Annotated in this window: 209 protein-coding genes (1 of these 209 running past the window's edge); 75 read left to right on the plus strand and 134 right to left on the minus strand. The window is 43.6% G+C overall.

Going from position 1 to position 230,686, the window contains the following annotated elements; genetic code table 11:
- Nucleotides 1-500: 500 nt before the first annotated feature.
- From flgL to flgM, 4 genes are read right to left on the minus strand one after another with little or no spacing between them, the layout of a single operon-like run.
- Entirely contained in the window at nucleotides 501-1,379 is an 879-nt protein-coding gene (gene flgL, locus AR334_RS18945) for a flagellar hook-associated protein FlgL (RefSeq protein WP_066315394.1), read from the minus strand.
- Nucleotides 1,380-1,403: 24 nt separating this feature from the next.
- Nucleotides 1,404-2,852, minus strand: a complete 1,449-nt coding sequence (flgK, locus tag AR334_RS18950) for a flagellar hook-associated protein FlgK (protein ID WP_066315396.1) — start codon at nucleotides 2,850-2,852, stop codon at nucleotides 1,404-1,406.
- 14 nt (nucleotides 2,853-2,866) lie between these two features.
- Nucleotides 2,867-3,334: a flagellar protein FlgN gene (locus tag AR334_RS18955; protein WP_066315403.1), complete on the minus strand. Its 468-nt coding sequence runs from the start codon at nucleotides 3,332-3,334 to the stop codon at nucleotides 2,867-2,869.
- Nucleotides 3,331-3,594 (minus strand): flagellar biosynthesis anti-sigma factor FlgM, encoded by a 264-nt coding sequence (flgM, locus tag AR334_RS18960; RefSeq protein ID WP_066315406.1) that lies wholly within the window; start codon nucleotides 3,592-3,594, stop codon nucleotides 3,331-3,333. Before flgM ends, AR334_RS18955 begins: the two co-directional genes overlap by 4 nt.
- A gap of 243 nt (nucleotides 3,595-3,837) precedes the next feature.
- On the opposite strand from flgM, the gene AR334_RS18965 reads away from it, so the two are divergent.
- Complete coding sequence (locus AR334_RS18965) at nucleotides 3,838-4,278, plus strand: PilZ domain-containing protein (RefSeq protein WP_066315409.1); 441 nt, start codon at nucleotides 3,838-3,840, stop codon at nucleotides 4,276-4,278.
- A gap of 54 nt (nucleotides 4,279-4,332) precedes the next feature.
- Here the strand turns inward: AR334_RS18965 and AR334_RS18970 are convergent, their stop codons facing one another.
- The 4 genes from AR334_RS18970 to AR334_RS18985 are packed head-to-tail and all read right to left on the minus strand — an operon-like array spanning nucleotide 4,333 to nucleotide 6,868.
- Complete coding sequence (locus tag AR334_RS18970; RefSeq protein ID WP_066315411.1) at nucleotides 4,333-5,109, minus strand: flagellar hook-basal body protein; 777 nt, start codon at nucleotides 5,107-5,109, stop codon at nucleotides 4,333-4,335.
- 15 nt (nucleotides 5,110-5,124) lie between these two features.
- On the minus strand, nucleotides 5,125-5,964 hold the full coding sequence (locus AR334_RS18975; protein ID WP_066315416.1) for a flagellar hook-basal body protein: 840 nt from the start codon (nucleotides 5,962-5,964) through the stop codon (nucleotides 5,125-5,127).
- Nucleotides 5,965-5,992: 28 nt separating this feature from the next.
- Entirely contained in the window at nucleotides 5,993-6,397 is a 405-nt protein-coding gene (locus AR334_RS18980; RefSeq protein ID WP_066315421.1) for a flagellar basal body-associated FliL family protein, read from the minus strand.
- 30 nt (nucleotides 6,398-6,427) lie between these two features.
- Complete coding sequence (locus AR334_RS18985) at nucleotides 6,428-6,868, minus strand: YaaR family protein (RefSeq protein ID WP_066315424.1); 441 nt, start codon at nucleotides 6,866-6,868, stop codon at nucleotides 6,428-6,430.
- 83 nt (nucleotides 6,869-6,951) lie between these two features.
- Between AR334_RS18985 and motA the strand changes: the two genes are divergently transcribed.
- From motA to AR334_RS29585, 3 genes are all read left to right on the plus strand, one after another.
- Complete coding sequence (gene motA, locus AR334_RS18990) at nucleotides 6,952-7,743, plus strand: flagellar motor stator protein MotA (protein ID WP_066315426.1); 792 nt, start codon at nucleotides 6,952-6,954, stop codon at nucleotides 7,741-7,743.
- A 47-nt stretch (nucleotides 7,744-7,790) separates the two neighbouring features.
- A complete protein-coding gene (locus AR334_RS18995; protein WP_066315427.1) occupies nucleotides 7,791-8,516 on the plus strand; it encodes a flagellar motor protein MotB in 726 nt (241 codons plus the stop codon).
- A 397-nt stretch (nucleotides 8,517-8,913) separates the two neighbouring features.
- Nucleotides 8,914-9,051 carry a hypothetical protein gene (locus AR334_RS29585; RefSeq protein ID WP_156431324.1) on the plus strand — a complete coding sequence of 46 codons (138 nt, stop codon included), beginning with the start codon at nucleotides 8,914-8,916 and terminating at the stop codon, nucleotides 9,049-9,051.
- Nucleotides 9,052-9,179: 128 nt separating this feature from the next.
- Here the strand turns inward: AR334_RS29585 and AR334_RS19000 are convergent, their stop codons facing one another.
- Nucleotides 9,180-9,566, minus strand: a complete 387-nt coding sequence (locus tag AR334_RS19000; protein WP_066315434.1) for an FxsA family protein — start codon at nucleotides 9,564-9,566, stop codon at nucleotides 9,180-9,182.
- Between the two features lie 144 nt (nucleotides 9,567-9,710).
- Here AR334_RS19000 and AR334_RS19005 point away from each other — a divergent pair, with 144 nt between their 5' ends.
- From AR334_RS19005 to AR334_RS19025, 4 genes are all read left to right on the plus strand, one after another.
- Complete coding sequence (locus AR334_RS19005; RefSeq protein ID WP_066315437.1) at nucleotides 9,711-10,196, plus strand: hypothetical protein; 486 nt, start codon at nucleotides 9,711-9,713, stop codon at nucleotides 10,194-10,196.
- A 96-nt stretch (nucleotides 10,197-10,292) separates the two neighbouring features.
- A complete protein-coding gene (locus tag AR334_RS19010; RefSeq protein WP_066315445.1) occupies nucleotides 10,293-10,493 on the plus strand; it encodes a hypothetical protein in 201 nt (66 codons plus the stop codon).
- The gene (locus tag AR334_RS19015) at nucleotides 10,490-10,726 is read left to right on the plus strand and encodes a hypothetical protein (RefSeq protein ID WP_066315449.1); all 237 of its coding nucleotides are present in this window, start codon (nucleotides 10,490-10,492) and stop codon (nucleotides 10,724-10,726) included. Before AR334_RS19010 ends, AR334_RS19015 begins: the two co-directional genes overlap by 4 nt.
- Nucleotides 10,727-10,973: 247 nt before the next feature.
- Nucleotides 10,974-11,672, plus strand: a complete 699-nt coding sequence (locus AR334_RS19025) for a DUF421 domain-containing protein (protein ID WP_066315464.1) — start codon at nucleotides 10,974-10,976, stop codon at nucleotides 11,670-11,672.
- A gap of 51 nt (nucleotides 11,673-11,723) precedes the next feature.
- On the opposite strand, the gene AR334_RS19030 is transcribed toward AR334_RS19025, so the two are convergent.
- Nucleotides 11,724-12,452 (minus strand): polysaccharide deacetylase family protein, encoded by a 729-nt coding sequence (locus AR334_RS19030; protein ID WP_066315467.1) that lies wholly within the window; start codon nucleotides 12,450-12,452, stop codon nucleotides 11,724-11,726.
- Between the two features lie 200 nt (nucleotides 12,453-12,652).
- Here AR334_RS19030 and AR334_RS19035 point away from each other — a divergent pair, with 200 nt between their 5' ends.
- The 3 genes from AR334_RS19035 to AR334_RS19045 all read left to right on the plus strand — a co-directional run bounded on the left by AR334_RS19035 (nucleotide 12,653) and on the right by AR334_RS19045 (nucleotide 15,035).
- Nucleotides 12,653-13,180: an RNA polymerase sigma factor gene (locus AR334_RS19035; protein ID WP_066315470.1), complete on the plus strand. Its 528-nt coding sequence runs from the start codon at nucleotides 12,653-12,655 to the stop codon at nucleotides 13,178-13,180.
- Nucleotides 13,173-13,931, plus strand: a complete 759-nt coding sequence (locus tag AR334_RS19040; protein ID WP_066315481.1) for a hypothetical protein — start codon at nucleotides 13,173-13,175, stop codon at nucleotides 13,929-13,931. The genes AR334_RS19035 and AR334_RS19040 overlap by 8 nt, the downstream gene beginning before the upstream one ends.
- Nucleotides 13,932-14,093: 162 nt before the next feature.
- Nucleotides 14,094-15,035, plus strand: coding sequence for a DMT family transporter (locus tag AR334_RS19045; RefSeq protein ID WP_066315488.1), 942 nt, complete (start codon nucleotides 14,094-14,096; stop codon nucleotides 15,033-15,035).
- 449 nt (nucleotides 15,036-15,484) lie between these two features.
- Here AR334_RS19045 and galE read toward each other — a convergent pair whose 3' ends face one another.
- The gene (galE, locus tag AR334_RS19050; RefSeq protein ID WP_066315492.1) at nucleotides 15,485-16,498 is read right to left on the minus strand and encodes a UDP-glucose 4-epimerase GalE; all 1,014 of its coding nucleotides are present in this window, start codon (nucleotides 16,496-16,498) and stop codon (nucleotides 15,485-15,487) included.
- Nucleotides 16,499-16,692: 194 nt separating this feature from the next.
- Complete coding sequence (locus AR334_RS30675; RefSeq protein WP_301337172.1) at nucleotides 16,693-16,824, minus strand: hypothetical protein; 132 nt, start codon at nucleotides 16,822-16,824, stop codon at nucleotides 16,693-16,695.
- A 300-nt stretch (nucleotides 16,825-17,124) separates the two neighbouring features.
- Between AR334_RS30675 and AR334_RS19055 the strand changes: the two genes are divergently transcribed.
- Complete coding sequence (locus tag AR334_RS19055) at nucleotides 17,125-17,628, plus strand: DUF5381 family protein (RefSeq protein ID WP_066315497.1); 504 nt, start codon at nucleotides 17,125-17,127, stop codon at nucleotides 17,626-17,628.
- Between the two features lie 18 nt (nucleotides 17,629-17,646).
- On the opposite strand, the gene AR334_RS19060 is transcribed toward AR334_RS19055, so the two are convergent.
- The 10 genes from AR334_RS19060 to AR334_RS19105 all read right to left on the minus strand — a co-directional run bounded on the left by AR334_RS19060 (nucleotide 17,647) and on the right by AR334_RS19105 (nucleotide 35,154).
- Entirely contained in the window at nucleotides 17,647-18,393 is a 747-nt protein-coding gene (locus tag AR334_RS19060; protein ID WP_066315500.1) for a hypothetical protein, read from the minus strand.
- Nucleotides 18,394-18,601: 208 nt separating this feature from the next.
- Nucleotides 18,602-24,376, minus strand: coding sequence for a hypothetical protein (locus AR334_RS19065; protein ID WP_066315509.1), 5,775 nt, complete (start codon nucleotides 24,374-24,376; stop codon nucleotides 18,602-18,604).
- 63 nt (nucleotides 24,377-24,439) lie between these two features.
- Nucleotides 24,440-25,006, minus strand: a complete 567-nt coding sequence (locus AR334_RS19070) for a hypothetical protein (RefSeq protein ID WP_066315518.1) — start codon at nucleotides 25,004-25,006, stop codon at nucleotides 24,440-24,442.
- A 15-nt stretch (nucleotides 25,007-25,021) separates the two neighbouring features.
- Nucleotides 25,022-26,710 (minus strand): serine/threonine-protein kinase, encoded by a 1,689-nt coding sequence (locus AR334_RS19075; RefSeq protein ID WP_066315523.1) that lies wholly within the window; start codon nucleotides 26,708-26,710, stop codon nucleotides 25,022-25,024.
- Nucleotides 26,711-26,725: 15 nt separating this feature from the next.
- Nucleotides 26,726-27,496, minus strand: a complete 771-nt coding sequence (locus AR334_RS19080; RefSeq protein ID WP_066315527.1) for a PP2C family serine/threonine-protein phosphatase — start codon at nucleotides 27,494-27,496, stop codon at nucleotides 26,726-26,728.
- 558 nt (nucleotides 27,497-28,054) lie between these two features.
- Nucleotides 28,055-28,795, minus strand: a complete 741-nt coding sequence (locus AR334_RS19085) for an ABC transporter permease (RefSeq protein ID WP_066315531.1) — start codon at nucleotides 28,793-28,795, stop codon at nucleotides 28,055-28,057.
- A gap of 13 nt (nucleotides 28,796-28,808) precedes the next feature.
- Nucleotides 28,809-29,531 (minus strand): ABC transporter ATP-binding protein, encoded by a 723-nt coding sequence (locus AR334_RS19090; protein WP_066315534.1) that lies wholly within the window; start codon nucleotides 29,529-29,531, stop codon nucleotides 28,809-28,811.
- A 219-nt stretch (nucleotides 29,532-29,750) separates the two neighbouring features.
- On the minus strand, nucleotides 29,751-30,710 hold the full coding sequence (locus AR334_RS19095) for an aldolase catalytic domain-containing protein (RefSeq protein ID WP_066315537.1): 960 nt from the start codon (nucleotides 30,708-30,710) through the stop codon (nucleotides 29,751-29,753).
- Nucleotides 30,711-30,913: 203 nt separating this feature from the next.
- A complete protein-coding gene (locus tag AR334_RS19100; protein WP_066315539.1) occupies nucleotides 30,914-34,123 on the minus strand; it encodes an EAL domain-containing protein in 3,210 nt (1,069 codons plus the stop codon).
- A gap of 251 nt (nucleotides 34,124-34,374) precedes the next feature.
- Nucleotides 34,375-35,154 (minus strand): Cof-type HAD-IIB family hydrolase, encoded by a 780-nt coding sequence (locus AR334_RS19105; protein WP_066315542.1) that lies wholly within the window; start codon nucleotides 35,152-35,154, stop codon nucleotides 34,375-34,377.
- Between the two features lie 175 nt (nucleotides 35,155-35,329).
- Between AR334_RS19105 and AR334_RS19110 the strand changes: the two genes are divergently transcribed.
- Nucleotides 35,330-36,034 (plus strand): DUF421 domain-containing protein, encoded by a 705-nt coding sequence (locus AR334_RS19110; RefSeq protein WP_066315544.1) that lies wholly within the window; start codon nucleotides 35,330-35,332, stop codon nucleotides 36,032-36,034.
- A gap of 98 nt (nucleotides 36,035-36,132) precedes the next feature.
- Here the strand turns inward: AR334_RS19110 and AR334_RS19115 are convergent, their stop codons facing one another.
- Entirely contained in the window at nucleotides 36,133-37,164 is a 1,032-nt protein-coding gene (locus tag AR334_RS19115; RefSeq protein ID WP_066315547.1) for an SDR family oxidoreductase, read from the minus strand.
- A gap of 762 nt (nucleotides 37,165-37,926) precedes the next feature.
- Here AR334_RS19115 and AR334_RS30020 point away from each other — a divergent pair.
- A complete protein-coding gene (locus AR334_RS30020; protein ID WP_172799262.1) occupies nucleotides 37,927-38,097 on the plus strand; it encodes a hypothetical protein in 171 nt (56 codons plus the stop codon).
- A 62-nt stretch (nucleotides 38,098-38,159) separates the two neighbouring features.
- Here the strand turns inward: AR334_RS30020 and AR334_RS19125 are convergent, their stop codons facing one another.
- From AR334_RS19125 to AR334_RS19185, 13 genes are all read right to left on the minus strand, one after another.
- Nucleotides 38,160-39,008 carry a MurR/RpiR family transcriptional regulator gene (locus tag AR334_RS19125; protein WP_082693026.1) on the minus strand — a complete coding sequence of 283 codons (849 nt, stop codon included), beginning with the start codon at nucleotides 39,006-39,008 and terminating at the stop codon, nucleotides 38,160-38,162.
- A gap of 63 nt (nucleotides 39,009-39,071) precedes the next feature.
- Nucleotides 39,072-40,019, minus strand: coding sequence for a GNAT family N-acetyltransferase (locus AR334_RS19130; RefSeq protein ID WP_066315558.1), 948 nt, complete (start codon nucleotides 40,017-40,019; stop codon nucleotides 39,072-39,074).
- A gap of 29 nt (nucleotides 40,020-40,048) precedes the next feature.
- Nucleotides 40,049-41,197 (minus strand): exo-beta-N-acetylmuramidase NamZ domain-containing protein, encoded by a 1,149-nt coding sequence (locus tag AR334_RS19135; RefSeq protein ID WP_172799263.1) that lies wholly within the window; start codon nucleotides 41,195-41,197, stop codon nucleotides 40,049-40,051.
- 59 nt (nucleotides 41,198-41,256) lie between these two features.
- Nucleotides 41,257-42,213, minus strand: coding sequence for a carbohydrate ABC transporter permease (locus AR334_RS19140; protein ID WP_066315565.1), 957 nt, complete (start codon nucleotides 42,211-42,213; stop codon nucleotides 41,257-41,259).
- Nucleotides 42,214-42,224: 11 nt separating this feature from the next.
- Complete coding sequence (locus AR334_RS19145; RefSeq protein WP_082693027.1) at nucleotides 42,225-43,148, minus strand: carbohydrate ABC transporter permease; 924 nt, start codon at nucleotides 43,146-43,148, stop codon at nucleotides 42,225-42,227.
- Nucleotides 43,149-43,221: 73 nt separating this feature from the next.
- Entirely contained in the window at nucleotides 43,222-44,556 is a 1,335-nt protein-coding gene (locus AR334_RS19150; RefSeq protein WP_066315570.1) for an ABC transporter substrate-binding protein, read from the minus strand.
- A gap of 126 nt (nucleotides 44,557-44,682) precedes the next feature.
- On the minus strand, nucleotides 44,683-45,846 hold the full coding sequence (locus tag AR334_RS19155; protein ID WP_253701323.1) for an anhydro-N-acetylmuramic acid kinase: 1,164 nt from the start codon (nucleotides 45,844-45,846) through the stop codon (nucleotides 44,683-44,685).
- A 100-nt stretch (nucleotides 45,847-45,946) separates the two neighbouring features.
- Nucleotides 45,947-47,545 (minus strand): beta-N-acetylhexosaminidase, encoded by a 1,599-nt coding sequence (gene nagZ, locus AR334_RS19160; protein WP_066315578.1) that lies wholly within the window; start codon nucleotides 47,543-47,545, stop codon nucleotides 45,947-45,949.
- Between the two features lie 18 nt (nucleotides 47,546-47,563).
- Nucleotides 47,564-48,280 (minus strand): PIG-L deacetylase family protein, encoded by a 717-nt coding sequence (locus AR334_RS19165; RefSeq protein WP_066315583.1) that lies wholly within the window; start codon nucleotides 48,278-48,280, stop codon nucleotides 47,564-47,566.
- 2 nt (nucleotides 48,281-48,282) lie between these two features.
- Nucleotides 48,283-49,347, minus strand: coding sequence for a serine hydrolase (locus AR334_RS19170; protein ID WP_066316328.1), 1,065 nt, complete (start codon nucleotides 49,345-49,347; stop codon nucleotides 48,283-48,285).
- A gap of 5 nt (nucleotides 49,348-49,352) precedes the next feature.
- Nucleotides 49,353-50,267, minus strand: a complete 915-nt coding sequence (murQ, locus tag AR334_RS19175; protein WP_066315591.1) for an N-acetylmuramic acid 6-phosphate etherase — start codon at nucleotides 50,265-50,267, stop codon at nucleotides 49,353-49,355.
- Nucleotides 50,268-50,326: 59 nt separating this feature from the next.
- On the minus strand, nucleotides 50,327-51,280 hold the full coding sequence (locus tag AR334_RS19180; protein ID WP_066315597.1) for a GNAT family N-acetyltransferase: 954 nt from the start codon (nucleotides 51,278-51,280) through the stop codon (nucleotides 50,327-50,329).
- Between the two features lie 131 nt (nucleotides 51,281-51,411).
- The gene (locus AR334_RS19185; RefSeq protein WP_082693029.1) at nucleotides 51,412-52,383 is read right to left on the minus strand and encodes an N-acetylglucosamine kinase; all 972 of its coding nucleotides are present in this window, start codon (nucleotides 52,381-52,383) and stop codon (nucleotides 51,412-51,414) included.
- A gap of 309 nt (nucleotides 52,384-52,692) precedes the next feature.
- On the opposite strand from AR334_RS19185, the gene AR334_RS19190 reads away from it, so the two are divergent.
- The 3 genes from AR334_RS19190 (at nucleotide 52,693) to AR334_RS19200 (ending at nucleotide 57,479) form a co-directional block, all read left to right on the plus strand.
- Nucleotides 52,693-54,558 (plus strand): SpoIID/LytB domain-containing protein, encoded by a 1,866-nt coding sequence (locus tag AR334_RS19190; RefSeq protein WP_066315614.1) that lies wholly within the window; start codon nucleotides 52,693-52,695, stop codon nucleotides 54,556-54,558.
- Nucleotides 54,559-54,732: 174 nt separating this feature from the next.
- Nucleotides 54,733-56,145, plus strand: coding sequence for a glycolate oxidase subunit GlcD (gene glcD / locus AR334_RS19195; RefSeq protein WP_066315617.1), 1,413 nt, complete (start codon nucleotides 54,733-54,735; stop codon nucleotides 56,143-56,145).
- Nucleotides 56,142-57,479, plus strand: coding sequence for a (Fe-S)-binding protein (locus tag AR334_RS19200; protein ID WP_066315620.1), 1,338 nt, complete (start codon nucleotides 56,142-56,144; stop codon nucleotides 57,477-57,479). Before glcD ends, AR334_RS19200 begins: the two co-directional genes overlap by 4 nt.
- 19 nt (nucleotides 57,480-57,498) lie before the next feature.
- Here AR334_RS19200 and AR334_RS19205 read toward each other — a convergent pair whose 3' ends face one another.
- On the minus strand, nucleotides 57,499-57,684 hold the full coding sequence (locus AR334_RS19205; RefSeq protein WP_066315623.1) for an aspartyl-phosphate phosphatase Spo0E family protein: 186 nt from the start codon (nucleotides 57,682-57,684) through the stop codon (nucleotides 57,499-57,501).
- 334 nt (nucleotides 57,685-58,018) lie between these two features.
- On the opposite strand from AR334_RS19205, the gene AR334_RS19210 reads away from it, so the two are divergent.
- Nucleotides 58,019-60,268, plus strand: coding sequence for an EAL domain-containing protein (locus tag AR334_RS19210; RefSeq protein WP_301337173.1), 2,250 nt, complete (start codon nucleotides 58,019-58,021; stop codon nucleotides 60,266-60,268).
- A gap of 74 nt (nucleotides 60,269-60,342) precedes the next feature.
- Here AR334_RS19210 and AR334_RS19215 read toward each other — a convergent pair whose 3' ends face one another.
- From AR334_RS19215 to AR334_RS19235, 5 genes are all read right to left on the minus strand, one after another.
- Nucleotides 60,343-60,984 carry a response regulator transcription factor gene (locus AR334_RS19215; RefSeq protein ID WP_066316333.1) on the minus strand — a complete coding sequence of 214 codons (642 nt, stop codon included), beginning with the start codon at nucleotides 60,982-60,984 and terminating at the stop codon, nucleotides 60,343-60,345.
- Nucleotides 60,984-62,693, minus strand: coding sequence for a sensor histidine kinase (locus tag AR334_RS19220; protein WP_066315627.1), 1,710 nt, complete (start codon nucleotides 62,691-62,693; stop codon nucleotides 60,984-60,986). The genes AR334_RS19215 and AR334_RS19220 overlap by 1 nt, the downstream gene beginning before the upstream one ends.
- A complete protein-coding gene (locus AR334_RS19225; protein ID WP_156431326.1) occupies nucleotides 62,680-63,771 on the minus strand; it encodes a DUF5305 family protein in 1,092 nt (363 codons plus the stop codon). Before AR334_RS19225 ends, AR334_RS19220 begins: the two co-directional genes overlap by 14 nt.
- 37 nt (nucleotides 63,772-63,808) lie before the next feature.
- On the minus strand, nucleotides 63,809-64,222 hold the full coding sequence (locus AR334_RS19230) for a hypothetical protein (RefSeq protein ID WP_066315635.1): 414 nt from the start codon (nucleotides 64,220-64,222) through the stop codon (nucleotides 63,809-63,811).
- 271 nt (nucleotides 64,223-64,493) lie between these two features.
- Nucleotides 64,494-65,090 carry a hypothetical protein gene (locus AR334_RS19235; RefSeq protein WP_066315637.1) on the minus strand — a complete coding sequence of 199 codons (597 nt, stop codon included), beginning with the start codon at nucleotides 65,088-65,090 and terminating at the stop codon, nucleotides 64,494-64,496.
- A 226-nt stretch (nucleotides 65,091-65,316) separates the two neighbouring features.
- Between AR334_RS19235 and AR334_RS19240 the strand changes: the two genes are divergently transcribed.
- On the plus strand, nucleotides 65,317-66,426 hold the full coding sequence (locus tag AR334_RS19240) for a signal peptidase I (RefSeq protein WP_066315643.1): 1,110 nt from the start codon (nucleotides 65,317-65,319) through the stop codon (nucleotides 66,424-66,426).
- Between the two features lie 37 nt (nucleotides 66,427-66,463).
- Here AR334_RS19240 and AR334_RS19245 read toward each other — a convergent pair whose 3' ends face one another.
- The 5 genes from AR334_RS19245 to tapA all read right to left on the minus strand — a co-directional run bounded on the left by AR334_RS19245 (nucleotide 66,464) and on the right by tapA (nucleotide 69,950).
- Nucleotides 66,464-67,330 carry a hypothetical protein gene (locus tag AR334_RS19245; RefSeq protein ID WP_066315645.1) on the minus strand — a complete coding sequence of 289 codons (867 nt, stop codon included), beginning with the start codon at nucleotides 67,328-67,330 and terminating at the stop codon, nucleotides 66,464-66,466.
- 70 nt (nucleotides 67,331-67,400) lie between these two features.
- Nucleotides 67,401-68,054 carry a hypothetical protein gene (locus AR334_RS19250; RefSeq protein ID WP_066315647.1) on the minus strand — a complete coding sequence of 218 codons (654 nt, stop codon included), beginning with the start codon at nucleotides 68,052-68,054 and terminating at the stop codon, nucleotides 67,401-67,403.
- Nucleotides 68,055-68,127: 73 nt separating this feature from the next.
- On the minus strand, nucleotides 68,128-68,676 hold the full coding sequence (locus AR334_RS19255; protein ID WP_066315650.1) for a TasA family protein: 549 nt from the start codon (nucleotides 68,674-68,676) through the stop codon (nucleotides 68,128-68,130).
- A 64-nt stretch (nucleotides 68,677-68,740) separates the two neighbouring features.
- Nucleotides 68,741-69,304 carry a signal peptidase I SipW gene (gene sipW, locus AR334_RS19260; protein ID WP_066315654.1) on the minus strand — a complete coding sequence of 188 codons (564 nt, stop codon included), beginning with the start codon at nucleotides 69,302-69,304 and terminating at the stop codon, nucleotides 68,741-68,743.
- A 28-nt stretch (nucleotides 69,305-69,332) separates the two neighbouring features.
- Nucleotides 69,333-69,950, minus strand: coding sequence for an amyloid fiber anchoring/assembly protein TapA (tapA, locus tag AR334_RS19265; protein ID WP_066315657.1), 618 nt, complete (start codon nucleotides 69,948-69,950; stop codon nucleotides 69,333-69,335).
- A gap of 446 nt (nucleotides 69,951-70,396) precedes the next feature.
- Between tapA and AR334_RS19270 the strand changes: the two genes are divergently transcribed.
- From AR334_RS19270 to AR334_RS19325, 12 genes are all read left to right on the plus strand, one after another.
- Nucleotides 70,397-71,296: an Ig-like domain-containing protein gene (locus tag AR334_RS19270; RefSeq protein ID WP_066315660.1), complete on the plus strand. Its 900-nt coding sequence runs from the start codon at nucleotides 70,397-70,399 to the stop codon at nucleotides 71,294-71,296.
- 25 nt (nucleotides 71,297-71,321) lie between these two features.
- Nucleotides 71,322-72,338 carry an iron ABC transporter permease gene (locus AR334_RS19275; protein WP_066315662.1) on the plus strand — a complete coding sequence of 339 codons (1,017 nt, stop codon included), beginning with the start codon at nucleotides 71,322-71,324 and terminating at the stop codon, nucleotides 72,336-72,338.
- Between the two features lie 2 nt (nucleotides 72,339-72,340).
- Entirely contained in the window at nucleotides 72,341-73,153 is an 813-nt protein-coding gene (locus AR334_RS19280; protein WP_066315673.1) for an ABC transporter ATP-binding protein, read from the plus strand.
- A gap of 18 nt (nucleotides 73,154-73,171) precedes the next feature.
- Nucleotides 73,172-74,254, plus strand: a complete 1,083-nt coding sequence (locus AR334_RS19285; RefSeq protein WP_066315675.1) for an ABC transporter substrate-binding protein — start codon at nucleotides 73,172-73,174, stop codon at nucleotides 74,252-74,254.
- A 2-nt stretch (nucleotides 74,255-74,256) separates the two neighbouring features.
- Nucleotides 74,257-75,003: a hypothetical protein gene (locus AR334_RS19290; protein ID WP_066315676.1), complete on the plus strand. Its 747-nt coding sequence runs from the start codon at nucleotides 74,257-74,259 to the stop codon at nucleotides 75,001-75,003.
- A gap of 12 nt (nucleotides 75,004-75,015) precedes the next feature.
- Complete coding sequence (locus AR334_RS19295) at nucleotides 75,016-75,261, plus strand: hypothetical protein (RefSeq protein WP_066315680.1); 246 nt, start codon at nucleotides 75,016-75,018, stop codon at nucleotides 75,259-75,261.
- Nucleotides 75,258-76,463 carry an Ig-like domain-containing protein gene (locus tag AR334_RS19300; RefSeq protein WP_066315688.1) on the plus strand — a complete coding sequence of 402 codons (1,206 nt, stop codon included), beginning with the start codon at nucleotides 75,258-75,260 and terminating at the stop codon, nucleotides 76,461-76,463. Before AR334_RS19295 ends, AR334_RS19300 begins: the two co-directional genes overlap by 4 nt.
- Before the next feature lie 433 nt (nucleotides 76,464-76,896).
- Nucleotides 76,897-77,781, plus strand: coding sequence for an EamA family transporter (locus AR334_RS19305; RefSeq protein WP_066315692.1), 885 nt, complete (start codon nucleotides 76,897-76,899; stop codon nucleotides 77,779-77,781).
- A 238-nt stretch (nucleotides 77,782-78,019) separates the two neighbouring features.
- Entirely contained in the window at nucleotides 78,020-78,850 is an 831-nt protein-coding gene (locus AR334_RS19310) for a transporter substrate-binding domain-containing protein (protein ID WP_066315697.1), read from the plus strand.
- A gap of 63 nt (nucleotides 78,851-78,913) precedes the next feature.
- Complete coding sequence (locus tag AR334_RS19315) at nucleotides 78,914-79,576, plus strand: amino acid ABC transporter permease (RefSeq protein WP_066315708.1); 663 nt, start codon at nucleotides 78,914-78,916, stop codon at nucleotides 79,574-79,576.
- The gene (locus tag AR334_RS19320; RefSeq protein WP_066315711.1) at nucleotides 79,573-80,295 is read left to right on the plus strand and encodes an amino acid ABC transporter ATP-binding protein; all 723 of its coding nucleotides are present in this window, start codon (nucleotides 79,573-79,575) and stop codon (nucleotides 80,293-80,295) included. Before AR334_RS19315 ends, AR334_RS19320 begins: the two co-directional genes overlap by 4 nt.
- A 10-nt stretch (nucleotides 80,296-80,305) precedes the next feature.
- Complete coding sequence (locus AR334_RS19325; protein ID WP_066315715.1) at nucleotides 80,306-81,487, plus strand: M20 family metallopeptidase; 1,182 nt, start codon at nucleotides 80,306-80,308, stop codon at nucleotides 81,485-81,487.
- A 43-nt stretch (nucleotides 81,488-81,530) separates the two neighbouring features.
- On the opposite strand, the gene AR334_RS19330 is transcribed toward AR334_RS19325, so the two are convergent.
- The 15 genes from AR334_RS19330 to AR334_RS19400 form a co-directional block, all read right to left on the minus strand.
- On the minus strand, nucleotides 81,531-83,609 hold the full coding sequence (locus AR334_RS19330; RefSeq protein ID WP_066315726.1) for a penicillin-binding transpeptidase domain-containing protein: 2,079 nt from the start codon (nucleotides 83,607-83,609) through the stop codon (nucleotides 81,531-81,533).
- A gap of 83 nt (nucleotides 83,610-83,692) precedes the next feature.
- A complete protein-coding gene (locus AR334_RS19335) occupies nucleotides 83,693-84,184 on the minus strand; it encodes a CBO0543 family protein (RefSeq protein ID WP_066315734.1) in 492 nt (163 codons plus the stop codon).
- On the minus strand, nucleotides 84,175-84,687 hold the full coding sequence (locus tag AR334_RS19340; protein ID WP_066315742.1) for a CBO0543 family protein: 513 nt from the start codon (nucleotides 84,685-84,687) through the stop codon (nucleotides 84,175-84,177). The genes AR334_RS19335 and AR334_RS19340 overlap by 10 nt, the downstream gene beginning before the upstream one ends.
- A gap of 615 nt (nucleotides 84,688-85,302) precedes the next feature.
- Entirely contained in the window at nucleotides 85,303-86,496 is a 1,194-nt protein-coding gene (gene fabV / locus AR334_RS19345) for an enoyl-ACP reductase FabV (RefSeq protein ID WP_066315756.1), read from the minus strand.
- Nucleotides 86,497-86,507: 11 nt separating this feature from the next.
- Nucleotides 86,508-86,918 carry a MaoC family dehydratase gene (locus AR334_RS19350; RefSeq protein ID WP_066315757.1) on the minus strand — a complete coding sequence of 137 codons (411 nt, stop codon included), beginning with the start codon at nucleotides 86,916-86,918 and terminating at the stop codon, nucleotides 86,508-86,510.
- Nucleotides 86,919-87,079: 161 nt separating this feature from the next.
- Complete coding sequence (locus AR334_RS19355; protein ID WP_066315776.1) at nucleotides 87,080-88,420, minus strand: acetyl-CoA hydrolase/transferase family protein; 1,341 nt, start codon at nucleotides 88,418-88,420, stop codon at nucleotides 87,080-87,082.
- Nucleotides 88,404-89,444: a 3-oxoacyl-ACP synthase gene (locus tag AR334_RS19360; RefSeq protein ID WP_066315778.1), complete on the minus strand. Its 1,041-nt coding sequence runs from the start codon at nucleotides 89,442-89,444 to the stop codon at nucleotides 88,404-88,406. The genes AR334_RS19355 and AR334_RS19360 overlap by 17 nt, the downstream gene beginning before the upstream one ends.
- Nucleotides 89,445-89,457: 13 nt before the next feature.
- Complete coding sequence (locus AR334_RS19365) at nucleotides 89,458-90,255, minus strand: alpha/beta fold hydrolase (RefSeq protein ID WP_066315780.1); 798 nt, start codon at nucleotides 90,253-90,255, stop codon at nucleotides 89,458-89,460.
- 173 nt (nucleotides 90,256-90,428) lie between these two features.
- The gene (locus AR334_RS19370; RefSeq protein WP_066315782.1) at nucleotides 90,429-91,679 is read right to left on the minus strand and encodes an ABC transporter substrate-binding protein; all 1,251 of its coding nucleotides are present in this window, start codon (nucleotides 91,677-91,679) and stop codon (nucleotides 90,429-90,431) included.
- Between the two features lie 116 nt (nucleotides 91,680-91,795).
- Entirely contained in the window at nucleotides 91,796-92,503 is a 708-nt protein-coding gene (locus tag AR334_RS19375) for an ABC transporter ATP-binding protein (protein WP_066315784.1), read from the minus strand.
- A complete protein-coding gene (locus AR334_RS19380) occupies nucleotides 92,496-93,278 on the minus strand; it encodes an ABC transporter ATP-binding protein (protein WP_066315787.1) in 783 nt (260 codons plus the stop codon). The genes AR334_RS19375 and AR334_RS19380 overlap by 8 nt, the downstream gene beginning before the upstream one ends.
- Before the next feature lie 2 nt (nucleotides 93,279-93,280).
- Nucleotides 93,281-94,282: a branched-chain amino acid ABC transporter permease gene (locus AR334_RS19385; protein ID WP_216638033.1), complete on the minus strand. Its 1,002-nt coding sequence runs from the start codon at nucleotides 94,280-94,282 to the stop codon at nucleotides 93,281-93,283.
- Nucleotides 94,283-94,285: 3 nt separating this feature from the next.
- Complete coding sequence (locus AR334_RS19390; RefSeq protein WP_066315790.1) at nucleotides 94,286-95,158, minus strand: branched-chain amino acid ABC transporter permease; 873 nt, start codon at nucleotides 95,156-95,158, stop codon at nucleotides 94,286-94,288.
- 303 nt (nucleotides 95,159-95,461) lie between these two features.
- Complete coding sequence (locus tag AR334_RS19395; protein ID WP_066315794.1) at nucleotides 95,462-96,892, minus strand: sigma-54-dependent Fis family transcriptional regulator; 1,431 nt, start codon at nucleotides 96,890-96,892, stop codon at nucleotides 95,462-95,464.
- Between the two features lie 284 nt (nucleotides 96,893-97,176).
- Nucleotides 97,177-98,355: an acetyl-CoA C-acetyltransferase gene (locus tag AR334_RS19400; RefSeq protein WP_066315796.1), complete on the minus strand. Its 1,179-nt coding sequence runs from the start codon at nucleotides 98,353-98,355 to the stop codon at nucleotides 97,177-97,179.
- Between the two features lie 239 nt (nucleotides 98,356-98,594).
- On the opposite strand from AR334_RS19400, the gene fabG reads away from it, so the two are divergent.
- Complete coding sequence (gene fabG, locus AR334_RS19405; RefSeq protein WP_066315798.1) at nucleotides 98,595-99,335, plus strand: 3-oxoacyl-ACP reductase FabG; 741 nt, start codon at nucleotides 98,595-98,597, stop codon at nucleotides 99,333-99,335.
- Between the two features lie 70 nt (nucleotides 99,336-99,405).
- Nucleotides 99,406-100,218, plus strand: a complete 813-nt coding sequence (locus AR334_RS19410) for an alpha/beta fold hydrolase (protein ID WP_066315800.1) — start codon at nucleotides 99,406-99,408, stop codon at nucleotides 100,216-100,218.
- 275 nt (nucleotides 100,219-100,493) lie between these two features.
- Here the strand turns inward: AR334_RS19410 and AR334_RS19415 are convergent, their stop codons facing one another.
- From AR334_RS19415 to AR334_RS19430, 4 genes are all read right to left on the minus strand, one after another.
- The gene (locus AR334_RS19415) at nucleotides 100,494-101,246 is read right to left on the minus strand and encodes an SDR family NAD(P)-dependent oxidoreductase (protein ID WP_066315809.1); all 753 of its coding nucleotides are present in this window, start codon (nucleotides 101,244-101,246) and stop codon (nucleotides 100,494-100,496) included.
- A gap of 288 nt (nucleotides 101,247-101,534) precedes the next feature.
- Complete coding sequence (locus AR334_RS19420) at nucleotides 101,535-102,140, minus strand: DedA family protein (RefSeq protein WP_066315811.1); 606 nt, start codon at nucleotides 102,138-102,140, stop codon at nucleotides 101,535-101,537.
- Between the two features lie 25 nt (nucleotides 102,141-102,165).
- On the minus strand, nucleotides 102,166-102,657 hold the full coding sequence (pssA, locus tag AR334_RS19425) for a CDP-diacylglycerol--serine O-phosphatidyltransferase (RefSeq protein WP_066315813.1): 492 nt from the start codon (nucleotides 102,655-102,657) through the stop codon (nucleotides 102,166-102,168).
- A gap of 288 nt (nucleotides 102,658-102,945) precedes the next feature.
- Complete coding sequence (locus AR334_RS19430) at nucleotides 102,946-103,362, minus strand: DUF1259 domain-containing protein (RefSeq protein WP_066315823.1); 417 nt, start codon at nucleotides 103,360-103,362, stop codon at nucleotides 102,946-102,948.
- A gap of 374 nt (nucleotides 103,363-103,736) precedes the next feature.
- Here AR334_RS19430 and AR334_RS29060 point away from each other — a divergent pair, with 374 nt between their 5' ends.
- The 4 genes from AR334_RS29060 (at nucleotide 103,737) to AR334_RS19435 (ending at nucleotide 106,394) form a co-directional block, all read left to right on the plus strand.
- Nucleotides 103,737-103,838, plus strand: coding sequence for a YjcZ family sporulation protein (locus AR334_RS29060; protein ID WP_082693031.1), 102 nt, complete (start codon nucleotides 103,737-103,739; stop codon nucleotides 103,836-103,838).
- Nucleotides 103,839-103,882: 44 nt separating this feature from the next.
- Nucleotides 103,883-103,990, plus strand: a complete 108-nt coding sequence (locus AR334_RS29065) for a YjcZ family sporulation protein (protein WP_082693032.1) — start codon at nucleotides 103,883-103,885, stop codon at nucleotides 103,988-103,990.
- An 89-nt stretch (nucleotides 103,991-104,079) separates the two neighbouring features.
- Entirely contained in the window at nucleotides 104,080-104,256 is a 177-nt protein-coding gene (locus AR334_RS29590; protein ID WP_156431328.1) for a hypothetical protein, read from the plus strand.
- A gap of 248 nt (nucleotides 104,257-104,504) precedes the next feature.
- Nucleotides 104,505-106,394, plus strand: coding sequence for a M48 family metallopeptidase (locus AR334_RS19435; RefSeq protein WP_066315826.1), 1,890 nt, complete (start codon nucleotides 104,505-104,507; stop codon nucleotides 106,392-106,394).
- Between the two features lie 112 nt (nucleotides 106,395-106,506).
- On the opposite strand, the gene AR334_RS19440 is transcribed toward AR334_RS19435, so the two are convergent.
- The 3 genes from AR334_RS19440 to AR334_RS19450 all read right to left on the minus strand — a co-directional run bounded on the left by AR334_RS19440 (nucleotide 106,507) and on the right by AR334_RS19450 (nucleotide 110,216).
- A complete protein-coding gene (locus tag AR334_RS19440; RefSeq protein ID WP_066315829.1) occupies nucleotides 106,507-107,022 on the minus strand; it encodes a DoxX family membrane protein in 516 nt (171 codons plus the stop codon).
- 277 nt (nucleotides 107,023-107,299) lie between these two features.
- On the minus strand, nucleotides 107,300-109,534 hold the full coding sequence (locus AR334_RS19445) for a YhgE/Pip domain-containing protein (RefSeq protein ID WP_066315831.1): 2,235 nt from the start codon (nucleotides 109,532-109,534) through the stop codon (nucleotides 107,300-107,302).
- A 109-nt stretch (nucleotides 109,535-109,643) separates the two neighbouring features.
- Nucleotides 109,644-110,216, minus strand: a complete 573-nt coding sequence (locus tag AR334_RS19450; RefSeq protein WP_066315832.1) for a TetR/AcrR family transcriptional regulator — start codon at nucleotides 110,214-110,216, stop codon at nucleotides 109,644-109,646.
- 309 nt (nucleotides 110,217-110,525) lie between these two features.
- Here AR334_RS19450 and AR334_RS19455 point away from each other — a divergent pair, with 309 nt between their 5' ends.
- The 3 genes from AR334_RS19455 to AR334_RS19465 are packed head-to-tail and all read left to right on the plus strand — an operon-like array spanning nucleotide 110,526 to nucleotide 113,843.
- Nucleotides 110,526-111,122 (plus strand): hypothetical protein, encoded by a 597-nt coding sequence (locus AR334_RS19455; protein ID WP_066315839.1) that lies wholly within the window; start codon nucleotides 110,526-110,528, stop codon nucleotides 111,120-111,122.
- A gap of 29 nt (nucleotides 111,123-111,151) precedes the next feature.
- Complete coding sequence (locus AR334_RS19460; RefSeq protein ID WP_066315842.1) at nucleotides 111,152-113,230, plus strand: GAF domain-containing sensor histidine kinase; 2,079 nt, start codon at nucleotides 111,152-111,154, stop codon at nucleotides 113,228-113,230.
- The gene (locus AR334_RS19465; RefSeq protein ID WP_066315845.1) at nucleotides 113,202-113,843 is read left to right on the plus strand and encodes a response regulator transcription factor; all 642 of its coding nucleotides are present in this window, start codon (nucleotides 113,202-113,204) and stop codon (nucleotides 113,841-113,843) included. The genes AR334_RS19460 and AR334_RS19465 overlap by 29 nt, the downstream gene beginning before the upstream one ends.
- A gap of 361 nt (nucleotides 113,844-114,204) precedes the next feature.
- On the opposite strand, the gene AR334_RS19475 is transcribed toward AR334_RS19465, so the two are convergent.
- Complete coding sequence (locus AR334_RS19475; protein ID WP_066315854.1) at nucleotides 114,205-114,714, minus strand: DoxX family membrane protein; 510 nt, start codon at nucleotides 114,712-114,714, stop codon at nucleotides 114,205-114,207.
- A gap of 250 nt (nucleotides 114,715-114,964) precedes the next feature.
- Between AR334_RS19475 and AR334_RS19480 the strand changes: the two genes are divergently transcribed.
- The 5 genes from AR334_RS19480 to AR334_RS19500 all read left to right on the plus strand — a co-directional run bounded on the left by AR334_RS19480 (nucleotide 114,965) and on the right by AR334_RS19500 (nucleotide 118,076).
- Nucleotides 114,965-115,285, plus strand: a complete 321-nt coding sequence (locus tag AR334_RS19480; protein ID WP_066315857.1) for a YbjQ family protein — start codon at nucleotides 114,965-114,967, stop codon at nucleotides 115,283-115,285.
- A gap of 3 nt (nucleotides 115,286-115,288) precedes the next feature.
- The gene (locus tag AR334_RS19485; protein ID WP_066315860.1) at nucleotides 115,289-115,513 is read left to right on the plus strand and encodes a hypothetical protein; all 225 of its coding nucleotides are present in this window, start codon (nucleotides 115,289-115,291) and stop codon (nucleotides 115,511-115,513) included.
- A 311-nt stretch (nucleotides 115,514-115,824) separates the two neighbouring features.
- The gene (tolA, locus tag AR334_RS19490; protein WP_066315870.1) at nucleotides 115,825-116,631 is read left to right on the plus strand and encodes a cell envelope integrity protein TolA; all 807 of its coding nucleotides are present in this window, start codon (nucleotides 115,825-115,827) and stop codon (nucleotides 116,629-116,631) included.
- Between the two features lie 185 nt (nucleotides 116,632-116,816).
- Nucleotides 116,817-117,374, plus strand: coding sequence for a manganese efflux pump (locus AR334_RS19495; RefSeq protein WP_066315872.1), 558 nt, complete (start codon nucleotides 116,817-116,819; stop codon nucleotides 117,372-117,374).
- Nucleotides 117,375-117,491: 117 nt separating this feature from the next.
- Complete coding sequence (locus AR334_RS19500; protein WP_066315874.1) at nucleotides 117,492-118,076, plus strand: cadmium resistance transporter; 585 nt, start codon at nucleotides 117,492-117,494, stop codon at nucleotides 118,074-118,076.
- An 81-nt stretch (nucleotides 118,077-118,157) separates the two neighbouring features.
- Here the strand turns inward: AR334_RS19500 and AR334_RS19505 are convergent, their stop codons facing one another.
- A complete protein-coding gene (locus AR334_RS19505) occupies nucleotides 118,158-118,673 on the minus strand; it encodes a DoxX family membrane protein (protein ID WP_066315885.1) in 516 nt (171 codons plus the stop codon).
- Nucleotides 118,674-118,968: 295 nt separating this feature from the next.
- Here AR334_RS19505 and AR334_RS29595 point away from each other — a divergent pair, with 295 nt between their 5' ends.
- Entirely contained in the window at nucleotides 118,969-119,118 is a 150-nt protein-coding gene (locus AR334_RS29595; protein WP_156431329.1) for a hypothetical protein, read from the plus strand.
- Between the two features lie 67 nt (nucleotides 119,119-119,185).
- Here the strand turns inward: AR334_RS29595 and AR334_RS19510 are convergent, their stop codons facing one another.
- From AR334_RS19510 to AR334_RS29605, 3 genes are read right to left on the minus strand one after another with little or no spacing between them, the layout of a single operon-like run.
- A complete protein-coding gene (locus AR334_RS19510) occupies nucleotides 119,186-119,926 on the minus strand; it encodes an ABC transporter ATP-binding protein (protein ID WP_066315895.1) in 741 nt (246 codons plus the stop codon).
- Nucleotides 119,927-119,942: 16 nt separating this feature from the next.
- The gene (gene ssuC, locus AR334_RS29600) at nucleotides 119,943-120,719 is read right to left on the minus strand and encodes an aliphatic sulfonate ABC transporter permease SsuC (protein ID WP_066315898.1); all 777 of its coding nucleotides are present in this window, start codon (nucleotides 120,717-120,719) and stop codon (nucleotides 119,943-119,945) included.
- 9 nt (nucleotides 120,720-120,728) lie between these two features.
- Nucleotides 120,729-121,730 (minus strand): aliphatic sulfonate ABC transporter substrate-binding protein, encoded by a 1,002-nt coding sequence (locus AR334_RS29605; protein ID WP_066315905.1) that lies wholly within the window; start codon nucleotides 121,728-121,730, stop codon nucleotides 120,729-120,731.
- Nucleotides 121,731-121,920: 190 nt separating this feature from the next.
- Between AR334_RS29605 and AR334_RS19525 the strand changes: the two genes are divergently transcribed.
- Nucleotides 121,921-122,442: a thioredoxin domain-containing protein gene (locus AR334_RS19525; RefSeq protein ID WP_066315911.1), complete on the plus strand. Its 522-nt coding sequence runs from the start codon at nucleotides 121,921-121,923 to the stop codon at nucleotides 122,440-122,442.
- Between the two features lie 248 nt (nucleotides 122,443-122,690).
- On the opposite strand, the gene AR334_RS19530 is transcribed toward AR334_RS19525, so the two are convergent.
- The 3 genes from AR334_RS19530 to AR334_RS19540 are packed head-to-tail and all read right to left on the minus strand — an operon-like array spanning nucleotide 122,691 to nucleotide 124,491.
- A complete protein-coding gene (locus AR334_RS19530; RefSeq protein WP_066315914.1) occupies nucleotides 122,691-123,146 on the minus strand; it encodes a hypothetical protein in 456 nt (151 codons plus the stop codon).
- A gap of 60 nt (nucleotides 123,147-123,206) precedes the next feature.
- Nucleotides 123,207-123,986 (minus strand): hypothetical protein, encoded by a 780-nt coding sequence (locus tag AR334_RS19535; protein ID WP_066315916.1) that lies wholly within the window; start codon nucleotides 123,984-123,986, stop codon nucleotides 123,207-123,209.
- A gap of 55 nt (nucleotides 123,987-124,041) precedes the next feature.
- Nucleotides 124,042-124,491, minus strand: coding sequence for a hypothetical protein (locus tag AR334_RS19540; RefSeq protein ID WP_156431330.1), 450 nt, complete (start codon nucleotides 124,489-124,491; stop codon nucleotides 124,042-124,044).
- A gap of 430 nt (nucleotides 124,492-124,921) precedes the next feature.
- Here AR334_RS19540 and AR334_RS29610 point away from each other — a divergent pair, with 430 nt between their 5' ends.
- From AR334_RS29610 to AR334_RS19550, 3 genes are all read left to right on the plus strand, one after another.
- Nucleotides 124,922-125,083 carry a hypothetical protein gene (locus tag AR334_RS29610; protein WP_172799264.1) on the plus strand — a complete coding sequence of 54 codons (162 nt, stop codon included), beginning with the start codon at nucleotides 124,922-124,924 and terminating at the stop codon, nucleotides 125,081-125,083.
- A 315-nt stretch (nucleotides 125,084-125,398) separates the two neighbouring features.
- Entirely contained in the window at nucleotides 125,399-126,271 is an 873-nt protein-coding gene (locus tag AR334_RS19545) for a hypothetical protein (RefSeq protein WP_066315923.1), read from the plus strand.
- A gap of 39 nt (nucleotides 126,272-126,310) precedes the next feature.
- Nucleotides 126,311-127,720 (plus strand): hypothetical protein, encoded by a 1,410-nt coding sequence (locus AR334_RS19550; protein ID WP_066315927.1) that lies wholly within the window; start codon nucleotides 126,311-126,313, stop codon nucleotides 127,718-127,720.
- Nucleotides 127,721-127,879: 159 nt separating this feature from the next.
- Here the strand turns inward: AR334_RS19550 and AR334_RS19555 are convergent, their stop codons facing one another.
- Nucleotides 127,880-129,658, minus strand: a complete 1,779-nt coding sequence (locus AR334_RS19555) for a sigma-54-dependent Fis family transcriptional regulator (protein ID WP_066315937.1) — start codon at nucleotides 129,656-129,658, stop codon at nucleotides 127,880-127,882.
- Between the two features lie 225 nt (nucleotides 129,659-129,883).
- Between AR334_RS19555 and AR334_RS19560 the strand changes: the two genes are divergently transcribed.
- From AR334_RS19560 to AR334_RS19585, 6 genes are all read left to right on the plus strand, one after another.
- Nucleotides 129,884-130,909, plus strand: a complete 1,026-nt coding sequence (locus tag AR334_RS19560; RefSeq protein ID WP_066315942.1) for a zinc-binding dehydrogenase — start codon at nucleotides 129,884-129,886, stop codon at nucleotides 130,907-130,909.
- A gap of 22 nt (nucleotides 130,910-130,931) precedes the next feature.
- Nucleotides 130,932-131,960 carry a TRAP transporter substrate-binding protein gene (locus AR334_RS19565; RefSeq protein ID WP_066315949.1) on the plus strand — a complete coding sequence of 343 codons (1,029 nt, stop codon included), beginning with the start codon at nucleotides 130,932-130,934 and terminating at the stop codon, nucleotides 131,958-131,960.
- 71 nt (nucleotides 131,961-132,031) lie between these two features.
- Nucleotides 132,032-132,508, plus strand: a complete 477-nt coding sequence (locus AR334_RS19570; protein ID WP_066315958.1) for a TRAP transporter small permease — start codon at nucleotides 132,032-132,034, stop codon at nucleotides 132,506-132,508.
- Nucleotides 132,508-133,770 (plus strand): TRAP transporter large permease, encoded by a 1,263-nt coding sequence (locus AR334_RS19575; protein ID WP_216638034.1) that lies wholly within the window; start codon nucleotides 132,508-132,510, stop codon nucleotides 133,768-133,770. Before AR334_RS19570 ends, AR334_RS19575 begins: the two co-directional genes overlap by 1 nt.
- A 52-nt stretch (nucleotides 133,771-133,822) precedes the next feature.
- Nucleotides 133,823-135,109, plus strand: a complete 1,287-nt coding sequence (gene otnK, locus AR334_RS19580; protein ID WP_066315971.1) for a 3-oxo-tetronate kinase — start codon at nucleotides 133,823-133,825, stop codon at nucleotides 135,107-135,109.
- Nucleotides 135,096-135,695: a class II aldolase/adducin family protein gene (locus AR334_RS19585; protein WP_066315975.1), complete on the plus strand. Its 600-nt coding sequence runs from the start codon at nucleotides 135,096-135,098 to the stop codon at nucleotides 135,693-135,695. The genes otnK and AR334_RS19585 overlap by 14 nt, the downstream gene beginning before the upstream one ends.
- 198 nt (nucleotides 135,696-135,893) lie before the next feature.
- Here the strand turns inward: AR334_RS19585 and AR334_RS19590 are convergent, their stop codons facing one another.
- The 3 genes from AR334_RS19590 to AR334_RS19600 all read right to left on the minus strand — a co-directional run bounded on the left by AR334_RS19590 (nucleotide 135,894) and on the right by AR334_RS19600 (nucleotide 140,359).
- Entirely contained in the window at nucleotides 135,894-136,409 is a 516-nt protein-coding gene (locus AR334_RS19590) for a DoxX family membrane protein (protein ID WP_066315978.1), read from the minus strand.
- A 263-nt stretch (nucleotides 136,410-136,672) separates the two neighbouring features.
- On the minus strand, nucleotides 136,673-138,880 hold the full coding sequence (locus tag AR334_RS19595; RefSeq protein WP_253701325.1) for a beta-N-acetylglucosaminidase domain-containing protein: 2,208 nt from the start codon (nucleotides 138,878-138,880) through the stop codon (nucleotides 136,673-136,675).
- A gap of 930 nt (nucleotides 138,881-139,810) precedes the next feature.
- Complete coding sequence (locus AR334_RS19600) at nucleotides 139,811-140,359, minus strand: DUF3231 family protein (RefSeq protein ID WP_066315981.1); 549 nt, start codon at nucleotides 140,357-140,359, stop codon at nucleotides 139,811-139,813.
- 273 nt (nucleotides 140,360-140,632) lie between these two features.
- On the opposite strand from AR334_RS19600, the gene AR334_RS19605 reads away from it, so the two are divergent.
- The gene (locus AR334_RS19605; RefSeq protein WP_066315992.1) at nucleotides 140,633-141,133 is read left to right on the plus strand and encodes a DoxX family protein; all 501 of its coding nucleotides are present in this window, start codon (nucleotides 140,633-140,635) and stop codon (nucleotides 141,131-141,133) included.
- A 142-nt stretch (nucleotides 141,134-141,275) separates the two neighbouring features.
- Here AR334_RS19605 and AR334_RS19610 read toward each other — a convergent pair whose 3' ends face one another.
- The 6 genes from AR334_RS19610 to AR334_RS19640 form a co-directional block, all read right to left on the minus strand.
- On the minus strand, nucleotides 141,276-141,791 hold the full coding sequence (locus AR334_RS19610) for a DoxX family membrane protein (protein ID WP_066316004.1): 516 nt from the start codon (nucleotides 141,789-141,791) through the stop codon (nucleotides 141,276-141,278).
- A gap of 470 nt (nucleotides 141,792-142,261) precedes the next feature.
- Complete coding sequence (locus AR334_RS19620; protein WP_156431333.1) at nucleotides 142,262-143,998, minus strand: CocE/NonD family hydrolase; 1,737 nt, start codon at nucleotides 143,996-143,998, stop codon at nucleotides 142,262-142,264.
- Nucleotides 143,999-144,316: 318 nt separating this feature from the next.
- Nucleotides 144,317-145,003 (minus strand): ABC transporter permease, encoded by a 687-nt coding sequence (locus AR334_RS19625; protein ID WP_066316012.1) that lies wholly within the window; start codon nucleotides 145,001-145,003, stop codon nucleotides 144,317-144,319.
- A gap of 5 nt (nucleotides 145,004-145,008) precedes the next feature.
- The gene (locus tag AR334_RS19630; RefSeq protein WP_066316019.1) at nucleotides 145,009-145,935 is read right to left on the minus strand and encodes an osmoprotectant ABC transporter substrate-binding protein; all 927 of its coding nucleotides are present in this window, start codon (nucleotides 145,933-145,935) and stop codon (nucleotides 145,009-145,011) included.
- 15 nt (nucleotides 145,936-145,950) lie between these two features.
- Nucleotides 145,951-146,604, minus strand: coding sequence for an ABC transporter permease (locus AR334_RS19635; RefSeq protein ID WP_066316022.1), 654 nt, complete (start codon nucleotides 146,602-146,604; stop codon nucleotides 145,951-145,953).
- A gap of 12 nt (nucleotides 146,605-146,616) precedes the next feature.
- On the minus strand, nucleotides 146,617-147,756 hold the full coding sequence (locus tag AR334_RS19640; RefSeq protein ID WP_066316023.1) for a betaine/proline/choline family ABC transporter ATP-binding protein: 1,140 nt from the start codon (nucleotides 147,754-147,756) through the stop codon (nucleotides 146,617-146,619).
- A gap of 256 nt (nucleotides 147,757-148,012) precedes the next feature.
- Between AR334_RS19640 and AR334_RS19645 the strand changes: the two genes are divergently transcribed.
- Complete coding sequence (locus AR334_RS19645; RefSeq protein ID WP_066316026.1) at nucleotides 148,013-148,549, plus strand: GbsR/MarR family transcriptional regulator; 537 nt, start codon at nucleotides 148,013-148,015, stop codon at nucleotides 148,547-148,549.
- Nucleotides 148,550-148,677: 128 nt separating this feature from the next.
- Here AR334_RS19645 and AR334_RS19650 read toward each other — a convergent pair whose 3' ends face one another.
- Nucleotides 148,678-149,193, minus strand: coding sequence for a DoxX family membrane protein (locus AR334_RS19650; RefSeq protein WP_066316031.1), 516 nt, complete (start codon nucleotides 149,191-149,193; stop codon nucleotides 148,678-148,680).
- A 256-nt stretch (nucleotides 149,194-149,449) separates the two neighbouring features.
- The gene (locus AR334_RS19655) at nucleotides 149,450-150,190 is read right to left on the minus strand and encodes a hypothetical protein (protein ID WP_066316040.1); all 741 of its coding nucleotides are present in this window, start codon (nucleotides 150,188-150,190) and stop codon (nucleotides 149,450-149,452) included.
- A 366-nt stretch (nucleotides 150,191-150,556) separates the two neighbouring features.
- Between AR334_RS19655 and AR334_RS19660 the strand changes: the two genes are divergently transcribed.
- A complete protein-coding gene (locus tag AR334_RS19660; protein WP_066316048.1) occupies nucleotides 150,557-151,042 on the plus strand; it encodes a sigma-70 family RNA polymerase sigma factor in 486 nt (161 codons plus the stop codon).
- A 42-nt stretch (nucleotides 151,043-151,084) separates the two neighbouring features.
- On the plus strand, nucleotides 151,085-151,267 hold the full coding sequence (locus AR334_RS19665; protein ID WP_066316055.1) for a hypothetical protein: 183 nt from the start codon (nucleotides 151,085-151,087) through the stop codon (nucleotides 151,265-151,267).
- Between the two features lie 118 nt (nucleotides 151,268-151,385).
- Here AR334_RS19665 and manA read toward each other — a convergent pair whose 3' ends face one another.
- From manA to AR334_RS19680, 3 genes are all read right to left on the minus strand, one after another.
- On the minus strand, nucleotides 151,386-152,336 hold the full coding sequence (gene manA, locus AR334_RS19670; protein ID WP_253701328.1) for a mannose-6-phosphate isomerase, class I: 951 nt from the start codon (nucleotides 152,334-152,336) through the stop codon (nucleotides 151,386-151,388).
- A 195-nt stretch (nucleotides 152,337-152,531) separates the two neighbouring features.
- Nucleotides 152,532-153,395, minus strand: coding sequence for an ROK family protein (locus AR334_RS19675; RefSeq protein WP_066316067.1), 864 nt, complete (start codon nucleotides 153,393-153,395; stop codon nucleotides 152,532-152,534).
- Nucleotides 153,396-153,641: 246 nt separating this feature from the next.
- The gene (locus tag AR334_RS19680) at nucleotides 153,642-155,678 is read right to left on the minus strand and encodes an AAA family ATPase (protein WP_066316070.1); all 2,037 of its coding nucleotides are present in this window, start codon (nucleotides 155,676-155,678) and stop codon (nucleotides 153,642-153,644) included.
- Nucleotides 155,679-155,817: 139 nt separating this feature from the next.
- On the opposite strand from AR334_RS19680, the gene AR334_RS19685 reads away from it, so the two are divergent.
- Both AR334_RS19685 and AR334_RS19690 read left to right on the plus strand, forming a co-directional pair.
- A complete protein-coding gene (locus AR334_RS19685) occupies nucleotides 155,818-157,656 on the plus strand; it encodes a choice-of-anchor L domain-containing protein (RefSeq protein WP_066316074.1) in 1,839 nt (612 codons plus the stop codon).
- A gap of 563 nt (nucleotides 157,657-158,219) precedes the next feature.
- Nucleotides 158,220-159,254: a M14 family zinc carboxypeptidase gene (locus tag AR334_RS19690; RefSeq protein ID WP_066316077.1), complete on the plus strand. Its 1,035-nt coding sequence runs from the start codon at nucleotides 158,220-158,222 to the stop codon at nucleotides 159,252-159,254.
- Nucleotides 159,255-159,635: 381 nt separating this feature from the next.
- Here the strand turns inward: AR334_RS19690 and AR334_RS19695 are convergent, their stop codons facing one another.
- The 6 genes from AR334_RS19695 to AR334_RS19725 all read right to left on the minus strand — a co-directional run bounded on the left by AR334_RS19695 (nucleotide 159,636) and on the right by AR334_RS19725 (nucleotide 166,360).
- A complete protein-coding gene (locus tag AR334_RS19695; protein WP_066316079.1) occupies nucleotides 159,636-160,286 on the minus strand; it encodes an amino acid ABC transporter permease in 651 nt (216 codons plus the stop codon).
- A gap of 12 nt (nucleotides 160,287-160,298) precedes the next feature.
- Nucleotides 160,299-160,952, minus strand: coding sequence for an amino acid ABC transporter permease (locus AR334_RS19700; protein ID WP_066316095.1), 654 nt, complete (start codon nucleotides 160,950-160,952; stop codon nucleotides 160,299-160,301).
- A gap of 73 nt (nucleotides 160,953-161,025) precedes the next feature.
- Nucleotides 161,026-161,865: a transporter substrate-binding domain-containing protein gene (locus AR334_RS19705; RefSeq protein WP_066316098.1), complete on the minus strand. Its 840-nt coding sequence runs from the start codon at nucleotides 161,863-161,865 to the stop codon at nucleotides 161,026-161,028.
- A 19-nt stretch (nucleotides 161,866-161,884) separates the two neighbouring features.
- Nucleotides 161,885-162,613 (minus strand): amino acid ABC transporter ATP-binding protein, encoded by a 729-nt coding sequence (locus AR334_RS19710; protein WP_066316102.1) that lies wholly within the window; start codon nucleotides 162,611-162,613, stop codon nucleotides 161,885-161,887.
- A gap of 301 nt (nucleotides 162,614-162,914) precedes the next feature.
- Entirely contained in the window at nucleotides 162,915-164,159 is a 1,245-nt protein-coding gene (locus AR334_RS19715) for a TerD family protein (protein WP_066316109.1), read from the minus strand.
- Nucleotides 164,160-165,775: 1,616 nt separating this feature from the next.
- Nucleotides 165,776-166,360 (minus strand): TetR/AcrR family transcriptional regulator, encoded by a 585-nt coding sequence (locus AR334_RS19725; protein WP_066316116.1) that lies wholly within the window; start codon nucleotides 166,358-166,360, stop codon nucleotides 165,776-165,778.
- Nucleotides 166,361-166,488: 128 nt separating this feature from the next.
- Between AR334_RS19725 and AR334_RS19730 the strand changes: the two genes are divergently transcribed.
- A complete protein-coding gene (locus AR334_RS19730) occupies nucleotides 166,489-167,634 on the plus strand; it encodes a YhgE/Pip domain-containing protein (protein ID WP_066316118.1) in 1,146 nt (381 codons plus the stop codon).
- A 197-nt stretch (nucleotides 167,635-167,831) separates the two neighbouring features.
- Nucleotides 167,832-169,451, plus strand: coding sequence for an MFS transporter (locus AR334_RS19735; protein ID WP_066316120.1), 1,620 nt, complete (start codon nucleotides 167,832-167,834; stop codon nucleotides 169,449-169,451).
- Nucleotides 169,452-169,660: 209 nt separating this feature from the next.
- Here AR334_RS19735 and AR334_RS19740 read toward each other — a convergent pair whose 3' ends face one another.
- The 5 genes from AR334_RS19740 to AR334_RS19765 all read right to left on the minus strand — a co-directional run bounded on the left by AR334_RS19740 (nucleotide 169,661) and on the right by AR334_RS19765 (nucleotide 180,149).
- Nucleotides 169,661-171,157 (minus strand): nitrous oxide reductase family maturation protein NosD, encoded by a 1,497-nt coding sequence (locus tag AR334_RS19740; protein WP_066316126.1) that lies wholly within the window; start codon nucleotides 171,155-171,157, stop codon nucleotides 169,661-169,663.
- 177 nt (nucleotides 171,158-171,334) lie between these two features.
- Nucleotides 171,335-173,806 (minus strand): glycoside hydrolase family 3 protein, encoded by a 2,472-nt coding sequence (locus AR334_RS19745; protein ID WP_082693037.1) that lies wholly within the window; start codon nucleotides 173,804-173,806, stop codon nucleotides 171,335-171,337.
- Nucleotides 173,807-175,826: 2,020 nt separating this feature from the next.
- Complete coding sequence (locus AR334_RS19755; protein WP_066316129.1) at nucleotides 175,827-176,711, minus strand: DMT family transporter; 885 nt, start codon at nucleotides 176,709-176,711, stop codon at nucleotides 175,827-175,829.
- A 247-nt stretch (nucleotides 176,712-176,958) separates the two neighbouring features.
- The gene (locus AR334_RS19760) at nucleotides 176,959-178,872 is read right to left on the minus strand and encodes a PhoX family phosphatase (RefSeq protein WP_156431335.1); all 1,914 of its coding nucleotides are present in this window, start codon (nucleotides 178,870-178,872) and stop codon (nucleotides 176,959-176,961) included.
- Nucleotides 178,873-179,060: 188 nt separating this feature from the next.
- The gene (locus AR334_RS19765; RefSeq protein ID WP_253701326.1) at nucleotides 179,061-180,149 is read right to left on the minus strand and encodes a DUF2515 family protein; all 1,089 of its coding nucleotides are present in this window, start codon (nucleotides 180,147-180,149) and stop codon (nucleotides 179,061-179,063) included.
- A 166-nt stretch (nucleotides 180,150-180,315) separates the two neighbouring features.
- Here AR334_RS19765 and shc point away from each other — a divergent pair, with 166 nt between their 5' ends.
- Both shc and AR334_RS19775 read left to right on the plus strand, forming a co-directional pair.
- Nucleotides 180,316-182,220, plus strand: coding sequence for a squalene--hopene cyclase (shc, locus tag AR334_RS19770; protein ID WP_066316137.1), 1,905 nt, complete (start codon nucleotides 180,316-180,318; stop codon nucleotides 182,218-182,220).
- Nucleotides 182,221-182,348: 128 nt separating this feature from the next.
- Nucleotides 182,349-182,891, plus strand: a complete 543-nt coding sequence (locus tag AR334_RS19775) for an HXXEE domain-containing protein (protein ID WP_066316141.1) — start codon at nucleotides 182,349-182,351, stop codon at nucleotides 182,889-182,891.
- 49 nt (nucleotides 182,892-182,940) lie between these two features.
- Here AR334_RS19775 and AR334_RS19780 read toward each other — a convergent pair whose 3' ends face one another.
- From AR334_RS19780 to AR334_RS19790, 3 genes are all read right to left on the minus strand, one after another.
- Complete coding sequence (locus AR334_RS19780; RefSeq protein ID WP_066316144.1) at nucleotides 182,941-183,717, minus strand: ABC transporter permease; 777 nt, start codon at nucleotides 183,715-183,717, stop codon at nucleotides 182,941-182,943.
- Nucleotides 183,714-184,685 carry an ATP-binding cassette domain-containing protein gene (locus tag AR334_RS19785; RefSeq protein WP_066316147.1) on the minus strand — a complete coding sequence of 324 codons (972 nt, stop codon included), beginning with the start codon at nucleotides 184,683-184,685 and terminating at the stop codon, nucleotides 183,714-183,716. The genes AR334_RS19780 and AR334_RS19785 overlap by 4 nt, the downstream gene beginning before the upstream one ends.
- Nucleotides 184,686-184,877: 192 nt before the next feature.
- Nucleotides 184,878-185,075, minus strand: a complete 198-nt coding sequence (locus AR334_RS19790) for a DUF378 domain-containing protein (protein WP_066316157.1) — start codon at nucleotides 185,073-185,075, stop codon at nucleotides 184,878-184,880.
- A gap of 223 nt (nucleotides 185,076-185,298) precedes the next feature.
- On the opposite strand from AR334_RS19790, the gene AR334_RS19795 reads away from it, so the two are divergent.
- Nucleotides 185,299-186,180, plus strand: a complete 882-nt coding sequence (locus tag AR334_RS19795) for a MerR family transcriptional regulator (RefSeq protein ID WP_066316160.1) — start codon at nucleotides 185,299-185,301, stop codon at nucleotides 186,178-186,180.
- A gap of 149 nt (nucleotides 186,181-186,329) precedes the next feature.
- Here the strand turns inward: AR334_RS19795 and AR334_RS19800 are convergent, their stop codons facing one another.
- Nucleotides 186,330-186,968, minus strand: a complete 639-nt coding sequence (locus tag AR334_RS19800; protein WP_066316163.1) for a serine hydrolase — start codon at nucleotides 186,966-186,968, stop codon at nucleotides 186,330-186,332.
- A 95-nt stretch (nucleotides 186,969-187,063) separates the two neighbouring features.
- Between AR334_RS19800 and AR334_RS19805 the strand changes: the two genes are divergently transcribed.
- Both AR334_RS19805 and AR334_RS19810 read left to right on the plus strand, forming a co-directional pair.
- A complete protein-coding gene (locus AR334_RS19805) occupies nucleotides 187,064-187,888 on the plus strand; it encodes a hypothetical protein (RefSeq protein ID WP_066316165.1) in 825 nt (274 codons plus the stop codon).
- A 298-nt stretch (nucleotides 187,889-188,186) separates the two neighbouring features.
- Nucleotides 188,187-189,644: a S8 family serine peptidase gene (locus AR334_RS19810; protein WP_066316170.1), complete on the plus strand. Its 1,458-nt coding sequence runs from the start codon at nucleotides 188,187-188,189 to the stop codon at nucleotides 189,642-189,644.
- Nucleotides 189,645-189,756: 112 nt separating this feature from the next.
- Here AR334_RS19810 and AR334_RS19815 read toward each other — a convergent pair whose 3' ends face one another.
- The 3 genes from AR334_RS19815 to AR334_RS19825 all read right to left on the minus strand — a co-directional run bounded on the left by AR334_RS19815 (nucleotide 189,757) and on the right by AR334_RS19825 (nucleotide 196,895).
- A complete protein-coding gene (locus AR334_RS19815) occupies nucleotides 189,757-191,271 on the minus strand; it encodes a nitrous oxide reductase family maturation protein NosD (protein ID WP_156431336.1) in 1,515 nt (504 codons plus the stop codon).
- Nucleotides 191,272-191,397: 126 nt separating this feature from the next.
- Nucleotides 191,398-193,782, minus strand: coding sequence for a glycoside hydrolase family 3 protein (locus AR334_RS19820; protein ID WP_066316180.1), 2,385 nt, complete (start codon nucleotides 193,780-193,782; stop codon nucleotides 191,398-191,400).
- Nucleotides 193,783-194,225: 443 nt separating this feature from the next.
- Nucleotides 194,226-196,895, minus strand: coding sequence for a PBP1A family penicillin-binding protein (locus AR334_RS19825; protein ID WP_066316183.1), 2,670 nt, complete (start codon nucleotides 196,893-196,895; stop codon nucleotides 194,226-194,228).
- A 315-nt stretch (nucleotides 196,896-197,210) separates the two neighbouring features.
- Between AR334_RS19825 and AR334_RS19830 the strand changes: the two genes are divergently transcribed.
- The gene (locus AR334_RS19830) at nucleotides 197,211-198,377 is read left to right on the plus strand and encodes a serine hydrolase (protein WP_066316186.1); all 1,167 of its coding nucleotides are present in this window, start codon (nucleotides 197,211-197,213) and stop codon (nucleotides 198,375-198,377) included.
- Nucleotides 198,378-198,420: 43 nt separating this feature from the next.
- On the opposite strand, the gene AR334_RS19835 is transcribed toward AR334_RS19830, so the two are convergent.
- From AR334_RS19835 to AR334_RS19860, 6 genes are all read right to left on the minus strand, one after another.
- Complete coding sequence (locus tag AR334_RS19835) at nucleotides 198,421-199,581, minus strand: ABC transporter permease (RefSeq protein WP_066316189.1); 1,161 nt, start codon at nucleotides 199,579-199,581, stop codon at nucleotides 198,421-198,423.
- 12 nt (nucleotides 199,582-199,593) lie between these two features.
- Nucleotides 199,594-200,814, minus strand: a complete 1,221-nt coding sequence (locus tag AR334_RS19840) for an ABC transporter permease (protein WP_066316191.1) — start codon at nucleotides 200,812-200,814, stop codon at nucleotides 199,594-199,596.
- Between the two features lie 13 nt (nucleotides 200,815-200,827).
- Nucleotides 200,828-201,757, minus strand: coding sequence for an ABC transporter ATP-binding protein (locus AR334_RS19845; RefSeq protein WP_066316194.1), 930 nt, complete (start codon nucleotides 201,755-201,757; stop codon nucleotides 200,828-200,830).
- A 138-nt stretch (nucleotides 201,758-201,895) separates the two neighbouring features.
- Complete coding sequence (locus AR334_RS19850) at nucleotides 201,896-202,585, minus strand: response regulator transcription factor (RefSeq protein WP_066316196.1); 690 nt, start codon at nucleotides 202,583-202,585, stop codon at nucleotides 201,896-201,898.
- On the minus strand, nucleotides 202,582-203,835 hold the full coding sequence (locus tag AR334_RS19855) for a sensor histidine kinase (protein WP_066316199.1): 1,254 nt from the start codon (nucleotides 203,833-203,835) through the stop codon (nucleotides 202,582-202,584). Before AR334_RS19855 ends, AR334_RS19850 begins: the two co-directional genes overlap by 4 nt.
- Before the next feature lie 352 nt (nucleotides 203,836-204,187).
- The gene (locus tag AR334_RS19860; protein WP_066316200.1) at nucleotides 204,188-204,673 is read right to left on the minus strand and encodes a DinB family protein; all 486 of its coding nucleotides are present in this window, start codon (nucleotides 204,671-204,673) and stop codon (nucleotides 204,188-204,190) included.
- Nucleotides 204,674-205,582: 909 nt separating this feature from the next.
- Between AR334_RS19860 and AR334_RS19865 the strand changes: the two genes are divergently transcribed.
- Nucleotides 205,583-206,971: a VWA domain-containing protein gene (locus tag AR334_RS19865; protein WP_066316203.1), complete on the plus strand. Its 1,389-nt coding sequence runs from the start codon at nucleotides 205,583-205,585 to the stop codon at nucleotides 206,969-206,971.
- A gap of 109 nt (nucleotides 206,972-207,080) precedes the next feature.
- On the opposite strand, the gene AR334_RS19870 is transcribed toward AR334_RS19865, so the two are convergent.
- The 4 genes from AR334_RS19870 to AR334_RS19885 all read right to left on the minus strand — a co-directional run bounded on the left by AR334_RS19870 (nucleotide 207,081) and on the right by AR334_RS19885 (nucleotide 210,932).
- Complete coding sequence (locus tag AR334_RS19870; RefSeq protein ID WP_066316205.1) at nucleotides 207,081-207,740, minus strand: hypothetical protein; 660 nt, start codon at nucleotides 207,738-207,740, stop codon at nucleotides 207,081-207,083.
- Between the two features lie 57 nt (nucleotides 207,741-207,797).
- Complete coding sequence (locus tag AR334_RS19875; RefSeq protein ID WP_066316215.1) at nucleotides 207,798-209,012, minus strand: serine hydrolase; 1,215 nt, start codon at nucleotides 209,010-209,012, stop codon at nucleotides 207,798-207,800.
- A 326-nt stretch (nucleotides 209,013-209,338) separates the two neighbouring features.
- On the minus strand, nucleotides 209,339-210,139 hold the full coding sequence (locus tag AR334_RS19880) for a prohibitin family protein (protein WP_066316218.1): 801 nt from the start codon (nucleotides 210,137-210,139) through the stop codon (nucleotides 209,339-209,341).
- Between the two features lie 181 nt (nucleotides 210,140-210,320).
- Nucleotides 210,321-210,932 carry a hypothetical protein gene (locus tag AR334_RS19885; protein ID WP_066316221.1) on the minus strand — a complete coding sequence of 204 codons (612 nt, stop codon included), beginning with the start codon at nucleotides 210,930-210,932 and terminating at the stop codon, nucleotides 210,321-210,323.
- Nucleotides 210,933-211,129: 197 nt separating this feature from the next.
- Between AR334_RS19885 and AR334_RS19890 the strand changes: the two genes are divergently transcribed.
- Nucleotides 211,130-212,320, plus strand: coding sequence for an MFS transporter (locus tag AR334_RS19890; protein WP_066316225.1), 1,191 nt, complete (start codon nucleotides 211,130-211,132; stop codon nucleotides 212,318-212,320).
- A gap of 20 nt (nucleotides 212,321-212,340) precedes the next feature.
- On the opposite strand, the gene AR334_RS19895 is transcribed toward AR334_RS19890, so the two are convergent.
- From AR334_RS19895 to AR334_RS19910, 5 genes are all read right to left on the minus strand, one after another.
- Nucleotides 212,341-212,676, minus strand: a complete 336-nt coding sequence (locus tag AR334_RS19895; RefSeq protein ID WP_066316229.1) for a L,D-transpeptidase — start codon at nucleotides 212,674-212,676, stop codon at nucleotides 212,341-212,343.
- 39 nt (nucleotides 212,677-212,715) lie between these two features.
- Nucleotides 212,716-212,925 carry a hypothetical protein gene (locus tag AR334_RS29615; protein ID WP_156431339.1) on the minus strand — a complete coding sequence of 70 codons (210 nt, stop codon included), beginning with the start codon at nucleotides 212,923-212,925 and terminating at the stop codon, nucleotides 212,716-212,718.
- A 168-nt stretch (nucleotides 212,926-213,093) separates the two neighbouring features.
- Nucleotides 213,094-213,303, minus strand: a complete 210-nt coding sequence (locus tag AR334_RS19900; protein ID WP_066316231.1) for a cysteine-rich CWC family protein — start codon at nucleotides 213,301-213,303, stop codon at nucleotides 213,094-213,096.
- 362 nt (nucleotides 213,304-213,665) lie between these two features.
- Complete coding sequence (locus AR334_RS19905) at nucleotides 213,666-214,067, minus strand: VOC family protein (protein ID WP_066316233.1); 402 nt, start codon at nucleotides 214,065-214,067, stop codon at nucleotides 213,666-213,668.
- Between the two features lie 273 nt (nucleotides 214,068-214,340).
- Nucleotides 214,341-219,281, minus strand: coding sequence for a cadherin domain-containing protein (locus tag AR334_RS19910; RefSeq protein ID WP_066316235.1), 4,941 nt, complete (start codon nucleotides 219,279-219,281; stop codon nucleotides 214,341-214,343).
- A gap of 313 nt (nucleotides 219,282-219,594) precedes the next feature.
- Here AR334_RS19910 and AR334_RS19915 point away from each other — a divergent pair, with 313 nt between their 5' ends.
- Nucleotides 219,595-220,053: a staygreen family protein gene (locus AR334_RS19915; RefSeq protein WP_066316356.1), complete on the plus strand. Its 459-nt coding sequence runs from the start codon at nucleotides 219,595-219,597 to the stop codon at nucleotides 220,051-220,053.
- A 105-nt stretch (nucleotides 220,054-220,158) separates the two neighbouring features.
- Here the strand turns inward: AR334_RS19915 and AR334_RS19920 are convergent, their stop codons facing one another.
- On the minus strand, nucleotides 220,159-221,853 hold the full coding sequence (locus AR334_RS19920) for a bifunctional diguanylate cyclase/phosphodiesterase (protein WP_066316244.1): 1,695 nt from the start codon (nucleotides 221,851-221,853) through the stop codon (nucleotides 220,159-220,161).
- Nucleotides 221,854-222,319: 466 nt separating this feature from the next.
- Here AR334_RS19920 and AR334_RS29075 point away from each other — a divergent pair, with 466 nt between their 5' ends.
- On the plus strand, nucleotides 222,320-223,087 hold the full coding sequence (locus AR334_RS29075; protein ID WP_082693039.1) for a helix-turn-helix transcriptional regulator: 768 nt from the start codon (nucleotides 222,320-222,322) through the stop codon (nucleotides 223,085-223,087).
- 42 nt (nucleotides 223,088-223,129) lie between these two features.
- Entirely contained in the window at nucleotides 223,130-223,705 is a 576-nt protein-coding gene (locus AR334_RS19930) for an MEDS domain-containing protein (RefSeq protein ID WP_066316253.1), read from the plus strand.
- 258 nt (nucleotides 223,706-223,963) lie between these two features.
- Here AR334_RS19930 and AR334_RS19935 read toward each other — a convergent pair whose 3' ends face one another.
- The 8 genes in view from AR334_RS19935 to AR334_RS19970 are tightly spaced (at most 41 nt apart) and all read right to left on the minus strand, a layout consistent with a single transcriptional unit that may run on beyond the window.
- Nucleotides 223,964-224,269, minus strand: coding sequence for a DUF6092 family protein (locus AR334_RS19935; protein WP_066316256.1), 306 nt, complete (start codon nucleotides 224,267-224,269; stop codon nucleotides 223,964-223,966).
- Nucleotides 224,247-224,771: a nitroreductase family protein gene (locus AR334_RS19940; protein WP_066316265.1), complete on the minus strand. Its 525-nt coding sequence runs from the start codon at nucleotides 224,769-224,771 to the stop codon at nucleotides 224,247-224,249. Before AR334_RS19940 ends, AR334_RS19935 begins: the two co-directional genes overlap by 23 nt.
- Nucleotides 224,772-224,789: 18 nt before the next feature.
- A complete protein-coding gene (locus AR334_RS19945) occupies nucleotides 224,790-225,656 on the minus strand; it encodes an NADPH-dependent oxidoreductase (RefSeq protein WP_156431340.1) in 867 nt (288 codons plus the stop codon).
- A 39-nt stretch (nucleotides 225,657-225,695) separates the two neighbouring features.
- A complete protein-coding gene (locus AR334_RS30025; protein ID WP_066316273.1) occupies nucleotides 225,696-226,643 on the minus strand; it encodes an aminopeptidase in 948 nt (315 codons plus the stop codon).
- A gap of 18 nt (nucleotides 226,644-226,661) precedes the next feature.
- Nucleotides 226,662-227,348, minus strand: coding sequence for an AroM family protein (locus tag AR334_RS30030; RefSeq protein WP_066316365.1), 687 nt, complete (start codon nucleotides 227,346-227,348; stop codon nucleotides 226,662-226,664).
- 41 nt (nucleotides 227,349-227,389) lie between these two features.
- A complete protein-coding gene (locus AR334_RS19960; protein ID WP_066316371.1) occupies nucleotides 227,390-228,337 on the minus strand; it encodes a DUF1177 domain-containing protein in 948 nt (315 codons plus the stop codon).
- An 18-nt stretch (nucleotides 228,338-228,355) separates the two neighbouring features.
- Complete coding sequence (locus AR334_RS19965) at nucleotides 228,356-229,417, minus strand: DUF917 family protein (RefSeq protein ID WP_066316275.1); 1,062 nt, start codon at nucleotides 229,415-229,417, stop codon at nucleotides 228,356-228,358.
- A 10-nt stretch (nucleotides 229,418-229,427) separates the two neighbouring features.
- A protein-coding gene (locus AR334_RS19970) for an OPT/YSL family transporter (protein WP_066316277.1) crosses the window boundary here: on the minus strand, nucleotides 229,428-230,686 show its 3' portion. Its footprint extends 373 nt past the window's final position; only the last 1,259 of its 1,632 coding nucleotides appear in the window; its start codon lies off the right edge, out of view; it ends in the stop codon at nucleotides 229,428-229,430.

The following is a 230,686-nucleotide window of genomic DNA, read 5'->3' on the forward strand; positions in this document are numbered from 1 at the left end:
ATTTTCTTGGTCGAAAAAAACATTTTAACACGGATCATGATTGATGACCTTTCTTTTTACACAATTATATAGACTTAATCTCTATTGGCTACCCGGTCCGATTCCCTTCTTCCATCTCGGTCGTCAATAACCCCTATTGGCTACCCGGTCGACTTCTCTTCTCCCATCTCAGTCGCCAATAACCCCTATTGGCTACCCGGTCCGATTCCCTTCTTCCATCTTGGTCGCCAATGCGCCCTATTGGCTACCCATTCTGCTTACTTTTCTCTCATTTCAGTAGCCAATAACTTCTATTGACTACCGAATCGGCTTTTCCTCTGCCATCTCGGTCGTCAATAACCTCTATTGACTACCCGTTCAGCCTCTTTTCTTCCAGCTCGGTAGCCAATACCACCAATTAACTTCCTGTTACCCCTATAATCAAAGAGTTCTTGGCATTCGATAAGAAAAACAAAAAAAGCACCCCGCATTCACACGAGGCACCCTTATATCCAACCATATTAACGTAAAAAATCCACCAAAGTAGGCTGGATCGCCTTCGCACCTGACGACAGCGCTGCATTCAAAATCGTTTGCTGAGTAGTGAAGTCCGTGATGACTTTTGCCAAATCAGCATCTTCCGCTTTTGAAAGGATTTTTTGGGTGGTCAGCTCCGTCTCATCTAAGCGATTGACCATCATCTCCAGACGGTTGACATTGGTTCCCACCACAGAACGATGGGCCAAAAGGTTGTTGAGCTGCTTATCCAATGTGCCCAAGAGCTGTTCGGGATTGCCGCCCGACTCCAGTTCGCCGGCTATTTTTTCAACTGTTTCAATAAAGCTTAGTCCGTCGGCTTTAAAATCGAAAATTTCGGTACCATTCACATTGACGTTCATGTAGATGCCTTGGCCGACGTTCCATGACAAAGCATTCGGATTGCTATTAACGAACTTCCCGTCTTGAAACGGGGCCGTGTCGGTATCCGTTCCTGCAAACAAAAAACGGTCGCCGATTTTAGCGTTGGCAATATCGCTGATTTCGCCAATCAGCTGTCGCAATCCTACTGCAATTGTCTGCCCCGATTCCTGATTATTCACGCCATTGCTGCCTTGAACCGTCAGCTCACGCGCTTTTTGCATCACCTGCGTCAAGTCGTCCAAGGCTTTATCCGTTGCCTCGAGCCAATTCAACCCATCCTCGGCATTTCGCTTGAACTGCTCCGTCTCAACCAGCGCCGAACGGTAAGACATTATTTGAATCGACTTCACCGGGTCATCCGACGGTTTGTTAATCGCCTTGCCTGAAGCAATCTGTTCCTGATACTGACTCAACGAACGATAATTTTGCTGGATATTCCGAATCATTTGTGCGCCCAGCATCTTTTGTGTAATTCGCATGACTTACTCGCCCCCGCTCAAAAATTAAATACCAACTCGTCCGGTTCCGTTAATTAATTTATCCAAAATTTCATCCATCACGGAAATGTAGCGGGAAGCGGCATTGTACGACTGCTGGAACCGGACAATATTGGTCATTTCCTCATCAATCGAAACGCCCGAAACCGATTGACGACGATTTTCCGCATGCTGCACCAGCAAATCCGCGTTATTCTCCTTTTGCATCGCCTCTTGCGTTTTAATCCCGATTTCACCGACTATCGTCCGGTAAAAATTATTCAATGTGCCTGATTGATTGGAAAAAGACAGGCCTTTAAATTTCAAATCATTCAGCATATTGGCGTTTTGCGCATCCCCGGTGTTTGCTGCTTGTGCTGCAGCAATTTTATTTAGCGAAGCCACAATCAACGGATTAACAGTGATTTCCCCAGCCGTTGCCGGAGAACCGCTGCCAGCCTTGGTCACAAAAAACGGGATTTGCTCAAGAGGGGCATTCGGATCATTTTTTCGATTTTGAATATCATCTAGGTTCATCGCGTTGGCACCGCCATGGATGCTGTTGACCTCCTGGCTGAACACCGTTACCATTTCATTGATTTTTGCCATAAAGGAGGGAAGGTCTTGCGTTAACGACTCCACCATTCCCGCGATTTCTCCGGACTTCAGCGTAATGCTTTGCTCGTTCAACTGCGGCTGGTTATTGGCGCTGTCAAACGTTAGTGAAAAGCTTTGGTCACCATTGACCAAATACTCCTGGCCGATGTATAAATCGACCATGCCATTGGCCGTAGGCTTCACTTGAATATCAGCCATTTTTGAGAGCCTGTCTACCAGCAAATCCCGTTTGTCCATTAAATCGTTGGGCTGCTGCCCGGAAGCGATCATTTTTGCGATTTGTGTGTTTAACTCACTGACCTGCTTGGTCAGATTATTCATTTCGGTCATTTTTGTAGTGATATTATTTTTTAAATCAAGGCTTATATTGTCAATAGAATGTGAGATTTGATTAAACCGATCCGCTAGCGCCTGACTGTTGGAAAGCACCACCGCCCGGGCCGCCAGACTGTCAGGCTCCTTCGACAAATCCTCCCACGACTGCCAAAAACGGTCGAACGCCGCTTGTAAGCCATTATCGGTAGGCTCATTTAGCGTCTGTTCAATCTTGCCAAGCGTATCTTGCTTGATGCTCCAATATCCGAGCTGCTCATTTTGGGACCGAAACTGGCCATCTAAAAAGGAGTCCCGGATGCGGTTGATTTCCTTCGTGTCAACACCGGTTCCCAACTGATACGGGCCTTTTCCGGAATTTATTCCCGGGTAGGTGAGCGGATTAGATGCCTCGGTGATGGCTTTTTGCCTTGTGTATCCCTCGGTGTTGGCATTGGCGATATTGTGGCCGGTGACACTTAGTGCTGTGGACGATGCAAAAATGGCCCGTTTTCCTAGTTCAATCCCGTGAAATGTTGAAGTCATCTGATATCCCTCCGTTACACCTTTGCATCGAAAAAGCTTCTTGACGCGTTTGACTGCGTGTACTGTTTCGCCGAATAGGTCAGCGGTTGTTCTTGTTTCTGTGTGAATAGCCCGAGCATGCTGTTGATGTACTGCAAGGACGACTCAATGAGCTCCCGATTTAAATGGTGCTGCTGCTCTAAGGCTGTTAATTTTCCTTTGAGTTCGGTTTGATAGTTTAGCAGTTCGCCCCGTTCTTCGGCTGCTTCCGCTATTAACTCACTCAATGTCTTTGATTGGTAAGCGATGGTTTCCTGCTGGCGTCGCTCTTCAAGCTGGCTGATCTCTTTGATTAACGAAGATTCTTTTGGAAAAATCGCAAGAAGCTGCTCGGAGTCTCCCTTAATAAGTGCTGCTTGTTTTTCCTTTCCTACTGTGAGCAGTTTCTCATAAACGGAAATCATTTCTTGTAAAATCGTTTTTAATGGCTCGGACGATGTCATTTATCCGACCCTCTGTCCCAGGATTCTAGCAACTTTTCGGCGATTTTACCGCTGTCTGCTTTGTAGGTGCCGTTTTCGATTTGCTGCTTCAGTTCCTGAATTCGCTTTTCGCGTTCTGCGCTGATTTTCTCCTGTGCCGCCGGGGAAAACTCGACTTTGTCCACTTGGACCTTTTTGCTCACGTCCGCCTGCGGCGCTTTGTTGACTTGATTTTGATAGGATTGATACGCCTGAATCCGGCTGAAATCATTAATTTTCATCTCGACCAGCTCCTTTCTTTTTTCAAAAATATCTATTGTGCAAGTTGAAAATTGTTATCCGCAAGTTGGATGGCGCTTTCTGCAAGTTGGACGCGCTTATCCACAAGTTGGATGCTGCTATCCTAACCGCTAATCTATATTATCTATTAACGGCCCAATCCCCAAAAGTGTTTAGCCCCCTTTTCATATTTCCTGCTTGGTGGTAAATTTTTAATATTGGAAAAAAAAGATAAGGGGTAGAGTATGACGTATTTAGTCCTTGCCATATGTATCGTGGCAATAGTTATTATCTTGTTAATAGTAAAAAGCATTTCGCCAAAGAAAACAAAAACCCTGCCGAAAAAGCCAAATCGCCGGACAGCATTCCGGCTGAGTCTCTTGGATCAGGTTTGCTGGTTCCACGATTCCGCATCTGAAGAGCCGGTTTACAAAGGGTCCATCCGGGACATCAGCATTACCGGCATGAAACTTCACTCAAACCTGGAATTGCCGGATCTCAATGAAATTACAGTAGAATTTGAAATGGGCGAGTTCTTTGTGTTAACCGGACAAATCAAACGGCGAAAGCTTTTGGAAAACGATTTGTTTGAATACGGAATCCATTTCAACCCGCTGGACCCGAAAACGGAGCAAACACTGTTTAAGGTGCTCTGGGACAAGAGCAAAGAAAAGATCGTTGTATAAGAGAAAAGAGCCATGACGGCTCTTTTTTTGTTTGGACTTCAGCGCTCCCCGCCCTTAACTCCTAATAATTCCGTTGGCAATCCCCATCATCTGGTCTGCGAAGGAGACGGATCTGGAATTGAACTGGAAGCCGCGCTGCGTCGTGATCATATCCGTGATTTCTTTGCTCAAGTTAACATTGGAGCCTTCGAGATAGCCCTGATGAATCGTTGACGTCCTATTGACTAAAACCTCATTAGCGCCCCCGGTAAACCGATAGACATTTCCACCCTCACCAATCAACTTTTGCGGATTGACAAAATCGACAATCGAAATTTGCTGGTTCGTAGATGAAACCATGCCATTTCCAGTCACAGCAAATTCGACTCCATTCGGAATCTCCACGGGACTGCCAGTTTGGTCCAACAAAAAGCGGCCATCCGCATTCGCCAGTCGATAGGTGCCGTCACCGGTGGGAGTTTGTTGGAAGGCACCGTTCCTTGTGTAGAAAACCTCGGTACCATCGCCATTACCTACCCGAAAAAAACCAGTCCCGGTAATCATGATATCAAAGGGGTTGTCGGTTGCTTTGGCCGCCCCCTGGTCAAGCGCCAGCTGTGAGCTGCTGACATGCGTACCATAACCGAGGCGAATTCCATTTGGCGTCAGCCGCCCGATTTCGTTTTGAGCGGACTTTTGATTTTCGATGGAAACCGCCAGATTTTCTTCGAAGGATGCCTCTCTTCGTTTGAACCCAACTGTTTCTGCATTGGCCATATTATTTGAAATCGTATCCAACTTTTTTTGATAGGCGTTTAAGCCGCTTGTGGCAATATAAAGCGATGTATTCATGGTTCAAGCTCCTTTTTACACTCGTCCGATTGAATTTAACAGCTCTAGGGAGCGGTCATATGCCTGCAGCACCTTTTGATTCGCTTCGTAAAGCCGGACATTTTCCATCATGCTGGTCATCGTCATCGTCGGGTCGACATTAGATTTTTCAATCGTTTTATGATGCAGCGTGACACCAGCTGGCAATTCGGCCAACAATGCCGGAGTGTCCCCTTCCAGCCTGAAGGTACCGTTCCCTTCTTTGATCAAATCATTTGGATTATTAATTAACACCAGGCCAATCTGGTCGAGGACCTGGCGTTTCGCCGGATCATCCGGAAACAGGATGATTTCCCCTTTTGGATTAATCGACACTTCCCCGCCAGCGAGGTCAGCACTTGCCGAAATCGATTGCCCGGCCTGATTTAACAAGAGATTGCCCTCAGTTGTCCGTATTTGTCCCCCCTCGTCCACTGTAAAACGCCCATTACGGGTATAGCGAACTTCCCCGGCGGCATTTTGAACGGCAAAAAATACACTTGGCTTTTGGCCATTTTGCAGTGGAAGCGCCCGGTCATCAATCGCGACATCAAGTGGGTTGTCTGTACTCACCAAATCCCCCTGTAGAAAGCTCGAGATATTTTCCTGCGCATATACTCCCAGCTGCATTGAGCCAATCCAGGAATAGCCCGGCGGATTCGGGCTGTTTTTTGAATCATTGATGCGCTCTAGCAGCATTTCTGGAAAGGCCCGTAACGTGGAGTCCACTTTCTTGTAGCCAGGCGTTTCAATATTCGCCAAGTTATTCGTTAACGCCTCCTGCCGTCTTTGCAGCGCAATCATGCCGGAAGCGGCGGTATCAATCCCTCTAAGCATTGCCATTCTCCTTATCTCGTAAAAAATTTTACTGGATTAATAGTTCCGTCGTGTAAACATTAATAATTTTCCCCTGGGAGAATCGTTGATTAAGACGGTCCTTCAATTTTTGTTCAATGCTAGCAATGTCCTTGAAATCTTCTTTGTTCGATTGCGAAAGGAGTTTGATAATATCGCTCTCAATGATTGGGACCACTTTTTCCGACTGCTTCTTCGTTTTCTTGGAATCTAGCTCAATCGAAAACCGCACCTGAATCAAGTTGTCGGAATTAAGATTGGTGCTGATCGGCTCGGTTTGAATCGTTTGCTCGGCGAGCTGTTCGAGCGTCATTTCCTTGGTGGTGCCGGGGTTCTTTTTGAGATATTGATAGCCAAATAGGCCACCAGCAGAGAGCACGGCAAGAATAGCGCAAATCATTACAAATCTTTTCACATGTGTTCACCCTTTACTCCGTGTCGAATGTCACAGATACAAGTCAATTAATAGACCTTTGATTTCCCCTATTTTATCTAATAATCGAATATTTGCATCCTCTTTTTCCAAAATTTCCTGTGAAAGCTCCAACAACTGCCGATCAATTTCTTTAATAATTTTTAGCCTTCTCCCCCTATTCATCGGCGTAAAAGATGCCGTTACTTCTAAGGAGAGGCCAAATTTCACCACTTCCTGCAAAAAAGCTTGTATCAATTTTTTATAGCGCTGCAAATCGGCTAGGGTTCGCGAGCGCACCAATCGTTCTCCCTGCTTCTGGATGCCGTCCATCAGGGTGGTTAGATGCTCTTTTGCAAATTGGGTTTTTGTATCTTTCAAAATCTGTTGAAAAGAGGCTGAATCGACTTGTTTCGTTTCTTTTGGAAAAAACATTTTTTCGTTACTGACACCAAAGCCTTGACTGACTTTCAAAGGGAACACCTGCCAAACTCAGTTATTGTCGATAATTGTAAACATTATAAATTTTTACTAGAAAAAAGAAAAGGGGAAAAATCATGACGACATTAATCGGACTTGTATTAGCTATTGTTTTTATCGGTGTTGGCATGGTGCTAAAAGGCGTTTCGGTTGAAGCCCTTGCGAACCCTGCTGCCTTTTTAATTATTTTTGGCGGAACGATCGCTGCATTGTTCGTCGCGTTCCCACTGAGTGAACTAAAAAAATTCCCAATCCTACTGAAAATCGCTTTTTCCGAACCAAAGCTGCCGACAAAGGAAGCGGTCATCGAGATGATGGTCGAGTGGTCGATGGTTTCTAGACGGGAAGGAGTATTGGCCTTGGAGGATATCGCTGAATCGGTCGATGATCCTTTTTTAAAAAATGGCTTGGAAATGATTATCGACGGCAGTGACCGCAGCCAAATGGAGGAAATCCTGTTTGACGAACTGGAAGCTACGGCAGAAAGGCACAAGGCCGGCAGTCTTATCTTCAGCCAAGCGGGGATGTACGCTCCGACACTGGGTGTTTTAGGCGCGGTGGTCGGATTAATCGCGGCCTTGGGAAATTTGCAGGACATGGACAAGCTCGGGCACTCGATTGCCGCTGCGTTCATTGCTACGCTGCTCGGGATTTTCACCGGCTATGTCCTTTGGCACCCGATTTCCAATAAGCTGAAACGCATTTCAAAAAAAGAACAGGACCTAAAAATCATGATGATTGACGGCCTGCTGGCGATTCAAGAAGGTCTGACCCCAAAATTAATCGAGAGAAAAATGACCGTATACCTGCCTGCAAAAGCACGGGGCAAGAAAGAGGAAGGATTTCGTGAAGAGGTGGAAACGGCATGACGACGAGGGACACCAGTGGAAGCACTCGATAACAGGAGGTATGACCGGTGAAGAAGCGGAGACTGCAAGACCATGAGGAACATATCGACGAAAGCTGGCTAATTCCATACTCGGACCTTTTGACCTTGCTGCTTGCCTTGTTTATTGTGCTGTTTGCTTCCGGCAGCATTAACACAGAAAAGCTTCATCAAATCATGATTTCGATGAACACAGCGATTAATGGGAAAGGCAGCAGCATGATTTTGGAGGACACTGCTGGTGCAGGTGCCATAAAACCAATCGATAAAAGCAGCAGCGGCCAAAGTAAGCTTGAGGAAAATCAAAAGCTGCAAAGCCTGATGGCTGATATCCAAACCTATATCGAAGCGCGGGGTTTGGAGAATGTCATCACCATCCAGGACGAACCTAAGGGAATCAAGCTTTCATTAAAAGACGTCATCTTGTTCGAGTCGGGCAGTGATGAATTAAAAGGGAATTCGCTAACAATTCTTAGCGATTTGCTTGATTTAATAAAAGGTGTGCAAAATCCGATCAGCATTGAGGGTCACACCGATAACGTCCCGTATACCGGATATAGGTTTCAGTCAAACTGGGAACTATCGGCGGCGCGCGCGTTATCCGTGCTTTACTTTTTCGAGGGAAATGGCATTCCGTCCGGTAAACTGCAATTTGCCGGATTCGGCGAACAAAAGCCCATCGTCCCAAACGATTCGGACGAACACCGCCAAGTTAACCGAAGAGTTGACATTATCATTCTAAAAACTGAACAGTAATACACGGACAAGGTTGATTAAGTGATGGGAGTGGATAGTCAGAATGAATTCATTTATGTGCAAAATTAAAAACGAGTGGCACTACTTTCGAATGCGGTATCACGAACAGCTTCTTGAAAGCTGCTTAGACCAACATTTAAAAGGGAAAATCACTAAAAAGATTTCTTACCATAAATCACGGTGCTGTGCTGGTCCTGCCCACAAACTTGCCGAAGATTGAGACCTACTAGGAAGGAGTCTCCAATGGCTTTTGGTAGGGTGAGAAATTTGTCGAAAAATGACGATTTTTGATTTTAAAAACAAGCTTTGCATAGTATAATATTTTTCGTCGCATCAAAACATGATTATCAATAGAAGATTACTAAATGACATAAATATACCAAAGGGGAATGAAAAGATGGCAAAGGCGTTATGGCTGACACCAGAAGAGGTCCTTAAGCGTAAGAAAAGAAAGAAGACGATAATCAATGGGGCAATCCTCCTGGGCACCGTGCTGCTCAGCACCGTTGTGACAATAGTAGCAAACAGTTTTTAATCATATAATGATATATTCTGAGCCCCTAGTCCAAGGATTAGGGGCTCTTCGTAACTTTTGGCGGCTGACAACCGCGGTCTTGAAACGCAAAAACTCTTCCCTGTATGAGAAGAGTTTTTCATTTCAATTTAATTAATAATCTTAATATTCCCCTTCTGGATTCGTTTACGGATGAAATTGGCGATCAATAGTTTGAAAAATTTCCTTGTCGGGGGAAACAGCATCAAAAAGCCTGTGATATCGGTAATGAATCCCGGAGCGAGCAGCAGCGTACCGCCGACCAAAATACAGATTCCGTCCAGTAAAGCCTGTCCCGGAATTTGGCCCATCGCCATTTGCTCTTGTACCCGACGAATCGTTTGCAAGCCTTCCCTTTTGGCTAAGTATGTTCCAAGAACCCCTGTCAAAATAATCAGCGATAAAGTGGGCCAAAAGCCGATCGTTTTCCCGGATAACAGCAGTATCCCGATTTCCGCCGCAGGCACAACAACAATCAATATGAAAAATAAGCGCATGAACGCGACTCCTTCTTAGCTAGGATAATTCCATTATAAAGTTCTATTGAAAATATTGCATCCTACTTCCTCATCCTGCCTCATTCCCGACCTGAATAAGACCCGCCTTTCCTTCATATAGTTAGAAATGGGAGGGGAGTGTTCATGTTTGATTTTTTTTCGAAGAAGAAACGAAAAGTGGACAACACAAATTCCCTTCTGTTGAAAAAATTAGACCGTGTGATTGAGCTTTTGGAACAGCAGCAGACCGGGCCTGCCCCTGAAAAAAATATCAACCTTGAACATGTGCAAATCGACCATTTGGAAAACATCATTTTCCGGCTGGACAACATCGAAATCGACGAGCTCAGCGGTAAATTGTTGATTGGCACCAACATAAGCGGTTCGGAGGATTTTGCTGCCTCGGTCATTCAAAAAGTTGACAAGCAAGTTTTGAAACAGGAGGCAATGGCCGATGCCACCTCGGATGGAAATATGTCCAAAGAGCCCACAGCTAAACGCAAAGCCGAAAAATCTCCGACTAAGCACAAGGCCAATAAACCGTCTGCTGAACACATGGCCAAAGAGGCTCAGGCCGTGCCCGGTTTGACCAAAACCAAGAATGGCTTTCGGTTTCGCAATGAGCCCTGAAATGGCCTTTCCGTTTTATCAACCTTTATAAATCCTCATCCATGGTGTCATTCGCCCAAAAACTGAATATGATAACCCTAAAGGGGGTCGCCTTCAATGCAACTTACTTTAGGCACAATCACGATCACGAAAACCGGCCAGTCGGCAGGCGTTTTTTTAGGAAAAACGAACACCCTTAAACAGTTCCACAGCGTAACTGTCCGTGACGAAGTAGTCGGCAGCCTGACCGGAGATGAAAACACCGTCACGAATAGCAGTTGGGTCAAAACGAAAACCAGGAAGGAAGAAAGCCTGTGATCTCCCCGATTTTGTCCCCCACTTTTCATATCGGCAGTATTAAAATCGGCAGTATTGAGGCAGCATCGTCCTTCAGCATCGGCAACAACTTTATTGAAGATTTTAAAAGCAGCAAGAAGCATAACCAAGGCCTCGGCAACATTCATGGCAACCACAACGATTTCGCCCATTCTAGTGCCGCGCTCACAAGTTCCGAAGCAGAAAAACCTCCCGAAAAGCAGAAAGCCCTTTGATGAAGGGTTTTTCTTTTTGAAAGGGCTGGAAACTTCCTCTCCCGCAATGCTTTTCGCCGAATTTGTTGCTTATTTCGCCGTACCATGGCGCATTTCGCCAAACTTGGGGATGATTTCGCCGGATACTCGCTCCATTTCGCCGATTTTCCAATGTATTCCGCCAAACCTTTTTTTCAAAAAAAATGCCCAATTGAACAGGTTATAATCCCCACTGGAGCAGGGAAATCTATGCCAAGGAGGTATGCCTATGAGTATGATAGAGGTTTTTGCCCGGGCAGTCGGCGCGTTCGTCGTGTTGTTCCTGTTGACGCGAATGATGGGCAGGAAGCAGGTATCGGAGCTGACCTTTTTCAATTATGTCACCGGGATTTCAATCGGAGCGATTGCCGGTACGCTGACCGTTGACCCGAGCTTAAAATTTTCCACCGGACTCGTTAGCCTTTTGACATGGTGCGGACTCACGGTGCTGGTTGCATTCATTGATCTTAAATCTAAAACGTTTCGGAAAATCACCCAAGGGGAACCGGTGATTGTCATCAAACAAGGCAAGGTACTGGAACATACGTTAAAAAAACTGCGCCTCGATATGGATGAGTTGCAGGCTTTGCTGCGCACAAAAGATGTCTTCTCCATTCAAGAGGTCGATTATGGGATTATGGAAACAAACGGGGAATTGACTGTTCTCCTGAAGAAGACTAAACAGCCATTAACACGGGAGGATGCGGCCACTGCAGAACCCAAACAGCCGCAAATCCCGATTCCATTTCAGATCATTTCAAACGGAGAAATCATCGAAGAGAATTTACAGCAATTTAACCTGAGCAAGGACTGGGTACATCAACAGCTGGCCCAATCCGGGGCTACGCTCTCCGATGTTTTTTATGCGGAGCTGCAGCAGGATGGGAGTTTGTATATTGATAAACGGGAAGATCAGTTGCTCCACTAAAAAAAGACGGGAACCCGTCCCTGCTTCTCGGGAACAGTCTCCCTTTGCAAATTATTCCACGATTTTGGCAAATTCATCGATCGTTGTTGAGTTTTTTACATAAATCCGCGGGAGAAAATAGCGTTCATCCTTCATGCCTTTTGGAGTAAAACGCTCAGGTGTCGTAGTGATCCCGAAAGAGTAATATTTTTTGGTCTCCTCTACTACCTTTTTACTGAAGCTCCCATAGGGATAACTCAGGGCAATGACGGGTTTTCCCGTGATCCGTTCGATTTTTTCCTTTGCATCCTTTAGTTCATGAGAAAAGTCGATGACCTTTGTTAAATCCGGGTGCGTGGCGGTATGCGACTGAATCGAAAAATAGCCGGATTGGGCCAGCCTTTTTAAATCCACTTCCGATAACCGGTTTGACCGGCCGATAAAGTCCGAGATCACAAAAATCGTGGCCACTGGCGAAAAGCGCTCGGTTCGCAAGCTTTGAAAAACCCGAAAGGCATTAAGGTTATTTTTGTACCCATCATCTAACGTAATAAAAATTGGCTTCTTTACCTTGTTCATGTCCTGCCATCGTTCAAACGTCAGCAGCGTAAAGCCATGGTCACGCAAATATTTCATCTGCAGTTCAAAATTTTCCGGTGTCACATATAACTCCTTCGACCCTATTCCTTTGTATTCCGCAATCGAATGATAAACCAAAATAGGCACCCCTTGCTGTGCCGATACTGGCGATGCCAATCCTAAATAAATAAGACTTAACATCATAAATACATACTTTTTCATGTCCCCTACCTCATCTCATCGGATATTTCCCTTATGATTCCCCAACAAGAAAAAATTTAAATTAAGACAATCCCCAAAAGAATAGCGAACCTCGTGATGAAAACAGAGGTTCGCCTTCTATTAAAAAAATTTACTAGAAGGCAAACTTTTCCCATCTTTTTCTGGTATATATTAGTGAAAAGCAAGGAGGGGAGTTTTCGGTGGATTTAAAACGGGTACGAAAGTTGAAAAGTGGCGATAAGAAGGAATTTAAAGCTTTTTACGATGAGTATGTCCATAAGGCACTTGGAGTAGCTGTTAACATAACGAAAAACAATGAAATGGCCAAGGAGGCCGTGCAAGAGACGTTTATCCGCGTGTATAGATATATCGGGCAATTCGATGAAACGAAACGATTTGACCCATGGTTTTTTCAAATTGTCATCAATGAGTGCAATCGACTATTGACCAAGGAGGCCAATGTCACCCGCCTTAACCGCTCGATTGGCGAGGACGAGGAATTTGCCTCAGCTGAAAAGCAACATCGGGAGTTAAAGGAAGCGATAGCAGGTCTCCATGAAATGTACCGGGTGCCGATTATATTGAAATATTTGCAGGGCTTTACCGAAAAAGAAATCGCAGAAGTGCTGAACGCCAATCAAAACACCATCAAAACCAGGCTAAAAAAAGGAAAAGAACTGTTGCGGAGTGCATTGGACGAGAATGTGAGGGGGAATCTGCATGGCTAATTCATTTGACGAGAGAATCAAACAAGCTTTAGAAAGTGAGACCGTATTTTCATCAAAGGACACAACCGAAATGTGGAACATTATTGAAGGAGAGCTTTTTGAAAAAGAAACGACCAGAACCAGACGGAAACCGGCAAAACAAAAGCGCGGCAAAAAACGAATCGTCCTGTTTCTGGCTGTCGCAGCATCATTACTTATTGCCTTTGGCACACAAACCTCAACAGGCAGTGCGATGATTGACAAGGTCAAATCGATGTTTGCACCGGAGAAAGATGTCACGACAAAAATAGAAGGTTCCGATGAAGAAACAAAATTAAATCTACACGAAGGAAAGAAAGCCAAGTACGTTTTATACGTCGATGAGGCGCGCTACCAATTTGTCACCACCGAAACCTCGGATAAGGTTGTGTTAAAAGAAGCTCTGCCTGAAAAATATCCGACGGTGGAAATGGAGATTAAACAGCTAGAAAACAAGGAGCCAGGTGCTGCGATCGAAGAGGTAAAGACAATACTTGCGAAAGAATACGACGAAATCCTGCGCACCGAGGAAGTGTCCTACCCAATGAAAGCAACATTGGTGACAGCAAAAGGGAAAGGGACCGAGTGGAACACCCCGCTCGCCAAAGTCTACGTCATGGGCAACGGTGGGAGCGGCAGCTTTGTCATCACCCAAACCCTGTTCCTCGAAGCTGAAGAGGGCCATGGCGCACGATTTGACGAAATGCTGAAAGAATTCCATACCGTGGAGTGACCACGTGGACGTGCAAGGCTACTGAACAACGCTGTTGATTTTTATCATCAACAGCGTTTTTTTCATGTTTTCGAGTCTGTTACTACCCTTTTCCGTGTTATAATAGTAGCTTAATAATGTCCATTTTGATGTTTAGTTATAAAGAAAGGAAGAACCAAAACGATGAATCAGCACCAACGACCAATCCCCATCGGGCTTCCGTTGACCATTTCAATCATTGCCATCTCGTTTTCGGCTATTTTTGTCAAATGGTCGGATGCGCCGGCATCTATATTAAGTATGTATCGCATGTTGTTCGCCAGTCTTCTGTTAATGCCGGTGGTCTGGCGCTATCGCCATGAATTCCGGCGGATCAGCCCCAAAAATGGAGCGCTGTTATTTTTATCGGGCGTTTTCCTTGCCCTCCATTTTGTCCTGTGGTTTAGCTCGTTGAAGTACACAACGGTCGCCAGTTCAACAATCATCCTGGCGTTGCAGCCGCTGGTTTCATTAATTGGCGGGTTTTTCCTGTTCAAGGAACGGACAACCACATCCGCTTTGGCCACGATGGGCATCGCCATTGTTGGCGCCGTGATGATTGGCTGGGGTGACCTCGGCCATAGCGCCGCTGCTATCAAAGGAGACATTCTATCGTTTTTGAGCGTCATTGCTGTTGTGGGCTATCTGTTTATCGGCCAAACCATCATCAAACAATTTACGCATTGGATATACAGCTTTTGCGTGTTTTTCAGCGCATCCATTGTGCTGGTGGTCTATAATTTGGTAACACAAGCCCCGATGACCGGCTACCCTGCGAAGGAGTGGGGCATTTTTCTGTTGCTTGCCATCGTTCCAACCGTTAGCCACGTAATCAATAACTGGCTGTTAAACTACGTGAATGCAACCACGATTTCGATGAGTATTTTAGGAGAACCCGTTGGTTCCACGATTCTCGCCTACTTCCTTCTTGGCGAGGGGCTGTCCGGCTGGCAGATTTCCGGAGGACTGCTTGTGCTTTTGGGGGTATTCTTCTTTATCAGCAAAAAACAACGCCCTGCACCAGTGGAACTAGAACCTGGCGCTGCCATCTTAGAACCGGAGGAATCGAATCTGCAAAAGGTTTAATAAGTTTTTTTAGAGGCGTTGGGGGATCAGGTTAAGCACCAGAGCTGAAAATAGACGGAGTAATTCCGCTTAATTCGTAATTATTTTAAAAAAAGGCCTAAATAGACGGAGAAATTCCGCCTATTGACTCGAAAAATTCGAAAATTGGAGATTTTGCTTCGCATAAGCGGAAAAACTCCGCTTATTTCCCCTGAAACGAGCTCCATTTTGTAAATAACCGGAAATTCTCCGCTTATTTTACTTTTGCCGGTTACTCCCGATTAAGGACAAGACATCTTACTTAAAAGTGAGTGAAGTTTTGGTATTCCTAAAAAAGAAACTCGCCTATTTTGCTATGGCGAGTTTTACTTTTCCATATACCAACTTACGATGCCAATACGACTGTCATTTCGGCAAAAGCACCTCAATTATCAATTCGCTGGGTGCTTTTTTGTGTACCAAACGTCGGCCTACGCTTCATACCCATTCGGGTTATTTTTCTGCCATTTCCACGAATCGCGGCACATGTCTTCGATGCCTCGCTCAGCCGCCCAGCCCAGTTCATTTTTCGCTTTGGCCGGGTCTGCATAGCAAACCGCGATATCCCCTGGACGACGATCAACAATCTTATAAGGAATGTCCACTCCAGAGGCTTTTTCAAACGCGGCCACAATCTCCAAAACGCTATAGCCTGTCCCTGTTCCCAGATTGTAGGCTTCCACACCGGTGACATCCATGACTTTTTCCAACGCTTTTAGATGTCCGTTAGCCAGATCGACCACGTGGATATAATCCCGGACTCCGGTGCCATCGACAGTCGAGTAATCATTGCCGAACACCTGTAGCTGTTTCAGCTTTCCGACCGCGACCTGGGTAATAAATGGCATTAAATTGTTCGGTATCCCGTTCGGGTCTTCGCCAATCGTGCCGCTCTCATGGGCCCCAATCGGGTTGAAATAACGCAACAAGGCAATACTCCAGCTATTATCTGAAACATACAGATCCCGTAAAATTTCTTCAATCATTAACTTCGTGCGGCCATATGGATTGGTGGCACTCAGCGAGAAATCTTCGGAAATCGGCACCCGTTCCGGCATGCCATAAACGGTTGCGGAAGAACTGAACACCAGCTTTTTAACACCGTACTTCGCCATCACCTCGCATAGAATTAGCGTTCCGGTGATGTTATTGTGATAATAATGAAGCGGAATCGAGACCGATTCGCCGACCGCCTTTAATCCGGCGAAATGGATAACAGCCTCAATACTGTTGGCCGCAAAAACTTCCTCCACGCCATTCCGGTCAAGCAAGTCCACTTGATAAAATTTAAAATCCTTACCGGAAATTGCCTTAACCCGATTTAAAGATTCCATTTTACTATTGGATAAGTTATCTAAAACGATGATTTCATGTCCAGCATTGAGCAGTTCCACACACGTATGGCTGCCGATATAACCGGCCCCGCCGGTAACCAAAATTGCCACTAATGGATCTCTCCTTTTTATACATTCTCTTTTAATGATAGTAACATAAAATACTTGACATGAATATGGAGCAGATGCACTTGTTTAGCCCAATCAAAGATCTTTTAAAAATGTACCTTGGTGAAAAAAATAAAAGCGAACCACCCTTTATATTTTACTAGGGTTACGGTTCGCTTCATTATATTAGTTATATATTAAAACCATATTCTTTTATTATAGTCATAATCATAGGGTTCCACAGTCTCTTCCTCTACTGTTAGCGGGGTAAGTTCTTCACTAGGCTCTTCCGGCTTGGCATTTTGAAGTAGTCCAATTACTAGTTCCATTGTTGAATCCCCTTTCCTATTATCTACTATTATTATACTGCAAACGTTTTCAATTGTCTTGTGTTTTTTCCACTTTCAAGTCTGTCATTTTTTAGCAGGACTAAAGAACCAAGTTGATTAATCCTACTAAAGTAGTGAATAAGTATATTGTTTGCTACTGTTAATTCTTCTATAATTAGTTTATATGTAAAATTTGGATACCACTATCAATAGTAGATTAAATCAAAATTGCAATAAAGGTGTTTGAACAAATCATAACCTCGGCCTGCCAAAAAAGATAGATAAGGAAGCTGCTAAGTGATGGAAAATAATCTTAAAATAACCGACGGGAAAGTAGAGGTTGTCTATTTAAAGTTTTGGGCCGGCTGTATGGTGTTTAGCGCAGGCCTGATGACTCTGGCCGGGTTGTTCATTCTCTTTTATATTGTGCCTGATTCAAGTATTGTCAGAGCGTTTTTTGGCATCTTGATTGGCATCCCGGGCACACTGTTCTTCGGCGCGAAATTATTGCAGCTGTTATCGGTCGTTTTAGATGGAAAGACATTATTGGCTGTTGAAAATGGCTATCTCGAAGGCAAAAAGCAACGGGCCGCCATCAATGAAATCACCGATATATACTGGAGCGGCCTCTCCTTTAAGGTGTTAATCGTCCGCACCGCCAATAAGAAAAAGTTAAAATTCAATACGTATAACCTGGTAAACGAGAATGTCATCGAGCATGTCGTTGAAACTTATGTAGTTCCACATGGTACACCGGAACTAAAGACCAACTGGGAGAACCGGAAGCTCCAGAAAAGCGCGTAATATTCACAGACATGCCGCTCACTCCTTATAGGCTTGATAAAGATCGATGACGGTTTGTTCATCCAGCGTATTGACCCGCTCATCGATATTGATGTCGCCGTAGACCTTGGCATCAAGATTGGACCAAGATATATTATTGATGGCTGCCGTCCGGATATAGTCGGCGATATCCTCGGAGTCATCCACGAACCCAACCGACAGGGTGTATCGCTCTGTCCCTTTGTTTTTTAAGATTTGTAAAAGCTTTGCTGCCATTTTGCCGTATTGGCTGACATCAGGAGTGCCGGACATTTTGATTCCGACGACCAAATCGACGGTGGCCTTAGGATGTTCCGCTAAAAATTTGTCAACGGAATACTTTTTAATCGCTTTTTCATCGCCAAGGTCGATAGCATCGATGATTACTTTATAGTCGCTTCCAGATGGAAGTTCCTTCTCTATTTCATCTGCCAATTTGGTTTTCAGTTCCTCGCCCCATTTAGCCAATAGATAGGTGTCCCAATAGGCCCCATCCTTTTCCGTATCCTCACTGGCCAAAAACACCATTTCAGAGTTCCCTTTCGGATGGACAGTTACCAGATCCTTTCCGTATATTTCCGAGAACACGGCGCTGCCCTCTTTCAACCTTTCAATCACAAATTCCTGGTTATATTTATCGTTAAGATAGGTTAATAGTTGTTGAGCGGCATCGTCTTTCATACAGCCAGTGCCCCCCGCTATCATTAAGATTGAAAAAATTGTTACCAGGGCCTTTTTTAGCTTCATTTCCACACATCATCCTTTTTTTCAGCTTATGTATCTTCAAGACGAACTGATCGTTGATGCCGTTCCCGACCCAAATGCATCAATGGGTGAACCCTGTTAAAACATATCTCTCGGTGATTTTTTAAGGCAAGACGATTGTAATCGCCTTGCCCCAATCAAAAAGTGTTAATATCAAAACCGTTCTCTCCCCAAATCACCTAAATTGGTGTTAGCTTGCCTGTTTTTCTACATCTGCCAGTTTCTTCTGCCTGCGGTAGAGGACGAGCGCTGTGATGGCAATCGCCAACCCGCCGATGCCGCCGATGGATCCAGCGAACAAAGGTGTATTGTTATACCAACGAACAATCGGGTTTGTTGATACAAGAATATCGTTCACTTCTTTTGTCAGTTCGTTTCCTGCGGCATCAACCGCGACAATCTTCACATGTTGCTTGATGTTTGAGCTCTGAATATCAAATGTGAAGTTCTCCCCGTTCTGTTCATGCTTCACTTTTTCCCCGTTCAAATAGAAGGTTGCACCCTCCAGCACAAGATTGTCCTTGACAGAGACCGTGGCTGTTTTCGTTTCCAACGGATATTGTTCGCCGCTTTCGATATCAATCGGAACAATCACTGGAGCCGTCTTATCAATTCCAAAGGAGATTTCGGCCTGCTTCTTCTCATCGATATTTTCATTGATATTTCCCGCTGCATCCTCTGAGTAAAGAGCAACCGTGTATTTGCCATCGCCGGCAAACAAAGTTTTTTTAATGACGTACTTGTACTGGCTCCACTGGCCGCTGCCGCCTGTTTCAGTCACTGTATAATCTTTTCCTTCAACTAAATCGGAAGGAGTGCCGTTCTTGGTCATTTTGACATTAATACTATCCTGTTTTAGACTGTCCACGTTCGTTTCAGTCAGGATGACATCCATTTCTTTCTGGACATACTTGCCTTTGATATTTTTCAAAGAATCGTCAAAAGCATAGACGGAACCAAAACGGTTGACAGAAAAATGAATGGTCTGGGTTGATTCGTTTCCGGCAAAATCCGTAAGCGTTGCTGTCAACGTGTAGAGATCGTCGACTTCTTTTTTCTTCTCAAAATTGTTAAACGTAAATACCTGGCCGTTCGGTCCATCGGTATAGGCACCGTCTAGGGTTACAGGACCACGAATTGCTCCTGTAAGCTTGATGGATACGGCGTTCTTATTAAAGTTCGTATCGGAGTACGAAACGACCGGAATCACATCGCCATTATTAGCCGTCTGATCCCCAACCCCTGTAATCGAAAGCTGCGGTGCTGTTTGGTCGATCACGAACTCTTCTGACTTGTAGTCGGCCGCCTGGTTTCCGGCCATATCGACAAAATCAATGTCAAAGCTGTACTTGCCATCAGTGCCATATTGAATCGTTGCGGTATGAACATCCCCTCTTGCCGACCAGCCGCTCACGTTCGGGAAGGCTGCCGGATTGCCATTATCGGAGGCACTGCCGGTAATCTTCACACGGCTTGGGTCAAAGTTATGCTCGGTAATCGAAATGGTCGCCGTTCTGGCGGCCTTGTAATAGTTACCGTTAGCCGCTGCATTATTACTATAAGAAACCTGGATGACAGGAATGGTTTTATCAATTGTAAAACGATCCTGTGGCACTGCCGGAGCAGCATTGCCGGCATTGTCCTTGTATTTGATATTAAACGTATAATCCCCGTCTGCCGTGTATTTCACGGTTGCCGTATGTGTTGTCTTATCAGGGTCCTGTGCATTAGCTGTAGTAGACCAGCCGACTAACGACGGAATCACGCCATCGGTATTGGTAATCAAATATTCCACATCTTTTGCAGTAAAGTTCCGCTCGGTCACGACTATCGTCGCAGTTCGGTCGGCTTTGAAATAATCAGGATTCACTGGATCTGCCGTATTGTTGTCATAGGTCACCTTAATGGTCGGCGCCGTTTTGTCGATGCTGAACTTGAGATCCTGTTCCGTTGTGTTTCCTGCCTGGTCGGTAATCTTTGCTTTTACTTTAATGTCATTGCTATTGTTGCTGACGGTAATGATTTTGCTCATTTCTGTCACCAGGTTATGGTCCACTTTATCCTTGCTCCAGCCGGCGTCATGGCTGCTCGGTAAGAAATTCCCGTCATTGCCGATTTCAAGCTTTCCATATTGATTATTCGCTCGATCATATGGTGCTTCCACCCACCACTCAACCTGCTTGAGACCAGAATACGTATCGGTCACTGTCAGCTTCACATCGACATTATGGCTGTAAAGCTCGAGGTTGTTGTTGTCTTTATATTTTGTTTCGCCCTTTTTAAACGCGATATGAGTTTCTTTTGCGTGCTGTGCTTCATCTTCAATAACTGTCCCGTTCGGTGTGACAAACTCACTGGAGTTGTTAACATTGTCCGTTGCTTTTGCAAAAATTTGCCCTTTAAAAGCAGCCGGAACGGTAAAGCCGAATGCCTCCGCTGTCGGAATTCCGGCAATCCCCTCGACAGCCGTGCCGTCGATTTCCGCTAAGAAACCATCTGCAGTAACAGCATAGGTTTTTCCTTTCTCGTAATCTTGCAAGTAGATTGTCAGCGATTTAAGGCCGCTTGTGGCATCAAAGTCGTCCTGCTCTTCAAAGTCCTTTGCTTTGATGGTAACCGTGATTGGCTTTTTAAAGAAGAAGCCGTACTCGGTCAGTTCAACGTAGTTGGTGAGCGTGTCTGAAGGATTGACATATTGCTCATCGACAGCAAAATTGAACTCAAAATCGTCTTTGTCTGGGCTTTTTGTATCTTTAAAAATCTTTTTCGCGGTTGCGAAACCATTTAAGGCATTATCAACTGTTTCCACATTAATCGTGTAAGACCCGTCCTGGTCAATCGCAATTCCTTCATCATTCGTACGAATCGGTTTGATATTATCTGTGACCATGGTTGCCTTTGTATTGTTATCGTAAAAATAATACGGATCATCGCCGTTGTTAATGACAGTGCCATTCACATCAATTTTGACAGCATTGACACCTGAATCGGCATCCTTCGCTTGAACATCGAATGTGACATCGCCGCTATAGTATTCAGCGCCGGTTTCAGGGTTATTATAGTATGTTTCGCCAGGAAACGGAGTTATCTTAATCTCGGCTTCCGGATTTGTTTTTTCAATCATCACAATCCCGCTGTCGGCAGACTGGATGTTCGAATTTAGGCTAGTTACCTGGTATGGTACTTGATTCTTGTTGCCAACGTTATCGGCTACTACTACCTGGAACGTTCCCTTAAAACTGTCCACATCAAGTTCGAATTTCTTTTCTGCAGTTAATCCTGTTTTCGTTAAGCTGTCCTCCACAGCAGGTATCGCCGTTCCTTTGTCTGCACCTGCTTTGACAGCCTGCAGGATAACATCCTTTATTCCAGAAGCATCGTCCTTCACATTAACGGTAATGTTAATTTTCTTATTGAAGAAGGTTCCAAACGTTAAGAAGTTGAGTGTCCTGGCTATCGTGCTATCATTCACGACATCAAACTGGACCTTTTCCAATTCCGGTGCAGCTTCGTCAATGACGATTTTCTCTCGTTGTGTAGCGGCACTATTTTTATTGCCGGCGTTGTCCTCAACATCTACCGAGAACGTATACTTTCTGCCGTTATCTTTCAATGTACTTGTGTCGATTTGGTCGAGAACCGGATTTGTCTGCTTCTCGGTTGCTTCGGAAAAATCATAGGTCTTTATTTCCTTGTTGTTCAGCTTAACCGTTACTTTCTGAACACCGGATTGCTGGTCTTCCGCTTTGACATTGAGCTTCACATCGGAAGGGTAATATTCCGTATCCCCATCGATGTACGGCTCTTCTTTTGTATCAGAAGCCACTTTTATTTCCACATTTGGCTTGACCCGGTCAATCACGAAATTCGCATTGCCTTCTGGCTCGACATTATCCTTGGTGACCTCATATTCTTCTTTATTGTTGACGTTGTCGGTCACTTCTACGGAGAACGTTCCATCGAAACTATCATCGTTAAGCAGGAAGGTTCCTGTTGCTGTTTTCTTGGTTTTGTCATCGAATTTGGTCGGGTCTAATTTTTGAACCGTTTTGCTCGAATCCCCTTGATGGGCAATCAACGAAATATCTTGTATGCCTGACGCTTCATCCTTGGCCAGAACCGTCACCTTGATCCCTTCATTAGCGAAAAATCCTAATGAAATAATATTAATGATCTTAGATACAAGATCATCATTTACCTTTTCCACCTTTACCGCTCTGCCCTCGGCGAGGGTTGGGGCGGTTTTATCAATGTTGATAGGAACATCTCTCACAGATGACGGATTTCCTGCTTTATCGACCGCCGTAATCTTGTAGACTCCCTGATAATCCTTATCGGCAGTTGTAATTAAACGATTTTCTACCGATTGAACAGTTGCTTCGGCATCTTTACTATAGTAAACTTTATCAATTTCAGAAGCGTAGGTTGCAATCAGTTTCCGTGCCTCAAAATAATCTTGCGGCGTGTTGGTAATCGCAACAGGAATTTTCACGGCCCCGCTGTACCAATCCTTACCATTGACGGTGGCATGATTGGGACCCTCCAATACAGGTTTTTCCACAGTCGGGTTTTGTGTATCGAACAAGATTAAGATATCCTCAGGCAGGTTAATTTTCCGCTCACTCTTTCGTTTGTTGCCAATTTTCACCTTCATCTCTTTGATCGAGGTGTTACTAGTGATTGTATACATCGAGCTCGACTTTGGCTGTGACTTATCTGAAGTAGTAAGAAATAGTTTTGTATATTCCGACTTTGGCTCAATGTTTACCTTCGCTCCGTTGGAAAACACGTACATTTCCTTATTGGGGTCTTTATGCGTGAGTGAACCAGCTGAAGCCGTAATTGTTACATACTCACTCCATGGACCCATTAATACTTCAAGCTGTATAAAGGTGACCTCAATAGTGGTATCCCCGGTAATGTTTTCAACAGTGTAAGTGAAACTGCTATCGTTGTCGACAATACCTTCGGTGATGATGGTACTAGCGCCATCCTTGGTAATCTTTATCGAATCAACCGTATAGTTGAAATCCGGAACCATCGTAACGGAAACATTGCTGCCTTCCTCGACCACCGTAGTTTCTCCCTCCTTGACCTTGTCATCGAGAGTCACTACTCCATTATCGCTGGCAACATTAGTCACATTGTAGCTATTTTTTTCAAATTCCACTTTCACTGTTACATCTCCCTTTACTTCAGGAGCGTGGAAGTTGAATACTTCTGTTGACTTCGTGTATTCAACTGGAATCTCAATCGGTATTGTTCCAAACATAATACTACTGACATGGTAAGTTGTTTGCGGAACGACCTTGAACTCTGGCGTCGACCCTGCCACCTGTTCTACGAAACCACCAGCTGAGATAATTTTATCGCCCTCCAGCACTTTGCCTTTATCGCTGTCGTATTGAAAAGTCAGCGTGAAGATGTTAGCCGCAAAGGTGACACTTATGCTATAGGGCTTGGATACCTTTTCAACTGTATAGTCATAGCTGCCGTCCTGATTAGCAGTTAAATCTGCAAGATCAATAGTTTCGTGGTCAATTTCGACCACATTCAGTTGATGTCCTTCGCCAGGAATAATCTTGATGACGTTCCCTTCCCCATCCGGAACCGGAACCAGAACTTCCTTGCCTTGATAGTCCGTCCCATTAATTCGTACGGTTCCTGATCCTATTGTCGTCACTGAAATATCATGTGTGACCGGATCGGGGCTGTCTGGTGCCGGATTAACTGGTTCTTCCTGCCCATCACCTGGAGCAGGATCATTTTCGCCTGGCGGCTCTTCGTCAGATGGGTCCTGTGGAGGCTGCTCCACTCCAGGTTCCTGTGTCACAAGTTCCTCTGTAGGTTCCTCCTCCGCAAATACACTCGTAAACATGCCAAATGGTATGTTGTAGGTAACCAGCAAAACGGCAAGAACAATCGCCAACATGCGGGCTGCTCTTGATTTCCTTTTGTTCACCATTTTTCACTCTCCCCGAAAAATAATATAGTCAAGACATCAGTAAATGCCTTTATTCCCCTTTTGCTAAATAACCTCTTCTGTATGGACGATTTTAATATCCTTTTGCACCTCAAAAGCCGGGACGCCCTCATTTTCCAACAAAGCAGTGGCATCTAATGCGGATGTTTCATTTGACAGGATTTCTGTTTCATCGGAAAGAAGGACAGTTGCGTCATGTTCAGAAAGCAGAACGGTTGATTGAGAAGCTCCCTGATTAGCCAGCAGTACAGTTGAATCGTTGCCCCCATCAGTTATAAGCTCAGTAGACTTGGCTTCGGTACCAATTAACTGGATCTCTTCTGTTTCAGGATTTGTCTTCCCAGTCCTTCCTGTCCTTCCTAACCCACCTGTGCGTCCGAGCCGCTTGGACTCCCGGTCCAGACGAAAGGCTTTCGGCTGGAGCCGTTTGTTGTCACTTCCTTTGTTATGTTCGCGAATCTCCTTGATTTTTCGTGCTGCTGTTTTCCCGCTTAGATCCCCGATAATGGCTCGAATGTTCATCTTAAAAAACATAATGATTGCCACTACCAACAGTACACCTGCAAGGGAATATCCGATGATGGAGATTTTTAGCCAAGTCGCTGCATCCATTCGAATTCCCCCTTCCTATGAATTTCGAAACGCGGTTTCAATCGCCTTTTCGGTTGGCTCAAAGCGGTTGATCACATCATTTTTAATCAGTTCCGTCTTTTCGGCAGTAACCGCGACATTGCTTGTGCTTTTCTTGACAGATTGTACGACAGCACGAATGTCGTTTTCCTTTATGCCATCGAGTTTAAGCTTCCGGGCGTACATCTCTACCGAATACATCGTTAATTTGTAGAGTTCCAGTTTAACAATCTCACTTTCATCCGGATTCTCTTCAATCATTTTTACAAGACTTTTAATGTTTTCCCAGTACGGCTTGTATTTGCCTTGATCAGAAGCTTCCTCAATCTGAAGGGTGATGTCCTGATTAAATTTGCCGATATCCCGGTAAACTGTAGCCATTTCGTAAAAATCACTATTCTTGTCCCCGTAATTGACGGCATCCTCAAACCATTGGACCGAGCTTTTCATTCTCGTGATTTGGTTATCACTATTCTCAGATTTTCCATAATCGTAATAGTACCAATAGGCTTTACCTACCTCGAAGGCAAGGTCGGCATACCCGGGATTTTCACGTATTTCGACGAGATGGGCGTTTATTTTTTTCTTGAATTGCTCTTCTTCCTCGACCGTAAAGGCGGCATCATTTTTAAACGCATCGATTAGCCCAACATAGGCGTGTTTTTCCATCGGCTTGATATCAATGGCCTTCAAATAGTAGTCGATTTTATTATTATCGGCTGAGGCCTTTTCTGCCATCTGTACTAGACGGTTATAATCATCGTTATCGGTTTGGATTTTCATGACTTGACCGGTAATGCCCACTGCCAAACTCAAGGCGGCGGCCCCAGCGACGAAACAGAATTGTCGGAGTTTCTTCTTTAGTTTGTTGCGATAAATATCATCGACTTCTTCATAATGATTCAGCGCATAGAGCAGCTCGGCACAGGATTGATAGCGGTCATCGGGATTCAGCTGGGTGCATTTTTGGATTATTTTTTCCAAGCCGCCGGATAATTGCGGATTCCAATGGCGAATCGGATACAACTCATAGGGAGGTTCACTTGGATTTTGGCCGGTGACGAGATGATAAAGCGTGACCCCGAGACAGTAGACGTCCGTCCTTGGGTCCGTTTGCCCTTTTCCGCCGAACTGCTCTGGCGCGGCATAGCCTTTTGTTCCCAAATTGACCGTATCGGCCAGATTTTCCTCTTTATATTCTCTGGCAATCCCGAAGTCTATTAATTTTAAATTTCCGTCAGGCTTCAGCATGACATTTGCCGGCTTCATATCCCGGTAGATGATAGGGGGGTTATTCGTATGTAAGTAGTCGAGCACTTCGCAAAGCTGCATCGCCCATTCAATCACTAAATCCTGAGGCTGAGCGCCTTCATGGTCCAAAATCTTGCTCAGTGGCTCCCCTTCGATATAGTCCATGATGACAAAAATAACATTCCCATCATCGATAATATCGACAATCCGTGGCAAGGCCGAATGGTCAAGCTTCTTGATCATATTCGCTTCAGCAATCGCGCTCTGAATGACGACCTCATTATGTTTATCTCTGGCTTTTTTTTCAATCTCTTTGACGGCCCATTGTTTGTTCAGACGTTTGTCCATCGCCAGATATACCTTTGACATTCCGCCCTTGCCAATGAGCTTCAGTATTTCATATTTCCCGTCTATAACAGACCCTATTGCTGCCAAAAGAAATCCCCATCCTTACGAAATTTTAACAAGCAAAACAGAGATGTTGTCGGTTTCCTGCCTTTGCTTATTAAGCTCCACCAATTCCTTGGCTTTTTGCTCCATCATCGTTTCATCGGTTAATGCCTGAGGCGCGAAAAGGGAGTGAATCTCGTTTTCGCTAATCATATTGCGAAAACCATCGGAACAAAGCATAAACACCTCTTCCGGTTCGGGTGTTCCGCTTATGAAATCGGGCTCCACCACTTTTGATGCGCCGATGCATTGCAACAGAACATTCCGTCTCGGGTCGCGTCTCGCTTGCTCCGGAGTTAAGGTGCCGCGCCTTATTTCCCTACCGACCACCGTCTGGTCCTCTGTCATGACCTCGAGATTATGGTTGGAGATTCGATAGGCCCTTGTGTCGCCGACATGACCAATGAGCATAAACTTGGTGTCAATCAACAGGAACGCGGTTAAGGTTGTGCCAAGCTGAATGTTTACCCTCCGCCCGTACTCCGCAATTCGTTGATTTTGCTCATGAATGATACGCTCCCAATCAAGCTGAAGCTCGTGAAAACTTTCACTCAGTAGCCTTGAAGGAAGCTCGTCGTCAAACCAATTAGAAAAAGCATGGATGACACTGGCGCTGGCAACCTCTCCTTTGGCAAGCCCGCCCATGCCATCACATATGACGGCTAGCACAACCTTTCCAAGCGAGGTTTGGGCCACTTTCAAACATAAACTATCCTGATTGGTTGCTTTTTTATTTCCGATATCTGTATGTACTGCAGTTAATACTTCCATCTTTTACCTTCCTATAGTTATATAGAATGAAATGCTTTAAACCGACAAAAGACCCTTGTTTACTAGGTATAAAGACCTGACTGGTCCGTGTTAGCCTCAAAACAGGTTACATAAGCCATGAATTCATCTTTATGTATCGTAAATTGCTATGATGGATTGTCATATTAGATGTCGGTTGGATGAATTTTATCCATCCGTCAAATGAGTTGGTTGGTATCTGCTAAAGTACTGCTGGATGAAATTTTCCACCAAACCGATTTTACCATTAAATTGCTAATTTTTGTTCACTAAATAGACAAAATAGTCTGAAAGTCCCGTAGGTTCGAAGGTTTATAGCTTGGCAGACGCAGAAAGTTGACTGTTCTTGGGGAATCTTGCAACGGATTAGACTATACAACAGGTTGCGCAGTTTTCTCGGGGCGTGTACATTCGCTAGTGAAGGCAAATACGTGGGAAAAATAAGGAAGAGTGTCTTCAATAGGACTTATTGAGGACAAAACTGTTAGATAAATAGGAGAAAATGTCTTCAAAAAAAGAAGCAGGGAACCAACCCCTGCTTCACGTCCAACGGAAAAATTTCGTACCAATCAATGTCGAGACGACCAGTATTCCTGCCAAAACGGCGATATCCGTTACTGCCCCTGCCGTGAAAAGCGTTCCGTTCCAGCCATCGCGCAATATATTTACGACATAGGTTAACGGGACCGCCACGGCCATTTTTTGCAAAATGTCAGGCAGTGATTCTAACGGAAGAGTCGCTCCCGAAAGAAAAAACATCGGATACATCGCAACCATCGCTATGCCCAATGCGGTTTGCATCCGCTTCGCAAGGCTCGAAACAATAAAACCAATCGAAAAAAATGTCACCGAGCAAAACGTCAACGCCAGAAAAAATTCAAACGGATGCGGCGTTAAGTCTGCTCCGAAATAAAACTTGGCAACCAGCAGAATTTCAATCGCCCCTACATAAATCGCGAGGAAGCCTTTGGCAATTGTGGCCGTAAAAATGGCATTTTGTTGCAAGGGAGTGCCCATTAAACGCTTGTAGACCCCTTTTTCCCGATCAATCACAACTTGCAGGCCCATCGAGAAAAACGCGGTGGTAAAAATAATGATCGAAATCATCCCCGGAATATACGCTTGAAAATAATCCAGGCCACCCTCGTAGGTATTGGATTTAAACATCAAGCCAAACACGACAAAACAGACAGCAGGAACAATAAACGTAAACAGCATGGCCAGTGTTTCACGAAAAAATAACTTCAATTCCATCTTGGTATGCGTCAATATTGAATTCATATTCATTCCCCCCTTACACGTCCACCGCAACCTGTAAATAAACATCCTCCATCGTTCCAGCTTCGCTCAGCAAAGACGAAATCAATGACTTCGGACGATCACAGGCCACAAGCTTTCCTTTTTTAATAATCGCAATCCGGTCACAATGCTTTTGCGCCTCGTCCATATAATGAGTCGACAACAGAATTGTCTTCCCCTCCTGGCGATAACGATTGATACAAGCCCACAGCTCAAGTCGTGCTTGCGGATCCAAGCCGGTAGTCGGTTCATCCAGAAAAATGATATCCGGGTCATTAACGAGGGCCAGCGCAAGCGATGTCCGCTGCTGCCAGCCGCCGGAAAGATTTTTCACATACTTATTCAAATAAGGCCTTAGCCCCAATGTATCGATGATCTCCTGCAAATCCCGCTTTTTATCATAGTAGGAACTGAACAATTCCAACGCTTCCTTCACCTTAATCCGGTCATATAATGCGGTTTGCTGGAGTTGAATCCCAATCCGCTTTTTGATTTCCTGCGCATGTTCCTTTATATCCTTCCCCAGAACTTTTACCGTCCCGGAATCAGGACTACGAAGCCCCATCATGATTTCTAGAGTAGTAGATTTACCGGCGCCATTTGCACCGATAATTCCCATGACTTCTCCCTTCTTCACGGTCAGGGAAATTCCATTCACTGCTTTCGTATCTCCATAGCTTTTATGTATGTTTTTTAACTCAATTACCGTTCCTTCCATCTTTATCCCCCTTATCCCCAACGCCCATATGTTTCCAGTTTATCATAAAATAGTAAAATATTACTATTTCGAAAGTAAATTGTTTGTAAAATAGAATCAAAAAAAGGAATAAGGTCGTTTTACCCTTATCCCTCTTTTTCAATATCGAAAAATATAATGTGAATTTATTTCATTTAACAATATTATTGCCGTAAGACCCGCCCCTATATTTCTTGCTTCCTATTTCTGTGCTTGAGCGATTGTGGCCTCCGGTGTGGTGACTTTGTCATAAAAATCAACGAATCTATCACGGTCCGAGCTGTCACGGTAGGCCATGGCCACACGAGGATGCTCATTCAGAACGCCGGAAATCATGTAAGGAATGATGTAGCCCCACTCCCATTTTTGACGCATTTCGAGCATGTGCTTTTCAATGACACCTAGTACGGGCTTCAGCTCATATCTCGAATTTTTAACGTAGCTAAGCAGAAGCTCTGTATGACAGTTGCCAGCCGCCCGGCCCATACCATATACGGATGAGTCAAGGAATGTAACCCCATTTCTCATCGCACTGATCGTATTGGCAAACGCTAGCTGCATGTTGTTATGCGTATGGATGCCCAACTGTTTATTTGGGATCATCGATGCGAACTTCTTTACCTGATACTCAATATCCATCGGGTCCAAACTTCCAAAAGAGTCCACAATGTACACGACATCCACTGGGCTGTTCTTGACCATTTCAAACGCTTCGATCAGCTGATGTTCCGGCACACTGGACAGCGCCATGATGTTAAGGGTGGTTTCATAGCCCAAGTCATGGAACATTTGGACAAGTTCCAGCCCCTTATCGACCTCGCGGATATAGCAGGCTACTCTGATCATATCCAAAACACTTTGCTCGCGGGGCAGAATATCGTTTGGATCCACACGTCCGATATCGACAAGTGCCGACAACTTGGTGAACTTTTTCACGGGGATGATTTCCTTCAGAAAAGAATCGTCAAGAAATCTCCATGGATTAGGCTCTGAGGCATTTAGAAGCTTAGGAGAATTTTTGTAACCAATCTCCATATATTCAACACCAGCTTCACTTAAGCCATTATACAGGTCCTGAACAAACTCTACACTGAAATCCCAATTGTTCACCAAACCTCCATCACGAATCGTACAGTCTAGTATTTTGCTGCGATGTCCCATTATCATCAATCTCCCTTTTCTTCCTGAATTTATCTTTTATTAAGAAAATTCGCTTATTGAGGTTATACCACTTATGTCGGATGGTGTCAATTTAGGACCAGGTTATATTTTTATTGCGAGATTTGTAGATTTATTTGCGCAAATCACGACTTTATTTTCGCTGCAGGCACTTTTATTTGCGCCCTAACTAAAGAGTCCCGCTCTCACCCTAACGGCAGCCGGAGATTGACGGTGGTGCCTTGATTTTCTTTGCTTTCGAAGGTAATGGTTCCATTGTGCTGGCGGATGATGCGGAAGCAGATCATCAGCCCTAAGCCCGTTCCTTTTTCCTTGTTGCTGTAAAAAGGTTCACCTAGTCGCTTGATGCGTTCCTCGCTGATGCCGATGCCGTTGTCGCTAACCTGAATCAGCAGCTGGTCACCAGCACCATCGGCTTGAGCGGTAATTTTGATGAGCCCCTTTTCCCGTGAATCCAATGCTTCCATGCTGTTTTTACATAAATTCAGCAACACCTGCTTGATTTGATTAACGTCGCACATAATGGACGGGAGATTAGGTGCCACTTCCAGTACTATTTCTACATTCTTTAGATTGGCTTCCGATTGAATCAATGTCCTCACCTCTGTTAACAAAGTAAGAACACTGGCCTGTTTGGGTTGGATTTCCTGCGGCTTCGCCAGTGAAAGGAATTCCTTGATAATCTCTTCTACCCGGTTAAACTCTGAAAGTACCACATCAAAGTACTCTTTACGGATGATTCCTTGCTGAAAAAGTTGGATAAACCCTTTGATAGAAGTCATCGGGTTTCTTATTTCATGGGCCACACCTGCAGCGAGTTCGCCGACCAATGACAATTTCTCCGATTGCCATAACCGCTCTTCTGCCTGTCTTGTCTTGGTTATGTCTTTTCCGACTATCATGACATGCGCCACTTTTCCAACCTCATCAATGACCGGGGTCGCGGCGCAGTCAAACAACCGCCAATCCCCATTGGCATGCAGTAGGCGCAGCTCTGCTTTAGAAGTGGATTTTGTCCGAATCACCTCGTAAAACCGCTCCATCATTATCAGAATATCCTCAGGATGGACAAACTCCCTTGTATGATTCCCCTCAAATAACTGTGGTGAATAACCAAGTACCGATTGATGAGAAGGAGAGGCATATAAGCATTTTCCTTGAATATCATACAAATTAATAAGGTCGGTCATATTCTCCGTGATCAATTTATATTTATTTTCGCTGTCGACCAGGGCCTGCTCCATTTTTTTCCGCTCAGTGATATCAACACACGAAGCAATGACCTCCACCACTTCCCCGCCCCGTTTTATGGGACTTAAGGCAGCGAGATAGGTGACCCCGTTTACCTCTCCTTCATAGGAAACATGTTCCTCCCCATCCCAAGCCCTTTGGTAGAAGACTTCCTTCTCCTTCGAGTAAACTTCAGGAAAAATATCCGTTAAGCATTTTCCTACCACCAGACTTGGATTAAGTCCAATCCGATAGAGCAATTCCCCGTCACATAAGGTATGAATGAATTGACCATTGATTTTTTTAAACTTGAACGTCATTCCTTGCTGCATGCGGATCGTCTCATTTAATTCCTGTCTTGCGGCGCGCACCAGTTCCTCCGCCCACATTCGTTCATTGACATCCTGGGGTAAGCCGAACTCACTTACCACCTGCTGGATTTGGACGGCATGCCGCTCTAATTCAGCAGCCGGAACAGGCTGGGTAAAGAAATACCCTTGGCCCTCATCACAAAGATATTGCTGCAGGAAGACAAGCTGCCCCTTTGTCTCGATCCCTTCGCCCACTACGCTTAAATTCAAATTATGCGCCATGGAAATAATCGTTTTGACAATCGTCTCGTCGCTGGCATTTTGCTGCAGGCTTTGAACGAAGGACTGGTCAATTTTTAAAGTATCCACCGGAAATTTTTGCAGATAGTACAACGAACTAAAGCCCGTCCCAAAATCATCAATACTAATCCGCACACCAAGCTTTTTCAACTTATGTAATGTTTGAATTGTCCGTTCAATATTGGCAGTCATGCTTTCGGTGATTTCCAATTCCAAAAATTGCGGATCCAATCCAGTCTCCTTAAGGATGCGGGCCACGGTTTCATCCAGATGGGATTGGGTAAATTGCCTTGGGGACAGATTAACAGAGACGGTTGTGTTGAAGCCCTGTTGCCGCCACGTCTTTCCTTGGCTACAGGCCGCTCGCAGCACCCATTCCCCAATTGGAATAATTAACCCCGTCTCTTCGGCAATCGGAATAAACGTCTCCGGCAACACCAGCCCCAGTTCGGGATGGTTCCAGCGGATTAACGCCTCTACACCGTTTATCTTCCCAGTTTTTAAATTCACTTTCGGCTGATAGTATAGGACGAACTCGTGATGCTGGAGGGCACGATGAAGGTCCATCTCAATTTTCAAAGGATTGGCGATCGAATCCTGTTCATTTTGCGAATAAAATTTAAAATTATTTTTTCCATCGTTTTTGGCATGGTACATGGCGAAATCCGCTTTTTTAATCAAGGTTTCCACGTTGTCCCCATCTTCCGGGAACAGACTGATGCCAATACTGGGGGAGGTGAAAATATCATAGTCTTCGATTTGGAACGGCTCACTAAGAACCTCCAATATTTTTTTGGAAACGAGAGAAGCCACCTCACGATTGGCGTCTTTTACAATGATGATAAATTCATCCCCGCCTTGTCGAAAAACAATATCCTTGTCATACAAACAGGCCGTCATCCGTTCTGCGACTTCTATTAATAACTTGTCCCCCGTCGAATGGCCGAGCGTATCATTGATGACCTTAAAACGGTCCAAATCCAAAAACAGTATCGCGACATGCTGCTTGTTCTTGGCCGCCAGCTCCAATTCTGCAGGAAGGGTCGTATTTAATTTGTTTCGGTTTGGTAGACCGGTTAAATAATCATGGTAGGCCATATGCTCATTTGCTTCTTCGATTTCCACCTGCTTGGTGATGTCCTGTGCAATGCCGAATACACCATTGATTTCCCCGTTAACCATAATGGGGACAATTGTCACACTCAAGTGAAGAATCGAACCATTTCGATGCCTCATCGATGTCCGAAAGTTTTGTGGTGCGCCTTGCTTGCACAGCTCAAACCGCTCCATCGTTTCCGGAAGTTTTTCAGGGATAATTAACTGTTCAAAACGAATCGGCGGTAATAATTCATCTTTTTGATAACCGGTAAATTGCTCACTTACAGAATTGCAGCTGATAAACCGGCCCTCCAAATCGATGGAGTAGACACTGTTTGCACTGTATTCAAAAAGCGACTTGTAACGTTGATCATTCAATTCCAATTGCTCCAGCAACTCTTTCTTCTCCATATCGAGCATGGCCCCCGCCCCTTTATCAATTAAAACGATTCCCATTATTCTACTTTTCCATATTATCTGACATTATTATACTACCATTCTTTGTAATAAAGTAGGGGGCGTTTTTCTGTCTCTAAATGGGCAATAAAAAGGAGGTAGGAGAATGGACCTGCCCCTTTTCTACCATCTTACTAACATATTGCGCACGGAGACAATCTGATTTAATAAGGAGACAACCCGGTTTGTCCTCAAGAAGCCTAATTCCGGGACACTTCCCTAAAAAAATGAAGCAGGGAATTGTCCCTACTTCAAAGTAACCCCACCATTTTCAACCCATGATAAATGCCATTTTCGCCAACTGATTTTGTCACGAATCTTGAAACCCTCTTCACCTCGGGATGGGCATTGCCCATCGCAATGCTGTTTTGAACGAAAGACAGCATGTCAATATCGTTCAATCCGTCGCCGAAGGCATATACGTGGTCTATTAAATAGCCTAAATGGTTCATGACAACTTCACAGCCTTTTGCCTTGGAGCCACCTGCCGGATCCACATCAACCGCTAACGGATGCCAGTGAGTAAACCGAAAATCCGAAAAATTAGATACATATGATGCCGTTTCATGTTCACGAAGGAACAACATCGATTGGATGATATCCCTTCCTTCATAGTAATGAGCGTCATGGATAATAGGAACAGCTAATTTATCGGGCTGCATACATTCAATTAGATCATTATGATGCGGGTCACTGGCCCCAATCCCAAAAGGATCAACATGCACAATCGGATGGCCGTTCTCTTCGGCGGCAGCGGTAAGCCTCTTTAAGGCCTCTTGATTTAATGGATTTTTATGAATGATTTGGTCCCCGAAAACGGCAAGCTGGCCATTAAAACAGACATACGAATGAATGTCTAGCTCGTTTCTTATATCGTCAAACATAAACGGCGCACGCCCCGTGGCAATCACCACATCATGCCCAAGCTCTTTTAATTGGGCAATCCCTTCTTTTGTGGATGTGGGAATGATTCCATCACTATCAACCAAAGTGCCATCAATATCAAAAAAAATCAACTTTTTCTCCGTCACGCCAAAACTCCTTTCGGCCCTAAAGTATTCAGTATATCAATTATACATGATTAGGGATGAGTTTTTTGGGGGAGGATTAGGTTTATTGTGAAAAAAGATTATGCAGTGCGTAGATACAAAGTAAAGAACGAGGAATACTAAGGAGTAATCTATTATAACCCGGGATGTGTCTTGTATGGATTTTTACTATGGACAGCCAACATTGACGGCGCTACAATGGGTCCTTCGGGCTGTCGTATCCTTTTTCTTTTTGGTGATTGTGGCCAGACTGTTGGGCCAGCGGGCAATCTCCCAACTAAGAGTCCTTGATTTTGTCATTGCCTTAGTTATCGGAAATCTCATCGCCCATCCCCTATCTGACGAACAACTCGGGCTTAAAGGCTCGGTTATCACTACTAGTGTTTTGGTGGTTTTATACCTTTCAGGCGTTTTTCTCATCCTGAAATGGCCTTGGTTACGAAACTTGGTTAACCCCAAACCAATCACCATTATTAAAAACGGGGAGGTCCTTTATAAGCGATTAATGAAGGCCAAAATTTCCATTGACCTTTTGATGGATGAATTGCGAAAAGAAAAGGTGGTGGATATCACAAAGGTAGCCTTGGCCATATGGGAAGCGGATGGCAAAATATCCGTGTTTTTGGATCCCAACTATCTACCCCCTACCTCACAAATGTTACAAATCAAAACCAATGCCTTTGAGATGCCTAGGACCATTATCAAAGAGGGGAAAATTATCGCCAAGGAGTTAGAAGAAATCGGCAAGACAGAAAGTTGGCTGGTGTCGAAGTTAGCAAGTCTCTATCAGACTGATGTGAAGAATGTCCTGCTCGCAACAATTGACACGAAGGAACAATTAAAAGTGTTTTTATATCAATAAAGTGTAGCGGCCTAAGCAAACACTGTGTTGCTCAGGCCCATTCTTTTTGTTAAAAAAAGCGTCCGGTTTGCAGCAGAAACGCCCCAGTTCTTTGAATCTCATTTAACCTTTAGGAACCAAGCCTCCAATAACTCCAGTTCCCTTTCACTTGAAACACCTGCTTTTAAACTGCTTACCGTCCTTGTCTGCATCCAGCCATAAACCTCACGAATTGTCTCTTCCAATGGCCGAAAAGAAAGGCCCGCGTCCACTGCTTTTTCGATATTGATAGAAAAAGAGCCTACCCATGGTTCCGTTTCCCCTTCTAATGGGTAGTGCTCGGGAATCCATAGAGGCATGTCTGTCCACGGCTGCACTTTATGATCCTTTAAAAATAGTTCATCCACCCAAACCCATTCGCACTTGCTATTCGCTGCATCCATACAGGTATTTAACAGCTTTTCCATTGTTATTTTTTCATCATGGCCCGTCACATTATACGTCCCAGCTTTCCGTCTCTCGGCCATATCGAATACCCATGCCGCAATATCTTTTACATCGATTAGCTGAACAGGACGGTTCGACCGCCCGGGCACCAATACTTTTCCGCCCTGGGCCACCCGCTGAACCCAGTATGGCAGCCGGTCCGTGTAGTCGAACGCCCCGACAAGCTGTCCTGCCCGAACCTGCAGAACACGTCCTGGCCACTGCTTCTCCGCTTCCGCTTCACAGAGGACCTTCAACGCACCGTAATGCTCATAAGGCGAAATGGTCCCTTCTTCAACGGCCTTCAATTGATCCACCTCAATAGTTTGCAGGTGATAGTCTTCGTTAATTTGTTCTGGAATCCAATCCTTATAAACGGAGATACTCGAAATATACGTATAGTGCTGGATGTTGCCCCCGAGTATTGTCGCCAATTTTTCAACCTGCGAGGGCACAAATCCGCATGTGTCCATGACAACATCCCACTGACGATTTTTCAGTAGGGAAAGATCCCCGTTGCGGTCCCCAATTAGCTGTTCCACTTCGGGAAACACCGCTTGATTGCTCCCGCGATTAAATAAGGTCAGTTCATGCCCCCTTTTCAATCCTTCTTCCACCAACGCCCTGCCTAAAAAACGAGTCCCACCTAAAATCAGAACTTTCATCCTTCTCCCCCATTTCACCTTTTAATTAATATAACGATTTTTTACCTTGAAAAGATACGGGGGTAATGAAAAAAGGTTTAGCGTTCCAAATAAACCATTCAATGAATAAAAATATAATAAATTTAAACCTACATGGTAAGGGGGGAACAAGCTTGAATTTCTTTTTGGTTGGTATCGTTTACTGGATCTTGATCGGCATCTCAATCCTATTACTTATTAGAGGCATATGGGAAAAGTCTTGGAAAATGTTATTATGGAGCGGCATTGCGCTTCTACTTCCAACTCTATCTTTCTATATCGGAGGGACGGAGAGATGGTTTAAACTGTCTGGACTCGTACCGTTAGTTATTTTCTGGCTTGCTTTTTATACAAAAAGAAAGGGTATTTGATAACGGAGCCGTTAACTATCCCTAATTGTATGGTAATTGGGAGGGGCTGAATGTTGATTTCACTGCGTATGAAAAATAAACGGAAAAATTCCGGCTAAATTAGGAAATACCAATATTTCCTTAATAATAAGAGAAGTTTTTCCGTTTATATTATCCAAATCTTTGGATTTTGTCATATTTAGAGCAATTAACCGGAATATCTCCGCTTATATCCGCTTCTTAAGCCTCCACTATATACATTAGCAGGAAATTCTCCGCCTATGATTTCTCATACCCATATAGGATAATATATTTATGACATATACCCGTAATTATTGCGTAAAGTGCTTCATATATGTTTTTAGGGAATAAGTTGTACGAGGTGAATTTTATAATGAGAGATTTCCACTGCTGTGCGACATGCCAGCATTTTAGGGCGGAGAAAAAAGCGGATGGAATGAAGTACTACTGCAGCCGTTTGGGGTTTGAAACAAAAACAACCTACCAATTTAATTGCTGGAATCCGAAAGAAAATATCATTAAGTTAATGAATAAGACCCAATAGGACTAATTAAAAAAGCCCCTACGTCAAGGAGACGGGGGCTATTCAACGTTTGTTAATGATGATCATTTTTGTCTTGGTTTAATATTATCTCTAATTATATCAATGATTTCTCTTGTCTCATCCAGGTGTTTGACTGTTTCCTCGTATATCTGAGATGCGACGCACATGAATAAGATGTCAATCACATGAAGCTGGGCGATTCGTGAGGAGGTCGCACCGCTTCTGAAGGTGGGTTCTCTTGTTGCGGAAGTAAAGAGCTTGATATCCGCTTGTTCCGAAACCAATGATGAACCATATTTCGTTAAGCTTATCGTCTTGGCGCCTTTTTTATTGGCAAGCTCAAGAATTTTCGCCACCTCAAACGTTTTCCCCGAGAAAGAAATGCCGACCACCACGTCCGTTGGTTTGGCATTCGCCACCATTGTGGCCGCCATGTGGAAATCTTGAAAAGCGGTTGCCTTCTTATCAATCCGCAAAAACTTTTGTTGGGCATCCTGTGCAATGATGCTGGAAGCGCCAACGCCAAAAAAATGAATCATTTCGGCGTTTTGACATGCTATTTTCGCCCGTTCCAGCGCCTCATGATCCAATAATTCCGCCGTTTCATGGATCGTTTGAATACTATTATTGGTCATCTTTTCAATAATCGACCCTGCAGACTCGTTTGGCTCAATATCACGAAAACCAGGCGGTTTGCTTTTTTGCAAATCCCCGGCGATGCGAAGCTTTAGGTCCTGAAACCCTTTTAAGCCAAGTGACTTGCAAAGACGGATGACAGCGGCACTGCTGGTTGAACTCCGCTTTCCAAGTTCGCTGGCTGTTAAAGAAATGGCCTCATGCGGGTTTTCCATAATATATTGGGCAATCTTTTTTTCGGAAGGAGGAAGGTCCAGATGCATTTCGGACAGCATCACAAGTCCTCCGGTCATGTATGACATGGGCATCAACTCTCTTTTTTCGTCTTATGTTTCTGTTTAGATTGACTTTTTCATCACATGGAACCTGCGGGTAATCTCAAAACCTGTTTTTTTATAAAGGTATCCGGCAGAGCTTTTTTCGCCTGTCCAAAGGAACCAGGCGCCATGCAGCCCTTCGGAACGCATATTTTTCAAGCATTCATGCAATAAAATTTTTCCTAGACCTTTTCCTTGTTCATCAGGGTCGACGCCAAATGGGCCGAATCGATCGGGGATGCCTTCATAGCCTCCGTAAATGCAAAAGCCGACAAGTTTGCTTCCGTTTCTAACAACCAAAATACGCTCGAGCGGAAGCCCCTGCAATACGCCTTCGCGAATCGCCCGGCCCCAGTCCGGATTAAATAAGTTATTGGCAAATTGAATGACCTCGTAAAGGTCCTGATCCTTGGCTGCTGCGAACGAATATCCTTCTTGTTCGCGCTGGCCTTTTAATTCTATTATATCATCGGATGGGGCATAGCCAACAAGGCTGCGGTCCATAGCGACCGGGGAGTACTGCCTTTCAAACCCCTGGCGCAAAAGAAAGGCGTAACCTTCTGGATAGGCTTCCTCATCAATTCCCGGCAAAATATAATTAGGCGCATATGATGCAAAAAAGACCTGTTTCCGTCCTGCAGCGGCAAGGAAGTCAAGCGCCGCCTTCATCAACGTTTCTCCCACTCCGGAGTTACGAACATCCTGATGGACGAAAAAGAAAGGAATCCAGCCATTTTCCGGTTCCAAATCCGTACCGGCCATCGGCAATAATCTTCTTACAGCATACACACAGCCGACTAATTTGTCATCTTGAAAAGCCAAACGCAGCCCCTGCGGATCAAAATTGGCATCCAACAGGACAAGATTGCGGAATCGCTTTGAAGTAATCGGGTCTTGGGGAAGGCTTTCGTTCCAAAGCTGTACAATATTCTGTTCATCACCAGACTCATAAAAACGATAGGTTATCACCAGCACTCACTCCTTAGGGAATTGATTTTTTAATAAAGAAGATACGGCTTCCTTTGGATTTTAAAAGCCTCTGCATGTTTCTCACACTGTTCTAAAAACACGTTACCTTCGCCGTTTAGGATGTAATTCTGTAACCGGTCGGTACCAGACAACAGGTTAAACATGTAGCGTTGAGTCGGTTCGTAAAAAACAAAATGAAAATCATTTGGATACATTTCAGCAATAAGCTCGAGCAATGTCAGTCCTGTCCTTAAGGAATGAAGCGCTCTCCGGTCCGTGACATGAAGCTGCACACCCTCGCATACCGTGTCCTTGTGCTTTTGGTAGGTTGGCATAAACGAAACGGCCCGCGCCAAGACACCGGGCAGCATTTTACCATTGAACGCCCTTGCCAAACGATAACCGTCGATAAACGGTGCCCCAACATATTCAAACGGACGTGTTGTCCCTCTTCCTTCCGACAGATTCGTGCCTTCCACCAAGCATGTGCCTGGATACAAAACAGCCATATCGATTCCCGTTGTGTTCGGCGAAGGAGGGACCCAGAACAGGCCTGTTTCGTCATAATACAACTCCCGGTTCCAGCCCTCCATCGGAATAACCGCAAGGTCACAATCAATCCCGAATTCATGCTTATACAAGAGTGCCATTTCCCCGACTGTCAGCCCATGCCGGTTAGGGATGGGATACAGTCCGACAAAGGAACGGTGTGCTTCCTCCACGAAATTTCCTTCCACTGCTGCTCCGGAAATTGGATTGGGCCGGTCAAGGACGACAAACTGTTTGCCGTACTCTGCACAGGTCTCCATCATATAGGCCATTGTATAGATATACGTGTAATACCTTGCCCCAATGTCCTGTAAATCAAAGAAAACAACATCAACAGGGTCGAGCATTTCCTTGCTCGGCTTCTTTGAAGCTCCATATAAACTATAGACGGGAACGTTCGTATAGGGGTCGACTGATGACTCCACCTTTTCTCCTTCTTTGGCATCCCCGCGGATCCCATGCTCCGGACCATAAAGTGCGGTCAACTGCAAATCTGGATGCTCGTGGAAAAGGTCAATTGTCGGGGTCAGCCTTTGATTGACTCCGGTCATATTCGTGACCAGACCTATTCTTTTTCCTTTATAATCCTGAGTATATTTTTCTAAAAAAACATCAAGGCCAATTTTCAACTCCGTTCCCCCTTTCATCGATATAAAAGAAAAAAAGAGATGGAATCTCTTTTTTTCTTTTATTCTTTCACGCCGCCTAAGGTCAAGCCTTTTACAAAGTGGCGCTGGAACATCATGAACACAATAATCATTGGTACGGATGCAATGGCTGCCCCGCTCATCAACAATTTAAAGCTGGCCAGGTTGGCATCCTGCAACGACTTCAATCCGACTGGCAACGTATATAGGTTGGAATCATTCAAGACGATGATTGGCCATAGGAACGAGTTCCAAACGTTCATGAAGGTGAAAATACCAAGTGCGGCCATACCTGGTCGCGCCAACGGCAGAACCACTTTCCAGAATGTTTTCCATTCGCTGGCGCCGTCAATTTTTGCGGCATCCAACAGTTCATCCGGAATCGAATGCATAAATTGTCTCATCAGGAACACGCCAAATACCATCGATAAGTCAGGGAAGATCAGTGCCCAGTGGGTATCCATAATGCCTAAATTTTTCACCATCATGAATAACGGCACCAATGTTACCTGCCCTGGAATCATCATCGTTCCGACAATCGCATAGAAAATCAAATCCCGGCCCGGGAATTGTTTCTTTGCCAGGACATAGCCCGCCATTGAGTCGAATAACAAAATACCGATTGTTACTACAACCGCGATATATAAGCTGTTTAAAAACCAATAGCCAATATTATTCTTTTTGAAAAGCGTCGTGAATCCGGAAAAAGTATCATCGACAATCTGGTCCATGATGTCCCTGTGATAGGCTTCTGCCTTTTTATCACCGGCTTTTTCCGCATCACGGGCCTTGCCCCAGTGCTCGAAATATTCCGGAATCCCCATCGGATACATTTTCGGCGGATTCGAATCGACATATGAAACCGACTGTTTCAAGTCTTCATCCTGGTATTTGCTTAATTGCAATGATGTACTGAACACCCAATATAACGGCAGCAGGGAAACGACAGAAAACATCAGCAGCATCACATAGATGATTATTTTATTAATTTTCGGCATCTTGTTTCCCCCTAGTCGTCATACCGTAGTACGCGGAATTGAATAACTGAAAATACTAAAATGATAAAGAATAGCACAATCGATTGCGCTGCGGCCAAGCCAAATTCGAAATCTCGGAATCCAGTTTTATAAATCAGATGGACAAGTGTTTCCGTACTTGTACCAGGACCCCCGCCAGTCATCATGATGATCTGGGTAAAGACTTGGAAAGAGCCAATCGTGCTTAACAACACGAGATAAAGTGTTGTTGGCTTTAACAACGGAATCGTGATTTGCAGCCATTTTTGAAAGCTGTTTGCGCCGTCAATGGTCGCCGCTTCATATAACGATTCAGAAATTGACCCCATGGCAGCCAAATAAAGAATAATCCCAACCCCAAACGGGATTAAACATTGCATAATAATCAATGACCACAGTGCTGTGGAGCTTTGTCCCAGCCAGTTAATCGGGTCCATTCCGAACCAGCCCAGCACATAGTTGAATAAGCCAAAGTCATGGTTATACATCCAGCGCCAAACCATCGCCACAATAACCATGGAGGTGACGGTCGGCAGATAAAAGGCTCCCCGGAAGAAGCTTTGAGACCATTTGCCAAGAGGATGAATGAGAGAAGCGATAATGAGTGCACTTATGACGTTAAACGGTACCGTTACCAAGGTGAACAGAAATGTGTTCTTTAACGCATCGTAAAAGGCACTGCTTTGAAAAACTTTCGCATAGTTTTCAAAGCCGACCCACTCACTTCCAAAGACTTTAAATTCCTGGAAGGATAATACGAATGCCCATACTACCGGTATCGCAATAAATGCTACAAACAGGATTAATTTTGGAAGTAAAAATAGGTACGCGGAATAATTCTTTTTGATTTGGGTCAGTACAGTTGATTTCTTTGTTTCAATTCTTGCCTCAACTGCATGCTGGTGTACGGGTTTCAAATTAACTCCCCCAATCTTGATTGAAACTTGGCAGACCCTGTATTTACCTAGGGTCTGCCAAGCGGGTTCCTACTTATTTCAGCAGCTCGTCCACTTTCTTTTGAGCATCGTCCATTGCTTGTTTTGCTGTTTTCTCGCCGTTAAATACGAGTTGAAGCTCGGATTGGATCGCTTCATCAATCTTTTTCCATTCAGGATGGCGTGGAAGCATCACAACTTGTGAAGACATTTCCTGTGCACGTGCCATTTGTGGATTGTCTTTATATGGATCCATGTCAGCAGTGCTGATTCGTGCAGGGAATGTTCCATATTCTGTTGCCATCTTGAATTGTTCGTCTTTTGTATTAATGAATTTGATAAATTCGCCTACGACTTTTTTCTTAGCAGCATCTTCCTGATGGAACATCGTCCAGCCGCCTACACCGCCGATTGTAACTGGTTTCTTAGAATCGCCAGTTGGATAGTTAGCAACCGCGAAGTTTGTTGGGTATTTACCTTGTGCCGCACCAATCGCCCATGTAGCCCATGGCTGCATCGCAACAGTTCTTTGTTGTGCATTTGCCCATGCTTGGAACGTACCGCCAACATCTTGTCCACCTGATGATTCCGGAGAAACTTTCTCTTTCAATTTCAAATCAGCCAATTGCTGAATCGCCTCAACGGCTTTAGGAGAATTGAACGTGAATTTCTTCAAATCCTTATCTAACGGGCTGCCGCCGTTAATATAGAAGAATGGCCATGCTTCATAGTAACCAGGCATGATGTAAGTAGAGAAACCATATACATCTGTTTTGCCGTCGCCATCACGGTCAAATGTCAATTTCTTCGCTGTATCAAGGAATTCATCCCAAGTCCACTCGCCATTTTTCGGCGGTTCTACGTTGCGCTCTTTGAATAGATCAAGATTCAACAGCATAGTATGAACTGTCATCGAGCTAGGAATGCCATATAACTTGCCGTCATACTTGTAGGCATCAAGCGCATTAGGATAGAAATCCTTCAATTCATCTTTTGTATAAACATCGTCAAGAGATTCGATAACGCCTTGGTCTATTTGGTCGATGCTGACCGCACTGCCGCTAATGTCAACTGGCGCTACATCCGGCCAGGATTTTCCGGCAATCGAAACACCTAGTTTATTAGGAAGCTCGGCCCATGGAACTTGAACAAGCTCCACTTTTACACCTTTGTGTTCAGCTTCAAATTCTTTAATTTTTGACTCCATCCAGTGGTATTTGTTATCGTCTTTATCTGGCCAGCGCGGACCATCCCAGACAGTGATGGTGCCGGTAAACTCTTTGTTGCTTTCAGCAGGTTTTGAAGCTTCTTTGTCGTTGCTGCAGGCTGCTAAAGAGCCGATACCTAAACTAGCTGCAAGAAGAACACTAGCAATCTTCATCTTCTTCATTAAATTTTCCCCCTCAAATATCTTGTAAAAATAAGTCCATTTTTTCAATTAAAACTCGAACCCGCTACCATCTTCTTCCGGGCCTCGCCCCCTTTCCGTCACCCGCATTCGTTTCCAATCTACCGCTTACCAGGCGATTTTCCCCATGATGACCGGTTTGTTCGCCCCTGTTGCCGACGGCAGATTATTGGCACGCTTGTGATAGCACTGATAACCGAGCAGGGCGAACACAACTGCTTCCTTAGCGTCACCTGAAATCCCGAGGTCGTCTGTGCTGCCTAACCTGCACGTATCAGGCAAATGGCGTTTCAGCCCGTTCATCAAGGTGTGGTTATGCCAGCCGCCGCCACTGACATATACTTCTTTAATTTGATGGCTGTCGATAAATCTTGAAATGTCGACCGCAAGGGTCCGGGCCGTTAACTCCGTAATCGTCGCCAGTTTATCGGCAGCGGACATGCCGGGTTTCTCCCATAACATGCGGGCGTATTGTATTCCGAACAATTCCCTGCCCGTGCTTTTCGGCGGCGCCAGCCGGTAATAATCATGCTGGAGCAGCTCCTCGAGCCATTGTTCATCAACTTGTCCACTTGCGGCCATTGCGCCGTTTTCATCAAAAGATTGCTTCCCTTTCGTTGCCCAGCTCGCAAAAGCATCGATGATCATATTGCCAGGCCCGGTGTCAAACGCCAGAACGCTCTCCTTGCTGTTTTCTGGCGGCAGGACCGTGATATTGGCGATCCCGCCTATGTTGACCAGCACCCGTCCAAATTCCTTTTTTCGAAACAGCAGATCATCGGCATAGGGTACTAGCGGGGCTCCCTGCCCTCCGGCGGCCATGTCTCTTGTGCGGAAATCGCCAATCGTCATGACACCGGTCCGTTCGGCAATCAGCGCAATGTCGCCAATTTGTAGAGTGGAAGCAACCGAGTGACCTGCCATTTCCACACTTTCAGGCTGATGAAAAATCGTTTGCCCGTGCGAACTGATGAGGGCAATCTTATCCAACGTCAGATTCGCCTCATTGACCACTTTTCTTGCCGCAGCAGCAAATCGTTCACCTAGCAGCATGTTCATCGCCGAAATATCCTCGATTCGCGCCTGGTTGGGGTCACAAAGTTTTAAAATCGCGTTTCGTTCTTTTTCCGTATACGGCAATGTGGTGAAATGGAGAAGCTTCAATTGAATCTCTCTTGTTTCTTCCATAATTGAAACCACAGCCGCGTCGATTCCATCTAACGAGGTACCGGACATCAGTCCAACCACAAGCTTTTGACTATCCTTGTTCAAGTTCCCGATCTCCTTCCAAGCAGAGTTCTCGTTCATTCCAGACATGTCCCGCTTTGCTTGTTGCCTGAAAAAATATTTTTCAGCCAAGCATCATAAACAATTATTTGTCTGGAATCGTCACTGGCAGTTGGCCTGTTACTTGTTCCAATCCGTAAATCGCTTTGGCGGCCATTTTAAGCGCTGGGTACGGGAATTCGTACGTGCAAATATACGCTGCAACATCAGGCAAATACGCCAAATCATACGGGCTTCTTATCGCCACAACGACCACTGGCACTCCAGTTTCATTCAAACTTTCCACTAACTTGGCCTGAGCATCTTCTTGCTTGACTGTTAAAGTACCGACGATAATGGCATCATAATCCCTGGCTTTCTGTGCTGCTGCCTTGATTTCTTCCTCTGTGGCCGGATTGGAAAGCTCCAATACATCTGCATTTTCGTCAATCTTCCGGACCGCCTGGCCAAGGTGCATCGACGAGTAACGCTTATCCTCCACCTGCATGGTATATGTATTTTCCGAATATACAACCAGTACCTTTTGTCCGGAATTTGGCTGGAGCGGCAGCATGCCTTTATTTTTCACAATCGTGACACCTTGCTTATAGATCTCGTCCGCCAATTGTTCATGCTCCTCGCAGCCAACAACGGCAGGAACTGGTGCATCACTTTCAAGGTTCAGTTCATCCCAATGAATATACTTATCTTTTAATCTTTCTACACGGGTGACGGCCGCATCAATGACCGACTCGTCGATTTCTCCCGCTTCCACTGCGGCAACGATTCTATTAATCGTGTCTTTCTGAAGGTGGTGGAGATGGGAAACCATTACTAGGTCAGCTCCCGCTTTAATCGCCTCGACACCGCCGGCAGCTGTCCCTATGGTATTTGCAATCGCATTCATTTCCATGCAATCTGTGGTAACAACACCATCAAAACCAAGCTGTTCGCGCAACAATCCCGTAATGACCTTTTTCGATAAAGTGGCCGGCACGCCCGGTGCATCCTCAATCGCAGGAAAGTAAACATGGGCGGACATAATCGTATCAGCACCTTCACGGATACTCTCGATGAACGGTACTAATTCAATTTCCCGCAGCCGTTCAATGCTATGGGAGATGACGGGCAAATCCAAGTGTGAATCCACATTGGTGTCCCCATGCCCTGGAAAATGCTTTAATGTTGTCATCACGCCGGCAGCCTGCATGCCCTTCATCGCCATTCTGCCAAAAGCGCTGACCTTCTCGGCAGTCTCACCATAAGACCGGACCCCAATCACCGGGTTCTCTGGATTATTGTTAACATCAACGACCGGTGCCAGGTTCCAATTGATTCCAAGTGCTTTTAATTCTTTTCCGGTAGCCAGGCCAACCTGATAGGCATTTTCCGGCTGATGTGTTGCACCTAACAGCATAGCACCCGGCAAAATCGTCGTCCCTTCACCAAGTCTGCGAACCACTCCGTTTTCCTGGTCAAGGCAGATGAACAGCGGCCGTTCATGCCCCGCTTTCTTCGCCTCCAGTTGAAGTTCGCTGGTCAGATTGAGAATTTCTTGGGGACTCCCGATGTTACGGCCAAACAAGATGATCCCGCCGACATGCTGCTCTCTGATTAGTTCTTTTATCTCTTCGGATGCTGTTGTTCCTTTAAAACCGACGACCAACAATTGTCCGACCTTTTTGCGTAATTCAGTGCTATTCAAGATTTTGCGCCTCCTTTTTTATAGGTCAAAGCCAGGGATGCTTGGCCCTCTTCTAATATTGGCTCCTGTAGGAAACTTTAATGTTTGGGCATAGGTTGTCCGATTCAAGCAGCCTCTCATCGTGCCAAGCGCCTTATAATAATCAAAATAACGGAAATCCTTCGAGTTCATAATGAACCAATATTTAGATAATGCTTCCAGGTACGTATCAAATTCATCCGTCACATCCACATAAATATCGGGAAGATACCCTTCCATGTCCTCCCAATTTTCGCTATGGAACATTCTTGTTAACGAATGCGGCGCAAGACCTTCTAGATCAAAACCTGGAAGAGCAGCCTTTAACCATGCCGCCTGGACAATTTTTGGACATAGGGCATGGTCCGGATGCATACTATTTTCCCAATGCGTGATTACCACATTTGGTTTTAACTTCCTGAATAAGGTGGCGACACGTGAAATGGTTTCATCGTCGTCCTTTAATTCGGCATCTTTATAATCGAGGGTAATGCTTTTTGCACCCAGCACGGCGGCGGCGTTTTCAGCCTCCTTGATTTTTTGCTCGCGGTACTCCTCGACACTAACTCCTGCCGGTGTTCCTTTTTCACCGGCCGTTAAGTGCAATAGCGTAACCTCATGTCCTGCTTTTGCATATTTGTGTGCGATGGCACCAGCCTGCAATTCCCCATCGCCGCAATGGGCACCAACCAACATAAGGTGGATTTTCTTGGTCATGTCTATTTCCCCTTTGGTTCATTGAAATGCGATCGAATGATGTTGTGCAATCTCGGCCGCAGCCGAAGTATGTGATCCTTCCGGCCAAAGTGAACCCGATTTGTCAGCAAAATGACATGCAAGCGGGTCTCCGGATCAAACCAGATGCTCGTTCCGGTAAAACCTGTATGGCCGTAAGAAGTCTCAGAGAATAGATCACCGCAGCTTGAAGAGTATGGACCTTTTAAGATCCAGCCCAAGCCCCTGAATTCCTGGCTGAACGGTGAATAATTCCTTCTGGCGATTTTAAGAGAAGCCTTGGATAAAATGCGGGTTCCCTTATAGACACCCTCATTTTCAATCATCGAGGCAAAATGGGCCAGGTCATGAATCGTCGAGAATAAACCAGCATGGCCGCTGATTCCGCCCATGCTTTCGGTATTCTCATCATGAACAATTCCATGCTTATAGGCCTTTAGCTTGGCACTATATTCCGTTGCGGCATAGCGTTCCCGTTCAAACTGGGGGCGAAATCCCGTTTCCTTCATATCCAGCTTGTCAAACAATTCTCTTTTGACATACACTTCAAACTGTTCTTGTGTAACCGCTTCAATTAATTTGTACAGCGTAATGAATCCAAGATCGCTATAAATGACTTTCTCCCCGGCTGCTGCCACAGGCTGCTCCTGGTAAATCCGCTCCAAAATCTGTAGTGTTGTTAAATTCTCACGAAAGTATTCGTAATGGGCGGCAAGCCCCGACGTATGGGTTAATAAATGCTTAATAGTAATTTCCGATTTCCCGTTCTTCGCGAAATCCGGCAGGAAATGGGCAACCTTGTCGTCAAGGTGCCACACCCCAGCTTCCATAAGCTTCAGGACAATCGGCAACGTTGCAACGACCTTTGTTAAGGAAGCCATGTCAAACACTGTATCTAGCTTCATCGGCTCCTTTTCCGGGTAAACGGCCCGATAGCCGACCGCCTCCTGCAGTAGCGTTTCCCCTTGGTGCGAAACATGGATGACCGCTCCGGGAATGTGGTTTTGGTCAATTTCATTTTGAAGAAACTCAAGAACTTGATGTCTCATCAGCATCACTTCCCTGCTTTGGCAAGCTCAATTGCCTGCCGGGTAAAGCCATCTGCTTTCCAGATGGCTTCATTTGCTTTTTCTACGGAAACCCCGGCTGCCAGCATCACGATCGCCGGTTTCACCTTTTGATTGGTTTGCGACAGAGCCTCCTCTGCCTGTTCATACGTAACGCCGGCAATGTCCATGACAATCCGTTTTGCTCTTTCCACCAGCTTTATGTTGCTGGCATGCAAATCGACCATAAGATTGTCGTATACTTTGCCAAGCTTGATCATCGTGGTGGTGGTCAGCATATTTAGCACCATCTTTTGGGCTGTGGCCGCCTTTAGCCGCGTTGAGCCTGACAAAATTTCCGGTCCGACAACAACCTCAATTTTGTGATCAGCATACTTGCTGATTTCCGCATTTTGATTGCAGGCCAGCGCTACCGTTTCCGCCCCGAGGCTGCGGGCATACTTTAGCGCTCCGATGACATAGGGTGTCCTGCCGCTTGCGGCAATACCGACAACCACATCTGATTCTGTAAAGCCCCTACTTTCAAGGTCCTTTGCCCCGCCCTCTAGATCATCTTCGGCGCCTTCAACAGCGGTAAACATTGCTGTCTCTCCGCCGGCAATAATGGCCTGAACCAACTCAGGAGGCGTACAGAAGGTAGGAGGGCATTCAGCCGCATCCAGCACCCCAAGTCTCCCACTTGTACCTGCACCGATATAAAATAAGCGACCATTATTTTTTAGCGAGTGGTAGATGGTGTCAATCGCTCCTTCGATTTGCGGCAGCGCCGCCTGAATAGCTTCGGTAACCGTACTGTCTTCGTTATTCATAAGATTTATAATTTCATACGTTGAAAGCTGATCAATATTGCGTGATCGTTGATTTCGCTGCTCTGTTGTTAATGCAGTTAAGTTTACATTCACATTCGACACACCTTTTCAAATTACTTCTGATTGGTAGAAAGCGGATTGCTTAGAAAGGATTACAAGTTTTTGTAATATTGCTCGTATTGTTTCCAAACATTGAAACCCAACCGGCCATAAAATTCGGTCAATCCAGTCCAGTCAATGACGATTCTCTCAATCTTTCTTTCTCTTAAAAAAGAAACAGCAGCTTCGACAATGCTGAGCCCATATCCATTTTTTCGCTGTGCCCGATCAATGCCTAACGGGCCAATCCCGCCCAAGTGCTCGTCAAACAGCGGCGCCCAATATACGTTCTGGGCAATAACAGGAGAATCGGGGTCATTGATTCGGCAGAAGCCGATAATCTCCTCAGCCTTTTTTAAGACAACAAATTCCCTGCCTGTTCCGCCCCTTCTAAAATAGTGGTAGGCTTCATATTCCCACCGTCCAGGAAAACAACGATGCAGGAAGGCTAGCAATTGTTCCTTTTCATCCTCTTTAATGAGGGTAACTTGTAAGCCGGCTAACTCGGGCATCGGCGTTTCTTCATCTGGCGAAAACTCTCGGATTAGGTCTGACTCCACACCCGTGGGGTGATACCCTCTTCGTTCAAACCATTGTTTAGCCTCTTGGAATTCCACTGGGACGCCAGGAAAGTAATGGTAGGGGTCACGCCCCAAAAACACTCGCTTGCAATCGCTGTTCCTGAGTGCATCCTCCGCCTTTTCCAATAAAGCGCTACCAATTCCTTGTCCACGGGCGGAAGATCGAACGATTAAGGCTTGAATCCAGCCTGTTTCTCCATCTATCTGTATGGGTAATTTCTCTCTCCATCTTTTTGAAACAATGAAACCTGCCGCTTGGCCTTGCTGGTCAACCGCAATAAACGAACCTTCCGGCAGGATGTTTTCATCCTCAACGCTGTTTTGTGTGAACAGCTCCTCTGTCATCGGGAATGCCGAGCCAATTTCTGAGTTCCATAGATTGACCAATTCCGATATTTTTTGCACATCCCATTGTATCAATCGCATTGGCGGCCCACTCCTTTGATCGTTTCATATTGCAAGTTTCGACAACTTTTTTAGCTATGTTTATTATAACAAGGCACTCGTAAAAATGAAATAAAAAATCATAAAATATTTAAAAAAGTTGTATTAATATTTCAAACTTCTTTCATATTTTCTACAAAACTAGTTTTGATCGTTTGCCTCATACTGGAAAATCCCGCAATGACAGCACCGCTGACGGGTGCCAACTCTGGCTTGATTAATTGAACGTTAATGTTTTGCCGCTGCAATTCCTGTTGAATGATGGGCTGAAGCAAATCTGCCCGATTGAATACTCCGCCAACGGTGACGACTGGAATAGGCTCCGTTTGATGTTGAAAAAGCGATTGACTTAAGCTTGCAATAGCATCTGCAAGTTTGGCGCCCGCTTGTTGAATAAGCTTTACCGCCACGGCATCTCCTTTATCAGCCGCTACTGAAACGTATTGAGATAGCGGAGCAATCCTCATTCTTGATTTACCAGGTTCATAGATAAAGGTAATAAGGTCTGAAGGTTCATGGACACCAAAGTGATCAAGGATCATATTTGTAAGAACCGTTTTGGACCCGCGGCCATCGTTTGCCCTGAAAACAGCCTGAAGCGCCGCCCTTCCGATGTCATAGCCGCTGCCTTCATCATCAATTAAATAGCCCCAGCCGCCAACCCTCTGCCTGTCACCTCCGTCATTGATGCCATACGTGATCGAGCCGGTTCCAGCGATTTGGACGATTCCCGGAGCACCCAATGTACCGGAGTACAACGCATTCACTGCATCGTTGTCGATAAGGATTTGAACATGATCTGGGACAAGTTTCACCAGAATCTGTTTCATTACCCTTTTAGCCTCAAGCCGATCCACTCCGGACATGCCCGCAAAGACTGTATTTAACTTCGAAAAAACCTCGCTGTTCTGGTTTTTTAATGAAGCAAATAACATGGAAAGTTCCTGTTCGACATCCTGGATCGCCACACCATTTTGATTGGTTGCGCCAACTGTTTCACTCGCGTAAACGTTTCCAAACGCATCGGCAATCACGCCTTTCGTCTTCGTTCCGCCTCCATCAATCCCAAGTACATACATCATCATTCACAGCCCCTATGAACATTTCATTATTTTTACACATTTATTATACATGATTGAAATAATATTTCAACTTAACCTATTACTTTTAAAATTATATTTCAATTAACACCTCCCTTTTGAAATATAATTTCACCATACTTTGCCAAAATTTAAAATATCATGTTGACTAGTCTGTTTTTCATTACCTATAATTTAGTTGATTCACAAAATACTAGTTTTATAGAAGGAGGGTAGAGTGATTTGCGCTTTTATTTTTCAGAAAACAGAAAGCGCTGCCAAAGAACTTTAAAAATTTAGGAGGGATGGACCATCATGCTATCAACGCAAACAAGGAAATTCGTTAGTGTAGTATCTATTATATTTATTGTATTCGGTCTTTTCTTTAGTGTCTTACCTAGCGTTTCGACGGTATCTGCCGAGGTAAAAACAACAACATTTACGGAAAAAATCATGGCCAAGGATACCACTAATTTAACCTTAGAGTTAGAGCTGAAAGGGAAATTAAAACTTGCCGAAGGATATAAGGTAGCACAAAAAGTAGATAACAAGTTATATAAGAAATCCCTTAGAGATGTTAGAGTTGGAGCCGAAAACGTAACTGTTAAGGTGAATGACAACCAAGAAATCACCAATATCCTGATCGATGGTGTTACTCCTGTTAAAAACATGAGAGTCGGCATCATGACAACCAACTTTGCAACAATGGACCATAATGAAATTAAATTAAGCTCAGCGGCCGGCCTCAAAATTGTTGACAAGATTGCTGGACAAACCTTTGACGCACCTGCCGGCGAGATTATTACATTTACTTCCACAGTTGATTCTGTTTCTGCTGTTAAGCAAGATGGATCTGAATTGTATTCTACAAAGAATAGACTTTACATATCTACCGATGCTTCCAGCAAAATTAAAGTAGATAACATTACTAGAGCACAAGGCGTTCCACAATATCGCGGTCTGTTTGAAATCACTTCCGTAAAAGGAAACAAGCTTGAGTTAATTAACGATGTTGATTTTGAACAATACTTATACCAAGTTGTTCCAAGTGAAATGCCTGCTTCCTTTGGTCTAAATGCCCTGAAGGCACAATCTGTTGCGGCAAGAACCTATGCGTTAGGTGATTACCTTGGCGACCGCTTTGCCAAAGACGGTTATTTCGTATTGGATAGCGTCATGAGCCAGGTATACAACAACTCAGCTGAGAATGCCCTGACAACGCAAGCTGTGCAAGAAACAGCAGGCCAAATTATGTATGGAAAAGACGGCAGTTTAGTAGATGCTAGATACTATTCAACATCCGGCGGATTCGGCGCTTCCAAGCATCAGGTTTGGTCAGAAGGAAATGGCGCATTTCCTGGCGTTCCGGTAGATTACCTATTAGCGAAAAGCTATACCTTTGATCCAATCGATCCATCAAAGATGCTAGAAATCGACACGCAAAATGAGCAGGAAGTACTTGCTTTTTACAAGAACCTGTCCTATAGAGGCTATGATGACACTTCCCTTTATTTCAGATGGAAGATCACTCTTTCTAAAACTGAACTGCAAAACACCATCAACAAAAACTTAGCTGCCAGATATGCTGCCGACCCAAAATTCATTTTAACTAAAAATGACGCAGGTGAATATGTCAGCAAGGCAATTCCAGCAGAGGGTATCGGGGAATTCAGGAACATGTACGTAACCAAGCGCGGTGACGGCGGAAATATTATGGAGCTTGTTGTTGAAGGTTCCACTGGTACCTATAAGATTTTAAAAGAATACAATATTCGCTTTACCATTCGCCCTAATAAAGCAGATACAGGCAGTGCAAATGACATTATTGTCTATCGTGCAGCAGGGGGCAGCACCGACTATACGAATACAGCATTAAAAAATGGTTCGATTCTCAATTCTGCCTTCTTCAGCTTTGAATTCAATGACCAAGACGTTGTATTCTACGGCGGCGGAAATGGCCACGGAGTCGGGATGAGCCAATACGGCGCTTCTCAGCTTGGCCTGGCAGGATGGACGTTTGATCAAATCCTGACTTCCTACTATAAAAATATGGAGCTAGTAGACTCCTCCGTTGTAGGAGCACCAGGTCCAAACGATGAAATTTATACGCATGCTGGAAATCGGAATAACAATCCGGCTCCTGGAAATGGGAATAACTACGGCTTCTGGAAATGGGAATAACCACAGCTATTGGAACAGAAAACAACAACCCGAACTGCTTCCTCTAGGGAATGGGCCTGTTATTCTACAATAGAAGACGCCAGCTTGACTAAGATTTTTTAACGGGTGGGGTCATCAGTTCTGGCCCCCCTGTTTTTTATAGTTTTTTAAATATGCGATTCGGAGGAAAAAAGCATGCTTGCCAATCAAGTGAAAGAAAAACTAATCAAAATTGTGACAGCCGAAAACTTTGCCGATTCCAAAACAGAACGCCTCGTCTACTCATACGATGCCACGCCTAACTATCAATCCCTGCCGGATGCCGTTGTCAGCCCGAGAAACACGAAAGAAGTTTCCGAGATTGTGAAGCTTTGCAACGCGTACAAAATACCGCTTGTCCCGCGCGGCTCGGGGACCAATCTTTGCGCGGGAACCACCCCGACCAGCGGCGGAATTGTCCTCCTTTTTAAACATATGAACAGCATCCTCGAGCTGGATGAGGAAAATTTGACGATCACCGTTCAACCCGGTGTCATTACCCTGGATCTCATCAATGCTGTCGAGGAAAAGGGACTCTTTTATCCTCCTGACCCAAGCTCCATGAAAATCTCCACGATTGGCGGCAACATCAACGAGAACTCCGGGGGCCTGCGCGGCCTCAAATATGGGGTTACCCGCGATTATGTTATCGCCCTTGAAGTCGTCCTGCCGAATGGCGATATCATCCGTACCGGCGGAAAGCTGGCCAAGGATGTCGCCGGATACGATTTGACCCGGCTGATGGTGGGATCGGAAGGGACACTCGGGATCATCACGGAAGCGACACTGAAGCTGATTCCAATGCCGGAAGCGCGAAAAACAATGCTTGTTCATTATCAAAGCCTCGATGCCGCCGCCAAATCGGTTTCGAAAATTATTGCCAATAAAATCATTCCAGCCACCCTGGAATTCCTCGATCAGCCTACGTTGAAGGTGGTCGAGGATTTTGCCCGCATCGGCCTGCCGACAGATGTCGAGGCGGTTCTCCTCATCGAGCAGGACGGCCCTGTCGAGGTAGTAGAACGGGATATTGAAAAAATTGCAGAAATTTGCCGCCAGGAACAAGCGGTTTCTGTAAACATCGCGACATCCGAAGCAGAAGCCGATGCGTTACGAACAGCACGGCGCGCGGCCCTGTCGGCAGTCGCCCGGTTAAAGCCGACAACGATTCTGGAGGATGCAACGGTTCCGCGATCGGAAATTGCCAAAATGGTGATGGCGATTAATGAAATCACCAAGAAATACCAACTGACGATTTGCACCTTCGGCCACGCCGGCGATGGCAATCTCCACCCTACCTGCGCCACGGATGCCAGGAATCACGAGGAAATGGAACGAGTGGAACAAGCTTTTGCCGAGATTTTTGAAAAAGCCATCGAATTAGGTGGCACGATTACCGGGGAACACGGGGTCGGCGAGATGAAAGCTCCTTACCTGGAATGGAAGCTGAAAAAAGAAGGAATTGCGGCCATGAAGGCGATTAAAATGGCGCTTGATCCCAACAACATCATGAATCCAGGCAAAGTGTTTGCCAAAGAAACAAGAAAACGAGTGGTGGTAGCAAGATGACAACTGTAGAAGAACAAACAAGGATTCAGGAACAGTTTAAACTGCGAATGGATGAGGATGAATTATTAAACTGCATGCGCTGTGGCTTCTGTCTGCCATCATGCCCGACCTATATTGAATCAGGCTTCAAAGAATCCCATTCACCCCGCGGCAGAATTGCATTAATGAAGGCTGTTGTGGATGGAGTGATCGAACCAGATGAGGACTTTGAACGCTCGCTTGAGCTGTGCCTCGGCTGCCGGGCGTGTGAACCGGTTTGCCCATCCGGGGTCCGCTATGGGCATTTACTCGAAGAAGCGCGGGACATCATCAATCAAAATAAGAAGCATTCTTTTCCGGCAAGGATTGTTCGAAAAACCGTGTTTCAAGGGTTATTCCCGCATCAAAACCGGATGAGGAACGCTGTAGGGCTGCTCGGATTTTACCAGCGCTCCGGGTTGCAAACAGCGGCCAGAAAGATTGGCTTTTTAGGCCTATTGCCTGATCATCTTCTCACAATGGAAAAAGTGCTGCCAAAGGTGCCTTCGATGAGGGAACTGAAAAATCGTCCGGACCATCTGCCGGCAATTGGCAAGCAGGTGCACCGGGTTGCGTTTTTCAGCGGCTGTTTAATGGATACGATGTTTTTAAAAACAAACGATGCCACTACAAAACTTTTGCAGTTAGCCGGCTGCGAGATTGTGATTCCGCCAAGCCAAACCTGCTGCGGCGCCCTGCATGGCCACAGCGGCGAGAAGGCGTCTGCCAAGGAACTCGCCAAACGGAATATCGCGGCCTTCGAAGACTTGCAGGCTGACTATATCATTACCAACGCCGGGGGCTGCGGCGCATTTTTAATCGAATATGATCATTTGCTCAAGGACGACCCCGAATGGAGCGATCGGGCCAAGGCCTTCACCGATAAAATAAAGGATATTTCCGAAATACTAGTCGCGGTTGGCTTCCATGAAAAGGTGAAATTGGCGCTTCCGCAACAGGTCATTACCTATCAGGATTCCTGCCACCTGCGGAATGTGATGAAAACTGCGTCTGCCCCAAGAATCCTGCTTCAATCAATTCAAAGTGCGGTATACAAAGAAATGAAGGACGCCGACCGCTGCTGCGGCTCTGCTGGCATCTATAACATCATTGAATCAGAAGCGTCGATGGTCATGCTTGATTATAAAATGACCCAGGCCAAGGCTACCCATGCCACCACCATCGTCACCGCCAATCCGGGCTGCTTGCTGCAAATGCAGCTCGGAATCGAAAAAGACGGATTGAGCTCCAAAATGAGAGGGGTCCATATTGTGGATTTATTAATAGAAGCGGTGAAACATGGAGAGGGTCTTTAAGGGGGATCTTACAGCTCTCTTAAATATGAAAAAAGTTTTTAGACATCACCTGATACTTTGCTATATACTCATCCAATTTTTGACTAAGGGCCACTGTTTTTTTGCTGGTTAGCCCTTCCTGCAAGCCGACATGGATCATTTCTATTTTTAACCTATTAATAATGGTTAATAGTTCCAGATGATTTTCATTATAGATTTGCAGCATGATTGGATTTTGCTCCTTTAGTAGTATACTTTTACTAATTTAACAAAGTTTAGGAGACAAAGTCAGTGATTTTTACCACAATCTACTTTTAAATTTTAGTAAAATAAATTCTAACCAAAGGGCTGAGAAACCGCGTCCTCTGCCCTTTAAATATCTCCCCTATTATCTCATGTTTCCACACTTCACACCGCATAAAAACTTTAGCCGAACGCGGTCTGACTCCATTGTGACACCACTGTGACTTTAATCATATGAAATGAAAATTTTCAGATATATCATGATTCTATAAAACTATCAATCAATAATTAGTTTTATTGATTTTCCAGCCAGAAAATTGGAGATTTTAACAGAGATTGAGCATCTGAGGAAGGGAATGATTCTCTTGGGCATGAATAAAGGACTATCTGCGAAAGAGACGATCCTGGAAAGCCAAAAGTTGGACCAAGCCTTAAACAAATTGGCCCGTGAAGGGAAAACAGCTAGCGTAGACTTTAATAAAATGAATTCAACTATATATAAAGAAGCGTTATTATTAGTGACCAATCTCAATGGAGAGATTATTTACCTAAATGAAAAATGCAGTGCCTCTCTTGGATACGAGATCCATGAACTGGTTGGTCAGCATACACGTATATTTAAAACTGGACTCCATTCCAAAGATTTTTATCGAGACCTGTGGGAGACCCTTCTCTCAGGGGAAAATTGGCAGGGTGAAATCACCGCAAAAAAGAAAGATGGTTCGACTATTTGGAATTTTATGGTGATTTCACCTTTGCTGGATGAACATACCAAACCTTATCAATTCTTAACCATTCGGTTTGATATAACCGATAAGAAAAATTTAGAAAGGAATATTCTCCTAAAGGAGCGGCAATTACATTCCTTTTTAGAAACTTTGACCCGTACCGATGTAGGCACGATTGACCAAGACGGAGGAATTTTATATTTAAGTTCAGCACTCGAAGACATCCTGGATTATAAAGTTTCCGAGGGGCTTGGACTCAGCCTGTACGACTATATTGAACCTGCTTCACTGCCTGAATTTAAACAGGCGATTGAAGAACTGAAAAAAACACCAGGGAAAGCGACTTCTATTGAAGTAAGGCTGCAAACGAAAAATGGTTCTGTCCTTTCATGTGAATTCACAGCAAAGAACTACCTGCAAGACCCAGTCCTTCAGGCGATTGTGTTTAATTATCGGGACATAACGAGACAAAAACAGTTTGAGCAAGAACTTCAAAAAATTGCTTATTGCGATTTATTAACAGGGGTATGGAACGATCGGCATTTTGAGGAGACCTTAAACACGGAGTTGAACCTTGCCACGAACTTGGCCATTATCGTGGCAGATCTCGATGATTTAAAACATATCAATAGTACGTTTGGACGCACAGTCGGGGACCAATTGCTGAAGGATGCCGCCATTAGAATCAGCGACGCATTAAAAAATGGTGGCCTTCATCGACTAAATGGAGACCGATTTATTTTTACCATGAAGGACTTTACAGATGAAAATGAACTGGCCAAGTCCTTGCATACCCTAGTTTCTGCCGTAAACAATCAACCTTTTACCATAAATGGAACCGAAATTAATCTTAGCGTCAGTATCGGAGCGAGCGTGTTTCCTGTTTCGGGGGAGAGCAAGGAGGATTTAATAAAAAACGCAGAAATGGCCATGTACCATGGCAAGAAAAATGGGAAAAACCAATATCAAATTTATTCTCCTGTAATGAATGCTAACCAATATAGGGATTATATTTTACGAAATGATTCGAAAAAAGCGTTAGCAAGAAATGAATTCCTTGTCCACTTGCAGCCGCGTATGGATGTGAAGACTGAAAAGATGGTATCGGCCGAAGCATTAATCCGCTGGGACCATCCAAAATGGGGGTTGATCCAGCCGGTTGAATTTATTCCAATAGCGGAGGAATCAGGATTTATTATCCAAATTGGTGAATGGATGCTTCGAAAAATTTGTGATGATTTAAAAAAATGGGAACAAGCAAAATTACCGATAAAAAAAATATCGATCAATTTCTCCACCTTGCTGCTGCACCAGCCAAATTTTGTTGCAACGGTTTGTGACATCTTGAATGAAACAGGAGTTGACCCCTATTATCTTGAATTTGAAATTACGGAGTCGGTATTGATTGAAAAGGAAGAACAGGTATTAAACACATTAACGGAGATTAGAAATTTGGGCATATCCATTGCGCTGGATGATTTTGGAACAGGCTATTCTTCCCTCAATTACTTAAGAAAGATTCCGGCTGATACGATCAAAATAGATAAGAGCTTAATTGACCACATTAACCATGACAGGGTGAATTTTGAAATTATTTCTTCCCTGATTTCCCTCTGCCATAAGCTAAACAAAGCGGTTGTGGCTGAAGGAGTGGAAACCAAAGAGCAATTGGACCTATTACAAGAATTGCAATGTGATGAAATCCAAGGCTATTTATACAGCCGTCCCGTTGCTGAAAAAGAATACATCGAGTTTTTAAAGCAGGATAATGGAGTCACCGCCCCAGTAAGAAATTTACGGATTATAAAAGGGAACCAACAGGATGTCCCGCCAAGCTGAAGTGGGGGTTTGCCCCCCCCCACTTACGCTTCTCTAATTAATGACAAATATCCCATCAGAATCGTCCCCATGGTCTAATGAATGGCATAGGTCACCAGCCCCTTAGCATTGGCATATAACGCCGCTTGGGTTCGATCTGAAAGGCCCAGTTTAGCGAGGATTTGACTGACATGCTTCTTAACGGTGTATTCAGTAATAAACAGAGTCTGTGAGATTTCCTTATTGGAATGTCCCTTCCCCAGTTCAATTAACACTTCCTTTTCTTTCGGGGTCAACTGTTCCAGATGTGGATCTTGATTTATCGATCCATTAGATCTCATTACGAGATCTAGGACGCCAGGGTCATAATATTTCCGGCCTTTTCCGATAATTCGCAATGCATGAATCAGCTCCTCAGGAAATGCTTCTTTTAAAATATAACCATCGACTCCCGCTTCTTTTGCCTGCTTAAAGTCTTCTTCTTCTACCGAGGAAGTCAGCACCACGAATTTACAAGTGAAGCCTTGCTTTATGGCATTCCTGATTAAATCCAGGCCCGATTCATTGGCCAAGCGAAGGTCGACTAAAGCCAGATCAGGGTTCACCGAACGGAAAAGTTCCATTGCTTCCTGGTCATTCGTTGCTTCCCCAAGAATCTCCATTGACTCCTCTAAAGTAAGGATAGAGATTAACCCTTTTCTCACTAAAGGATGGTCATCGATAATCACAACCTTCATCATCCAAACGCCTCCTGAGCCACTCTCACTTTTCCATTGGGAATCTCAATTACAATCATCGTTCCTGCACCATTGCTTCCATTAATCGAGATGGTGCCAGTAAATGACCTCACCAAATTCCTCATATTTAGCAGGCCTGTTCCTTTTTCCCGCCTATCGCCATCCATGGTTGCATCCATTCCTTTACCATCATCTTGAATCATTAATACCGTTTTCTCGTCCAATAGCGTTAGGTTTAAGTCAATAATCTGGCATTCACCATGGCGAACGGCATTTCCACATGCTTCACAGATGATTCGATAAAGTGCCTGCTTCAGGCTGTCTGAAATGATCGCTTCATCCCCTATAATTTGGTAATGAATGTCAATATTATTTAATTGAGCGTATTCATCTAAGTATTTTTTTAAACGGACAATAAACGGCTTCTCACCTTTTTTCACGGAGCTTAGCCGGTATATGGCTGTACGTAATTCTTTAATCGTAGTATTGGCTGACTGGGAAAGAAAACGATACTCTTGGCTTAATTCCTCATGTGACATGCTTCGTCCCTTTACTTGCAAGCTATGTAACGCGCAAACAAGACCGAACAATCGTTGGGAAACACTGTCATGGATTTCATTGGCAATCCGATTTTGCTCTTCGATAATCAGCATTTGATCCATCATTTGATCCATATAGAGCTTCTCCAGCATGATTTCACTTAACTCGGCCAAATACTCAAAGGGACGAAGGATGAGCAATGTATGGTCCATTTCGTGTTCATTGGCGACCTTTACCCCGATCACCCCAACATGGTTGGCGTTTCTGATGATTTTCATCAGATAGGAATCATCCTTCAACTTGCAGGTAAATGTCCGCCGTTTCATGCGAAGCTGATCCCAATTTTTTAGCAGTTCCTTTTCCACCCAGTCGTTATTTGTCAAATTTTCCATGTGGCTGTTCTGATTATTAAGATCACTGATCCAGAAAAACGCCTCGGAGCTTTGGGTACATTTTTTTAGGGCTGAGGCTATTTCTTTCATTAATTTTTCCATGCTGGCTTTAGAGTTAAAGCTCTCCATAAGGTGGTAAAGCGACATAACATGCTCCAGCGTTTGCTGGTACTTCTGATTCGTATCAGAAAGAATACTATTTACCTTTACTAGCTCTGCCCGTTGTTCTTTTAACTGAGTAGTTTTTGAAGATAACTGTTTAGTAAGCCCTGAAAATAGTCTTACAAGCATCGTTGTCAGCAAGCATACTAAATAAAAATTTGATTTTTCTTCAATAATCATGAATAGATTGCCAACATGAAAAAGTTGATAGGTGATGAGGGTGGCACTTCCCAGGTAGAACAGTAAGGCGCCAAAACAAAACATGGTGGTAAGAAAACTTGCCACTAACACCGGATTAAGGGCATACCAAATAAATGGGCTTGAAATGCCGCCTGTCGGGATTAATAATAACGTCAACCCAATGATTTCCGCCAATACGGTAGATTTCATAATCGGGATATTCTCAAAATACTTCCTTTGGATATCGGTAATAATCCAGGCAGCGATACAAAGTGAAACAATCACCCCCACTTTAAAATAAAGCGGCGATTGTGGACCCAGTAAATAAAAGATAGACGTTAACGTGAGCGAAATAAAGCGAAAAACAAACACGAGATTGATAATACTGGACGGACTTTTTCTTACGGACTGATAAAATTTATTAACCCTTTGCATACACTTTATCACTTCTTACCTCATTTTCTACATCGCGCAACTCATTCATTTTATTGACATCATAGGTATATAAATAATTCCCATCCACGATAAAATACACTCCGGTATCTTCTTTTTGGTCTTTACTAAAAAAAATCGGAAGCTCCTTGTCATCGGCAATTTTTAGAATCGATCGAAAAGAATCCAATACAAATATTGATTTTTGAACCATATTTATTTTTTGGGACACAGGGATAATTCTGTTTGAATACCGTTTATTGATGCTGTCGATTTCTGATGTGTAAGCTGCGGAAGGATGAATTCTACTATTTTTATATAAATAAATGATGGATGCCAATAGTAAAATGGAAAATATCAAACTGCTAATTCGCAGAAAACTTATGGATATGTCGATACCAATGACGTTAAGGGTATTCGGAATAACTTGGGAAGAGGTAGAAGCAGTCGTTGATGTAAATTCTTTTTCGCTTGCCAGGACGATTTCTTCGAACGAGTATTGGAAAACCAACTTGTCTTGCAGCTGAAACGGCTTTTCTGCTCCAGAATCAAGAATGGTTCCTTGTATATTGGGCATGATCTCAAGTGTATATTGAGCAGGCCTGATCCCTGTTTCTTCTTCCACTCTTAGAATGAAGGACTTCACTTGATCCAGATCAATTTTATAAGGTTGATTGATAATCGATATGTCTGCTCCCGTTTGGTCAAAGGCTTGTTTTTCTTCCAACGGAAAGGTTCTCTCCCAAAAGTTCTCCGCTTTGATTAGCAACTGGACTTCATGAGTTCCCTTAGCAGAAACTTGTTTTTCGGAATGGATGGTCGATGTTATGTTGAAAGGGACGGCAACGGTAATTTTATTAAAGATGATATTCCCGGCTTCCACCGTCCCTCCGTCTGGATAAAGGATATTTGGCGTCATTTCGGCCTTATAATCATACCTCGTCTCGATTTGCGACTGGTTATCATTCACTTGGACGGTAGATGCAGCAGGTTGTAAAAAGAAATAGATGGACGCAGCAGCGGATAATATCAGCAAAATGACAAAAGCCTTCAATCGTTTATCGTGATTCCTCTTTAGCATTTGTGAAACGCCCTCTACCATTTTTCCCGGCACCTCGCTACGTTTCTTTAATAAGTTCAGGAATGGTGGATGTCAGTTCCGCACTTCCTCCATTCCAGCGGACGTTTATTTTAATGACGCCTCCGCTCAGTTGCTTTGGATCCCCAGTCAAAGTAAATTCTTTTATCGTACCCGGCATGATGAAGTTGGCATCATTTTTACCAACTTCAATGATCCTGTAATTGGGGCTGCCGAGCCATTCGATGCTTTCTATTTCTATGGTATTTCCTGTGTTATTTGTTACCACAAGCCGTTTATTTTTTCCATAGGTGATGGCAATAAGGGCGTTTTCCTCAGGAACAACAGTTAGGATGGCCTCGCTGCTTATTTCTGCTGTGGTAAAACTATGACTCTGAATGAGGAGCAGGGAAATGGATAAAGAGATAACTAATAAAGAAAATATTAGTTTCAAATCATTCCCCTCCTGAATTCCCAAATTTAATCAGGGTCGTCTGCCCCGCAGTTTGTATATTCAAGCTGCCTGATTTTAGGTCTATACTCATAATATTTCAAACATTCATAGTCTATTATAACTAGGGGCAGCAGAAAATTTTGTTACTTCCTAGTGCACGGTTGTTACTATTTTTGTAAATTTTTGTAATTTTAACGAATGTTTTAAAACATTATTAATGTGAAAAAGGAAGAATAACGGCAGTCCATTGATTCTTCCTTTTATTCGCTGGTTATTTTGCTTCCGTTTCGACAACGATCGATCCCAATACCTGTTGTGGTGAAACATTGGCCCCTTTTGGAATGTTAATTTTCACAGCAACATCCCTAATATTTTGCATACCAGATTTGATTTCCGGACCAACATTATCAAATACATATGCCTGCCCCTTTGTTCCCCAAGCCGGTTCCGTGCCCGGTCTCGTTCCCGATCCAAATGTCACATATTTTGCAAGATCGCCTGTCGCCCGAACTGTTACTTTCACGGTCTCGGCTGATTTATTTCGAATTGTAAACACATGGTTCCATTTGTACTCACTGTTTGGCTGTAGGCCGTGGAATTCCTCTGCCCCAGTCCCGCCGTTGATTCCTTTTCCAAATTGGAAGAAAAGCTCGCCGTCCTTCATAACCGTTGTCTTATCTTTTGCGCCGACCTTATTTTCCCATGACCAAGGGGCATCCGCTTGTAGAGTTACTAGCGCCTTATCCGTATTGACAATCTTCAGCTCGGCAGCATTAGTTACTGTTGCCTTATTATAAGACATGGCGGCCATTACACTTGAGATGGCAAGCAGGAGCACGACCATTAATAATCCTTTTTTCATTTTCACTATTTAGTTCCCCCCTAAATTTACTATTTTACTTGACAATTTTAGTATAGGAGGTTTTTTGCTTCTTTTCGTCACTCTCTGGTGTGCACTTTTCGATATCATTTGTTTACCTTGACCATCTACTTTTGACTAGTTTCATGGTATACCTTCGTACCAGTTGAATTATACTTTAGGAGGCTTTTTCTTAGCCGAAATTGCCATACAATGAGGATGGAGGAGGAATTGAATGAAGTTAGCTTCCAAAATTCTCAATATTACCTTAGCCGTTGTGGTCTTATGTACCTTAGTGGCAGCAGTAGGATCAGCGATTACAAAGAAACCGATTCTGCTCTCCGTCATTCGTTCGAATAGCATGTACCCTGTTTGGGAACGGGGGGACATGGTGATGATTGATAACCTGACAAAACAAGAGACAATATTCTATGGAGACATAATTTTCTTTAAAGCGGAAAACGGAAGCCTGGCCACAAAGGGCTGGATTGCCCATCGAGTGATCGGCGGCAATGCAAAGGATGGTTATCTCACCAAAGGGGATGCCAACAAATTTTCAGATCAAGAGACAGATGAAACAGGGCAGATTAAGCGAAGCTGGATTGCTGGTAAGGCCGTCATGATGGGGGACCAGCCCATTGTTTTTAAAAAAATTGGCTACCTATCATTATGGCTGGAAAAATACCAGAGCAATCCTCTCGTGTTACCTGCCTTCGCATTAATTCTTGGAATCATTATTGCTATTGGGGAATTGAAGCCTGGGCAAAAACGCAAAAAGAGAAGCAAAGGAAAAGGAATGGAGCTGCCGCTTATCTATTTGATTGGCGGATTATCGATTTCTATCATTGTCGGCGGCACGATGATTGCTTCCAGCTATACATTGAATCAAATCTATGAAGTTTCTCAACAAAGCCAAGGAGTTTTAGTGGGCAGTGATGTTGGAATGCTTAAGATTGGTGACTCCGTTTCACGAGATTTATCCGAGATCAAGAATGAGGGAATCTTTCCATTAATCGGGGTAATCACGACCAATGACAAGCAAATTCAATTAAGCCATCAAAAATTCACCCTTTCAAAGGGGCAGCAAATCAACACTTCTTACATCGTAACCGCACAAGTTCCCGGCAGGTATAAGGCCACCATTAAAGTTGGATTATTTTTCCCACTTCTACCCGCCGCCATAATCTACTTCCTTGCTGAAAAAAGCTATTGGCTTGCATTAGCGATTGTATCGTTAATCCCGGGGTTGCCACTGATACTATATCCCTTTATCGATGGGAAAATGAGACGGAAAACACTCAGTGTGATTAGGAAGAAAACGAGGAAATTGCAGAGAATCTTTTGAAGCAGGGGGGTCTGATGCACAAGAACGGCCCCCTGCCTCAATTTGGAGCATTTGATCGATTGCCATTTTTCAGCACCTGAAATGTCTTCTTACAGTATTCTTTATTATCGACATAAACGATAGCGGTGTACCATTGGTCATTCACAACAGGATAATCGAACGTGGAAAACCTGGCGTGATAATGAGGAACATCCACCCTCTGAAAATCCAAGGTTCCATCTTTCGTAATAAATGCATAGGTAACGAGTCCACCACTAAAAGAAGGGCCAGTTACTTCCAATCGTACATTTTGCAAGATTTCATTTTCTAAATGTCCGTACTCATCCCGTAAATGAAACTTAATCGGCAACGAGGATTTATTGTGCAACGTGAAATTACGGTTACTAAATGGTGGCTCAAAGCATTGGTCCCCAATGGGGATTTGTTCTTCATGTCCGATTGCGGAAAAATCAAAGGCAATCGTTGTTGTTTTCCCTTGTGCTTCGTTTCCTGTAGTTAAGGGCAGCTGCGCTGTAAACGTTAACTCCCGGCCATCTGTCTTAGCAATTGTGCCTAATGCAAACTGACTTAAACCAGCAAGGGGTCCCTCATAGAGCTTGCCTTGACCATCAATGATGGTTAATAGAATCTGATTATACAATGACAGGTCTCCGGATTCCTGACGCGAGCTAACGGAATAATTAAAGTCTAGGTTTCCGTTATTCAATACCCTTAAGACGGATGTTTTCTTGTCCCCCGGAGCAAGGTTATTGGCAATAAGAAATCCATTGGCTGGGGAGGTGGAGATGTCAACTGTGTAGGTGGTTTGGTCGGCTTTTGTAGATGTAATTGGATAATAGGCCAACAATAATGCTGTAAAAACGACAAAAAAGATACTAATACTAGTAAAATTAAATAGTCTCATATGGAACTCCTCAATACTCAAACCGTGGCCATATAGTTGCCACGGTTTTTTTACTAAACTTTTAAAGGGATTAATTATTCCTTTCTTGTTCAGCATAGAATCTAAAATCAAAAACAAATGTCTGGCCTTGAATTAAATTATCTGCAGATTTATCTAATTCTACCGTAAATGTAATGTTTGCTGCTCCACTTGGGGCAGTAGCAATTAAAAAAGGAGATATACCAACTTCCCCATTTAACAATCCAGACAATTTACCATCGTAAAGAACCTTGTCTTGTGCAGGATACATTACTTTAACATTAAGCTTTTGGATGAATTGCTCATATGCAGATCCTGATGTAATACCTAAAGGGTTGACTGTAGCTTTTAGTCGTTTAACAACAACATCAAGAGAACCTTTATTGTATATATTCAAGGCTCTTGTCATTTTATCTCCGGGTGCCATTCCACCTAGAGATTCAGATCCAGGTGGGGCATATTGGTTTTTACGAATATCGTAAGGGAATTTTCCAGTTGGATCAGATGTACTTGTATAAAACATGGGACCAGGAATTGAATCACCTTGATCTCGTTCAATATCAATAATTACTGTTCCCGCATGAGCAGAATTATTTGTATTTGATGCAGAGGAAGTAAATAATGCAAATGTTGCTCCACCAATTACCAGTCCAATACCTAAGACCCCAGTACTTGATAGAATCAGTAGTTTCTTTTTTATATTCATCCTAATCCTCCATCAACCAGAACATATTTTAAAAAAAGGATGGTTTTTAAACCATCCTCTTTATTAAGTCAATTTAGTTACCAGCTTCATTCCAAGATACAGGTCCAGAGTTATCACCAAGAGTATTATTACGCGATTGAACTGCTTTCAGATTGAAAGTTACTGAGCCAGTATCTCCTTGGTATTCGTTACCTGCCTCTCGTGGGAAATTATAACCTACAGTTAATGTTCTGCTTTCGCCATGTGGAATAAGTACAGGTGTGGCTTGATGTGTTATTTGTAGCGGATTAGCCCCTTCAAATAAATCTCCCACCCCATTATTAGCAATATCATCTTTATTTGTTGTAACACCCTCAATTTTAACCCACGCGTCTAAATTCCCATCATTTTTAACAGTTACAGTGGCATTTTCAGTGTCTCCAGGAGCTAAATTTGAGATAAAAGATGTTGTACTAAGGGCCGCTCCCCCCGTTGCATCCGAAATAATTACTTTCCCTGCTGTAAAGGTGTTCCCAGCATTGGTTGCTTCATTTGTAAACAACGCAAACGTTCCCCCACCAATTAATGCTGCTCCCATTGCGGTTGTAAACAATGCTGCTCCCATTTTTTTCTTTAGACTCATTCTATTTCCTCCTCTTTCCCCTGCCCCTATTCGGGATTTTATTATGTGAACTCCTTTAGGAGATTCAGCCAACCGGTGTTTCCTTACTTGATTCAATTTGGGAAATTGCCCTCCAGATACTAAAGATGGACCAAAGGATCATGAGAACTCCTGGAACGATAAGCAGGTAAATCGCTCCCGCTTTTGATTGCAGAAAAGCCATAAATTGACCTACATACGGAATCGTAAATCCTTTATATTCAGCAACCACTCTGTCAGTTGTGACAGGTGAAGGATCTTTTGCATCGTTATTGTCGCCTTTTGTCACGTATTGAACCGTTGAATCCACTTTTTGCACTTCGGTAATTCTATGGGTAATTAATATGTTGGGATTATCTGCAGCTTTAAAGGTAATAACGTCCCCTTTTTGCAGTTTGGTAGGATCATTGACTGGTTTGACCGCAATGATGGATCCGGTTTTTATACCTGGCTCCATCGAACCGGATAACACGGTTAATACCTCATAACCGAAGATCTTCGGAGTCCCTCCGGCTATTTTTGAAGAAACAATCATGAATATCACGCAAATTAGGAATCCATAAATCACAATGGAAGATATTCTACTTGCCGATTTTTGGAATGTTTTCATTCTCATTTCCTTTCCCAAAATAGTTGTATTAAGGTTTCATGCACTTCCCGACCTTGATTAACTCACTGAAAATGACCGGTGTTCCTTCGACAGTAAGCGAATGGCCATTTTCACCAGGCTTATTGGGATGCTGAAAAGCAACAAACTTATAAAATCCTGGATCCTTTGGCTTATATGCAAGCCGTATAGGAGTGCTATTAGCCGGCATCTTTGATATTAGACCTTCTGTAAAAACCAGTTGGCCGCTAATCCCTTGTGGGTTTACTGGATTTCCTGTCGGACTATAGTAAACGTAATATTTTGATTGCAGGCCCATATCGCCTGATCCGGCATTCCTGACGTAGGCAAAAATTTCATTACAATCCCCGCCATATTCATTGGTAAATTTTAGAGAGCTTTTATCCCACCATGTACCTGCTTGTAATGAAAATTCAGTTTCCGCTTGCCCGATAAAAATGGCATTTGTATGTTGATGGGAGAAGTTCAGGACAGAGAATATGAAAAGGTACCAGACTAATCCTGATTTCCAAATGAACAACAGGCTTTTATGCTTTTTTCTAAATTTCCTTAATCTAGTAGATCTGATTGCTCTCCCCCCTAGCCTTTGTTCCTTTAAGGGATGTAAATAATTCAATATAAAGAACAAATAGTGATAGCATTCCTTATTTGCGACGGATGTAGTCTCAAAATCAATCGGCTAACGTTGTTCTTTACATGGTTAATATTACCTATTTTCAAAATGGATTTCTTCACACCACAGAGTAATCTTTACTAATCCCTTTGGTTTAAACGAAAAAAACTTTGGGAGTAGACGAGTGTGACCTAAGAGGCAAACAAGAAGGGTATTTAGAGAGGGGACTGGTACTTTCGGATGAGGCAGAGTGGGGATTCCTGTTCATTTTGGCCACTCATCTCACCCAACCAAACCTAACAAAACAACACGCTACCATGTAAAACCAAACAAAACCAAACAAAACTTAATGATTTGTGACAAAAAGCATTGCAATCATATAGGTATATTTTTTATATTGGATATAATGGTAAATCTAAGAAAATACTGCCCAATTTTTACAAAGGACGTGATGTTGATTTATGCTAGTGAACCTTAAGAAAACTAGATTAATAGTCCTGCTTTCCTTTTTCATCATTGCAGGCCTCTTAACCGGTCAAATTACTTCTGCTGAAGGGGATGGCACTGGCGGCGGGAAGAGTGAGCCGTTATACATGGTTTCCTCCTCGATACAAAATGGCGCCACTGGGGTACCGCTAAAACCGGAAATCAAGCTGACCTTCAGCAAAAATATTGTCAACATGACCGTGAGCGACAATAACAGGAAATGTTTCTCCTTGCTTAGCGAGACCGGGGCCGCTGCTCTAATCAAAGTCATCTTTGTCGATGATCAAATTAATCCTGAAGGCAGGAATGATGCCGTCATTATTCCAAATGAAAACCTGGCACCGGGGACTACCTATACTCTGGTGATTAGTTCAGCCCTTAAATCAAAAAGTGGAGTGACAACCGGTAAAGAAACCAAAATAACCTTTACAACAGAAGGTTCAAAACCGGCAGCGGCTAACACCAATCCGGCACCACCAGCGCAAACGCCGGCGACACCTGCACCGGACAGCAGCAAAGCAAACTCGGGCACATCCAACACAACCAGCTCAACACCAGCCAACAATACAGCGAAAACGCAAAGTCCTGATGCTCAACAACAACAGCAGCTAACGCCGGAAACCCAAGCCGCCACAGACACTTCTGCGGCCGAAACCCAGCCGGTTTCCGCAGACATGGAAGAAAAAGTAATGGCTAATGAGGAAAAGACAGAAAAACATGTGCCCTATACAGCAGCGAAATCCTCTGCCGCGACAGCCGAAAACCAACAAAGCGATGGAACAAACTCTCTATGGCTGATAACGGGGATTGTCCTGGTGATCGTGATTGCCGCCGGAACCATTTATCTTTATAGAAAAAAGAAACTAGCAAAATAGGAAACATCTTTTTCGATGGAAGCAGGTGAACTCAATCAAAAAGTCGATATTCTTCATTAGTTTACTGCTGGCGCCGTTGGCAGCCATATTCATCTCCCTGCTGTTGGGCCGCTATCCATTGGCACCGACAACGGTGATGGCGGTCATCCTGAATCAACTCGGCGTAACTAGCCTTGGCACACCGGATACGGCAGCATCCATCGTCATGAACATCCGGCTGCCCCGTTCCATTTTGGGCGCCCTGGTTGGTGCAAGTCTTGCCGTCAGCGGAGCGGCGTTTCAAGGTGTTTTCAGAAACCCGCTGGTCAGCTCCAGCATCCTTGGCGTCAGTCCCGGGGCCGGCTTTGGCGCCGCACTTGCCATCCTGATTTTTACTAATAATAGTCTGATGATTTACGTGTTCGCCTTCGGTTTTGGTATATTAGCCGTCCTATTAAGCTACTTAATTGGCAGAAGCTACAATACAACGCCGGCCATCATGCTGGTCCTGGGCGGAACTATTGTATCTTCCGTGTTCTCGTCCCTGATTTCGTTGGTGAAATATATGGCGGACCCGACCGACCAATTGCCGAAAATCACTTTTTGGCTAATGGGCAGCCTCGCATCGGCCAGTTACCGGGACATTATGATAGCCGGGGTGCCGATGCTGGTGGGCATCGCCGGGCTGGTGGCCATCCGCTGGCGAATCAATATTTTATCAATGGGCGATAAGGAAGCCAGGGCACTCGGTGTGAATCTTGGGGTCCTAAAAGGGATATTGATTGCCTGTGCCACCCTGGCAACGGCGGGCGCGGTATGTGTCAGCGGCATCATCGGCTGGGTCGGGCTAATTATCCCCCACATCAGCAGGATGCTCGTCGGCAACGATAACCGGCTGCTCATTCCGGTCAGCCTGTCGATTGGAGCCTGCTACCTGGTGCTCGTCGACAACTTGTCGCGCATCATCAGCGGCTCGGAAATCCCGTTAGGTATCCTGACTGCGATTATCGGCGCTCCATTTTTTGTCTATTTGTTAAAAAGAAAAGCGGGAGGCTGGGTATAAACATGTCATTGCTAAAAATAGAAAAAGCCAGCTTTCAGTATGGTAAGACCACCATCTTTGAAAATATTAACTTTGAGCTGGACAGTGGCAATATGTTTTGCCTGTTTGGCCCTAATGGTTGCGGTAAATCAACCTTAATTGAATGTATCCTGGGGTATTTAAAGCTGTCCCAGGGACGAATTCTATTAAATAACCAATCCATCCATACATATCGGCCTGCGGAACGGGCCCAACAGATTGGCTATGTCCCTCAGGGCCACACCAAGAACTTCCCTTATACAGTGAAGGATATTGTTCTTATGGGCCGAGCCGCATATACTGGTACGTTTTCTGCACCATCCAAGGAAGATATGGAAATCGCCGAGTCGGCCATCGAGACCTTGGGGCTCGCGCCCATCAGGGACAAGCCCTATACCCAACTGAGTGGCGGGCAAACCCAGCTAGTGATGCTGGCGCGGGCGCTGGCCCAGGAAACCTCCATTATTCTGATGGATGAACCAACGGCGCACTTGGACTTTCGCCATGAACTGATTATCTTGGAGACGATTGTGAAGTTAATGAAGGAAAAAAATATCTCAGTTGTTATGGCGACTCACTTTCCAAACCATGCCTTTTATTTTGAGAATAGCGGGATTCCAACCACGGTCGCGCTCATGAATCATCAGGCATTTGAGTATGTTGGCTCACCTGCTGAGGTGTTAACGGAAGCGAATATGCTCCATACCTTTAAGATTCACGCAAAATTAATGACCGCTAAAACGCCAGATGAAAAACTGGTGCGCGGGCTCATACCAATCGAAGTGTCAACCAACTAGGGAGGTGATTATTACAGCATGCATCAGAAAAAAATACTGTTCGCCCTCTTCTGTCTGATCCTGTTACTATCCGCTTGTTCATCTGGAGAGTCATCGGCTGAGACAGTAGCCAAGGACACAGTCACGGTCGTCGATTATTTGGGGCGGGAGGTGGCCGTACCGAAGAAAGTCAATCGGATTGCGACCCTTTATGCCTTCACGGGCCATGTCGTCACGATGCTTGGGGAAGGTGAAAAAATTGTTGCCGTCAATGGCGGATTGCAGCGTGACAACCTTTTAACAGAAATCAATCCGGCCATCCTAAAAGCGGCGGTCCCGACCCGCAATGAAAAATTGAATATTGAAGAGCTGGCAGCTAGCAATCCGGACCTGGTCTTCATTCAAGAGTCAACGGACACTGACAAGGGTGAGGTCAGAAAACTGGAAGAGCTAAAGATTCCTTACCTCGTCGTCAACTTCAACAGCATCAAAGAGCAACAGCAATCGATTGAGATGATTGGCCAAGCGATTGGGCAAGCGAAGAAGGCTAAGAGGTTCAATGATTTTTATAACCAAGTGATTGAGCAGGTGTCAGAAAAGGTAAAGAATATCCCGGAACGAGACAGAATCCGAGTCTATCACTCTGTCAACGAAGCAACCCGCACCGATACAGCCGACTCCTTGCCGGCCGAATGGATCAAAACAGTGGGAGCGATCAACGTGTCCACGGGAGAAAAGCTCAAGCTGATGGAGAATAAATATTTTGCCGGGCTGGAACAGATTCTGCTTTGGGATCCGGATGTTATTCTGGTTAACGAGTCCGGAGTCGATCAATACATCCTGGATAGCCCGCAGTGGCAGACCTTACAGGCCGTGAAAAATAACAAGGTATTTCTGCTGCCAAATGGCGTCTCCCGCTGGGGTCACCCGGGCGGTCTGGAAACACCGCTGGCGATTCTGTGGACAGCGAAAACCTTGTATCCAGACAAATTCGCAGATACGGATTTGGAAGAGGTGACCGCCTCGTTCTATCAGGATTTTTTCAACTTTAAGCTAACCCCTGTGTTAACGGACAAAATACTATCAGGAAAAAATATGCGCATACCGAAAGGAAATGGATGATAATGAAACTCTATTTATGTATTGATGATACAGATAATATTGATAGCAAAGGCACAGGCTCGATTGCTCAAGAAATTGCCAGCTTGATAGAGTCAAATGGCTGGGGGACATGCTCGAGCATTACCCGCCACCAATTGCTTGTGCATCCCGATGTCCCATATACCTCCCATAACAGCTCGATGTGCTTTACCGCCGATATCGATGCCGACGCGCTTGAAGCTGTTAAAGCGGCAGCAATCCAACTGCTAGAAAGAGAGAGTGCGGAAGGGTCCGACCCGGGAATTTGCATTCTTGTCCCTGAACAGTTGCCGCAAATTCAGCAGCAGGAGATCGTTCAATTTGGCCTTAGGGCGAAACGCGAAGTGATGACGAAGCAGGAAGCCTATGGGCTGGCGGAATCGTTATCGGTCCATCTGTCCGAACACGGTGGCACCGGACAAGGAGTCATTGGCGCCTTGGCGGGAGTAGGCCTTCGGTTAAGTGGCAATGACGGCCGCTTCAAGGGGAACCATAAGCTTCGTTCCGATAGCAAGACCGTGCTGGTCAAAGAAATCCTCGATGAAACAACGATTGAGCTTATTCGAACAGAGGATGGGTTCGTACTTGATTTAGCCGAAGAAATTGTCCTTGGCGAAAAGTTAAAAAGCGTGTTCCTCAACCATCAGTCCGTATTGTTAGTGGAGCCGGCAGAAATCGATGGCGTGCAAAAATGGCAACCTTGTTCGGGTGGTACGCTAAAAAAATATTAGCAGGAGGGGCATATGAATTATTTCAAGGTACATAACGGAGGGAAAATCTTCGTCGGGGATGCAGTGCTGGCGGAGGTCTATGCGGCCGCAGTCTCCCTAGCAACAAACTGCCCGGCGTTTCAACTGGACGTGGAAGACGAGATTGTCTATGAGGATGAGACGACCTGCTACAACTGCCGTTACCGCCGCTGGCATCCGGAAGGGTTTACGTGTTATAAGCAATTTCCAAATTCGCTTTTAGAGGAGAAAGCAGAATGAAATTATTGAAGAATTTTATGGCCACCGTGTTGGCACTTCTATTATTGTTTGGTACCTATTCGTTGACATTTGCAGCTGGAGGCGGCGGGGGTTCCAATCCTTTAAAATTTGAAGCCGCATATTTAACTACGATTACAAATGGTGTTTCGACAACAGAAACAAACATCAAGGGATATAAGAATGTTGGTCCGGATTCGACCATTAAATTAGTTTTCGATAGGAATGTTGTTAGTAATTGGGAAACAAACAGTAAAGCCATCACCCTGGATGATTCACTAGGAAACAGCGTCGACATCGACGTCAGCAGAATCCCCGAGGAAGTTAATCCCGATGAAAAAAGAAATATTTTTATTACACCAAAGCAGTCTTTAACTCTTGGTGAAAACTACAAGATTACGATAGATGCTTCACTAACGGCCAATAACGGCTCCAAGTTAGGAACTCCAGAGACAGTATCATTTGGAGTTAAAACTGAAATTACACCACCGGGGTTGACAGTTAGTACGCTAGATCAGTCAACCGTTACAAATCGAGACAAAGTTACGGTTTCCGGCACCACCGAACCTGGAAGCACCGTAACAATTAATGGATTGAATGCCGCTGTTGATGAGGCTGGAGTGTTTACCAAGGAAGTGGGGCTGACACCTGGATTAAATAAGCTCGTTGTTATCGCTACGGATGCTTCTGATAATACCACTAGCAAGGTACTTGAAATTACCTATGACAATGAAGCTGTTTTGTCGGTTACTTCACCAAAAAACAACACGGTAACTAACACTGATAAACTGACTGTAACAGGCAGCAGCGAGGAGAATGCAGTGGTAACCGTAAACGGTACAGTCGTAAAACTTGGTGCCAATAATGAATTCAGTCATGAATTGGTGCTAGCGAAAGGGTTGAACAAGATTACTGTTTCAGCGACCGATGCAGTTGGCAATACGTCTACATCGGAATTAAATGTAACCTATGATCCAAGTGCAGGAAACCAACCGGTGAATACTGGAGGCGGCTCAACGCCAACAACGGTTGACACAAACGATGCTGCACCTGCACCTGTCAAGGCAACAAATACAAATACCGGCAACGAACTGCCAGCCACCGCGTCGAATATGTATAATCTCATGGCACCTGGCATGCTACTAGTCCTATTCGGTTTTGGACTAATTCTTTATCCTAGATTGCGTCAGCTAAAGGGTAGATAATAAATTATCTTAAGCAGATCAACAAAAGCGCTAAATTGGATTAGCGCTTTTGTTTTTCTTATGAGAAATCTCGATTTTATAACTGGCTGGTTTCATAAACAATCCCCTTTTTTCAACAAATTGTTTCCCCTCTCCAAACTAATCAAACGATTGATTAAACAGTTCCAAAACCCTGCCACAAGTGACTTTTTATTTCCGTTATCGCAAAATTGCATGTCGGTCAGACAAACGTTTAAGTGAAACTGCCTAAAACGTTGATAAACTCGCATTTATGCCTAATCAACAGTAAGAATTTTGATGAAAACTGCTACATTTAGGCGGGCTGTTTTTTGTACGGGCTGAAGATTTTAAATGGGAGTCTGACCTCTTGTTCATAATGTTGTATACTAATACTTAGTAAATTTTTCAAAAATAGGTTAGGAGATACAAAGATATGTGGTTTGTTTTTGCCGTTACCGCGGCATTTTGCTTTGGGTTAAGGGGCATCCTTTATCAGTGGACATCACAAAGACCGATTGACCGCAATTTGTTGCTGTTGGGAGTTTATTTATCGGGAACCATCATTACGTTGGCCAGCAATCTGTTTGTCCAACAGCCGTGGTCAACAGGGGCATGGCTTGGAGGCCTGATGGGGTTATTTTCGTTTATCGCCAACGCCTCGATGTATAAGGGGTATGCGGTCGGCAAGGCTTCCATCGTTGCTTTATTCACAGGGCTACCGCCGCTGGTGGTGATGATTGTCGCCTACATTCTCTGGCAGGAAGCTCTGTCGACATGGCAATTCGCGGCGTTTTTCATTGTTTTAATCGGCATCCTTTTAATTAAATATTCTCAAGATCTGAAGTTCAGCCAGCTGCAAGGGATTCAGTGGGGAATCATCACCATGCTGTTTTTCGGCTTTACCGACGTGTCCGTTAAACAGGCAACGCTGGCCGGAGCCGCTACATTGCCTGTGTTAACCGTCATGTTTGCCACAGGTGGCTTATTATTCGGTCTGTCATGGGCTATGAAAACGTTTCGGAAAAAATCGAGACCACCTGCCGACCAGGAGTTATCCAATCCTTCAGGGAGCTGGACTATAAAAAAAACGTTGGGATGGGGCATGGCGGTGGGAATTACAAACGCAGCGGGAATGATACTCATTTTTCCGGCCTTCCGCGAAGGGATCACCGGAATTGTCTCTGCCATCATCGCCATGAATGTAGCCTTCGTCATTCTATACGCCCGGTTTTATTTGAAGGAAGCATGGACTCACCGTGAAATGACCGGCCTCGCACTAGCCTTCGTAGGGATTTTGATTCTCCGGATCGCATCCTAACTCGATTGGAGGCAAAAACGAAGCAGGGAAACTGCTTCCTGCTTCTCGCCATCCTATTTTCTCAGGAACTTTAGTTCTGCTAGCCATCGGCATGTCCTGGCTAGTTTTTTTTTATGAAAAAATGGCAAAACAACAAAACTCTTGCATTATCCCTATTATTCTAATAAAATAATTTTTATGAATTACTTTACTCTGATAAACAAATAAAGCACTAAAGTCAACTAAGGGGGAACCATTCATGAAAAAGGCCTTTACCATACTATTCATTGTTGCTCTTGCTGTGATGGCTGCGGCTTGTGGCACTCAGCCGGATTTACCTGATACATCGAAAAACACAAAGGGTGCAAAGGCATCCGGAAGCGATACACTGGCACAAATAAAAGAAAAAGGCGAAATCACCATTGGGATGGATGATACACTCCCGCCGATGGAATATCGCAATGATAAAAATGAGCTGGTCGGTTTTGATATCGATTTTGCCAATGCACTTGCAAAGGAACTGGGAGTGAAAGTAAAATTCGTTCCATCGGCATGGGACGGAATTATCCCCGGCTTGGATGCGAAACGGTTTGACATCATTCTCTCTTCGATGAACGTAACGGATGCGCGGAAGAAAAAGGTTGATTTTGTGGAATACTTTGGCGTCGGACAGATTTTAGCTGTAAAAGCTGGTAATCCTTTAAACATCCAATCCATTGAGGACGTAAAAGGCAAGGTGGTCGGTGTCCAATTGGGTTCAACTGGTGAAACAGCGGTCAATTCCATCGACGGGATTAAAGAAGTGAAAAAATATGATTTGACGACCGATGTCTTCAATGACATGGGACTAGGGCGTGTTGATGCTGCGGTGATTGGCGAAGTCGTGGGCCGTTATTATATGACGACCAAACCTGGGGTATTTGAAGTGACAGGAGAAGCCTTCAATGTCCAACCGATGGGAATTGCCGTTCGCAAAGGCGATACCGAGCTCAAGGATGCCTTGGAAAAAGCAGTCCAAACGGTTGAAGACAATGGAACACTAAGTAAAATCAGTGAAAAATGGTTTGGATCTGATATTACAAAACAATAATACAAATTGGATAAATCGGCTGTCCGATTTATCCGTTTTATTTTCACAAGGAGCGATATCAGCATGAACGAGTTTTTATCCTTTACCGCCACCTACCTGCCGTACCTGTTACAAGGTGCGTTAGTGACAATAGAAATTGCCGTCATCGGCGTGATTTTTGGAAGCATCATCGGACTACTTGTCGGACTTGGACGGGTGTCATCGAACCCGCTGCTGTCCCAAATAAGCCGCTTTTATATTTGGGTGATCCGCGGCACTCCCCTGTTGCTGCAATTATTTGTGATCCACTTCGCTATTCCATCCGTATTCAGTGCCTTGACAATGCCGCCGTTTGTTTCCGCCTGTATTGCCTTATCACTGAACGCTGCCGCTTATATCGCGGAAATTGCCAGAGGTGCGATTCAGTCAATTGACAAAGGACAAATGGAAGCGGCGAGATCACTTGGATTAAGTGCGGGCCAAGCAATGAGACGCATCATCATTCCACAAGCCTTCCGCCGGATGCTCCCGCCTTTAGGAAATGAATTTATTGCACTCATTAAAGAGTCCTCTCTTGTATCAACGATTGCCTTATATGATTTGCTTCGGACCGGCCAGCAAATCATCAGCAGCACATACCGATACATGGAAGTCTTCCTATTGGTCGGATTAATCTACTTATTCTTGACGACCATCATGTCCTATATTGTTGGAAAAATTGAGAAGAAGGTAGGGGCATACGAATGATTTCATGTAAAAATATTATAAAGAAGTTTGATAAGCTGGAAGTTTTAAAAGGCATCGATTTAGACGTGGCGCCCGGCGAGGTTGTTGTCATTATTGGACCTAGCGGCTCGGGGAAAAGTACATTCTTGCGCTGCATCAATCGTTTGGAAGCCGCTGATTCCGGTACCATTACGATTAATGGTCAAGCAGTAGAGTACAGGGAATCGTCATTAAATAAACTACGCCAGGACATCGGCATGGTGTTTCAGCAATTTAACTTATTTCCTCACATGACCGTGATGGAGAATATTATCGAAGCCCCTGTTTTACTAAAAAAAATGACCAATGATGAGGCAAATAAAAAAGGGTTGGAGCTTCTTAAAAAAGTCGGACTGGAAGAAAAGGCAAATGAGTATCCGAACCGCTTGTCCGGGGGACAAAAGCAGCGGGTGGCGATTGCCAGGGCGTTGGCGATGGAGCCAAAAATTATGCTTTTTGATGAACCGACTTCTGCCCTTGACCCTGAATTGGTCGGAGAAGTACTGACTGTGATGAAGAAGCTAGCCAAGGAAGGCATGACCATGGTCGTCGTCACCCATGAAATGGGCTTTGCCAGGGAAGTCGCTGATCGCGTTATTTTTATGGATGGAGGCACGATTATTGAGCAGGGACCTCCGGAAGTTATCTTTGAAACACCTCAGCATGACAGGACGAAGGAATTTTTACGACATTTAAAATAGGAGACGAACCATGATGAAACAACTATCTGCAATCCTCGATGAAAAAATAGACTCCCTGTTTCCGAAGCTAGTAGAAATCCGCAGAGAGCTTCATATGTATCCTGAGCTCAGCAACGCGGAATTCCAAACGACGGAACGCATCAACGGATGGTTAAAGGAATTTGGTATCGCGCCAATTCCCACAGGGTTAAAAACAGGAACAGCCGCCGAGGTGACTGGAAAAGAACAGGGCCCGACGATTGCATTACGCGCGGATATTGATGCACTGCCAATCCAAGAGGCATCTGATCTTCCCTTCCGCTCAAAAATCAATGGTGTCAGTCATATGTGCGGCCATGATGTCCACACCACGATTGCCTTAGGTGCAGGAATCGTCCTGCAAAGCTTGCGCGACATCCTGCCGGGAAATGTTCGAATTTTGTTCCAGCCAGCAGAAGAAACCGAAGGCGGAGCCGTTTCGGTCATTGAGCAAGGATTATTGGAGGGCGTCAAATCGATTATCGGCCTGCATAACTCGCCAGATCTTCCGACGGGAACCATTGGAATCAAAGAAGGTTTCTTCATGGCCAGTTGTGATGATTTTACAATTACAATCAAAGGAAAAGGCGGACATGCCGCGTTGCCGGAAAACACCATCGACCCGATTGTGATCGGCAGTGCTGTTGTCAGCCAGCTTCAAACGATCGTCAGCCGCACCGTCCCAGCGAAAGAATCAGCCGTCGTCAGCATCGGTGCCTTTCAAGCAGGAGCCACCAATAATGTCATCCCTGATCAGGCGATTCTGAAAGGAACGGTTAGAACCTCGAATGAAGAGGTACGGCAAAAAATTTATCAAACGTTTAAAAATGTCGTGACCAATACAGTAACCGCACTCGGTGGCGAGGTCGAAATCGACTATCAATTTCTGATTCCGGCTGTCGTGAATGATCCGAAGATTACCGAAGTGGTGCGAACCACAGCTGTTTCCGTTGTCGGCGAGGAACAAACGCTTCTCGCAGAATCCACCATGGGCGGCGAGGATTTTTCCTATTATCAAAAAGAAGTGCCCGGATGCTATGTATGGCTGGGCTCAAGAAACGAAGAAAAAGGCATCATCCATGGCTTGCACCACCCGGAATTTATGGTCGACGAAGAAGCGATCAAAATCGGCGTAAAATGGATGGTTCTATCTGCTTTTCGATTATTGCAGTAACAAAAGAAGCTAACAACCATATCCGGTGTTAGCTTCTTTCATTTTATTGTTGGGGGAGCTGTTCGCCACCTATTAAACCGCTTTTCAAATCAAAATACGCCTTCATAATACCCTGCCCGATTCTTTTATTAACCGGATGGGAATCGGTCCGGGTGAATGGCACGACGATTGAAAAGGCAATTTCAGGATCATTGAACGGTGCGTAGCCGACCAAGGTTAAATTGTAGGTCGGGATATCCGTGATGATCCGTTTCTTGACGGGATCATAATAGAAGGATTCCGCCGTCCCCGTTTTTCCTGCAAGGTTATAGGAACGATACGGCTCTACCGAAAAGTAAGCAGACGCGGTACCGCCATCCTGGTACACCCTTCTAAATCCTTCCTGCACCCGCTTAATTTGGGCGGGCTCCATATCGAGTTGGTTCAGCACCACCGGTTCCACCGATTTATACACAGGACCGAGCTCATCGTCCGCGCTGTGTTCGCGAATTTCTCTTACGATGGTCGGCTTGACTCTTTTTCCATCATTGGCGATGGTGGAAACATATTGGGCCAGTTGCATCGGCGTATAGGTATCAAACTGCCCGATTGCAAAGTCGAGCGCTTTACCTTGAACGGAAGTATCCCCAAGCAGGCCGGACGCTTCATTCGGCAAGTCGATTCCGGTCTTGACGCCGAGCCCAAACTGGTTGAAATAATACCGGAACGTTTTAAATACCTCCGTGCTTTGCGGCAGCTTCATATTCGGACGATATTCCGTCCCCATCATTCTGATCGCTGTTTTAAACATATACACGTTCGATGAGCTTTTCAGAGCGTTCACGTCATCAATCAGGCTCATGTTCGTATAGGAACTTTTCGTCGGTGTACTTTGAATATGAAGGGGTTCATCAAGCAGCGAGGTGCCCGGCTTGATGGCGCCTGTTTTGTAACCGGTTAAAACCGTTGCGCCTTTAACCGACGATCCGACGGCATAGGCGGAGGTAATCGTCCCTAGAGCATAATCAGTAACCGTCCACCGCCCATCCTTCTGCTCGAGTTTTTTCCCGGCCAGCGAGAGAACTTCCCCTGTCTTCGGGTTCATCATCACCACAAAGGCCCGGTCGAGGAATGGCCCGCCGTTATTATTTTTGGCCTCCACCAGTTCATTGGCCAAAACCTCTTCCACCCGTTTTTGCAATTCCATGTCAACCGTCAGCACCAAGTCCTTCCCGGGCTTTCCTTCACTAATGACCCGATTGGACACGACATTTCCGGCCGTGTTTGTCTTATATTGCACTTTTTCCTTTTGCCCTTTTAGCACATCTTCATAAAATAACTCAATCTGGCTTTTTCCGACCCGATCATTGCGGCTGTACCCTCTAGGAAGATAGTAATCTAGCTTATCCGCGGGCAGTCCTTCCTTTGAAGACGTGATATTCCCCAAAACAGAACGGAAGATGTCGCCATTCGGATATTCCCGATTCCAATCCGTCACGACATCTACTCCGGGCAGCAGGTCGAGATTCTCGCTGACGATGGCCAGTTCCTCCATTGTCACATTTTCATTTTTTACGATTTGCGGTGTGAGGGTATAGCCGCCCGCCATCTCTCGATAAATCGCGGCAACCTCAAGCTCGGTTTCATCGATTTCAGCCAAATCAGTTTGCGGATCAATTCTTTTGATCTGTAGTTGGTATAGCTCTTTATTGGTCAGTTTTTTATCGGCTAATTCCTTGGCTGTGAGTTTTTTCTTTGCTTTTTCCGGTCGCGTCAGGATCCAATAATCCTTTAAATCCCTCTCGGTTAAACGATCGGTTTCTTTATGTATGTGTTTGGCCAGTTCCTTTGCAACCTCGAGAACTTTTTGATTGGATATATTGACATCTCTTGTATAAATAATAGTATCGACCGCCAGATTGCTGACGATGGGCCGTCCGTATCGGTCATAAATCTCCCCGCGTGGAACAGGATTATTGACAGTAATGTTTTCCGTCATGGAAATCTGTTTTTGATAGTCTTCACCATAGACAATTTGAACAATACCCATTCTAAAAATAAGCGTAGAAAAAAGCAAAAAAACGATCACAAACAGAATATTGACCCGCAACAACGTACGTTTTTTCTCTTTTTTGCTGGTCATCCAACCGCCCCCCATTTGCTGCACCAAGAAATTTACAAAATTCCCCTTAGTATAGTATAGACGATTGATGGAGGGGTTTGGTTTCAATTTTTTTCCAAAGTGAATGACTTTTTTTTGGGTGATTCCACTTTAAAAAACCAGCGGTGAAAAAATCGGACTAGCTCAAGGGTGAGGTAAACTGTAATCAAGGAAACGTACCATTTCCAATGAACGTATTCAATAAGATTAGTATATTTTTCAATAATGACCTCTGAAATGATGCTGACGGTAATGATGATTGAAGTATAAAGGAACTGTTTCCAACGGCTTCGTCCAACTGGGTAATACAAAACATAGAATGCGCTGAGGACAGGATAGACTAAAAATTCAAAGGTGAAGCTGGTTTTGTTCACGGAAGCAAACTCCCGGACCGGGTATTGGATTAAATTCAACTCCGCCACAAGCAGACCAAGGGACCATGTAACAAACTGCTGAAACATAGCAATGATACTCGCCTCATGTAGGCGCTTTTTTGGCAGCAAAATCAAAGAGAAGATGGTGATCGACCAGATTGCATAAAGGAAGGTCATTTCCATTGCTGTTGGTCCTCCGATCCATGTTGGGCTTGGCGGCTTATGGTACCCATTAACCAGAGAATGTATTGCCTTAACAACCAAAATTCAAAGATAAAATTAAAAAAGGTCCTAATCAGCTGCTCAGGAATTTCAACGTTCATGATTCCTGTAAACTTGTCCAAAAGGTACATATATAAGAGGATGATTCCAACGAATAAAAGGTAATGGAGAATTACTCTTAGTTTTCCGGATTTTTCAGGAAAGAAGCGGTGAAAAACAACGGCAAGTGTCGGATAGAACGTAAATTCCGAGGTAAAGCTAATTTTCGTTGCATCTTTGAATAGGCGAACTTCTGTCGATAGAGCACCAAACTCAGTAAGGGTAATACTAAAAATCCATGTTAATGCCTGAAAAAACAAAAACACCGCCACAAACTCTCGAATTCTTGATTTGGGAATCGCCAAGAACAACACAATAATCGAAACACCCCAAATCATTGCGAGTATAAAATAATCAAAGCTCATAATCTTGCCTCCTATTGAACGAAGCAGGTGACGGTTGTCACTTCTTTAAAAGTAAAAGTGACATTCGACATAGTTCGACTCACTAATCAAATTGTTTCCCATGTCAAAGCGAATTAAACATAAAGTGCCACAGAAGGAAAATGTTATAAAGCTGCCGATTCCCGCATTCTGGATATCAATAGGGTGGTCGAGGTATTAGGTTAAGCACTCGCTTCTATAAATAGAGGGAGCATTTCCGCTTATTTAGTAAATGTTATGAAAAAAAGCTTAAATAGTCGGAGGAATTCCGCTTATTGAATCAAAAGATTCAAAAATAAGGGCTTTTTCTTCGCATAAGCGGAAAAACTCCGCTTATTTTCCCAGAAATGAGCTCCATTCTGCATTTAACCGGAAAACCTCCGCTTATTTTTTGCTGGTTACTAGATTTAAGGACAAGATAACTTATGTAACGTTATTTTGATGCGTTACGGTGAACCGTATCACAAGTAATTGAGCTTTTTGTATTCCTAATAAAGAAACTCGCCACTTCAACTATGGCGAGTTTTACTCTTTTATATAACACTACGACTCACTGTCATTTTGCACTTACAGTTTTTCGCTAGGCTTTTTTGTCATTTATGGCTCTAACAATTTTAACTCTTCAAGATCGATTTCCTCACTATAGTCGACGCCTTCGACTTCGAACCCATTAAGCTGGAGGAATTCCTTTTGAAAAACGTCCAAAGCGGTTAATTCACGGATATTTTCCTCATTGATCCTACCCATTTGCGCGTTCACTTCCCGTTGAACATCCTCCCGCATTTCCCAGTAGTCAGGGCGCAGTCTGCCCTGTCCATCGAATTCCCTGCCAGTACCGTACAACATCTCCCGGAAGAACCGGTATTTATGCATGATTGGGGTTTCATGCAAGCCTTTGGCAAGCATCACTTTATAAAGCGCGGCTGCGTAAATTGGGAAGGTCGGAATGACCGCACTTGCTTTAGTGGTGACGGCCTTGCTGACGCAAATGACCGCCTCCCCGCTAATCCGTTCCTTTAAATACTCATTCAAAACGACTGCCGTTTCCTCCGCATGCCGTTTCGCCATACCCAGCGTGCCGCCGCCATAAAACGCCTGCGTCACCTCCGGACCGATATAGGAATAAAGCGTGGTTTTAAAACTTTGTGCCAGAACACCGGCCTCATGCAGCCCTTTCACCCAGCGCTCCCAATCCTCGCCGCCCATCACCTTTACGGTGTGCTCGATCTCCTCTTCAGTCGCCGGCTGAACCTCCTGCTCAAATAAAGTCTCTGTCTCTAAATGAATGTTTGTACCGCGCACCGCCTCACCGATTGGCTTGATCGCCGATCGGTACGTTACCCCAGTCTCCGGGTCTTTCCGTATCCCGGATGCCAAACTATATACAAGCAAATCAATACTTCCGCCGAATTCTTCTTTAATATAAGTAATCACGTCTTCCAGCATTTCTTTTGAAAAAGCGTCCCCGATAAAATTTTTCGCGATCAAGCCTTCTTTTTCCGCTTCTTGCTTGAAGAAAATATTATTCCACCAGCCCGCGGTGGCCAGGCGCTCATCGGAAATGCCTTTTTCAAAAGAAACGCCAATTGTATCAGCACCCGCGCCAAATGCCGTGACAATCCGGGAAGCTAGCCCATAGCTCGAGGAAGCGCCCAAAATAAGCACCTTTTTCGGGCCCTCGAACCTGCCTTGCGCTCTGACATAATCTATTTGTAGTTTAATCATCTCCCGGCAGCCATATGGGTGAGCGGCGCGAGAGACGTTTCCTTTTAATTTTGCTTCAATAATCATAATAAAACCTCCTAATCCTGTTTCGGCGGGATGACCTTTGCTTTTCCTTCTGTGACGATGACCCCGTCTTGGTTATAGCAGATGGTGTTTAGAACAAGTATGACGAACTTTCCTTTATCGATCATGTCCGCCACTTGGACCTCCGCCGTGATCGTATCCCCGATTCGCACTGGTTTGACAAAGGTAAGCTCCTGCTGCAGGTAAATCGTGCCCGGCCCAGGCAGCTTCATCCCTAACACAGCCGATATAAAGCCGCCGCTTAACATGCCATGGGCAATCCTTGTTTCAAAAGGGGTGCCTTTCGCAAATTCCTCGTTGGTATGTGCAGGATTTAAGTCGCCAGTTATGCCGGCAAAAAGATACACGTCTGTTTCGGTTACGGTTTTTGACATTGATGCTTTGTCACCGATTGCAATGATCATTATAACATCCTCCTCTTCATCTTGCTCAATATTTCACAAGTGTATTTTTTAATTAAGAGAAGTCCAAAAAGCCGCACCTTCCAGCGGCGCTTTTCATTTGACCTCTCTTATCGACAAAATTGGGTAAGTTCCGGCGGTGACAGGCACCGCCAAAAACACCCCTACCAAATCCCAAGCTCTTTCGCTTCTGCCCGTAACGATTCTCTAAAATCAGGGTGGGCAATGCCAATCAGCAGTTCGACGCGTTCGCGAATCGAGGTTCCTTTTAGATGCGCGACACCGTATTCCGTCACGACATAATCAACGTCGTTGCGGGATAGCGATACGGTTGCCCCGTGGGCGAGTCTCGGCACGATTTTCGAAATCGTTTTACGTTCGCTAGTACCCGGCACCCTTACATTCGCGGTCGAATACAGCGCGATAAACGATTTTCCGTCCTTCGATAATTGCGCGCCAATCGCGGTATCCGCCTGGCCTCCGGTGCCGCTGAATTGGCGGTGGCCCAACGATTCGGAGCAGCACTGGCCGGTTAAATCAATTTCCAGCGTCGTATTAATCGACACCATCTTGTGGTTCTGGCCGATGACATACGGGTCGTTAACATAGCTTCCATTTAGTATCATCACGCCGGGATTATCATTAATAAAATCATAAAGCTTTTGCGTACCGAGGGCGAAGGTGGCGACCATCTTGCCCGGCCAAAGCGTCTTGCATTTTCCGGTAATAACACCGGCTTCAAACAGGTCGACCATGCCGTCGGTAAACATCTCGGTATGAATGCCGAGGTCTTTTTTATTAAAGAGCTCCGCGGAAACCGCGTTCGGAATCCCGCCGATTCCCAGCTGGATCGTGGAGCCGTCATCGATTAACTCAGCGATATGCTTCCCGATGACCCGGTCCTTTTCGGTCGGTTCCGGCGACGGGAAGAGCGGCACGTCATAGTCGGCTTCGATGATATAATCAATTTCAGAAATATGAACAATCGTATCGCCAAAGGTTCTTGGCATATTTGGGTTTACTTCCAGGATGACAATGTCGGCAGCCTGAACCATTTCCTTTTCATAGGTAGCGCTTAAAGACAAGGACAGATAGCCATGTTCGTCCATAAGCGATGCCGTCCCGGCAAAAATATTCGGATGGCGGTGTCCATTTCGCTTATTGCCTGCAAAATGAAGATGATTCGGTATAAACGAAACTGTCCCTTGCCCATGCATTTTGCGCATCGCCGGTGTATAAAACCAGCCCTCATTGACAAAATGGTCTTTATACGTCGGATCAGAGAAATACGGATATTCGAGAATCGGCAAACAGGTCGAAACCCGAATATCAGACACCCGCTCAGAAACCGTATGGAGCTTGGATAATAGACTTCTTGGCTCCGCCGCAGCCAACGCAGAAACGATATGATCGCCCGTCTTGATCAACGTCAACGCTTCATCTACTGAAATCCGCTTAGCATCATAAATGTCCTGATATTTACTTTCTCTAGTTAACGTTAACATCGTCTATCGGCCCCCATTTGATGACATTTGCCGCCCAGGCGTAGCCGATCCCCGCGGAAATCATGGAAATCACCGTTCCGTCCTGCACCTTGCCTTGCTCTAGCGCCAAATGCAAGGAAAGGATTTGGTCCACCTGGCCCAAATGGCCATAATCGCTTAAATAAATCGACTGGTCCTCAGTCAGCCCCAGCAAATCCAACAGATATTTATGCATCGAGTATTTAAAATGAAGCACGGCAAGGTACCCCAGTTCTTCTTTGCCAATCCTGGATTTTTCAAACGCGCGGTCGATGCAGTGAATCCAGTTTGGCATCGACACATCATTTAAGCGGTCCTTCATATGCTTTTCGTCAAATAATCGCAGTGACTTATAAGCTTCGTGAAGGTTTTCCGCTGTAATCGGCTTTTCGGTGCCGCCAAATTCGACCCCGGCATCGCGTGCCATCGTTCCGTCCGTCACGATATGAGAGCCCAACAATATATTCCGGCCCAAGTTCCTTTTTAAAATAATTGCCCCGGCGCCGGCGGAAAGATTGTACATCATTGACATCGCCCGGTCGGTGTAATCGACAAAATCCCCGTTCCGGTACCCGCCGACAATCATTACCGTATCCAATTCTTCATCGGCGATCATCATATCCTTGGCAATCTTCATTGCGGAAACTGCGGTACAGCATCTCTGCTGCATATCGATGCCCCACGCATTAACAGCGCCGATTTTTTCCTGAATATAGATGGCCGTGGTGGTGAGCGGATACTCCTTCCACTCCTCGCCAATCGAGATCACCAGGTCAATTTCCTTTGGGTCAATGCCTGTATTCTCAATCGCGGCAAGTCCCGCTTTAACACCCATTTCCTGCGTCCCGTCACCTTCGCCCGGGACCCGCTTTTCCTTGATTCCCAGTTTGTTCATAATCGCTTCTTCCGTCCAGACGCCCGTTGTGGCTTTTGAAATCTCTTTTGCCGTCATTCTTGAAGACGGTAGATAAATGCCTGTGCCTAAAATGCCAACATGAACAGTCATGCCAATTCCCTCCTTAAACTGTCAAAAAATTGATAATCAAACGGTTGGTCACATCCGGTTTTTCCATCAAAAATAAATGCCCTGTTCCCTCAATAATGATTTCTTTCGAATTTGGGATTTTTTCATGCAGCAGCCTGGCATTCCCACAAGGAACAACCCGGTCGCCGCGACCGGCTAAAATCAGGGTTTTTGCCCAGATGGTATGCACCCTCGTTTCGCTATTGAACGACGCCCCTGCATATAATTGGCGCTGATACGCATGCTTCGGCTGGAGATTCTTCAGCTGCTGTTCGATAATGAAATCAATAATATCCTGATTTTCCGGCAAGGTTTCCAAGTTTAACGCCGTGGAAACAGCATATCTTGCTTTTTCAATCGAGCCGTCCTTACTGCCGCCCTGCATCATGATATCAAGCGTCTCCTGCGGAATCGGGATGCTGTTAGGCCCGCCAAACGACGTACTGCAAAGGATGAGCTGATCGACCATCTCTGGATACCGAATCGCAAATTCTTGGGCAATAAAGCCTCCCATGGAAACGCCTAAAATATGCGCCTTCTCGATGTGCTGCGCCCGCAATACCTCGGCTGTATCCTCGGCAAACAACTGGATCGAATACTCCATCTCCGGCTTGTCAGTGTACCCGACACCGCGGTTGTCAAAGACGACAACGGTAAAATGCTTGGCGAGCTCCTCCACCTGCCGATGCCACATCCAGCTCGCATAGCCCAGGCCTTCAAGCAACACAAGCGTCGGCCCGCTTCCATGAATCTCGTAATAAAACTCTATTCCATTTGCCGCTATTTTAGGCATAAGCGCATGTCTCCTTCGACCGATTCCCTTAGGCAAATTTAAGGAAGTTCGGGTATTGTTACTGTCGAAAAATCGGACAGTGTCCTAATATCCTACATTTTGGTCCTCTATTTGAATAAGGCCCTCTAAAGGCATGGAAAATCAGCCTTTAGAAGCCCTTATACACTTCAGCATCATTTAAATTCTGTATAATCCGTTTTTAATTCAAAAATAAAGGCGCCTTTGTCGTTCTTTGTTACTTTGCTTAATGCCATTTTCGTTACGCCTTCACGTTTGCCTTTGACATAGCTGATTTCAGGGGCCAAGCCATCAGTAAACGTCAACCCATTCATCGCTTTAATATAGCCTTCCCAAGACAAGTTGTCGCCGGCTGCCTTTAAGCCTGCCACAAATGTTTCAGCCGCTACCCAGCCAGCCATTGTATAAGCGTTGATGACCTTTTGGTTCGGGAAGTATTTTGCCATCGCATCCATTAATGGTTTTAGCTTTTCAGGTTTTGCATCGACCCAGCCCATGACATGGAGGTTCTCAATCACATTTGGAGCCCCTGGTGCCGCTAAAGCCAAGAAGGAGGCATCTGCATTGGAATAAGTGGTAATCATCGGAATATTGAAGTTTACTTTTTCAAATTCTTTTAAAATACCTGTAGTCGCACCAGCCAAGCTATAAACGATCACGACATCCGGGTTCAAGCTTTTTGCTTTTTGCACTGGCACTGTAAAGTCTGTGTCTGCAGCGCCAACCGCCAATTTTCCTTCTTCCTTAAGCAAGCCTGATTTACCGAGCTCTTTTAAGCCCTCCGCAAAACCTTCGACACCATCGCGGCCAACGTCGTCATTTTGATAGATGACCACGACGTTTTTCGCCTTAAATTCTTCCACGGCATATTTCGCCATTAATTTCCCTTCATAGTAATAGTTCGGTTGTACCGGGAAGAAGTTTTCGCCGGATTTGGTTAGCTGCTTCGCGCCAGAGCCAAAGTAAACGGCTGGAATTCCTTCGTCCTTAACAATGCTTTCTGTCGCCATGACGCCTGGTGTTCCTAATTGGCCGACAACCGCAAACACTTCGTCATCATAAACAAGCGATTCCATTGCTTGAACGGCTTTGTCCGGCTTAAATTCATCATCTTTTTTCACCAGTTCAATTTTACGGCCATTAACCCCGCCATCGTCATTGACTTTATTTAAATAAGCTTCCATGCCTTCAAAGTACGGAGTACCGATAAACGCTAATGCGCCAGATTGCACGCCGATGGTTCCAATTTTGACCGAATCTTTTGTAACACCTTGGGCCAATTCCACTTTTTCTTTTTCTTTCGCCTTGCCGCTAGTGGTCTTTTCACCGCCGGAACAGGCTGTCATTGAAAAGAGAAGGACGAAAATAAATGCTAGTGATAAACCTTTTTTCCAATAATTCCTCATGACTTTGACTCTCCCTCTACATGTATATTTTTTATAGTGCATCTAAGCGTTTCGCTTAGGGAATGCCGATTGGTTATACTGCATCGAATCTGCTTGCTTAAGAAATGCCGTTTGGGTTAGTGGCCGCCTAAATAGGCTTGCTTAATTTTTGAATCATTTTTGATCTCGGCTGCCGGCCCATGATGAATCACTTTTCCGGTCTCCAAAATATAGGCATAATGGCTGATCGACAGGGCCTGGTTAGCATTTTGCTCCACGAGGAAAACCGTCGTGCCCTGCCCATTTATCTCTTTGATGATGGAAAAAATATCTTTCACAATAAGAGGAGCTAACCCTAACGATGGCTCATCCAGCAGTAGCAGCTTCGGCTTCGCCATAAGCGCCCGCCCAATCGCCAACATTTGCTGCTCTCCGCCCGACAAGGTCCCGGCATCCTGCTTTTCCCGTTCTTTTAATCTCGGAAAATAGTGAAATACTTTTTCCATCGATTGATTGGCCTCACTGCGGTTTTTCTGGGTGTAGGCGCCTATTTGCAAATTTTCCTTTACGGTCAGTTCAGGGAATACCTGCCTGCCCTCCGGGGATTGGATGATCCCCTGCTTGACCACCTTATCCGGTGATTGCCCGGTCAAATCCTTGCCGTTAAAAGAGACATTTCCCTGTTGCGGCTTGAGCAACCCTGAAATTACTTTTAATATTGACGTCTTCCCGGCCCCATTGGCTCCGAGCAGGGTAACGATATTTCCTTCTTTAATTTCCAACGACACATTCTTGAGCGCATGAATGTACCCGTAATAGGCATCCACTTTTTCAAGCTTAAGCATGGACCTCATCCTCCTTACCTAAATACGCTTCTTGTACGGCAGGATGATTTTGAATCTCGTTCGGTGTGCCCTCGGCAATTTTCTTTCCAAAATTGATGACACAGATTTTTTCGCAAACCTCCATCACCAGGTTCATATCGTGCTCGACGAGTAAAATCGTGACTCCAAACTTATCACGTATTTTTTTAATCAGCTCCGTCAAGGTTTGCGTTTCACTATGGTTCATCCCGGCGGCTGGCTCATCCAAGATGATCATCTTGGGGTCTGACATTAACGCCCGGCCTAATTCAATCAGCTTCATAACGCCGTACGGCTGCGCCGCTCCCGGCAAATGCTCGATTCCACGGATTCCCAAGAAATCCATGATCTCCAAGGCCTTATCGCGAATCCGCTTTTCTTCTCTTTTAACAGACGGAAGCCGTAGCCCTTGGGCAAAAAAACCGCCCTTGGTCATGCTGTGCTGCCCGATGATCAAGTTTTCGAGAACGGTTAGGTTTTTAAATAACTCTACGTTTTGGAAGGTACGTACCAACCCGATATCCACCATTTGATGAACCTTGTAATGTAATAGATTTACATTTCCTTGAAAAGTAAGCTTACCTTGGTCTGGCGTATAGAAACGGCTGATACAGTTGAACACGGTTGTTTTCCCGGCGCCGTTCGGGCCAATCAGGCCATAGATGCTTCCTTTTTCCACCATAAAGCTTAGGTCATCAATCGCCTTTAGACCACCAAAGCTGATCGATAGATTCTCGACTTGTAGTATTGGCTCCATGGTTATCCCTCCATTTCCTTCGGTATCGGCTGCTTCTGCCGTTTAAGCAGTGATGCTTTTATCTGGGTGCCGATTCTGGCAAGTCCGTACGGGAAAAACAGGATGACTAACACAAGGGCCACACCGGTAAAGATGCTGGCGACATTTTTAATATTCTGAAGCCACTCAATATCCTTAACAAATTCCGGGATAAACACGATAAACGCCGCCCCCAGAACACTTCCTGGAATTGAAGCAAGGCCGCCGATTACCACCATTGCCAATAAATTTAACGAAACATCAATGCCCCATTGGTTCGGTTCGGTAAACCGGATTAAGTGGACATATAACGAACCGCCAATCCCCGCATAAAATGTGCTCAACGCAAACGCGATTAATTTGTATTTGAACAAGCTGACGCCCATCGCCTGAGCCGCATGCTCGCTGTCACGCATCGCAATTAACGCCCGGCCGGTTTTTGAAGATAGTAGATTATGAGCAAATAAGATTAACAGGACGCAGACTATGACCACTAACACAAAGAAATGTTCCCGCTCTCGTAACGCAAAGCCGAAGATCTCTGGTGTGACCGCTCTTGCCCCGGAAAACCCGTTTGTAAAGCCAATCCATTCTTTAAAGGTCTGCTGAAGCGCGACGCCAAAGCCCAAGGTAGCAATCGCCAAATAGTGACCTTCCAACCTGAGCGCCACCAGGCCGAGGATGAGGCCGACGACCATCGGAATGACACCGGCTAACAGTAAACTGACTAAAAACGGCAATTCAAAGTTGGATGTGAAATAGGCCGATATGTAAGCCCCCAGCCCCATGAACGCGGCATGGCCAAGCGAAATTTGTCCGGCATAGCCTAGCAAAATATTGAATCCGATGGCAACGATCGCATAAATCACAATCAGATTTAACATCGTCAACGTCGACCGGTCCATATCGGTTACGAGTGGAATCATCGCCACGATCAGTCCAGTCAGGATATAGAGAAATGGTTTGTTCTGTAGTATTCCCTTCACGCGTTACACCTTCTTTCGGTGGACTTTGCCGAACAGTCCTGTCGGTTTGACAATTAAGATGATAATCAATAAGGCATAAACAATGACGGTTTTCCATTGCAAGGAAATGTAATAGCCAACCAGGTTATCAAATACCCCGATGACAAAGCCGCCGACAACCGGTCCGACAAACGAACCGAAGCCTCCTAGTACCGCGGCGATAAACGATTTCAAATGGACCTCCGCCATCATTGTGGTCGAGACGTTCGTTGTTGGAGCAATGAGCACGCCGGCAATCGCCCCAAGAACGGTGGCGATAATCCATGACAAGGAATACACCTTAGAAACCGGAACCCCCATCAATTTCGCCGTTGTTTCATTTTGCGCCGTTGCCCGAATTGCAATGCCCATCACCGTGTTTTTAATCATATAGAACAGGATTGCCATGATCACCAATGTGATCGAAATGATAAAGATTGCATTAGGTTGTATGATGACCTCGCCAATAGTCATGTTGTCCATCGTTAACGCCTTGCGGAACGGATGCATATCAATGCCGAAAATCGCCGAAGCCAAGCCGTTAAAAATCATAATCAAGCCAAGGGTGATAATCATTTTGCTGACGAGCGTCGCTTTCGAGGCCGGCCGGATAAAGATCCGTTCCACCAAAAACCCTAAAACGACCGCGAACACAATCGCTCCCAAAAACGCCACCGGATAGGACATCGTTTGTTGAAACAGCGTAAAGGCGATAAAGCTGCTGAACATGGCCATCTCGCCCTGTGCAAAGTTAATGACATCGGAGGTCCGGTAAATCAGAACCAACCCTAATGCGGCTAAGGCATATAAACTTCCTGTCTCCAACCCGGCGATGACATTTTGAAAAAATTCAACCATTAGGAATCCTCCTTTTTCTCGTAGTATGTAAAGTAAATTTTTTCGCTTTGGTAATCCTTCGCTTATTTATGATGCAAGTTGCGTGCCAACTTTTATAAACGCTTTCATTTTTTTTAAAAAAACAGGGGCGAAATTTGCTGATTATTGTTTAAGAACCCTGTTTTATAAAGGGCTGGGCAATTGTGAATACTTTTTTAACGAATAAAAAAAAGACTTTGATGTGGTCAAAGTCTTTTTCATTTATTCGTTTTGGTTGAAAACGTTTTCTGTTTGAAGTGTCCGATTTTCCGACAGTGTTTGTTTTTACGACAAAGAGTCCTCCAATTGGTACTTTTCAATCTTGTCATAAAGACTGGATCGGCTAATCTGTAGCGTTTCCGCCACTTTCACCTTATTATAGTTAAACTCCTCCAGGCAATTCTTGATGACTTCCTTTTCCGTCTCTTCCAAAATGCTCTTCAGTGTCTGGCCTTTCGCCAATTTTTGCGACCTTTTTGAATTCGTGATGTTGTATGGCAAATGGACGGTCCGAATCGTATCGGTATCGGTTAAATTGATGGCCCGCTCTAGCACATTCTCGAGTTCCCGAACATTACCTGGCCAGCTATAGCGGAGGATGTGGTCCATCGCATTTTTCGAAATGTGGCAAACATAAACACCAAGCTGTGAGGACAGCTTATCCAGCAGTTTCATCGCAATTGCCGCCGCATCGTCCTCCCGCTCACGCAGTGGCGGAATTTCAATCGACATGACATTGAGCCGGTAAAATAAATCCTCACGGAATTGGCCCTCGGCCACCATTTTTTCAAGATTTTTGTTTGTAGCGGCAATCACCCGGACATCAACCGGAATGGTTCTCGTCCCGCCGACCCGTTCGATTTCTTTTTCCTGAAGGACACGGAGCAGCTTCGCCTGCATCGCCAGCGGCATGTCGCCGATTTCGTCGAGAAAAATCGTTCCATTATTCGCCAGTTCAAATTTACCCAACTTCCCGCCTTTTTTCGCGCCAGTAAAAGCACCTTCCATATAGCCAAACAATTCCGATTCGAGGAGTTCAGCAGGAATCGCCGCACAGTTCACCTTTATGAAGCTTTCATGACTTCGGTTGCTCGAATGATGAATCGCATGGGCAAACAATTCCTTGCCAGTCCCGCTTTCTCCGAGGAGGAGCACATTGGACTTTGTCTGCGAAGCCCTTCTTCCCATATAAATCGCGCGCACCATCTTCTCGCTGGTACCGAGGATATTTTCCCAGCTGTACTTCGCACCCTGAATTTGAACAAGCTGTTCCTTGGCATAGGACAGCGCACTTTCGAGCAGCTTATTTTTTTCAATAATATCCTTAAATTCCTTAATTTCTTGGAAAAGCAGCATGCCAAAACCATAGACAACCTCATGGTTTTGATCGAGGACCGGAATTCGGTGAACAATCGCCGTCTTGCCGTTCTTAAACTTATGTTTCCAGGCAATCTCCGACTTCTTCGTTTTAAACACATACGGAAAGCGCGAAAATTCATCCACTTCGAGTACAGGCTTTCCAATAACCTCATCCTTCGGAAACCCCAAATAGTCGGCAAAAATTTGGTTAATCATCCGAATTCTTGTATCTTTATCAATTAAAATAATCGGAACACCAATCGGGTCAAAAATTTTCTCGACTGTATTAAGAAATTCCTCCGAACCCAATAGTTCTAAGTCTACGGTCGTGACAACATTGGAAACTTCTAAACTCATAAAGCGATGACCTCCCTAACCAGGAATACCTCCTTCTATTGTATAGAAATTCAGAGGGTTTAGGTAGGGATAATTTATGTCTAAAAAAAGGCGAGGCGCCTATCGATGGCTTCTGTCCTCTATAAGAGTTATTGAGAACACTTTGATAAGGGTTTTTATTAAAACTGTCGTCTATATGGCTTCTTGGCAACACTTTCATAAAGTTTTTAATTAAAACTGTCGTCAATTATGCTTCTTGCCCAAAACAAAAAGGGCCTCAGCCAAGCCGGGCCCCTCTCGATGTCTTATCTCTCAACAATCAGCGAAATTCCTTGTCCCCCGCCAATGCAAAGGGTGGCAAGGCCCGTTTTCGCGTCCCGTTTCTTCATTTCATATAGCAAGGTAACCAAAATTCGGGCGCCAGAAGCCCCAACCGGATGACCTAAGGCAATCGCCCCACCGTTTACATTGACCTTGGATGGGTCGAGCTCCAATCCCTTCATGACGGCCAGCGATTGCGCGGCGAACGCTTCATTCGCTTCAATCAGGTCAAGATCCTCAACCGACAGCTTCGCTTTTTCTAATGCTTTTTTCGTTGCCGGCACCGGCCCAAATCCCATAATCCTCGGGTCCAGCGCAGCTGAGGAATAGGATTTTACCGTTGCCAGAGGCTCAATCCCGAGTTCCAGCGCTTTCTCTTTGGCCATGAGGACAACCATCGCGGCCCCATCATTTAGTCCAGAGGCATTCCCGGCTGTGACTGTGCCATCCTTTTTAAAGGCTGGGCGCAATTTCGCCAGCTTCTCCGCTGTTGTTCCAGGTCTCGGGTATTCATCGGCAGCCACGACCACCGGCTCGCCTTTGCGCTGCGGGATGCTGACCGGAACAATTTCATCGTTGAATCGTCCTTCCTGTTGTGCTGCTACCGCACGGCGCTGGCTCTCAGCCGCAAAGGCATCCTGTTCCTCTCTTGTGATACCCCATTTTTCGGCAATATTTTCAGCGGTTACGCCCATATGAATATCGTGAAATTTATCAGTTAGCGCATCGTAGATTAACGAATCTACCACTTCCTGATGACCCATTTTCATTCCCCAACGAGCATTTTGAAGTAAATATGGCGCTTGGCTCATGCTTTCGATTCCACCAGCCAGAATCACATCGGCATCACCGACCGCGATAAACTGCACTCCCATCGTAACTGTTCTGAGCCCAGACCCGCATAGCTTATTAATTGTCATCGCCGGCGTTTCTTCCGGCAGCCCTGAATAAATCGCTACCTGACGGGCTACATTTTGCCCTAATCCCGCTGATAAAATATTTCCAACGAGCACTTCATCAATGATGTCAGCTGAAATGCCTGCCCGTTTGATCGCTTCCTTCGCCGCTGTTACGCCCAAGTCCACCGCCGACACATCCTTGAAAGCGCCTCCGAAACTGCCGACAGGCGTTCTCGCTGCTCCTACAATAACTACCTCTCTCATAAAAATCCCTCCATTAAATAAAAACTCAATTTACTATAATGCAATAATCGTACCAAGTTGGATTATCACGACTGGCCCGGTTTCACACCCAGCCAAACTGTCCGAATTTCAGACACTGTCTGATTTTGTCGACAAAACACGACAGCCATATGACCTAAAATCCTTTAGCCTTTGGTAAAATCAAATTGGCATGATTCTTGCGAGATAAATAAATGACTATTCATTTTGGAGGGATATTTATGAGATTAGCAGAAAAGGTAGCCATCATCACTGGAGCAGGAAGAGGAATTGGCGAAGCAACGGCACTTAAGTTTGCCAAGGAGGGAGCAAAAGTAGTCGTAGCGGATGTGAACAAGGAGGATATTGACCAAACGGTTCAAGCCATTACCGAAGCTGGCGGGGAAGCAATTGGAATGGTTGTCGATGTAACCAATGTGGAGCAGGTAGAAAACATGATTACTGAAACTGTCCAGCACTTTGGAAGCGTTGACATTGTCGTGAATAATGCAGGAATCACGGCTGATGCCCAATTGATTAAAATGGAAGAGGCCCAATGGGATCGCGTAATCGATGTTAACTTAAAAGGCGTCTTCAATGTGGCGCAAGCGGCTGCCAAGCTCATGAAGGAGCAAAAAAGCGGAGTCATTTTAAATGCCTCCTCAGTCGTCGGCTTGTATGGAAACTTTGGCCAAACGAACTATGCAGCCACTAAGTGGGGTGTCATCGGGATGACAAAGACGTGGGCAAAAGAGCTTGGCCGTTTCGGTATCCGTGTCAATGCCGTGGCACCAGGATTTATCATGACACCGATGGTTCAAAAAATGCCTGAAAAGGTACTCGATATGATGAAGGGAAAATCCCCGCTTGGCATGTTGGGCGAGCCGGAAGATATCGCCAACGCCTATACCTTCTTGGCTTCAGATGAAGCGCGTTATGTCACTGGCACTGTGCTTAGTGTCGATGGCGGAGTGGTACTGTAATAGAATTTCTAGGGGCTGAATTGATTTTTTCGATTCAGCTCTTTGGCTATTTTTTTAGGAGGTGTGAGAGATGCCACTTATGAATATTAACGGTAACAATCTTTATTATGAAACCTATGGCAATCCAGATGCCCAAAACACGATTATGTTTCTTAACGGAGTGATGACAACCACGACCAGTTGGGCGTTGTATTACCCCTTTTTTGAAAAGCTTGGCTATCGGATTGTGCTTCATGATTTCAAAGGGCAAATGAAATCGGACAAGCCGGAAGGGCCCTATACCTTTAAGGAGCATGCTGATGATGCCAAAAAGCTATTAGAGGAATTGGGTGTGGTGAAGGTTCACCTTATCGGCACGTCCTATGGCGGAGAAGTCGCCATGCGATTTGCGATTGATTATCCAGAGGCGGTCGCGAGCTTAGTCCTCATCGATGCGGCCAGTGAAGTCGATGAGATCAGCAAGCTATTTGTCGAAGGTTGGAAGCACTTAGCCCAGCAACAGCAAGGCGAAGCCTTTTTCTGGGGCGCCGTCCCTTCCTTATATGGCAATGCGTTTGTTGCGAAAAATAAGGACTTTCTAGCGGAGAGAGCGAAACTAATGAATGATATCGATCCTAACTATTTTGCCGGCCAAGTGAATTTGTATGAAACGTATGTGAATGATTTAAATTTGACCGGAGAGCTGGGGCGGATCACTTGTCCTACGCTTGTCGTCCTCGGTGAAAATGACCTGCTCACACCGCGGAAGTTTGCAGATATCCTGGTTAAAAACATCCCGAACACAGAATACATGATTATTCCCGAATGCGGTCATGTCACGATTTTTGAACAGCCGGAAGCCTTGAAAACCGCGATGATTGGGTTTATTTTGAAATATTGTTAGGCAGACCGCCTCTCCAATAAGCGCTATTGGCGTAGTTGGAGGGGCTTTTTTTACGCCGTTACTGCTCCTATAACCTCTATAAGCGTAGTCGGAGATGCATTTTTGAACCATCACTTCTCCAATAAACTCTATTGGTGTAGTTGGAGGTCGAAAATGGATGGGTCATTGCTCCAATCAAAATGGCATGCAAAAAGCCCAGAGTTTGCTCTGAGCTTATCTTTTTTGAAAAATTGCTTGGACTTTCGGTTCTAAACGCTTATGGTGAGTCGATGTTATTATAAAGCAGCGGCTCCGCCATCAATCGAAATGACAGCACCATGAATATAGGAAGCTTCGTCGCTCAGCAGGAAGGCGACCACATCTGCAACCTCATGAGGCTGGCCTAATCTGCCCATCGGGACCGCTTCAGCCATGGCTTCAATGGCCTCTGCCGGAAAGGCTTTTACCATTGGTGTTTCATTCGTGCCTGGAGCAATCGCATTGATTCTGATATTTTCCCTTCCATACTCTCCGGCAATGGTTTTCGTCAGCCCAATAACAGCATGTTTCGTTGCTGAATAAGCGCCCAAAGTAGGCATTCCAACCAATCCGCCCAGTGAGGCCGTATTGACAATCACACCGCCCCCGCTCTTTCGCATTTCATTCACTACATATTTTAACCCGTAGAAGACACCCTTTAGATTCACGTTAACAATGGCATCGAATTCTTCTACAGAACATTCTAGCGTGCGTACTCCCGATCCAGAAATTCCAGCATTGTTAAAGAATAAATCGATTTTTCCAAAGTGATCAACCGTTTGCACTACATATCTTTTTACATCCTCAACCTTACTCACATCGGCTTGAATGAATATGGCATCAGTGCCCAGTTCTTTACAAAGGCGAACTGTCTCTTCCCCATTTTCTGTTGATAGATCAACTATTGAAATATTTGTCCCTTTCTTAGCCAGTTTTAACGCCGTTTCTCTACCAAATCCACTGCCTCCACCTGTTATAATTGCCACTTTATTACTTAATTTTTCTGTCATTTTTCTATCTCCTTTTTCGGGTTCTTGTGTGAATTTCTACTGCGATATCCCTGCAAGGATGGTCACCGTCAACTAATAATAGTTGGCAAGTAGAAGGATAAAGTTGCTATATGCTCACTATATCACAAACTTTCGTTGAAATTGTTACAAAATTAGCAATACTTAGGGGCACTGAACAAATCCACAAGTATTCCACCGTTTTTTTTGATCAGTGGACCACATTGGACGACTGTTCGTAACTCCCTATTTATTTGATTGTTGTTTTATTTCTGTGTTGGAATAGGAGTTTCAGTTTTTAAAGCCAACTTTTTTACTCTTTTTCTTCCAGAAATAATAAAAAATAATCAATATGATTAAAATAAACAAAATTAAAAAAATGCTATATTTTGATACATAAGCTTCAACTTGTTTCCAATCTTGCCCTAGTTTACTGCCTAAAGTAATGAAAGTAAAAGTCCATATGAATGCCCCCGTATAGGCAAAAACTAAGAATTTTCTAAAAGGGTATTTATTTATTGCTGCGATGTAAGCCGCAAGATGGCGAACTCCAGGAATGAAATAGCCAATTAATAAAACTGTCGGTCCAATTTTTTGGAACAAATTCTTTGTCAAATTAATTTTCTTCTCGGTGATATGAAATTTGGGACCAAATTTTTTTAACAAAGGTAATCCAAACCTATAACCGATATAGTAGCTAAGGGAGATTCCTCCTGCGGCACCCGTAAATGCACTTAACAAAGACATTATATATGTTAATTTACCTTGGAAGACATTGTAGCCAACATATGTTAAAAGAACCTCATCAGGTATCGGAAGACCAATAATACCACCAATTAACACTACAATGATTCCCAAATATCCAAAATGCTCGATTAGGAAATCTATATGCTGCATTATTAATTCCCACCTAATTAATAAATTAAAGTTTTTTAACTTTAATGGGGCTTACCATTAAAACAGCAAGGGTTAAAGTAATCCATGCATTACTATATGAAAAGAATCCCATTGCAGCGAGTGGCAATCCAGCCGCTGGAATAGGCAATCCTCTAAAATAGCCAATGGTTGGTTTTACATTAAACTTAGCCAATCTTAACGCACCCATTATGGGGAAAAGGATAAATGCCAAAGAAGTTAAAATAGACGGTACCGCTATTGTATGAAATATAAGCGCAGGAGCAACACCAAAACTAACAATATCCGCTAAGGAATCCAATTGGACACCTATTTCACTGTTAACTTTTAATCCTCTAGCAATTCTTCCGTCAAGAAGGTCAAAAATAGCTGAAAGGAAAACTAATATGGAGGCTACTTGTAAAAAGCCACTCATATTACAGGTAATGGAAAGAACACCGCACAATAAATTACCCATTGTAAATAAATTGGGGACCGCTTTTGCTACTTGACTAAACAAATTAATTCCTCCTGACGTTAACGATTCAACCCATTTAATTAGCATATTTCTTTATATTCTTCCGAAAATTTTTAAACGACAACTTTTTGAAATCTGAATGTTTTATTAGGGATAATACAGTTTTAATTTATATCATTAACTTACCCCATTTGATTGAAGGACCATTCTTGAATTCATTGCAAAAAACGATGTCCCCAAGGTCCAGGCAATGAAACGGCCGGGATCTCCCGAAGTTGGAGGGGCTTTTTGCGGCCAAGAAAAAAGCCAGGAGACCCGTCCCCCTGGCTTTCATTCATTATTTCCCTGTATTGGTCGGCTTGTTAATGTTGTAAAAGCGTGGGCAACTTTTCTCGCAAAGGAGAGAGGAGGTTCAACCGATTGAATATGAATATACATCAGATTGGGCTGGGTAAATATCCAGTGATTATGCAAGGCACTCACCATTAATCCCTGACTCACAACGGATTTTGAAAAATTTGGGATTTCTTGCTCAAGTAATGTGATCTCCCCAAGGTTTAGTGCATGGCCGTTTGCATCCAATGACTCAAAGGAAATTCCTACTGGCAAAACTGAATGACTGGGCCGGCCTTGGATATGAACAGGAAAACTTCGCTTTAAGCTTACCGAACAGCCATTTTTTGTCATTTCAGCTTTCCCATTTAATATTTGGGCAAATTGGTCTCCAAGCTGCTTTATGTCATACATATCAATAGCCCCTTCCACATTCTTTTTAGATTATATTCATGTGGGTTGCAGGGGCATTCCTATGATTACTTCATATAGTCTTCAACATATTCAAAACATCTTTCCCATTCCCATATAAAACTCCGATTATGACTCATTTCAAACCTACTTTCTCTATCATTCTAAACCCTTATGTTACGTATATTTTTTCATAATAATCAGTATATCCCAATCATTTTAACCTTTATCTGATTTCCCGGAAAACCATGGTTTCGTGCCACAAGAACAGCCCTATGGTCTTTTTTAAAATTTTTTCAAAATAATGATGGTTGTCCAATCTTCTTTTTTCTTAAGAAATATATATATATCGAGGGGTTGTCCAAGTTGGCCAAAGGATGGTGAGGAATATGTACGGATATGGCGGCGGCAGCAGCTTTGTATTAATTGTAGTGTTGTTCATTCTTTTAATTATCGTACTAGCTAGCTTCGCTTATTAACCATTGTGAAGCCTGAAATCCGGACAAGAAAGGTGGTGTTAAATATGGAAGAGCGCAGAAGAAGCCATGTTAGCAACTTTGCTTTAATCGTAGTATTGTTCATTCTTCTCATCATTGTTGGAGCGTCCTTTATGAGCGGCTACGGCTACTAAATGACGGACATCTATTAAATGAAAAAGGATGGATTTGGTGAATCTGTCCTTTTTCCCGATAAATTTATTAGGGAAAGGAGGTTGTGCGCATGTTTCCCTTTCCTGACGGATTTAGAAGAAGACCGTTCTTTCCCATTGAAATTGAAATCGAAATTGAAAGAAGAAGAAGAATTGAAATTGAAATTGAAATAGAGCGTAGAAGACGCTTTGAGTTCGAAAGAAGAAGACGCTTTGAATTTGAACGAAGAAGACGCGGTTTCTTCTAATACGGTCAACTTCATTTTATACGCCAGCCTAAATCTTCAAGCAACCAATAGACTCTCTTATGGAACGTTTGCATTTACTGCAGACGTTTCTTTTTGACAAGGAACATTGGCAGGCGATTGAACCTAAAACAAATTCAGTAAACTCAAGAAACAAAAAAATTCTAAATTTGCAAAAAATGGGACTACCTCATTTGTGGAAAGCATGATTTAATCGAAGTAGAATGGAAAAACTCGAATGGGGGAGAAAAATGACGAATGAGGAGTTTGAATCACTGGTAAGAAAACTGGAAACAAAGGCGGAGAAAAATCCCGAAAGCTATCGTTTCAAGGTGCTACTATTAACGGCACTTGGCTACGGATATATTTTATTCTTTCTTGCCTTGGTTTTATTTTTACTCACCATTTCCGTCCTATATTTAGCAGACGGGCATTTTACGTTTGGCAGCCTAAAAGTATTGGCGATAACAGGGGCATTATCTTTTTTCATTATTAAATCGCTTTTTGTTAAAATGTCGCTGCCGGAAGGGTATTATTTAAAAGAAAATGAAGCGCCTGAATTAGAGAAAGCAATCTCGAACATTAGCAAGAAGCTTAAGACACCAAAAATTCATGCCATTGTATTGGATGATGATTTCAATGCTGCTGTTTTACAGCATCATAAATTCGGGCTATTTGGTCCGAAGAAAAATATTTTGCTAATTGGGATTCCGCTGATGTCCGGCCTGACCCGGGAACAGTTTACTTCCGTATTAGCCCACGAGCTTGCACATATTTCACATTCCGATACATCGTTCGGTGCGATGATTTACCGTGTTAGAATGACTTGGGCAAACCTCATGACATCCCTGGAGAAGAATGAACAGTTTGGAACATTCTTGTTCCGCAAATTTATCAAATGGTTTTATCCTCGGTATTCGGCCCATACGTTTGTAATGGCCCGCCAGCAGGAATATGCGGCAGATGCCGCATCTGCAAAAGTCACATCACCAGAAACAGTCCGGGATACTCTATGTGCCATCTCAATTGGCGCGCAATACTATTACGAAGATTACTTTGAGGAACTTTTTGAAGAAGGCTCAAAAACGAGCGTCGTGCCGAAGCCGTATTCGCAATTTTTCAATAAATCCCAGAAGCTGGATCCAGCAGTTGCAGAAGCATTTCTAAAAAATGAACTCGCAATGGCAAGCAGCGTAGTGGATACCCATCCTTGCCTGACTGACCGGTTAAAAGCAGTCGGGATGAAATCAATTATTCCCCAAATTGGGGAATCGGCAGTTGATCATTTCTTTGCCAATCCGGATTCAATCCTTCAGCAATTCAATCAATCTTGGTTTGAACGGAATGGAGAAAGGTGGGAGGAACAAATTGCTTCCTATAATGAAGCAAAAAATAGATTGCATGAATTAGAGAATAGTAAGGAACTTGATCTCCGCAGCAAATTTGAAAAGGCGATGCTGACCCGTAATCTTGTTGGCTATGAACCGGCGACCGTATTACTGGAGGAAATTATTTCCGAATATCCAGATGAGCGGATTGCCCCTGCTTACCTTACACTCGGAAATATCTACTTATATAAGGAAGAAACCGCTCAAAAGGGTGAGAACTTTATCAGAAAAGCAGTGGAAATCGATTGGGAGCTAAAGGAAGAGGCTTTGGACACCCTTGGAAAATATTATTATTATACTGGGCAAATGGAAGCATTTGAGGAAACCAGAGCCCAGCTTGAAGCATGGCCAAACATTTTAAAGCAGTTTGAAGAAGAATCCGCGGCCCTTAGCTTGGACGACCATTACGTTCCACACGATAAAGCTCCCGAGGAGGTGGCCGCAATTGCCGATGAACTCAGTCGTCACAGCGAAATTGTTGAGGCCTATCTTGTTCGAAAAGTCATTGAGTTAATTCCGGAAAGAAAGGTTTATTCCCTGGCCTTAACGGTCCAAGTACCGGAAGACATTGATCAGGTTGAGTACACAGACCAATTATTGGGGAAATTTGCTCAAGAGCTCGAGGTCGCCGAAAACATTCATTTTTACATTCTCAATGGTTATGAAGATTTTGAGAAAAAGGTGAAGGACATCGAAGGGTCGCAAATACTGGGGCAAAGTGAACATCAGAAACATGCTTTGCTAAGTGTTTAGGTGTTGCCTAAACATACAGGCCAGGGGCCATCCATCAATCGGATGTTCCTGGCTATTACTTATTTTCTTACAAAAAAAAAACAGGAGAACCGATGTCCTCCTGTCTTTTGCTTTATGCAGCTGATCCTGTTGTACCTTTGTCAGTGTTTACTTTAGCAGTCTTGCGGATGAACGGAATCACCCAGCGGTCTAAGCCGTAACGGCCGGCGTTGTAACCTGCTGCCAAGATGATGAAGCCTAAGAAAATGTCTGTTGGGTTATGAGATACGGTTCCAGCTAGGAAGAACGAGAAGTTCATCACTAGACCGAAGAACATGGCCGCTGTGGTTAAACAACCTAATAGTAGGCCTAAACCGATAAGTGTTTCACCCCAAGGAACGATTACGTTAAAAATATCTACATTTGGAAGTGCGAAGCCTTTAAGGAATTCTACATACCAGCCATAAACGACGGCGCCATCAGGACCTTTTACAGGATTAGCGGTTACTCCTTTTAAGAATCCGGAAGCGTCAAACCCGCCTGTAATTTTATGAAAACCCGCTGTGAACCAAGAATACCCAAGATATAAACGAATCACTAGTAATAGTGCAGCCGAAATCTTACTTTCTCTTAAAAATTTGTTAAACATTTTTATTTCCCCCTTATTTTTGTTGTTCCGTATTAATGTTTGCTCCTTACATTTACAATATATAGCATTCTCCCTGTTAATAACATGGTCATAGTGTTATGTTCACAAAGTGTTAATAATGGTTTGACAAAGATTTGAACGAGCGAGCAAACGGCGTTTATTAGCAATTAAGGGGTGCCCTAGCGCCCCTTTATTCATCTACAACATCAACCATCTATTCCTTAGAACAGGAAAAAGGCAGGAGAACACTGTCCCCTGCCTTTTCTTTTTCCGTGCCTTACGCTGCATGATCGACAGCTGGCACTAGTGTTTCACCTTTTATTTTCACCTTAAAGTAACCTAATGTCATCAGCATGAACCCGGCCATATAGGCTAACAAGATGACATTGTTGTGCCACATATAAGCAAAGTTACCACTTGAAATGACCGCCTTAAACGATTGAACGGAATAAGTCATTGGTAATAAAGCATTAATGGGCTGCAGTGCATTTGGAATTAATTCGAGCGGGAAGGTTCCTGCACTCGTGGTTAATTGTAAAATCAATATAACAATCGCAATGAAACGGCCAGGGTCGCCCATGATCGTAACAAGCATTTGAATTAGTGCCATATATACATAGCTGGTAATGAGGGAAGTCACGAAGAACAAGGGAATGCTTGCTACTTCAATTTTTAATACAGCCAGTATAATAAAGTCTACTAAAATAGCCTGTGCCAACCCAACTAGCGCCAATACACCAAATTTACCCAAAAACCATTGAAGTGCATTTTTCGGCCTAACTGCCGGCTCTTTAAGAGCAAAAACAATCGACATCAGCAATGCCCCTACAAATAACCCGAGGGAGATGAAATAGGGAGCAAATCCTGTACCATAATTTGGCACCTTATTAATTTCCTGCTTATCGACCGCAACTGGTTCACCCATCATATCATACGTGTCATCATCGGCCTGAACAGAGCCTGCTTCCTTGGCCCCTTCTGCTAATTTAGTTGCTAATTCAGTGGAACCATCCTTCAACTTGACTGTCCCATCTGCTAATGTTTTGGAGCCATCTGCGAGTTGGCCAGCACCAGCTTGAATTTGTCCTGCTCCATTCTCTATCTGACTCATACCAGCCGATAAATCATGAGTACCTTTGTTCAAGTCTTGGGAGCCTGCGTATAGTTGGTTGATTCCCTGTTGCAAGCCAAGCTGACCTTTATTAATTTCCCCAAGCCCAGCAATGAGTTGATTAAACGCCGGGGACGTTTGTGTTTTTAGCTGATCCTCAAGGCCTGTGGTTGCGTCCAGTAATTGCTGATTGAGCTGCGTTTTAAATTCGCTGAAGCCTTGATTTAGACCGGAGTCTATTCCTTGCTTTAGCTGCGGCTTTAAGTTGGAAGTAAGCTGCTGCTGTAACTGTTGCTGCAATTCAGCTTTTGTCGGAGCCTGTTGTGCCGCATCAGTTATAATTTGTTGCACAGTCTCAGCCGGTATTCCTTTTTCAATTAAGGCTGCAGCTAACTCCTGCATTTGAGCGGTTTGTTGATTGATCAATTGATTCGCCAATTGCTCAGACATGCCCGAGGCAATCCCATCGGTTAATCCAACTGTAAGTCCGGCTCCCAGCTTTTCTTCAAATTGATCGATACCTTTATTTAATTGATCGGCATTTCCGGCTAGTTGCCCTGTGATTCCAGCGGCAATCTTCTCAGGAAGCTCTGTTTTCATTTGCTCCATGCCTGCTTGTGCCGATTGTGTCCCTTCAATTAGTGCCGGGAGCTTTGCGTGAATTTCACCAAGACCCGCTTGCACTTGATCGGTACCAGTCGATAAGGTCTTGGAACCTTGCGCAGCGGTTTGAATTCCTTCATGAAATTCAATTGATTTCGATGCTAAAACTTCAAGATTTTCTTTTAAAACCTTTGATCCATCAGCAAGTTGGACTGCACCATCCGTCAATTGACCAGCACCATCACTTGCCTGATTCAAACCATCCGCCAGTTCCGCTACTTGATCAAACATGGTTTCAGCATAGGTAGCAGTTATTTTTTTTGAGATTTCCGCTTTTATTTCTTTCATCGCTGTTTCCCCGATTTGACTCGACAGAAAATTTGCTCCTTCATTGGGAACATATTTAATTTCCAGCTTTTCTGGCTTGTCATCCAGCAAGGTGGTCGCATTCGCCGAGAAGTTTTCGGGAATCTCAACCAAAATATAGTAATCCTGCTCCTCTAATCCCTTATATCCCGCTTCCTTTGAAACGGTACTAAACTTAAATGAATCACTATCTTTAAGATTATTTACCAGCTCTTTCCCAAGCTGCAGCTGTTGTCCTGCAAATTCTGCACCCTGATCCTGATTCACGATGGCTACAGGCAAATCTGACATATGGTCATATGGATCTAAAAATGCCCATAAAAACATGCCTGCATATAACACCGGAACAAACGCCACGGCTAAAATCGGAATAAGAATTTTTCGGTTCGATAGGATCAATTTACATTCTGCTAAAAAAGACGAACCTTTCATTGCTTTAAACCTCCTAAGTATAATTGACCAAATTGTTCAATTGGTCATTTTTGTCCAAATAGTAAGGGTGCTCCCATTCGAAATAAGAGAACCCTTTGTGGGACTTCCATTATTTTGATAAGCCATTAAAAAGGTAAAGTTCAAAAAGCTTTGAAATCTCTTCTTTATCAAGGGGCTTATGGCTTCGTTCCCAATCAAATATCAATGCCACATAAAGCTTTAACATGATAAAGGCAGTTATTTCAGGATCACAAGGTTTAATTTCCCCACGATCGATTGCTTCTTGGATAATCCCTTTCATATAATGTATAATGACTGTTTCCACCCGCTGAACCACTTCAACAGCCGCTTGGGTGCCAATTTCTCGTTCTTCTTGAAAAAGCTTAATCGTTAATTGGTGCGATTTCCGAAATTCAAGGAGATCGAATAACACCTGATTGGCATTTTCACGAAACGAGTTCTGTTTGTTAAATGCTCTTTCTGCTACATCCTTCATGTCTTGCAACATGGTTTTTATAATGTCCTCGAATAATTCTTCTTTATTCTTAAAAAATGTATAGATTGTCCCTTTGCCCACATTAGCTAACTTGGCAACCTGATCCATTGTCGTCGCTTTGTACCCAAATAAAGAAAAGGATTTTGTAGCAGCCTCCACAATTAATTGTCTTCTGTCAATCGTCACCTCTTACACCTCGCTCTTTGCTAATTGACCAATTGAGGAATATAGTCATTTAATACAAAAGAAAATATAACATATTGATATACTTTTTACAAACAGATTCACTTGGCTGGCATCAGTATCATTCATTCGTTTCGCTCTCTCAGCTAGAAATTCCTTATTTTTCGCAAAAAATGTGTTGAAACATAACCCAATTAAATATCCCATAAAAGTCCCGTTCAAGTTAGGACCTAAATAGGTCCTGGTGTAACTGTTTGAAAGGGACTTTTATTTTTTATAGTTAAGTTGTTCAAAAACAAAGGAGGAATAAAAATGAATAACAAGGTAAAGTCAGCTAGTAATCTGTTTTTTGCAGCGGGGATATTATGGGTACTGGAAGCAATCAGCGAAATATTCGGAGGCTATGTCGAGGATTTTAACAATGTATTTGATTACCTCTCAGAATCAACCTTTGGGTTATATTTTGCCGCATTCTTTTTGGGGGCGTTTTATTTAACCAAATCCCACCAGGAGATCAGCGGACGAATGCTTGGCTGGGGTGGGAGAATCGGCCTTGCCCTGCTAGGCCTGGGTGCGGTGTTCATGACAGCAAAATCAGCGGTCAATGTGATCTATCACGGTTTCATCGGTGATGTGTTCTTGTTTGCGGAGAGTGGTCCATTGAATTTCATCTTTTTAATCGGAGTCCTTTCTTTCGTCTTGGGAACGATTGTGTTTACCATTGGCTGCATGACGGGCAAGGTCCTCCCCTGGTGGGTTGCTGCTCTGTTTATACTGTCCCTCTTCTTCGTATTTGTGCCGGTTTTCGGGAAGTATGTCGCTGCCGCCCTGTATTCACTCATTGGAACACTCGTCTTGAAAAAGCAGGAAAACATCGAGGACATTTCGAATAACTTCATAGTAAAATAGGAAATTCTTGAAAAATGGGGGCAGTGTTGATGCGGAATAAATACAGTTTTATCGTAATCATCTTGTTTGTTGCTGCCCTTATCCTTTCCTTTTATAGTCTTTTATCCAGGCCTTCCTTATTATCTGAGATTTGCCAAAATGGGGGCTGCGAAGAAACAAGCCAGCTGACAGCGGATATGGCCAAGGTGTTAGTCCAGGCGGAAATCTCCATCTCCTTCTATACCTATTATAAATTCGCTCTCGACCTTCTCACGGTCATCGTTTTCACGGTTCTGGCCTTTTTTATTCTTGCAAGAGGAAGTAAGACAAAAATGGGCATGTATACGTCCGTGCTGATGCTTTATATGGGAACAAGCTTTACCGTGGGAACACTTCCGTTAACAGGAGACGTTTGGGAATGGCCTGTGAAATTTCATCAGCTTATTGCGTGGGGCCTTTTTATCCCATTTTTCTTCCTGTTTCCCAATGGAAAGCCTACACCGAAATGGACCCTTTATTTATCCTTTTTATGGATTACAACCGAGATTCCGTATGCCTTATTTCCGAATTCGTTTTTAAACAGTCAAACGTGGCCGCCGGTCTTAAGCGGAATCTATTTCTTTGGTTTCTTGTTTGCCTGTATTTTTGCTCAAATTTTTCGCTATAAAAAAGCGGCCACATCGATTGAAAAGCTGCAGATCAAGTGGTTCATCTTTGCTTTGATTTTATTTGTCGGCAACATTTTCATTTCCGGCCTGACGGGATTTTTGCCGGAAGATTCCCATCCGCTTTTTATAAGCATTTTTTTCTTTGTTACCGTGGCTACTCAGGCATTGGCGCTTTGTTTGATACCCCTTTCCATTGCCTATGCCATTTTGAAATACCGGCTGTGGCAAATCGATTTGATTTTAAGCAGGACGGTAACTTATATAAGCCTCACCTTCATCGTTGTTTGTTTTTATGTCCTTTTTGTCAACGGGTTGGGAGCATTGTTCCGTGACCCGAATAATCTCGTCATTTCGCTCGTTTCAACAGGCATTATTGCCGTATTGTTTCAACCGCTCACCGCCTATTTGCAGCGGGGTATTAACCGTCTTATTTATGGAGACCGGGATGAGCCGTTAAAGATCCTGGCCAGGCTTGCCGATCAGCTGGAAGGCACACTGCCGATCCAACGTGTTTTGCCAACGGTATTGGAAACGACGATGCAGGCGCTAAAGCTGCCATTTATCGAAATTACCTTAAAAAATGGCATTTCGCATCATCTGGGTACGGCTTCCGGCGATGCTGCCATTTTCCCGTTGTTGCACCAGGGCGATGAGATCGGTTTATTGAAGGTAGGCTTTAGGACGGTTCATGAGGCTTTTTCAAAAAGAGACCTCAGGGTCCTGAACCATTTAGCCAAACAAATCGGGATTGCGGCCCATTCCGTTTTAATCAATACAGAATTGCAAAAATCCCGGGAAAAATTAGTATCCACCAGAGAAGAAGAACGAAGACGGCTGCGACGGGACTTACATGATGGCGTGGGCCCGAGCCTCGCCGCGCAAACGATTAAAGTAGGGGTGGCCAAACAGCTGCTCTATGACAATCCCAAAGCGGCGGAAGAACTGTTGTCTACGCTTGAGGAGGACCTTGGCCATACGTTGGCCGATATCCGCCATATTATCTATAACCTAAGGCCGCCGAGTCTCGACGATTTGGGACTATTAGGGGCTGTTAGAGAGTTTGCTGCTCAAGTAAAACGTCCGAATGGTGTGGGAAATCCATTTGCTATCAACATTACTACAAACCGATCGACATTCACCTTATCGGCAGCAGTTGAGGTGGCGGCGTTTAGAATCATCCAGGAGGCCGTCACCAATGTCATCCGCCACGCACAGGCAAGCAGCTGCAGGGTGGAGTTTCAGGTAGGAGAAAACGGGCTAAAGATTTTGATTGTCGATAATGGAAAGGGGATTGCCCCTAATGCCAAAAGAGGAGTAGGGCTATCCTCGATGAAGGAGAGGGCTGAGGAAGTCGGCGGAACCTGCCACATTATATCAGCAGAAAATAAGGGTACGAGATTAGAAGTTTATTTACCGAATATGGAGGAAGGCTATGGAATCAATAAAGGTATTAATTGTTGATGATCATTCATTGTTTCGTGACGGCTTAAGGGCGATGATACAGGCAAGCCCGGAAATCAGGTTAATTGGCGAGGCCAGTTCAGGGGAAGAAGCTATCAAATTGGCAATGGAATTGCAGCCAGATGTGATTTTGATGGACATCCAGATGCCTGGGATCAATGGGATTGAAGCTACGAGGCAAATCGTGAAAATGAGCCCACATATTGCCATTTTAGTCGTGACGATGCTCGAGGACGACTCCTCTGTTTTTGCGGCGATGCGGGCAGGGGCAAGAGGCTATATTTTAAAAGGCGCCAAGCATACCGATCTGCTGCGGGCGATTAAAGTCGTAACGGATGGCGAGGCAATCTTCAGCCCCGGCATCGCGGTGAAACTGGTCGAGTTTTTCAATCAAATGCAGCCAATCGTTCCGGTTCAAGTGTTTCCAGAATTAACGGATCGGGAGCGGGAGGTCTTGCAATTGATTGCCAATGGCCTGAAAAATGCCGAAATTGCGGAACGGTTATTTTTAAGTCCCAAAACCGTCCGTAACCACGTCAGTAACATCCTAAGCAAGCTCCAGGTAGTGGACAGGACAGAGGCGGCTCTTCGGGCAAAACAAGCAGGGTTATAGCGGAACAGGGGGACGCTTGTTTTTGTGTCTCCTCAATCTCCAGAATCCTCTGGTGAATATCAGGATGAATACCAGAATCGGCTAATAGTTTATGCGGTGAGAGAAAAATACGGAGTGTTTGGACAGAACTAAGTCTAGATAACGGGTGTCATCCAGACTACATTTTTATAACCTGCATAAACCGAAATTCCCCATTTTTCGCAGCGAAAATTAATAAAAACCCAACAGGTTCCTCTGGCTTTTTATACGAAACATGGCCGCATTTCGGGATAATCATGTATTCGGTGTTCGGGACATGATAAAGACCGGTAACGGGCAAAATAAGAAAAAAGTCAGGAGACACTGTCTCCTGACTTTTTCGTTATGCTGTTGTTCTAGAGGCACCTTTATCTAATTTTGCAGTTTTACGGATAAATGGGATCACCCAGCGGTCTAATCCGTAACGGCCAGCGTTGTAACCTGCTGCCAAGATGATAAAGCCTAAGAAGATGTCGGTTGGATTATGAGAAACAGTTCCAGCTAGGAAGAATGAGAAGTTCATCACTAGGCCGAAGAACATGGCAGCTGTAGTTAAACAACCTAATAGTAGACCTAAGCCGATAAGTGTTTCACCCCAAGGGACAATGACGTTAAAGATATCTACATTTGGAAGCGCGAAGCCTTTAAGGAATTCTACATACCAGCCGTAAACCACGCTGCCGTCAGGACCTTTTACAGGATTAGCGGTTACTCCTTTTAAGAATCCGGAAGCATCGAACCCGCCAGTGATTTTATGAAAACCTGCTGTAAACCAAGAGTATCCTAAATATAAACGAATAACTAGTAATAGTGTAGCGGAAATCTTATTTTCTCTTAAAAATTTGTTAAACATTTCTGTTTCCCCCTTATTTTTTCTAGCTCCGTATTAATGTTTGCTCCTTACATTTACAATATATAGCATTCTCCCTGTTATTAACATATCCACAGTGTTTAGTTCACAAATTGTTAATAATGCTTTGACAAATATTTGAACTTGCGGATAAGCCATGAATCTAGTGTATTCATTAAAAAACGATGGTATTTATATCCAACAAAAAGTAAAATTAGCATGTAGTTAGAAATTTGATAAGGGGCTGATCAGTTTGATCATCGTAACATCCGAAAATATTGCTAACCATAAAGTGACAGAAGTATTAGGACCTGTGTTTGGATTAACCGTCAGGGCAAGAGGAATCGGCAAAGATATCATGGCTTCTTTAAAGGGGCTGGTAGGCGGGGAAATAAACCAGTATACAGAAATGCTTGAAGATGCCAGAAAACAAGCGATTGACCGTATGGTTCAAAACGCTACAGCAATGGGAGCAAATGCCATCATTATGATGCGCTTTGACTCTGGTGAAATCGGCCAGAATATGAGTGAAATTGTCGCATATGGAACGGCTGTTATTGCGGAAAAGGAATAACCGATGAAATGGATTTTAGGCTTTTACGGTATCCAACTCATCATCCTGATTCTATTAATCATTGGATCCTGGCTCATTTGGGACCGCCGCTTCAAAACAAAACACGGGCAAAAAGTACCAAAAGGCTTCGTCCGAACAAATGAGGTTTCCATTGATCCAACCACAAATAAAAGACTAGTCGTTTATTTCAATTCTGAAACAGGAGAGCGCTTTTATAAAGAAGAATGAAAAAAGCCAGGAGAGCAGTGCCCTCCTGGCCTGTTCTTTATGCCGCTGTTCTTGACATGCCTTTCACCCTTTTAAGAATCCTACATAATCGACTGATAAAAAAACTTCGCAGATTGGGTGTATAGGCGGCATTTATGATATCGAACCTAGGATGAACATTTCCTCTCTGTCACAAATTGCCTTCCAATACTGCCATTTCTTAGATCCTGTTTAGGAAATAGAAGCCATATCATTGATATCGCCCCTATTTTTAAAATTTTCCTATATAATAGATAGGGACTTAGTACTATCGTTATATAGGAGGGTTTTGTTTGGCATCTTTTTTTCTTATAGTGGGATTTATCGTTTCCATCTATTTTCTTGTATCTGGGATCAACGGGTTAAGAAAAAGAAATTCGAAAGCAGGAATGAATTTCTTATGGATGGTCGTCGGGCTGATTATTTTGCTATTGGCATCCGGTAACTCGGTGATTATGGTTTTGTTTGTACTAGGCTTTTTCGCCTTTATTTTTTTCCTTATCTCTGGAATTCTCGCACTTATTAAAAGAAACGGGAAAGCTAAAAAGAGATTTCTTCTCATGTTAGGGGCAATGGTTCTCTGGTTAGGAAGTGCCGCAATATTTCCTTCAGATAAAAAAGAGACTACCATACAGGCATCAGAGGAAAAAGTGAAAGCCAAAACTGATGCAAAGGAAAAAGCAGCTGCGTTAGCTAAAAAGGAAGCAGAGGAAAAAGCAAAGCAAGAGGCCGAAGCCAAAGCTAAAGCAGAAGAAGAGGCGAAAGTGAAAGCAGAGGCGGAAGCTAAGGCAAAAGCAGAAGAAGAGGCTAAGGCTAAAGCGGAGGCTGAAGCTCAGGCAAGGGCAGAAGCAGAAGCTAAGGCTAAAGCGGAGGCTGAAGCTCAGGCAAGGGCAGAAGCAGAAGCTAAGGCTAAAGCGGAGGCTGAAGCTCAGGCAAAGGCACAGCAGCAACAAGCTACATCGACTACCTCAGGACAGACATCATTTGCAAACTGCACTGAACTCAATAAAGTATATCCAAATGGAGTGGCATCAGACCATCCGGCTTATAAATCGAGAATGGACCGGGATAATGATGGCTATGCTTGTGAAAGAAACTAATGGGCTCAGGGGCAAAATAGAAAAAGAGATTGGGGCTCCAATCTCTTTTTTTATTTGCAATAAATAGCAGGGAACGTATTAATTCCTGCTTACATAGCATATGTATTAGGACATGCTGCGTGTACTTTTAGAACGGTTATTTAATCTCATTTTCCATATGGTTGCAAAGGAGGGAACGAATAAAGTTGGCTTGGTTCAGTTCTTTCTTAATTTTAAATTTGATCGGAATAAGTACAAATATAGATAATATTGGTGTTGGAATGGCCTATGGGCTTAAAAAAATGAAAATACCTGTTTGGTTTAACATAATCATTAATACCATTGGATTCTTTACTACAATCATTGGGGTATTTTTAGGCTATGTCATTTCACAATTTATCTCTCAAAAGGAAACTGGGCTCGTATCGTTTTGTATATTGTTCTGCATTGGAGTATTCACCATTTATAATGATTGGTTTGTTTCTAAAAAAAGAGAGATAAAAATACAAAAGCTTAGTATTCGACAGGCTGTTTTACTAGGATTTACACTTTCCATCACAAACATTGCTAGCGGAGCTGGGGCAACGGTTGCATACAATTCAGTTATCTGGTCAGTGATCTTTAGTATTACTGTCTGGGGTTATATAGCGATATGGTTTGGAAATTCTGTTGGTAATAGAGTATTCTCTAGTATTTTGGGTCATTACTCTCCACTTATTGCTGGGTTTATTTTAATTATTATCGGGTTTAAGCAATTATTTTAACCTTTGTTGAAACTTCCTCTTTTGACTGCCATAACCACTCTTCTTCGATTAGAAGGCCATTCATTTAAAGTCTTAAATAATTTAACGACCATTTATTGAAAGGATAAAGCTTAGAGTATGCTAACCCTTATTTTTTCATCGATCGTTTTTTTTGCAGCAACAAACATTGATGACATTTTCCTCTTAATGACCTGGTTCTCACAAGCAAAGACAACAGAACAGAAACGCTTTATTGTAGCTGGACAATACCTTGGTTTTATTCTTATTCTAATCATAAGTTTTATTGGAGCATTAGGGACCTTACTCGTTCCTAAAGCATGGATAGGTGTACTTGGATTCATTCCAATCTATTTTGGAATACAATCATTGATATCTTTGGGCCAAAAGAGGAAAGAGCATTCTATTCGATTTTTTTGGTTAATAAAAACGGCGACAGTCACATTTGCTAATGGTGTTGATAATATCGGTGTCTATATTCCTTTCTTCTCAGCCAATAGTTTGTGGAAAATTATCATGATTGTGATCATCTTTTTAGCACTTGTAGCAGTCTTTTGTTTTGTAGCCAATACCCTTGTACATCAACCGTTAATAGCTCAGACTTTAGAACGCAACGGACACATTATTGTTCCCCTTGTCTTAATAGGACTAGGTACTTTTATTTTGATTAAACACGATACGTTCGGTTACGTTTTTAACCTCTAATTCCATTCATTTTGAATTTGTCCAACACCATAGCCGGAAGCATAGAAAAAGCCAGAAGAACCGTGTCTCCTGGCTTTTTCTTTATGCCGTTGTTCTTGTTGCACCTTTGTCATTGCCTAGTTTAGAAGTTTTGCGGATGAACGGAATCACCCAGCGGTCTAAGCCGTAGCGGCCGGCGTTGTAGCCTGCTGCCAAGATAATGAAGCCTAAGAAAATGTCTGTTGGGTTGTGGGATACGGTACCTGCCAAGAAGAATGAGAAGTTCATCACTAGCCCGAAGAACATCGCCGCTGTGGTTAAGCAGCCTAATAGTAGGCCCAAGCCCACCAGCAATTCACCCCAAGGTATTAACACGTTGAACAAGTCGACTTTTGGAATCGCAAAACCTTTTAGAAATTCTATATACCAGCCATAAACCATGCTGCCGTCAGGACCTTTGACCGGATTGGCAACTGCCCCTTTTAGGTATCCACCGGCATCAAAACCACCAGTTATTTTATGAAGACCTGCTGTGAACCAAGAATAACCGAGATATAAACGAATCACTAGTAATAGTGCAGCTGCAATCTTATTTTCCCTTAAAAATTTGTTAAACATTTTAGTTTCCCCCTTTAATTTCTTGCTCCGTATTAATGTTCGCCCCTTACATTTACAATATATAGCATCTTTACCATTAATAACATAGTCATAGTGTTAAGTTCACAAAGTCTTAATAATAGTTTGACAAATATTTGAATTAGTCAGTAAACAGCTGATCTGTTGTTCCAAAATGGGCGATTCCTTCATTTTCGGCCCATTCTCCTTTATATTTTTGATGAAGAGTTCAGATTGGAAAATAATTGATCATTCGCCATTTGGTTAAACTAATTGAAAGAAACTAGGAGGTTCACACATGAGCAAAGAGGAATTTTTAAAAAGGGCAGTAAAAAATATGGATAGAGACGTGGAATACCATTATTCCAACGCTGGTGATTCCAAGAAAGTAGAAATTTCTGATGGGGATAAAGATTCTGGTTCTGAAACAGAAGGAAGGTTTAATTAGTAGTTGGCAAAAAACAAGAGGTACCTCAGCACCCCTTGTTCATCAAAAGCAGATTAACCTGCTCCACTTAAATATGCATAACCCGCCGAATAACCTTCGTTTCCAGTTCGGAAACATGATGGTCCTCCCGCTCCCTCGGCCGTTCAATTTCGACGGGCAGGTCCATGGCGATCTTGCCCTTTTCTAGCAAGAGGATGCGGTCGGCCAGGGAGATGGCTTCGGCTACGTCATGGGTGACAAGAAACGCGGTGAAACGGTGTTCGTTCCACAGCTTTAAGATGAGCTGGTGCATTTCCAACCGGGTAAAGGCATCCAATGCGCCCAGCGGCTCGTCAAGCAATAACAGCTTGGGCCGGCTGATTAATGCGCGCGCCAGCGATACCCGCTGCTTTTGTCCGCCTGATAAGACGTGCGGCCACTCATTTTCACGGCCCTTCAGCCCCACTTGCTCCAGCATCTTCAGGGCTTGGTTTCGCTTTTCTTCCTTCGATAATGACGCCTGATCATTCAGGCCAATCTCTACATTTTCGACAACCGTCATCCACGGCAGCAGCCGCGACTCCTGGAACATCACCCGTACCTCCGGGTTGATTCCCTTAATGGTCTGCTCATTTAACTGAATTTCCCCCGTTGTAGGTTCATCCAGCCCGGCCAACAGCCGCAAGAACGTACTTTTTCCACAGCCACTGCGGCCGACGATGGAAATAAATTCGCCTTGCTGCACTGTCAGGTCGAGCTTCTCGAGCACCGATACACTGCCAAATGATTTCGAAATCTGCGTGACCTGAAGACCTGCTCCCTGTTCCATGTGTTTCACCTCAAACCTATTTCTGTTTTGCATAACTTGGATGCCATTTCAACGTCTTTTCCTCAATAACCTTCGCCAGCACATCGGCAAGCTTCCCGAGCAGCGCGTAAATAATAATACTTAAGATGATGACATCCGTCTTCATAAACTCCCTGGCATTCATCGCCATGTACCCAATCCCTGAGTCCGAGGCAATCGTTTCCGCCACGATGAGTGTCAGCCACATCAATCCCAGTGCATAGCGCAGGCCCACGAAAATCGATGGCAGCGCTCCCGGCAGGATAATTTTTCGAAAAAGCTCCCAGGAACGAAGTCCGTACACACGGCCCATTTCGATCAAGCCGCGGTCAACGGTCCGAATCCCGTGGTAGGTGTTTACATAGATCGGGAACAGGACCCCGAGCGACACAAGAAAAATCTTAGCGGTCTCGCCAATTCCGAGCCAAATGATAATCAGCGGAATTAACGCCAAATGCGGGACATTCCGAATCATTTGAATCGTGGAATCAAAAAACTTACCGGCAAACGGGAATAGTCCGTTAATTAATCCTAAAATAAACCCTATGCCGCCGCCGATGAGCAGCCCGACCAGTGCCCGGTACGTACTGATCCCGAGATGGTGAAGCAGGACGCCGGACTGCAGCTCCTCTATGAATGTTCCAACGATGGCAGTCGGTGCCGGAAACAATCGCGATGGGATCCATTCAGTGCTTGAAGCGATTTGCCAAAGGATCAATAGCAGCACTGGCAACACCCACGGCACGATTCCTTCCATTGTCTTATTTTTCTTCATTGCTCTCCCCTATTTCACACTTTCCGGTAGCCATTCAGGATTTTTCGTAATCGAGTCGGAAACGGAAATTTCTTTTTCAATTAAGCCTTCTTGCAAAAAGATATCGGCAATATCCTGCTGTTCTGCCGCTACTTTATCGGTGATTTCTTGGACACCAAAGGTGCGGCGTTCAACGGTCTTCTCTAATGCTTTCACCGGAATGCCCAGAGCATCAGCAAGCATTTTGGCCACTTCTTTCTTATTTTCGTTCGCCCATTGGTCGGATTTATTTAACTCTTCTAAAATAGTCTTCAACACATCACTATGATTCTTTGAAAAATCTTCTGTCGCGAAAAGATAGGTCCGATTGTTTGTATACCCATCTCCGTTAATCAAGATTTTTGGATTGACGTCATCCTGCAGTACCGCCAGGAACGGGTCCCAAAAACCTAAAGCGTCGACACGTTTTGATTCGAACGCGGCACGGCCTTCAGAGGCGTCCTTAACCCAGGCAAACTCTACGTCCTTCGTGGATAGTCCCTCTTTTTGCAATGCTTTCATGAGTAAGTAATGGGAATTCCACCCTTTACCAATCGCAATCTTTTTCCCTTTTAAGTCCTTCACCGATTTGATATTGGAATCGCCTTGGACAATAATCGCCAGACCTTCAGGGTTTGGATGCTCGGAAGCAACGTATACAAGCGGCATACCAGATGCTTGAGCAAATACCGCATTCGCATCAGCGGCATGGCCGAAATCAATATTATTGGTGTTGAGCGCCTCCAGCAGAGCGCCACCTGTCGGCATTTCCACCCATTCTACTTTTATATTTTTCTTTTCCAAAGCTTTGTCCAGATTGCCGCGCGATTTCAGGATATGTAAAATATTCCCCTTTTGAAATCCGATTTTGACGGTTTCTGTCGATTTAGCCTCTCCACCTGTTGCTTTTGAAGAAGTTTCTGTTTTTTCGCCACAGGCTGCCAGCACAAAAACCATGAGAATGGCGATGAGCCAATTGATTCCTTTCTTCATGTTGTTTCCCCCTCTGTTTTAATTATTGAAAAATTTACAACATTACCAAATTATAAATATTATAAATCGGTTAGTCAAATAAGTTTACTCGGATTTTCACACTAAAGTAATAAAGTTGACAGGAAAAGTGGGAATTATTAAACTTGGTAAAGTTAGAAAATTTAATTTTTATAGAAAAAGAGGATGGGACATGACAAATCAAGTGGAGAATGTACAGTTAAGCTATGGCAAAAAGGATGCACCTGTAAAGGTAGAAGTGTTTTTAAATTTAGCTTGCCCATATTGCGCATCGTATTTTGCGATGGCGGAGGAGGTCCTGCCGGAGTACCTGGAAAACGGCCAAGTACAGTATATTGTCAAACATTACGATAAGCCTCGGGAAATGCTGCTCATTGGGGCCTTAATTAACACGCACCTCGATTATGAAAATCCGGATCGGGTAAGAGAAATCATGAAGGAATTATTTGCCGAGCAAAGCACATGGGACAAGTGGACAAACCACGACATCAAGCACATGCTCGCAGAAAGATATGGGCTAAAAGAAGAACCAAACAACATCGACACCAGCCTAAACGTCATCGCTGAAGCCATTCGCCGCGGCGTAAAAATGGTGCCAACCGTCTTCATCAACAACAAGGAATATCAATATCCAACAGAAATCTCAGCCACTGAACTCAGAGCTGAAATCGAAGCGGCATTGACGCAGGCGTAAGCGGACGTGGGGCGAAAAAAAAGCCAGGGGGAAGGTTCCCTGGCCTTTTCTTTATGCGACTGTTATAATGCTTTGACAAATATTTGAACTAGTGAACAAACGGACTTCGCATATATAAAAAAGGGAAGTGTTGACAACACTCCTCCAGGCAATTCCATAAATGTTCGATCATCAGGGGGGCACATAGCTGTGCTTCCCACGGGGTAAAGGTGTTTCTTGAAAATCAGGTGGTGACAAGCATCGATAATCTATTTCCCTTTTGGTTGTATTTTCTCCAATTGTTTTATTGCTTTTTGGATTTCCTTATCCATTTCGGCGGCAATCCTTTGTTTTTCTTCTTTATTGTTTTCGAGTTTCATCTCTTCTAGTAGTTGGTCAGCATATTGTCGTAAAGCTAGGACTCTTTTATTCTTTTCCTCTTCGGTATATTGCTCCAGCAGTTTAGCGGAGTTACTCATTTCTAACTCCAGCTCTTCTTTTAAACGGGCCTTCTGCTGCTCTTTTTCAGTCATAATCGCCTTCTCAATTGAACTTATTGATTCCTTCCCCTTTTTATTAAACCAATTTGTTAACAGCGCATTGACGTCCTGATCCGCAAAGGCAACTCCGATATTTCCAACAATCAAGCCGCTTAAAATCAGAACTCCAACAAAAATTTTTAGGTTAATAGGCTTCCTTCTTTTAAACTTTTCTTTCCTAGCCATACCAAACCGCCTCCATGGTTACCTTAGGGCCTCACAGGAAGCGAGACCCTAATGATGGTTTTAATTTTGATTGATATTATCACGGACAGTAGCATTCAAGTCTTCCATTGCCTGGTCTAAACGCTTTTGCGCCTCGTCGGAAATGAACCTTTGTTGAGCTTGGACCAGCTCATCCTTCTTTGCCGTAATCAGCGTTCGTAATTCGGCAATTTTGGCATCAATCGCGTCTTTAATTTCCTGTTTCGTTGCCGAGCTTTCGGAATCTAATTGATTAAGTAAATCTTGCTTGGCATAGTAAATCGCATCTTCCAATTCCCTAATCGCGTCAAATTCAACTGATGCCAATTGTGAGTTCATATCTACGTAAGCATCCCATCCAACTTTTTCTGTATAAGCTGTTAAGTCACTGGAGGCTTTTGTCAATGCTTGATCGCCTGCATCATTAATGGTCGTTTTGGCCTCTGCTAAAATGGCATCAAACTGTTCATCCATATACCCTGAAATCTCCGCCTTTTTATCCTTCAACGCCTTCAGATGTTCATTTTTAGCCTTATTAACTTCTGTTCTGACCCTTCCAATTTCACTTGTTTTTGTTCCATTAATGCTGGTCGTGGCAGCAGTTTTTAAACCGTTATAATCCGAGTTCATAGCCGCCGGGATTTGGGTTGTCGCGTCCGTTGTTGCCTGTGATAAAATCGCATCTGAGGAATTTTTAAATTTGGCATTATACCAACCTTGTAAAATACCGCCAGCATTCGAACCAGCAAATGCAGCACCAACACCTGATAATAATCCCACTGCCACAACACCTGTAACGACTTTTGTTTTAAGTGATTTCATAATAAACATTCATCCTTTACATTTTTTTATTAAAGAACACGATAAGTTCCTTTAATCATTTTTGTTCTTCCAAAACTCCCGCTAGAATATCTTCCGTATCTTGAGTTATTTGTGCCATTTCCCTAGCTTTTGCTTGTTCCTTATAAAGCCTCAGTTCTTGTTCTTTTTGCTTTTTGAGATTTTCCTTTGTCTCTTGGAGCTGCCGGATATATTGACCCCGATGTTCCTCCATCGACTTTGCGGAATCAGCAGTCATTTTTATTTGGAATTGCCTGATTTGCTCTTCAGCCTGTTTTGCAGCATGTTGAATGTCAGTAGAAAACCTTTCCAGAGAAGAGTTAATTTCGTTCGTTGTAGCGGTCTCCAGCTCACTGCTTTTTTCTAAAAAAGAAGCCTGAAACCAAGCTGAAATGGCTGTAGTTACATCTGAAATCGCATATGTCGTTCCCGCCCCTACTACCACGCATAAAAGTAGAACACTCGCTGCGATTTTTTTCATTTTCACCGCTCCCCTCCCCCAACTTGTTCGTTATATTGAACTTACAAATTCATTGTATTATACTCAAATATAAATATAAAACGTCAAATTTTGGCAAGTATTGGTAAAATGATAGGAATTTGGCGTATTACCATTAAATTACTCTCTTTTTCTTAGTTTTTTGTTCACTATATAAAACAAGTCGTTAAATATATTGAACAAATAAATCGAAAATGAAAAGAACAATAATTATCTACTACAGAAGTAAACAAATTAAAAAATAAAGGTAAATGGTAAAAAAGAAGAAAAAGTGCTGGTTTAACGAACGGGGGCTTTTCTTTAACGAGGGTAAAGCCTGATTCCTATTCAAGTAACGTTTACCGCTTTTGAAAATACTGTAAAAAAAGTAAAATTTATGATATAATATTAGTAACCCGTTGGTTAGTTTGGAGGTGTTATGATGATTTGGATTTATATATTTACACCTGTCATTATATTAGCCGGAATAGCCATTTATTTTGACAAAAAATCTGGAGCGACTTCACCAGATGAACGAACAGCTGATAAGTTAGAGGAATATCCACCAGAAAATCCTTTCGGACCCTATTTTGGACCTTAAAATGATTCAAAGAAAATGTGAAGGACTATAATGAAACGGGTAGCGTTCAATAAGCTAGCTAATATGGATCAAAAAGAGCTCAGGTGAACTGAGCTCTTTTTATTTTTATTGCAAAACAGATACATTTTCGGGTTTTTGCGATAGGAAACGGAACCCTGTAACCACTTATGCCCTCTTTTCATGCAGGAAAATCGAACCATTCTCGTAGGAGAAAAGATTCGTTTCTTGCAGATTACGAAGAAAAACGACAAAAAGTGTATATTTACCTCGAATCCTGTCAATGAAAATGTCGTTAAGAGGAAAGGGGGTGAGACAATGCACTTCCGTCATTTTCTTATACCAGCACTTATGATGGGCGCCGCCCTATTTTTGCCAGGAAATGCCTTAGCTGAGAAGAGCGATCAAAATGGACGGTTACATTCCAATAAGGTCATGGTACAACCTTCCGAAGCAAAGAAGAACCCAGCTGCACAAGCTAAGGTTCCTGTAAATGTTGAAAGTCCTAAACCAGTAGAAAAAACGGTATCGTTGCCTGAACAAGCAAAGGCAGTTAAACATGTTCCTTCCAATGCCGCTCCTAAAAAGGCCGTTGCCAATCAAGCTGTCAATGAAACAGTAAAAGCTTTGCCGGCGCAGGCCAATGGGAACGGATATGGTTTGTCAGACAAAAAACAAGCCGGAAATCCGCAAGGCCCGGAGAAACAGGCCGCTGTCGAGGAAAAGGACAGCGTGATGGAACCGCAACAACTAAATGATGTGGCTGATCCCCCTGTTCATGAGGCTAAGGTTAAAGTCAAAGCGACGAAACTTCAGCCTCAACAGGAAGAGCCAAACATTTCTATTAGTAAAGACGAGACGAGCATACAACAACCTTCGCCAGTTCCGGCAGAAGAGGACAAGGTTCCTTCCAGTAAGGAAAAACAGCCGCCTCCTGTTGAGCAGGCCATGAACACGAACCCGACACAACGTTCAACCAATACCGGCGGCTCAGCAAATGACCGAGTGATCACGGGAATCGGAACGACTAGTTTGGTAGATAAGTGGTTTGAGTGGAATAAGTACTTTGAATTGAGACTTGTCCAGCCATTCCTGTCTCGCTATGCATTACTGAATACTCAATGGGTGAACGCCCCGCCTTCACCACCACCGCAAGCAGCTCCTTTTTTAAAAACCGTTAACCGAAGCTAAATGCCACGGAATACGAATATTAAAGGAGCGAACTTGATCATGAAACATTATTTAAACACTAATAAAATTATGAAATCTTTTGTATTGGCTGGAGCAGTGTCGTTTGGCGTTTTTGCCGGAGCACATTTTACCGAGGCGTCTGGACCTGATAAGGGACACAACGTTCAAGTAAAAATTGAGCAGAAAGTGAAAGTTAACGGGAATGGGAAGCAGCATCCTGGACTAGCAGCCAAATCTCAAGCGAGTGTAAGTGCCAGTGAAACGGCAAAAAAGCATGCTAATCCAAACTCAGCCGTACTCGGCAAGATTGGCAAATTAGGAGAAGCGGCAACAGAAGAAACGACGGCACCAGAGGTACCGGTAGAAGAACCTGTTGCTGAAGAGCCAGTCATTGAGGAAGCTCCGGTGCAAGAGCCTGTTGTTGAAGAGCCGGTCATTGAGGAAGCTCCGGAACAAGAACCTACAGTAGAGGAGAACGTTGACGTCAATACGGAAGTTACTGTAGAAGAGCAAGGTACGGAAGTTGAAGTGGAAGCTGAAGACGCTCTTAGTGAGGATTCGAAAGCGACAGAAGATGATGCTGAAGCCACTACAGAGGATACCGAAGATGCCGGAGAAAATTCTGATTCAAAGAATGTCGTTGATGAGCATAAAGGAATCGTAAACTCGAAAAATGAAGATGATGATGATTCAGACGAAGACGAAGATGAGACAGAAAAAGATCCTGAACCGAAGGTAAATCCTTCAGTTGCAAACAAAATCAACTCACAAGCTTACGAACATGCAAGTGATACGGCTAAAGCTCATGCGAATGCAAATGCAGCCGTCCATGCTTCTGGAGAAGTTTCTGATGAAGTTGTCTCTGAAGAGGAAGTTGAAGTAGCTACTGAAGTGACTGTGGAAGACACTACTGAGGTTGTGGCGGAAGAATCTACTGATGCTACAGAAGAAGACACTGCCGAGGTTGTTACCGAGGAATCCGCGGATGCTACAGAAGAGGACACTACCGAGGTTGTTGCTGAGGAATCCACTGAAACTGTAGTAGAAGGCGATGAAGCAGTTGTAACAACTGAAGCCACCGAAGAAGCAACAGCTGATGCAACTGAAGAAACAACTGACGCCGTGGAAGAAGCAGAAGCGGTTGTTGCAGAAGATGTGACTGTTGAAGCAGAAACTGAAGAAGCAGTTGAGGCAGAAACTGAAGTCGTTACTGATGAAACTGCAGAAGTAACTGAAGAAGCAACAGTTATTACGGAAACAGTAAACCCATCCGTAGCAAACAAAGCTAAAGCACAAGCAAGCGTAAAAGCTAGCGCACAAGCAAAAGCTGTCGCTGCTCCCAATTCAGCTGTACAAGCTGTTACTGTAGAAGACACGGATGCAGTTGTTGTAAATGAAGAAACAACTGACGAAGCAGCTGTTGAAGCTACAACTGTTGAAGTTGAATAATTTGTATCTTTCGGGAAAAAGCTACTGGCTAATTCCTTAAATACAAGCAATGCCCGACTAGCTCTCTTCTGCTAGTCGGGCATTTTCACGGGTAAAACCTCATATTCACATATGCCAGAAGCAGATACTACGCTCTCTTGACTCTGTTTCCCTCGGCCCCTATTTTATCTTCCTCCAGAGTGTACTTCTACTGATCCCCAGTCTCTCTGCTGCTTTGGATTGGTTGTAATTTTCTTCAGATAATACCTGATTAATGATATCCCTGTTAATTTCATCAAGAGTCTTATTTAAATCAATGGAATTCAAAGCATGATGGAAATTGGGTGTATGTTCATTTGCGAGAACTTTCTGCACGGTTTCAGCGTTTATATAATAGGAATCAGTCAGGATAATTAGCTCTTCCATCACCCTTTTTAATTGATCAATATTATTCGACCATTGAAAGTCCTGAAGCAGCTTTATGGCATGATGGTCCAAACCAATTACCTGCTTCCCGTACTTAAGGATTAGGTCCCCTAGAAAAAGACTTGCGAGACTTGGAATATCCTCTTTTCTCTGATTTAAATTAGGCATGTGAATAGGAAATGCATTCAGCTTATTTTTCAAAAAATCGAAAAAAGAACCCTGCTCAAATAATTTAGACTGGACGCCGATTAACGAAAAAATAAATCGATTTCTCTTATGAACCTTCGTTTGAAGGAAATAAGACTCAAGAAGCCCTTGATAGGCATCATCCATTAAATGCAAATTTTTGATGTAAATAGTAAAATCAGCACCTGCAAATTCGGACTTCTCAGATTCAAAAAGATAAGTCCATTTCTGTTCATTCATATACTTCGCATCAATGACAATAAAAGGATTATGGTTTAAATGACTATGCTGAAAAATAGCATGAGCCAAAGTATCTTTACCTGTCCCCTTCTCTCCAAAAATAATAATCGGAGATCGTGTCATGGAATAGGCCTTCGCATCCTCAATCACATTTCTAACCAATTCGCTTGATGTAAAAAACGTTTCGAAATTAACATGTGCGGTATCTGTAATATTTTTTAAAACAATTGCTTTATCGAGTGGCTTGAAGGCTGATTTTTGGTTTTCAACATAAAAGGTCAGATAAGTCGAATCGTCGAAAGTTTGCAATTCCCCTTTGATGTTTACTACGCTTTTATCAAATTTTTTGAGAACTTTAAACCCCTTCTTTTTCAATAGAGTGTCTGACAGATTTTCAATTTCTTTAATGATTGCGTGATAATCATCTATATTTTCCGGAATATTGGAATAAACAACTTTTTTATTCGCATTAAAGGTAATGACTGATACGTTGGAATCCTCAATGATTTTTTTCATCAACATGTTTTTATGTTCCATTTTCCTAATAAGCTTGTGCAATTTAATCACTTCATCAAATGCACTGGTCACACTCTCCCTTCCAGACGTGACAAGGATCGTATTAAGGCCAAGCTTCTTGGCATGATTAATGGTGACAACGTCGCCGACAATCAAACTGACTCCCAATTCCTTTAACTCCGTTAAACAATCTTGAATTTCAGAGATATCAGTAATAGTCTTGATTTCCACATAATCCCCATTCATTTGACAGATAATGTTCGCGGTGTCAGTAATACTTTTATAACCGACAATGACAAACCTTCCGACATAATTTTGCGCAAGCTTAATGGCCATTAACATATCAATAATAGATAGCTTAATATCGATGACCGGAAGATCGGTTACAGTTCGAATCAGTTCTGCTGTCCCAGCACGGGAAATGATGGCATCGTAACCCTTGTCTTTAAGGGCCTTTACCACCTCGACACCCTCTAGCATATCTGCCTCAACAGTGTCTACTACAAGATCGTTTCTTTCTTTTGCTACTTCATTAATTAAATCTTTTAATCCATTATAAGGTGCAACAGCTAATATTTTTAACGTATCCATTTTCTCAACCTCAAGGTACCAATTTAAAACAATTCTATCACACCTTTTCAAATATGTTCTATTTAGAAACATATTTTTTAAAAAAATCTTAAAAAATATAGTTTTCTAAAAAAGTGTTTCAAAATTAAACATAATTGTGACAGTTTTGTGTTGTAAACGCTTTTATACAATACTATTATTATTTTTGTGAAACAGTTACTTACAAAACAATTCGGGGGGAGAAAGATGAAAGCAGCTTTTGTTGTTGACAAAAATAAAGTAGAAATCAGAGATATCGATGTCCCTGCTATCAAGGATGACGAAGTGCTAATCAAGGTAAAAACAGTTGGGGTATGCGGATCGGATCTTCATTTATTCAAGGGAACCCACGCCTTTAGAAAACCGCCTGTCATTTTAGGGCACGAGATTGCAGGAGAAGTTGTAGAAATTGGACACAACGTGACAAAATTCAAAGTAGGTGACCGGGTAACGGTTGAACCGCATGTCGGCTGTGGCGAGTGTGAATTTTGCATTCGAGGCTTAGTCAATATTTGTACCAACAAAAAGGCCCCTGGAACGCCAGGTTGGATCGGAACCTTTGCGGAGTACTTTAATGCCCCAGAAAAGGCAGTTTATAAAATCGAAGAAAATATCAGCTACGAAATGGGAACATTGGTTGAACCGCTTGCAGTTGCGGTGCATGCTCTTGACCGTGTAACCGTAAAAGAAAAGGACAGCATCGCGATCTTAGGTTCAGGCACAATTGGCTTGCTGACATTAGTGGCAGCAAGGGAAGCCGGCTATAAAAATATCATTTGTACAGATACACAGGAATTTAACCTTGAAATGGCCAAAAAGCAGGGTGCAACACTCGCACTTAACCCATTGAAAGAAGATGTGGTGGCAAAGGTTAGAGAATTTACAAACGGACGCGGAGTCGATGTCGCCATCGTAACAGCAGACGCAAAGGTGATTGTTGACCAAGCCTCCTCTATGGTAAGAAAAAGAGGCGAAGTGGGCATCGTTGCCATGATTACAGAGGAAATCCCAGTACACACCTACAATTTTGTATTCAATGAGATTACTCTTTTCGGTGCAATGACCTATGAAACAAAAGATTTCGCCAAAGCAAACGAAATGATCATGAACGGCCTTGACTTAAGCGACTTTGTCACTCAAAGGCTTCCATTAGATGAATCTCAACAAGCATTGGATATTTTAAATGAAAAGAAAGAAAATGTTGTCAAAATAATCGTCGAAGTTAGCAAATAAAACATAGGGGGTAAGTAATTATATGAAGAAAAAATTATCGGCACTATTATTATTTGTATTGATGATCTCCACTGTCCTTGCAGGATGCTCCGGTTCCGGCAGCGAGAAAGCGGATGCAGGCAAAAAAGCGGACGCAAAAGGCGAGGCTGTTGTATTAAAGCTTGGCCACATCCAATCAGAGAACGACCTTTGGCATAAAGGAGCTCTAAAGTTTAAAGAAGAAGTAGAAAAGAAGTCAAACGGCTCTATCAAAATTGAAGTATATCCAAACTCTACTTTAGGCGGAGACCGTGATATGGCAGAAGGCCTTCAGGTGGGGACACTTGACTTTGCATTAATCGCAGGGGTACTTGGAAACTTCGAACCATCGATTCAATTATTGGAATTGCCTTATCTTTTTAACAGCGAAGAAGAGTACAACAAAGTTATCCATGGCAAAGTCGGCAAAGAGATTAGCGATCGCGTATTGAATGCAGCTGATATCCGAATCCTGAACTTCTGGGATCGCGGTCCAAGACACGTAACATCCAACAAACCGATTAATAGCTTAGAAGATATTAAAGGGTTGAAAATCAGAATTCCTGAAATCAAAGCAATGGAAGTAACTTGGAAAGCAATGGGCGCTTCCCCGACAACAATGGCATGGAATGAAGTGTATACCGGCCTTGAGCAAAACGTTATCGAAGCTCAAGAAAACCCGATTCCATTTATCTATGGCGGCAGAATCCAAGAAGTTCAAAAGAATTTAGCGCTGACTGCACATAAATATGAATATGTAACACTTTCCATGAGCGAAATGGCATGGGGCAAGCTTTCTGAAGATCAGCAAAAAGTGATCACTGAAGCAGCTAAAGTTGCAACTGATTACGAAAATAAATTGGTCAAAGATGAAACTACAAAACTACTTGAAACAATGAAGAGCGAAGGCCTGAAGGTAACAACTCCAGATACAAAAGAATTTGCCACAGCTGCCAAAAAAGCTCATAAAGAGTTTGCCAAAACGATTGATCTAGATTTATACAATCAAATCTTAGATGCTATTAAAAAATAAACCAAAACGAGTGGGAGTGAAGGTTATCTTTACTCCCCTCAAATTTCCATCATGATGAAGGAGGGGTATGTGTGAAGAAGTTAGATAATATCATCGTGAAAGTGATATATGTTCTTTGTGCCAGCTTGATGGGACTCATGGCAGTCGTCATTACAGCTCAGGTTTTATCCAGATACATTCTCGGCAGCCCGCTAACTTGGTCTGAAGAGTTAGGAAGATTTACATTCGTATGGATTTCCTTCCTTGGAATGGCAGTAGGAATTAATAAAGGCTCCCATATCGCATTGGATCTGTTAGTGACGAAACTAAAAGGGGTCAGCAAGAAAGTCCTTTTGGCTATTAATAATGCACTTGTTAGTATATTTGGAATTCTTTTTACCTATAGCGGCTTTCTGCTCGTGGAATTAGGGGCAAGACAGACAAGCCCATCTTTAAATTTGCCAATGAATTTAGTCTACATTGTCATTCCAATCTCAGGAATCATTTTAGTCTACTTTGTCATTAGCGAAACAGTTCAAATGTTCCAAAGAAAGGAGGATACCGTATAATGGCTGCGATATTATTCGGACTGTTTATCCTATTCCTGATTCTTGGCGTTCCCATTGGCTTTGTTTTATCTCTATCATCCATCGGTGCGATTTTTCAAGCTGACCTTCCACCGATCCTCTTGAGCCAACGGTTTTTCTCGGCGTTAAACTCGTTTCCATTGATGGCCATCCCGTTATTCATGCTGGCCGGCTCCATTATGGGTCATGGCGGCATAACAAGAAGGATTATCGACTTCGCTCTATCCATTGTTGGGAGCATTAGAGGAGCATTAGCCCATGTAGTAGCTGTAACCGGTGTCATCATGGGAGGTATTTCTGGTTCTGGGGTAGCGGACACTGCAGCATTGGCTTCGGTCATGATTCCAGAAATGAAAAAGAGAAAATATGATGTAGGTTTTTCTGCTGCGCTTGTTGCGGCATCAGGCAGTATCGCCCTGATTATTCCCCCAAGTATCGCGTTAATTATATATGGGGTAACGACTCAGGCTTCTATCGGAGACTTATTCATGGCCGGGATTATCCCGGGACTACTGATGGGCGGCGGATTTTTCTTATACTCTTATTACGTGGCTAAGAAGAACAACTACCCTAATGAAGGAACTGTATCCGCAAAAGGGATTTGGACCAGTTTCAAATCGGCATTCTGGGCTTTGGCGATGCCAGTCATTATTATCGTCGGCATTAAAGGCGGTGCGTTTACGGCAACTGAAGGCGGAGCGATCATCTCAGCCTACGCCCTGATTATAAGCATGTTCATTTATAAAGAAATTAAATTAAAAGACTTGCCAAAAATTTGCTTTGAGGCTGCGATCAGTACAGCGGTTATTTCGACAATTATCGCTGCCACTTCCCTATTTAGCTGGCTGCTAGCAAGCCAACAAATACCGCAGCATATTACGTCAGCTCTATTAGGAATTACGGAAAATAAAATCCTGTTATTGCTTATTATTAACCTGATACTGTTGGTTGTTGGAATGTTCCTGGACAGCGGTCCGGCTATCATGCTATTGGCTCCAATCCTTGCACCGGTTGCCACCAATTTAGGAGTCGACCCGGTACAGTTTGGCCTCATCATGGTCATTAACCTGACCATCGGTTTATTAACGCCTCCTGTAGGGACATCGATGTACGTGGCAAGTAATATTTCGGGAGTGCCAATTCTGCAGCTTTCGAAAAAGCTCATTCCATTCTGGCTAATCATGATTGCCGTATTGCTATTAATCACCTATGTGCCAGCCATAACAACGATGGTCATTAAATAGTTTTCTATACAGCACGGTGTTCAAATTATCCAGCGAAAGGAATAGTTGAAAAATGAGTAAGATTCTTTTAGGTATTGTAGCAGATGATTTTTCCGGCGCCAGCGACGCAGCCTCCTTCTTAGTCAAACAGGGCATTAAAACACTTCTGTTTAATGGCGTTCCAAAAGCTCCGATTGAGGACTTAAAAGAAGATATGGCCATCGTGGTTGCACTAAAGACAAGAACAGAAGAAACTTCAAAAGCCGTTTCTGAGTCATTGGCTGCTTTCCAGTGGCTGAAACAAAATGGCGCCAAGCAATTTTTCGTCAAGTATTGTTCAACCTTCGATTCTACCAAAGTAGGAAATATCGGCCCAATTATTGATAGTGTGTTAGAAAAGTACGGAATTAACTATACGATTCTCGCCCCTGCCCTTCCTGTCAATGGAAGAATCGTGAAGGACGGCCATTTGATTGTGAATGGTGTGCCTTTACATGAAACACATATGAGGTTCCACCCATTAACCCCGATGTGGGATTCTGATTTGGCGAACCTAATGGAGCCTCAAGGCAAGTATCAAAGCCTTAAAATTAACCATGAGCTCCTGGAATTGAGTAATGAAGAGATTCTAAAAATCATTGAAGAGTTCGGCCAGAACAAAGAGCATTTTTATATCATTCCGGATTATATCGAGGAAAAGCATGCTGTTAAAATTGTCGAGCTGTTTGGCGATCTGCCACTTTTGACCGGTGGTTCTGGCTTGATGGAAGAACTCGGACGGAAATATATCAGTGAAAACAATTCAAAATCTGATTATGTGGCAAGTTCCACAAACGGAAAAGCAATCATTTTAGCAGGAAGCTGCTCGGCAGCAACTCTTCAGCAAATCGAAGAGTTTAAAAGCAATCATGACACGCATTTCCGAATCGACCCATTAGAATTAATCAATGGCAAGCAAACAAAAGAAAAGCTCTGGAAACAAATTGAAGCATGTAACGCAGAAGCAGTTTTGGTTTATAGCTCCGACAAACCAGACAGCGTGAAAGAAGCCCAAAGAGCCGGTGTGGAAAAGGTATCGGAGTTACTTGAGCAAACGACTGCTTATCTTGCAAAAAAAGCGGTCGAGAGCGGTTTCAACCGCATCATTGTCGCCGGCGGTGAAACATCAGGTGCTGTGACAAAAATATTAGGCTACGATGCTTATATTATCGGTGAAAGTATTGCTCCAGGTGTACCGATCATGGTACCGATGGAAAATAAAAATGTTCGATTAGTTCTCAAATCAGGTAATTTTGGTCAAAAAGACTTCTTTATGAGAGCAGTCGACATGACCAAGGGGGATTTGTATGTCAAGCCTTGAGTCCAAATTCAAAGAGGCGATCTGGATTGCTAAAACCTTATTTGACCGAAATAAAGCAACCGGATCGTCCGCCAATCTCAGTTTTCTTCATGAAGGTCATATTTATATCACCGGCAGCGGGACCTGCTTTGGCACATTAACGGCAGAGGATTTCTCCGTGACAACGATGGACGGCGAACACGTAAGCGGCATTAAGCCAAGCAAGGAACTGCCGCTGCATAAAACCCTTTATGAAAAAAGCAAAAGCATTCAAGCAGTGCTTCATACCCATAGTTTTTACTCGACGCTATGGTCCTGCTTAAAACATAAGAACGAAAAAGACATCGTTCCGAACTACACACCTTATTTACGTATGAAAGTCGGAACCATCGGGTTAATTCCATACGGAAACCCAGGCTCCCAGCAGTTATTTGACTTCTTTGCAGAGCGTATCCATGACAGTGACGGATACATCTTGCAGAACCACGGCCCAGTCATCGGCGACAAAGACTTAATGTCTGCGTTTCACTGTTTGGAAGAGCTGGAAGAAAGTACAAGAATCGCATGGGAACTTCGAAATGAGAAAAATGCATTGCTTATTGACTAAATAAACCTTTAAAAATCCTATGATCTCATTAATGGTCATAGGATTTTAAATTTAATTTGCAGTTTTTCCACTTTTATTTGCGATTTGCTCCAGTTTATTTGCGATTTTTCCTTTTTTATTTGTGCCACCGAATTTTCGCATGTTCATACTATAACGAAAACTAAAAAGCCAGGAGAACTCTGTCCCCTGGCCTCTAATTTATGCGGTTGTTCTAGATGCATCTTTGTCAGTGTTTAATTTAGTAGTCTTGCGGATGAACGGAATCACCCAGCGGTCTAAACCGTAGCGGCCGGCGTTGTAACCTGCAGCTAGGATAATGAAACCTAAGAAAATGTCTGTTGGGTTATGAGATACCGTTCCAGCTAGAAAGAACGAGAAGTTCATCACTAGACCGAAGAACATGGCCGCTGTAGTCAAGCAACCCAATAGTAGACCTAAGCCGATTAATGTTTCGCCCCAAGGAACGATTACGTTAAAGATATCTACATTTGGAAGTGCGAAGCCTTTAAGGAATTCTACATACCAGCCATAAACGACGGCGCCATCAGGACCTTTTACAGGATTAGCGGTTACTCCTTTTAAGAATCCGGAAGCGTCGAACCCGCCAGTGATTTTATGAAAACCTGCTGTGAACCAAGAATAACCTAGATATAAACGAATCACTAGTAATAGTGCAGCTGAAATCTTATTTTCTCTTAAAAATTTGTTAAACATTTTTGTTTCCCCCTTATTTTTGTTGCTCCGTATTAATGTTTGCTCCTTACATTTACAATATATAGCATTCCCCCTGTTATTAACATAGTCATAGTGTTAAGTTCACAAAGTGTTAATAATGGTTTGACAAATATTTGAACAGGTAACCAAATGGCAGTTTTCCAAATACTAAATGCTGATTAAAACACAATGCCCGACCAGCTCCATCCGCTAGTCGGGCTTTTTTACGTACTAAACTCCCTAGTTAAAGAACGTCACCTTGATCACTGTTTAGCAGGCGGCGTAATCAGCACCTGCCCATTTTCAATCAGAACCTTGGCGCCGAGGACGGCGTTAACATCAAGCCAGTTTCGTTCCATCCAGTTGCTGTTGTGAATGCTGAGGACATAGCCGTTTGCAGGGATGGCGGAATTGTTGCCGCCTCGTTTTACGACAATGCCATCGACAACCGTTACTTCATAGCCGTATTCATTGGTTCGGGTGGTTGCTCCGCGGTCAGGAGTAAACAGGATCAGTTGATCGGCCCCGCGAGTTTTGTTGGTGCCGTCCAGCTTTCTTGACTTCACATTCTGGCCCCAGATTCCTTGGACAAGGAATGGCCGCAGCGCGGTTTCTCCAATTTTTTGCGGGATGGCATCAATACTTTGCAGCATCGTCTTTAATTGCTCTCTGTACTGCGCGGCTGCCGCCGTATCAGCTAACTTTTCCGCTACAGAGGCTTTCACTGCCAGTTGGCCGGCCGCTCCGTATAGTTCAATTTTTTCCAAATAAGGCTCTGTTTCGGTTAAAAACTTTTGATTATTAAGCTGCTCCCTCAGCTGCTCCGGAGCTTTCTGCAACTTCTCAAATTCCTTCAAAAGCTTGTTCGCCGCATCTTCCATACCATCTGTCCCGTACGCCTTCCAGAACGCCTCAATCAAAGGTGTCAGCGTCAAAGAATCTTTCCCGGAAAGCGTGGATGAAACAGAATTCTCTGCAAAAGTACGCAATGCGCCTGCGGCCTCGCCGCCAAACGACTGAATACTGCGCTCCCAAGAATCCAATGGATGATAGTCAGCAGGATTCCAGGAGTAATCGGCGATCGTAAATAATGGAATTTTTGATGCCTCGGCTTCATTCATTGGATTCGCTGTCAAGCCGACCATTCCGTGCGCCGTCAAATCCGGAGCCCGATTTTCGAGTGGACCGAGGAAGAGTCGATTCCGTTCAAAATCATTGACCGGGTAGTTATCCCATAATAATAAATCATGTTGAAAAATATCCCGAACCTCCTGGGTACCTTCTGCGGTAACATGCGCGGAAACCACATCGGGACCTGTCCACATCACGATTGTGTCCTTATCGAGCAGCTCAGCAAAGCGCTCGCGGTAGGAGTTCGTTTGATTGCCGGCATAATCAGTCGGTACGGTTATCAACCGCTCTGCTCCTTGATGGGTTTGGATAAATTCTTCAGTAAAACGATTGAGCAAATGCGCGTGAGCAGCGGCAATCGGGTCCTGATCGCCGCCAAATTTGCTTCGATCCTGTTCGCAGTATAGCGTCTTATTGATGTCATCTAGGAAAATCGCATAGGAGGTGACACCCAACTCCCACATTTTTTCCATCTTTGTCTTCAACAGTTCAAAATCCTGCTCGCCAGAATAGCAGATTGATTGACCCGGAGACAGGGAGAAAGTAAATTTCACATGATTTGCCTTGGCTCTGTCAATCAGTTCCTTAATTCTGGCCAATTCATGGTCCGGGTAGGGCTCGCGCCAATGTTCCCGATGGTAGGGGTCATCCTTCGGTGCGTAAATATATGTATTCAGCTTATTGTCCCCATAGAAATCCAACTGGTTTAATCTGTCCTCATGTGTCCATGGCGGTCCGTAAAAACCCTCAATCGATCCGCGAATCGGCATTTCCGGCCAGTCACGGATCTCTACCTCTGGAATCCAGTCTCTGCCTTCCCTGGCCTGGATGATTTGTTTCAACGTTTTCGCTGCATAATACGTTCCTGTCTTGTCTTTTCCGGCTAGAACAATTTGCTTCTTCCCTTTTTGAGACGATGCAAGCACGTACCCATCATCCTTCAACGCTTGCGGCCCATCAATCCCAAGCCTCTTTAATACAGATGCAGAATCCGGATTTTCCGCAGGTCCGCCAATCCAAATTGTAACAGGGGTATTCGCCTTCTCACCCGGATTGAACCACTCAATCCGCTCTACCTCCGCCGCTTCAAGTGCCAGAACCACTTCGTTAATCGCTTGCTCATCGGTGTCCTTTCCGGCCACGATCCCTACTACTGGCGTCAGCGGAAACCCGTCGTTATTCACCTTTAGCTCCTGCGGTACCGGGTTAATCGCCAACTTCCATGGACTTTCTGCCTTTGCAGCTGAAACCTGGCCTGTTCCAGTTGGCAGCGCCAGTGGCAGGCACAGCATAACCGTAAAACAAATCAACAGTACCCTTTTGAAAAAAACCATCCCCATTAACTCCTCCTTTGTTTGCTAGTTGTTGATAAATCTATCTGAAAATATTTCTATCAACCAATTTCCACTGAAACCTCCCCGGTTGCGGCGGTTCCAGAACCGTAGGATTTGCTAGTTCGTAGATGATTTTTACACATAAAAAAGGCATGGCGATAGATAAAGAGGCTTTTTAAAAGAGTCCTCTTCATTTATCACCATGCCTGATCGGGTCAGTAACATGTGATGCCTATGTAAGCTATTACCGCCATTATAGCATCAGGTCATATAAAAATAACGTGCCGAAAGCAGTGTTTCCCAGTACATGGAAACAGTCCTTTCGGCTCACGAGTAATATAAGCAGCAGTATGAGATACGCCCACACGGTGGGGGATTGCTTCTCAACGACAAATGTTCGATGGTTTTCGCTAAAATGTTGCGCTAACCCAACCTAATCGGACGTTTGAATAAACACGGCAAATGCTTGTTACTAAAGGGTTCATCCTTACGGTATGTAAAAAATCCTTGTCAGTCAGACAAACGATTAAGTGAATTGGTTATAAACGTTGGCAATTCAACATTTTTGCCTTTTTACGAGCGGAAAATTTGATGAATGTTAGCATATTACGGCTTCCCCTTTTTGGCCGTTCCAACTCAAACCCTTCGATCTATCAAATTCCGACACCATCCACTCCTGGCTCCCCCAATTAAACGTTTAATTAATATTTGATTAAAGATTGATATAGTTAGTTTTCTAACTATTAACTGCTGAATATCTTGTCGTCTAATCAAACGTTTAGTTAGTTTAGGCCCGAACCTAACTATCTTGCGATTTTTATTTATTTTTCGCTGCGAAAAATGCCAATTTCCCTTTTCAGTTACGGAAACCTTATAGGTAAAGAAGGCCTTTAGACCTCCGAACACATAGGAAGTAGAAAACCTTCCCCTGCTTCCTTAGCTTTCTGGAATTCCTGGCGGGATGTAGCTCGGCGGGATGTTTAGCCAACCACGGTTTTTCATCACCCGTTTAAGTTGGGCCATGTATTCCATCAGATGGACTTGTATTTCAAAAAATAGGAGTCCCACATCGGTACGAACGGATTGGCTTGCTGCTTGAGCACAAAAGCTGATAGAAGTAGCGATTTTCACCGATATCAAATTGGCCAGTTCCTTCTCTGTTAATCGAACTCCCTCCGGAATTGAATCAGGATTCGAATTAGGCTTTGGAGAGCTGACCGAAGGCATCGACACTCCTTCTTTTTTTAGAAATTCTTCAATTTTCTTTGTATCCTGTTTACTTGAACTATAGGCAGCTGTTATTGCATGTTTTAAATCCTTATCACCTGTTGAATTCAAACATATTTGATATAGCATGTGGGCCTCGTGAAACGCTGTATATGCCGTCCACAGGGCCATAACTTCTCCAACATGCAGGTGAGGTTTCGGCTCTTCATCCACAAAGTCCTTGAAGATGGCAGTTATGGTTTCAAGTACATTCCCCATAAGATCCCTCTTTTCGAGTAATTTGATATTATTTTTACCAAAAAAGGGAGAAATATTAAGCATTCCTCGCGTTAGCCGCCCCTGCTACCATGACCGCAAAAAATAATACAAACCTTTCGCCTCCTGAGTCCTGCTTCATCTCCTGTTCCCACAAAAAGATTAGTGCAGGCTTTGACCCGTGTATACTGTTGACGCTAATCAAATAACCTACATAGAAATCGCTATTAAGCACAGAATAAAAATTAGATTTTAAAAAAGGGGAGTTGAACAATCATGATTGTTAAATTTCTAAGGGAAAGCATAACAGCTGCTGGCTTGTTATTATTAATACGTTTGTATTTGGGATATAGTTGGCTTACGAGCGGATGGGGAAAACTTTCTGGCGGATTTGACGCAAGCGGTTTTTTAAAAGGCGCCGTGGCAAATCCAGTAAAAGGCCCAGAGGGAGTCGTTTATGGCTGGTGGACATCTTTTCTCGAAAGCTTCGCCATACCAAATGCCGGGATCTTTAATACCTTAATTCCTTGGGGAGAATTCCTGGTTGGATTAGGGCTCATTCTAGGGTGCTTGACTCCGGCGGCCGCATTTTTTGGCGTCGTGATGAATTTCAGCTTCTTAATATCTGGCACCATTTCGCACAACCCCACAGATATCTTAATGGGGATCTTGATTATGGTCGCAGGCTATAATGCTGGCCGATTTGGATTGGATTACTTTATCAATCGACGTCTGCTAAACAGAGAAGGCAGAGAGGTATCAACTGATAAAATATAGTCTTTAAAGAGGATGCTGGAGGGCATCCTCTTCTCCCTTTTATCTGCTCTTTGCCTCCCTGTTAGCCGCGTGTTCCTACTAATAACAAGTACATCACGAAAAGTAAAAAGCCAGGAGAATTGATGTCCCCCTGGCCTCTAATTTATGCGGTTGTTCTAGATGTATCGTTGTCAGTGTTTACTTTTGCTGTCTTGCGAATGAACGGAATCACCCAGCGGTCTAAACCGTAACGGCCGGCGTTGTAGCCTGCTGCCAAGATGATGAAGCCTAAGAAGATGTCTGTTGGGTTATGAGATACGGTACCGGCTAGGAAGAAAGAGAAGTTCATTACTAAGCCGAAGAACATGGCCGCTGTAGTTAAACAACCTAACAGTAAACCTAAACCGATAAGTGTTTCGCCCCAAGGAACGATGACGTTAAAAATATCTACATTTGGAAGCGCGAAGCCTTTTAGGAATTCTACATACCAGCCGTAAACCACGGCACCGTCAGGACCTTTTACGGGATTAGCGGTTACTCCCTTTAGGAAGCCAGAAGCATCGAACCCGCCAGTGATTTTATGAAAACCTGCTGTAAACCAAGAGTATCCAAGATATAAACGAATGACTAATAGAATGGCAGCTGAAATCTTATTTTCTCTTAAAAATTTGTTAAACATTTTTGTTTCCCCCTTATATTTTCTTGCTCCGTATTAATGTTTGCTCCTTACATTTACAATATATTTGATTTTCCCTATTTTTAACATAGTCATAGTGTTAAGTTCACAAAGTGTTAATAATGGTTTGACAAAAATTTGAACAGCCTGCCAAATAACGTTTTTCGAAAAAAACTGCCATTTGGTAGAAAATTCGTATGCACTCCAAATTGTAGGGGGAACCAGCAAAAGTAAAATAAACGGAGATTTTCCGGTTAAATGCAGAATCAAGCCCTTTTTGAGGAAAATAAGCGGAGGTTTTCCGATTAAGCAAAGCAAAATTACCCATTTTCACGTTTTTCGAGTCAATAGTCGGAGTTTCTCCGTCTATTGAAGCTATTTTCAGTGCTTTTTTCTAATTAAGAGAAATTTTTCCGCTTATTTTTGAAAAAAGCCCGACTAGCTTCTATCCGCTAGCCGGGCTTTTGAACTTCCTACTGAATGATTGGCAGCATGATATGCGAAGGATAAGCTGCCCCATGATAAACGGTTTGTTGGGCGATTGTATACTGGCTGCTTGTAATCATGGTTTCACCTGTGTTTAGGTTTGTGTCGTAGCGTGGGAAGTTGCTGGATGAAATTTCAACACGGATTCGGTGACCTGGAAGGAATACGTTGCTGGTTGGCCACAGCTCAATCTCATATGGCAAAATTTCATCCTTAACCGATTCCCCTTGGTACTGCCCTTCCCGATATTGCGCCCGGACAATTCCGTCAGTCAAATTATAAGCAGTTCCATCCGGGTGAACATCCACTAATTTCGCCGTAAAGTCGGTATCGACTGCATCCGTTTTTGCCCATAGCTTGACTTTGACAGGACCCGTCACCTCAAGAGCGTCTTTCAGCGGCTCAGATGTATAAACCAATACGTCTTCCCTCTCCTCCAGTTGACGCTGGTCCTTGGGGCCCATGGTTTGCACACCGGCATACAAGGTCCCTCCTCCATTGGTCGGAACCGGATTTGCAGGATCGTAAACAAAGGTATCCGCCGGTTCTTCCTTTATCGGCCGCTCGACACTTATCGTGCCGTCACCAAATCGGGTATTGGCTTGTCCGCCACTATGTAGATAATAAGGAACATACGTGGTTCTCGCCAACGGCCATTCCCACTCATCCCGCCACTCATTGACCCCCATCACAAACAGCCGAATCGGCGCTTCGTCCGCCGTCACCGTGTCTTCACCCTTCAACCAATGGTCAAACCAGCGAATATGCAAGCCGGTTAAATTGTCTTTCCCGTCAATCCAGTCGCCGGAGGCTTGGAGACCGAAATTCCGTTCGCCAATCACAGAGCTGAAAACACCATGGCCCCACGGCCCGATGATTAACCTTTGCTGCGCCTGGCCATGCTTCTGGAGTTCCGTAAAATTTTTTAATGTAGACGGCAAAAGATTATCATACCAGCCGGCAATGTGATAGGCAGGAACGTTAATCTGCTGGTACTTGTTCAGAATGCTCATCCGCTCGCCCATTGCCTCCGTCACCTTGCCTTCCAGCAAGTCAAAGAAATAACCGGCTGCTCCGAGCTCCTTCAAGGGCGGCCACTCCTGAACTGGCTTGTACATATACCACTCCTCGATTCCGTTATAGAAATCGGCCATTTTTTCCATCATCGCTGCATATTCTGCACAATCGCCATATTTCCGTTTCAACTCCTCTGGGGCAACCGACTCCAGCGCCCATGTTTCTGAGGAAGCCACAAGAAACTTCCCGCCGCCATCCAGCGAATTATTCCGCCAATCATTTAACGTCATAGCCGGGACAATCGCCTTCAAATGTGGCGGCTGCTCCGTGGCAGCCAGCAATTGCGTGTACCCATAGTAAGACAGGCCGAACATTCCTACTTTCCCATTGGAGTAAGGCAGCGCTGCGGCCCACTCGACCGTATCGCAGCCATCCTCGGCTTCATGTAAAAATGGATAGAACTCGCCTTCGGAATGAAATCGGCCCCTGACATCCTGAATAATCACGACATAGCCATGCCCGACAAGACGATTCGTATCAAGATAACGATGCGAATAAAACGGCAAATCCTTATTATAAGGCAGCCGCGTCAGCAGCACCGGAAACTTCCCCTCCTGATTGGGACGATAGACATCACCATACAGCGTCACCCCGTCCCGCATCTCACAAGGCACATTTTTCTCTACTATGATTTGATGTATTGCCAATTCAAAAACCCCTTCCGTATTTCTTTTATAACTCAATGTTGATTTCACAGGGTTTGAAAAATAGACGGAAGAATTCCGCTTAAATTGGGAAATACCGATATTTTCCTAAAAATAAGGGGAGTTTTTCCGCTTATCTTATAAAAATGTTTGGATTTTGTCTTATTTAGAGCAGTTAACCGGAATTTCTCCGTTTATTTCTCCTCATTAAGCATGCTTTAGATACGTTAACCGGAATTTCTCCGCCTATGTATTCTCTTACCACACGAAAATAAACAAAAGTCCATCCGCAAACTATTCGGGATGGACTTTCAAGCTAACCTAAGCGACCTGTTCTTGGATATTCCTCTTCGGACTGCCTTTTCGCTTTTTAATCGGCGAAAGCTTTCGTTCCAGCCAGCCCATAACCACATCGGCAAGTACAGCCATCAAGGCGGTAGGGATGGCGCCTGCCAGAATAATCGCTGTTCCGTCCGTCACATTGGTGCCGCGCAGGATAATGTCGCCCAAACCGCCTGCACCGATAAAGGTTCCGATGGTGGCAATCCCGATGGTGATGACCAATGCGGTTCTAAGTCCGGCCATAATCACAGACATCGACATCGGCAGCTCGACCATCCACAGCACCTGAAACTTCGTCATCCCCATCGCTTTACCCGATTCTAGTAACGCATGGTCGACATTGCGTATTCCTGTATAGGTGTTTTTAATGATCGGCAACAAGGAATAGAGGAATAAGGAAAAGACAACCGTATTCGTACCAAGTCCCATTACCAGCATCAGCACAGCCAGCATCGCCAGCGCCGGAATCGTTTGGATGATATTCGCCAGCGAGATGACCCACGTGCTCAGCCGATTATAGCGGGCAATGACAATACCAGTCGGGATGGCGACAATTGCAGCAAATAGGACGCCATAGGCAGACATTAGGAAATGCCGGTAAAACTCATGCCAGACATAGGCCCCATTTTGTGAATAATAATAAATAAGATCCTGAATCGTCTCCATCCTCTTCACCCCTCTCCTTCAAAATAATTGTGTTCTTCTAAAAATTCCTTCGCAACTATCGCCGGTTCCTTCATTTTTCCGTCTGCCTCGTAATTCAGTTCCTGCATTTTTTCGGTACTGATTTGGCCAGACAGCTTTTCAAGGATCCCTTTCAACTCAGGATGTGCCTTTAATGCATCGTTGCGGGCGACAGGTGACGTATCATACGGGGGGAAGAAACGTTTGTCGTCCTCCAACACCTTCAAATCAAAAGCCTTGATGCGTCCATCGGTCGTATAGGCGAGTACGACATCCATTTCCCCGTTGGCTGCCGCTTGATACACTAAGCCAATCTGCATCGGGAAGGTTTTGCCGAATTCAAAGCCGTACTCGTCGACAAAGCCCTCATAGCCGTCCCCTTTCCGCTTTAACCAGGAATTGTCGACACCTAATCTCAAATCAGAAACCAATGGTTCCAAGTCAGAAACGCTTTTCAGGTTTTCTTTTTCCGCCAGTGATCTCGTCACCGTAAACGCGTAGGAATTGGCAAAGCCGTATGAATCAAACCACGTTTGGTCAAAGCGTTTTTGAAATTCGCGTTGAACAATCTCAAGCGCTTCCTCGGGGTCTTTTACTGGTTCCATCGCCAGTGCTCCTGCAAGGTCGGTTCCGGTGTAACGTGTCGCCGAAATATCGATATCCCCATTCATCATGGCCTGATGCTGAACAATCGAGGATCCTAAATTATTCACCATTTCCACTTTGGCATCGGTGTAATGTTCAATCATCATGCGAACAATGTTTCCCATAATCTGTGACTCTGACGTCCCCAGTGTCCCCACCTTAATTGTGTTTGCAGCGCCTGCGCTCAAACCAGGGAGGGAACAGCCGCTCAGGACAACAGATAGCGCCAGCATGATGACCATCATCAAATGTTTATTCTTTTTATACATACATGCGCCCCCTCCCTAAGCTGCTTCTCTCATCTTTTTCATTCCTGCAGGGGTTACCCAGCCTTCGACTTTGCCTAATATTAGGTCAGTCAATAACGCTAAAATTGTGACCGGAACCGCACCAGCAATAATGAATTCGGGCTGATAAAGGTTCAAGCCGCTGAAAATATAATCTCCGAGACCCCCACCGCCAATAAACGATGCCAAGGTGGCCCAGCCAATTAAATATACAGTCGATAAGCGGATTCCTGCCATGATGACCGGAATCGCAAGCGGCACTTCCACTAACCGAATCCGTTCCCATCCAGTCATTCCCATCCCGCGGCCAGCCTCGAGCAGGCTCTTCTGAACGCCACTTACTCCCGTATAAGTGTTTCTCAGGATAGGTAGGACCGAATAGAAAAAGAGGGCAATAATAGCCGGGGTTTTCCCAACGCCTAAAAGGGGAATAAAGAATGCAAGAATGGCAAAACTTGGAACGGTTTGTATTACCCCTAATACCCCCATCACAAATCCTGCCCCTTTCGGAAACCGCGTTAGCGCCACTCCGAGAGGCACAGCAATGAGAATGCCCAACAATGCGGCAATAACCGAAATATATAAGTGCTCCCATGTCTTATACAGCATTTCACTGCCATTTGTGCCAAAGAATTGGAGAATTGTATCCATGTTTCTCCCCTCCTACCCTATTTTTGACAAGTCATCTACGCCCCAAATCGAATCATAGACAATATCTACTAAACTAGCTCTTGTAACAATCCCGACAAGACGACGTTTGTCATCGACAACTGGGACGTATTTCATGCCCATTTTTAAGATTTTACGGATCGTATCACGGACAAGCGCCCGTTTACTAACAGTAAAAATTTCTGTTTCCACAACCTCTTTAACGAAGCTTGCCTTTTTCCGATTTTGGTCAATTATTTGGACATCAATATACCCTTGCAGCACCTTCAACTCATCGACAACCAACAAGGAATCGACGCGATGCTGCTTCATTAATTGAATCGCTTCAGAAAGCGTGCGTTCCCCAGTAATAGTGATTGGACTTGGATTCATGATTTGGCCGACGGTTTGGATATTCGGCCTTGCCTGGACGAGACGATCTTTTCCGATAAACTCCTCGACAAATTCATTGGCCGGATTACGCAAAATTTCATCAGGTGTATCACATTGGACAATTTGCCCGTCCTTCATAATCACGATGCGATCGGCCAATTTCAGGGCTTCATCCATATCGTGCGTAACAAACACAATCGTTTTATCCAGCTTTCGTTGCAGTTTTTTAAATTCTTCCTGCAGGGATTCGCGAGTGATTGGGTCCAATGCGCCAAATGGCTCATCCATCAAAATCAGGGGCTGATCTGCTGCCAAGGCGCGCAGGACGCCAATCCGCTGCTGCTGGCCACCGCTCAATTCATGCGGATATTTTTCTAAATAATCGGGGGTCATGTCGACAAGCGTCAGTAATTCCCGGGCCCGGGCATGGCGTTGTTCTTCGGGGACTTTTAATAATCGTAAAACCAAGGAGATATTTTCTTGAATGGTCATATGCGGAAACAAACCAATTTGCTGAATCACATAGCCGATTTCCCGTCGCAACTGAACCGGGTCACTATCCATAATGTTGACACCATTAATAAAAATCTTTCCTTCGGTTGGTTCAATCAACCGGTTAATCATCTTCATCGTCGTCGTTTTTCCGCATCCGCTTGGTCCGATAAAACAGATGAATTCCCCTTTGCTAATTTCCAAGTTGAGATCATGAACCGCCCGTTTCCCTCCTTTATACACCTTTGAAACATGGTCAAATTTAAGCAAATGAAGCACCTCCAATAATACGAAATATGAAAATTATATAAATTCAGTATAGCGTAAAGTTTGTAAAATAAAAAGTTTATAAATTTTATTAATTGCCCAAAATGCATAAATTATATGTAATAAATAAGGTTTTTTGTAACTTTTTCTTAAAAATCCTCCCATTTCCTCGTTGTTTCTGAATGATATTCCTTTTCAGCTTTTACGAAAAGTGTGATATAGTGGCAAGGTAGATGGGTAATTGGAAGGGTGAGTTCTTTTGGATGAACAGCCATTAGACAAGATTAAACGGATCGAAGAGCAGTTCGTGGAGAAAATAGCCGATAACATGCAAACATACGGGGTTACAGCTACTGTTGGGAGAGTACTCGGTATCATATATATGAATCGAAAACCAATGACATTGGATGATTTATCTGAGGAGACCGGGATGAGCAAAACCCGGATGAGCCAGGTCGTCCGCGAGATGGTCGATTTCAATATTGCCGAGAAGGTTTTTGAAAAAGGAGTCCGCAAAGATTTATACAGTGTAGAGCAGGACTATTATCAAACCTTCATTTCGTTGTTTACATCCAATTGGCGAAAGGCAATCCAGAAAAACAAAATATTTGAGAAAAAGATGGCCGCCGAACTGCAAGCTTTGCTTGAAACCGAGGCATTAGATAAAGATTTGGAACAAAAGATTCATATACTACTGAAGGAAACGAAGGAATGGCACGATTATTATCAATGGTTGGCCGAGCTGGTTGAATTCTTTGATAGCGGAGAAATCTTTAATCATGTTCCAAAGCGATAGGGTTGGATAAAGCACTACGTCACAAAGCTTTTGACCCTAATATTTGCTATTCCAGTTTGACCTTTTCAAGTGAATTGCGTTGGAGGCAAAAAAAAGCCAGGAGAACCGATGTCCTCCTGGCTTTTGCTTTATGCAGCTGACCTTGTTGTACCTTTGTCATTATTTAATTTTGCTGTCTTGCGGATGAACGGAATCACCCAACGGTCTAAGCCGTAACGGCCGGCGTTGTAGCCTGCAGCTAGGATAATGAAACCTAAGAAGATATCTGTTGGGTTATGAGATACTGTACCGGCTAAGAAGAAAGAGAAGTTCATTACTAAGCCGAAGAACATGGCAGCTGTCGTTAAGCAACCTAATAGTAAACCTAAACCGATTAGTGTTTCGCCCCAAGGGACAATAACGTTAAAGAGATCTACATTTGGAAGTGCAAATCCTTTTAAGAATTCTACATACCAGCCGTAAACCACGGCTCCATCAGGACCTTTTACAGGATTAGCGGTTACTCCTTTTAAGAATCCGGAAGCGTCGAATCCGCCAGTGATTTTATGAAAACCTGCTGTAAACCAAGAGTATCCAAGATATAAACGAATGACTAATAGAATGGCAGCTGAGATCTTATTTTCTCTTAAAAATTTGTTAAACATGTTTGTTTCCCCCTTATATTTTCTTGCTCCGTTATTAATGTTTGCTCCTTACATTTACAATATATAGCATTCCCCCTGTTATTAACATAGTCATAGTGTTATGTTCACAAAGTGTTAAAAATGGTTTGACAAATATTTGAACAACCTGGCAAATACACTAATATTTAGCGGAATCGCGTTTTGTTTTCCTTATTTTTTTGGATTGAAAAAAGCCCGGCTAGCTTCTATCCGCTAGTCGGGCTTTTGTTGCTTTCCCTTAAAGAAACCTTCCAGTGCTGCTCTTTGCTAATCTCTGAGAAACTCTTCCTAACAAAGTGATCCCAATGATGAAAGGAGTTGTCCAAGAGTTAATGATACTAATCATAGTTAAGCTCCAGAAACCCCAGTAGTATACTGTGTAAAGCGAACGTACTAGTCCCAATATTAGTATTACAATTGACGCGGCGAAACACAGTCTAGGTAGACGATCTATGAGGGACTTCCGTTTTTCTACGAAGTCTTTTCTGCGGCGAATCCAGTCAAACCAATGCTCCAGCAGCCATACAATCGACCAGCTTAATAACGGCACTTTAATAATGTATCCGTAAGCAGTCTGGGTGGCAGGATCTTGTAATATATTGCTGCCTAACATTAAATTTAGTACTACAGCTAATTCGATTGCCACAAAGAACAGTACACCCATCCATGTAAGAACGACCGATACATATCTGATTAGCCAGATATCCTTCGTTCTGAGCGTATAAAGAAAAAATATTGCATAGAGGAAGGCAAATATCCATTCCCTATGAAGTATGGCTGATAGTATGACTGTAATGACGACCCACATGGCAATCGTTGTTTCGGGGTCGCTTACATTCCCTCTTCTAGAACGTCTCCTACGATTTCCTTTACGGATGATACTTCTAAACCGGGGTATCCTCGTTTTCCTTTTTGTGCCCTTTGTAGCGCCGCCGCTATAGATCCCACCGTCATAACTATCGTACCATTCATCATCCATTTTCATATCCTCCAAAGAAGTATATTTCTGCTGTGTTAGTTGGGATAAGAAACAGTCTTAACTTTAGCCAGATTCATTTATTATACTATAAGGTTTGGTTTCTCTGTTTTTCCGTTTACCCAATCCTTCTAAAAATTAGCCTCTATCAGCCCCCTTCTAGGATAAAAAATATAAATTGATATAGAAATTGTCCCAAAATCACAAAAACGACCTCAAAAGTGAATTTTCAATGCTAAAACTGACGGTTTGCCACCGTAATGCTGTTCAAAAACGAAAAAGCGTCATTCGCTGGAATTGGCGATTCCCGATATGGTAGAGGTACCCGGGAATACATGGAAAAGCGCGCTTTCCTGAAGGAATCTACCTTTGGAAAGTTTTGATCAATTAGCAGAACAGTACAAGCCGATGATTCACAAAATCATCAACTCACTCCATATTTTTAGAAACCAGGATGAATTCTATCAAACCGGCCTCATCGCCCTCTGGGAGGCCAGTAACCGTTTTGACCCGAACAAGGGTAATTTTACAAACTATGCCTATACCTTTATCAAAGGCAGGTTGCTATTACAGCTGGATAAAGACATAAAACAGTATCGCCGGAGCATTTGCCCAAGTGAGGAGTTTTGGGAGAATACAAGTGAGGCCTATATAGACCAACCATTAGAAGCAGAGATGCTGCAAACCTATTGTGAAGCATTGACGCCAAACCAACGAAAATGGGTGTTTTATACGGCTATGAAGGATCTGTCCATCAAGGAAATCGCCGAATGGGAAAATGTCTCGGTATCGGCGGTGAAGTTGTGGCGTTCCGGGGCGAGAAAGAGGGTGAAAGAATTAGTTTTGAATAAATGAGGCGAATATAACAAACACTACCAGAAAAAAGGTAGGTGCAGAATGAAAAAGGATAATCATACTCCACAAGAATTTCAAAATACCTTGAAAGGGGATTTGACAGGGCGGGCGAATCAGAAAGACGTGAGCAATGTTGCAAAAAACGACCAGGTCACCGATAGTTCCCTTATTATTGGAGGAGGCGACCCCAACCTTTCTCCAGATGCCGGGAAGCCCCTCATATAAGATAGAGCAGGCGCAGCTGTACTCTTCATGGGAGGAGGACAGCTGCGCCTTACGTTTTTTATGAACTAATTCTACGGCACTTTAACATAAATCTTTTTTATCGATTTTCATATCTTTATTACGTGTGCGATACGATTACTTCACATTCTCCGGCTATATCAAATGTCCCAAAGCCGACAGGGATAATCAGGTTCGTGCCTTTATTCAAGTCATACTGCTCTCCGCGATGCAAGAGCTGGCCATTACCCCTAATGACACTCAGAAGCAAATACTTGTAATCAAACGAGAAAGGCTCCTGCCCCTTAATCTCCCATTTATAAACGGTAAAAAACTCCGAATCGACAAAGGTGGTAACCACGGCATTTTTGCGTTCTTCCACTCTTGGTTCGCTCACAGAATCATGATGCGGCACCGTGGTGACATCAATCGCTTTCTCCAGGTGCAGCTCACGCAAATTCCCTTGCTCATCCCGGCGGTCATAATCGTAGACACGATAAGTGGTATCCGAGCTTTGCTGGGTTTCTAAAACGAGTGTCCCTTCACACAAGGCATGAATCGATCCACTCGGGACAAAGAAAAAGTCTCCCGGCTTAATTTTCACCCGGCGAAGCAGCTGGTTCCAGTTTCCCGCCTCGATTTGCGCTATCAGCTCTTCCCTGGACCCTGCGTTATGGCCGAAAATCATATCCGCATCTTCTTTACAATCGATGATATACCAGCACTCCGTCTTGCCCAGATCCCCATTTTCATGGACCTTTGCATAAGCATCATCCGGATGCACCTGAACAGACAAATCCATATTCGCATCTAGAATCTTCGTCAATAACGGAAAGACTGGTTGATCTGGGCGGCCAAACAGTTCCGGATGCTCTCGCCAAAGCTGGTCCAACGTCAAACCGGCATACGGGCCGTTTTCAATTACAGACGGGCCGTTCGGATGGGCCGAAATGGCCCAGCATTCCCCTGTATGTTCATTCGGTATCTCGTATCCAAACTCATCATTTAATGCTGTCCCGCCCCAAATTCGCTCTTTAAAGACAGGTTTTAAAAACAATGGCTTCAAAACAATAACCTCCTAATTTCCAATAAGCTTCAACTAGCACCTCGTGCCATTAACAATCTTAACACAGTGGTAGGTCACGAAATGGTGCCTGACACCATAAGTAATCTTAGCACAGTCATAAGTCACCAAATGGTGCCTGACACCATTAGCAATCTTACCACAGTGGCAGGTCACCAAATGGTGCCTGTCACCCGTACAATTCTATTTGCTTTTTAAGGCCTGATGCGCCAGGAGCAACGCCCCGGTAATTCCGGCTTCATCGCCCAATCCCGGGCGAACAATATAACTTGAAAGCTCCGGTAATGATACGTACCCCTGCACCAGCTCCGGCAAATATTTATAGATGGAGGTGAATACTTGCTCTTGGTGACTTACTCCACCGCCAAGGATAATTTTTTTCGGAGAAAGAATCAGAACGTATTGCATGATGGCCTGGGCCAGGTAGTAGCCTTCTAAATCCCAGACTTCCGCCCTCGCCGCCAATTCAACACCTTTGACTCCCCAGCGCTCCTCAATCGCCGGCCCTGCCGCAAGACCCTCCAAGCAATCATGGTGATAAGGGCACCTGCCCTTATAAGGATCATCCGGATGGCGCCGCACCAGGATATGGCCCATTTCAGGATGCGAAAGCCCTTGAAGCAATTGGTCCTGGACAAATGCTCCGGCACCTATGCCAGTACCGACCGTTATGTATAAACAGCTGTCCAATCCTTTTGCGGCACCGAGACTAGCTTCCCCTAATGCCGCGGCATTGACATCCGTATTAAATCCGACTGGAACAGCAAACGCATCCTTCATCGCTTGGACAAACGGATAATCCTTCCACGCGATTTTCGGAGTAGATGTAATAAAGCCGTATGTGGGACTTTCCTGATTGATATCAATCGGTCCGAATGAACCAATCCCAATCGCATCTACTGAAAAGTTTCGAAAAAACTCGATGACCTTCCCCATTGTTTCCTCCGGAACAGTGGTAGGAATCTGAGTCCGCTCTACAATATTTCCGTTTTCATCGCCAACAGCACAGACAAACTTTGTCCCGCCCGCTTCAATCGCCGCTAACATATCCATTACCTCCAACTATTTTGATTATGCCAAATATCAATTCTTCCAGTATAATACCATTCCAACAGCTTACTATTCTTTAAAAGCCCAGTCCACCCACCAATATAAAAGGGCGTCCCCCTTCCCATACTATACCAAACATGCGATCAAATGGAACAGAAAGCAGGGGGACGCTTCTGGTGGATTTCAAGAAGCCACCAGATCGATCCCCCTGGCCACCCCTGGCACCCTGGCCTCCCTTGCCCATCATGGATTAGCTAATAAATCATACAGACTTTCCAAGGCTTTATTGAGATAGCGATAATACGAAGCCAATGAAAGGTTGATTTTTTCTGCAACTAGCTCTTGTGGGCGGATCCCCATCGTATAGGAATATTTAAGCACTTTACCCATTAAGGCGTCCCGGTCATTGCCGGACGATAAAAAGTCGATTGCCTGAAGAATATCCTTTTGAATCGCAGAACCTGTGTCTTCCAATGACTCCCTACCTTTTTTCCGATGTGGGAATAAACGGTAGTATTTTTCGCAGATTGCCCTATTCCTATAAAGACTTGACCATTCTTTTAGAATCTTCTTAAGCTCGTCTTTCCCACTGTTCGGTTCTACCTGGCTTAACCCCTCCAACATAACTGGGGAAGTACCCTTCTTTCCAAATTTCGTAATCATATCTTCGTCTGAAAGATCAAGGATAAATGCCCGGTATTCCGTTCCGGCATTTGTAGCTGCATCACCCCATGAGGCCCGGTCAAACCCGAGTATTTCGAACAATGGGAACCATTCTTGCTGGCACGTAAAATCGACAAGCCAATCTGCGGTGGAAATATGGTTAATCAGGACATTCAAAAAACTGCTGCGAATTTGCGCTTCCATATCCAGCTCTATTCCCATGATGGCCAATAAATACGCATTTTCCTTTGGCTTCCACCCCAGCAATAAGGGCTGTAATAACGGCTCCTTCTCTAATATGCTAATCATTCTGCTTGTTAATGGAATCATCGCATAAAAGGCAACCAGTTCATTTTGTTTCCATATTGTATACAAACAAGAAGGATCTTCTTCCCAAATGGGTCTGATTAAATGCTCCATATGACATTCGGTAGAGTGCTCCACGGCTCCATTATTAACATAACGCATATATAATGATCGGACAGCAGGCAAGTCACTTTCCTGGCATTCCCGAACCTCAATATCCGATACATTCCCTAGAAAAATCGTATTTCGAACAATGGGGTTTTCATGCAAATACAATTTATCCATCCGAAGCTTATTTAGAAGCTCAGGACGTAATTGTTCTTCCAATTGAATGTGCTGAAGCGCTTTTACCCTCATTTGTTCATATGTATGGGGTTTACGCTGCATCATATCATTCTGAAGCCAATCCCTGACTGTATCATGAAGCATCCAGCCTTCTTCTTGCTGTACAATAACCGGCAATTTGATCAGATTCCGAAAGTGCTGTGTAGTAAATTCCACATCTAAAACCTTTGAAAGTCTTTCCTCATTGAACCACAAATAAACAGAAGCTCCCTCCAATAAAGGGTACATAAACGGCGGAAGTCCGTTGAGCAATTCATCCATTAATACACTAATCAACTTGTTTTTGCTGCTTGCTTCAAGCTTATTTTTCCCGTTCCCTTGGATCATTACTTCGATTGCAAGCACCATCGCAAGAGGAATACCTCCGGAAAATTGAAAAAGTTGGTTCTGTGCATCTTGATTTAGAATCCCTCTTTTACTTGCATAAAGATTAACTTCAGCGTAAGTCAGGGCCTGGAGCTGGTGTGAATAGGTTACACTCCGCAACCCAGAACGGAGCCAACCGCCCGTTAAAGAATTCCGGCCCATGGTAATAATGTTCACATCCCTGATCAGCCGTTCAAATAGTTGGATCAGCCAATTTTCCACTGAACGAAATTTTTCAAATGAATCCATCATCAAAACAATGTGGCACCTTTGGTCTTGTGAGTATTGTATCAATCGTTCGATACAATCTTCTTCTTTTAATAAGAAAATGCCCCTCTCCTGCAGCTGTTCTTTAATCTGTTCCCATACATCCTCCTTCTGTCTGATTCCCCGATTTCCATCAATATAAATGTACATGTCTTTCTCTAAGCTTGATTTGAACCGCTTAAGCAGGGTGGTTTTGCCTATTCCCCCTTGGCCGTATAGATGCAGCCACCTCCATTTCCCCTTACCTGAAATATGTAGTTTCATTTGAAAAAGCTCCTCATCACGTCCCACAAAGTAATCGGTATCTTTTAGGATATTCACATGCTGATTCATCAAGCCACCTCCCTGAGAGCATTCTTATCTTTATTATATTCTAAATTTTGAGACTATTATGAGACCCTTTTGAGAGTAATTTTTGTATACCATTTAAAGGAAAAGGCTAAATATTTATGAGATTGAAGGAGGCATGTTTTTGAAAAAGCGTAAATGGGTATCAAGTTTAAGTGGTATTGTTTTAAGTCTTAGTTTGTTAAGTCCGGCTTTTGCGGAGGATGACAGAACAGGAGAGGGAATAACGGGAGAGCCGCAAATGTCAATTACATCTACTGGGCTGTCAACCACAAATATTTCTCCCAGTCTTACACCAGAAATGCTGGTTCAGAATCTGCTAGGGGGTGGAGTGGAAGTCCAAAATGTAAAGTATACAGGAGCTCCAGTTGCGACTGGCACATTTACTGGCGGGGATGGAATCATCGGGTTTAACGACGGAATTGTTTTAAGTACTGGGAAAACTCAGAATGTGGTTGGTCCAAATAAATACACCGGAGTCACAACAGTAAACAACACCCCTGGTGACACGAATCTCAATACTCTTATTCCCGGTTACAGTACAATGGACGCCGCTGTTCTGGAATTTGATTTTACTCCTAATAATGACATTATCTCTTTTGAATACGTGTTTTCTTCCGATGAATACCCTGAGTACGTAAATCAGAATTTTAATGATGTATTTGGTTTCTTTATTAATGGGGTCAATGCAGCGCTAATTCCGGGCACGAACACACCCGTTTCTATTAACAATGTGAATTCAGGAAAGAATTACCAGTACTACATTAATAACAGTAATGGCAGCATCAATACGGAAATGGATGGATTGACTACAGTGTTGTTTGTGGAAGTGCCTGTAAATAAAGGGGTAGTCAATCATATTAAAATGGCCATTGCTGATGCGGGGGATAGAAACTTAGATTCAAATGTGTTTATTAAGGCTGGGAGTTTCAAGGATACACCGATATCAAATCAGGCTCCTGTAATCGAATCAGACAGTCCGGAAGTCGTGATTAATGAAGGGCAAACGGCAAGCAATACCGGTAATTGGTCCGATTCGAATTCAAATGATACAGTCACTCTAAGTGCTGACTTGGGAACTGTAACCCAGACAGGAACAAATGAAAGCGGAACATGGAACTGGTCCTATGAGGCAGCTGACGATTTAAATCAACCTGTGACAATCACGGCAGATGATGGTACTGCCAGTGCAGTGTCTTCCTTTAGTCTGATCGTTAACAATGTGGCTCCAACCGCAGGTCCGATATCAGTTCCTGTTGACCCTGTACCGGTCAACACCTCCATCACGTCTTCCGCATCCTTTACGGACCCCGGCATTCACGATACGCACACGGCCGAATGGAACTGGGGAGACGGCACTACAACAATCGGATCAATCAACGAATCTAACGGTTCTGGTACGGTTAGCAACCAACACAGCTACTCAACAGCAGGTATTTACAAAATTCAATTGACCGTGGCCGATGACGACGGCGGCTCAATATCTGTTATAGCCGAACAATATGTTGTCGTTTATGACCCAGATGCGGGATTTGTGACAGGGGGCGGATGGATTAACTCCCCAAGTGGAGCCTATACCGCTGATCCATCCCTGACTGGAAAGGCCAGTTTTGGCTTTGTTTCAAAATATAAAAAGGGGGCCTCCACACCGGATGGCCAAACAGAATTCCAGTTTAAAGCCGGAAATTTGAACTTCCACAGCAGCAGTTATGATTGGCTGGTAATTGCCGGAACAAAAGCCCAATATAAAGGAACCGGTACAATAAATGGTTCGGGTGATTACGGCTTTATGCTTACGGCTATAGATGGACAGTTAAAGGGGGATGGCAAGGATAAATTTAGGATTAAAATCTGGGATCGAAAAAGCAATTCCGTTATCTATGACAACCAGCTAGGCGGACTGGATGATACCGATCCAACTACTGTCCTTGGTGGCGGCAGCATAGTTATTCATAAAAAATAAAAAATGGTGCCTGGTATCACCCCGAATAACGCCGATATTTTGACGGGTGGTAATCAGGCACTTATTTTTTCCTAATTCCTTGGAATGATCGTCACAGCCCATTGACTGAACTAGCGAAAAATAAGCGGAGGTTTTCCGGTTATTTGTAGAATTGTGCACATTTCAGTGTAAATAAGCGGAGATTTTCCGGTTATTCCAAAAAAAAGCCCTCATTTTTACATTTTTTCAGTCAATAGGCGGAAATTCTCCGCCTATTTTAGCTAATTTTTATACTTTTTACTAATTAAGCGGAATTCCTCCGTCTATTTATCAGATGGGGGACGTTAGCTGGCTGGATCAGTTCTAAAGTAGTGGATATTTATGAGAATAAGCAATAGTGTTTCCAGACAGCCGCTCCCCCTTCTGTCCATTCGGCAAATTTGACATTAAAAAATACAGGCCCTTTCCACAATCTATTATCTAGTAATTTCGCCTCATTTTAATCTGAATTTTCATAATATATGGAAATTTGCTAGAACCCCCCATTATAATAAGGTTAATATCACTTGAAAGGGGATATATAGATGAAGAAAAAGATGCTCGCACTATCCTTATCTGCAGCGATTGCCACTTCCGGTTTGGCACTTACACCGACATTTGCAGCCGGTAACGGACCCGATGTCAACGGAAACGAAACGGTACAAACGGCCATGCTGACCACCTATGACGAAATGGCTGCTTTCCTAAAAAAGGAGGATGCTAGACAGCCGCATATGGAACTCGAAGTGATTGGCCAATCTGTAAAAGGCCGTGACCTGTTTCTTGCCAAGTACATAACCAACCAAGAAAACCCAACCGTCTTATTCCTAACCCAACAGCACGGGAACGAAGCGTTAACGACGGAAGGAGCACTTGAGTATATCCGCCATCTTGGGTCAAACTCGAAAAAAATACAGGAAATGCTGAACAATGTCAATATTCTCATTGTCCCGATGTTTAACGTAGATGGAGCTATGGGAGATGTGAATTTCTCACTTGATAACTACATGGCCAGTGGGCGCCATTTGACCCGCTATAACGCGGACAGACTGGACCTTAACCGCGACCATGTAAACAAACGGGCACCTGAAACACAAGCATTGCACAATAATGTCCTCAAAAAATATAAAATTGATTACGCGATAGATTTCCACCATCAAGGCACGCAAGAGGATTATTTCGGAAAGCTAACTTCCGGTTCGGTACTGGCTCCCTATCACCCGGATGTGGATCCTGAGGTTTTACTAGGCTCCAAGAAACTGGCTTCTGTCCTTTTAGACAGTGTGAATTCGAAGGGTTGGGGATTTGTCCTGAAATACGATGAGCCAACGACCAATACAAGCGTTGCCTCCAATGCATTGGCACTTCAATATGGAATCTCCGTCATGCTGTTTGAAATGCGCGGGATGGCAGACCATTCGTATGAGCCGTATGTCCTTGGCCAGAAGTCGAACGGGCACCTCATTAAGCAAGCCTTTACTGCTATGGATGCGACTGCCAATGCCATCGCAAACGGGTCTATATTAAAAGCGGACCCAGCGGTTTACGATAATCTTCCGGAGCAACACTACAGCTATTAAAAAAGAAGCATCCAAATTCCATAAAAAAATTTTTTATTATAAGTAAGGCTCTGTTTTTATTTATTGTTGATTTTTTGTGTAGGTATGAGAATTAATAAGCGGAGAATTTCCGGTTAATGGCTCCAAATAAGGAAAAATCCAAAGATTTTAATAAGATAAGCGGAAAAACTCCGCTTATTTTTAGAGAAATATAGGTATTTCCCAAAATAACCGGAAATCCTCCGTCTATTTTTTAAAACACAACGAAATCACACTCAGCTATAACAGAGCTAAAAATAAAAAGGAGAAGTGCGCGAACACTTCTCCTAGCAACTGCTAATTCTGCGAACCACCCTTTGGGTGGTTTCTTGTTTTCTAAGACGCGCTTCATAAGAAATAGTATCAAGCCTGCCTGCTCTCCAATCGACGCGCTACCAATGATAGGCAGTAGTTGACGATGAAGTACATGAAAGCGACGAGGACGAACACCGGTATGATATAGTTTACATTCTGCGCATAGATGATTTGGGCATTGTGCATGAATTCCGGCAAGGCGATGATGACACATAAGGAAGTGTCCTTCAATAATGAAATAAATTGGCTGACGATCGGCGGAATCATTCTCCGAAGTGCTTGCGGCATGACAATATGCCATAACGTTTGGATGTAGGTTAATCCCGATGACCGCGCTGCTTCAATTTGACCTTTATCGATGGAATTTAACCCGCCACGGACAATCTCCGCCAGCATCGCCGATTCGAATACGGTTAAAGCGGCGATCGCTGCGGTCGTGACGTTAAGCTTGATTCCCACTTCCGGGAGTGCGAAAAAGGTAAAGAAAATGATGAGCAGTAGCGGCATATTTCGAATCGTTTCAATCAGGACAGCCACTACCTTTGAGACAACCGGAATCTTGGCATACCGCAATGTACCTAATAGAATTCCAATAATGAAACTTAATATAATCGAAATAAAGGCAATGTATAACGTCACCCAAAAACCATCGGCGAGGAATTTTAAATGATCGGCTGAAAGTGCTCCTGCTATATCCATAATTCCCCCTCCTTAATGGCTTCGCGCCAGGCGCTTTTCCAAATAGCCAACGCCAAGACTTAATGGTATGGTCAACACAAGGTAAAACAGCGCGACAAAAATATACACATCAAACGTTACAAAAGTATGGGAAGAAACAATATCCCCAAAGTACATTAAATCCAACCCGGCAATGATTCCCAAAATCGATGAGTTTTTTACAAGATTAATAAACTGATTGCCAATCGGCGGTATGACAATTTTTATCGCCTGCGGCAAAATAATTGTCCTCATCGCCTGCAAATAAGTAAGACCCGATGAGCGGGCTGCTTCCATTTGCCCTTTCGGTACAGATTGTATTCCAGCTCGGATCGCTTCGGCAATAAAGGAGGCGGTATAAATGGCAAGGGCAATCGTACCTGCCACGAATCCGGTCAACGTAACGCCAACCGCAGGAAGACCGACATAAAAGAAGAAGGCAATGATAAGAAGAGGTATATTTCGTATAAACTCGACATACGCGGTTCCAAGCCAGTTTAGCGGTTTAATCGGGGCAATTCTCATAACGGCAACAATCACGCCAATAATAAAGCTCCCGATTAGGCCGATGAGACTGGCAAAGATCGTGTTTTTAAATCCTTCCAAATATGTATCGAGATTATCGACCAGAATAGAAAAATCAATCATATTGATCTCCCCCCTTTTTCATAAGAAGTGGTCAGGATGGGCACCCCTTCGCCCATCCTGATATCACCAGATGTTAGTTGTTTTTAATCCATTTATCTTTGATTTCGTCATACTTTCCGCTGTCTTTCAACTTCTTTAAAGCGTCATTGATGGCGTCAACTAATTCTTTATTTCCTTTTTTAACAGCAATTCCGTAAGGCTCTTCTGTAAACGTACCGCCAACCAATGTATAGTTTGAATCCTGGTCAACCATGCCATAAAGGATGGAATCATCCGTAGTTAGGGCATCCCCTTGGCCGGACTTTAAAGCTGTGAAGGCTTCGGTATAGTTTTCAAACTCCAAAACGGTGGTATCCGGCGCTTTTTCACGAATGTTAATGGCTGATGTGGAGCCTTTAACCGCAAGAACCTTCGTACCTTTTTTCAAATCTTCAAGGCCTTTGATCGGGCTGCCTTTTTTCACAAGCAGGGACTGACCTGCATCGAAGTAGACATCAGAGAAATCAACCTCTTTCTTCCGTTCCTCTGAAATCGTCATCGTGGCGACAATCATATCAATATCGCCGTTATTTAACATCGGAATCCGAGTTTTCGAGGTAACCTCTTTAAACTCAATCTTTTTCTCGTCGCCAAGGATTTCTTTTGCCAATTGTTTTGAAATATCAATATCAAAACCTTCGACATCCCCAGTGGATGGGTTCTTCAGTCCAAATAGTCTTGTATCATATTTTACGCCGACAACCATTTTGCCCTTGTCTTTAATTTGCTCCAGCGCATTTTTAGGAGCTGACCCTGACCCTGAACCTGACTCTGATCCTGAAGTTTTTTCATCACTCTTGCCGCATGCCGCTAACAGCATGGATGCCGAAAGTAAAAGAACTCCGGCTAGTTTCATTGTTTTACTCTTAAACATAGAAATCCCCCTTGTTTTTTTAATGATTTAAAATACGGCTAAGAAATACGCGAGCTCTTTCTTCCTTTGGATTCGCGTAAAAATCAGCCGGTTTCCCCTGTTCTAGAATTCTCCCATGGTCCATAAATATAATCCGGTCCGCCACTTCTTTGGCAAAGCCCATTTCATGGGTGACGACGACCATCGTCATCCCTTCCTTTGCCAAGGTCTTCATAACATCAAGCACTTCCCCAATCATCTCTGGATCCAGTGCCGATGTCGGCTCATCAAACAGCATGATTTCAGGCTTCATGGCCAGTCCCCTGGCTATTGCCACCCGCTGCTGCTGGCCTCCGGAAAGCTGGGATGGAAAAGAATTTGCCTTATCCGGAATCCCAACTTTTTCAAGATAATATCTGGCTGTTTTCTCCGCTTCCTCTTTGGACTGTTTTAACACCATCGTTGGTGCAATGGTTATGTTATCAAGCACCGTTTTATGCGGATATAAGTTAAAATGCTGAAAAACCATGCCAATATTTCGCCTTAACTCATTAATGTTGGTCTTGCTGTCGTTTACCTTCACTCCATTAACCGTCAGTTCTCCATCGGTAATGGTTTCCAACCGATTAATGCAGCGAAGCATCGTACTTTTCCCTGATCCTGAAGGACCGATGACCACGACCACTTCTCCCTTTTGAATTTCGAGATTAATATCTTTGAGAACATGAAAGTCCCCATAATACTTGTTTACGGAATCAAACCGAATCATGCCAAACCCCCTCCAAGTTGTCCTTTTTCTTATATAGAAACCGCCAAGATGTTGGAACTTGCTGATTTTTGACCATATTTAGAATAAACAAATAATTGACAACTATTATTATAGTACATTTCATTTAGGAAATAGTAAATATTATTTTGAAATTTTAAATTATATATCGAGCAATTCTTAGCTTTTTTGAAAAAACAAAGGAAGCTACTAATTAATAAATCCCATACGAAAAGGCTGCTCCCTGTTAAGGAAGCAGCCTGCTATTCTATAATATCTATTTCAAAAAATTACTATTCCCTGTCTACTTATAATCATTTACTGGTCCTTTATCCATGATCACTTCTACCATATTTGAAGGCCCCATCTTAAGTTTGGGCCTGCGCTCTGAGTTGCGCTTACTATAAAGCTCAAATGGGCTTATGATCACGCCATCTGGCGTATTATGAAGGATTCCGGGCACACAGGTGTAAATGGTATCATTATTATTTGCATTGTTGGAGGATATCGTAACGGAGGTTCCTCTATGGTTATCGATACTCATCGACACCTTGTATCTGTAGAATGAGCCTGTTCCATTTGACTGGGCCGAATAAACGACAGGGACCACTGCGAGAATATCGTTATTTAACCTTAATTTAATGACTTCCGTCTTAATCGGTCCATCGTTTCGCCCAACATCCCCCATATGTTCCACTGCACCATTGCCAAACTGTCTCAGGGAAGGCGTTCCCTGCGCCCCAAACATCGCTACATCTACCTGCCTGCCGTCCTTTGTATAGACTAAAGCATATATATCGTAATCTGTCCCTGTCTTCCAAGATACGGTTGCCGTAATTTCTGGTGTTTTTTCAATTAAAACTGGCTTTTGACCCTTGTCGAGACTTATATTACCTTTTACTTTTTCAAGGCTGATCGTCGACACGACCGTTTGGTTGCTATTATTTTCAGGTACTGTTACGGCCTTAATAGGTTCTTTTGGTACTTGTGCAATCGTTTTGGGTTCAGGAGGACTTATTTGCTCCTCAGACTCAACCTCTACACCATAATTTCTACATAAACCTTCAAGGCCAGAATCAAATCCACGCCATACTGATCTTGCCTTTGTTTGGCCATTCCTAACATATAATTCTAATACGACGATTCCATTTTCCTTTGCGAAACTAGATGGGGTTAATTGGATGCTATTGTTATCAGTAAAGATCTCTGCCTTTAAATTCTTTACATTTGAAAAACCCGTGCCATTATCCTCCGTAAGCGTAATCGCTATTTTAGTAATACCTTGAGGAACTTTACTCATGTCAAACTCAAGTTTATGTACTTTTGTATCCCCCAAATTCACAGGCGGTATAAGGGTTGCCACTCCAGAAGAGCTCGTTGGTTGATTATAAAAGATAATTCCGCTATCTCCTTGTACCTTATCCGCATCAGTTAAAAGGAAAGCTGTTAGGGAAATATCGATCGTATTAGAAATTTCATAGCTAACAGCCACATGACCTTTAGGAGAATGTAAAACCGTGTTTGCTCCCATTTGAAGCAATTGATTCATCTAAACCATTCCTTCCTTATCTATGCACTGATTTTATAATAACGTTTACTTACAAAAAAAATGAAAAATTGCACGCACCGATTTAAGTGAGCAAATATATTTTTAGCAGCATAGTGAGGACAATCCTTATAACAACAACAGGGTATTGACGAATATTGGACTATCACGAAAGTAAAATAAGCGGAGTTTTCCGGTTATTTGCTGAATGGAGTCGTTTCCAGGGATAAATAAGGGGAGATTTCCGGTTAATTCAAAGAACCCCCCCTTTTTTTCACTTCTTTCGAGTCAATAGGCGGAAATCTCCGACTATTAAAGCTATTTTTTTACTTTATTTACCGATTAAAAGGATTTTTCCGACTATTTATTAGGTTGAGTGATTTGGTGCTTCACTTGATTCCCCAACTGATAGGTTCGGACTCTCTTAATCCCAGATGCGGGAATCAACATCTTTTTATCGACTAATTGAGATAGTACTTTTTTTACCGTCTTGTCACTTAGCTCTAAATACTTCCCTACTTCTTTAGGGGATATGGCTTCTCCCTTTCGAATCGTTAGCCGAATCACTTCCTTTTCGAAAAAGGACAAAGATGTCTGGTCCATTTCATCACCCAGCCACTGGCCAATCACTTGTTGCACAATCTGTTGACATCGACGAGGTTTCTCCTTCACTTGGTCATATGAAAAGCGGATCACGGTCCATCCATCAATCACCAGCTGATTTTGCCGTTCCAGGTTGTCGGAAAATTGCCATCTGCTTATGTTCTTTAGGTGAGGGCCATACCCGTCGACTTCAAAGCAAATCCGGATGGCCGGACGAATATAAGCAAAATCCAAATACCTTTTGCCATCCTTGAAATCATCGACTTCATATTCTGGATGAAGATNCCGGACGAATATAAGCAAAATCCAAATACCTTTTGCCATCCTTGAAATCATCGACTTCATATTCTGGATGAAGATACTTGAAGTGGTAAAATAAAGGCCACCACACTTGCTTCAAAAACAACATTTCAGCCTGACCGTGACCTTCTTGTAAACGCCGCAGCCGTTCACCGGCTCTTGCCTGCAAATGAGCATTCAAAAAGGCATGGTATTCTTCTTCAAATCCCATAGCATCCCTACTCCTATCTAATGATCATATCTTTTACAGCATCCTTTTTTTCAAAAGGATGTACTTCTCATGAGTATTGTAATAAATCATCGACTAATGCAGAACCAAGGGTATTTAATAGCTAACATATCAATGCCACAAATGAATTATTTGAACTTTTGGAAAGATTTTCAAAATGAATGAGTGAAAATAAGAGGTTTAATGTGACTTTAATTGGAGAATTGTAAACGGAAAATACGACTTGCGTAGTAGCTTAGACAAGAAGAATGATAGAACTATTTTTAGTTTATTAGACTTCCTACATTTGTCAATCCATTTTCTTTATCTTTCAATTTTCGCTAAAAAACTTATTATGTTCTAGCCTCTCCAACCATAAGAGAGGCGTTCGGCTAAAAACCTTATTTACTTATGATACGGTTCACCGCAGGTTTTATTTTGAGTTTAAGAACAATGGTAGGCATCCATTAGTATTTGTGGATGAGTTTTATCCTGCTTATTTTCCTCGCTAATTCCTTTGAATAAAAGAAATAATATCAATATATAATGCGGTCATTTCTTGAGGCGTTTTATCTAAACCATTCTGAACCCATTGTTCGATTAATCCTAAAAAAGCAGACGTGATAAAGGCCAAAAAGTAATCCATCGGGACCTTTAAATTGGCAAGAAAGCTTTCATTTTTCTCTAGATTGGAGCGCACCTTTGCTGAAAAGGAATCTCGAAATCGAAGGTGAAAACCCGCTCTGCCATGATCGCTTAAGAAAATCTTTAAGAGCGGCGAATGCATTTCAATAAAGCTGAATAAGGTATCCGCTAAATGCTCTTGCCCCTTTTCCACCGTTTGAGTCGGTAAATAGCGAGATTGCAATTCATCAATATGATTTCCTAAATCCGCAAACAGCTGCTGCTCAATTTGATCCAGCAATTCGTATTTATTGATAAAGTGAAAATAAAAAGTCCCACGGTTAATTTGGGCTGCTTTCGTTATGTCCCCGATTGTAATGGATTCAAACGGCTTATTCTCCAAAATTTGCATAAATGAGTTTTGAATCAACTGCTTTGTTTTTCGGTTTTTTTCTGTATAAATGCTCATAACCATCACCTTCTTCTTAAAATCCAACAACCTCTTCACTTTTGTTCATTGCTTTAAGTACTCCCAGATTATAAGATATTCACATACCATTCAACAACATGTTGGAAATTCAGAAAGGGTGAAATCAATTGAGATTGTTTAAAGAAAAATTAGCATGGGCTGCTCCCATTGCTGTTATATTAATCATTGCTCTGTTCTCGGTAAACTTATTCGCTCAAGGTGATCCAAAAGTAAAAAATCTACCTGTTGCTCTTATTGTCAATGATGAGGGAAATCATGTAGGTGCGGTCCAATCAACCATTACAAAAATGAGTAAGGGTATCGATGGGGAAGCACCGATGTTAGCTTTTACAAATGAAAAAGAAGCAAACATTGAAGATTTATTTAAAGAAAAAAAGTATTATGCAGCATTAGTGTTACCTGAAGGTTATAACAATTCCTTGCAAAACGTGATGACAAACAACTCTCCGGCAACCATAAAGATTTATATAAATCAAGGCTATAACATGACAGGCGCAAACTATGCAAAGACTGCTTTAAACTCGTTAATCACGCAATTGAACAAACAATATTCTGCCAACTTTATCGCAAAAATGCAGGATCAACAAATCGATTCCAATCAAGCAGCTGTACTCGTAAACCCGATTGTTGCTGAGGAGAAAGTATTCAATGCCATTACGGCCTCCACAGCAAACGGCAGTGCCCCGACCTTAATGGCAGTCCCTGCTTGGGTAGGTGCATTAATTGGTGGTTTCATTTTATTCTTATCAATATCAAACATTTTGAAAAAGGGTGTGGTAACACGTAAACAAACACTACGATTAATGAGCGGCCAAGTTTTATTTGGGATTATTATTGCCCTCTTCTCAGGCTTTACCGTTGCCACATTAGGCTCCATCGCTGGTATTAATATGCCTAGCTATTTCTTAGTTGGTTCGTTCGTATCGTTTGCAGCCTTCTGTTTCTTCTTATTAGTATCAGCTGTTACGGCATGGATTGGCAAACCGGCCATTACCTTATTCATGGTAGTGATGCTGTTAGGTATGGGAGTTCTCATGATGCCAAAAGAAATGCTTCCAGATTTCTTTGTAACCTTCATTCGCCCTTGGATTCCGATTCGCTTTGCTGCTGACGGTTTACGTGAAATTTTCTACTTCGGCAGCGGCTTCTACACTGGCCAATCCTTTAACATCATTTTAGGAATGGGGATTGTCGGTTTAATCATTTACGTTCTGTCTATTTTTAAACCAGCACGTGTACAAACTGCAAAATAACAATCATGGGCGCGGGCTTCAAAAACTAAACCGCGAAAAAGCCAACCAATCCGGTTGGCCTATCACACTTATCTGGAAAAATCTTTTGTAATAATCTCCATAACGATTTATAATTTAGGTTGTAGCTCTATTTTTTTATACAAAGTGACACATGTGTCACTTTGTATTCGTCATAAAAAATAAAAGGAGATGAAGGTATGAGTAATAAATCCTCGAGTTCCACTTGGGCGATTACGTTGTTCTGTTTCGGGGTATTAATGGCAGCCCTCGATAACGGGATAATAAGTGCTGCTCTAACAACGATTAACAGTTCGTTCGATGTTTCAGCCAACTGGGGTGCTTGGGGTGTAACGATTTATACACTTGGCTTAGCCATTAGTATTCCGATTGTAGGTAAAATTTCCGATCGATATGGCCGGAAAAAACTATTCATCGTGGAAATTGCCCTATTTGGACTTGGTTCCTTATTGGTAGCGCTAAGCCCGAACTTTGGATTTTATTTAGCAGCTCGTTTCATCCAAGCAATGGGCGGCGGTGGAATCTTCATCATTGGCAGCTCCCATGTGTTAAGTACATTCCCAGCTGAAAAACAAGGGAAAGCACTAGGAATGTTAGGGGCGATGAACGGGATTGGTGCTATTCTGGGTCCAAACCTTGGCAGTGCAATTTTGGATATAACAGGAAATTGGCATTTTCTCTTCCTCATTAATGTGCCGATTGCTGTGATATTAGCTGTTTTGGGAGCCCTGAAAATCCAAGAGACGAGAGAACCTTCTGTTGGGAAACTAGATTTAATTGGAACAATTCTTTTATCATTAGCCGTTCTTAGTATCATGTATGGTCTAACAAACATTGAAGGGGCGTCTTTACTAGAAAGCCTGGCGATTCCAGATGTTTATGGCTTCTTACTTGCAGGAATTGTCTTATTTACAGGATTAATCTTTTATGACCGTTCTTTAGAAAGTCGGAATGGGGACCCGATATTGCCCGTCAGCTTACTGGTTCGTCCTACTTATTTATTGACATTATTAATTGGTGCGCTATCAGGTGCATTACTGGCAGGAATGATTTTTATTCCCGCTTTTTCAGAGCAAGTATTAGGAATCGCTGCTGAAAACTCAGGCTATTGGATGACACCGTTGGCATTAGCATCTGGTTTCGGTGCTGCATTTGGCGGGATTCTTGTTGATAAAAAAGGACCCATTCTTGCCGTTTTTTTATCTGGCCTCATCACGGCGATTGGTTTTGTGTTATTCCCAACATGGATTGATTTGAAGTGGCAATTTATCATTTCTTCCTGTATTGCCGGTCTTGGGATGGGGATTCTTTTAGGAGCGCCATTAAATATTTTAGCGACAGAGCGTCTTGAAAAGGATAAAGGATCAGCACTAGCTGGGCTTTCCCTCTCCCGTCAAATTGGGATGACAATTGCCCCGGCCATTTATGCTGGATTTATTGTACGAGGGTTTAATCAACTGCCAAGTCTATTCCAAAGTGATTTCAGCAAAATTTTGCAGAAGAAGATGGAAAGTGCTGATTTAAGCCCAGAAGCGATGCAAGAATTTCAGCAGGTAGTCAGCACCATGTCTACCAGTCATCCTTCATCGAACACCGACTACGCAAAGGTAGTGGAGCAAATCCAAGATCCAACATTAAAAGAGGTCATCCAATCAAGTGTAGATCAAATTACCTTAATGGCTGCACAAGATGGATATGGAGGATTATTCTATTCAACAGTCGTCATTGCAGCGCTTGTTGTTCTATTAGCCATTATTTTAGAACCTATTCGTAGCAGAGCCCTGCAGCAAAAAGCTTGATTCTTTGATGGGAAAGAGCGTAAAGACTGTAAACAAACTCGTTTTTCCGAGATTGGCTACAGTCTTTTTTATAACTGGTGATACGGTTCAGCTAACGCATAAACCCAGCCCTCTGTTTGATGAAGGCTGGGTTCTTTATAGAAGTTATAATAATAATGACTATATACTCAACTTTCGCACCGTTGCATTTCTATAGGAAACCGCTGAACCTACCGGCTCACTCCCACACCGTCGGCCAGCCTCAGCTCGTCACCGTCGATGTCGTCCACGACGTTTTCGAGCATGCTGATGTCCTCCCCGGCATCAATCCTGATGCCGTTGGCCACCAGTCGAATGATGTTGGACTGAATCCTAATGCCTGAGGGGATTCCTTTGCCCCGCCCGTCAGCACCGCGGTCCTTACTGAGACGGATTGCCCAAAACCCGTCAGTTCCTCCAGTGATGGTGTTACCGCGCAGCTCCGTACCCGGCGCATTGCGGACCTCGATGCCGACCTTGGAATCCTCCTCGGCGGTGATCCTGTTGCTCTCGATGAGAGTGTCAGGAGTTCCCAGAGCGACGAGAATTCCCTGACGGTTTCCAATAAGGTGGTTAGAGTGCACCCAGTTTCCTGGTCCTGAGGCGTCGTGCTTGTTCTTGGCCCCGCCGGAATTGCCCAGCGCGATGCCCGCCTGCTGCCCGCCGATGACCGTGTTGTCCCGGACCTCGTTCAGGTATTCACCCTCGCCGTGCAGGTCGATGGCGTCAAGGAGGCTGCCGACGATGGTATTTTCCGCCACGAGATTGTTGTGCGTGGGGAACTGTAGCAGAATGGCGTGCCGCAAATGCCTGCCATCGAAGGTATTGCCAATGACGACATTGTGCCGGGAATCATTAGCGGCATCCGGGTCGTGCTGGTCCACTGACCCCTCGATCGCAATGCCGTAACCTTGTCCGCCAGGACCGACGGCAGTTGCCTCACTTACATAGTTTCTAGAGAGGGTCACTTCACGGCTGGCCTTGACGGAGATGCCGTGGCGCTCGAACCTGCGGATGCCCAGGTTCTCCACAAGGACCCGGGAGCTAGCCTTCCCTTTGTGGGCTCCGATATGGATTCCGTACATCGGGCCGCCACCCGCGTCCCCGTCGTTAGGGTCGTCGCCGAGTGGACCATCATGACGGGAGGTGATGGTGAAGTCAGCGACGATGACGTCGTGGATGCCGGAACCGCGAATCACCCGGCTGTCTTTCTCGCCGTCAAGCGAGGTCAGCAGCACAGTTCGCTCCGGGCCCTCGCCGCGCAGGTTCACACCGCTGCGTAACGCGATGTTCGCCGACTTGTCGGCCGGGTCAGTGGAGCGCAGGTCATACGTGCCGGCCGGCAGAAAGATCTCGTCACCGGGTTCGGCCGCATCCAGGGCCTTTCTGATGGCTGCTGCGTCGTCAGATGAGTCCGGTTCCGGATCTGCCCCGAAGTCCATAACGTCCAGGGACTTGCCCGTGGCCGGACCCGGTGTCGGCACCTTGGTCGGTGCGCCGGACCGGTCCACCAAACCGGGGACCTGCCAGTCGCCGTGCCCGGACGGGGCGGGTTCCACGGCGTCATCGCTTCTGACCGGCCTGTCTGATTTCTCGACGGTGCATGCGGTCAAAAGGACCACCAGGCCAAGGACCACCCACCACAAATGCGCCGAACCTCGCCGGCTGTTCTGAACCGATTCCTTCATCTGTCTTCTCATGTCCTTCCTTGTCACTTTTTGTTCCTCTCGTTTCCCTTGAAGGTGTCGAGAAAAGGGGTGAGCCCGCGAGCTTGGCGATTTTCACGCCAAGACCCGCGGGCTCACTATATTCAGGATGCCTGACGACCCCTACCGGGCCGCCGACGTCATCCCATGGCCAGAGGCCTATCGTTGGGAGTTATTGTTTCCTTTTTTCCCGTTGTTTCCGTTGTTTCCTTTATTTCCGTTGTTACCTTTCACCTTGCCCTTGTTGTCGTCCTTGCTGAGTTTGAAGTTCAACGGAACGTCCTTTTCTAACGGAGTGTCTGCAGAGGAACCACCAACATGTACGCGGTATTTTCCGTCAACAGTTGCCCACTCACCGTCAGCCCAGTTTGCAAGGTTGTCCGGTTCTTCCGGAACGAAATAGGAGAACGGGTGGTTCGAGTCAGCATGGTTAATACGTACAGTCACCTGCTTGCTCTCACCTGGCTCAAGGTAAACTTTCTCGAAGTTAACAAGACGCTTGGTCGGCTGCCCAGCCTCGTCCGGCAGGGTCAGGTAGACCTGTGCCGCTTCTTTGCCGGCAACGTCACCAGTGTTTGTTACAGTGAAGGACACGTCAATACCGGACAACGAGTCTTTTTTGCCATTGCCTTCACCACGGACCTTCTTCACCTTGAGATCGTCATACTTGAAGGTCGTATACGACAGGCCGTACCCGAATGGGAAGGCCGGCTTCACGTTGTTTGCTTCGTACCAGCGGTAACCCATCTCAAGACCTTCTGTGTATTGAGCGATTAGCTGATCGGAACCATCACCGTACGGGCCAGGGCCGCCTACCTTACCAGTGTCTTGACGAGTTCCAGGGTACTGCTCTTCAGTCGCAAAGGCAGCTTCACGTTCAGTAGCACCGAATGTCATCGGCAACTTACCGGACGGGTTAGCCTTACCATAGAGTAGGTTAGCAACAGCATTGCCATCCTCCATACCTGGGTACCACGCTTGAAGAACTGCAGGGACTTTATCCAACCAAGGCATAATCGACGTACCGGAAGTCTTCAGTACCACAACAGTATTCTCCGGGTTAGCCTCCATAACTGCGTCGATGACCGGCTCCTGCTCAGCCAAGCCCGATTTGAGGTTCAAGGCTGGGAATCCGAGAGTATCACGGTCCACGGTCTCATGTGGGTTGTCGCCGACCATGAGAAGCACGACATCTGACTCAGCAGCTAACTTGGCAGCAGCTTTCGGGTCACTGCCATTGTTGTACGTCACTTTAGTGTTGTAGCCCAACTCTTTGATAACATTCTCTAAGCCTTCTTGTGGTGTGACGGTATATGGAGTCACTACATAATCATTGTCGTCACGAACAGAGCGAGGTGACATCTTTGCCGCACCAGCGAACGTCTCAATACCGATCAACGCGATCGACTTCGGCTCGCCATTCAGTGGCAGGAAGTTGTTGTCGTTCTTCAACAGCACGGATCCTTCTTCGGCCATTTTCAGTGCGCTAGCGCCGTTAGCCATCGGATCGACGATTTCCGGCATAAATTTATCGAAAGGCTCATCCATGTGGCCAAACTCGATCATCTTGATGTAACGTGGACGAAGTAGATTGTCGATGTCGTCCTCAGTTACCGCTCCTGAGTCGAGAGCCTCTTGAATCTTCTCTTGTGTGTAATACTGTGGTGCCCAGTCAAGCTCGACATTCGTACCCGCTTTGATAGCAGCCACTGTGTCGTGAATCGCACGACGGTCACTCATGACGTATCCGTCAAAGCCCCAGTTTTTCCGTAGGGCATCTTGTAGAAGTTCAGAACTGTCACATGCATAAGTACCGTTAACATCTGGGAATGAACACATGACGGAAGCTGGGTCAGCATCTCTGACGGTCATCTCGAATGGCAACATGTACAATTCGTTCATAGCTTGTGAAGGAACTTGGACACCCATCGTCCAACGCTCAGTTTCCTGTTCGTTGCCAGCCATGTGCTTAAGTTGTACCTGGACTCCCTGATCCTGGATACCCTTTGTTTGCTCGATCGCAAGGGTACCTGTCAAATATGGGTCCTCACTGAAGTACTCATAGTTCCGGCCACCGTACGGGTGACGAATGAGGTTCATACCTGGTCCGAGGAACACGTGATGCGCGAAGGCCCGTGTTTCCTCACCAAGGATACGACCAGCCTCATAGTTTAGCTCGCGGTCGAATGTCGCAGCCAAAGCTGCGGTAGAAGGAAGACCAGTCGCCAATGGGTCATTATGACACGATCCGCCCTTAACGCCCGTACCACCGTTGGTCATACGTACTGTAGGGATACCGAGTTCCTCGATCCCTTTGATTTGCCGGCCTGTGTCTTGAAACTCACACCCAGGAAGGGTACCTTGTGGCGCGAATTCACCATTCATATACTTGCTAGTACCGCCCCTTTTGATGACGACCGGATCACCTTTGTCGTTCTCATTGAAGCGCGAAATAGCAATTTGCTGGATTTTCTGTTCCATCGTCATCGCATCGAGTAGCAGCTCGGTGCGCTCTTCAGCAGAGAGCTGGGTGTTCATCCAGGGTTTGGTCTCTTCTGCATTAGTAGGAATGACTAACGATGACATGGAAATGATTGCTATCATAAAAATTAAAGTAATTCGTTTAATCATTTTATATCTCCCTTACTATCTATTTGTCTATTAGTAGTTAAATCATTCGGTTAATCATCTTAATCTCTCCCTTACCGCCGAACTTGTATACTAGTATAACGAAAAACTATTACGCTACAATGAACGGCTAATTACAAAACAGCAACAAAAAGCACGAGATTAGTAATGCTCCTAAAGTCCCTTGGTATACTTAAACCCTGTAGCAGCAATGGTTTGCCAACTTAACAATCAAAATGAATTAAAATGAGCATTATTCTAAATATACTGATATAGGTTGGAAATCTTCTATTAATAAGCTTTGTTAATATAATATTTGGAAATCACTCGAAGGTCGGAGCATGTTATGAATGAAATATAGGGGTTATATTATAAAGAAAACGGCTACCTATTTGCGGTACGTTTCAATGTGACGCATCAAAATGAGGTTCCCTCGACACCCATGCAGCGGTTTTCATCTTACTTCGATTTAAATAAGGAATCATGTCCTTAATTAAATAACCAGCGAAAGTAAAATAAGCGGAGAATTTCCGGTTAAATTCAAAATGGAGCTCGTTTCGGGGTAAATAAGGGGAGTTTTTCCGGTTATGCCAAGCAAAATCCCCTTTTTTTACGTTTTTTCAGTCAATAGGCGGAATTTCTCCGTCTATTTAGGCCACTTTTTATACTTTTTTCTAATTAAGCGGAATTCCTCCGTCTATTTATCAGATAGGGTCCTTAACCTGGTCCCCCAACTGATAAGTGCGGATCCTCTTGATTCCAGATGCGGGAATCAGTATCTTTTTATCGACTAGTTGAGAAAGTACTTTCTTTACCGTCTTGTCACTTAGCTTCAAATACTTTTCGACTTCTTTAGGGGATATGGCTTCTCCCTTTCGAATCACTAGGCGAAGTACTTCCTTTTCAACAAAGGACAGAGATGTCCGGTCCAGTTCATCCCCCAGCCATTGGCCAATCACTTGCTGAACAATCTGTTGGCATCGACGAGGCTTCTCTTTCACTTGGTCATAAGAAAAGCGGATTACAGTCCATCCATCAAGCACCAACTGGTTTTGACGTTCCAGGTTGTCGGAAAATTGCCATCTGCTTATGTTCTTTAGGTGAGGGCCATACCCGTCGACCTCAAAGCAAATTCGGATGGCCGGACGAATATAAGCAAAATCCAAATACCTTTTGCCATCCTTGAAATCATCGACTTCATATTCTGGATGAAGATNCCGGACGAATATAAGCAAAATCCAAATACCTTTTGCCATCCTTGAAATCATCGACTTCATATTCTGGATGAAGATACTTGAAATGGTAAAATAAAGGCCACCACACTTGCTTCAAAAACAACATCTCAGCCTGACTGTGACCTTCTTGCAGGCGCCGCAACCGTTCACCGGTTCTTGCCTGCAAGTGAGCATTCAAAAACACCTGGTATTCTTCTTCAAATCCCATAACGTCCATCCTCCTATTCAATGGTTCAAAGCACCCTTTATCTATTATTTTATTCATTTGAAATTCGGAAAAATTTAAAAATTAATGAGTGTGAATGCGAGTGAAAACAGAGGTTTAATGTGGCTTCAATTGGAAAAAGCAAAAGGCAAATAAAGATTTGCGGAGCAGCTAATATAAAAAGAAAATTTAGAGAAGAATTTGAGGATAGAACTATTTTTAGTTTAATAGAATTCTAAAATTTGTCAATTTATTTTCTAGCCACCCACCTTAAGGAGAGTCATTGGCTAAAAACCTCATTTACTTATGATATGGTTCTCCGCGGTGTATCTAAGTAGGGTTATGAAAAACATAATATTTCATTATTACAGCACACAAAAATAGTCCACACCTGTTGTAGATGTGGACTGCAATGTATGATTTATTTGAATTCGTCACTCTTTGAATTTATTACTTATAAAGACATTCCTGCATCAACGACTAGTTCTGTTCCAGTAACTCGACGTGCTTCGTCTGATGCTAGATAAATGTTCTTCGATACTTCTTTAATAAATAGTTAAAGTTTTTTATGATATAGGTCTTGTTAATTCGATCGGCTATATAGCTTTTTTCGTTGATAAGTAGATAACACTACTCCTCCCACGATAAATAGTGACCCTAAAATTTCTGCTCCAGTTATGGGTTTGTATAGCAATATCAATCCCATGATCATTGCTACAAAAGGTTCTAAATTAGATAAGATTGAAGCCTTCGAAGCATCAACATGTCTAATGTTGTTATTCCAAATTAATGTTGCTATACCGTGTACAGCAACGGCTGTAGCAATCAGAAAAAACCAATCCGACATCTTAGAGCTTATTTGTAAGGGGGTGTCTAGTAAAAAAGCAAAAGGAATCGAGACAATCAAGCCTACAACATTTGAATATAAAGTAATAGTAAGTGGATCTATGCTTTGAGAAAGCCCCCTCGTAATGATAATCATAATGGCGAATGTTATCATCGTTAAAACAATCCATAATAGACCTTTATCAATATGCAAAGAAGATAAACTCCCTTTTGCTACAACAAAATAAATACCTATGATTGCCACAATAGAACCCATCAACATACGAATTGTTAATTTTTCTTTTAAAAAAATGGCAGCTAATACGCTAGTTAAAATAGGGGTAGTTGCCAAAATTAATGCAGAGGTTGTTGGATCAGCTGTTTGTAATCCAACAAAAAAAGACCATTGGTTTATAAAAACACCAATAAGCCCTAGAAAAAAAACGGCGAGTAAATCCGATTTATTAACTCGTTTAAAGTGTTTTTTGTATGAGGATAATCCAAATAACACTAGGACAATAAACAAAAGCCTAAGCATCGTTAATAGAGCCGGGGAAAAATTTTGGACTAACATCTTTCCAAATACAAAATTGCTTCCCCACACCATGACACAAAATGTTAGCCAAGCATATGCTTTTAACATATTAATCACCCTTCCAACACCAAAATGCTAACTGTCCTATTTTATACTTACTAGGATTTTTAGTATACATTTTTTCGGATGCAGGAACTCAGCACTGACTTTCTAATTTCCTTGTATTATTAAATCTTAGAAAGAACAGTGCCTGCTACTCCCTACTGTCGATAAAAATTCGACAAAAAGCAGGTGGTGGCAGGCACTTATATATTATTCTGTTTTACTATTAATGGATGTTGAAGAATCAGTTACCCTATTTATTTTTTGGCATTTTTGTTACAGATGGCATACCAGAGATATAACCAATACCGCCTGTTTTATTAATACCAATTTGTTCGTCAACAGCTTTTAGTAATTCTTCTTTATTAACCGCTGTAATGGACTTACCATCTACTTCATCACCAGGATGCTGGAAATTACTGAAAATGTATGAGAATCCATTGCGGTCATCAGCGGCAAATAATCCAGTTGCCTCTGCCCCTGCTGGAACAGATAAAATACGCTCTAATTCTTTCGTATCCACATTATAAGCCCAAACGAAGTTATTTGTGTGAGCACCGCTATCTTCACCAATAAAGAGAGTTCTCATTGATTCAGAGTAACTTAAGTTATCTGGATTCGCTACTTTATCTACATTCGCAGTGTTTCCATATGCATCAGCTGCAGGAAGGTCTTCCCCTACTACCAATCCAGACATGGATGGTGCTACATACGAGCTCTTAATAGCCTTTCCATCGGTATCTTTTTGGCCGCCCCGCAAGTCTAGTTCATAGGTGACACCCGCTTTAATTTTTGGCAATTGAATATGGTCTGCCGGCTCTTTGCCAGTTGAATCTTTTTCCATCGCCTTACTTTGATCGGAAATGGCAAGATATACTTTTTTATCCTGTTCGTTTAGTGCTAAACCTTCCATTTTGTTAAATTCAGTAGTCGCACCAAGCATTGCTGCATAACGGCGGGTTTCAAGGAATGCTGCTGCTTTTTCTTTGCCAGGCTTAAGTTTTAGGTACTCAACCTTTCCTCCATTTGAGTAGGTTTTAATCGCTGTAAAACCTTCTTTAGGAGCATCTGAAGTTTCAAAAATATCATTGAATGTAATTCCGCTATCAATAATATCTTTCACTTGTTTATCGGTGGCATGTCCTAAATTAATCCATTGTAAATCACCAGAACCGCCGTTTTCAGTACCTGTTTGCTTGAATGTTGCTGCATAAAGTGTACCTGCTGATAAATCTTTCTCCTTGTCAGCTACGTACATAAACATTCCTGTATTGCCGCCATCATCACCGTAAAAAACAGTTTTGTTATCAGGCATGACTTTAGCTAACTCATGAGAGAAGCGGCCTGTGCTGTAATGTTTTTCAACTGATGTTTTCCCATCCTTACCTACTGTAATTTCAGGAGTGTAGCCATAGAAATAAGGATTAGCCTTTGCTTTATCTCCGAAATAGAATTGAGAAAATGTTTCAACTTGACTTCTTACTTTCGAAGCTGGGTCTAAGAAAAGACGAGCATCTGGTTCGTATTCTTCAGAACCTAGATGTGTATTCCATGGAGATAATGATCCATTACATGGAATCCATAGTCCATTTACAGCTGAAAAATCAATCTTTTCTACTTTTACAGGTTTAAGTTCACCTGTTTTTTTGTCCTGTTCCATTTCAGTTAAAGACATAGATGCCGGAACTAAACCGTAGGCTGACTTACCAGCAGCATCAATCGTTTGATATTCATAGTGTGTAACCATATAAAGCTTGCCATTAATAGGCATTAACAGGCTGTTTGAATCCGGAGCATCAGAGACAAAGTATTCTCCATTTGTGCCGCTAGGGTCCTTAATTGGATCTCCATTTACATCGATAGGTGTGCCTGCAGGGACTTTTTCACCTTTAACAGTTGCTACCTTATCTTCCGATTTAAATAGGTAGTTGTAAGTCAGCGGAAATGTTTTTACTTTTCCATTGATGTATTTAACATCTACGGTTGCATTTGTATATGTTTTGACCATGTCATCAATAGTTGTAGGTGCTTGCATTCCATTAAATTTAACAGATTCGATTTTACTGTTATTCTGAGAAGCCGCGAAGGCAGGTGTTACGGCTGGAATAGAAATAGCTAAGGCAAGTGCTACAGTAGCCCCTTTTTTCACAAAGTTCTTATTAATCATCTAATAAATCCTCCTAATAGATTAATAGTGTACTGTTTTATTAAACCAGATGATTGTAAACTGCATATTAAACTTGTGTATGTTTTTTATTATATTAATCTATAATTTTTTACATTTAGTCAAAAAATCAGGAGATACCATTCAAGTTAAATTGAATAATATCTCCTTATTTTTTGGCCGCCACTCATTCATGATGATTCTTCTTCGCGCAGCAGAATGGCTTCCTTCGCCATAACTGCAAGTTCAATTGTTTCAAGGGTTTTGCAATAATTAGTTAAAATCTCTTCATTCATACTGACTTCTTTATGAATATAATCCAGAATACGCCAATCTTCAAACCAATCTCCGCTCTCGGCATCTTCATGATGGGTATTCGGCCAGGCGTATTTTAAAGGCGGGCTGTACAGCCGCTCGGCATTCTTTCTCAACACACAATTCTTGATCCGTCGCTTATAAATGGATCGAGGAAAAGATTCATTTACATCATTAAATAAGTCAGGCCAATAATCTTTCCGTGAGCCCGTATGAGGGTGTTCATGCGCCCATTTCAAGACCAGCTCCAGAATCTCTTCACGCTGAAAAAGAAGGGAATACAATTCTTTTCCGATTAAAATTCTTTCGTGTAGCGAAGTGAAATACCGGGAGGTGGCGCCGGTAAGTGAAGCTTTCTCCCATTTTCCCCCCGCACAGTAGGGAAAAATAATGTTATTTAGTCGCAAAAAATCATACATTTTAAAGCTGACCGTACCTGTTACGGTTTTTTTGAAGTGAGGATTTTGAATCAATCTTTTTTCCAAATAGCTTTGTTCATTGATCACCGTCGCAATCGCCAACGTATAGCGATCACTACTGCGCCAAAAATAACGCCACATCGTTTCCATGAAGGTGGAAGTGTGAAGAAAAGGTAAAAGATGGAACATGTCTCGTCTAGCCCTCACACTCAGGTCATATACCAAAAATTGAGGATACACATCTTGAAAAATCAACCAACTGCCGCGTTCCAAAAAAGAAAAAATAGCTTGCTGATCTCTTTCAGGCAGAAGCTTTGTCAGCAAATCCCCTTTTAAATCCGTCATATTCCACCCGACGTTTCGGGATACCATATGTCCAAGAAGAGCCCAATGGATTTCTGGATACTGAAGGTAAAACTGAAAATAAGCTTGCGTCCGTGTTACATTGTTTTGGTTAAGTTGTCTCGTCCTTTCTCTTATAAGGTGAATACATTGTTTGTCATATTCTGATAAAGATGGCTGAAGGCTGGAAAATTTCTTTTTCATCTTTTTTTTCAATTCCTTTTTTACATCTGAGAAAGAGTCCAGCAAAACGGCATCATCCTTTTCAAAGTTCCTTTTAACGGTTTCGGTTCTCCCCATCAAAGATGCATATTCATATTGCTCATGGAATATGAATACAAAGATGAATATTTGAGAGAGGATGGGTCATATGAGGCAACGGGTATATAAGGAAATGAACAGAATCGCCAATGAGCTTGTCCAGGACCAGTCAGAGGACGGCGCCTGGCGTTATCCTTTCGAAACCGGGATTGCCACAGACTGCAGTATGATAATCTTGTTACGGACATTGGAGATAAATGATGAGGAGTTTATAAAAGAATTGGTGGAACGGATCGCTAGAAAACAGCAGGAAGATGGATCCTGGAAGCTATTTCATGATGAGGAAAAAGGGAATCTGACAGCCACTGTGGAAGCTTATTATGCCCTCCTTTATTCTGGCTACCGGGATCGAAAAGACCAAGAAATTCAGGCAGCAAGAAGGTTTATTATGGCCAACGGAGGGGCTTCGGAGGTCCATATGTTTATGAAAATCATGTTGGCCATTACAGGACAATGCGAGTGGCCGCACTTCCCCATTAATATTGAAGTGATGCTTTTACCAGACACCTTTCCCATCAATCTTTTTGACCTCTCCGTGTACGGGAGAGCCAACATTATCCCCTTTTTAATTCTCGCCAATACTAATTTTCGCAGGAGAACGAAAAGATCGCCTGACCTTTCCGATTTGTTTGAAAAAAGAGAAGTTCGTTTTTTTACAGAGGATCAAGCGGAAGAGTCTCGCTCGTTGATCAAATTGATTAAACAGGGGATTCAGGCTTTGAAATACCATGGAAACCTTCGGGAATTGACATTATATCGCGCCGAAAAGTATATGCTGGACCGAATCGAACCGGATGGCACCTTTTTAAATTATTTCAGCTCGACTTCTCTAATGATTTACGCCTTACTGGCAAGGGGGTATACGAATACACATCCGGTGATTACTCGTGCCGTGCAAGGGTTAAAAGCAATGACCTCCCGGATTGACGGAGACCTTCACTGCCAGTACACGACGGCTTCGGTCTGGAATACGACTTTAATCAGTTATGCGCTGCAAGAATCCGGCGTTCCCTATTCTTCCAACACGATTCAAAAAGCAAATCATTACATTCTCTCCCGTCAGCATCTCAAATACGGGGATTGGGTCATTCATGAACCGAACTTGTTACCAGGAGGCTGGGGGTTTGCGGACTTGAACACAATCCACCCGGATATCGACGACACAACAGCTGCACTGAGGGCGATACGCACTTTGGTCCTAGAGCAAGCGGATACTCGGCAAGCATGGGATCGTGGAGTAAACTGGCTCATTTCCATGCAAAACAAGGATGGCGGTTGGGCGGCTTTCGAAAAGAATGTCGACAAAAAAATATTGAACTTGTTACCGATTGAGGGGGGGAAAGATTTATTAATTGATCCGTCGACGGCTGATTTAACAGGAAGGACGTTAGAGTTCTTCGGAAACTATACCCATTTGGATGATCACCATCCCATGGTAAAACGTGGCATTCGGTGGCTGTTGCGGCATCAAAATTCAGATGGTTCCTGGGTGGGCCGATGGGGCGTGTATATTTATGGCACATGGGCGGCTGTAACGGGAATGATAGCGGTTGGCGTTGCTCCAAATCATCCGGCCATTCAAAAGGCTCTCACTTGGCTGCGGAACATTCAAAATCCCGACGGCGGGTGGGGAGAATCGTGTAAAAGTGATATTAAAAATTGTTATGTGCCGCTCCGCGAAAGTACCCGCACTCATACCGCTTGGGCTCTTGATACACTCATCTGTGCCGCTAAAGGAGTTACACCTGAAATTGAAAATGGTGCAGCCTTTTTAGTGGATAAAAAAGAAAAAGATTGGACGAAGACCTACCCAAAAGGACGGGGAATGGCAGGTTCCTTTTATCTTAATTACCATTGTTATGAGTATGTTTTTCCACTGTTAGCCTTGGCTCATTATCAAAAATTAGCTGGTGGGCAGCTCCTAGCGGGGGTGCCGCACAAGGATTTTAATTAAGAATTTGTGTAGACACCAAATCTCTTGAGTGCCCTTTGGCATACTTTTATATCCTGTCCCATAATATAAACAAACGACTGCAGACGGCAGGTCTAATATCTTACCAACTAAAAGGAGGCAGACAAAAGATGCTAGAGGCGCTCCACCATTTTTTGGACCTAAAAACATTAATTTGGTTGTTTCCCATCATTTTTATATTCCATGACTTAGAAGAAATCATAACCATTGAATCTTCCATGAATGCACACAAAAACAATCCAAAAACTAACTTCGTCAAACTAACATTAAGAATGAGGAAGAAACTAGGTTCAACCGCTGCACAGCTAGCTGTTTCAGCTGCATGGATTTTACTCATCATCTCATTCACTACAGTGATGACCGCCCATTATTCATCTAACGGAGGGAGCTTTCTATTATTTACAGCCATTCTTAATTTATTTGTTTTGCAGGCATTAATGCACATCGTTCAAACCATCCTGTTCAGAGGCTACACGCCTGGCATCCTAACGTCACTGTTCCTCCTGATCCCTTACTGCCTTCTTACATATTATTCTTTAGCTGAGAATGGACAATTGGACTGGCATCTGACCTTTGCGAGTCTCCCGGTTAGTCTCATCATGATCCTGATTTTTCTAGTTGGTAATCTTTTAGGCCGTTATTTTATTCGATAACTGGCCAAGACTTGTTTATGATCACACTTCCATTTCAACCCACAAAACCCTATCCTCTACTTACAGCGTTTCGAGCACTAATAGCAGCAAAACTAATAGTGGCAATACAGAATAAAACAATAACAATAAAAGCCTGCCAAATGGCACTTTCCCCCCAGCCATTTATCATGACTGCACGCATGCCTTCAAAGACATAAGTCGTTGGATTAATTAACGCAGCTACTTTAAGCCACTCTGCCTCAATTAGGTCATATGGAACAAAGGTCGTGCTCAGGAATAAAAGTGGGAAGAAGATAAACGTTCCTGCCTGTGCAGCTTGAGCATTTTTCGTTCGAAGCGCAAATCCAACGGAATAACCAGCAAAAGCCAGGCCCCACCCCACTGCGAGGAGAAGTACAACAACAACTCCTCCGAAGCCTGTTACCACTTTTAGCCCCATCATAAATCCAATCAGCATGATGAGCATCGTTTGAACAAGAAGTTGAAGCATCCCTGCAATTATTGGACCCAAAACAATGGCAAGACGCGATGCTGGAGTCAACAAAAGTCTGGAAAAATATCCGTTTTCTAAATCGGTGATAAGCGACTGCCCTGCACCACCTGCACCTCCAATCGCCCCGGAAACAATCGATACAGGCAAAATAAACGCTAAATAACTAGCACCACCAAATGCCGGAAGTTTTGATATCCCACTTAGTCCAGCTTGATAGACAAATAAGAAGAAGAGACTAATCACCATATTTGGAATGAAGGCAAAAGGGTTACGAATCGTATTCAACAAACTCCTTTTGGTAAAAAGCCACGTGTGCTTCACAAATATTTTCATACATGGGACTCCTCTCGCTTTAACTTTTCAGCTTTGATGGTATGACCCGTTAAGTTTAAAAAGACATCATCTAATGAAGGGGGGGATACGTTCAAGGTAATCGGCGTGATGAACTCTTGATCTAACTGACGGATGATTTCTGGTAATTTTGCTGGCCCTTTCTCCATAAACAGTCGAAGTTCCGAACCTGATTGTTTCACATCCCCTTCGAAACGGGCAAGCAACGCTGACGCACGCCTTGCTTCCTCTTCTGTTGAGAAGACTAAATCAATGACATCTGCACCAATAGATGATTTTAAGTTCTCTTGGGTTCCGGATGCAACAATTTTCCCCTCGTTGATAATCGAGAGCCGATCTGCCAATTCATCCGCTTCCTCAAGATATTGGGTTGTCAAAAAAATGGTCGTACCTTGCTCTTTATTTAGTGATCGGATTTCTTCCCAGATGAGTTTTCGATTATAAGGGTCAAGCCCTGTTGTAGGTTCATCTAAAAATAAGACCTTTGGGCGTTGAACAAGGGTTAATGCTAAGTCTAGACGTCTACGCATCCCACCTGAATACTTTCCACATTTTCTATTGGCATCTTCGGTTAAACCTACAAGCTCTAATAATTCGTCCGCTCTCTTCCTCGCCATACTCGACTGAAAACCAAATAATTCCCCCTGAATCTCCAAAAGCTCACGTCCCGTCAACTGCGGGTCAATTCCCGTTTCTTGCAGAGCCACTCCAATCACGCGTCGTATTTGTTCCGGCTCATTCGTGACATCGAAACTGGCAATTTCGGCTCTGCCAGATGTGGGTTTTAATAAAGTGGTGATCATCTGGATAGTGGTTGATTTACCGGCGCCATTTGGACCAAGGAAAGCAAAAAATTCACCCTCTTCAACATTGAATGAAACCCCTTTTACGGCTTGCACATTTCCTTTAAATGTTTTAACCAAATTCTCCACATGAATCATTGATTTCATTCTAAGCGCTCCTCGTTTAACAAGTTTTAAGCCTGAAAATGATAAAGCAAACCTCTAACCAATTTATATAGGTCAGTTAGGTAATTTAGCATTAAAAATATAAGTTTTTTTTAAATAGATGGTAAAAAAACAGTAGCTGTAACATGACAGCTACCGAAACTCCTTATCGATCTCATCCCATTTTTTAAACGTTTATTTTGAAACCTTAGATAAAAGCTTAATACTATAGATAGCTGCAAGGCCAACAAGGATATATACAATTCTTGCAAAGATACTGTCCATCCCACCAAACAGGCCTCCGACCAAATCCCATTTAAATAGTCCGACTAATAACCAATTTAAGCCACCAACAATAATCAATACTAGAGCAATAAGATTTAAAGTTTTCATCTGCATTACCCTCCTTATAGTTTTTGTATAGCTTACTGTTAATATTATACAAATACTATACAAGTGGTGCAATAGTTTTTTAAGATTATGAACATTTTGATTAGAACTTTTCCAAAAAGGCACTATACCAACTGATCTTGGACTCACGTCTTCCTCACACTTCTCCCCCTTGAATCACGTATAGGTTTTGTATAAAATATGTATAACTATAGGTAGGTGATGAATGGTGTACAGTATCAAAAAAGTGTCTGAATTACTCGACATCCCCTCTGTAACAATAAGAGCATGGGAAAATAGATATCATGTAGTCAATCCAATGCGAACGGAAGGCGGACACCGCTTATACAGTAAAAAAGACATAGAAACCTTAAAATGGTTAAAAGAACAAACAACAAAGAATCAGATGAAAATTAGTGAGGCTGTCCAACTTTTACAGCAGTCAACATACAAGCCTATTGAGTCCATACCCATTAGCAAACCTTATGAGGATCTAAAAGCCAAATTGTATCATGCCCTCATTGAAATGGATGCTCAAGAGGCTAACAACATCACTGAAGTGGCTTTTTCTATGTTCGAATACGAATATGTCTTTCATCACCTTTTGGCAGAAATACTTTATCGAATCGGTGATGACTGGGAAAATGGCAAAATTACTGTTGCCCAAGAACACTTTGCTTCTCAATTCGTCATGAACCGGTTTGGTCAGTTTTTAAGAATTCTTCCTGTAAACAAGTCGCTACCCAAAATCTTAGCCTTTTGTCCGGAGGGAGAAGATCATCACATTGGACTGATGCTATTTAGCCTGTTTCTGCGAAAAAAAGGACATGAAGTGATTTATTTAGGCCCGAATACACCTTTCGATGGTTTATTAGATGTAATGGAAAACAAGCAGCTTTCTATCATTGCCATCTCGATTACCAACCCCGCTCATATGGTGAGGGTTGAAAAATGGATTCAAGCATGTATAGAGACAAATACCCAATTAAAGTTTGTCATCGGTGGTAAAGGTGTTCTTAGAAGTCAGCAAAGAGTTACGCAATCCGTTTCTTATTTTACTGATTCAGATTGGGAATCATTGTATGAATCAAAATTCGCATTAAACTAATCTAAATTGATTAATAAGAATCAATTGATTAAATTTGTTGGTGTTTAGGAAATCATTTAGGTGTTTTTTAACTGATAAGGCTTTGGGGATGATTGGCGGAGAGTCGAATAAAAAAACAGGACTATTTATTAGCCCTGTCATTTACTAATTTACAATAACGCATCAGCTTTTTTTATACCTTTTAGAAGCTTATCCGCCAATTGAAACATTAACCGAATCCCTTTTTGACCATATCCAAATTGGTTTAAGGTTCCAATGATATAGGCATCCGTCGCAGGATGGTAAAACAGAAACGAACCGGTAGAGCCGGCATTCCCCCAAGAATTATACTTTGCTGGCATTAACACAGGAACCGTTTTTATGTTCATCAGTCCATACCCGTAATCAATTCCTAAAAATAATTTACCCCAGTCATTCTTCATTTTTTCAAGCGTTTCTTTCTTTAGGATCTCACCATTAACTAATGCTTTCATGAACTTTAACAAGTCCTCAGTAGTAGATACAACACCGCCTCCAGCATATAAAATGCTCAGGCTCTCGTTATTCGTCATGTCCGTTTGGCGAATATAAAACTTGGCTACTTCGTATGGACTCTTTTCTAATGACTCAGTACGGGAGAAATGGGAGTGTTTCATCCCTAGAGGTTCAAAAATGTTTTTCCTCAGAACTTCACGGAAAGGCAACCTGGTGATTTTTTCCATAATGAGTCCTAATAGATGATATCCCGTAAGTACCCAATTATATAATGGTTCAATTGCACTTGTCGGAAAGCCACAAAAACTATTCAATTATTTAGATTTTGTATGTATATCCTCGTTATATAAAACAACCCCATTCACATAAATTGTTCTTAGGATCATTAATTTAAAAGGAGGGATTTTTATTGGAGGAAGTTAACCATACCATTTCACCCCCTAAAAAGCGTTTAAAGACCGTATTATTCACTATTTTCGCTTCTATATTCGCAATTGGCGGCTTAATTTTACTGGAGTCTTTACAGGAAGGATTACTGCCTTGGGTTACAATTGGGTGCCCAGGTTGTGATGCGGAGAACCCTGTTTATAATGTGGATAAATTTCGTTGGTTTGGTGCCGAACATGGAGCTTTAGTAGGCATCATGTTTAGCGGCAGCTTGATTGCTCTGCTATGGAAACCATGGAATAAGCCACTTTTGCTACAGTTCTATATCTTAGGCCATATCATTTTCCTAGGATTATCCTTTTTAATAGGGGTTGAAAATCCCGATGCGGCACCATTAATTGAACTTATATTCTTAATACCACTCATAATATTGGCAATAACGTACCCGGGAAAAGGCTTATGGAATAATATATTAAAAAACGCGAATTATTCACGCCCATTACTCCTCCTAACCTTAATCGCTTTTATTGTAATGGCTCCAAGTATGTGGGATCAGCTTCAATCCCAACTTAATGTTGATAGTGAATTTGCTAAATATAATAGATGGGCCGAAAGTATACAACTTTTCTCCATTCTGATTTTTTCAAATTTATTAGCAGCAACTCGAAAACCTGGGTGGAAAGAACTCACCGTTCTAATCGGTATTTCATATTTATTCTTAGGAATCGCTGCGATCACAGTTCCAGGTCAAGAAGGCAGCTGGGGAATTTATGGAGGTATTATATCCATCTTAGGTGGAATCGGTTATATTGGTATTGCCTCAAACAAATTTAAAACAAAGAAATAAATCCAAGAGTAAGGTTTTACCTTTCTATAAAAATATCAATCGGGCGCCAAAGGCTTAGAGAAATCTCTAAGCCTTTTTCCTGTGAAATGTGTTGTGAACGGTTTTATTATTTAACAAATGCTTAGTCTTTTAGCAATAAGAAAAAAGGCCCACTTAAGACCATAAAATTGAATGGCAAAAATGAAAGTTGGGTATTTTGTCTCATTATTTAAAATTTTCAGATAAATAATCCAAAAAATAGATTTAATAGCTTATAATGGTATTGTTTCTATTTACATATCAAAAAGGGGGAAATGAAATGAAGAAGAAACTAGCAGTTCTATCTATTTGTTCGGCTCTATCATTTTCTTTACTGGTCGGGCTCCCAACAAATAAAACAAATGCTGCACCTGAAAAGGAGCATTATGTATTAGCGTACAAAGGGAAATTACCTAGTAATTTCTCAGAAACTATCTCTAAGGCAGGAGGGGCTGTTGAAAGAGTTATCCCTGAAATCGGGATTATTGAGGCCGCATCAGCAGATCCAACCTTCCTTTCAAAAGTGAAAAAAGATACAAACATTCAATCAGCTGGAAGAGAACTTGAAGCCTACTTAGAAACGGATCCGGATGACGCCGTGAAGTTTACTCCTGGTACCCCAAATGGGGAGAAAGTGACTTTGGATCCAAACGCAGCAAGCTATTGGGATAAACAATGGGACATGCAGCGTTTAACACATGAAGGTGATTCTTATAAGTTAAATAAAGGAAATCACGATACGGTTGTAGCCGTTATTGATACAGGAATTGACTTCGGCCATCCGGATTTGAAGGAAAATGCCGATTTAGCGGGTTCGAAAACCTTCGTACCGGGTACAAAAGATGCTTGGGACCAAAATGGCCACGGCACCCACGTCGCTGGATCGATTGCAGCGAATGGGAAGGTTAAAGGTGTAGGTCCAGAGTTAACGGTTAGAGCCTACCGAGTTTTTGGAGCAACAGGCGGAGCGCAACAATCATGGATCACCGATGCCATTGTAGCAGCAGCAAACGATGGGGTTGAAGTCATTAATATGTCCATCGGGGGCTGGCGTTGGATGGCTAATAACTTAGACGAGAAAGGCGATTCCGCTTCAATGGTAGCCTATCACCGTGCCGTTCAGTATGCCATCCAAAAGGGAGTTACTGTTGTCGTGTCTTCTGGTAATGACTCAAAAAACCTAGGTGATTTACATGATATGCAAGCATACTGGAAGGCAAATTATGGCATAGACATTAAAGGTCCATCTCGTGTCGTACCAGCCCAAATTCCTGGAGTGATCACTGTATCTTCCTCAAATGAATGGTCCGATCAGAACATTGCCTTCTACTCTAATTATGGAAATCCTATCGATGTGGCCGGCCCTGGTGGGGATAATGGTCCATTATATGATAGTTTATATCGTCAAGACCCAGCCGGAGACTATTTAGCTAAACGTGATTTCACTTATCGAACATTGTCTACTTACCCTACTTATCCAGTTGGAGGTGGGAATGCAACGACACAATTCAGTGACGGAAAATGGCATGGCTATTCCTATTTACATGGAACTTCTATGGCAGCACCGAAAGTTGCTGGTGTAGCTGGAGTCATTAAAGCCGCTCACCCTGAGTATAATCCTGCCCAAGTGTCAGCCGCCATCAGACAAAGTGCCATTGATTTTGGCAAAGTCGGGAACGATCCACTATACGGGTCAGGCGAAGCCAACATTTATAACTTCTTATCAAAGGATAAATAATAATAATAATAATAAGGCCGCTGGGTGTAAACTTTGCGGCTTTATTAATGAGTTAGACTTTGAATACTCATTTCACTACTGTATTGCAATTCTGTTTTAACACTACTTAATCCTACCGGCTCACCTCGATCCCGTCGGCCACCCTCAGCTCGACTCCGTCAATATCTTCGACAACGTTTTCGACCATGCTGAGATTCTTCCCGGCATCAATCCTTATGCCATTGGCCGCTTGTCGAATGACGTTGGACTCGATCCTTATGCCTGATGGGATTCCTTTGCCCCGTCCATCAGCACCGCGGTCCTTACTGAGCCGGATAGACCAGAATCCGTCCGTCCCTCCAGTGATGTAGTTACCGCTCAACTCCGTGCCCGGCGCATTGCGGACCTCGATGCCGGCCTTCGAATCCTCTCCGGCGGTGATCCTGTTGTCCTCGATGAGGGTGTCAGGAGTTCCCAGAATGACGAGGATTCCCTGACGATTTCCGATCAGGTCGTTGGAGTGCACCCAGTTTCCATGCCCTGAGGCGTCGTGCTTGTTCTTGTACCCTCCGGAATTGCCCAGCGCGATGCCCGCCTGCTTCCCGCCGATGACCGTGTTGTCCCTGACTTCGTTTAGGTATTCACCCTCGCCGTGCAGGTCAATGACGTCGAGGTGGCTGCCGACGATCGTGTTCTCCGCCACGAGATTGTTGTGCGTGGGAAACTGAAGCAGAATGGCGTGTCGCAGATGCCTGCCATCGAAGGTATTGCCGATGACGACGTTGTGCCGGGAATCGTTGCCGGCATCCGGGTCGTGCTGGTCCGCTGAGCCCTCTATCGCAATACCGTATCCCTGTCCACCGGGACCGACGGCAGTTGCCTCACTAATATGGTTTCCAGAGAGGGTCACTTCCCGGCTGGCCTTGACGGAGATGCCGTGGCGCTCGAACCTGCGGATACCCAGGTTCTCCACAAGGACCCGAGAGCTTGCCTTCCCTTTGTGGGCTCCTATATAGATTCCATACATAGGGCCGCCACCCGCGTCCCCGTCGTTAGGGTCGTCGCCGAGTCGACCATCATGACGGGAGGTGATGGTGAAGTCAGCGACGATGACGTCGTGGATGCCGGAACCGCGAATCACCCGGCTGCCATCCTTGCCGTCGAGGGAGGTCAGCAGCACGGTGCGCTCTTGGCCCTCGCCGCGTAGGTCCACGCCACTGCGCAACACGATGTTCGCCGACTTGTCGGCTGGGTCAGTGGAGCGCAGGTCATATGTGCCGGCCGGAAGCAAGACCTCGTCACCCGGTTTAGCCGCGTCCAAGGCCTTCCTGATGGCTGCCGCGTCGTCGTGTGAGCCTGGATCCGGATCTGCCCCGAAGTCGGTGACGTCCAGGGTCCTGCCCGTGGCCGGATCAGGTGTCGGCACCTTGATCGGCTCGCCGGACCGGTCTACCAAGCCGGGGACCTGCCAGTCATCGCTCCCGACCGGCCCTTCGGGTTCCTCGACGGCACATGCGGTCATGAGGACCACCAGAACAATGGCCACCCACCACGAATGCGCCTGACTTCTCCGGCTGCTCCGAACGGATCCCTTCATTAGAATTCCCACGTCCTTCCTTAATTTCTTTTCGTCCCATTTGTCGTCCATTAAGGCGTCGAGAAAAGCAATGAGCCCGCTGGCCCTCGGCCTGATTTGCCGAGCTCGCGGGCTCACCACTTTTTAGATGCTTGACGCCCCCCTGCTGGGTCGCCCCGTCATCCCATTGCCAAGGGCCTATCGACCTGATTTACCTTTGAAGTTCAACGGAACGTCCTTTTCTAAAGGAGTGTCTGCCGAGGAACCACCGACATGCACGCGGTATTTTCCTTTAGCGGTAGCCCATTCGCCGTCTGCCCAGTTCGCCAGGTTGTTCGGGTCTTTCGGAATGAAATAGGAGAACGGGTGATTGGAGTCAGCACGATTAATCCGCAGATTTACTCGCTTGCTCTCACCAGGCTTAAGATCAATCTTTTCAAAGTTCACAAGTCGCTTGGATGGCTGTCCCGCCTCGTTCGGCAGGGTCAGATAGACCTGTGCCGCTTCTTTACCGGCAACTTTACCTGTGTTTGTAATGGTGAAGGACACGTCAATACCCAACAACGTTCCTTTATCACGGGCCCTCTTCACCTTGAGGCCGCCATACTTAAAGGTCGTGTAGGACAGGCCATACCCGAATGGGAAGACAGGCTTCACTTTGTTGGCCTCGTACCAGCGGTAGCCCATCTGAAGTCCCTCTGTGTACTGGGCAATTAACTGGTCGGAACCGTTACCGTACGGGCCTGGTCCTCCTGGCTTGCCAGTTTTTTGACGGGTTCCAGGGTACTGCTTCTCGGTCGCGAAGGCGGCCTCACGCTCAGTGGCACCGAACGTCATAGGCAACTTGCCTGACGGATTGACCTTACCGTAGAGCAGATTGGCCACGGCATTGCCATCCTCCATACCCGGATACCATGCTTCAAGGACCGCAGGAACCTTATTCAGCCACGGCATGAGCACCGTCCCAGACGTTTTCAGGACAACGACTGTATTCTTTGCGTTGGCTTTCAGAACCGCGTCAATCATCGGCTCCTGCTTCACCCAGTCCTCTCGGGGCGCGTTCCTGTCGAGTGGAATGGCCGGGAAGCCGAGCGTTTCACGGTCTATGGTCTCACCCGGGGTGTCGCCGATCATGAGCAGCACGACGTCAGACTCGGAGGCTAGCTTGGCAGCAGCCTTCGGGTCGTGGCCATTGTTGTACGTCACTTTGGTGTTGTAGCCCAGCTCCTTGATGACGTTCTCTAGACCCTGTTTTGGGGTGACCGTGTAAGGGGTCACGACGTTCTCGTTGTTTATCCCAATGGAGCGCGGGGACATCTTTGCCTCACCGGCGAACCACTCGACGCCAATCAGCGCGATTGACTTCGGCTTGCTATTCAGCGGCAGGAATCCGTTAGCGTTCTTCAAAAGCACGGCCCCTTCCTCGGCCATCTTCCGAGCGCTGGCGCCGTTGGCCATCGGATCGACAATCTCAGGCAGGAACTTGTCGAAAGGCTTATCCATGTGGCCGTACTCAATCATCTTGATATACCGCGGACGAAGCAGATTGTCAATGTCATTCTCGGTCACCTTACCAGAGTCGATGGCCTGCTTGATCCTCTCTTGAGTGTAGTACTGCGGTGCCCAGTCGAGCTCGACATTCGTGCCCGCCTTAATGGCAGAGACCAAGTCGTGAATCGCACGACGGTCACTCATCACGTAACCGTTGAAGCCCCAGTTTCTCCTTAGTGCATCTTGCAGCAGTTCAGGGCTGTCACAGGCAAAGGTTCCGTTGACATCCGGGAACGAGCACATCACAGAGGCCGGGTTAGCATCCTTGGTGGTCATCTCAAATGGCAGCATGTACAGCTCATTCATCGCTTTTGAGGGAACCTGGACACCCATCGTCCACCGCTCGGTTTCCTGCTCGTTGCCAGCTAAATGCTTGAGTTGGGCTTGGACCCCCTGTTTTTGGATGCCCTTGACCTGCTCGGTTGCCAGGGCACCTGTCAGGTACGGGTCCTCACTGAAGTACTCATAGTTCCGGCCCCCGTACGGGTGGCGCACGAGATTCATGCCCGGTCCGAGCATCACATGATGCGCGAAGGCACGAGTCTCCTGACCGAGGATTCGGCCGGCCTCATAGTTCAACGCGCGGTTGAAGGTCGCGGCCATAGCCACTGTCGACGGCAGGCCCGTCGCCACCGGGTCATTATGACACGATCCGCCCTTCACACCCGTACCACCGTTGGTCATGCGTACTGTCGGGATACCCAGTTCCTCGATTCCACGAATCTGCCGGCCGGTGTCCTGAAACTCACAGCCGGGCAGGGTACCCTGAGGCGGGAATACGCCGCTCTGGTACTTGTTAGTGCCGCCCCTCTTGATGACGACCGTCTCACCTTTGTTGTTCTCATTGAAGCGCGAGATGGCGATTTGCTGGATCTTCTGGTCCAGCGTCATCGCTTTGAGAAGCAGCTCGGTGCGCTCCATAGCAGAGAGATTGGTGTTCATCCAGGGCTTGGCCCCTTGCGCATTAGCAGGAATTGCTAATGTAGAAATGAAGATCATTGCTGTCAATAAAATGGAAATCATTCTTTTCATCTTACAATCTCCCTTACATCTAGTTGTCTATTCGAATTGAAATAATTCAGTTCATCTTAATATCTCTCTTACATATAGTAGTTTATTCCTATTGAAATCATTCTTTTTTTAATCTCCTTTACTATCTAGTAAGTCTATTATCATAGAGATATACGATTAGGCTAGTATAAGCGGAGATTTTCCGGTTAGATGCAGAATAGACCTCGTTTCGGGGTAAATAAGGGGAGATTTTCCGATTAAGCACAACAAAATTCTCTATTTTTACGTTTTTCGAGTCAATAGGCGGAATCCCTCCGCTTATTTAAGCTATTTTTTATCTTATTTACTAAATAAGCGAATTTTTTCCGACTATTTATCTGAGTGGGGGTTTAAACCCGATTCTAAACAAACACAAAAAGGAGACCGCTAAAAGCAAGACGGTCTCCTTTACTGATTACCTAAGGTTATTGATTTTTTTTCGTGTCTCCATTCCCTGATTCTGCCTCTCCGACATTCCCATTGTCATTGTTGTCATTCTTCTCTTTGTTATCTACTGTAACAGAAGTGGAAGCTGGTTCACTAGTTCCCGTATTATTGGAAGCCACTACCGTAATGACATACTGTTGCCCTGGCTGTGGATTGTTTATCGTTGCATTCGTACCTGGTGTTGTCAATGTTTGGGTGTTGCCATTTACCGTATACGTAACGGTATAGGCTACATTTTGTGCATTGTCATTTTTGTTTTTCCAACTGATGGTGATTTGATTCGATTTTTTATCATATTTTGCCTTCAAATCACTTGGACTTTTTAGCACTTCAGTATTTCCTTCAACCTTTCCTTCAACCGTTAAGGAAGCAGAAGCGGCATCACTCTTGCCACCTTCTGTCACAGCTACCACATTAAATACATATGGCTTCCCTTTTTCCGGGCTTGGCAGCACCGCTTGCCTGTCACTCGTTGGTGGCAGATTCGTTGTGTTTCCATCCACGGTATAAGAAACCTCAAAGGTGGTTGCGGCGTCAGTTTCAGAACTGTAATTCCAGGTTAAAACAATGCTGTCTGAAGCTTCATCGTAGACTGCCTTCACATCTGTCGGTTTATCAGCCTTCGGCGGCTTCGGTTTTTCCCCGCCTTTGACGTAGTATTCGTTGCCGGATTTTAGAACACTTTTTGGTTGTTTAAATGTCTCCTTGCTTGCATTTGCCCGCGACAGGATGGCTTTAAACACTAATTTTGAAAAACTAGCACTCTGACTTCCTAAATAGTCATCTTTTGACTTTGTTTGGGTGTAGCCGGTCCAAACCGCACCGGTGTATTGCGGCGTATATCCGACAAACCAGGCATCCCTGGTCGCATTGCCCGGCAAGCCATATTTGGCGATTGCCGACTTGTCAAAGCTGGTAGTTCCTGTTTTGCCCGCTAAATCAAGACCCGGGATATTGGCCATCTTCCCTGTGCCGGAATCAACGACCGTCCGCAGCATATCAGTAATGAGGAAGGCTGTATAATCCTCCATCACTTTCTTTTTGCTTGAAGCTAATTTCTGTTCTGTTCCATCCGCAAAAATTACCTTTGAAACCGTATATGGCTCATTATAGTAACCGCCATTCCCAAATGCGGCAAACGCACCCGCCATATTTAGCGGGGAAGCGGCATCAATGGCACCGATGGCATTCGATTCATTGCCCTTTTGCTTATCTGAAATCGGGAACCCAAGACTATTGGCAAAATCAGTCGCATAATCTGCTCCTACTTCTTGATACGTTTTTAAAGCGGGAATATTCCGCGACCAAGCTAAATGATCTCGTATGGTCCGATCTCCAGCATAGGAACGGCTGGCATTGCGAATCGGTGTCCCATTTGAGTATTGATACGGTTCGTCCTTTAGAATGTGTCCCGTCGACCATTGGAATTTTTCAATGGCCGGGCCGTAATCAAGAATCGGTTTAATCGTCGATCCAGGATGACGATTAATCCTTGTGGCGTGGTTATAGCCTCCGGCTTGATAATTTCTCCCGCCCCCGATGGCTTTGATCGCACCCGTTTGAGTATCCAAAATGACAACGGCTGACTGCAATCTTTCATTATCTGGATATTGGATAATCTCATTTTTAGATAGGACATCCTCGGTTATTTGCTGGATTTCCGGATCAATGGTTGTATAAATTTTTAATCCATCTTCAAAAATATTTGAACCTGTTTTGGCTTGAACTTCCTGAATCACCGTATCGACAAAAGCCTGGTACTTATTGGTTTGTCTTTGTTGAATATTTAACGTATCTGCAATCGGTGTGCTTTGTGCCTTCTTCATATCCGCTTCAGAAATATAGTCGTGTCTATTCATATAGTTAAGAACCATATTTCTTCGTTGTTCTGCATTGGCAAGATTACTTTCAACAGTTGGAATATAGCGATTTGGGCTTTGCGGTATCCCCGCCAGCAAGGCCGCTTGTTCGAGCGTTAATTGATTTAACTCATCGGGACCCAAACCGAAGAACCTTTCTGCCGCTTTTGCCACCCCATAAACGTCACTGCCATACAGATTTTTATTAAAATACATTTCAAGGATTTGATCTTTAGAAAATTTTCTTTCTAATTGAACGGCCAAATACCATTCCTGCACCTTTCGACTAATCGTTTTTTCAGTTGTTAAAAATGAATTTTTCACAATTTGCTGTGTGATTGTGCTACCGCCTTGCGAAGTACCGGAAGTGAGATTCGTGAAAACGGCCACAAGTGTCCGCTTGACATCAATTCCGTGATGCTTATAAAAACGGGCGTCTTCTGTTGCCAACACCGCATTTTTGAGGACATCCGGTATTTGATTGATGGAAATATCATCCCGCTTTTCGGTACCAATCTCGGCAATTAACGTGTTCCCATCAGCAGCATATACCTCAGACGATAATGGATCTTTCAATAACGTTTCGTCAAATGTCGGTGCATCTTTGATAATCCATAGAAAAGCACCAACGCCCACCAGGAGCATAACAAGTCCGAGGGCAAGACAAATATAAACAACTTTTTTCCAACTTATTTTTCCGCGTTTCTTGCTCTTAGGCTGTTTTGAAGTTCTTTGCTGCTGTCCTTGGATTTTTTTCCGCTCTATGCGAGAACGATAATCTTCTGACATGTTTCGTATACCTACCTTTTTCATGGCTTCTATAAAACTTCTGTTTTTTCTATTATCCCATGATTTATTAATTTGCAAAAATCATTCCATTGAGAAAACCACTTTGCTCATCCATTATACGAACTATTATTACCCAACAGCACGACTCTTTTCAACTATTGCGATATTCTTAAAAATTAAATCGACCTCTTCATCACACGGTAACAAATTTATACTCTTCCATGTTACCCTATTAGAAAAATGTAAATTTTATGAAAAATATTTCAAAAAATGGTATATTTACCTATGTGCATTTATTTATAGAGGAGTGTTTTTATGATTAAGAAATCTACTAAAATATTAGGAGTTCTGATCCTTTCGATTCTGATCATTGCAAGTATCATAATAGCCCTAAAAGTTGATTTTTCAAATCCAGAGGACTTAGAAAAATTTGTACATAACAAAATGAATAAAACAAATGTACCTGGCGTTTCAATTGCGATCATAAAAGATAATAAAGTTGATAGATATATCAGTTATGGCTATGCGAATATTGCCGAAGGGAAAAAAGTCAATCAAGATACGGTGTTTCAAATTGCCTCACTTTCAAAAGTAGTCACAGCTACCGCCATCATGCAATTGTATGAAAAGGAGAAATTAAATCTCGATGATGATATAAACAAGTATCTTCCATTTTCAGTTTTCAATCCAAATTTTCCAAATGAACCTATTACAATAAAAATGCTACTCGACCATACTTCTGGAATCAATGACAATTGGGATGTACTCGATAGCCTTTATACGATAGATAGTGGGGGCGGCGACTCCGAAATTTCGATTGGTGAATTTTCTAAAGAATATTTAGAGGTAAGTGGAAAGTGGTATTCAGTAGAAGAAAATTTCACAGAAAATAAACCGGGAACAACTTTCGTTTATAGTAATGTGGGATACGGCCTTTTGGGCTATATTATAGAACAAATTAGCGAACAACCATTTGATCAATACACAAAAAACAATATTTTTAAACCACTGGGAATGTCAGAGACAGAATGGTTGCACAAGAATATGACAACAGAAAACTTCGCATCCCCTTATGATAACCAAAAAGAGCTGCCTAGATATTCTTTCCCAACCTATCCTGATGGTTCATTAAAAACAAACGCAGTAGATTTCAGCAAATTCTTAGTAAGTATGTCGGATAAAAGCAACACAATATTAAAACCAGAGACAATTAAGGAAATGTTAAGTCCTCAATCAAATGATGGAAAACAAACCTTAGGTTGGAGTTATTCATCTTTAGATGACATTTTCATGAAAAAGTTAAATAACGGAGATATCGTTGGCCACACAGGTTCAGATCCTGGTGAGTTTTCAATAGCACTCTATAATCCGGAAAAAAAGAACGGCTTGGTCATATTTATGAACCAGCAAATGGGATTAAAATTACAAACGATAAATATTTATTTTATGATCAAGAGAATTGTAAACGAAGCTGATTTATAAAATAAAGGAAGGGAGGGTGATTTTCCCCTCCCTGTTAGGAATTTTACTCATAACGTACTCTAGAAATGCCAACGGCCATAAATATCGCGGCAAATCCGAGCAATATTCCAATGGAACCAAGTACGTCAAGTAAAGTTCCTCCATGAGTCATAACCGTTTTAAACCCTTCCATCGCCCAGTACTGAGGTACAAACAGAGCGATCTTTTGCATGAAATCAGGCACTAGCTCTATTGGCCAATAGACACCGCCAAGCATACATGTTGGGGAGATAATGATGATTCCCATTAGCATTTGCTGCTCTGCTGTTTTCACGAATCCCGCTACCATCAATCCCAGTCCAATGGCACATAACAAGAGCGCAGATACTAAGCAGAACTGAGCCAACAAATTTCCCCATACCGTTCCGAATATAAAGTGCGAAGCTGTCATTAATATGGCAATCTGCAACCATCCGATGATGAGGAAGGAGAGCATATAGCCACCCATGATGTGAAAGCGTGATGAAGGGGTAGAGAGTAAACGGTACCATACACCGATTTTTCTGGCTTCCAAGATTTTACCTGTTACAATCGTTAATGTGATCATGAGAAACAAGATGACAAATCCTACTAATCTCTCGGATTGATTGTTAGAACGATCGAGTGAACTTCCTTTTGAAATGTTCTTAGCGTCGACCGTTATTAAATTTGTCCCTAATGCAGCAGACATGCTTTGATAGCTAGCCGTCAACTCTGACCCCGTACTATTGGGATTCACCAAGTGAGCAGCTTTTACTTTAATTGATTCCTGTGCCATGGCATTATCAATGATTTGACGAATGGAACCCGCTATACTTAAATCTGGTCCATGCCGGAAAAATACTTCTGGTTTCTCACCATTGAAAAGCTGCTCAGCAAAACCTGATGGAATCGTGATCATTCCGGAGATGCTTTTATTACTTAATTGTTTCTCTGCCTCACTTAGTTCCATTAACTTGAGGTGTAACCATTCTTCCTGCCCCATCTTCTTCACGAGTTCCTGAGAGATTGCCGTTTTATCTTGATCGACCAAGGCAATGTTGAACGAAGTAGCACCATTATTTCCACCTACTCCAGCAAATAAAAAAGTGAAGATGAGTGGCATAACGAACATGAGTATATAGGATGAAGGTTTCTGATATACACGTGCGATTTCAAATGTACTAATTGACCATATACGTCCCATTCTATTCTCCTCCTACTGATAACGTAAACGCAAAGTTCCAATGAGCAGTGATCCCGTTCCGATCGCTAGTAATACAATAATGGGCAGCAGCAATGCTTGCCAGGTAGTACCGCTCATAATATCGATAAAGCCATTTAATGCCCAAGTATTTGGTGTGATATGTGCAATCTTACGCATGAAATCCGGGAATACGGTGATCGGCACCATAGAACCACCTAGCGCAGCGAGAATTTGCACACCAAGTCCCGAGATCGTCTCGACCGCTTGCTCATTTGCGATCATAGCCGCGATCATCATCGACAAACCAGATACAGCAATGGCATACGTCAAGCCTATGACAATGCTTTGCAGCACATTTTCTCCCCAGTTAACTCCAAATGCCACATTCGTAGCACCCATAAAGATCAGCAGTTGAAGAATGGAGAAGGCAAGTGTTCCTACATATTTCCCTAGTAAAATGCTCGTTTTGCTTGTCGGGGTGTTCATTAACCGTGCCAATGTCTCTGTAGAGCGTTCATTAATGATCATTTTTGCCCCAACAGTTGCATTATAAAGCAGGAACATAGCTAACATCGCCGCAGCATAGTACTGCATGCTGGAAACTGCTTTTTTTCCAATCGGCTGGTCTACGACAAAGGTATCTTCACTACCTGCTTCATCACTTAATTGACCGATTACTTCTGCTGCAAGTGATTCAAAATTGACAGAGACAACTGCTGCTGTTTCCTTTGGATTGGCCAACTGCGTCGTGACCTCTTTAGACGCCTTAGCTACAGCTCCCACACGATTTGCATATGACGTAACAATCGAGCGTAAAAATTGCGAAATCAATGGTTTTCCTTGATCTTGCAGTACTTCTAGCTGCGTCGATTCTGCTGCCCCAATTTTTTGGCTAAAATCTTGAGGGATGATCAATCCCACATCATTTTTTCCTTCGATAACTTGTAATTCTACTTTTTCTTTACTGGCAAACGTTTCGATCGTTATATTTGATACTAACCGTTCGTTCTGCAGCACATCTTCAATGAGACGAGTGCCTAATTCTCCTGCATCGGCATTGTATACTGCAATCGTCATCTTTGGCATGGAAGTAGTGTCATCATTCAGCACTCCATTCAGCGCCGTGCCTAAAATCGCTGTAAGCAGGATAGGCAGAAATAAGAAGAGCGCCATTCCTTTCCGATCCTTCAAGCGAATTTTTATATCTTTCCACGCGATAATCCATACTTTCATCACTGACTCCCCCTTAGTCTCTTAACGTGCGTCCGGTTAATTGCAGGAAAACAGATTCCAGGTTCGGTTCCTGAACATCAACCGATAATACGTGTAATCCCGATTGTACGACGAGGGCGACCGCATCACCCAAAGCTTGTCGTGCATCTGAGGCATAGATCGTGATCAGTTGGCCGTCTGCTTTCACGCTTTGCAAATTTTGAATAGTTCCTAGTGTATCGATTAGTTCTGGACTGCTTGCATTTACTTTAACTTGAATGGAAGTAGCTCCCACTAATCGATTGCAAAGCTCAGCTTTTGTGCCAGATGCAATGACCAAGCCCTGGTCAACAATGGCAATTCGCTCGCACAGGTACTCAACTTCCTCCATGTAGTGGCTCGTATAAATGACCGTCATACCTTCTTGGTTGAGCTTCTTAACAGTTTCTAGAATATGATTTCTTGATTGTGGATCGATTCCAACGGTAGGTTCATCCATAATCAGTAACTCTGGTTTATGCATGAGAGCCGCTCCGATATTAATACGACGTTTCATACCGCCCGAGTAATTTTCAATTTTCTCTTTAGCTCGGTCCTGTAAGCCGACGATTTCCAATACTTCTTCCGTCCGCCTCTTTGCTTCCACTCTGCTCAGGCCATACATCCGACCCCAGAAGTACAAATTCTCTCTTGCAGAGATCGTCGGATACAAAGCAATATCTTGTGGAACAACTCCGATCTTACGTTTGACTTCCATCGGATTCTGTTTAATGGACACTCCGCCTACGGTTACATCTCCGCTGCTGCTCTCAACCAGTCCGCAAATCATCGAGATGGTTGTTGATTTTCCTGCACCGTTTGGACCCAGCAATCCAAAAGATTCACCTTTGTTAACTGAAAATGTAACACCGCGAACAACTTCACGATTTCCAAAGCTTTTCTTTAAATTATCTACTTTTAACAATGTCAGCACCTCTTTTTTCTTGTTCTGTTACGTTCAGTCTACCTGATTCGATTACTGCTTCCATCTATCGGAAGGGAGATTTTGACCATGCAAAAAAGCGACCCTTTAGGATCGCTTCGGATGTGACTATGCTAAAAGTCATGTATCAAAAGTGGTGATGCCATGTCGGACGGCAAATATGGCCGCTTGTGTTCGGTCGCGTAACCCCAGCTTCGTGATGAGATTGGATACGTGGTTCTTTACCGTTCCTTCCGATATATATAGGAGTTTTCCAATTTCACGATTGCTTAACCCATACCCAAGCTGCTTTAAAACCTCCATTTCACGTTCTGTCAGCTCCTCCGGGATCTGAACGGGTAACGGAATTTGACTAGCGCTAGATGAAGCAGCTTCTCCCTGTCCTTCGGTTCTTCGTTTCAGTTCGGCAAAAACTTGTGCCGTTAAGTCGGGAGGCAGCACGACACCGCCTGCTTGTACGGTCATAATCGCTTGCACGATCATTTCAGCGGGCATATCTTTTAGCAGATATCCACTTGCCCCTTCGTTTAACGCATCAAAGATCAAGTCACTATCATTAAATGTAGTCAAGATAAGCACCTTGGTTTCTGGCAGATGTTCCCGAATGAGACGGGTCCCCTCCACACCATCAACTCCAGGCATACGAATATCCATCAATACGAGATCCGGCTTTTCGCGTTTTGCCGCTTCCAGAGCCTCAGCTCCGTTCGATGCTGTACCGACTACCTCTATCTCCTTCGTAAGACTCAGGATTGTTTTCAAGCCATCTCGCATCAATTGTTGGTCATCTGTAATAATAATTCGAATCATGCCTCTGCTCCTCCATACGTCCAAGTTTTGGTTTGTATCGGAATTGTGATCTGCACACGAAACCCCTGGCCCTCTACACTTTCAAATTGGATGGATCCGCTATGTTCCTCCAGGCGTTCCCGCATATTGATGAGACCGAATCCCGGTACCACTTCCGCCGCTCCATAGCCATTATCTGAGATCATAATATCAATCTGATCATCATTTGTATGCAATGTCACTTCAGCTTCTGATGCATTGCCATGACGTTTGGCATTGGTCAACGATTCTTGAATAAGGCGAAAAATCATTGGTTGCAACGAAGTTGAAATCCGCGTGAGATCACCTTGTACCCGTAGAGACGTTACCATACCAGTCATGTCTGAAAAGTCTTTCATTAACTTTCTTAGCTTATCTGTAAGCGTGAGAGGGGTTCCACCTTCGTCACGAAGTGCGCGAACAGACAATCGTACTTCCTGTAACGCCGACCTGGCTAACTCTTCACAGCGGTTTAATGTATCTTCCGCCTGTTTTAGATCGTGTTGTTGCAGCATACGTGCCGCTTGGAGCTGGACAATCAGGGCGGTCATTGTATGTCCAACGGTATCATGGATGTCACGAGCAATTTTGTTCCGCTCACTCGCAGCGGTCAGGTCCTCCACTTGCTGTGCATAAATCCTAAGCTGATCATGTGTATCTTGAAGCTCGGAATGAGAATGAACCAAACTTTCATATTGCTCCGCTATTTTTGCTCTAGCTTTAAATAAATAGCCTACCATAATCCCTACAAAACTAGAATTCAACACAAAGCCGAGATTAATTAACATATCCATAAAACGGAAATGCCCTGTGTGCAAATAGTTGAGAGTCCATAGATAAGTCCAAACGATTGCAAACAATAAGCTGGCGATTAGAATGATTCTTCGATTATCTGTAAAGATTAGCAGCGTAATGCCAATAATCCCAAAATTAATTTGATAGAGTGTCAGAGTTGGAAAGATCATTCCAAAAGCGATTGTTACGATAAAATCAATACTTGTCCATAGAAGGTGATACTTCGTCGTTCGCTTATTAAAATGAAGGAAGTGTGTAAGTGTGTAGACAAGCATTACAGCTATTACGAAAACGATTTTCCAGTACGTAATAGCTTCATTCGTGAATATATAGCTTCCCCCTATGAGAAGCAACATAATTAACCGCAACTCTCGCATTAAATAAAAGGTAATCGGAACATCTTTCCGCTGCTCTTGCTTAATTTCCCACAATCTCATAATCGCATCTCCTCAACAAATAGCCTGTTGCTCCCACCTGGAAACAAGCGCACTGCTTATTTCACGTCAACCGTCCGCTGGTAATCTATCAATTGTTTCTTTATTCGATAATCGCTGGGCATTCCCCTTTTTTATTCTTTTGTTTTATTTGTAGATTAATATTCTTTGTCAGTCAATCAAACGTTTAATTAAATGGTTGCAAATCCTTGTTGCGACAGCCTTTTAGCACTCTTTTTAGGTAAATTATTTGTCGTTATACATTTTGCCACAAAACAGTTCCGTCAAAAGACAATGGAAAAGCGATGCCACTTTAGAGCATCGCCTCCGTTAAGGAACAAAAACTGATTTTGAATTATTTTTTAGAATGAGAGGCAAGACCCCGTCCGATAAGGTTTGCGGAAACAGGCTTTCTTCCCAATTCTCTTGCCCAGATGGATAGTTGTCCGCTATGGTGAATTTCGTGAGCAATGATATGTCTCATTATTTCTCCCCAAGTATCGGTTTCAATTCTTCCATCTGGCAGGGTATCGTAAAATACTTGATTTTCCATACTAGCATTCCAGTTGTTCACAAAGTTTTCCACTTCCACATGAAATGCTGCGTCCAATTCTCTAACTTTGGACAAGCTTTTATAATCATCGAAATTCTCCTGAAAGTCCGGTTTCCCCTGTATGAGACGGATCCAGCTCCACTCGACATCAACAATATGGAAAAGTGTATGCAATATACTGCCCATTCCGCCCGTTCGGTTTTGCAAAAGCTCTTCTTCGCTTAACTCTTCACACCAACGATACCAGTCTTCTCTGACCAACCAGTTATACCTAAAAAGTATTTGCAATAAAACCCCTCCGCAATAAGAAATAAATTCCCGTATTTTCAAAAAACTTATTTAGTATGACTATTTCAACAAATATTGGATAAATTCCTTTTTCAACCAGAATCTAGACGAACGAAAAAGCGTAATGTCCCGAACTATGGAATCGCAAATAATACCTTGAAATTCACCTCCTTTTAAATAATTTTTCATTATGAGAGGTGCATTAATGACCCATTTGGTAGAAAAACCGGAGAGAAGGTGTCATGAGAGGTGCGGCCATGACGCGTTTGGAAGAAAAACCGGAGGGAACACGTCATGGGGAGTGCGGCCATGACGCGTTTGGAGAAAAAACCGGTGAGAACGCGTCATGGGGAGTGCGGCCATGACGCGTTTGGAAGAAAAACCGGAGGGAACGCGTCATGAGGAGTGCGGCCATGACGCGTTTGGAGGAAAAACCGGTGAGAACGCGTCATGAGGAGTGCGGCCATGACGCGTTTGGTGGAAAAACCGGTGAGAACGCGTCATGAGAGGTGCGGCCATGACGCGTTTGGTGGAAAAACCGGAGGGAACGTGTCATGAAGAGTGCGGCTATGACGCGTTTGGAGAAAAAACCGGTGAGAACGTGTCATGAGAGGTGCGGCCACGACTGGTTTGGAAGAATAATTAGAGAGAACGCGTCATGAGATGTGTGTCCATGACGCGTTTGACTGAAAAAACGGAGAGAACGCATCATGAGAGATGCGTTCATAACTTCAGCCACGACATCCTCTTACTTTTTCCAAGAATAAGAGCCAAATCATAGGAGAAACGACCCAACCCTACATTGGGTCGAAAGGTTATAGGTGTAAATTTCCAGTTATTATACAATAAAACCGATGTGCTTTTTGTAAACAACTGGATTTGAAAAAGTAAGGGGGAGTCAAACAAAAAATGCGGGTTCAAAAAGTGATGGCACGGTTGGTTTTGTTGATGATGGTCTTTTTCCTAGCCGCCTGTGGTTCAAACGAGAAAAAAACCTCCGCCGATTCGAAAAGTGGAGAGACGACGAAAAGCGAGAAAGCTGGCAAAGGGAAAAGTGACAGTGACAAGGACGAAAATAATGGGAACATAGCCACGACTGTTGAGGAAATTGCCAAGGAGAAGGCTGGTAAATTTGCTGGCCTTGCCTATAATAAAGCGGTGGTAAACCGGGCATTAGATGAAAAAATCTTTCAGGATAAGGACAGCTTCCAGGTCTACAATACGCTGGTTGGACTCCTCGGCGAAGGGCCGGAATACAAGGAGTTGATCCAGTTTGCAGAGGACTTCAATCCCAATGTGGAAACGGCCTTGACGAAAACGCCTGAGGAGAAAAACTTGGAACAGAATGGTGGAACAGCAACCGGTGCTCCTAATATCTCCATTTTGCTCGATGCAAGCGGGAGCATGGCCGCGAAAATTGGCGGCAATACGAAGATGGATCTGGCCAAAGACGCCATTAATCAGTTTCTTGCATCTATGCCTGAAGGCTCCAATGTTTCATTGCGGGTGTACGGGCACAAAGGAAGTAATAGTGACGGTGATAAGCAAGTCTCCTGCGAAAGCACTGAATTAGTCTACGAACTGCAGCCTTATAACGAAACGGGTTTCAAGGATTCGCTCGGTCAATTCCAGCCAACCGGCTGGACACCAATAGCGAAAGCCATTTCTGAATCGAAGAATGATTTTGGCGAAGCGGGCAAACAAGGCCAAAATATTATTTATGTAGTCAGTGACGGAATTGAAACCTGTGAAGGCGACCCAGTACAAGCGGCCAAGGAGCTTCACGATTCCAATATTAAAGCAATGGTCAATATCATTGGCTTTGATGTTGATCAAAATGGCCAAAAACAATTAAAAGCGGTTGCTGATGCAGGCGGCGGGAAGTTCGAAACGGTCCATACCGCGGATGATTTCAAGCGCGTTTGGGAGCGTGAAAGAACCCGGCTTTATAATGAATGGAGTGCCTGGAGCGCGAAAAACTATAATGAGGTATCAGCCGAAGTATCAAAAAAAATCAATACCCTTTATCAAAAGAAGTCCAATTTTTCCAATTTAATTTATGACGAAAAATCGCGCATCACCAATGCCATCTACTACCTGAGGCAAAAAGAACAAATCTCCCCTGATGTCAGGGAAGAACTCGAAAGTCTGGCGCAGCAACGAAAACGAATTCTAGAAGACTATGTCAAAGATAAATACAAAGGCCTCATCGACGAAATGGAAGCGGAAGGCAGACGAATTAAGAAGGAAATCGAAGAAAAAGGTAAGGAAATGAAAGATAAATATAATAATAATTAAGAAGCAGGAAAGAGTTCTTTGTTTTCTTTGCAAACAGAGAACTCTCCCCTGCTTCCCTTTTTTCAGATACCATGGAAAATCAAGAAATGAGACAACTTGTGACAATACATTATTTTTCACGATATGATTTAATAATCTCGAGATATTGGGTATCACCTAACCCATAATGCTGGAATTCCACAATTAATTTCGTTACAAGCTCTTCTTCTGATACATCTTGGCACTTTTTAATATAATGAATGAGATCACTATCTTTATTAAGATAATTCAAATACAATTCAATTCCCCTTTTTAAAGGGTCTGGAAAGATAGATTTGGGAAGCTTTTTTTGAATCAGCACTTGTTCATAAATCGGATAATATCCCTCAGCCTTCAAGGTAAAACTGTCCTTAAGTTCAAACTGATCACCGACTATATGTAGTGCAATATCCCCCCTATAATCTGTCAGGTCCAACCAGGCAAGAATGGTGAGAATATTGATTTGACAAAACATATCGGCATCAAACCATAATGAAATTTGGGTGAAATTTTTACAAAAGAGAGGCTTTAATGGTTTTAAAGTGATTTCACTATATTGTTCAGGTGTCACGTGATGAACCTTGGCACGTATTTGAGTGAATTCATCTGAAAATATATCATGACAAGTGTCTCCATAACACATAGCCTCGTTAAAAGGAATCATCAATTCTCCTTCAAGAAAATCTGTCATTTTAAAATAATCATACATGGATTGTCCATTTAATAGATGTAAGGTTCCTTTTTGAGACATAGATATAACTCCTTTTTCTTCACAAGTTTTTCGAGTAACCCGACTTTACTGACGACTTCAATTCTTCTTTCCAACTTTAATAGATATTTCTTTAAAAATAGCCGGCCAGCTATCTACATTCCCCTGCGATTTGCCGGTTCGTAAAATGACGATATTATTTTCCGGGGACATATATAGGAACTGTCCATACTTTCCCATGGCAAAAAAGTCTAGACCACCCTTATTATTCAGTGTACTATACCACATGTATTTATATCCTATATTACTATTTTCTAAGAATGAGCCTTTATATTCTTCATTATTTAAAGGGAAATCGCTAAGTGTCGATAGTTTTATCCATTTTTCATTTAGTATATGCTGTCCATTCCACGTCCCACCATGAAGTAACATGCTACCTATCTTAACAAAGTCGATCGCTTTGAAATTAATACCGCTCTCCATCTTTTCAAAACCTGTTATTTTACTGTCCAGACTCCACGAAGCATTATGTTCAGCTCCGATTTTATCCCAAACTTTCTGTTCAAAATATTCCGCTACATGTTTCCCCGAACTCCGCTCCAATATGATGCCAAGTAAGAGTGGATGGTAATTGTTATAATGAAATTTACCGTTGTATTTTGTCGTCAGATGATGATGAGTCAACGCTAAATGACGTAAATCAGGCGTATAATAAGTTTTGGCATCGTCACCAAACCAGATTTTCCCTTCCTCATAGCTGATGTCTGAACGCATCAAAAGCAAATCTTCAATTGTGATTTTTTCCATATTTGTTCCTTTGAACTCAATTATATAATCAGCAATGGACTGTTTTTCACTTTTAATATAACCATCTTCAATCGCCATTCCAATTAACAAAGAATCGATTGACTTAGCCATTGAAAAAGAGGTATTAACTGTGTCCTTGTCATATCCATTGTCATACTCTTCAAGGACTACCTTGTCATCGTGGACAATAATAAAGGATGTGGTATCGGTGTCCTTTAAAAAGGTATCCAATGGCTTCTTTCTGCTTTTTCCACTAAAGTCATAGTCTATGGGCATGGTTTTTAAGGATCCAACCAAGTCATATTGGTAAGTATAGGGCTGAGAGCTTTTTTGAATTATCCGCTCAGGAAATACTTTGTAATCCATTACATCTGAATTCCCATTTACTATGGTCCTAAAAACATATTGTGGGGAAAACTTTATGGAGGAAACGAATACAAGTAGAATGGAACAGATTAAGGAAATGATTAAGAAAGAAAGGAATAGCTTGATCGTTTTTTTCTTCATATGACCTCCTAAAATACCAATTTTTTCAGGTCTAATATAGCTGAATGTTGATTTCACTTATTTGAAAAATAAGCGGAGAAATTCCGGCTAAATTGGGAAATACTCATATTTCCCTAAAAATAAAGGAAGTTTTTCCGCTTATCTTATCCAAATCTTTAAATTTCGCCTTATTTAGAGCAGTTAATCGGAATTTCTCCGCTTATATCCGCTTCTAAAGCTTCCACTTTCTACTTTAGCAGGAAATTCTCCGCTTATGAATTCTCATACCCACACAAACATCAACACTAAATAATAACAGAGCCTAAAAAACAGAACCGTCCCTCTGGTCACTTCCCAAACCCATTAACATCGATAAATGGAGTGGCGCCTCCGGTGACACTCGGGAGACGGCCGTCCCATTTTTCTAGGGCCTTTTCTTGGACTTCGATTTGTTTCAGTTGGATTAATTCCGGGGTGACTTCTTGTTTCTTCAGCCGCAGTGCTTCGGCTTCGGCTCCGGCTTGTGCCACTTTCTGCTCCGCTTCAATTTTGATTCTCTCGAGATCCCGCTGGGCACGCAAGGCATTTTGCTCTGCCGTTTGTTTCGCTTCGATTGCCTTATTAAATTCTTCACTAAACGCGAATTCCTTAATATTGATATCCTCCAGCAACATGAAGTATTTCGTTAATTTATCCGCCAGCATATCCTTCACTTTCGCGGATACCTCAGGACGTTTCGAGATCAATTCCTCCGCTGTGTACTGGGCGGTAACCGCCTTTAGGGCTTCAGCGATAGCGGGGTCAACAATGCGGGAGCGGTAATCCATACCAATTTCCTGATAGAGCTTATTGACGGCATCGGGATCAACCGAATAGTTGACCGCTACCTTTGTCGTCACCATCTGAAGATCCTTTGAAGCTGCTGACTGGGAGCTTTCTTCCTTTTGGACCCTGACCTCAACCTGTTGAACGGATTGGATAAATGGGATCCTAAAATGAAGCCCTTCCGACAATATAGTCGGTTTGACCTCCCCCAATTGCACCAGAACGCCCCTATTCCCAGATTCGACAGTGGTAACCGAAGAAAATCCCACAACGACTATGACCAGCGCAATAAGTCCTGTTATTATGGATTTTGTATATTTCACATAGTAGCCCCCTTTAAATTTCCATTATTAAACAAATATGAAAATAAGAGGGACTTTATACATTTATATGAGAGGGACTTCCCTTATTAAATATAATCGCAGAAAAATGGAGTGGAATCTCCACTCCATAAAAAAATTACTATTTTTCAGCCAAAACCCAATCAACGTCCCCTTCAGCTGGTTAACGTTCCAAGGAAGAAGTACTGTTCCGAATGGCATATCCAAGCAGAATCCATGTGATGCTCCAGATCCCAAGAAGGATGGGCGAAGGATTTCCGTTCGGGATAATATAGAAAATAATTTGGAATGGGATCATCACTACGTAGTACAACCCAACTAAAAGCGGCGCCATCCGATGCCATCCCGTTAGTCTTTTTGCCACGAACACGGCAATTCCCAGCATTAGCATACCGACGCCGACCAATAATGCACCTACGGGATAAAAGAACTCCACCTCGTACCCTACAATGTATTTTGACAAAGTAGCTGCCAGATAAGAACAAATCCCTATGAGGGTGATTAACGTTCCGATAAGTCCGACCCGCCTCATCCGGCCGCTCCCGCTAGCACGGAGCATGAGTAGGCCCAACGGCCCGCACGCCATGCCCAACAACATCGGTAAAGGGATTAATAATCCAGTGACGATTGCAGGTACCGACGCCTGTAGCTCTTCAACGCTAACAAGCACCACCCATAGCAGCCCACCGATGAGGCATGCTAGGCCAGCGAAGCGAATGCGCCTCGCCGATACTTCCGGTTTTGCTTGGTTGGGTGGCTCCACATTACTTTCCATAAAATTCACTCCTTCGTTTTAATAACAGGATACGCATCTGTTATTTAGTCGGTGAATCGGAGAAACTATGTCTTTTTTACTATATATATATGCCGCTATCAGGAGTATTTCAAGAAGACTTGAAATAGTTTTTAAAAAGTATGGAAAAAATAAATCCGTTATGATGCAAATAGCCTTGAAAGGCGGTCTTATCCACGATGGGTAAAATAAAAGGTAAACTCTGGACAAACCAATATGTCATTATAATTTCATTGTCTTTAGTCATGTTCGCTTCCTTTTATATGATTACAGCAGGCTTCCCCATTTTCGTATCAACCATAAGCAAAAATCCCGCGATTGCAGGAACCATGACCACCACCTTAATGGCAGCATCTTTAGTTACGCGCTTCTTTGCAAGTGTCATCATCCAAAAAGTGAATATGAAATGGCTCCTGGTTATTTCCCTCGTTTATTTTTTGGGTACGATCGGTCTTACTTTTGTAAACGACTCCATCGGATTTTTAATCTTCATTCGAGCCCTACAAGGGATTGGATTTAGTATGCTTACGATTTTAGTCTTTACGATATCAAGTCAAATTGTTCCTAAGTCTCGGTTAGGTGAGGGCATTGTTTTTTTCGCCATGTCTACAAGCGTGGGAACGACAATGGGGCCGCTCATCGCTATTTCGTATCTTGCCCATTTTTCATTCCGGTCGATGATGATGGTAACGCTCGGGCTTATGACTTTTTCATTGGTGTGCAGCTTTTTCACAAAAAATCCGGTTAAAAAAGAACAGGAAAGTCCACAGGCGACAAAGAAAGAACCTTTCTATAAGTACATGTACGATAAGCGTGTCCTTCTTCCATGTATTTTGGTAACGTTAAATTATATAACCATTGCAGGAACCGTCAACTTTATGGGGGCGTTTGGGAAAGAGATTGATTTGGGCGGAAGGATTTCACAGTTTTTTATCGCACAAGGGATTGCAATGGTTATCGTTCGGGCTTTTTCTGGTAAAATTTTTGATCGGTTTGGCCACAGAGTCCTTATTATCCCAGGTGCTATTTCAGGGACTGCAGGTTTGGTTCTTTTAGGTTTTTCCACTAGTATGGTGATGGTTTGGGTTTCAGGGGCATTATTCGGAATTGCGTATGCCATCATCCATCCAATCATACAGGCTTGGGCATTAACGCTTGTCCCACCTGAGAAAAAAGCAACGGCCAATTCAATGCTTCTTATTTTTATCGATTTTGGGTTGGCCATTGGATCCGTCGGTCTCGGGTTCTTAGCAAAAAGTGTTGGGTACGGCATGACGTTTAGTTATTCTGCAGCCTTTATGGTGATTATTTTGTTATTGTATTTAATGGGAAGCAAGAAAACAGAAACGTTCAAGGAAAAATCATCCTAGTTTGTTACATAGCAATATGGTCATTTATGAATAAACACTTGGGTACCAATTTGAACTCTTGATGATAAGTCCAGAACATCATGATTAAACATTCTAATACATCCATGGGAGACATTCTTGCCGATAGATGATGGGTTATTGGTTCCGTGAATGCCATAATGAGGTTTTGACAATCCCATCCAAAGCACACCAAATGGTCCACCGGGATTGCGTTGTTTATTGATGATGGTGAATGTCCCTGTTGGAGTTGCTGTTAACATTTTTCCCACTGCAATTGGATAAGTTTTTATAAGCTTATTACGATCAAACAGTTTTAATTGATGTTTTGATAGGGATACGTCTATCCATCTTGCCATTAAGTCCACCCCCCATTTTTTTGAATATTGATTGCACAGTTAATAAGTTTGCCACCGGACCGGTGCATTGAATGGGACAGCAAACATTAGTGGTTGATTGTGAAAAAAGTGAGTATAGTGCGGATGGTGGTGTGGATGGTGGTGTGGCGGTGGTGGATCATATTGACTTGCAAACGCTTGAGTTGGACCATATTGGCACGGACAGCCGCCCCATCCCCCATACGGAATACTAAAAAGCATATGATACATTAGGCATCCTCCTTCAACATTTGTCCTGAATCATCATTAGTCTATGCAAATTCGGTATCTGCGGCATAGTTAAGTACCTATTTGGACAAAAGGCAATAAAAACATTTATAATCGCAAATAAAAACCACGATTTTTATAAAAAAATCGTGGTTTTTTAACATTATAATTTCATCGTATAATTTCCCTCATTCTTTGTTTTTCCTGAAATTTAATTAAACATTTTTTACATATGCAATCTACTCTTATGCTTTCATCAGGAACTAATTCAAAGATTTCTTTAGGAAATTCCTCCATATCGCACCAGCAATTGCCGTGTTCTCCAGCACCAGACATACATCCATTAGCTTCCCCGCATATTGGGCAATATTTATTTGCCAATTTAAAACCCCCTCCAATTACGGCACAATAATAGTCTTTTGTTATATTCTATGTCTTTTTTATTTTACCTTAGTTTTTACTTTTTTAGATAAAAGACTTAACAAACTAGTATAAAAATGAATATAAAATCAGCATTCAAAATCTCGAGGAAATAGCGTTGTACAATAGATGTTGTTCATCACTATTTTTAAGTAAATGTGATTTCTATTAAGAAAGATCAAAAAGAGAAAAACACCTACTAAAATTTCGCTAGTAGGTGCGTTATTTTTTATGTCTGGTTAACTTAACGGCTATGGGGGTTAACTCCGAATACGAATGGAATATAACCTACTATCCCTTTGTTGGTTTACTACTTTTTCAAATTATTGTTGTGCCATGTAAGCAACTTCCCAATAATGCCCATCCATGTCCTGATAACTCCTATAGTACATAAAACCATGGTCGATTGGTTCACTTGCTGCGGTGCCACCTAAAGCGATGGCCTTATCAACGATTTCATCCACTTGTTCCCTGCTGTCAGCGGACAATGCAATGAGAACCCCTGGCGTTTTCATTGGATCTGGTAATTCTCGTTTCGTGAACGTCTTAAAGTAGGATTCAACCAGTAACATGGCATATATATTTTCACCAATAATCATGCAGGCTGCCTTTTCGTCAGTGTATTCAGGATTGAATTCATACCCGATTCCCTTATAAAACTCCATTGATCTCTCCAGGTCCTTCACCGGCAAATTCACAAATATATGCTTAGATTGAAGGGCCATTTACTTCCCCCCCCTTTTCTCCTTTACTACCTAGCAGCATCATTTGACCAGTTTTACGCCTCATCCTTTTTCACTCCTTCAGAAAAACTAAATGATATATTCGCGAGTCTAATGATATGATTTTTTACCACTCTTAAAAATTATTCTTCGACAGCACAAAATATCCTCCCTATCTTCGCCAAAAATTCCCAGCATATACTTCAAACGATAAAAAAGGACAGAGGATTTCTCTACCCTTTGTCCTTTTTATCTAGTATTTCCCCAATTAATAGATTATCTTCTTCCTACTCGCTGAATACGGAGCATGGCGCCTCCGAGGATCAAAATGAGCAAACCAGCAAGCAGCCAATTGTACATACTTGTGGAAGTCTCCGGCAAATCGCTCCCTGTTACCGGCTTTTTGGCAGGTTTAATCACTAAATGATCAGGCTGGAAGAGGGCAAATGTGCTAAAATGGTTCGTCTTAGCGATAACTTGGCCGCCTGCAACTGTCCCACCGATTAATTCCCATTCCTTCTTTGCTTCATTAAAGTAGTGTACCTTTAATAGTTCCGGCTGGGCGTGGCCATTGATAGAAAATCCAAGCTCAATCTCATGGTCAAACTGATGAATAATGGTGTCTCCCTGTTTAATCGTGAGTTCATAAATCTCCCCTACGGCCAAATTGGAAAAAGGAATGTTCGCAGAATTCTTATCAACCCTTGCTATGCTAATGGCAGCGTCTCCCTTATCAGCAAAATTAGCCGCCGGGATGCGCAGCTGGACATCCTTGCCTAAAATCTGTATGCTGACGTGTCTCTTGATTAAGGTAGCTAGCTGGGCAGCAGTAAGTTTGACCACCTTATCCTCAGCGCGGGTCCCGTTCAGTTCAAAAATAAGGGTCCCATTGTCATCCAACAGGTCCACTTCCTCATCGGAAACCGTAACAATTTTGTCAGTTTCCTCAGGTATGACCTTAATCACCGGTTTCAGGCGAATCACTGTAATATTATACTTTGTGATTTGCCCATTTTCCGAAGTAACTTCAATGGTCTGAAGGTTTCTCCCCGCTTCAAGCTGCAACCATTCAGTTTTTTGGCCGCTTGTGACCGGTTTCCCATTCATTTTCACCGTTGCTTTCTGATGCGCCGCCGTTGGAGTGAATGTCATCTCCTTCACATTGTTTGATACATAAATAGTATATTGAGTCATTCCCGGTATGAAAGCAGGAGTCAGGTTCCCAGCGCTGGCTATTAATCCGCTCAGTGTAGAGTCACTTGAGAGAACATGCACGGTAACCGTCATAGCACCCGTATGTTTACCGTCACTTACACCAATCGAAAGCACATGAAGTGCCTTCTCCTTTGCACTTAACTTGGAAGAATCGGCTACAGAAATTTCCCCAGTCGTTTCATTCACAGCGAAAATGCCATCATCATTCCCGGACAGAATCGTATACGTGAGCCTATCTCCATCATCATCACGGGCCTCAACAACTCCCACCTTTGTGCCGGTTTCGGCAGTTTCATCAATGGTAAAAGAAAAGTCCTTCCCAACCGGTGCATTGTCATTGACGTTATTCAAGTTGATTTCCACCGCAACATCCGCCGTATGGAGGCCGTCACTTACCTGAACAGTCAGAGTAAAGCTTTGGACTTTTTCAAAATCCAGTTTTGTCGAATCCGCTATCGCCACTTTACCAGTGTCTTCATCAATCGTAAACGCATTGGTTTCGTTTCCATCGGTAATTTTATAATGCAATGCATCTCCGTCTGCATCATAACCTGTCACTGTACCGACGACAGTTCCGTTTGCGCTATTTTCATCAATGGTAAAATTAGCACCCTCTCCAACCGGCGCATTGTCATTGACATTATTCAGGTTGATCACCACCGCAGCATCCGCTGTATGGAGGCCGTCACTTACCTGAACGGTCAGTACAAAACTTCGGACCTTTTCAAAATCCAATTTCCCGGCATTCGCGACTGTGATCGTTCCAGTTTCCTTATTAATATTGAAAGCACCAGACTCATTGCCAGCTGTAATCGAGTATTGAAGCGAGTCTTCATCGGCATCCTCACACGTTACTGTTCCAACCGTCGTGCCAGCTAGAGCATTTTCATCGATGTCGAATACCGCATCATTCAGCACCGGCTGATTGTCGTTTAGATTATTTAGCCCAATCGTCACCATCGTCACGGCTGTATGATCGCCGTCGCTTACCTCAACGGTTAAAGAAAAGCTTTGAACCTTTTCATAGTCCAGTTTGGTGGAGTCCGCAACCGTCACTTCCCCAGTGTCTTCATCGATGGCAAACGCACCGGCTTCGTTTCCGGCTATTAGCTTATAAGAAAAAACACTTCCTTCATCTTCGTCCGTTGCGGTCACGAACCCAATCGATGTACCTCTTGCCAAATTTTCATCTATGTTTTTCGTAAATCCTTTTGGTACAGGCAGATGATCGTTCACATTATTTACATTTATTGTGATGGTGGCAATGTCGGATTCCATTCCAGCAGAGCGATCGAATAATGCCTTATATAAATCGTAAGCTTGCGGAGCCACTGTATCCAAGGCTTGCACTCTTAATTGATAGATACGTTTCCGTTCATAATCCAGTTGACGGCTATCTGCTACCGTGATTTCGCCAGTTGAAGCATTGATGGTGAACGCACCATCCTCATTGCCGGAAAGGATTTGATAACGAAGGATATCGCCATCGGCATCCGTTGCATGAACCTTCCCAACCACTGTCCAATTGGGCGCATTCTCATCGATGTTGAATACAGCGTCTTCGGCAATCGGCTTATTGTCATTTAGGTTATTTAAACCAATCGTCGCCGTTGTTTCAGCTGTATAGACACCATCGCTTACTTGAATGGTTAAGACAAAGGTCTTGATGGTTTCATAATCAAGCTTGACGGAATTAGCGACAGTCACTTCACCGCTACTTGGGTCAATCGCAAACGCCCCATCCTCATTCCCCGCTGTAATCTTGTAGGAAAAATGGGTATTGGCATCGTGATCCGTTGCCGTTACTTTACCGACAACCGTTCCATTGGCCAGATTTTCGTCAATATTTTTTGTAAAACCTTGAGCAACAGGGTGATTATCATTCAAGTCATTAACCCTGATGGTAACCGTTGCCGTTGTTTGATCGAAGCCATCACTGACTTCAACCGTTAATGAATATATTTTTGTGGCTTCGTAATCTAATAAACTTCCATTCGCTACCGTGATTTCACCGTTGACCGCATTGATTTTAAAAATATTCTTGCCATTTCCGGAGAGGATCCGATAGGTCAGGGCTTGGCCATCCGGATCATTACCACTGACATTTCCAACAACAGTACCATTGGCGGCATTCTCATCGACTGAGAATAGGCGATCCGCTGCTACAGGCGGGGTATTCCGATTGACCTTCACGGTATAGGTTGCGGTGCTGCCATCCTGAGCCGTTACAATAATCGGAATCGTATTCTCTCCAGCGGCAAGATGGATTAGCGGCGATTCCTGTCCGCTTTTTACCACATTTCCACCCACGGTTACGGTGGCATTGGCATCGGCAGTTGTTGGAGTAAACTTTATTTGGCTGGTGCTATTTGAAACATCAATAGAATAGTCCTTAATCGATGCTGCAAAAAGCGGATTCAAAACCCCTGTACTGGCGGTTAAATTGGCCAATAAAGCATTATTGGATGGCGCAGCTTTTTGGACCGTAATGGTATAGGTCTTTACGGTTCCATCCTGAGCCGTCACCTTAACCGGAATCAGATTGTGTCCTGTCTGTAAGGTAACATCGCGTCCGACTCCACTCGGCACGGATTGATTGTTCACCGTGATCGTAGCCGTCGAATCCGCAGCCGTTGGGGTTACAATGATGCTTGGAACATTATAGCCTACCGAGACAGAATAGTTCGTTGTTCCTGATGAAAATCCTGGCACCAATGCTCCGGGACTAACAGCCAAACTGCTTAAATTCGCATTACTGGAAAGCGGCGGTGCAAAGTTTAGGCCGAAGTCTTCACTTGTGCCATATAAATACTTTACATTTCTTAAGCCATTTTCCTCCATTACAATCATGATATTTCCAGCTGGATCCATTTCAGAGATTAGTTCCATCGGAGAACCACTCATGGACTGGGAAGTAACTTCCTTCGTTCCTTTTTTCCATGTTCCGGCATCCTTCACCATCGCGAAAAAAGTTGACGGGCCGCCTGTATCTTTGTACATCATGACATAAGGCTTGTTATCGATAACGCTGGCTTTAATCGGGTAACTGATTCCATCATTGTCAATGACTTCTTTGGTCCAAGTACCTGATTTGTTGGTAAGTAAATAAGATGTGTACGCTTCATCAGAATAGGAGAGATATATTTTTCCAGAGGAGTCGACGACAAAGGGTGTTGGATAATAGTATTTCTGATCTGTTATCGAATCAATAATCTTTTCATGCACAGCAGGAAAGTTCGGGTCACTCACCTTCTTGTGCGTATAATAGACATTTCCATAATAATCATTTTGATTATCTTCTTTGACGTACGTGATGTGAATGGTGTTAGCCTGATCAACCTGTATTTGCGGTTCGTGCACTTCATCAATCGCACTTGTCCCACTGACAAGCGTTTTAATCACCCACGATCCGGATTGGTTGGTTGCGTAGTGAACTTCGTACTTCCTTGGGTCATTGGCGTCATTGTACACATAAACGATATGAGCTTTTCCATTTGAATCAAAAGCAATCTTCGGATTGTACATGTTTTTCCATCCATAAGGATCTTGAGCGCTCTCAACCTTCTCAAACGACCAGCTGCCATTTTTATAAATACCATACTTTACGCCTCTATCACTGGTCGTACCTGAACCCCTGTAAAATAGAAAGGCCGCATAAATCGTATGGTTACCATCAATGGCAACATCCGAAACTCCCCCGTTAAACCCACTGTCTCCAGTTGCAGCAGCGGTTATCGCGGTTAGTTCCTTCCACTGGTTATTCTCCCATTTCTTAATCGCAATCTCATTCATCCCTTTCACATGAGATAGATAGAGATCACCGCTTGGACTAGTAAATAGATTGCTATTGGCCCAAGCATTGCTGGTAAATTGATGGACAAGTCCCTCTACCAATGTACCGCTGGCCGCATAACTACGCTGCGTGGCACTAATTGGTCCAACAATGACAAGCTGTAAAAAAAGGACAAATGCAACCAATCCTTTGAAACTTCTAATCTTCAAAAACCTATTCCTCCTTCCAAACCACAAAATTAGTGAAAAAAAGCCTTTGCCAAAATAGGAAAAACTTCATATGACAAATATCACTCTTTTTCTACCTAATTATTTACTAAATTGGTATTTTTGACAACTTTTTACATGATCTTTTTAAATACTAAGTAATTTGGAATTTCAACAGATATTTTGTGTTTAAGCACGGCTGCTTTATATGAGAGATATCTTAAAAAGAAATCTCAAGAGAATTTCCTACCCTTCACTCACATATTTATGAAAGAGCCCTTTCATGATAAAAACTAATGTTAATGGAGTTGATGGCATGAGCCCATTTAATCCTGAAAAACTATTTGTCGCATACACCGCTGGAGTGACCCCCACGGAACCAGTGATTCCTCGACGTTATACACTCACACACTCTGATTCTACTGGAGATCTTTTTTTGACGATTGGAACGCATTATGCCTGGGAAAAAATAAATCCGATGCGAGACGAAGTACTAGGCGAATGGAAACAAGATGGGCGATCGTTATATTATTCTATTTATCTATATATCGATCAAGGTGAATATAACGTAACAGCAGCAGCCAAACGCTATGAAATATTTAGACGCGAATTGCCACTGGCGTTAACCGCGATTCGATACGGTGATCGAGTTTTATTCGACACCTACCCTGCTCTAAATCAAGCCTTCATCATCATTCACTTTCGATCATCCTATCCTCAGTTTGCTAAACAAGAAAATGGGGGGACTTTCCAACATTATATATACCGAACATAATTTAAGATTTTATATCACCGCCTAACAGAAAGATTTCTGAGAAGGGTCTTCCCCCAACACCTGATAATGGGGCCCTGATGCTTGGCCCCTATCTTTTAAAAAAATCTAATTATAGAGTGCTAATAATTTTTGCATTACTCTTTCGGAAACAGGCTTACTTAATAAGAAACCTTGAACTTGATTACATCCATACAGAGACAAGAAAGTGAGCTGTTCTTCTGATTCTACTCCTTCTGCAATCACATTCATGTTTAATTCGTGCGCTAAATTAATAATGTATCTTGCTATAGATCCGTGATTTTCTAATAATTTCTTCGTGAAACGCTGATCAATTTTAACCGTATCAATTTGAAACTTTTGAAGGTATAAAAGGGAAGAATAGCCCGTGCCAAAGTCATCTAAAGAAATTTTTATTCCCTCTTTTTTCAATCTCAAGATCCCTGCTGTAAAATGTTCCTCATTTTGGATCAGGGAACTTTCCGTAATCTCTATTTCTAATAAATTTGGATCAACATTGATTTCTTTGATTATTTGCAAAAGTGTGTCATCCCAGTGGTTTTTTAGAAAAAACTTAGGTGAGATATTGATGGAGACGGGGACGAGTTTTACATTATTTTTTTCCCATTGTTTGATCTGAATACAAACCGCTCGAAACGTCCATTCTGTAAGTTTAAGAATTAAATTACTTTCTTCTGCCACTGGAATAAATTCACCTGGCAATGTCAATCCATGCTGGTAGTGCTTCCACCGAATAAGGGCTTCCAAACCTACTATTTTTCTATTCCGGGTGTTAAATTTCGGTTGATAATACATAAGAAGTTCATTTTTATTGAAAGCTTTTCTTAAATCTTTTTCTAGGTTATATTGTTTCAAGAACTTTCGATTCATAGCAGTAGTATAAACTTTATAGTTATTCTTTCCAGTTGATTTCGCCCGATATAGAGCACTATCAGCCTTCCTTATAAGGTCTTGATTTTCCTTTTCACCTTGAAAATATGTAATGCCAATGCTGGTGCTAATGAATAGTTCATACTGATTAATATGAAAAGATTCCTCAAAGGAATTAATGATTCTATTTGCAATCGAAATCACCTTTTTAGAATTGTCTTTTGCATATTCAATTACCAGTAAAAATTCGTCTCCTCCCATTCTCGCAATAATGTCGTTCTGGTCGATTATGCTCTTTATTCTTTTGGAAACTTCAATTAATAATTGATCACCGATTAGATGTCCAAAGGTATCATTAATCCGTTTAAATCCATCCAAATCCAGGCACATTACCGCAAATGTTTTATTATCGTAGGGTTGAGAAGATTCTTTTACAACATCCTTTAATACCTTATCGACCAGTCGCCTATTCGGGAGAGCTGTCAAATAATCATAAAAGGCTAAATGATTCATCTTTTCCTCATATTTTTTTTGCTCTGAAATATCTTTAATGATTCCATTTAGACAAATTAAACGGCGGCTTGTATCCAAGTCTGGAATGGTTTCATCTCGTACCCATCTTATATCACCATTTTTATGTTTAATCCGGTAATCGGCCTTTATCTTTTTACCTTCGATTAATGTTCTTTGTTTACTTGTATATAAATCCAAGTCCTCTTGGAGGATTAAATCTTCCCACCTTATTTCTCTTGTCTCCAATTGCTCCGCAGTGTAACCACAGATTGATTCAATGCATGTAGAACAAATAATTTTATTATTTAGTAGATTTTCAGACCAAATACTGACATTTAAAGAACTGACATAATCTATCGCTTGTTGTAAAAGCGGCTCCTGATAAGAACCATCTGCCATTTTAAACCTCCTGTCCCATTGTATTTCCTTTTATTCATTTTTACGTAGTTTCGTTTTTAAAGGTCTAACCTTTTTCAAAATAGAGGTTACTCTTTCGTGAGACGAATAAGTCCTTGTGAATATTTTAATTGATTGTACATGTCGAAAAATGTTGCAAACTGCAACATTTTGTAGAAATTCCCACCTATTTCCCACTAGGAAGGGAGTGTAAAAGCGATTATTTCTTGTTCTTATTACCTAATAATGACAAACACGTCAAAACAAATGTGGCATTTCGCAACATTTGTACAGGTGTATTGTTTGTTATACTAGATGAACTGAAATTCCATTAGTATCCAAAAAGTCCAAACATGTAGCATAGTAAGCCTTTACTTCTTATGCTTATATTAAATGTATACAAATCTTTAAAATATTATTTTTAAATAATAATAATCTGGTGTGATCAATACTAATGGTGGGAGGAAGCATGAAGAGAGAATGGTTAATCAAACTTAGGAAATCAAAACAGATGACACAAAAGCACATTTCCTCTGCTGCTTTTATCGACAGAGCTTACTATGCACAAATTGAAAGTGGAAGACGCAACCCAAGTATTAATGTGGCAAAAAGTATTGCCCATTTATTAGGGTTTGATCCAATGGATTTTTTTCCAGAGGACTTTAATCCATCACTTAAAGATTATCATTCGCCTAAAGTAACCATTCTAAATCCAACTACTACAGAGGCTTTTAGCAATAGGACGGGTCTTGTCCTTTACCTTTTTAGTAATGTGGATGTTTATTATCAACATGCCAATACATTTTTACTTTCAGGAGTTAAAAATGGCAGGCAGTGTTTTCTTTTTGATTATAAAGAGAACTTGAGGATCTACGAACAAAATTTCAATAAAACCTTTGATAAAAACAACGAAGAGTCCGTAACGTTTATTAGCCTGGAGGAATTTAGCGAAGAAGATGTGTTTAGTAGACTAAATTCATTATTAACAAACGATGAAAAAGAAATTAATGTTTGGGTCAAAGGAAATCCAAATTATTATGGTTCTTTATTAAAAAACTTTTTGACTAATGATTCTTTGTTTGTCGTCTCATACAATAGCACGATGATCACAGCTAGCGCCCATATCGATTTGATGAGAAAATATCCGTATCTAATGACCGATAGGGAAATTTTAGATTCACGCTTATATAAAACAGCGACAATCTTACCTTCACTTTACATTCAAGAGAACTTATAATGACATTCCTTTGAAATTTTCCAATGAAAGGAAAGATAAATTTTGAAGAAAACCCTTCCACTCACAAAATATATTAATGTCCCCGACACCGCGCATATATTATATCTATATAACAAAAAAGAGATATATCTTAAAAACTTAATGGCATATATAAAAGCAGGCATTTACCATCATCATCACATAATGATAATTGAAAATGCTTCTGTATATGTTGAAGCAGGCAAACTGATTCGTCAATTATTCTCAAAAGAAGAACAAAAACTAATATCATATATTGATAATGATACATTTTATAATAATCATGGTAATTTCATATCTCATAACATAGTGGAACACTTTGGAAAGATCCTATCCCCTTTACGAAATGATCATATTTCGGTTCGTACATGGGCCAATGTTCAATGGAGAAATCAAGAAAATATAGAAGCTGAATTAGCGGCACATGAAAAGGTGGCCGATTGTAGCATCAAAGATATGGGAATAATGTCCGTTTGTTCATACTCATCTTCGTCCATATCTGCCTCTCTCGAAACTAGATTGATGCAAAGCCATGAATTCCTTATGACCGATGAAGAATTTGTTTTGTCCCCACTATATGGAAATTTTGTAAACCATTAAATTCTCGTAGTCCGGGGCCGCGGCTTTATTCTTCTTGGGCAATCAAAAATTTTGCGCAAATGGATTTAACACATAAAAAGCACAAAGGCACAGCTAACTTAAACCACTAGCTGTGCCTTTTTTACGCGTAAAACTTCCGATTTTCCACTTAAGAACCGTCTACTAGGCACGTAGAGGCTCCATACGTGACCGGTTTCATCTTTCCGCTAGTCGGGCCTTTTCGCAAAATATCCTTCTAAACGGCCCCCAATCTCAGCTCTACTTTATAGTAAGTTCCACCAAATTCAAAACGGCACCGTCGATCGCTTTTGCAAACCCTTCCGGATCATTCATGGCCCGCCAGCGTTCTTTTCTTAAAGATTCCAGGCCTGCTTCAAGCGCATCGTCTTTTATGCCTGCTTCTTGGAGCAGACGCAGTGCCCGTTCCATAGAATCGATCATTCGCATCGGTCCATAGCTTAGTGGTTCACGGTACAAACCCTTGGCGCTTGTTAACGTATAGGCAACATAATCGCGGAGGTGCTCCTGTAAGGCCATTGCTTTAGTTGTCTCCGTAGTAGTCATAGGAAATCACCTCCTGGACTTGCTTGCTTGTCTTCGGACGGGGTGGTGCATCGGCGTATCCCAGGCTGATCAGAAGCTCGGGTTCCACTTCATCCGGAAGGACAAGGATTTTCTTAATCGAATCCTTATGAAACGAACGAACGGGGCAACTGCCAACACCATCCGAATGAGCAGCCAGCAGAATATAAGCAGCCGCAATCCCAAGGTTAACAAACCGGAGAACTTCGGCGGTATCAACACCTCCCCGCACCAGAGACTCACTAGCATTGGAACACAATACAACAACAGCGGCCGGTTCGCCCGATAACCCTGGGGCAAATCGTTTTATCCTCTTTATTTGGTCCCTATCCTGTACAATCACAAAATGCGATTCCTGTGCATTGCTCCCTGATGGGCTGTGCAAAATCGCTTGTTCAATGGCTTCCACCACTTCTTGCGGTAATGCTCTTTCATCAAATGATCGGGCACTCCGCCTTGTCTTAACCGCTTCGATTACTTCCACTTAACAACTTCCCCCCTTCTATCGCAATGAAAACCCATGCTCTTCCAGAATGCAGCGTAAATTCTCCCGCAAGCTTGCAGAAACGGCAATGGTCTCAGGCCGGGTGCACCGGCGGGCGGTGTGCTCACACCAGCCGTACTCGAGCCCATGTTTCTCCGGTTCGCCTGCCAGAGAAACCCGGCGTCCGTCATAGGTTCTTCTTGAAATCATCGTTTGATCGTACTCGTCAAATAATAGGTCGATTCCTTCAGTGGAATACTGTTCCTCATGCACCGTCACTTGTTCGGGAAGGCGAGGTTTCACTCCCCGCCTAACTCCCTCCCGCTCATATCCGATGGACAAACCAGCAACAGCAAAAACCCCTTTAGGCAGGTTAAGCTCCTTCACGACTGATTGCGGATCATTGCGGATGGAACCAACAGGTACGCCAGCAAGACCGAGTGACTCTGCAGCCACCAGTGCGTTTTGTAAGGCAAGCGAGGCATCCATTGCTGCAAGCAGAAACATCTCAAGTGTGTCAGCGGCAAATTTGTACCCTTGCCGGCCAGTAACATATTTTAATCGATAAATATCCGCACAAAAGATGAGAAACACGGGTGCCTCACGAATAAACTGCTGGTTTCCTGACAAAGCCGCCAATCGATCTTTTCTCTGTTCATCCTTTACGATCACGATACTATAGGCTTGAAGATTGGAGGAGGTTGGTGCACTGCGTGCCGCCGTCGTAATCGCCTGTAACATCCCTTCAGGTAGCGAATTCGGCAAAAATCCCCGGACAGACTCATGGCTTGTTAAAACCTCTATCGTTTCGTTCAAAATGTCTCCGGCCAAATTAATTCCTTCCAGCTCGACCCTGTTTTTTATCATTTTGCTTGTGTTGTTCACGGTTCCACCCCCTCTACGCTAAACCTTTTTTCAAAAAATTTACTTCTTAAATCCCCCGCTGACCATCAATACTTCATCATCAATATAAATATCCGGATCCTTGACGACGCCATCAATGTGAACACCGGCAGAGATGACGCCGCCGAAAGTATTATTGCTGCCAAAGGCGACATGAATCGTTCCGTATACTTTCTCATCCTCAAGAACGACACCGGTAATGCGGGCCTTATTGTTCGTGCCAATTCCAAATTCACCGAGCTGCCTGCCATCGCCATCTCCCAAGATTTCCAGCAATTTCGCGCCTTCATCCCCATCAGCCTGAACAATCCGTCCACTAACAATTGTGAGAAGAACCGGCGAGGACAATTTTCCAATCCCGGCAATAGAGCCATCAATTAAGATTTGGCCATTTGCCGAACCTTCGACAGGTGCGATATAGGCTTCCCCAGAAGGCAGGTTACCGGACTCACCCGGATTCACATACATTCCAGTACTTGGGACACCATCCCGGCCCTTAATCGAAAAAGATAAGGAATAGCCATCTTTTTCAATCCTGACAGATTCGCCGCCTGTAAGTATGTCGGTCACACTTTCTGTGATCAGCTTGACTTCGGAATAATCCGCTGAAATCGCTCCTTCTAAAAACATATCCTCGGTAATCCCCGGCATCGTCGCCAATCGGGCCCCTGCTGCAGCAGCCTTCTTTCTGGCCTGGGTATGGGTCAGGGAGTGCTCGGTGATACAGACGACAACATCCGCCCCTGCCATCGCGGCAGCTATTGGAGCCGGCGGTTCTTCCCCTGATTTTGCTCTCTCATTCATGACCACAAGCATCGCTTCAGCACCGAGCAGCTTTCCTGCCTCATATAACGCCTCCGCCAGATTCTTTTTTACATCGTCCGTCACGACCAGAAACGTTTCATTTTCTTTTAATGCTAAACATGCCCGAAGGACATTTTTACTAACTTCCACTAATGATTGATTCATTGCTCTCGCATCCTTTTTCTAAATCATTTCTGAGACTAATTTGGCCATAATGGCATTCGACAAGATGACCGGCAGCCCGGTTTGCCGGGCAATCAGCTCCCGTGCTTCCTCAGTATAGCCCATGCAATCGAGTAAGATCATATCCACTTTCTCACCTAACTCCACCGCAGCCGCCGCATAATCCGCAGCATTAGGATTGTATGGTGAGGCAACCGCAAAAAACGGCTCTAGCCCAAACGGAGAGAATTTTGGATATAACGTTTCCTTCTGTTCCTCAAGCGGGACAATGACCCCAAAGCGCCGCTTCCCGACAAGCGCTTTCACCGTAGGCGGGATAATATGGTCCGGCTCAATCAGATAGGACGTCGTCGTTGTCAGGCCTGGGAAGACTCCTGTACAGAGAAGGAGAATTTGCTCAATCCCCTCTTGCTCCAAAAACGTAATCTTTTCCTGTAAAATTGGTTTAATTTTTTCACGCGACATGACCACGGACTCGCCGGTGACCAATCGGGAGGTCAGGACATAATCGCCCTTTTCCGGGAATAAGGTTCTTTCAATATACTCTTTCGTCATCCCATCCAAAACGCCTACCTGCACCAGTTCCGCCCTTCCTGCTATGTACCTCTCAATGATTGGCGCGATATCTGTTCGCGGTGCCTGGCCAATTGTAATCATTCCAAGCTTTTTCACGATCAACACCTCCATAATAGATTGAAAAAGGAGGGCACACACCGCCCTCCTCCTGCTTACCGTTGAGCTGTTTTTTGCCCCATGGTTTGTAATACTTTCATTGAACCGTATAACTCTGTGATTCTAGTAAACTCATCTTTGCTGTACAACTCGCATGTTCCTGCGGTCGCTTCTTTGGCCACTTCTACCGCAAAACGGACTGCATCGGCAATATCCGTTTCATGGCTGGCACCTGTTCCGCATCCAGGTACAATCGATTGTGCCGTAATGGCTACCCCTACCACTGGTGCATCCGTAGCAACCGCCGGCTGAAGAATCGAGTTGATATGATATAAGTCATTTCCATATGGTGTAATATCCTGTGTCGTGATCGGGAACGTCACCGGCAATTGTCCGGTTGCCATTTCCATAATTCGCAATAGATCATCGCTAACTCGAAGGATGTACCCTTCCTTGACTGTTGGCGAAATCGCTATCCCTTTATGGTTAATCACGCGATTGCCCTTCGTGGTGTCAATCGATAACACAGCTTCCATTTCCGGTAGTACTTCATATTTGTTCATCGTCAAAATATCAACCGGCGAGTCCATGAAATCGACAGGCTCGTGCGGGCGCGTCGGGGCATCCGGGCAGATATGAGTCGTCACGATCACATCACCCTTCAGGCTGTCGCCCTTCACCTGCATGTCGGCAAGCTTTAGGGCACTAGCAACAGCAGCCACCGCTCCATCCGCATCGGAAACTAATCCAATCCGGCTTGGACGGGCGCCAATCCCGCCAAGGCGTCCGATAATCCCAAATGTCGGGGCATCGCCGCCATTTATTTTTCCGTTTGTTCCCGGGATCACGATTTTGATAAAATCCGTGCTTCCTTTTTCACCTGTAACCGTTTGGACTGTCACAGTGACATTGGAATATTGACTGAACAATTCCTTCACCTTTTCACCGTTAACAAAGGCGCTATCTAAAGAATCAAGTGCGGTTAAAGTTTGTTTCAGAACCATTTTTCCATCCATCCTTCCTTACAAGCAATATTCTAGTATTGGTTTTTTGATGATATCCTCTACCGGCTTCATTAACTTCTCGTTTCGCATCGTGGTACTTAACAGCAGATTCTCCTTTGGAACGACGATGACAGCGATTTGCTGGCCCTTTTTAATCGCAGCAGAAACAATTGGTTCTGCAGTTCTTGCATCCAGGGTCATGATCAAATCAGGGAAGGTGCCAAAGCGTTGGCCATTTTTCTCAAGCGTCATATATTCATTCCAAAAAGTAAGTTCATACGTATCATTGAGCGTGACGTTCCCTACATCAAAACCGCCAGTCGTCTCAAGGGTGAAGTCTGTGACGATTCCCTCTGCCGCGACAGTGCCGCCCAGTTTCCGGACCACTGCATCAATAGCCGCCTCTCCAGTGTGGGCAAGCAACGCCTCGCCCACTTCAATCGCCTGCAGGATTCCCCCCGCGGCGCCGTTTGCCTTTGCATAGGCTGCCGTAACTGGATTTCTAGCAACTGCCACCATCCCGCCAGCATCAATGGAAGCGGTTCGGATAAAGCTCGCAGCCTTGTCCAGCGACCCTGACACACTCAATTCCATATAGCGTGCACCCTTTCCGCCAACTGCTGCCTGATGGGAAACATAGCCTTCCTGCTCTGACAAGTTCAATGACCCCATCGAGCCTGTCGGGTGCGCACGGCCATTACATGGAATATCGACAAGCGGGATTCCGGTAAGCGCCGATTGGAACCAGCCATTCACGGTCGTGGAAGCTCCGTTTTCATTGGTAATAATCCCCTGAATCGGTTTACCCAGTTTTGCCGCGAGGATGTCCAAAGCTTTGGTATAATAAATCGGCTTCACATATTTATCCTTTGCCGCAGGTGCCCCGACTAGGGACACCGTTACCAGCAGGTCATCATCTTTCATCTCATCGGGGGTATAAAGTACAGGCTCGCCAATATCGACTGCCAGTCTGCCAATTTGAAGGCCGTCTTCAATCCAGCCTCCGCCTCCACCGCCAAGGACGGCTCCGCCATAAACAGCATACTCAACCATTTTTTTGTCTAACTCAATTTTAGCCATCTATCTCGCCTCACTTACCCATTTTGAATACGGAGTTGAAGAAACTAAACAATGCATCACCAGCGATAAAGCCTGCTGCCAAAATACTCATTGGTGTATCCGCTTCGGCACCCTTCAGCTTTCTCCAAACAATCCGGATCAGAATACCCGTTAATACTGCAAAACCTGCAAAAGGTGTTAGAATCAATAAACCTGTGGCAAACAAAACACCCAATTGACGGCTTGGACCGCCGATCAACTGAAGAATCGCCCCCGGAATTGCCCAAATCAACAACTGCTTCGCTACTTCCATCGACGTACCCGCTTCAATCGTAGAAACATACACGGCATCAATCGGCGGAACTAAATTTTGCGCAAAATATGCTTTATACGTCACAAGAACAGTGATCAGTGCCACACCAAACGCAACCATCCCGGTAATATACTGCTGTTTTCTTCCAGCAAGCTCATATTCCCTGTCTGCCCCGCGTCCGCGAAGGATATGCCCTGTTTTAAAGTCATACCCCATATCGGCAAAGGCGGGGCCAGTCGCTGCACTAAAGCCTGCAAGTAACGCAAGCGCCAACGGAGGGAAACCAATCATCATCCCAATTAAAAGGGTAATAAACGCTACCGCAAACGCAGGGAACCAACCTGAATGCATTGCTGCAATCCCTACAATGACTTCATGGACGAACGCTGCAAACGCCGCAAAGAATAGGAAACCAATTAACATGCCTAGTGACATATCCGTCATCAGTCCACCGGTAAGTGCGATAATCAAAGCGATGACAAGGTAGGCCAGGAACCCTACTCCCAACGCTTTTCGAGCATCGTTGATTGGACGGGTTAACGTTGAATCTTCTGCATCTGCCACCGTTTCGACAGCAGCTGCCACCTCGTTCCTGCTAGAGGGCGGAGTTGGCTTCTGTCTTGAAAAAATCAGCTTGGAAACTTGAATTAAGGCGACTATACCGGCACCAATCATTAATCCGTGAGGAATATAAAGGGCATTGACATCAACACCAAATACCGGAACAGAATATTGCCTTACTAGAAGACCAATCCCAAACATCGTCAGGGCCCAGATATTACCGATAAAGGCTACCCCGAAGGCAGACATCGGAATTTTTAAAACAGAACCGATAATACCAATCACAATACCTACACCAAGAAGACCGGCACGTTTACCGCCCTTGTCCCCTGCCAGGATCGATTCGGCAGTAGCAACACCAGGAGCCCAAGTCCCCTTTGCAGGGAAGAGCTTTGAGTCGAAAATTTTATAAAGAA

Source organism: Bacillus sp. FJAT-29814, assembly GCF_001510715.1.
Classification (GTDB): Bacteria; Bacillota; Bacilli; order Bacillales; family Cytobacillaceae; genus Neobacillus.

Coding starts and splice junctions, on each gene's coding strand:
- flgL (WP_066315394.1), bottom strand. CDS start 1,379: ATGCGAATTACACAAAAGATGCTGGGCGCACAAATGATTCGGAATATC.
- flgK (WP_066315396.1), bottom strand. CDS start 2,852: ATGACTTCAACATTTCACGGGATTGAACTAGGAAAACGGGCCATTTTT.
- AR334_RS18955 (WP_066315403.1), bottom strand. CDS start 3,334: ATGACATCGTCCGAGCCATTAAAAACGATTTTACAAGAAATGATTTCC.
- flgM (WP_066315406.1), bottom strand. CDS start 3,594: ATGAAAATTAATGATTTCAGCCGGATTCAGGCGTATCAATCCTATCAA.
- AR334_RS18965 (WP_066315409.1), top strand. CDS start 3,838: ATGACGTATTTAGTCCTTGCCATATGTATCGTGGCAATAGTTATTATC.
- AR334_RS18970 (WP_066315411.1), bottom strand. CDS start 5,109: ATGAATACATCGCTTTATATTGCCACAAGCGGCTTAAACGCCTATCAA.
- AR334_RS18975 (WP_066315416.1), bottom strand. CDS start 5,964: ATGCTTAGAGGGATTGATACCGCCGCTTCCGGCATGATTGCGCTGCAA.
- motA (WP_066315426.1), top strand. CDS start 6,952: ATGACGACATTAATCGGACTTGTATTAGCTATTGTTTTTATCGGTGTT.
- AR334_RS29585 (WP_156431324.1), top strand. CDS start 8,914: ATGGCAAAGGCGTTATGGCTGACACCAGAAGAGGTCCTTAAGCGTAAG.
- AR334_RS19000 (WP_066315434.1), bottom strand. CDS start 9,566: ATGCGCTTATTTTTCATATTGATTGTTGTTGTGCCTGCGGCGGAAATC.
- AR334_RS19005 (WP_066315437.1), top strand. CDS start 9,711: ATGTTTGATTTTTTTTCGAAGAAGAAACGAAAAGTGGACAACACAAAT.
- AR334_RS19010 (WP_066315445.1), top strand. CDS start 10,293: ATGCAACTTACTTTAGGCACAATCACGATCACGAAAACCGGCCAGTCG.
- AR334_RS19025 (WP_066315464.1), top strand. CDS start 10,974: ATGAGTATGATAGAGGTTTTTGCCCGGGCAGTCGGCGCGTTCGTCGTG.
- AR334_RS19030 (WP_066315467.1), bottom strand. CDS start 12,452: ATGAAAAAGTATGTATTTATGATGTTAAGTCTTATTTATTTAGGATTG.
- AR334_RS19040 (WP_066315481.1), top strand. CDS start 13,173: ATGGCTAATTCATTTGACGAGAGAATCAAACAAGCTTTAGAAAGTGAG.
- AR334_RS19045 (WP_066315488.1), top strand. CDS start 14,094: ATGAATCAGCACCAACGACCAATCCCCATCGGGCTTCCGTTGACCATT.
- AR334_RS30675 (WP_301337172.1), bottom strand. CDS start 16,824: ATGGAACTAGTAATTGGACTACTTCAAAATGCCAAGCCGGAAGAGCCT.
- AR334_RS19055 (WP_066315497.1), top strand. CDS start 17,125: ATGGAAAATAATCTTAAAATAACCGACGGGAAAGTAGAGGTTGTCTAT.
- AR334_RS19060 (WP_066315500.1), bottom strand. CDS start 18,393: ATGAAGCTAAAAAAGGCCCTGGTAACAATTTTTTCAATCTTAATGATA.
- AR334_RS19065 (WP_066315509.1), bottom strand. CDS start 24,376: ATGGTGAACAAAAGGAAATCAAGAGCAGCCCGCATGTTGGCGATTGTT.
- AR334_RS19070 (WP_066315518.1), bottom strand. CDS start 25,006: ATGGATGCAGCGACTTGGCTAAAAATCTCCATCATCGGATATTCCCTT.
- AR334_RS19080 (WP_066315527.1), bottom strand. CDS start 27,496: ATGGAAGTATTAACTGCAGTACATACAGATATCGGAAATAAAAAAGCA.
- AR334_RS19085 (WP_066315531.1), bottom strand. CDS start 28,795: ATGAATTCAATATTGACGCATACCAAGATGGAATTGAAGTTATTTTTT.
- AR334_RS19090 (WP_066315534.1), bottom strand. CDS start 29,531: ATGGAAGGAACGGTAATTGAGTTAAAAAACATACATAAAAGCTATGGA.
- AR334_RS19095 (WP_066315537.1), bottom strand. CDS start 30,710: ATGGGACATCGCAGCAAAATACTAGACTGTACGATTCGTGATGGAGGT.
- AR334_RS19100 (WP_066315539.1), bottom strand. CDS start 34,123: ATGGGAATCGTTTTAATTGATAAAGGGGCGGGGGCCATGCTCGATATG.
- AR334_RS19110 (WP_066315544.1), top strand. CDS start 35,330: ATGGATTTTTACTATGGACAGCCAACATTGACGGCGCTACAATGGGTC.
- AR334_RS19115 (WP_066315547.1), bottom strand. CDS start 37,164: ATGAAAGTTCTGATTTTAGGTGGGACTCGTTTTTTAGGCAGGGCGTTG.
- AR334_RS30020 (WP_172799262.1), top strand. CDS start 37,927: ATGAGAGATTTCCACTGCTGTGCGACATGCCAGCATTTTAGGGCGGAG.
- AR334_RS19125 (WP_082693026.1), bottom strand. CDS start 39,008: ATGCTGTCCGAAATGCATCTGGACCTTCCTCCTTCCGAAAAAAAGATT.
- AR334_RS19140 (WP_066315565.1), bottom strand. CDS start 42,213: ATGCCGAAAATTAATAAAATAATCATCTATGTGATGCTGCTGATGTTT.
- AR334_RS19150 (WP_066315570.1), bottom strand. CDS start 44,556: ATGAAGAAGATGAAGATTGCTAGTGTTCTTCTTGCAGCTAGTTTAGGT.
- AR334_RS19165 (WP_066315583.1), bottom strand. CDS start 48,280: ATGACCAAGAAAATCCACCTTATGTTGGTTGGTGCCCATTGCGGCGAT.
- AR334_RS19170 (WP_066316328.1), bottom strand. CDS start 49,347: ATGAGACATCAAGTTCTTGAGTTTCTTCAAAATGAAATTGACCAAAAC.
- AR334_RS19180 (WP_066315597.1), bottom strand. CDS start 51,280: ATGCGATTGATACAATGGGATGTGCAAAAAATATCGGAATTGGTCAAT.
- AR334_RS19185 (WP_082693029.1), bottom strand. CDS start 52,383: ATGATGATGTATGTACTTGGGATTGATGGAGGCGGAACGAAGACGAAA.
- AR334_RS19190 (WP_066315614.1), top strand. CDS start 52,693: ATGCTATCAACGCAAACAAGGAAATTCGTTAGTGTAGTATCTATTATA.
- glcD (WP_066315617.1), top strand. CDS start 54,733: ATGCTTGCCAATCAAGTGAAAGAAAAACTAATCAAAATTGTGACAGCC.
- AR334_RS19200 (WP_066315620.1), top strand. CDS start 56,142: ATGACAACTGTAGAAGAACAAACAAGGATTCAGGAACAGTTTAAACTG.
- AR334_RS19205 (WP_066315623.1), bottom strand. CDS start 57,684: ATGCTGCAAATCTATAATGAAAATCATCTGGAACTATTAACCATTATT.
- AR334_RS19215 (WP_066316333.1), bottom strand. CDS start 60,984: ATGAAGGTTGTGATTATCGATGACCATCCTTTAGTGAGAAAAGGGTTA.
- AR334_RS19220 (WP_066315627.1), bottom strand. CDS start 62,693: ATGCAAAGGGTTAATAAATTTTATCAGTCCGTAAGAAAAAGTCCGTCC.
- AR334_RS19225 (WP_156431326.1), bottom strand. CDS start 63,771: ATGCTAAAGAGGAATCACGATAAACGATTGAAGGCTTTTGTCATTTTG.
- AR334_RS19240 (WP_066315643.1), top strand. CDS start 65,317: ATGAAGTTAGCTTCCAAAATTCTCAATATTACCTTAGCCGTTGTGGTC.
- AR334_RS19245 (WP_066315645.1), bottom strand. CDS start 67,330: ATGAGACTATTTAATTTTACTAGTATTAGTATCTTTTTTGTCGTTTTT.
- AR334_RS19250 (WP_066315647.1), bottom strand. CDS start 68,054: ATGAATATAAAAAAGAAACTACTGATTCTATCAAGTACTGGGGTCTTA.
- AR334_RS19255 (WP_066315650.1), bottom strand. CDS start 68,676: ATGAGTCTAAAGAAAAAAATGGGAGCAGCATTGTTTACAACCGCAATG.
- sipW (WP_066315654.1), bottom strand. CDS start 69,304: ATGAAAACATTCCAAAAATCGGCAAGTAGAATATCTTCCATTGTGATT.
- AR334_RS19270 (WP_066315660.1), top strand. CDS start 70,397: ATGCTAGTGAACCTTAAGAAAACTAGATTAATAGTCCTGCTTTCCTTT.
- AR334_RS19280 (WP_066315673.1), top strand. CDS start 72,341: ATGTCATTGCTAAAAATAGAAAAAGCCAGCTTTCAGTATGGTAAGACC.
- AR334_RS19285 (WP_066315675.1), top strand. CDS start 73,172: ATGCATCAGAAAAAAATACTGTTCGCCCTCTTCTGTCTGATCCTGTTA.
- AR334_RS19290 (WP_066315676.1), top strand. CDS start 74,257: ATGAAACTCTATTTATGTATTGATGATACAGATAATATTGATAGCAAA.
- AR334_RS19295 (WP_066315680.1), top strand. CDS start 75,016: ATGAATTATTTCAAGGTACATAACGGAGGGAAAATCTTCGTCGGGGAT.
- AR334_RS19300 (WP_066315688.1), top strand. CDS start 75,258: ATGAAATTATTGAAGAATTTTATGGCCACCGTGTTGGCACTTCTATTA.
- AR334_RS19305 (WP_066315692.1), top strand. CDS start 76,897: ATGTGGTTTGTTTTTGCCGTTACCGCGGCATTTTGCTTTGGGTTAAGG.
- AR334_RS19310 (WP_066315697.1), top strand. CDS start 78,020: ATGAAAAAGGCCTTTACCATACTATTCATTGTTGCTCTTGCTGTGATG.
- AR334_RS19315 (WP_066315708.1), top strand. CDS start 78,914: ATGAACGAGTTTTTATCCTTTACCGCCACCTACCTGCCGTACCTGTTA.
- AR334_RS19320 (WP_066315711.1), top strand. CDS start 79,573: ATGATTTCATGTAAAAATATTATAAAGAAGTTTGATAAGCTGGAAGTT.
- AR334_RS19325 (WP_066315715.1), top strand. CDS start 80,306: ATGATGAAACAACTATCTGCAATCCTCGATGAAAAAATAGACTCCCTG.
- AR334_RS19330 (WP_066315726.1), bottom strand. CDS start 83,609: ATGACCAGCAAAAAAGAGAAAAAACGTACGTTGTTGCGGGTCAATATT.
- AR334_RS19335 (WP_066315734.1), bottom strand. CDS start 84,184: ATGGAAATGACCTTCCTTTATGCAATCTGGTCGATCACCATCTTCTCT.
- AR334_RS19340 (WP_066315742.1), bottom strand. CDS start 84,687: ATGAGCTTTGATTATTTTATACTCGCAATGATTTGGGGTGTTTCGATT.
- fabV (WP_066315756.1), bottom strand. CDS start 86,496: ATGATTATTGAAGCAAAATTAAAAGGAAACGTCTCTCGCGCCGCTCAC.
- AR334_RS19350 (WP_066315757.1), bottom strand. CDS start 86,918: ATGATCATTGCAATCGGTGACAAAGCATCAATGTCAAAAACCGTAACC.
- AR334_RS19355 (WP_066315776.1), bottom strand. CDS start 88,420: ATGTTAACGTTAACTAGAGAAAGTAAATATCAGGACATTTATGATGCT.
- AR334_RS19360 (WP_066315778.1), bottom strand. CDS start 89,444: ATGACTGTTCATGTTGGCATTTTAGGCACAGGCATTTATCTACCGTCT.
- AR334_RS19365 (WP_066315780.1), bottom strand. CDS start 90,255: ATGCCTAAAATAGCGGCAAATGGAATAGAGTTTTATTACGAGATTCAT.
- AR334_RS19370 (WP_066315782.1), bottom strand. CDS start 91,679: ATGAGGAATTATTGGAAAAAAGGTTTATCACTAGCATTTATTTTCGTC.
- AR334_RS19375 (WP_066315784.1), bottom strand. CDS start 92,503: ATGCTTAAGCTTGAAAAAGTGGATGCCTATTACGGGTACATTCATGCG.
- AR334_RS19380 (WP_066315787.1), bottom strand. CDS start 93,278: ATGGAGCCAATACTACAAGTCGAGAATCTATCGATCAGCTTTGGTGGT.
- AR334_RS19390 (WP_066315790.1), bottom strand. CDS start 95,158: ATGGTTGAATTTTTTCAAAATGTCATCGCCGGGTTGGAGACAGGAAGT.
- AR334_RS19395 (WP_066315794.1), bottom strand. CDS start 96,892: ATGAGTTTAGAAGTTTCCAATGTTGTCACGACCGTAGACTTAGAACTA.
- AR334_RS19400 (WP_066315796.1), bottom strand. CDS start 98,355: ATGAGAGAGGTAGTTATTGTAGGAGCAGCGAGAACGCCTGTCGGCAGT.
- fabG (WP_066315798.1), top strand. CDS start 98,595: ATGAGATTAGCAGAAAAGGTAGCCATCATCACTGGAGCAGGAAGAGGA.
- AR334_RS19410 (WP_066315800.1), top strand. CDS start 99,406: ATGCCACTTATGAATATTAACGGTAACAATCTTTATTATGAAACCTAT.
- AR334_RS19415 (WP_066315809.1), bottom strand. CDS start 101,246: ATGACAGAAAAATTAAGTAATAAAGTGGCAATTATAACAGGTGGAGGC.
- AR334_RS19420 (WP_066315811.1), bottom strand. CDS start 102,140: ATGCAGCATATAGATTTCCTAATCGAGCATTTTGGATATTTGGGAATC.
- AR334_RS19430 (WP_066315823.1), bottom strand. CDS start 103,362: ATGTATGACATAAAGCAGCTTGGAGACCAATTTGCCCAAATATTAAAT.
- AR334_RS29060 (WP_082693031.1), top strand. CDS start 103,737: ATGGTGAGGAATATGTACGGATATGGCGGCGGCAGCAGCTTTGTATTA.
- AR334_RS29065 (WP_082693032.1), top strand. CDS start 103,883: ATGGAAGAGCGCAGAAGAAGCCATGTTAGCAACTTTGCTTTAATCGTA.
- AR334_RS29590 (WP_156431328.1), top strand. CDS start 104,080: ATGTTTCCCTTTCCTGACGGATTTAGAAGAAGACCGTTCTTTCCCATT.
- AR334_RS19435 (WP_066315826.1), top strand. CDS start 104,505: ATGACGAATGAGGAGTTTGAATCACTGGTAAGAAAACTGGAAACAAAG.
- AR334_RS19440 (WP_066315829.1), bottom strand. CDS start 107,022: ATGTTTAACAAATTTTTAAGAGAAAGTAAGATTTCGGCTGCACTATTA.
- AR334_RS19445 (WP_066315831.1), bottom strand. CDS start 109,534: ATGAAAGGTTCGTCTTTTTTAGCAGAATGTAAATTGATCCTATCGAAC.
- AR334_RS19455 (WP_066315839.1), top strand. CDS start 110,526: ATGAATAACAAGGTAAAGTCAGCTAGTAATCTGTTTTTTGCAGCGGGG.
- AR334_RS19460 (WP_066315842.1), top strand. CDS start 111,152: ATGCGGAATAAATACAGTTTTATCGTAATCATCTTGTTTGTTGCTGCC.
- AR334_RS19465 (WP_066315845.1), top strand. CDS start 113,202: ATGGAATCAATAAAGGTATTAATTGTTGATGATCATTCATTGTTTCGT.
- AR334_RS19475 (WP_066315854.1), bottom strand. CDS start 114,714: ATGTTTAACAAATTTTTAAGAGAAAATAAGATTTCCGCTACACTATTA.
- AR334_RS19485 (WP_066315860.1), top strand. CDS start 115,289: ATGAAATGGATTTTAGGCTTTTACGGTATCCAACTCATCATCCTGATT.
- AR334_RS19500 (WP_066315874.1), top strand. CDS start 117,492: ATGCTAACCCTTATTTTTTCATCGATCGTTTTTTTTGCAGCAACAAAC.
- AR334_RS19505 (WP_066315885.1), bottom strand. CDS start 118,673: ATGTTTAACAAATTTTTAAGGGAAAATAAGATTGCAGCTGCACTATTA.
- AR334_RS29595 (WP_156431329.1), top strand. CDS start 118,969: ATGAGCAAAGAGGAATTTTTAAAAAGGGCAGTAAAAAATATGGATAGA.
- AR334_RS19510 (WP_066315895.1), bottom strand. CDS start 119,926: ATGGAACAGGGAGCAGGTCTTCAGGTCACGCAGATTTCGAAATCATTT.
- ssuC (WP_066315898.1), bottom strand. CDS start 120,719: ATGAAGAAAAATAAGACAATGGAAGGAATCGTGCCGTGGGTGTTGCCA.
- AR334_RS29605 (WP_066315905.1), bottom strand. CDS start 121,730: ATGAAGAAAGGAATCAATTGGCTCATCGCCATTCTCATGGTTTTTGTG.
- AR334_RS19525 (WP_066315911.1), top strand. CDS start 121,921: ATGACAAATCAAGTGGAGAATGTACAGTTAAGCTATGGCAAAAAGGAT.
- AR334_RS19530 (WP_066315914.1), bottom strand. CDS start 123,146: ATGGCTAGGAAAGAAAAGTTTAAAAGAAGGAAGCCTATTAACCTAAAA.
- AR334_RS19535 (WP_066315916.1), bottom strand. CDS start 123,986: ATGAAATCACTTAAAACAAAAGTCGTTACAGGTGTTGTGGCAGTGGGA.
- AR334_RS29610 (WP_172799264.1), top strand. CDS start 124,922: ATGATGATTTGGATTTATATATTTACACCTGTCATTATATTAGCCGGA.
- AR334_RS19545 (WP_066315923.1), top strand. CDS start 125,399: ATGCACTTCCGTCATTTTCTTATACCAGCACTTATGATGGGCGCCGCC.
- AR334_RS19550 (WP_066315927.1), top strand. CDS start 126,311: ATGAAACATTATTTAAACACTAATAAAATTATGAAATCTTTTGTATTG.
- AR334_RS19555 (WP_066315937.1), bottom strand. CDS start 129,658: ATGGATACGTTAAAAATATTAGCTGTTGCACCTTATAATGGATTAAAA.
- AR334_RS19560 (WP_066315942.1), top strand. CDS start 129,884: ATGAAAGCAGCTTTTGTTGTTGACAAAAATAAAGTAGAAATCAGAGAT.
- AR334_RS19565 (WP_066315949.1), top strand. CDS start 130,932: ATGAAGAAAAAATTATCGGCACTATTATTATTTGTATTGATGATCTCC.
- AR334_RS19575 (WP_216638034.1), top strand. CDS start 132,508: ATGGCTGCGATATTATTCGGACTGTTTATCCTATTCCTGATTCTTGGC.
- otnK (WP_066315971.1), top strand. CDS start 133,823: ATGAGTAAGATTCTTTTAGGTATTGTAGCAGATGATTTTTCCGGCGCC.
- AR334_RS19585 (WP_066315975.1), top strand. CDS start 135,096: ATGTCAAGCCTTGAGTCCAAATTCAAAGAGGCGATCTGGATTGCTAAA.
- AR334_RS19590 (WP_066315978.1), bottom strand. CDS start 136,409: ATGTTTAACAAATTTTTAAGAGAAAATAAGATTTCAGCTGCACTATTA.
- AR334_RS19595 (WP_253701325.1), bottom strand. CDS start 138,880: ATGGGGATGGTTTTTTTCAAAAGGGTACTGTTGATTTGTTTTACGGTT.
- AR334_RS19600 (WP_066315981.1), bottom strand. CDS start 140,359: ATGGGGAATGTACTTGAAACCATAACTGCCATCTTCAAGGACTTTGTG.
- AR334_RS19605 (WP_066315992.1), top strand. CDS start 140,633: ATGATTGTTAAATTTCTAAGGGAAAGCATAACAGCTGCTGGCTTGTTA.
- AR334_RS19610 (WP_066316004.1), bottom strand. CDS start 141,791: ATGTTTAACAAATTTTTAAGAGAAAATAAGATTTCAGCTGCCATTCTA.
- AR334_RS19625 (WP_066316012.1), bottom strand. CDS start 145,003: ATGGAGACGATTCAGGATCTTATTTATTATTATTCACAAAATGGGGCC.
- AR334_RS19630 (WP_066316019.1), bottom strand. CDS start 145,935: ATGTATAAAAAGAATAAACATTTGATGATGGTCATCATGCTGGCGCTA.
- AR334_RS19635 (WP_066316022.1), bottom strand. CDS start 146,604: ATGGATACAATTCTCCAATTCTTTGGCACAAATGGCAGTGAAATGCTG.
- AR334_RS19650 (WP_066316031.1), bottom strand. CDS start 149,193: ATGTTTAACAAATTTTTAAGAGAAAATAAGATCTCAGCTGCCATTCTA.
- AR334_RS19655 (WP_066316040.1), bottom strand. CDS start 150,190: ATGGATGATGAATGGTACGATAGTTATGACGGTGGGATCTATAGCGGC.
- AR334_RS19665 (WP_066316055.1), top strand. CDS start 151,085: ATGAAAAAGGATAATCATACTCCACAAGAATTTCAAAATACCTTGAAA.
- AR334_RS19675 (WP_066316067.1), bottom strand. CDS start 153,395: ATGTTAGCGGCGATTGAAGCGGGCGGGACAAAGTTTGTCTGTGCTGTT.
- AR334_RS19680 (WP_066316070.1), bottom strand. CDS start 155,678: ATGAATCAGCATGTGAATATCCTAAAAGATACCGATTACTTTGTGGGA.
- AR334_RS19690 (WP_066316077.1), top strand. CDS start 158,220: ATGAAGAAAAAGATGCTCGCACTATCCTTATCTGCAGCGATTGCCACT.
- AR334_RS19695 (WP_066316079.1), bottom strand. CDS start 160,286: ATGGATATAGCAGGAGCACTTTCAGCCGATCATTTAAAATTCCTCGCC.
- AR334_RS19700 (WP_066316095.1), bottom strand. CDS start 160,952: ATGATTGATTTTTCTATTCTGGTCGATAATCTCGATACATATTTGGAA.
- AR334_RS19705 (WP_066316098.1), bottom strand. CDS start 161,865: ATGTTTAAGAGTAAAACAATGAAACTAGCCGGAGTTCTTTTACTTTCG.
- AR334_RS19710 (WP_066316102.1), bottom strand. CDS start 162,613: ATGATTCGGTTTGATTCCGTAAACAAGTATTATGGGGACTTTCATGTT.
- AR334_RS19715 (WP_066316109.1), bottom strand. CDS start 164,159: ATGAATCAATTGCTTCAAATGGGAGCAAACACGGTTTTACATTCTCCT.
- AR334_RS19725 (WP_066316116.1), bottom strand. CDS start 166,360: ATGAGCATTTATACAGAAAAAAACCGAAAAACAAAGCAGTTGATTCAA.
- AR334_RS19735 (WP_066316120.1), top strand. CDS start 167,832: ATGAGTAATAAATCCTCGAGTTCCACTTGGGCGATTACGTTGTTCTGT.
- AR334_RS19740 (WP_066316126.1), bottom strand. CDS start 171,157: ATGAAGGAATCGGTTCAGAACAGCCGGCGAGGTTCGGCGCATTTGTGG.
- AR334_RS19745 (WP_082693037.1), bottom strand. CDS start 173,806: ATGATTAAACGAATTACTTTAATTTTTATGATAGCAATCATTTCCATG.
- AR334_RS19755 (WP_066316129.1), bottom strand. CDS start 176,711: ATGTTAAAAGCATATGCTTGGCTAACATTTTGTGTCATGGTGTGGGGA.
- AR334_RS19760 (WP_156431335.1), bottom strand. CDS start 178,872: ATGATTAATAAGAACTTTGTGAAAAAAGGGGCTACTGTAGCACTTGCC.
- AR334_RS19765 (WP_253701326.1), bottom strand. CDS start 180,149: ATGAAAAAGAAATTTTCCAGCCTTCAGCCATCTTTATCAGAATATGAC.
- shc (WP_066316137.1), top strand. CDS start 180,316: ATGAGGCAACGGGTATATAAGGAAATGAACAGAATCGCCAATGAGCTT.
- AR334_RS19775 (WP_066316141.1), top strand. CDS start 182,349: ATGCTAGAGGCGCTCCACCATTTTTTGGACCTAAAAACATTAATTTGG.
- AR334_RS19780 (WP_066316144.1), bottom strand. CDS start 183,717: ATGAAAATATTTGTGAAGCACACGTGGCTTTTTACCAAAAGGAGTTTG.
- AR334_RS19785 (WP_066316147.1), bottom strand. CDS start 184,685: ATGAAATCAATGATTCATGTGGAGAATTTGGTTAAAACATTTAAAGGA.
- AR334_RS19790 (WP_066316157.1), bottom strand. CDS start 185,075: ATGAAAACTTTAAATCTTATTGCTCTAGTATTGATTATTGTTGGTGGC.
- AR334_RS19795 (WP_066316160.1), top strand. CDS start 185,299: ATGGTGTACAGTATCAAAAAAGTGTCTGAATTACTCGACATCCCCTCT.
- AR334_RS19810 (WP_066316170.1), top strand. CDS start 188,187: ATGAAGAAGAAACTAGCAGTTCTATCTATTTGTTCGGCTCTATCATTT.
- AR334_RS19815 (WP_156431336.1), bottom strand. CDS start 191,271: ATGGACGACAAATGGGACGAAAAGAAATTAAGGAAGGACGTGGGAATT.
- AR334_RS19820 (WP_066316180.1), bottom strand. CDS start 193,782: ATGAAAAGAATGATTTCCATTTTATTGACAGCAATGATCTTCATTTCT.
- AR334_RS19825 (WP_066316183.1), bottom strand. CDS start 196,895: ATGTCAGAAGATTATCGTTCTCGCATAGAGCGGAAAAAAATCCAAGGA.
- AR334_RS19830 (WP_066316186.1), top strand. CDS start 197,211: ATGATTAAGAAATCTACTAAAATATTAGGAGTTCTGATCCTTTCGATT.
- AR334_RS19835 (WP_066316189.1), bottom strand. CDS start 199,581: ATGGGACGTATATGGTCAATTAGTACATTTGAAATCGCACGTGTATAT.
- AR334_RS19840 (WP_066316191.1), bottom strand. CDS start 200,814: ATGAAAGTATGGATTATCGCGTGGAAAGATATAAAAATTCGCTTGAAG.
- AR334_RS19850 (WP_066316196.1), bottom strand. CDS start 202,585: ATGATTCGAATTATTATTACAGATGACCAACAATTGATGCGAGATGGC.
- AR334_RS19855 (WP_066316199.1), bottom strand. CDS start 203,835: ATGAGATTGTGGGAAATTAAGCAAGAGCAGCGGAAAGATGTTCCGATT.
- AR334_RS19865 (WP_066316203.1), top strand. CDS start 205,583: ATGCGGGTTCAAAAAGTGATGGCACGGTTGGTTTTGTTGATGATGGTC.
- AR334_RS19870 (WP_066316205.1), bottom strand. CDS start 207,740: ATGTCTCAAAAAGGAACCTTACATCTATTAAATGGACAATCCATGTAT.
- AR334_RS19875 (WP_066316215.1), bottom strand. CDS start 209,012: ATGAAGAAAAAAACGATCAAGCTATTCCTTTCTTTCTTAATCATTTCC.
- AR334_RS19885 (WP_066316221.1), bottom strand. CDS start 210,932: ATGGAAAGTAATGTGGAGCCACCCAACCAAGCAAAACCGGAAGTATCG.
- AR334_RS19890 (WP_066316225.1), top strand. CDS start 211,130: ATGGGTAAAATAAAAGGTAAACTCTGGACAAACCAATATGTCATTATA.
- AR334_RS19895 (WP_066316229.1), bottom strand. CDS start 212,676: ATGGCAAGATGGATAGACGTATCCCTATCAAAACATCAATTAAAACTG.
- AR334_RS29615 (WP_156431339.1), bottom strand. CDS start 212,925: ATGTATCATATGCTTTTTAGTATTCCGTATGGGGGATGGGGCGGCTGT.
- AR334_RS19905 (WP_066316233.1), bottom strand. CDS start 214,067: ATGGCCCTTCAATCTAAGCATATATTTGTGAATTTGCCGGTGAAGGAC.
- AR334_RS19915 (WP_066316356.1), top strand. CDS start 219,595: ATGAGCCCATTTAATCCTGAAAAACTATTTGTCGCATACACCGCTGGA.
- AR334_RS19920 (WP_066316244.1), bottom strand. CDS start 221,853: ATGGCAGATGGTTCTTATCAGGAGCCGCTTTTACAACAAGCGATAGAT.
- AR334_RS29075 (WP_082693039.1), top strand. CDS start 222,320: ATGAAGAGAGAATGGTTAATCAAACTTAGGAAATCAAAACAGATGACA.
- AR334_RS19935 (WP_066316256.1), bottom strand. CDS start 224,269: ATGACTACTACGGAGACAACTAAAGCAATGGCCTTACAGGAGCACCTC.
- AR334_RS30025 (WP_066316273.1), bottom strand. CDS start 226,643: ATGAATCAATCATTAGTGGAAGTTAGTAAAAATGTCCTTCGGGCATGT.
- AR334_RS30030 (WP_066316365.1), bottom strand. CDS start 227,348: ATGGAGGTGTTGATCGTGAAAAAGCTTGGAATGATTACAATTGGCCAG.
- AR334_RS19960 (WP_066316371.1), bottom strand. CDS start 228,337: ATGGTTCTGAAACAAACTTTAACCGCACTTGATTCTTTAGATAGCGCC.
- AR334_RS19965 (WP_066316275.1), bottom strand. CDS start 229,417: ATGGCTAAAATTGAGTTAGACAAAAAAATGGTTGAGTATGCTGTTTAT.